General features: G+C 72.7%; 172 protein-coding genes, 1 tRNA gene and 4 pseudogenes (1 of these 177 only partly in view). 108 read left to right on the top strand and 69 right to left on the bottom strand.

The genetic code is table 11. From position 1 onward, the window contains the following. Positions 1–1,447, top strand: partial view of an RICIN domain-containing protein gene (locus AB0M16_RS10390; protein ID WP_365340960.1) — the 3' portion only. The gene continues 650 nt to the left of window position 1, outside the view; the window shows 1,447 of its 2,097 coding nt (coding positions 651–2,097); the start codon falls outside the window, past its left edge; it ends in the stop codon at positions 1,445–1,447. A 103-nt stretch (positions 1,448–1,550) separates the two neighbouring features. Next, positions 1,551–2,165: a hypothetical protein gene (locus AB0M16_RS10395; RefSeq protein ID WP_365340962.1), complete on the top strand. Its 615-nt coding sequence runs from the start codon at positions 1,551–1,553 to the stop codon at positions 2,163–2,165. A 114-nt stretch (positions 2,166–2,279) separates the two neighbouring features. Here the strand turns inward: AB0M16_RS10395 and AB0M16_RS10400 are convergent, their stop codons facing one another. From AB0M16_RS10400 to AB0M16_RS10410, 3 genes are all read right to left on the bottom strand, one after another. Then, positions 2,280–2,813 (bottom strand): hypothetical protein, encoded by a 534-nt coding sequence (locus AB0M16_RS10400; protein WP_365340964.1) that lies wholly within the window; start codon positions 2,811–2,813, stop codon positions 2,280–2,282. A 191-nt stretch (positions 2,814–3,004) separates the two neighbouring features. Continuing rightward, positions 3,005–3,787 (bottom strand): SAM-dependent methyltransferase, encoded by a 783-nt coding sequence (locus tag AB0M16_RS10405; protein WP_365340966.1) that lies wholly within the window; start codon positions 3,785–3,787, stop codon positions 3,005–3,007. Between the two features lie 444 nt (positions 3,788–4,231). Beyond that, on the bottom strand, positions 4,232–5,569 hold the full coding sequence (locus AB0M16_RS10410) for a caspase family protein (RefSeq protein ID WP_365340968.1): 1,338 nt from the start codon (positions 5,567–5,569) through the stop codon (positions 4,232–4,234). A 220-nt stretch (positions 5,570–5,789) separates the two neighbouring features. Here AB0M16_RS10410 and AB0M16_RS10415 point away from each other — a divergent pair, with 220 nt between their 5' ends. After that, on the top strand, positions 5,790–6,062 hold the full coding sequence (locus AB0M16_RS10415) for a hypothetical protein (RefSeq protein ID WP_365340970.1): 273 nt from the start codon (positions 5,790–5,792) through the stop codon (positions 6,060–6,062). A 395-nt stretch (positions 6,063–6,457) separates the two neighbouring features. Here the strand turns inward: AB0M16_RS10415 and AB0M16_RS10420 are convergent, their stop codons facing one another. After that, on the bottom strand, positions 6,458–6,754 hold the full coding sequence (locus AB0M16_RS10420) for a helix-turn-helix domain-containing protein (RefSeq protein ID WP_365340972.1): 297 nt from the start codon (positions 6,752–6,754) through the stop codon (positions 6,458–6,460). A 147-nt stretch (positions 6,755–6,901) separates the two neighbouring features. On the opposite strand from AB0M16_RS10420, the gene AB0M16_RS10425 reads away from it, so the two are divergent. The 4 genes and pseudogenes from AB0M16_RS10425 to AB0M16_RS10440 all read left to right on the top strand — a co-directional run bounded on the left by AB0M16_RS10425 (position 6,902) and on the right by AB0M16_RS10440 (position 9,252). Beyond that, entirely contained in the window at positions 6,902–7,339 is a 438-nt protein-coding gene (locus AB0M16_RS10425) for a DUF4440 domain-containing protein (protein WP_365340974.1), read from the top strand. Between the two features lie 216 nt (positions 7,340–7,555). Further along, positions 7,556–7,765 (top strand): annotated as a pseudogene (locus AB0M16_RS10430) (SAM-dependent methyltransferase); the annotation flags it as partial. Positions 7,766–8,110: 345 nt separating this feature from the next. Then, entirely contained in the window at positions 8,111–8,488 is a 378-nt protein-coding gene (locus AB0M16_RS10435; protein WP_365340976.1) for a metalloregulator ArsR/SmtB family transcription factor, read from the top strand. After that, the gene (locus tag AB0M16_RS10440) at positions 8,485–9,252 is read left to right on the top strand and encodes a DUF2071 domain-containing protein (protein WP_365340978.1); all 768 of its coding nucleotides are present in this window, start codon (positions 8,485–8,487) and stop codon (positions 9,250–9,252) included. The genes AB0M16_RS10435 and AB0M16_RS10440 overlap by 4 nt, the downstream gene beginning before the upstream one ends. Before the next feature lie 277 nt (positions 9,253–9,529). On the opposite strand, the gene AB0M16_RS10445 is transcribed toward AB0M16_RS10440, so the two are convergent. Beyond that, complete coding sequence (locus AB0M16_RS10445) at positions 9,530–10,252, bottom strand: alpha/beta hydrolase (RefSeq protein ID WP_365340980.1); 723 nt, start codon at positions 10,250–10,252, stop codon at positions 9,530–9,532. An 855-nt stretch (positions 10,253–11,107) separates the two neighbouring features. Then, positions 11,108–12,043 carry a hypothetical protein gene (locus AB0M16_RS10450; protein WP_365340982.1) on the bottom strand — a complete coding sequence of 312 codons (936 nt, stop codon included), beginning with the start codon at positions 12,041–12,043 and terminating at the stop codon, positions 11,108–11,110. A gap of 488 nt (positions 12,044–12,531) precedes the next feature. Between AB0M16_RS10450 and AB0M16_RS10455 the strand changes: the two genes are divergently transcribed. The 6 genes from AB0M16_RS10455 (at position 12,532) to AB0M16_RS10480 (ending at position 18,350) form a co-directional block, all read left to right on the top strand. Then, entirely contained in the window at positions 12,532–13,146 is a 615-nt protein-coding gene (locus tag AB0M16_RS10455; protein ID WP_365340984.1) for a dihydrofolate reductase family protein, read from the top strand. 446 nt (positions 13,147–13,592) lie between these two features. Beyond that, complete coding sequence (locus tag AB0M16_RS10460) at positions 13,593–14,243, top strand: DUF4360 domain-containing protein (protein WP_365340986.1); 651 nt, start codon at positions 13,593–13,595, stop codon at positions 14,241–14,243. A 293-nt stretch (positions 14,244–14,536) separates the two neighbouring features. Then, the gene (locus AB0M16_RS10465; protein ID WP_365340988.1) at positions 14,537–15,277 is read left to right on the top strand and encodes a class I SAM-dependent methyltransferase; all 741 of its coding nucleotides are present in this window, start codon (positions 14,537–14,539) and stop codon (positions 15,275–15,277) included. Positions 15,278–15,590: 313 nt separating this feature from the next. Continuing rightward, positions 15,591–16,865 carry a family 16 glycosylhydrolase gene (locus AB0M16_RS10470; protein ID WP_365340989.1) on the top strand — a complete coding sequence of 425 codons (1,275 nt, stop codon included), beginning with the start codon at positions 15,591–15,593 and terminating at the stop codon, positions 16,863–16,865. Between the two features lie 736 nt (positions 16,866–17,601). Then, positions 17,602–17,988 (top strand): hypothetical protein, encoded by a 387-nt coding sequence (locus tag AB0M16_RS10475; protein ID WP_365340991.1) that lies wholly within the window; start codon positions 17,602–17,604, stop codon positions 17,986–17,988. 191 nt (positions 17,989–18,179) lie between these two features. Further along, a complete protein-coding gene (locus AB0M16_RS10480) occupies positions 18,180–18,350 on the top strand; it encodes a hypothetical protein (RefSeq protein WP_365340993.1) in 171 nt (56 codons plus the stop codon). A gap of 10 nt (positions 18,351–18,360) precedes the next feature. On the opposite strand, the gene arr is transcribed toward AB0M16_RS10480, so the two are convergent. Further along, a complete protein-coding gene (arr, locus tag AB0M16_RS10485) occupies positions 18,361–18,789 on the bottom strand; it encodes an NAD(+)--rifampin ADP-ribosyltransferase (RefSeq protein ID WP_365340995.1) in 429 nt (142 codons plus the stop codon). Positions 18,790–19,001: 212 nt separating this feature from the next. Next, the gene (locus AB0M16_RS10490) at positions 19,002–19,478 is read right to left on the bottom strand and encodes a hypothetical protein (RefSeq protein ID WP_365340997.1); all 477 of its coding nucleotides are present in this window, start codon (positions 19,476–19,478) and stop codon (positions 19,002–19,004) included. Between the two features lie 162 nt (positions 19,479–19,640). Between AB0M16_RS10490 and AB0M16_RS10495 the strand changes: the two genes are divergently transcribed. Then, a complete protein-coding gene (locus AB0M16_RS10495; RefSeq protein WP_365340999.1) occupies positions 19,641–20,051 on the top strand; it encodes a Rid family hydrolase in 411 nt (136 codons plus the stop codon). Between the two features lie 180 nt (positions 20,052–20,231). Here the strand turns inward: AB0M16_RS10495 and AB0M16_RS10500 are convergent, their stop codons facing one another. Further along, positions 20,232–20,558, bottom strand: coding sequence for a hypothetical protein (locus tag AB0M16_RS10500; RefSeq protein WP_365341001.1), 327 nt, complete (start codon positions 20,556–20,558; stop codon positions 20,232–20,234). 413 nt (positions 20,559–20,971) lie between these two features. Between AB0M16_RS10500 and AB0M16_RS10505 the strand changes: the two genes are divergently transcribed. The 5 genes from AB0M16_RS10505 to AB0M16_RS10525 all read left to right on the top strand — a co-directional run bounded on the left by AB0M16_RS10505 (position 20,972) and on the right by AB0M16_RS10525 (position 34,330). Next, positions 20,972–21,901, top strand: a complete 930-nt coding sequence (locus AB0M16_RS10505; protein ID WP_365341003.1) for a DUF4132 domain-containing protein — start codon at positions 20,972–20,974, stop codon at positions 21,899–21,901. After that, positions 21,898–26,907, top strand: coding sequence for a DNA-binding protein (locus AB0M16_RS10510; protein ID WP_365341005.1), 5,010 nt, complete (start codon positions 21,898–21,900; stop codon positions 26,905–26,907). The genes AB0M16_RS10505 and AB0M16_RS10510 overlap by 4 nt, the downstream gene beginning before the upstream one ends. A gap of 300 nt (positions 26,908–27,207) precedes the next feature. Beyond that, the gene (locus AB0M16_RS10515; protein WP_365341007.1) at positions 27,208–28,362 is read left to right on the top strand and encodes an AAA family ATPase; all 1,155 of its coding nucleotides are present in this window, start codon (positions 27,208–27,210) and stop codon (positions 28,360–28,362) included. Beyond that, on the top strand, positions 28,359–32,180 hold the full coding sequence (locus AB0M16_RS10520) for a DUF5682 family protein (protein ID WP_365341009.1): 3,822 nt from the start codon (positions 28,359–28,361) through the stop codon (positions 32,178–32,180). The genes AB0M16_RS10515 and AB0M16_RS10520 overlap by 4 nt, the downstream gene beginning before the upstream one ends. Continuing rightward, the gene (locus AB0M16_RS10525) at positions 32,177–34,330 is read left to right on the top strand and encodes a hypothetical protein (RefSeq protein ID WP_365341011.1); all 2,154 of its coding nucleotides are present in this window, start codon (positions 32,177–32,179) and stop codon (positions 34,328–34,330) included. Before AB0M16_RS10520 ends, AB0M16_RS10525 begins: the two co-directional genes overlap by 4 nt. A gap of 400 nt (positions 34,331–34,730) precedes the next feature. On the opposite strand, the gene AB0M16_RS10530 is transcribed toward AB0M16_RS10525, so the two are convergent. Beyond that, positions 34,731–35,279, bottom strand: coding sequence for an RICIN domain-containing protein (locus AB0M16_RS10530; RefSeq protein WP_365341013.1), 549 nt, complete (start codon positions 35,277–35,279; stop codon positions 34,731–34,733). A 221-nt stretch (positions 35,280–35,500) separates the two neighbouring features. Between AB0M16_RS10530 and AB0M16_RS10535 the strand changes: the two genes are divergently transcribed. Next, positions 35,501–35,845 (top strand): hypothetical protein, encoded by a 345-nt coding sequence (locus tag AB0M16_RS10535; protein ID WP_365341015.1) that lies wholly within the window; start codon positions 35,501–35,503, stop codon positions 35,843–35,845. Positions 35,846–35,939: 94 nt separating this feature from the next. After that, entirely contained in the window at positions 35,940–36,731 is a 792-nt protein-coding gene (locus AB0M16_RS10540) for a DUF2785 domain-containing protein (RefSeq protein ID WP_365341017.1), read from the top strand. Between the two features lie 151 nt (positions 36,732–36,882). Here AB0M16_RS10540 and AB0M16_RS10545 read toward each other — a convergent pair whose 3' ends face one another. Both AB0M16_RS10545 and AB0M16_RS10550 read right to left on the bottom strand, forming a co-directional pair. After that, entirely contained in the window at positions 36,883–37,305 is a 423-nt protein-coding gene (locus tag AB0M16_RS10545) for a universal stress protein (protein ID WP_365341019.1), read from the bottom strand. Between the two features lies 1 nt (position 37,306). Further along, positions 37,307–38,815 carry an APC family permease gene (locus tag AB0M16_RS10550; RefSeq protein ID WP_365341021.1) on the bottom strand — a complete coding sequence of 503 codons (1,509 nt, stop codon included), beginning with the start codon at positions 38,813–38,815 and terminating at the stop codon, positions 37,307–37,309. A 269-nt stretch (positions 38,816–39,084) separates the two neighbouring features. Between AB0M16_RS10550 and AB0M16_RS10555 the strand changes: the two genes are divergently transcribed. The 4 genes from AB0M16_RS10555 (at position 39,085) to AB0M16_RS10570 (ending at position 41,915) form a co-directional block, all read left to right on the top strand. After that, entirely contained in the window at positions 39,085–39,576 is a 492-nt protein-coding gene (locus AB0M16_RS10555; protein WP_365341023.1) for a DUF2975 domain-containing protein, read from the top strand. Beyond that, entirely contained in the window at positions 39,576–39,797 is a 222-nt protein-coding gene (locus AB0M16_RS10560; protein WP_365341025.1) for a helix-turn-helix transcriptional regulator, read from the top strand. Before AB0M16_RS10555 ends, AB0M16_RS10560 begins: the two co-directional genes overlap by 1 nt. A gap of 102 nt (positions 39,798–39,899) precedes the next feature. After that, positions 39,900–40,118: a hypothetical protein gene (locus AB0M16_RS10565; protein ID WP_365341027.1), complete on the top strand. Its 219-nt coding sequence runs from the start codon at positions 39,900–39,902 to the stop codon at positions 40,116–40,118. A gap of 192 nt (positions 40,119–40,310) precedes the next feature. Further along, positions 40,311–41,915: a multicopper oxidase domain-containing protein gene (locus tag AB0M16_RS10570; RefSeq protein ID WP_365341029.1), complete on the top strand. Its 1,605-nt coding sequence runs from the start codon at positions 40,311–40,313 to the stop codon at positions 41,913–41,915. Between the two features lie 80 nt (positions 41,916–41,995). Here AB0M16_RS10570 and AB0M16_RS10575 read toward each other — a convergent pair whose 3' ends face one another. Next, positions 41,996–43,561 carry a phospholipase D-like domain-containing protein gene (locus AB0M16_RS10575; protein ID WP_365341031.1) on the bottom strand — a complete coding sequence of 522 codons (1,566 nt, stop codon included), beginning with the start codon at positions 43,559–43,561 and terminating at the stop codon, positions 41,996–41,998. A 361-nt stretch (positions 43,562–43,922) separates the two neighbouring features. Here AB0M16_RS10575 and AB0M16_RS10580 point away from each other — a divergent pair, with 361 nt between their 5' ends. From AB0M16_RS10580 to AB0M16_RS10595, 4 genes are all read left to right on the top strand, one after another. Then, positions 43,923–45,173: a cytochrome P450 gene (locus tag AB0M16_RS10580; RefSeq protein WP_365341033.1), complete on the top strand. Its 1,251-nt coding sequence runs from the start codon at positions 43,923–43,925 to the stop codon at positions 45,171–45,173. 679 nt (positions 45,174–45,852) lie between these two features. Further along, positions 45,853–46,218 carry a peptidoglycan-binding domain-containing protein gene (locus AB0M16_RS10585; RefSeq protein WP_365341035.1) on the top strand — a complete coding sequence of 122 codons (366 nt, stop codon included), beginning with the start codon at positions 45,853–45,855 and terminating at the stop codon, positions 46,216–46,218. Positions 46,219–46,300: 82 nt separating this feature from the next. Next, on the top strand, positions 46,301–46,675 hold the full coding sequence (locus AB0M16_RS10590) for a peptidoglycan-binding domain-containing protein (RefSeq protein WP_365341037.1): 375 nt from the start codon (positions 46,301–46,303) through the stop codon (positions 46,673–46,675). 503 nt (positions 46,676–47,178) lie between these two features. After that, a complete protein-coding gene (locus AB0M16_RS10595; RefSeq protein WP_365341039.1) occupies positions 47,179–48,285 on the top strand; it encodes a terpene synthase family protein in 1,107 nt (368 codons plus the stop codon). Positions 48,286–48,290: 5 nt separating this feature from the next. Here the strand turns inward: AB0M16_RS10595 and AB0M16_RS10600 are convergent, their stop codons facing one another. From AB0M16_RS10600 to bla, 7 genes are all read right to left on the bottom strand, one after another. Beyond that, positions 48,291–49,745, bottom strand: a complete 1,455-nt coding sequence (locus AB0M16_RS10600) for a cytochrome P450 (RefSeq protein WP_365341041.1) — start codon at positions 49,743–49,745, stop codon at positions 48,291–48,293. After that, on the bottom strand, positions 49,742–50,362 hold the full coding sequence (locus AB0M16_RS10605) for an ATP/GTP-binding protein (protein WP_365341042.1): 621 nt from the start codon (positions 50,360–50,362) through the stop codon (positions 49,742–49,744). The genes AB0M16_RS10600 and AB0M16_RS10605 overlap by 4 nt, the downstream gene beginning before the upstream one ends. After that, positions 50,343–50,699 (bottom strand): DUF742 domain-containing protein, encoded by a 357-nt coding sequence (locus AB0M16_RS10610; protein WP_365341044.1) that lies wholly within the window; start codon positions 50,697–50,699, stop codon positions 50,343–50,345. The genes AB0M16_RS10605 and AB0M16_RS10610 overlap by 20 nt, the downstream gene beginning before the upstream one ends. Further along, positions 50,696–51,076 (bottom strand): roadblock/LC7 domain-containing protein, encoded by a 381-nt coding sequence (locus AB0M16_RS10615; RefSeq protein WP_365341046.1) that lies wholly within the window; start codon positions 51,074–51,076, stop codon positions 50,696–50,698. The genes AB0M16_RS10610 and AB0M16_RS10615 overlap by 4 nt, the downstream gene beginning before the upstream one ends. 28 nt (positions 51,077–51,104) lie before the next feature. Further along, on the bottom strand, positions 51,105–52,601 hold the full coding sequence (locus tag AB0M16_RS10620; protein WP_365341048.1) for an ATP-binding protein: 1,497 nt from the start codon (positions 52,599–52,601) through the stop codon (positions 51,105–51,107). A 342-nt stretch (positions 52,602–52,943) separates the two neighbouring features. Then, positions 52,944–53,255, bottom strand: coding sequence for a hypothetical protein (locus AB0M16_RS10625; protein ID WP_365341050.1), 312 nt, complete (start codon positions 53,253–53,255; stop codon positions 52,944–52,946). Between the two features lie 129 nt (positions 53,256–53,384). After that, on the bottom strand, positions 53,385–54,302 hold the full coding sequence (gene bla / locus AB0M16_RS10630) for a class A beta-lactamase (protein ID WP_365341052.1): 918 nt from the start codon (positions 54,300–54,302) through the stop codon (positions 53,385–53,387). A 147-nt stretch (positions 54,303–54,449) separates the two neighbouring features. Between bla and AB0M16_RS10635 the strand changes: the two genes are divergently transcribed. Together AB0M16_RS10635 and AB0M16_RS10640 are read left to right on the top strand one after the other, a co-directional pair. Further along, entirely contained in the window at positions 54,450–55,121 is a 672-nt protein-coding gene (locus AB0M16_RS10635) for a HEAT repeat domain-containing protein (RefSeq protein WP_365341054.1), read from the top strand. Positions 55,122–55,124: 3 nt separating this feature from the next. Further along, positions 55,125–56,132 carry a HEAT repeat domain-containing protein gene (locus AB0M16_RS10640; protein WP_365341056.1) on the top strand — a complete coding sequence of 336 codons (1,008 nt, stop codon included), beginning with the start codon at positions 55,125–55,127 and terminating at the stop codon, positions 56,130–56,132. A gap of 392 nt (positions 56,133–56,524) precedes the next feature. Here AB0M16_RS10640 and AB0M16_RS10645 read toward each other — a convergent pair whose 3' ends face one another. After that, the gene (locus AB0M16_RS10645) at positions 56,525–57,790 is read right to left on the bottom strand and encodes an MFS transporter (protein ID WP_365341058.1); all 1,266 of its coding nucleotides are present in this window, start codon (positions 57,788–57,790) and stop codon (positions 56,525–56,527) included. Positions 57,791–57,941: 151 nt separating this feature from the next. Between AB0M16_RS10645 and AB0M16_RS10650 the strand changes: the two genes are divergently transcribed. From AB0M16_RS10650 to AB0M16_RS10680, 7 genes are all read left to right on the top strand, one after another. After that, positions 57,942–58,973 (top strand): ABC transporter substrate-binding protein, encoded by a 1,032-nt coding sequence (locus tag AB0M16_RS10650; protein ID WP_365341060.1) that lies wholly within the window; start codon positions 57,942–57,944, stop codon positions 58,971–58,973. Continuing rightward, positions 58,963–60,312, top strand: coding sequence for an iron ABC transporter permease (locus AB0M16_RS10655; RefSeq protein WP_365341062.1), 1,350 nt, complete (start codon positions 58,963–58,965; stop codon positions 60,310–60,312). The genes AB0M16_RS10650 and AB0M16_RS10655 overlap by 11 nt, the downstream gene beginning before the upstream one ends. Next, a complete protein-coding gene (locus AB0M16_RS10660; RefSeq protein WP_365341064.1) occupies positions 60,309–61,106 on the top strand; it encodes an ABC transporter ATP-binding protein in 798 nt (265 codons plus the stop codon). The genes AB0M16_RS10655 and AB0M16_RS10660 overlap by 4 nt, the downstream gene beginning before the upstream one ends. 11 nt (positions 61,107–61,117) lie before the next feature. Continuing rightward, positions 61,118–61,966 (top strand): DUF364 domain-containing protein, encoded by an 849-nt coding sequence (locus tag AB0M16_RS10665; protein WP_365341066.1) that lies wholly within the window; start codon positions 61,118–61,120, stop codon positions 61,964–61,966. Continuing rightward, on the top strand, positions 61,963–63,012 hold the full coding sequence (locus AB0M16_RS10670; protein ID WP_365341068.1) for a GHMP kinase: 1,050 nt from the start codon (positions 61,963–61,965) through the stop codon (positions 63,010–63,012). Before AB0M16_RS10665 ends, AB0M16_RS10670 begins: the two co-directional genes overlap by 4 nt. Continuing rightward, positions 62,933–64,045, top strand: a complete 1,113-nt coding sequence (locus AB0M16_RS10675; protein WP_365341070.1) for a pyridoxal-phosphate dependent enzyme — start codon at positions 62,933–62,935, stop codon at positions 64,043–64,045. Before AB0M16_RS10670 ends, AB0M16_RS10675 begins: the two co-directional genes overlap by 80 nt. Positions 64,046–64,248: 203 nt before the next feature. Continuing rightward, on the top strand, positions 64,249–64,797 hold the full coding sequence (locus tag AB0M16_RS10680; protein ID WP_365341072.1) for a GNAT family protein: 549 nt from the start codon (positions 64,249–64,251) through the stop codon (positions 64,795–64,797). 45 nt (positions 64,798–64,842) lie between these two features. On the opposite strand, the gene AB0M16_RS10685 is transcribed toward AB0M16_RS10680, so the two are convergent. Both AB0M16_RS10685 and AB0M16_RS10690 read right to left on the bottom strand, forming a co-directional pair. After that, a complete protein-coding gene (locus tag AB0M16_RS10685; protein ID WP_365341074.1) occupies positions 64,843–65,586 on the bottom strand; it encodes a TauD/TfdA family dioxygenase in 744 nt (247 codons plus the stop codon). Between the two features lie 413 nt (positions 65,587–65,999). Next, entirely contained in the window at positions 66,000–67,202 is a 1,203-nt protein-coding gene (locus AB0M16_RS10690) for an erythromycin esterase family protein (protein WP_365341076.1), read from the bottom strand. Between the two features lie 58 nt (positions 67,203–67,260). Here AB0M16_RS10690 and AB0M16_RS10695 point away from each other — a divergent pair, with 58 nt between their 5' ends. The 3 genes from AB0M16_RS10695 to AB0M16_RS10705 all read left to right on the top strand — a co-directional run bounded on the left by AB0M16_RS10695 (position 67,261) and on the right by AB0M16_RS10705 (position 69,377). Beyond that, the gene (locus tag AB0M16_RS10695; RefSeq protein ID WP_365341078.1) at positions 67,261–68,112 is read left to right on the top strand and encodes a TioE family transcriptional regulator; all 852 of its coding nucleotides are present in this window, start codon (positions 67,261–67,263) and stop codon (positions 68,110–68,112) included. A 218-nt stretch (positions 68,113–68,330) separates the two neighbouring features. Further along, positions 68,331–68,915, top strand: coding sequence for an SUKH-4 family immunity protein (locus AB0M16_RS10700; RefSeq protein WP_365341080.1), 585 nt, complete (start codon positions 68,331–68,333; stop codon positions 68,913–68,915). Positions 68,916–69,056: 141 nt separating this feature from the next. Continuing rightward, on the top strand, positions 69,057–69,377 hold the full coding sequence (locus AB0M16_RS10705; protein ID WP_365341082.1) for a hypothetical protein: 321 nt from the start codon (positions 69,057–69,059) through the stop codon (positions 69,375–69,377). On the opposite strand, the gene AB0M16_RS10710 is transcribed toward AB0M16_RS10705, so the two are convergent. Next, the gene (locus AB0M16_RS10710; RefSeq protein WP_365341084.1) at positions 69,343–70,215 is read right to left on the bottom strand and encodes a DUF2071 domain-containing protein; all 873 of its coding nucleotides are present in this window, start codon (positions 70,213–70,215) and stop codon (positions 69,343–69,345) included. The two genes, AB0M16_RS10705 and AB0M16_RS10710, sit on opposite strands and share 35 nt — an antisense overlap. Positions 70,216–70,634: 419 nt before the next feature. On the opposite strand from AB0M16_RS10710, the gene AB0M16_RS10715 reads away from it, so the two are divergent. Together AB0M16_RS10715 and AB0M16_RS10720 are read left to right on the top strand one after the other, a co-directional pair. Beyond that, the gene (locus tag AB0M16_RS10715) at positions 70,635–71,537 is read left to right on the top strand and encodes an NAD-dependent protein deacetylase (protein ID WP_365341086.1); all 903 of its coding nucleotides are present in this window, start codon (positions 70,635–70,637) and stop codon (positions 71,535–71,537) included. Positions 71,538–71,663: 126 nt separating this feature from the next. Then, on the top strand, positions 71,664–72,704 hold the full coding sequence (locus tag AB0M16_RS10720; RefSeq protein ID WP_365341088.1) for a vWA domain-containing protein: 1,041 nt from the start codon (positions 71,664–71,666) through the stop codon (positions 72,702–72,704). A gap of 182 nt (positions 72,705–72,886) precedes the next feature. Here the strand turns inward: AB0M16_RS10720 and AB0M16_RS10725 are convergent. From AB0M16_RS10725 to AB0M16_RS10755, 7 genes are all read right to left on the bottom strand, one after another. Continuing rightward, positions 72,887–72,959 (bottom strand) — tRNA-Gln (locus tag AB0M16_RS10725). Positions 72,960–73,028: 69 nt separating this feature from the next. After that, on the bottom strand, positions 73,029–73,775 hold the full coding sequence (locus AB0M16_RS10730; protein ID WP_365341090.1) for a hypothetical protein: 747 nt from the start codon (positions 73,773–73,775) through the stop codon (positions 73,029–73,031). Positions 73,776–74,031: 256 nt separating this feature from the next. Continuing rightward, positions 74,032–74,421 carry a hypothetical protein gene (locus tag AB0M16_RS10735; RefSeq protein WP_365341092.1) on the bottom strand — a complete coding sequence of 130 codons (390 nt, stop codon included), beginning with the start codon at positions 74,419–74,421 and terminating at the stop codon, positions 74,032–74,034. Between the two features lie 137 nt (positions 74,422–74,558). Then, a complete protein-coding gene (locus AB0M16_RS10740) occupies positions 74,559–75,794 on the bottom strand; it encodes a cytochrome P450 (RefSeq protein ID WP_365341094.1) in 1,236 nt (411 codons plus the stop codon). Between the two features lie 27 nt (positions 75,795–75,821). Further along, on the bottom strand, positions 75,822–77,213 hold the full coding sequence (locus AB0M16_RS10745; protein WP_365341096.1) for an FAD-dependent oxidoreductase: 1,392 nt from the start codon (positions 77,211–77,213) through the stop codon (positions 75,822–75,824). Beyond that, positions 77,203–77,430 carry a ferredoxin gene (locus AB0M16_RS10750; protein ID WP_365341098.1) on the bottom strand — a complete coding sequence of 76 codons (228 nt, stop codon included), beginning with the start codon at positions 77,428–77,430 and terminating at the stop codon, positions 77,203–77,205. Before AB0M16_RS10750 ends, AB0M16_RS10745 begins: the two co-directional genes overlap by 11 nt. Positions 77,431–77,539: 109 nt before the next feature. Next, complete coding sequence (locus tag AB0M16_RS10755) at positions 77,540–78,178, bottom strand: hypothetical protein (RefSeq protein WP_365341100.1); 639 nt, start codon at positions 78,176–78,178, stop codon at positions 77,540–77,542. A gap of 378 nt (positions 78,179–78,556) precedes the next feature. On the opposite strand from AB0M16_RS10755, the gene AB0M16_RS10760 reads away from it, so the two are divergent. From AB0M16_RS10760 to AB0M16_RS10770, 3 genes are all read left to right on the top strand, one after another. Then, complete coding sequence (locus AB0M16_RS10760; RefSeq protein WP_365341101.1) at positions 78,557–79,444, top strand: DUF4436 family protein; 888 nt, start codon at positions 78,557–78,559, stop codon at positions 79,442–79,444. A 261-nt stretch (positions 79,445–79,705) separates the two neighbouring features. After that, on the top strand, positions 79,706–80,137 hold the full coding sequence (locus tag AB0M16_RS10765; RefSeq protein ID WP_365341103.1) for a hypothetical protein: 432 nt from the start codon (positions 79,706–79,708) through the stop codon (positions 80,135–80,137). Between the two features lie 34 nt (positions 80,138–80,171). Then, positions 80,172–80,828 carry a class I SAM-dependent methyltransferase gene (locus tag AB0M16_RS10770; RefSeq protein WP_365341105.1) on the top strand — a complete coding sequence of 219 codons (657 nt, stop codon included), beginning with the start codon at positions 80,172–80,174 and terminating at the stop codon, positions 80,826–80,828. Between the two features lie 31 nt (positions 80,829–80,859). Here AB0M16_RS10770 and AB0M16_RS10775 read toward each other — a convergent pair whose 3' ends face one another. Beyond that, complete coding sequence (locus tag AB0M16_RS10775) at positions 80,860–81,498, bottom strand: TetR/AcrR family transcriptional regulator (protein WP_365341107.1); 639 nt, start codon at positions 81,496–81,498, stop codon at positions 80,860–80,862. Between the two features lie 91 nt (positions 81,499–81,589). On the opposite strand from AB0M16_RS10775, the gene AB0M16_RS10780 reads away from it, so the two are divergent. The 8 genes from AB0M16_RS10780 (at position 81,590) to AB0M16_RS10815 (ending at position 88,213) form a co-directional block, all read left to right on the top strand. After that, complete coding sequence (locus AB0M16_RS10780) at positions 81,590–82,003, top strand: DUF4345 domain-containing protein (protein WP_365341109.1); 414 nt, start codon at positions 81,590–81,592, stop codon at positions 82,001–82,003. A gap of 377 nt (positions 82,004–82,380) precedes the next feature. Further along, entirely contained in the window at positions 82,381–82,770 is a 390-nt protein-coding gene (locus AB0M16_RS10785; protein ID WP_365341111.1) for a tyrosinase cofactor, read from the top strand. 23 nt (positions 82,771–82,793) lie between these two features. Further along, a complete protein-coding gene (locus tag AB0M16_RS10790; RefSeq protein WP_365341113.1) occupies positions 82,794–83,621 on the top strand; it encodes a tyrosinase family protein in 828 nt (275 codons plus the stop codon). Between the two features lie 270 nt (positions 83,622–83,891). Next, the gene (locus AB0M16_RS10795; protein ID WP_365341115.1) at positions 83,892–84,467 is read left to right on the top strand and encodes a helix-turn-helix domain-containing protein; all 576 of its coding nucleotides are present in this window, start codon (positions 83,892–83,894) and stop codon (positions 84,465–84,467) included. 333 nt (positions 84,468–84,800) lie between these two features. Further along, positions 84,801–86,186 carry an MBL fold metallo-hydrolase gene (locus AB0M16_RS10800; RefSeq protein ID WP_365341117.1) on the top strand — a complete coding sequence of 462 codons (1,386 nt, stop codon included), beginning with the start codon at positions 84,801–84,803 and terminating at the stop codon, positions 86,184–86,186. A 205-nt stretch (positions 86,187–86,391) separates the two neighbouring features. Further along, the gene (locus AB0M16_RS10805) at positions 86,392–87,012 is read left to right on the top strand and encodes a rhodanese-like domain-containing protein (RefSeq protein WP_365341119.1); all 621 of its coding nucleotides are present in this window, start codon (positions 86,392–86,394) and stop codon (positions 87,010–87,012) included. Beyond that, positions 87,009–87,872 carry a sulfite exporter TauE/SafE family protein gene (locus AB0M16_RS10810; RefSeq protein WP_365341121.1) on the top strand — a complete coding sequence of 288 codons (864 nt, stop codon included), beginning with the start codon at positions 87,009–87,011 and terminating at the stop codon, positions 87,870–87,872. Before AB0M16_RS10805 ends, AB0M16_RS10810 begins: the two co-directional genes overlap by 4 nt. 74 nt (positions 87,873–87,946) lie before the next feature. Then, positions 87,947–88,213, top strand: a complete 267-nt coding sequence (locus AB0M16_RS10815; protein ID WP_365341123.1) for a metal-sensitive transcriptional regulator — start codon at positions 87,947–87,949, stop codon at positions 88,211–88,213. Between the two features lie 141 nt (positions 88,214–88,354). Here the strand turns inward: AB0M16_RS10815 and AB0M16_RS10820 are convergent, their stop codons facing one another. Together AB0M16_RS10820 and AB0M16_RS10825 are read right to left on the bottom strand one after the other, a co-directional pair. Then, positions 88,355–89,209, bottom strand: a complete 855-nt coding sequence (locus tag AB0M16_RS10820) for a hypothetical protein (protein WP_365341125.1) — start codon at positions 89,207–89,209, stop codon at positions 88,355–88,357. Positions 89,210–89,474: 265 nt separating this feature from the next. Continuing rightward, a complete protein-coding gene (locus AB0M16_RS10825) occupies positions 89,475–90,284 on the bottom strand; it encodes a hypothetical protein (RefSeq protein ID WP_365341127.1) in 810 nt (269 codons plus the stop codon). 236 nt (positions 90,285–90,520) lie between these two features. Here AB0M16_RS10825 and AB0M16_RS10830 point away from each other — a divergent pair, with 236 nt between their 5' ends. From AB0M16_RS10830 to AB0M16_RS10845, 4 genes are all read left to right on the top strand, one after another. Beyond that, positions 90,521–91,246: a class E sortase gene (locus tag AB0M16_RS10830; RefSeq protein WP_365341308.1), complete on the top strand. Its 726-nt coding sequence runs from the start codon at positions 90,521–90,523 to the stop codon at positions 91,244–91,246. Positions 91,247–91,675: 429 nt separating this feature from the next. Beyond that, the gene (locus AB0M16_RS10835) at positions 91,676–92,776 is read left to right on the top strand and encodes an NADH:flavin oxidoreductase/NADH oxidase (RefSeq protein ID WP_365341129.1); all 1,101 of its coding nucleotides are present in this window, start codon (positions 91,676–91,678) and stop codon (positions 92,774–92,776) included. 280 nt (positions 92,777–93,056) lie between these two features. After that, entirely contained in the window at positions 93,057–93,452 is a 396-nt protein-coding gene (locus AB0M16_RS10840) for a DUF1801 domain-containing protein (RefSeq protein ID WP_365341310.1), read from the top strand. A 153-nt stretch (positions 93,453–93,605) separates the two neighbouring features. After that, positions 93,606–94,646, top strand: a complete 1,041-nt coding sequence (locus AB0M16_RS10845) for a LacI family DNA-binding transcriptional regulator (RefSeq protein WP_365341131.1) — start codon at positions 93,606–93,608, stop codon at positions 94,644–94,646. Between the two features lie 87 nt (positions 94,647–94,733). Here AB0M16_RS10845 and AB0M16_RS10850 read toward each other — a convergent pair whose 3' ends face one another. Further along, the gene (locus tag AB0M16_RS10850) at positions 94,734–97,508 is read right to left on the bottom strand and encodes a glycosyl hydrolase (protein WP_365341133.1); all 2,775 of its coding nucleotides are present in this window, start codon (positions 97,506–97,508) and stop codon (positions 94,734–94,736) included. Positions 97,509–97,825: 317 nt separating this feature from the next. On the opposite strand from AB0M16_RS10850, the gene AB0M16_RS10855 reads away from it, so the two are divergent. The 8 genes from AB0M16_RS10855 to AB0M16_RS10890 all read left to right on the top strand — a co-directional run bounded on the left by AB0M16_RS10855 (position 97,826) and on the right by AB0M16_RS10890 (position 107,555). Continuing rightward, positions 97,826–99,130, top strand: coding sequence for an extracellular solute-binding protein (locus AB0M16_RS10855; RefSeq protein ID WP_365341135.1), 1,305 nt, complete (start codon positions 97,826–97,828; stop codon positions 99,128–99,130). A 370-nt stretch (positions 99,131–99,500) separates the two neighbouring features. After that, entirely contained in the window at positions 99,501–100,400 is a 900-nt protein-coding gene (locus AB0M16_RS10860) for a sugar ABC transporter permease (protein ID WP_365341312.1), read from the top strand. Continuing rightward, positions 100,397–101,305 carry a carbohydrate ABC transporter permease gene (locus tag AB0M16_RS10865; protein ID WP_365341137.1) on the top strand — a complete coding sequence of 303 codons (909 nt, stop codon included), beginning with the start codon at positions 100,397–100,399 and terminating at the stop codon, positions 101,303–101,305. The genes AB0M16_RS10860 and AB0M16_RS10865 overlap by 4 nt, the downstream gene beginning before the upstream one ends. Before the next feature lie 257 nt (positions 101,306–101,562). Continuing rightward, complete coding sequence (locus AB0M16_RS10870; RefSeq protein ID WP_365341139.1) at positions 101,563–102,996, top strand: GH1 family beta-glucosidase; 1,434 nt, start codon at positions 101,563–101,565, stop codon at positions 102,994–102,996. Positions 102,997–103,313: 317 nt separating this feature from the next. Then, positions 103,314–105,356, top strand: a complete 2,043-nt coding sequence (locus tag AB0M16_RS10875) for an AAA family ATPase (protein ID WP_365341141.1) — start codon at positions 103,314–103,316, stop codon at positions 105,354–105,356. A gap of 277 nt (positions 105,357–105,633) precedes the next feature. Further along, on the top strand, positions 105,634–106,824 hold the full coding sequence (locus AB0M16_RS10880; RefSeq protein ID WP_365341143.1) for a cytochrome P450: 1,191 nt from the start codon (positions 105,634–105,636) through the stop codon (positions 106,822–106,824). Positions 106,825–106,902: 78 nt separating this feature from the next. Next, a complete protein-coding gene (locus AB0M16_RS10885; RefSeq protein ID WP_365341145.1) occupies positions 106,903–107,094 on the top strand; it encodes a ferredoxin in 192 nt (63 codons plus the stop codon). Positions 107,095–107,402: 308 nt separating this feature from the next. Further along, positions 107,403–107,555, top strand: coding sequence for a hypothetical protein (locus tag AB0M16_RS10890; RefSeq protein ID WP_365341147.1), 153 nt, complete (start codon positions 107,403–107,405; stop codon positions 107,553–107,555). A 424-nt stretch (positions 107,556–107,979) separates the two neighbouring features. Here AB0M16_RS10890 and AB0M16_RS10895 read toward each other — a convergent pair whose 3' ends face one another. Continuing rightward, positions 107,980–109,437, bottom strand: a complete 1,458-nt coding sequence (locus tag AB0M16_RS10895) for a M48 family metalloprotease (protein WP_365341149.1) — start codon at positions 109,435–109,437, stop codon at positions 107,980–107,982. 206 nt (positions 109,438–109,643) lie between these two features. On the opposite strand from AB0M16_RS10895, the gene AB0M16_RS10900 reads away from it, so the two are divergent. Both AB0M16_RS10900 and AB0M16_RS10905 read left to right on the top strand, forming a co-directional pair. Then, positions 109,644–110,015: a PadR family transcriptional regulator gene (locus AB0M16_RS10900; RefSeq protein WP_365341151.1), complete on the top strand. Its 372-nt coding sequence runs from the start codon at positions 109,644–109,646 to the stop codon at positions 110,013–110,015. Further along, positions 110,012–110,575: a hypothetical protein gene (locus AB0M16_RS10905; RefSeq protein ID WP_365341153.1), complete on the top strand. Its 564-nt coding sequence runs from the start codon at positions 110,012–110,014 to the stop codon at positions 110,573–110,575. The genes AB0M16_RS10900 and AB0M16_RS10905 overlap by 4 nt, the downstream gene beginning before the upstream one ends. Before the next feature lie 105 nt (positions 110,576–110,680). Here AB0M16_RS10905 and AB0M16_RS10910 read toward each other — a convergent pair whose 3' ends face one another. Continuing rightward, on the bottom strand, positions 110,681–112,477 hold the full coding sequence (locus tag AB0M16_RS10910) for a S8 family serine peptidase (protein WP_365341155.1): 1,797 nt from the start codon (positions 112,475–112,477) through the stop codon (positions 110,681–110,683). 452 nt (positions 112,478–112,929) lie between these two features. Here AB0M16_RS10910 and AB0M16_RS10915 point away from each other — a divergent pair, with 452 nt between their 5' ends. The 3 genes and pseudogenes from AB0M16_RS10915 to AB0M16_RS10925 all read left to right on the top strand — a co-directional run. Further along, the gene (locus tag AB0M16_RS10915; protein WP_365341157.1) at positions 112,930–113,292 is read left to right on the top strand and encodes a YrdB family protein; all 363 of its coding nucleotides are present in this window, start codon (positions 112,930–112,932) and stop codon (positions 113,290–113,292) included. 150 nt (positions 113,293–113,442) lie between these two features. Then, positions 113,443–114,147: a GNAT family protein gene (locus AB0M16_RS10920; protein ID WP_365341159.1), complete on the top strand. Its 705-nt coding sequence runs from the start codon at positions 113,443–113,445 to the stop codon at positions 114,145–114,147. A gap of 43 nt (positions 114,148–114,190) precedes the next feature. Beyond that, positions 114,191–114,966, top strand: a pseudogene (locus AB0M16_RS10925) (IS630 family transposase); the annotation flags it as partial. On the opposite strand, the pseudogene AB0M16_RS10930 reads toward AB0M16_RS10925, so the two are convergent. Then, a pseudogene (locus tag AB0M16_RS10930) lies at positions 114,865–115,362 on the bottom strand (transposase family protein); the annotation flags it as partial. The pseudogenes AB0M16_RS10925 and AB0M16_RS10930 overlap by 102 nt on opposite strands. A gap of 571 nt (positions 115,363–115,933) precedes the next feature. Here AB0M16_RS10930 and AB0M16_RS10935 point away from each other — a divergent pair. Continuing rightward, positions 115,934–116,578, top strand: coding sequence for a hypothetical protein (locus AB0M16_RS10935; protein ID WP_365341161.1), 645 nt, complete (start codon positions 115,934–115,936; stop codon positions 116,576–116,578). Between the two features lie 1,381 nt (positions 116,579–117,959). On the opposite strand, the gene AB0M16_RS10940 is transcribed toward AB0M16_RS10935, so the two are convergent. Continuing rightward, a complete protein-coding gene (locus AB0M16_RS10940; protein ID WP_365341163.1) occupies positions 117,960–118,952 on the bottom strand; it encodes a hypothetical protein in 993 nt (330 codons plus the stop codon). Positions 118,953–119,130: 178 nt separating this feature from the next. Between AB0M16_RS10940 and AB0M16_RS10945 the strand changes: the two genes are divergently transcribed. Beyond that, positions 119,131–119,544: a cytidine deaminase gene (locus tag AB0M16_RS10945; RefSeq protein ID WP_365341165.1), complete on the top strand. Its 414-nt coding sequence runs from the start codon at positions 119,131–119,133 to the stop codon at positions 119,542–119,544. A 187-nt stretch (positions 119,545–119,731) separates the two neighbouring features. On the opposite strand, the gene AB0M16_RS10950 is transcribed toward AB0M16_RS10945, so the two are convergent. Then, a complete protein-coding gene (locus AB0M16_RS10950) occupies positions 119,732–120,280 on the bottom strand; it encodes a DUF1062 domain-containing protein (RefSeq protein WP_365341167.1) in 549 nt (182 codons plus the stop codon). A gap of 455 nt (positions 120,281–120,735) precedes the next feature. Between AB0M16_RS10950 and AB0M16_RS10955 the strand changes: the two genes are divergently transcribed. Next, positions 120,736–121,167: a VOC family protein gene (locus AB0M16_RS10955; protein ID WP_365341169.1), complete on the top strand. Its 432-nt coding sequence runs from the start codon at positions 120,736–120,738 to the stop codon at positions 121,165–121,167. Positions 121,168–121,516: 349 nt separating this feature from the next. Here AB0M16_RS10955 and AB0M16_RS10960 read toward each other — a convergent pair whose 3' ends face one another. Then, a complete protein-coding gene (locus AB0M16_RS10960; protein WP_365341171.1) occupies positions 121,517–122,002 on the bottom strand; it encodes a hypothetical protein in 486 nt (161 codons plus the stop codon). 224 nt (positions 122,003–122,226) lie between these two features. Here AB0M16_RS10960 and AB0M16_RS10965 point away from each other — a divergent pair, with 224 nt between their 5' ends. Then, on the top strand, positions 122,227–122,472 hold the full coding sequence (locus AB0M16_RS10965; protein ID WP_365341173.1) for a hypothetical protein: 246 nt from the start codon (positions 122,227–122,229) through the stop codon (positions 122,470–122,472). On the opposite strand, the gene AB0M16_RS10970 is transcribed toward AB0M16_RS10965, so the two are convergent. From AB0M16_RS10970 to AB0M16_RS10980, 3 genes are all read right to left on the bottom strand, one after another. Continuing rightward, a complete protein-coding gene (locus AB0M16_RS10970) occupies positions 122,433–122,933 on the bottom strand; it encodes a hypothetical protein (protein ID WP_365341175.1) in 501 nt (166 codons plus the stop codon). The two genes, AB0M16_RS10965 and AB0M16_RS10970, sit on opposite strands and share 40 nt — an antisense overlap. A gap of 219 nt (positions 122,934–123,152) precedes the next feature. Then, on the bottom strand, positions 123,153–123,806 hold the full coding sequence (locus AB0M16_RS10975) for a hypothetical protein (protein WP_365341177.1): 654 nt from the start codon (positions 123,804–123,806) through the stop codon (positions 123,153–123,155). Positions 123,807–123,967: 161 nt separating this feature from the next. Further along, a complete protein-coding gene (locus tag AB0M16_RS10980) occupies positions 123,968–124,987 on the bottom strand; it encodes a LysR family transcriptional regulator (protein ID WP_365341179.1) in 1,020 nt (339 codons plus the stop codon). Between the two features lie 83 nt (positions 124,988–125,070). Here AB0M16_RS10980 and AB0M16_RS10985 point away from each other — a divergent pair, with 83 nt between their 5' ends. Further along, positions 125,071–126,543 carry an MFS transporter gene (locus AB0M16_RS10985; RefSeq protein ID WP_365341181.1) on the top strand — a complete coding sequence of 491 codons (1,473 nt, stop codon included), beginning with the start codon at positions 125,071–125,073 and terminating at the stop codon, positions 126,541–126,543. Between the two features lie 58 nt (positions 126,544–126,601). Here the strand turns inward: AB0M16_RS10985 and AB0M16_RS10990 are convergent, their stop codons facing one another. Beyond that, positions 126,602–127,507 carry a dihydrodipicolinate synthase family protein gene (locus AB0M16_RS10990; RefSeq protein ID WP_365341183.1) on the bottom strand — a complete coding sequence of 302 codons (906 nt, stop codon included), beginning with the start codon at positions 127,505–127,507 and terminating at the stop codon, positions 126,602–126,604. 70 nt (positions 127,508–127,577) lie between these two features. Between AB0M16_RS10990 and AB0M16_RS10995 the strand changes: the two genes are divergently transcribed. Next, entirely contained in the window at positions 127,578–128,483 is a 906-nt protein-coding gene (locus AB0M16_RS10995; protein ID WP_365341186.1) for a LysR substrate-binding domain-containing protein, read from the top strand. 63 nt (positions 128,484–128,546) lie between these two features. Here AB0M16_RS10995 and AB0M16_RS11000 read toward each other — a convergent pair whose 3' ends face one another. Then, positions 128,547–129,071, bottom strand: coding sequence for a GNAT family N-acetyltransferase (locus AB0M16_RS11000; protein ID WP_365341188.1), 525 nt, complete (start codon positions 129,069–129,071; stop codon positions 128,547–128,549). A gap of 181 nt (positions 129,072–129,252) precedes the next feature. Between AB0M16_RS11000 and AB0M16_RS11005 the strand changes: the two genes are divergently transcribed. Then, a complete protein-coding gene (locus AB0M16_RS11005) occupies positions 129,253–130,107 on the top strand; it encodes a methyltransferase domain-containing protein (protein ID WP_365341190.1) in 855 nt (284 codons plus the stop codon). A gap of 64 nt (positions 130,108–130,171) precedes the next feature. On the opposite strand, the gene AB0M16_RS11010 is transcribed toward AB0M16_RS11005, so the two are convergent. Both AB0M16_RS11010 and AB0M16_RS11015 read right to left on the bottom strand, forming a co-directional pair. Further along, the gene (locus AB0M16_RS11010) at positions 130,172–131,188 is read right to left on the bottom strand and encodes a phosphotransferase (RefSeq protein ID WP_365341192.1); all 1,017 of its coding nucleotides are present in this window, start codon (positions 131,186–131,188) and stop codon (positions 130,172–130,174) included. Between the two features lie 259 nt (positions 131,189–131,447). Continuing rightward, positions 131,448–131,846 carry a DUF5997 family protein gene (locus AB0M16_RS11015; RefSeq protein ID WP_365341194.1) on the bottom strand — a complete coding sequence of 133 codons (399 nt, stop codon included), beginning with the start codon at positions 131,844–131,846 and terminating at the stop codon, positions 131,448–131,450. Between the two features lie 157 nt (positions 131,847–132,003). Here AB0M16_RS11015 and AB0M16_RS11020 point away from each other — a divergent pair, with 157 nt between their 5' ends. Then, on the top strand, positions 132,004–132,747 hold the full coding sequence (locus AB0M16_RS11020; protein ID WP_365341196.1) for a LysR substrate-binding domain-containing protein: 744 nt from the start codon (positions 132,004–132,006) through the stop codon (positions 132,745–132,747). Positions 132,748–133,402: 655 nt separating this feature from the next. Here the strand turns inward: AB0M16_RS11020 and AB0M16_RS11025 are convergent. Then, positions 133,403–134,860 carry an MFS transporter gene (locus AB0M16_RS11025; protein ID WP_365341198.1) on the bottom strand — a complete coding sequence of 486 codons (1,458 nt, stop codon included), beginning with the start codon at positions 134,858–134,860 and terminating at the stop codon, positions 133,403–133,405. Between the two features lie 118 nt (positions 134,861–134,978). Between AB0M16_RS11025 and AB0M16_RS11030 the strand changes: the two genes are divergently transcribed. The 5 genes from AB0M16_RS11030 (at position 134,979) to AB0M16_RS11050 (ending at position 139,478) form a co-directional block, all read left to right on the top strand. Next, positions 134,979–135,434 (top strand): MarR family transcriptional regulator, encoded by a 456-nt coding sequence (locus AB0M16_RS11030; protein ID WP_365341200.1) that lies wholly within the window; start codon positions 134,979–134,981, stop codon positions 135,432–135,434. A 17-nt stretch (positions 135,435–135,451) separates the two neighbouring features. Further along, positions 135,452–136,174, top strand: coding sequence for a (Fe-S)-binding protein (locus tag AB0M16_RS11035; protein ID WP_365341202.1), 723 nt, complete (start codon positions 135,452–135,454; stop codon positions 136,172–136,174). Continuing rightward, a complete protein-coding gene (locus AB0M16_RS11040; protein WP_365341204.1) occupies positions 136,171–137,589 on the top strand; it encodes a LutB/LldF family L-lactate oxidation iron-sulfur protein in 1,419 nt (472 codons plus the stop codon). The genes AB0M16_RS11035 and AB0M16_RS11040 overlap by 4 nt, the downstream gene beginning before the upstream one ends. Continuing rightward, the gene (locus AB0M16_RS11045) at positions 137,586–138,251 is read left to right on the top strand and encodes an LUD domain-containing protein (protein WP_365341206.1); all 666 of its coding nucleotides are present in this window, start codon (positions 137,586–137,588) and stop codon (positions 138,249–138,251) included. Before AB0M16_RS11040 ends, AB0M16_RS11045 begins: the two co-directional genes overlap by 4 nt. Before the next feature lie 297 nt (positions 138,252–138,548). Continuing rightward, complete coding sequence (locus tag AB0M16_RS11050; protein ID WP_365341208.1) at positions 138,549–139,478, top strand: tellurite resistance/C4-dicarboxylate transporter family protein; 930 nt, start codon at positions 138,549–138,551, stop codon at positions 139,476–139,478. Here the strand turns inward: AB0M16_RS11050 and AB0M16_RS11055 are convergent. Continuing rightward, positions 139,451–140,635, bottom strand: coding sequence for a 4-hydroxybenzoate 3-monooxygenase (locus AB0M16_RS11055; protein ID WP_365341210.1), 1,185 nt, complete (start codon positions 140,633–140,635; stop codon positions 139,451–139,453). The two genes, AB0M16_RS11050 and AB0M16_RS11055, sit on opposite strands and share 28 nt — an antisense overlap. A 228-nt stretch (positions 140,636–140,863) precedes the next feature. Here AB0M16_RS11055 and AB0M16_RS11060 point away from each other — a divergent pair, with 228 nt between their 5' ends. Both AB0M16_RS11060 and AB0M16_RS11065 read left to right on the top strand, forming a co-directional pair. Beyond that, positions 140,864–142,516: an IclR family transcriptional regulator C-terminal domain-containing protein gene (locus AB0M16_RS11060; RefSeq protein ID WP_365341212.1), complete on the top strand. Its 1,653-nt coding sequence runs from the start codon at positions 140,864–140,866 to the stop codon at positions 142,514–142,516. 55 nt (positions 142,517–142,571) lie between these two features. After that, positions 142,572–142,811 carry a hypothetical protein gene (locus tag AB0M16_RS11065; RefSeq protein WP_365341214.1) on the top strand — a complete coding sequence of 80 codons (240 nt, stop codon included), beginning with the start codon at positions 142,572–142,574 and terminating at the stop codon, positions 142,809–142,811. A 202-nt stretch (positions 142,812–143,013) separates the two neighbouring features. Here the strand turns inward: AB0M16_RS11065 and pcaD are convergent, their stop codons facing one another. The 6 genes from pcaD to AB0M16_RS11095 are packed head-to-tail and all read right to left on the bottom strand — an operon-like array spanning position 143,014 to position 148,348. Continuing rightward, positions 143,014–144,156, bottom strand: coding sequence for a 3-oxoadipate enol-lactonase (pcaD, locus tag AB0M16_RS11070; protein ID WP_365341216.1), 1,143 nt, complete (start codon positions 144,154–144,156; stop codon positions 143,014–143,016). Beyond that, entirely contained in the window at positions 144,153–145,520 is a 1,368-nt protein-coding gene (gene pcaB / locus AB0M16_RS11075; protein ID WP_365341218.1) for a 3-carboxy-cis,cis-muconate cycloisomerase, read from the bottom strand. The genes pcaD and pcaB overlap by 4 nt, the downstream gene beginning before the upstream one ends. Further along, the gene (gene pcaG, locus AB0M16_RS11080; protein ID WP_365341314.1) at positions 145,517–146,092 is read right to left on the bottom strand and encodes a protocatechuate 3,4-dioxygenase subunit alpha; all 576 of its coding nucleotides are present in this window, start codon (positions 146,090–146,092) and stop codon (positions 145,517–145,519) included. Before pcaG ends, pcaB begins: the two co-directional genes overlap by 4 nt. Beyond that, a complete protein-coding gene (pcaH, locus tag AB0M16_RS11085; RefSeq protein ID WP_365341220.1) occupies positions 146,089–146,859 on the bottom strand; it encodes a protocatechuate 3,4-dioxygenase subunit beta in 771 nt (256 codons plus the stop codon). The genes pcaG and pcaH overlap by 4 nt, the downstream gene beginning before the upstream one ends. Further along, positions 146,856–147,572, bottom strand: a complete 717-nt coding sequence (locus AB0M16_RS11090; RefSeq protein ID WP_365341222.1) for a CoA transferase subunit B — start codon at positions 147,570–147,572, stop codon at positions 146,856–146,858. Before AB0M16_RS11090 ends, pcaH begins: the two co-directional genes overlap by 4 nt. Then, positions 147,569–148,348, bottom strand: a complete 780-nt coding sequence (locus AB0M16_RS11095) for a CoA transferase subunit A (protein WP_365341224.1) — start codon at positions 148,346–148,348, stop codon at positions 147,569–147,571. The genes AB0M16_RS11090 and AB0M16_RS11095 overlap by 4 nt, the downstream gene beginning before the upstream one ends. A 232-nt stretch (positions 148,349–148,580) precedes the next feature. Between AB0M16_RS11095 and AB0M16_RS11100 the strand changes: the two genes are divergently transcribed. Then, positions 148,581–149,042, top strand: coding sequence for a MarR family transcriptional regulator (locus AB0M16_RS11100; RefSeq protein ID WP_365341226.1), 462 nt, complete (start codon positions 148,581–148,583; stop codon positions 149,040–149,042). Positions 149,043–149,079: 37 nt separating this feature from the next. Here the strand turns inward: AB0M16_RS11100 and AB0M16_RS11105 are convergent, their stop codons facing one another. Beyond that, positions 149,080–150,429, bottom strand: coding sequence for an MFS transporter (locus tag AB0M16_RS11105; protein WP_365341228.1), 1,350 nt, complete (start codon positions 150,427–150,429; stop codon positions 149,080–149,082). A gap of 341 nt (positions 150,430–150,770) precedes the next feature. Beyond that, on the bottom strand, positions 150,771–152,246 hold the full coding sequence (xylB, locus tag AB0M16_RS11110; protein ID WP_365341230.1) for a xylulokinase: 1,476 nt from the start codon (positions 152,244–152,246) through the stop codon (positions 150,771–150,773). 107 nt (positions 152,247–152,353) lie between these two features. Between xylB and xylA the strand changes: the two genes are divergently transcribed. The 3 genes from xylA (at position 152,354) to AB0M16_RS11125 (ending at position 155,598) form a co-directional block, all read left to right on the top strand. Continuing rightward, positions 152,354–153,526: a xylose isomerase gene (gene xylA, locus AB0M16_RS11115; RefSeq protein ID WP_365341232.1), complete on the top strand. Its 1,173-nt coding sequence runs from the start codon at positions 152,354–152,356 to the stop codon at positions 153,524–153,526. Positions 153,527–153,729: 203 nt separating this feature from the next. Continuing rightward, complete coding sequence (locus AB0M16_RS11120; protein ID WP_365341234.1) at positions 153,730–154,503, top strand: class I SAM-dependent methyltransferase; 774 nt, start codon at positions 153,730–153,732, stop codon at positions 154,501–154,503. 177 nt (positions 154,504–154,680) lie between these two features. Next, positions 154,681–155,598: a poly-gamma-glutamate hydrolase family protein gene (locus AB0M16_RS11125; RefSeq protein ID WP_365341236.1), complete on the top strand. Its 918-nt coding sequence runs from the start codon at positions 154,681–154,683 to the stop codon at positions 155,596–155,598. A 46-nt stretch (positions 155,599–155,644) separates the two neighbouring features. Here the strand turns inward: AB0M16_RS11125 and AB0M16_RS11130 are convergent, their stop codons facing one another. The 4 genes from AB0M16_RS11130 to AB0M16_RS11145 all read right to left on the bottom strand — a co-directional run bounded on the left by AB0M16_RS11130 (position 155,645) and on the right by AB0M16_RS11145 (position 160,999). Then, positions 155,645–156,145: a DUF1269 domain-containing protein gene (locus tag AB0M16_RS11130; RefSeq protein WP_365341238.1), complete on the bottom strand. Its 501-nt coding sequence runs from the start codon at positions 156,143–156,145 to the stop codon at positions 155,645–155,647. A 42-nt stretch (positions 156,146–156,187) separates the two neighbouring features. Further along, entirely contained in the window at positions 156,188–157,282 is a 1,095-nt protein-coding gene (locus AB0M16_RS11135; RefSeq protein ID WP_365341240.1) for a chemotaxis protein, read from the bottom strand. Positions 157,283–157,366: 84 nt separating this feature from the next. Beyond that, on the bottom strand, positions 157,367–157,855 hold the full coding sequence (locus tag AB0M16_RS11140) for a DUF1269 domain-containing protein (RefSeq protein WP_365341242.1): 489 nt from the start codon (positions 157,853–157,855) through the stop codon (positions 157,367–157,369). Between the two features lie 204 nt (positions 157,856–158,059). Next, positions 158,060–160,999: a glycoside hydrolase family 48 protein gene (locus tag AB0M16_RS11145; protein ID WP_365341244.1), complete on the bottom strand. Its 2,940-nt coding sequence runs from the start codon at positions 160,997–160,999 to the stop codon at positions 158,060–158,062. A 370-nt stretch (positions 161,000–161,369) separates the two neighbouring features. On the opposite strand from AB0M16_RS11145, the pseudogene AB0M16_RS11150 reads away from it, so the two are divergent. From AB0M16_RS11150 to AB0M16_RS11170, 5 genes and pseudogenes are all read left to right on the top strand, one after another. After that, positions 161,370–161,821 (top strand): annotated as a pseudogene (locus AB0M16_RS11150) (glycoside hydrolase family 5 protein); the annotation flags it as partial. A 21-nt stretch (positions 161,822–161,842) separates the two neighbouring features. Next, positions 161,843–163,606, top strand: coding sequence for a glycoside hydrolase family 6 protein (locus AB0M16_RS11155; protein ID WP_365341246.1), 1,764 nt, complete (start codon positions 161,843–161,845; stop codon positions 163,604–163,606). 369 nt (positions 163,607–163,975) lie between these two features. Continuing rightward, positions 163,976–164,464, top strand: coding sequence for a hypothetical protein (locus AB0M16_RS11160; protein WP_365341248.1), 489 nt, complete (start codon positions 163,976–163,978; stop codon positions 164,462–164,464). 174 nt (positions 164,465–164,638) lie between these two features. Further along, entirely contained in the window at positions 164,639–165,385 is a 747-nt protein-coding gene (locus tag AB0M16_RS11165; RefSeq protein WP_365341250.1) for a GNAT family N-acetyltransferase, read from the top strand. A gap of 96 nt (positions 165,386–165,481) precedes the next feature. After that, positions 165,482–165,763 (top strand): glutaredoxin domain-containing protein, encoded by a 282-nt coding sequence (locus AB0M16_RS11170; RefSeq protein WP_365341252.1) that lies wholly within the window; start codon positions 165,482–165,484, stop codon positions 165,761–165,763. A gap of 221 nt (positions 165,764–165,984) precedes the next feature. Here AB0M16_RS11170 and AB0M16_RS11175 read toward each other — a convergent pair whose 3' ends face one another. Continuing rightward, complete coding sequence (locus tag AB0M16_RS11175; RefSeq protein WP_365341254.1) at positions 165,985–167,016, bottom strand: LacI family DNA-binding transcriptional regulator; 1,032 nt, start codon at positions 167,014–167,016, stop codon at positions 165,985–165,987. 281 nt (positions 167,017–167,297) lie between these two features. On the opposite strand from AB0M16_RS11175, the gene AB0M16_RS11180 reads away from it, so the two are divergent. From AB0M16_RS11180 to AB0M16_RS11200, 5 genes are all read left to right on the top strand, one after another. Then, on the top strand, positions 167,298–168,647 hold the full coding sequence (locus AB0M16_RS11180) for an ABC transporter substrate-binding protein (protein WP_365341256.1): 1,350 nt from the start codon (positions 167,298–167,300) through the stop codon (positions 168,645–168,647). Positions 168,648–168,745: 98 nt separating this feature from the next. Then, positions 168,746–169,756, top strand: a complete 1,011-nt coding sequence (locus AB0M16_RS11185) for a sugar ABC transporter permease (protein ID WP_365341258.1) — start codon at positions 168,746–168,748, stop codon at positions 169,754–169,756. A gap of 5 nt (positions 169,757–169,761) precedes the next feature. Then, positions 169,762–170,652 carry a carbohydrate ABC transporter permease gene (locus AB0M16_RS11190; RefSeq protein WP_365341260.1) on the top strand — a complete coding sequence of 297 codons (891 nt, stop codon included), beginning with the start codon at positions 169,762–169,764 and terminating at the stop codon, positions 170,650–170,652. A 94-nt stretch (positions 170,653–170,746) separates the two neighbouring features. Next, positions 170,747–172,192 (top strand): GH1 family beta-glucosidase, encoded by a 1,446-nt coding sequence (locus tag AB0M16_RS11195; RefSeq protein WP_365341262.1) that lies wholly within the window; start codon positions 170,747–170,749, stop codon positions 172,190–172,192. 80 nt (positions 172,193–172,272) lie between these two features. Beyond that, entirely contained in the window at positions 172,273–172,920 is a 648-nt protein-coding gene (locus AB0M16_RS11200; protein ID WP_365341264.1) for a 1,4-alpha-glucan branching protein, read from the top strand. Between the two features lie 164 nt (positions 172,921–173,084). On the opposite strand, the gene AB0M16_RS11205 is transcribed toward AB0M16_RS11200, so the two are convergent. After that, the gene (locus AB0M16_RS11205) at positions 173,085–174,002 is read right to left on the bottom strand and encodes a glutaminase (protein ID WP_365341266.1); all 918 of its coding nucleotides are present in this window, start codon (positions 174,000–174,002) and stop codon (positions 173,085–173,087) included. Between the two features lie 121 nt (positions 174,003–174,123). On the opposite strand from AB0M16_RS11205, the gene AB0M16_RS11210 reads away from it, so the two are divergent. Next, a complete protein-coding gene (locus AB0M16_RS11210; protein WP_365341268.1) occupies positions 174,124–175,062 on the top strand; it encodes an endonuclease/exonuclease/phosphatase family protein in 939 nt (312 codons plus the stop codon). A 311-nt stretch (positions 175,063–175,373) separates the two neighbouring features. Next, a complete protein-coding gene (locus AB0M16_RS11215) occupies positions 175,374–176,135 on the top strand; it encodes a VOC family protein (protein ID WP_365341270.1) in 762 nt (253 codons plus the stop codon). A 190-nt stretch (positions 176,136–176,325) separates the two neighbouring features. On the opposite strand, the gene AB0M16_RS11220 is transcribed toward AB0M16_RS11215, so the two are convergent. After that, positions 176,326–177,402: an enoyl-CoA hydratase/isomerase family protein gene (locus tag AB0M16_RS11220; protein WP_365341272.1), complete on the bottom strand. Its 1,077-nt coding sequence runs from the start codon at positions 177,400–177,402 to the stop codon at positions 176,326–176,328. A 181-nt stretch (positions 177,403–177,583) separates the two neighbouring features. Between AB0M16_RS11220 and AB0M16_RS11225 the strand changes: the two genes are divergently transcribed. The 4 genes from AB0M16_RS11225 (at position 177,584) to AB0M16_RS11240 (ending at position 182,122) form a co-directional block, all read left to right on the top strand. Then, on the top strand, positions 177,584–178,066 hold the full coding sequence (locus AB0M16_RS11225; RefSeq protein WP_365341274.1) for an SRPBCC family protein: 483 nt from the start codon (positions 177,584–177,586) through the stop codon (positions 178,064–178,066). A gap of 102 nt (positions 178,067–178,168) precedes the next feature. Beyond that, entirely contained in the window at positions 178,169–180,940 is a 2,772-nt protein-coding gene (locus AB0M16_RS11230; RefSeq protein WP_365341276.1) for a SpoIIE family protein phosphatase, read from the top strand. 42 nt (positions 180,941–180,982) lie between these two features. After that, positions 180,983–181,393, top strand: a complete 411-nt coding sequence (locus tag AB0M16_RS11235; RefSeq protein ID WP_365341278.1) for a VOC family protein — start codon at positions 180,983–180,985, stop codon at positions 181,391–181,393. Between the two features lie 144 nt (positions 181,394–181,537). Next, a complete protein-coding gene (locus AB0M16_RS11240) occupies positions 181,538–182,122 on the top strand; it encodes a TetR family transcriptional regulator (RefSeq protein ID WP_365341316.1) in 585 nt (194 codons plus the stop codon). Positions 182,123–182,125: 3 nt separating this feature from the next. On the opposite strand, the gene AB0M16_RS11245 is transcribed toward AB0M16_RS11240, so the two are convergent. Next, positions 182,126–183,394: a phosphoribosyltransferase family protein gene (locus tag AB0M16_RS11245; protein WP_365341280.1), complete on the bottom strand. Its 1,269-nt coding sequence runs from the start codon at positions 183,392–183,394 to the stop codon at positions 182,126–182,128. Positions 183,395–183,442: 48 nt separating this feature from the next. Further along, on the bottom strand, positions 183,443–184,573 hold the full coding sequence (locus AB0M16_RS11250; RefSeq protein WP_365341282.1) for a CapA family protein: 1,131 nt from the start codon (positions 184,571–184,573) through the stop codon (positions 183,443–183,445). A 143-nt stretch (positions 184,574–184,716) separates the two neighbouring features. Here AB0M16_RS11250 and AB0M16_RS11255 point away from each other — a divergent pair, with 143 nt between their 5' ends. Then, complete coding sequence (locus AB0M16_RS11255; protein ID WP_365341284.1) at positions 184,717–186,084, top strand: serine hydrolase domain-containing protein; 1,368 nt, start codon at positions 184,717–184,719, stop codon at positions 186,082–186,084. Here the strand turns inward: AB0M16_RS11255 and AB0M16_RS11260 are convergent. Further along, positions 186,081–186,674, bottom strand: coding sequence for a hypothetical protein (locus AB0M16_RS11260; protein WP_365341286.1), 594 nt, complete (start codon positions 186,672–186,674; stop codon positions 186,081–186,083). The two genes, AB0M16_RS11255 and AB0M16_RS11260, sit on opposite strands and share 4 nt — an antisense overlap. Before the next feature lie 191 nt (positions 186,675–186,865). Here AB0M16_RS11260 and AB0M16_RS11265 point away from each other — a divergent pair, with 191 nt between their 5' ends. After that, entirely contained in the window at positions 186,866–187,513 is a 648-nt protein-coding gene (locus AB0M16_RS11265; RefSeq protein WP_365341288.1) for an NAD(P)-binding domain-containing protein, read from the top strand. A gap of 4 nt (positions 187,514–187,517) precedes the next feature. Here AB0M16_RS11265 and AB0M16_RS11270 read toward each other — a convergent pair whose 3' ends face one another. After that, positions 187,518–188,945: an aspartate ammonia-lyase gene (locus AB0M16_RS11270; protein WP_365341290.1), complete on the bottom strand. Its 1,428-nt coding sequence runs from the start codon at positions 188,943–188,945 to the stop codon at positions 187,518–187,520. Positions 188,946–189,333 lie beyond the last annotated feature (388 nt).

Here is a 189,333-nt window from a genome sequence, read left to right on the forward strand (position 1 = left end):
CAACCGGGTCCAGGTCGTGTACGTCCACGGCCCCGGACGCGACCGGTACTCCCAGTACCTCGCCTCCTTCCGCAAGTGGGCCGCCGACGCCGACCTCATCTACTCGGCCAGCGCGCAGGAGACCGGCGGCGTCCGGCACATCCGGTACGTGGCGGCAGCGGACTGCACGCCCACCGTCCTCAACATCGAACTCCCCGACTCCGCGCTGTCCGAGTTCAGCGCCACCAACCGGGCGCTCGCCGGCAAGGGCCTCGACCGTCGCGACCGCAAGTACATGATCTTCGCCGACGCCCAGGTGTACTGCGGCATCGGCACCTTCGCCGGCGACGAGCGGCCCGGCCAGTCCAACCTGAGCAACTTCGGCCCCTCGTACGGGCGTACCGACAGCGGCTGCTGGGGTGGGCACACCGCGGCCCACGAACTCGGCCACAACCTCGGCGCGGTCAACAACAGCGCGCCCAACACCAGCCGCGGCGCGCACTGTACGGACGAGTGGGACGTGATGTGCTACTCGGACAGTCCGTACTACCCGCAGATGCGTGACGTCTGCACCAACCGCGCGTCGGAGAACATCCTCGACTGCAACCACGACGACTACTTCCACACCAGCCCGCGACCGGGCAGCTATCTCGCCACGCACTGGAACATCGCCGACAACCAGTTCCTCATGCGCGCCAAGGGCGGCGGCACCGGACCCGACCCGACTCCGAGCCCCACGCCCACCCCGACTCCCACCCCGACCGGGCCGCGGCCCGGCGCCGGTCCGGACGTGACCGTCGGTCAGGTCCAGGCGGACTCCGTCGTGGTGAGCTGGCAGCCGGTCGGCAACGCCTCCTGGTACCAGGTGCTCCTCGACGGCAGACATCTGACGTGGGTCCAGGGCACCGCGTTGCGGATCTACAACCTGCGGCCGGGCACGTCGCACACCGTCGCCGTCTCCGTCCGTGACGTCCAGGGCCGCGACAGCGGGCCGGGCCGCGCGACGAGCTTCCGTACCGCCGGGTCGGGCGGCACCACCACCCCCGACACCCGCTATCTGCTCTCCAACGGCAGCACCGGGCTCAGCGCCCAGCTGTGGGGCGGCCGCAGCGCGGACGGCACTGTCCTGGTCGGCGCCCAGAGCAACGGGTACGAGCAGCAGCAGTGGTACTTCGACGACGCGGGCGCCGGTCTCGTACGTGTCCGGTCCGCGGCCTCCGGCAAGTGCCTGCAGCCCGGCGGCACACCCGCGCCCGGCATGTGGGTGGCCCAGCAGCCCTGCGCGGCCGGCTCCTCGGCCCAGCAGTGGCGGATGACGGCCGCCAACGGCGTGGTCACGCTCGCCGACCGGAGCGGGGCCTACGCCCTGACCGTCAGCAACCGCCCCTACTACGGGGCCTGGCTGCTCGACCTCCAGCGCGTCGACGGACGAACGGCGCAGGTCTGGACGGTCCGCCGGGCGGGCTGATCCGCCCGCGGGCCGCAACCGCCTCGTCCATCGGGCGGGCCGCCGATCGGCGGCCCGCCCCCAGACCCGCGACTTCCCTCCACCACCGGACCGGAGCACCGCCATGCACACCGCCATCCGCCCCGCGCTCGCCCTCACCGCAGCACTCGTCCTCGGCCTTGCCCTGCCGCAGCCCGCCGCCGCACACGGCGACACCCTGGAAGTGCTCATCACCGGCCACCGGGACGGGCACGTCCTCACCAAGGTGACCTGGGAGAACGACGGTGACCCGGTCGACGAGCAGGTCGCCGCGGTGGTCGACGCCATCAGCGCGGACGGCCGCCGTACGGCCGGCCCCTGGAAACTCCGGCGCGGCGCCCGCCCGACCGACTGGACCACCGCCGAGACCCTGCCGGCCGGCGTCTGGGAGGTGACCGTCGCCGTCGGTCACCCCGGACTCGGTCACGCCGAGGGGCAGTTGACGGTCACCGCAGCGCTCCCCTCGTCCGGCAGCTCGTCGGCCGCGAACGGGGCCACCGCCACGTCTGCGCCCACCCGTATGCAGGAGAAGTCACCGGCTCCCGGTGGTTCCCGGCGCCCGTCCGCGTCGCACTCCGCTCCCACGGATCAGGACAAGGAGCGCTGGGTCCTCGGCCCGACCACGATCGGGCTCGCCGCCGCCTCGCTCACCGGGGCCGCCGCCGGGATATGGATACGGCGCAGGCGCGGACGGCGCTGACCGGCGACCCTCAGGACGAGCGGGCGGCAGCTGCGGCACCGGGGCGCCCGGCATGCGGGACCGGGCCCACCGCTCACCACCGGCGATGTCCCGTCGGGGGCGTCCCGCGGCCGCTCACGGGACGTCGCCGACGAGACCGGCCAGCGCGTCGGCGGACCCGGGTGTGAGCCGGTAGAAGCCCTGGAGGCTGATCGAACGCTCCAGGCGTCCGTCCACCACGTACTTCAGGCCGCGGGTCTTGCCACGGGCGTTGCGCCAGGTCAGTGAAGGCAGCAGATCACCGGGTATCGGCAGGTCGAAGCGTACGGGTGTCGCGGCCACATGGACCGCGGCGGCGCCGCAGCCGCCGGCGCCGAGCATCGACCAGTCGTCGTGGCCCGGGAACGCCGGGTCGGGCCAGGTCTGCGGGGCCGTGCCGCAGCAGTCTCCGCGTTCCCTGTCGACCACGCGCATGCGGGACACGACGAACACCTCGCACCGGTTGACGTGCAACGCGTACACCTCGTCGCCGGCGCGGGCACCCGACCAGGCGGGCAGGGACTGGTGGACCCCCGAGTAGGCGACCGGCGGCCGCTCGCCCACGCGGCCGCCCTTGCGCAGGGCGCGGCACGTGTCATGGGTCCACAGAACGGTGAAGGCATCAGGCATGTGGTGATCGTAGGAACGAGCACTGACATCGATGCTGGTCCCCAAGACAGCGCACACGTCTCCGGCCGCCTGACGACTCTCCGCACGCGGCGAGTTCGCATGGCCCGAAGCCGTCCCCGGCTCCTGACGGTCTCGGCGCCCGTCGTCACGCGCGCGGTCCCGGTCCGCGGGGACCGCGCCCACGCCCGCCGCTACTTGCGGCCGACGCCCGCGTACATCGCGACGTCCGGCGTCGGCGTCTCCGGTCGCCACGCGGAGCAGGACACCACGCCGGGCTCGAGCAGTTCCAGGCCGTCGAAGTAGCGGGCGATCGCCGCCGGGGTGCGCTGCGTCAGCTTCGGGGTGCCGTGCTCGTTCCAGAACGCCACCGCCGCGTCGACGTCGGGCATGTCGGGGTGGGTGACCGTGTGGGACAGGACGAGGTGGCTGCCGGGGGCGAGCGCGTCCAGGAGGCGGCGGACGATCGCGTACGACTCCTCGTCGTCCTCGACGAAGATGACGACCCCGAGCAGCATCAGCGCGACCGGCTGCGCGAGGTCGAGCGTCTTCGCCGCGGCGGCCAGGATCGTGTCGACGTCCCGCAGATCGGCGTCAAGGTAGTCGGTGCGGCCCTCCGGCGTCCCGACCAGCAGAGCACGGGCGTGCGCCAGTACGAGCGGGTCGTTGTCCACGTACACGACACGCGCGTCCGGGGCGACGCGCTGGGCGACCTCGTGCGTGTTGTCGGCGCTGGGCAGGCCCGTCCCGATGTCCAGGAACTGCCGGATGCCCTCCTGCTCGGCGAGGTACCGCACCGCCCGCCCCAGGAACAACCGGTCCGCCTTCGCGTACTCCCCGATCCCGGGATGCAGCTGCCGGATGCGGTCGCCGGCCTCCCGGTCGACCGGGTAGTTGTCCTTGCCGCCGGTCCAGTAGTTCCATATCCGGGCGGTGTGCGGCCGGGACGTGTCGATACGCGATTCGATGTCGGTCACGCCGTCAACGTATCGCAGCGCCACGGCAACTCCCTTGTCCCTGTGCCACATTGCACCCGTTGTTCACATTGCCCGCCGCCGGGAGGAAGCGGACGCCGACGCCGACGGAGACGCCGGACGAGGGGTACGTGATGTCGTCGGCGCAGGGTCCGCCGACGCGGCCGGCCCTGACACCGGATCCGCCCCCGGTCCGGTCGGATCGACTCCCGTCACGGTCCCTGACGCCGGTCCTGGTGCAGTGACCGGCTCCGGCGGGAGGGCAGCTCGACGTCCACCCGGTACAGCCGGGTCACCTGCTGCGCGAACTCAACCGCGACGAACCGGCCACGCGTGTTCACGTACGGCCCGGAGGCGTGCCAACCGGCGAGGGCGCGTGGGCCGACGCAGCGCCCCGTGGGGTACGGACACGGCCTTCCGGCCACGCCGGGAGCGCGAGGGGCGGCGTCAGTCGTGAAGGGCGTGGTTCGGTCCCAGAGCCAGTCGGACTTTTCCCTGCGCCATCATCTGTGGCCGCGGGGACCCCTGAATCTTCATGCGCTCGCTGAGCGAGTCGAAGACCGTCTGCAGGTCGAGCACCGCGGGGCCGCCCTCGACACCCCGTTCGAGGATGTCGATCAGCGTGCCCGTGAAGACGGGGTGATCCTTGTCGGGGGGCGCCAGCGCGGCGCGGTCCGCGGATGCCGACGCCAACACGTAGGTGCCGGTCGCCGCGGCGAGTTCCGCCGCCGTCCCCATGGCCATGGCCCGGCCTGCGAAGCAGCAGTCGAGGATCACGGCCTTGCGCCTGGCCGGGCTCTTGGCAAACATCGTGCGCACTTCGTCGTAGGGAATCGCGCTGTAGGGGCGACCGTATGCGGTGTCGGCCGCCGCGAGGGTGAGCGCGCCGGACGAGGTCAGGAGACCATGCCCGGCGTAGTAGAGCAGAAAGGTGTCGGTGGCTTCCTCCGCGGCCTCGTGGACCGCACTGAGGACGTCGTCCCGTGTGCCGTTCATGACGGCGACGGTGGCGTCCGGCAGGAACGCCGGGGCATCGGTCGTCAGGAGGGTGTGCAGGGCCTCGGCTCCGGGGGCGACGGTCGGGAGGTCCGTCAGATCCGCGTCGCGGTAACGGCCGGCGCCCACGATGACGGCGCGGGAACCGTTCAGGTACGGCAGGTCCGGATGCCGCTGCGCGAGGTCACGGGAGAGGACGGGGCCCGGTAGGTCCGACTGACGGGGCACTGCCTGCGCGTTCGTCGCGTGTGCGCTTGTGGTGTGTGCACGGGCCGTGCGTGCGCTCGTCGCGTGTGCGCTTGCCGCCAGCGTGTCTGTTGTCCGTGCGCCTGCCGCCCGTACGCCTGCTGCCTGTGCGCCTGCTGCCTGTGCGCCTGCTGCAGGGCGGTCGGCTGCCTGGCGGTCGGCTGCATGGCGGTCGGCTGCATGGCGGTCGGCTGCATGTGCGACCGACTCCTGGTCGGTGCTCCGCCGACCGCTCGAGGTCCGGCGGATGACCGGTTCCGGACCGAGTGCGACGTAGTGGTAGGCGGCAAGCCACAGCTTGGACATGCGGTCGCAGATCTCGTCCTCGTCGCCCCAAGGGTTGAGCCGCGCCAACAGGGCGACCACGTCCGCGTAGACCGTCGACCGGGGCAGCTCGGGCCGCGTGAACATCTGATGGATGGTGAAGTGGCTGCAGGGCAGGGGCTTCGCCATCTCTCGGGTACTCGGCCAACCGGCCAAGGCGTGCAGCTCATGGAGGCGCACCATGAGCTCGCTCATCGGCCCGGACAGGCCATCAGGCATCGGAAGTCTCGGCATGAGGAGCGCCTCAACTGTCAGGAGCTGTAAGGAGATGTCAGGAGTGATTATGCCTTGGCAGACCCTGACGAGCGATGTCTTCTCGCGTACTTCCCGCCGATTGCCCGGCTCGATGGTGGTACCAGGCTCTGATCCACCTGCTTCCGCAGGGAGACGGCGCCGTGGGCCGGTTGCACAGACGGGCCCGTCCTGATGGGAGGCCCGCATGACTCTGCAGATCACCCCCGAGGCTCTGGGGGTCCTCGTCGTCGGGTGCGTCGTGGGGATCGCCGTCTTCAGGCACACCGCGCGCACCCAGTCGGGCCTTCCCGCCCGCGGCGACGTGGTGGGCGCGATCTCGGCCGCAGTCGGAGTGGTCGCGGCGCTGGGGCTGCTCCTGGGATTCGAGCACGGGGAGTCGGGTAGCACCTCCTCCCCGGAAGCACCCACCGTCAGCAGTACCACCACCGACTGTCCGAAGGGTTCGCCGGGATGCTGACGGCCGGCCAGGGCGCGTGGTCGTGGGCAAAGGGGGGCGGACAGCCGGACCGTTCGACCGGCGACGCAGCCCCGACACCAGCTGATGGCGGAGCCCGGTGCGGTGCTCGAGCAGGCCGCCCACCTGTCCGCCTCCGCACTTGCCGGCCTCGCGCGGTTCGCGGTGCTGCGCCTCGTCGTCTTCGCCCGCAACCGCTCGCAGGCCGTGGCGACCACCTTCCGCGCCGCCCCTCCTGCGCACGCGGCCATGGCCGGCCTGTCGCCCCAGCCCGGCTCCGAGTCGTTCTGCCGCGCCGCCCGACCCTTCCCGCCGGGGGGCGGCTCGCCGGCACCCACTCGGCCGCGTCTTCCTGTCTTGCCGGCATGTCATCGAAGCGGACCACCCCATCGCCGACCTCAACCCCCCGTCTCACGGGGGGCCTCTGCTCCCCAGTCCCACAGGGCCTGGAGGACCGGGCCGAGTCGCTGCCCACGTGGCGTGAGCGCGTAGCGCACTCGCGGCGGCCAGCCCGGGCGGCGGTCGCGTTCGACGGCTCCGGCCTCGCAAAGCTGTGCCAGCCGGTCGGACAACACCTTGTCCGACAGCGTGGGCAGGGCGAGGCGCAGCTCGCTGTAGGAGCGGTCGCCGCGCAGAAGTTCGCGCACGACCAACGTCGTCCAGCGGCCGTGAAGGGCCGCCAGCGTGATCTCCACGGGGCAAGCGGGAGTGGGCGCCCCGATGCTCGCGTGTGGATCGTTCGGGAGCCCTGCCGGGTGACCAACCGTTCGGTGAGTCACGAGATCGCCTCCTAACGTGTGGCGCACCCCATTCTCCCCGTGACGGAAGGACGTCTGTCGCTCATGCGAGAACTTGCCGACCGGCCCGAAGAGGTGCCCCTGGTGTTCGCCGAACGGTTCAACAGCGGCGACGCCGCCGCGTTGGCGGAGGTCTACGAGGACGCGGCGGTGCTGGTCGAGCAGCCGGGTTCGCTGGTGACCGGCCCCGGCCTGCTGGCCGCCAACAGCCGCCTCCAGGACCTGGGAGTCCCCATCTCCGTCCGTCCGCGCCACGTCTACCGCAACGGTGATCTGGCACTGCTGATCGTGGAGTGGACCATCGAGGGGATCGGTCGCGACGGCGACGCGGTGCACGTCGCGGGGACAGCCACCGATGTCGCCCGGCGGGGCTCGGACGGCCGCTGGCGGTACGTCATCGACAACCCCTTCGGTCCCCGTTCGCAGCAGGACGCCGAAGACGCGCCTCTGGTCACGGAATCGACGAGGGTCCGACGGTGTTGACGTGGGGTGGGGCCAGTGGTGGTGCATGCTTCACCGCCGAGGATGCCGTCCACGGCATGGCCGATGCGCGTGCGGTGCTGACGCGCGCGGTCGAGCGGACAGGCGAACGGTCACGGATCTCGCCCATGGACCGTGAGCGTTGCGCACCCTGCGCGGCACCCCTGCCGTAGCGACTGCACGCTCACGATCCACGGCCGGAGTACTGGGGTCGCCCGCATGGCCGAGCCCTCCTTCCGCACCGCCGTGCGCGAGTCGTACGACACGGTCGCCGCCGATTACGGGGAACGCGTCCCGCCTCCGGCCGCGCTGGAACCGCTGTCACGCGCGATGCCGGCGGGGTTCGCCGAACTCGTGCGAACGGCCGGACCGGGGCCGGTCGCGGACCTGGGATGCGGCCCCGGACGCGTGACGGCGCACCTGGCCGGGCGCCCAACCCCCGGCTCGGTTCGCGTCTCGTGCGGCGTCGCTCACGGCGATCCGCAGCAGTCCCGGGGCCGGGGCCGGGGCCGCTGGATCACTGTCCCGGCACGCGCACGCAGGTGAACAGGCTCGTACACGGGTCCGTGCAGCATCAACTGCCGTTCCAGGCGGTCCTCCTGCTGCACGCCGTGCGCTCCCCCTGGCTGCAGGCGAGGCACGAAAACTCGGCAGGCCACGCACACCGACGCGCGCCGCGTGTCCCGCACGCCCAGGTGTGCAGCTCGCAGCCGGGCATGCGGCAGCGAGGAGTTGGAGTTGTTAGCTGTTTAGCTAAAGTGTTAAATACAGGGCATGACCGAGTCAGCCGACGACGCCGGCGTGTTCCGCGCCCTCGCCGACCCCACGCGGCGGCAGATCCTCGAAGACCTCCGTGGGGGCGAGCTCGCCGCCGGAGAGATCGCGAGCCGCTTCGCCATCAGCGCCCCGTCCATCTCCCGACACCTCGGCGTGCTCAAGAGTGCCGGGCTCGTCGCCGAGCGGCGGGACGGCAACCGGATCCTCTACTCCCTCGTCGAGGACCGGCTGGCCACCAGCGTGGGGCGCTTCCTCAGTGCGGTGTGCCCCGAACAGATCGTGCTCCGCCACACGAAGTGGCGCACGGAGACGGGCCGCGAGGCCCGCGACGTCCGAGAGGCCGGCGAGGCCCGAGAGGAGGAGAAGAGCGCATGAGACCCCCACGCCTCGCCTCCGTCATCGAACGGCGCCTCCTCGTCAACTACCGCGTCGCGCCCGAAGCCGTCGCGCCCCTGCTGCCCTCCTCGCTGCGCCCGCAGATCGTGCGGGGGTACGCCGCCGCCGGAATCTGCCTCCTGCGGCTCGGCTCGGTTCGACCCGCCTGGGCCCCCGCCGGCGTCGGGTTGCGCAGCGAGAACGCCGCGCACCGCATCGCCGTCGAGTGGGACGGGCCGGACGGAGTCGAGACCGGTGTCTACATCCCGCGCCGCGACACCGGATCGCTCGTCAACCGCTGGGCCGGCGGCCGGGTCTTCCCCGGCGAACACGGCCACGCCGACTTCGAGGTGCGGGAGACCCCCGAGACGCTGCGGGTCGCCTACGCGACCCGTGACGGCTCCACGCAGGTCGACGTCACCGCGGAGGTGACCGAGCACCTGGAGGGCAGCGAGCTCTTCGCCGACCTCGCCGAGGCCTCCGCCTTCTTCCGTACGGGGAGCAAGGGCTGGTCCGCGACCCGCTCCGGCTGCTCCATGGACGGCATGCAGCTCGAGACGGACGCCTGGCGCATCCAGCCCGGCCGGATCACCGCCGTCCGGTCCAGCTACTTCGACGACCCCGACCGCTTCCCGCCCGGCAGCGCGCAACTCGACTCGGTCCTCGTCATGCGCGACGTCCCGGTCCGCTGGCGGCCGCTTCCCGCGATGGCCACCGGGGCGAAGGCGCGGGCGGCAGCCTGGGCCCGCGAGTCGGAGACATGACTCGGGCGCCGCGCCACACCGGACGGCGGGGGAGCTCGGAGACGCGCCGGGAATCCCACCGCCCACCCGCGGAACGCCCCCGGTCGGCGCCACCCGGACACGTGCCGGCCGCGCCCCCGGACAGGCGCCGGCCGGTACAGCCGGGACGGGTGCCGGCGGGTGCCTGCGGACGGGGCGCCGCCGGCGCCGCCCGTCGAGGACGGTCGAGACCTGCCCTCGACGGGCGGCACCCCGGACGGCGCCGCCTACGTCCTGTTGCCGGCCTGCCGGCCCGGCCTCACTTCAGGTGCCGGTCGAAGAACCTGTTCCCGTCGTCCACCTCGAACCACGGGGTGCCGACGTGCCCGCCCATGTTCGCGTGCAGCGTCTTCTCCTTGGTGCCGAAGGCGTCGAAGAGGTCCAGGGCCCGCTGCCGAGGGTTCCCCTCGTCGTCCCACTGCAGCAGGAACAGCAGCGGAACGGTGACCTGCCGGGCCTCCTCGCGCTGGGCGCGGGGCACGTAACCCCCGGCGAAGAAACCGGCTGCCGCGATGCGTGGTTCGACCACCGCCAGCCGGATACCGACGGCGGTCCACCCGGAGTATCCGACCGGGCCGCCGATCTCGGGCAGCGCGAGGAGCGCCTCCAAGGTGGTCTGCCATTCCGGGACCGCCTCGGCCACCAGCGGGCCGACGAAGGACTCGAAGATCTCGTCGACCGGCTCTCCGGCCTGCATGGCCCGGCGGATGTCGGCGCGAGCCCGCTCGTCGGCGGCGGAACGGGGCCGGTCACCGCACCCGGGGGCGTCGATGGCGGCCACCGCGTAGCCGCACGCCGCGGTTCGCCGGGCCCGGGCCACCAGCCGCGGCCGCCCCTTCGGCAGGCCGTTGTTGTGGGCCATCAGGACCAGCGGTACAGGGGCGTCGGACTCAGGCGTCCACAGGGTGCCGGGGATCTCGCCGAGGGTGAACTCGCGCTCGAGGACACCGTCGTCGAGGCGTTGCTCAGAAATGAAGTGCACGGTCGTGCCTTTCGGGAGTGCTCGTGAACGGCGCTCCCGGACGACCTATCGTCCGACCGCGGCCCCGGAAGGGAGCACCCATGCCGTCACTGCGTTCACGGATACCACCTCCTCGTTCTCTCGCACGGCCTCCGCGAGACTAACCGTGTTCGCCGCGGCCGCTAACAGGATTTGCGGAGACCGAGCGCCGCCTGCCGCTGCCTCGAGAGTTGCGGTGGGCGGGCCCTGGCCGGGAGCGGCATCGGCTCCCGCCGTGCGGGATCCGCGCGGTGGGGGCCGATGCCGTTCGGTGGGCCGGATCAGGGTTACGGGGCGTCCAGCTGTGCCTTGCTGTGGGCATAGAGAACGCGCTCGCACACGAGGCCGAGACACTTCGCCGACTCGCGTCTTCGAGGGCCTCGGCGTTCACCGCCGGACCGTAGTGCTCGGAGACCGGCCACAGCCGCTGCGCGCCGCGTTCGTAGGAGAGGTCCTCGGCTCCCGTCGCGGTCTTGATCGCGCTGCCGTCGGACACCAGCTCGCCGTTGCTCCACCCGTAACGCCAGAGGTTGCCCGGGGCGTTGTGACCGGCACTCTGGTCGACGTACAGCTGGTCGCCCATCGCCAGCGCACCCTGGGCTCCGCCGTCCGCCATCGGCAGGTAGTTGGCCCCAGCCTTCGGCCGTCACCTCGCCGGAACGGTTCTCACTCGCACTCGCATCTCGCACTCGCAAGGGAAGGTGGCACGGCGCAGACGTCCACCCGATGGCGACGCGCCGCCGCGCCCCGGAGGACAAGGGGGTGGCCGCCCTCGCCGCTTCGTGCCCGCCCGGCGAGCGCGTCACCCACCTCCACGGTCGCGCGGGCCTCCCCACCTCACCGCCTCGTGGGCGGGAACGCGAGACCCGTCGGGGTGTTGAGGCCGGTCGTCGGGACGGTGCTCTGGCCACCACCCGTCTCGCGGACGCGCACCACCCGGTTGTGGAAGCCGTCGGCGATGTACAGGCTGCCGCAGCCGTCGAGCGCGAGACCCAGCGGATCGCTGAGGCCTTCGGTGTGCACCGTGGTCTGACGCCCTCCGACGGCCGCCACCTTCACCACTCGGTTGTTGCCGCTGTCAGCGATGTATAGGTCACCTGCCGAGTTCAGGGCGAGTCCGGTGGGCTGGGAAAGACCGACGGTGGGGACGGTGGACTGGCCGCTCCCGTCCGCGGCCACCCTCACCACCCTGTCGTTCACGAAATCGGACACGTAGAGGTTTCCGGCGACGTCGAGGGCGAGCCCCCATGGATGCAGCAGACCGGTGGTGGGGACGGTCGACTGTCCGCCGGCGGCGTCGACCTTCACGATCCTGTCGTTGAAGCTGTCGGCGACGAACACGTCGCCGTCGCCGTCGACGGCGAGCCCCAGAGGACGCGAGAGCCCCTCGGTCGGAACGTCGGACTGGCCACTGCCGTCCTCCGCCATGACGACCACCCGGTTGTTGCCGGTGTCCGACACGTAGAGGCGTCCCGCGACGTCCCACGCCATGCCGGTCGGCCGGACGAGACCCTCGAAGGGCACGGTGGTCTGGTCGCCGTCGCCGGTGGGCAGGACGACCACCCGGTTGTTGCCGTAGTCCGACACGTACAGGGGCGCGGCGGCATGTCCCCGCCCGTACCCGGCATCGGTCGCGTCCGCCGCCCCGACGGGAAGCGCGCAAAGAGCCAGGAGTCCGGCCGCCGCCGCCAGCCGGCGGCCCCACCGGCGCACCGCGCGCCCCCCGGGAGACGGTGCGTCCACCGCGCGAAGACCGACCGTCGTACGTTCCATGACTCACCGCCGCGTCCGGGCTCCGGCCCTCTGCCGTGCCTCCGCCGACCATAGGAAGCGGCACCGGCTGCAACCGGGACCACGCCGCTCCCCCGCCGATGCACCACTCCAATGCCCCGCGATCACGGGACCGGGACCCCCGCCACCCGACTCGGAGTCCCGGCTCGTGTGCCTCGGAGCATGCCCGGCAGGGTGTCCCAGCGGTCCGGATGTCGTTGGAGGGGCATGAACCCCTCCCCCACGATGGGCGCCTTCGCCCCGATCGCGCGTCGACGGCCGACTCACGAGCCGCCGGTTCCGCCGGTGTCGCCGCTGCCTCCACGCGTTGCGCCGGCGCCGCCGGTTTCGCTGGTACCGCTTCGGCCGCCCGTCTCGCCGGCGTCGCCGGTCTCGCTGATCGCGCTTCGGCCTCCCCTGTCGCGGGTGTCGCCGATCGGCGACGGCGGAAGGGAACGCACGGATCGCCAGGCGGTCGGGACGGTGGCCGCATGACGCGCGTGGTCGCCGACATCTCGGTCTCCCTCGACGGCTTCGTCACCGGACCGGATCCAGGGCCGGACACCGGTCTGGGCGCCGGCGGGGAGGCCCTGCACACCTGGGCGTTCTCCGACGACCCCGACGACCGACGGCTCCTGGCGGAAGGGACGGCCCGCTCCGGTGCCGTCGTTCTCGGCCGCCATCTCTTCGACGTGGTCGACGGGCCGAACGGCTGGGACGACACGACCGGTTACGGGGCCGGAGAGGTCGGCAAGCCCGCGTTCGTCGTCGTGACGAGTGCGCCGCCCGAGGCGGTACGCCTCAGCGGCCTGGACTGGACCTTCGTCACCACCGGCCTGGCGGACGCCGTCGCCGTCGCGCGCGAGCGTGCCGAGGCGGCGTCGGCGGCCTCGGGCAGGGAGCTCGACGTCGTCCTGATGGGGGGCGGCGCCACGATCGGCTCCGCGCTGGAGGCCGGGCTCGTCGACGTACTGATGCTGCACCTGGCCCCTGTCGTCCTGGGCGCCGGGACGCCGCTCTTCACCGGCGGATCGCCCTTGACGCTGACCCAGCGGAGCGTGACGGCGACGTCGACCGCGACACACCTGACGTACGACGTCCACTGAAGGCTCGACAGGAGACCTGGCGGCCCGGCCCCCCGATCGCGGCCGGCCCCCCGATCGCGCCCCTCGGTCTGTGGATCTGGCGTCCGGGCGGACCATCACATCCGATGTCGCCCGCACGGTTGCCGTAACGGGCGAGGCGTGTGGTGCGCATGTGAGGCCAGTGGCCCCACCCGTTGCCTCCGAGCCAGAACGGGGCTTCTGACGAGGCGATTGTTGGCCGGGCTCTGCACTGCCCTTCGGCGCCGGGACTCCTAGCATTCCACCACCCCCGCGCGCATCGGCGGGGACACGTCGAGCAGCGATTGACATGTCCATGATGCTTCAACTGTTGCCCGCTGCACCACCCGTCTGCACGAGGTGACGCACGGACCGTTCCGCCGTCACACCGGGCGCCGTCGTGCGCCCGCGCCTCGCCCGGCACCGAAGCTCCGGATGGGAGAAACAACATGAGGGTCCCCCTGCTGGTGGGCGCAGCGACCGCTGCGCTGTTCGCCTCGGCCCTGCCCGCGCACGCGGGCCCGTCGTCGATCACGAATCCGCCCCCGGACAAGATCGTCATCGACATCGCCACGGTGAACGGCTCCGGATGCCCCCTGGGCAGCGCCGCCATCGCCGTGTCCGAGGACAACACCGCCTTCACCGTCACCTACAGCGAGTACCTGGCACAGGTGGGCGGCAACTCCGCCCCCACCGCCGCCCGCAAGAACTGTCAGCTCAGTCTCGTGGTCCACGTCCCCCAGGGCTTCACCTACGCCGTGGCCAGCGCCGACTACCGCGGATACGCCTCCCTCAGGCCCGGAGCGAGCAGCACCGAGAAGGCTTCGTACTACTTCCAGGGCTCGTCGAACACCGCGTCGCGGACGCACGCCTTCCGCGGACCGTACGAGGACAACTGGCAGACCACCGACGAGACCGACTGGGCCCAGCTCGTCTGGGCCCCCTGCGGAGTGCAGCGGAACTTCAACATCAACACGGAGCTCCGCGTCAACGCCGGCACGTCCAACCCCGCCGCCACCAGCTACATGACCATGGACTCCACCGACGGCGACATCAGCACCATCTACCACCTCGCCTGGAAGGAGTGCCCCGGGCGGTGACACCGGCATCCCGGCCGGGCCGCCCGCGCCCGGCCGGGGTTTCCGCCCGCGTGCAGTCGCCCGCCCCGCAGCGGCACCCACCCCCGGGAGGCAGCCGCTCCGGGGAGGCAGCCGCCCCCGGAGGCAGCCGCTCCGGGGAGGCAGCCGCCCCCGGAGGCAGCCGCTCCGGGGAGGCGACGACGAGTTGTGAGCGGTCCGCCGCACGGGACCCGCTCGGCGGGGAGGGCTGCGCCGCGCCGAGGAGCACGTAAATGAGTCGACAGCTCCCCCGGCACCCGGCAAAGTGGCCGCCCGTGACGAGCAGTGAGCTGTGGACCCGCGCGACCGCCGACCGCTACGACGCCGAGGACGCCGAGATGTTCTCGGCCGCCGTCCTCGGGCCGACTCTCGCCTTCCTCGCCGAGCTCGCCGGGGAGGGCCGGGCCCTGGAGTTCGCCATCGGGACCGGACGAGTGGGCGTCCCGCTCCGGGAACGCGGCGTGCCGGTGGTGGGCATCGAACTGTCCGAGCACATGGCAGCGGTGCTGCGGGGCAAGGTCGACGGAGACACGCTACCGGTGGCCATCGGGGACATGGCCACCACGGTCGTGGCCGGCGAGTTCACCCTGGTCTACCTCGTCTACAACACCATCACGAACCTGCTCACACAGGACGAGCAGGTCGAGTGCTTCCGCAATGCCGCACGCCACCTCGGCCCCGGCGGGCGATTCGTCATCGAGCTGGGCGTGCCCCCGCTGCGGTTCCTGCCGCCCGGCCAGGTCGCGGTGCCGTTCGACGTCTCGGAGCAGCACCTCGGCTTCGACACCTTCGACCTGGTCGAGCAGATGCTCGTCTCGCACCACTTCACCCGCGACGGCGAGGGCGGCAGCTACCGTCGCGACAACTCCCGGCACCGCTACGCCTGGCCGGCGGAGCTCGACCTGATGGCGCGGATCGCCGGGCTCGAGCTCGAACGTCGCGTCGCGGACTGGGACGGGGCCCCGTTCACGCAGGACTCCACGAAGCACATCTCCGTGTGGCGCAAGCCGACCTGAGGCGCCACCGGGCCGTCGACACCATGCGGCAGACCGGTGCGCATCCGAGGGCGTCGGCCGAGCCGCTCGAGCGTCCGGATCACCGGTCCCGGAGTGATCCCACCCGCCGGAGGGCTCGTTTCGTCTGGAACTCCCAGCGCACCGCCCCCTTGACGGACCCTTAACTCAATTCTTAAATCATGGAGGCAACGAATGGGTCCAGCCCTTCGGGTCCTCCTTGACGTGTCATGGGCATGCTCACCCCGCACCATCTGGCCCTCGTTCCGACGTCAGGCAGGGACCCCTCCCCCCACACCCCGACGGAAGAGAGAGCATGCACTCCTCCCGCCCACCCCGCCGCCACCTCCGTAAGGCCCTTTCCGCCTTCGCGGGCGCCGCCCTCCTGCTCGGCATCGCCGCCACCGCGCCCGGAACCACCCTCGCGGCCGACGCCAACTCCGTCCCGACGGCACAAGCCGCCGTCGTCACCTTCAACGACGACTTCGACGGTCCTGCCGGATCCGCCGTCAACTCCGGCCGCTGGCAGATGGAGACGGGCGACAACGTCAACAACCACGAGCGGCAGTACTACACCGCCGGAGCCGCCAACGCCGCCCTCGACGGGCAGGGCCATCTGGTCATCACCGCGCGTCGCGAGAACCCGGGCAACTACCAGTGCTGGTACGGGCGTTGCGAGTACACCTCGGCACGACTCAACACGTCCGGAAAGTTCACCGCCCAGTACGGGCGGGTCGAGGCACGGATGAAGGTGCCCCGCGGGCAGGGCATGTGGCCGGCGTTCTGGATGCTCGGCAACGACATCGGCCAGGTCGGATGGCCCAACTCGGGCGAGATCGACGTCATGGAGAACGTGGGCTTCGAACCCTCCACCGTCCACGGCACCCTGCACGGGCCGGGCTACTCGGGCTCCGGCGGCATCGGCGCCGGCTACACGCTGCCCGGCGGGCAGGCCTTCGCCGACGCGTTCCACACCTTCGCCGTCGACTGGGCGCCCGACCGGATCACCTGGTCCGTGGACGGCACCGTGTACCAGACCCGTACGCCCGCCGACCTGGGCGGCCGCAGCTGGGTCTTCAACAAGCCGTTCTTCCTGATCCTCAACCTTGCGGTCGGCGGCTACTGGCCCGGCGACCCGGACGGATCGACCGCCTTCCCGCAGCAGCTCGTCGTGGACCACGTCCGCGTCACCACCGGCGACAGCCCCGGAACGAGCGGCCGGATCACCGGCATCGGCGGGAAGTGCGTCGACGTCGCCGCGGCGAACACGGCCAACGGCACCCCGATCCAGCTCTACGACTGCAACGGAACCGCCGCCCAGCAGTGGACCGTCGGCTCGGACGGCACGATCCGCGCACTCGGCAAGTGCCTCGACGCGGCCTCCGGCGGCACCGCGGACGGCACACTCGTACAGCTCTGGGAATGCAACGGGACGGGCGCCCAGCGCTGGGCCGTCAGCGGGGCACGGGACATCGTGAACATCCAGGCGAACAAGTGCCTGGACGCGACGGGCAACAGCTCGGCCAACGGCACGCGACTCCAGCTGTGGACCTGCAGCGGCGGCGCGAACCAGAAGTGGACGGTCGGCTGACCGGCCCCGCCCGCCCGACCCGCCGGCCCCGCCTGCACCCTTCCGCGGCGGTCACGGAAGTGACCGCCGCGGAAGACGCGTTCGGCCTCGGCGAGGCGCGGCCCCGGAGGCCGCCCACCAGGTCACCGCTTCCCCCGCGGGCAGGACACTGCGGATCGCGCCGCCCGGAGCGAACCATCAGCGACGACGGCGACGCGGGCGCACGGGTCATGTGCCCGCAGGGGCCGCACCGCCGACCCAGGCCCGGCGGGCGCGCGGACGCACTGCGCGAGCGTTCCCCGAGGGCCCCCAGCTGGGACACCCGGAGTCGCCGCCGACACGGATCCGGCTCACGCCGAGGCGACTCCAGAGCGTCACAGGGCACCTCGGAAAGTTACGGCCGACCCACTGACCAGCGCGGATTTCCGCTCCGACCGGCCCGAGCGGGCCTTTTCGACCAGGCGCCGCAAGAAAGACATTCAATGTCAAAGTGTGTATGAAATTTTTCATACTCTTGCTTACTCGACGGTATATATGTTTACTGACGGCGGCGTTCCGGTCTCATAGATGCCAGGAGGACAACCCCACGTCCTCGCCGAACAGCCACCCGGTGAGCCACTCCTCCTCGGCGCACCCGGGTGATGGGCACGGTTCTCGAATCGCCCGGAGCGCCGCGGCGGCCTCGGTCACCCCCTTCACCGAGGCCGCCGCGTCCCGACCTCGATCAGAACTTCTCCACCCCTCGGAAGTGACGAGCATGCCCCAGACCGCCGCCCTCACGCGCAGTCCTGACTGGCCCCTCCAGGTCAAGGCCCCCGGCACGCACGACTGGGAACGCAGCGCCAAACGGTGGCTGAGGGAGCTGCTCCCGGCCCGCTACGGCAGCTACGTGACGCTCACGCGCCATCCCGCGCTCCTCGTCCGCCATGTGCAGCTCCAGCTGCAGCACGAGATGCGCGCGGTGCGTGAGGCACTGCAGACCAGCCGCGTCGAGCTCCCGGCGATCGGCGTGTCCGAAGCGCTCATCGAGAACAGCATCCGGATGTACGCCATGGAACTGGAACAGCTGAGCAGGCTCTCCCGAGGCGTGCGTCTCGTCTCGGAAGCCCTGCTCGGGCGCTCTTCGGGCCGGCGCACCTACTGACCCGGGAAGCCGGCGCCCTCCCCGGGCGCCGATGCCCCTGCGTCACCGGCCCGGAGCGGGGCGCCCTCCCCCTTCGCCGAGCCCAGGACGGCGTGAGCTCCCTCGCGGGCCGAACGCGCAGGGGCAGAACCGAGCCGGGGTCGTCCGGCGTGTACGCCTGCGAGGCCACGGTCGCGCATGCAGGGGGGAACATGAACGGTGAAGAGCAGCACGATCCCGACGAGAAGGCCAAGCGACGTACCGAACTGCTGTGGCGCGTCGGCGTCATCGTCGCCCTGGTGGCGTGGGCGATCTTCCTTGCCTCCCTCTACGAGGACCCGGGACCGCTCTGCGGCACCGGCCAGGACATGCATCCGTGCTGAGGGTCCCCGGTCAGTCCAGGATGACGGCGGCGCCCCTGCGGCGCAGTTCGGCCAGCCCCTCCAGCATGGCCCGGATCTTCTCCGGGGGGTGCCCGAGCCAGCCCTCGAGCTCTGACAGGACGCGCACGGGCTCGCGGGTGCGGTAGGAGCGGGTGGGATTGCCCGGGAACTTCTTGTCGGTGACGTTGGGGTCGTCCTCGAGCTCGCCGGTCGGCTGCACCACGTAGATCCGTCCCGGGCCGTCACCGGCAGCCAGTTCGGCGCCCCAGACGGCGGCGTCCAGAGTCTCCGAAACGTAGACGTGCCGGGACACGCGTCCTTCCTCGAAGTTCGACGCGTGGCCCGGACTCAGCAGGTCGCCCGGCACGAGGTCCGCCTTCGTCCCGTGCAGGTAGGTTCCCGCCTCGTACACCTGGAAGGGGACAGGTTCACCGATCATGGGGTACTCCGTGAGCTGTCTGGCCGGTCGCCGGGGGCCGGGGGTGGCTGAGGAGATCTTCCCAGTGATGACCGAAGAAGTCGCCTTCGCACGCTGTCACCGATCCACCAGGACAGCGACGGCACCAACCCGGCCGCCCATCGGCGGCTCGCCGGCGAGGCCGACGGGGAGACCACGTGTGCTGCGAGGCTCACGCCGACGACCGGGGACGTTCACCGCGATGGCCCGGTGACGCGCTTCCGACGGCCGACCGGTTGGACCTCGACGAGCTCGAAGCCGTCCTCGTGGCGCACGAGATGGTGGACCTGGCCGAGGCCGGAGTCACGGACGAACCCGACCCACCCGTGCGACGTCGCGTGCTGAAGAAGCCACCCGACGACGTCCATCGTCACCCCGAAGTCGTCCTCGTGGACGCACGTCCGGACGGTGAGGGCCCATGGTTCACCGCCGTCCAGGTTCGGCCTGTCGGCGGCGCGGACCAGCAGGGACACATCGGCCCCTTCGAACGCGTGGCTCGCCGAGCCGCCGTCGAAGGCCTGCCAGGGACCGCCCCATGACTCCCAGTCGGTCGCCGTCAACTCCGCCGGCGTGTCCGCCTGCCCCAGGAGCCATCTCAATTCCAGCAGTACCGGCTCGGGCAGGTCCGACGGCAGGTCCACCGCCAGAAACAGGTCGTAGTAGTCACTCACACCATGACCCTAGGGGGTGGCTCTTCGATCGCGTGAGACCCATCGGGCGACCGACGGCAGTGGCCATCACGGGAGTCGACGGGCCAGGAAAAAATGCGTCGAACGCGGACTCGACCTCTGGGAAGGTCCTGAGTGCCCCGGAACTGCTGCGGAAGGAAGCCCGTGCCACGTGCCGTCACATTGATTCGCTCCGCCTCCCTGTCCGATGTTGCGGAGTACGCCTACGCGGCCACGGCCCCGGCCGAGTCGCGGCTGATCTTCCTGGCCGGAGCATGTCCTCTGAACGAGGATGGCTCCACTGCGGCGATCGGAGACGTCGCGGGGCAGGCGGCCAGGGCTGTGGAGAACATGCGGACCGCGCTGACGGACTCCGGCGCGTCACTGCACGACGTCATCAGCACCCGCGTTCTCGTCGCCTCTCACCGCCGGGAGGACCTGGTGAAGGCGTGGGAGGTCGTCCGGGACGCGTTCGGTGACCACGACGTGCCCAGCACATTGATGGGTGTCACCGTGCTCGGCTACGAGGACCAGCTCGTGGAGATCGAAGCCATCGCCGCCGTGCTCGATCCCTGAGCCGGCGGGCCATCCCTGCGGAGGGGCCAACCGCCCCGCCTGTTGGTGTGGCCGCGCTCGACGGCGCTCACCAGGGCAGCCCACGCGTTCACCCCCTTCAGCGACCGTGAACGCTGCCCGCCAGCCGCGCGGTTGCAACAGGTCACCCACCTCGGTTTCCGTACCCGCCGGTGTGCCGCCTCAGGCGGTGTCGGGCAGCGCGGCCCTGTCGGGGTGGTCCGGTGTCGCGGAGGCGGTGCCGTCGCTCGACCGGCGGGTGCGTTCTCCCCAGGCGGCGACCGGCGGGCCTGCCGCGCCCAGCGCCGCGAAGAACGCTCCGAGGAGGAGCCGGCCCGCGTGTCCGAGTCCGAGGACCGCGGTCGTGAGGACCATCGGCGCCAGGGCCTGCCCTGCGTCGAAGGCGATGCCGAAGAAGCCCTGGTACTGCCCTTGGGCGTGGTCGGGAGCGAGGCCGAAGCCGATGGCGTAGCCGCCCGAGGCCTCCCCTGACTCTCCGAGACTGTGCACGCAGACGGCGAGGATGGCCCGTACCGGTCGGCCAGGTTCCCGGCCGGGATTCCGGCCAATAGCCCGACCAGCCCGGCGATCGTCAGGCCGACACCGACCTGTACGGCGGGCAGGTGCACCACCAGCGTGAAGTAGAGCACCGCGGCGGTGTTGAACAGCCCGTTGCCCACCCGGCTCACGAAGCTCGCGACGATCAAGGCGCGCCCGCGCCCGTACCCGCACCCATGCCCGTGCCCATGCCTGTGCCCGCCTCCGGTCGTCATGTCGGGTCCCGTCCCAGGCTCCCTGCACCGGCGGCGCGTTCGTTGTCAGTGGCTCTCGCTAATCTCCCCGCATATCGCAGCTCAGGGGCTTTCGTGGCCTCTGGTTCGAGCTGCGCCGGCAACTGACGGACAGGCGGAGGGGCACGGCTGATGGCGTGGCTGGCAGCGGGTGAAGGGTACGAGATCACCCTTGAGGACGGGCGTGTGGCCGCACGGCGCGCCGGGGGGCGGCAGTTGAAGACGCTGCCGAAGGCGTTGCGCGACAGTCCCGAGGTCGACAGGCTGCGACGGCTCGCCGAGTGGCTGGACCGGCACGCGGCCGCGTGCGTGGCCCAGGTGGACGCCTGGATGGTGTCGTCGCTCCCGGTGCCGACCGAGCTGATCACGCGGGTGTGGCCGGACGAGGCGTGGCGGGCGGCTCTGCGCGACATGGCGGTCGTGGGCGACGACCCGGACGAGGTCGGCTTCCTGCGGGACGTCACCTCCGACGGGGAGCTCAAGGTGGTCGACCTCGACGGCGAGACCGTGCGGTTGGCGCCGCGGACGGTGACGATCCCGCATCCCGTGCTCCTTCCGGACCTCGACGACGTACGCGACTTCGCGGCCGACCTCGGCATCACCCAGAAGGTGGAGCAGATCCACCGGGCCACCTGGGTCAGGCCGGACCGAACGGACCGGTCAGGCGGCGCGGGAGGGACGGACGGGCCGGGTGCCGGGCATCCGACAGCGACAGCGACGGCGACGGCGACGGCGACGGCGACCGAGGTACGGGACTACGCGGGCGGGAAGTTCGCCTCGCGCTTCGGACTCGCGGCGCGCGCGACGGGTCTCGGCTACCGGGTGTCCGGCGGCTACGCCACGTGCAAGGTGCGCGACGGAGGCCGCAGCACGGAGGCGTCGGTGTGGATCGGCGAGCCCTACTGGGACGGGGAGTCGGAGACCGGCGGGCTGAGCTGGCACGACGGGGACGGCCGCGCGGTGCGGCTGCACGAGGTCGGGCCGGTGGCCTGGTCCGAGGGGATGCGCATGGCCGCTGCGCTGTACGCCGGCCGCACGATCGAAGAGGGTGGGGACGCGTGACCGGCACGGGCGAGAACGACAACAAGGAGCTGCTCGCGGCGGGGGCGGTGCTCCCGGCCGACGCGCGGGGAGCGGGGCCTTCGGCGGTCGAGCTGACCGCGCGGACCTATCGTCACGCGGTGCTCGGCGAGGACCGGGTCGTCGTCCGGCTGACCGCGGCCGAACTCGGCCCCGCCGAGGACCTCGCCGCCGGCTTCCTCGGGCTCGAGCCCGAGGGCGAGCCCGCCGTGGTGGGTCTCGGCCGGCGGCAGGAGCTCGGTTTCCCCGAGTGGGTGCTGGTGCACCACCCCGAGGACGGGCATCACGCCCTGGCGGTCGTGCCGGAGCTGGACCGGCTGGCCCGACAGGCCAAGACCAAGCCCAAGGCCGCCCTGGACGCCTGCCATGAGCTGGCCGGGCGCCTCGCCTCGGCCGTCCCGCACTTCCTCCCCGTCTTCTACGAGCAGGCCGCGCGGGTGTTCCTCGGCGTCGAGAACACCGCGTACGCGGGCCAGCTGTTCGGCCGCGCCCGCGCCAGCGAGGCGCAGCACGGACTCCCGGTCGACGCGGACCGGCTCGACGCCGTGTTCCTGGAGTTCGCTCTGGCCGGCGCGCTGCCGGTGAAGGTGCTGACCGGGTACGGCAAGGACCTGGCCGCCCGGCTCGCCCCCGTGGAGGCGTACGAGCGGTTCAGGCGGCTGTGCGTACGCCGGACCGCCGGCGGCCTCGCGCCGTCCGCCCAGGCCGCGGTGGAGCTGAAGCGGCTCGCCCGCGCCGCGGACCTGTCCGGTGGCGAGGCGGAGCAGGACTACCTCTCGGAGCTCCTGCCCCTGCCTGCGACGCTGCGGGCCGCCGCGGGCTGGTGGAAGTCGCACCGCGGCGCGCTGATCGCGCTGGCCCGGCGCGTTCCGTCCGTGCGGGGCGCGCTGCTGTCGATGATCCCGCCCGGGGACAGCGGGGACATGACCGAGCTGTGGCTGGGGATCCTGGCGGATTCGGGGGCCGACGCCGGTCTCACGGACGCGGACCTGCCACGCGAGGAGCAGTGCTCCGACGGCGCGGCGGGCTGGCTGGAGCGCTTCCACGTCGCCCGGCACCGCGGCTGGGGGCCACGTCCCACGCCGCCCGCCCTGCTGGAGCTGGTCGAGCGGGCGGCGGGGCGGCTGCGTGCCGACCTGGCGGCGCGGCCCGAGGCCGAACGGTTCCTGCGGATCGGTGTCGAGGACGTGAACCTGCTGGACCTCCTGCTCTCGCTGGGGATCGCGGTCGCCGACCCCGAGGAGAGGCCCGCCGGAAACCGGCGCGGCGACGCCCTGAACCTGTCGGACTGGGCGCGCGGCGAGGAGCCGCGGGACCTGGTCGCGCTGGCGGCCGACCCGCGCTTCCGGCCCGCCTTCCGGCGCGGGGCGAACAGCTACAACAGCGCGTCCGCCGGTGCGGACGTGATGCGGCGGCTGGCCGCGTCGCCCGGCGGCCGTCCGATGCTCACCGAGTGGATGCGCGAGGTGGCCGACGCGTCGGTGGCGGCCGGGCTGCCCGGACTGCCGAAGGCGATCGAGCGTCTTTCGTGGCTTCCCGCCGAGGCTCTCGCGCTCGCGCCGCAGGAGGTCGCTGCGGCGGCCGGTGCCGATCTCGGCGAGGCCGTGGCGCGCACCCTGCGCGGTGGACTGTGGGAGGAGCTGCGCTGGCCCGCGTGGGAGGAGGCGCTGGCGGAGCTGACGCCCGCGCGCCATACCACCGACGGTCTGACCGTCGTCGAGGCCTGGCCGTACCTGATCGTCGCCAACTCGACGCAGGTGCGCGTCATCGACGCCGAATCCACCGTCCTCGTGCACGATCTGCGGGTGCCCACCGCCTCCGTGTGGCGGACGGGCTTCCATTACGTGGACGGCGCGCTGCTGGTGTTCTGGAGCACGTACGGCCGCGGCGAGCCGCAGGGCTACTGGCACACCGCGCCGGACGCCGTGTTCGCCCTCGCGGGCTCCGACTACTGGACGATGCGTTCGGATCACCTCAGTCTGCCGCTGCCCGGCGGCGGTCGCACCACCGGCGGCGGGGTCCTGCACAGCGGTGACACGAAGCTGCCCGGGGAGCGGGCGCTGATCTCCGACGGCACCTCGTACTGGGTGTGGCAGGACGGGAGCGGGCAGGACGGTCACGGGCAGGACGCGGGCGCCCGGGACCGGGGCGGCTGGCTCGAGTACGACCCGTTCGGGGGCGCGTACGGCAGGCGCTCGCAGCCCGGCTTCCTCGCCGACGCGCTGCTCGGGCACGCGCCGGGTGCCGAGTTGGCCGCCGGTTCGTCCTGGCTGCGGCCGGCCCCCGCGGTGGAGGGATCGGTCCAGGGCGCGTCCGCGGACGGACTCCTCGGCTGGCGCGTCGTGCGGCTGCCCGACGGCGGGCGTCACGGCGAGGACACCACCGGACGGTCCGTCACGCTCCCGAAGGGCGCCGACGAGCCGGTCGCCGCGCTGACCTTCCCCGGGGACGACCGGCCGCGGGCGCTGACCCGACAGTGGCGTGCGCTGTCGCTCTGCGACCCGGAGGGCGTGGTCACGACCACGGCCCACTGCGACCACCGGAACGAGCTGTACGGGACCGCGGGTCAGGCGCTGCCGCCGCTGCCGTACCTGTACATGCTGCGTGCGCGTGATCCTCAGGGTTCGGCGGCGCTGCGGGGCGCCGACGCGGAGTCGGCGGGAGTCCTGCTGAAGGCGGCCGTGGTGGCGGAGCGGGCCGCGGACCTGCCCGACCTGGTGAGCGCCGCGCTGCCGCAGGTCTCGGCGCCCGAGCTGATCGCCGGCGTGGTGAAGGTGCTGCGCTTCGCGGTGCGGCAGCAGAAGGCGCTGGACGCCGTGGCCGCACGTCTCGACCCGGCCGCGGCTCCCGCGGAGCCCCCCGTCCAGGGGCCGAGCGACCAGCTGATCGCCAAGGCGCTGCGCGGCGTCGTCGGCTCCGGCTACTACCGCTACGGCGCGGACGACGACGTGACCCACCGCTATCTGGAGGCGTTGGCGTCCGTCCGAGCGGACACCGCGGCCGTGGCGCTGCCGGGTCGGCTGCACTTCGACCTGCCGTCGCTGCCGTACACCGGGCTGCCGTTCGTCGAGCTCCTGGACGAGCCGGCCGCGATCGCGTACCGGGCCGTCGCGCCCGGCAGCGACCCGGCGCACCGGGCCGCCCTGCTCGCCGTCCTCGGGCAGGTCGACGCGCTGGGGCTGGCCTCGACGGCGGCGTCGGCCAGTCGCTGGCGCCGGGTGCTGGTCCATCTGGCGACGCCCCACCTGCACACGCCTGACGGTCAGGAGCGCAACGCCGCGCACCGCAGTGTGCTGCCGTTGGGCGGTGGCGCTGCGCTCGGTATCACCGAGCACACGTCGGGCGTCGACGACGGGCGGGAGTTCGGTGCGCTGCTGCACGACCCGAGCGGTCGCTTCGCGGTGCCCGGCCCCTACACGCTGCGCGGTGACGCACCGGTGGGCGACCGCGCGCGGGGCGCCGACTGGCTCGCGGTCTTCCTCAACGAGGCGCGGACCCGTGCGGCGCAGGCCGGTCCGACGGCCGACAGGTCGCCGTCGTACGCCGCGGAGGCGCGGACCCGTGCGGCGGAGGCGCCGTTCCTGCCGGAGGCCGCGGACGAGTTCAGCCGCCTCACCGGCGTGTCCGGGGCGCTGGCCCGGATCGTTCTCGCGGGCATGCCCGACGTGGACAGCTGGGAGAACAACTTCCTGCCGGCCGAACTGCGCAAGGTGCTCGGCCTGAAGGTGGCCGAGGCGGCACACGCCCGCGACGAGCTTCGCGCGCTCACGGTCGAGGTGCGCCGGGCGGTGATCGCGGCGCTCCTGCCGCACGACCCGGCGCGGCTGTGGAGCGAGGGCCCGGACGTGGTCTCGGCGGCCGCCGTGTGGAACGAGAGGGTGGGACAGCGCCGCCAGGTGCCCGACTGGCTGGCGGCGGAGGCCGCGCGTGCCGCGCGCGGCGGCTGGCCCGCGCACCGGGCGCTCCCGGCGCTGCTGGACCCGGCGTCGTCCCCGGAGCTCGGCGTCGACGCGCCCTGGCGCATCGAGGGCGACCGCCCGGCGCCGGTGACACCCGCCGAAGCGCCGTTCACCTCGGCGGTGCTCACGGGCTCGATGAGCCTGACGGCCTGGCTGGCCCACCGGCTGCCCGCCGGCGATCCGGTACGGGCGGCCCTGCCCAGTGCCCTGACCGCCGTGCGGCAGCGTCTGGCGGCGCCCGAACTGCTGCTCTCCGTGGGGCACTACACGAGCCTTGCGGACTTCCGGAAGGTGGCCGGGGCGCCGACGGAGACGGCACCCGACCACGAGCGGTACGGCGCGGTGCTCATGGCCACGCAGGACGGCCAGCCCCAGCCGGCCGTGCGGCCCGTCCTGCTGGACTCCACCGGATCCGACCCGTATCTGGTGGCGCTGCGCGGCGCCGACCAGGAGCCCACCGGGGTCGAGACGGCCCTGCGGCGGGCGCACGATCCGGCGTTCGCACGGCTGCTGGCCGACCCGGGAGCGCCCGCGGCCGGCGGGACGGACGACGAGGGCATGTGGTGGCCGCAGGATCCGTCGCGTTCGGTGCCCGAGCTGGTGGCCGAGGTCGCCGGGGCTCGCGGTCTGGGCGCCGACGCGGCGACGCTGTACCTGATGCTGCTGGCCATGCCCGACCCGACGGACCGCAACACCGCGCGGTGGACGGGGTGGAAGCCGGCCCGCCTCAGGGCGGCGCGGGCGGAACTGGAGGCCACCGACCTGGTGGTGTCGGCCGTACGGGCCCGGGCCGGACGTTCGCTGTTCCTGCCCGGTGCCTGGGCCGAACAGGCCTCGCCCGTCCTGCCCGTCGAGCGGTGGAAGCTGCCGATGTACGGGGCGGGCGTCGGCGGCCGGCCGCCCCTGGGCGCCCTGGTGCCGACCGAGCCGGCCGCGGAACTGTTCGTCCGGGCGTGGCGGCGGATCCTCGACGGCGACGTCCCGCGCTTCGAGGAGCTGAAGGTCCGGCGTACGCGGCGGCGGCGCTGAGTCGGCGCCGTCCGAGGAACCCCCGCTCAGGAACCGCCCCCGGGGGACCCCAGCCGAGGCACTGCGGCTCAGGCACCGCCGAACGGCACCTGAGCCGCCGCTGACCGGCCGCGCCGCCGTCAGCACGGCGCGGTGCGCCCGCCCCCGGGTGCGCCGCGCCCGTCCCCGACCCCGCACACACGCACGCACACGCATGCACACGCATGCACAAGCATGTTCAGTCACGTCCGGCACGACCGGGCACGTCCGGGCACGTCCACGCTCGTCCCAGCACGTCGACCCACGAAGAAGGAAATCCGCATGACCGTCACCGAACAGACCGCCCCGGTCCGGCAGGGCCAGCCTGCCGAAGAGCGCCACGCCGCCGAGCTCGCCTTCCTCGCCGCTCAGGACCCCGGCCCGCGGCCGCCCGGCTGGGCACTCACCCCGCGTGCGGTCGTCACGTTCGTCTGCGGAAGTGACGGCCTGGAGCTGGCCCTGCCCGGGCGTCGCGCGGGTCTGCCGTCGAAGATGACGGTCGCCCCGAAGTTCGTCGGCGAACGCGCGCTCGTCGAACGGTGTGTGGTCACCCTCGCCGGAGAGCGCGGGCTGCTGCTCACCGGCGAGCCCGGTACGGCCAAGTCGATGCTGTCGGAACTGCTCGCGGCCGCCGTCAGCGGAACCAGCGCCCTGACCGTGCAGGGCACCGCGGGCACGACCGAGGACGCGTTCCGTTACGGCTGGAACTACGCCCTGCTGCTGGCCCAGGGGCCTACCCCGCAGGCCCTGGTGGACTCCCCCGTCCTCGCCGCCATGCGGACCGGGCGCGTCGTGCGGGTCGAGGAGATCACCCGCTGCCTGCCCGAGGTGCAGGACGCCCTGGTCTCCATCCTGTCGGACCGGCGGGTCAGCGTGCCGGAGCTCACCGCCACCGAGGACGCGGTCGTGCGCGCCGCTCCCGGCTTCACCGTCATCGCCACCGCCAATCTGCGCGACCGGGGCGTCTCGGAGATGTCGGCCGCACTGAAGCGCCGCTTCAACTTCGAGACCGTGGACCCGATCGCCGACGCCGACGCCGAGGCGGTCCTGATCCGTCGGCAGGCCGTCGCCGCCGTGCAACGGGCGGGCGCGGCGTTCGCCGTCGACGACGCCGTTCTGGACGCCCTCGTCACCGTCTTCCGCGACCTGCGCTCCGGCCGCTCGACCGAGGGCTGGGACGTGGAACGGCCGGGCACGGTCATGTCCACCGCCGAAGCCGTGCAGGTGGCGGCGTCGTTGGGAGTCGCGGCCGCCTACCTGCCCGGCGGGGACGTTCTGGACCTGCTGCCGGGCCATCTGCTGGGCGTGGTCCGCAAGGACGATCCGGCCGACCACGCGCGCCTGCTCGGCTACTGGGACGGACCGGTGCGCCGCCGGGCCGAGAACGGCTCGGCGATGTGGCGCCGGCTCTGGGACCTGCGCGGGAGCCTGCGTTGACGACCGTCGATCCCCGGGCGGCCGTGGACGCGCTGGCCGCGTCGCGCGCGCCGTACCTGCTGGGAGTACGCCACCACAGTCCGGCACTCGCCGCCGTGCTACCCGCCCTGCTGGAGGAGGCGCGGGCCGAGGTGGTCTGTGTCGAGCTCCCGGCCGATTTCCAGCCCTGGCTGGAGCACCTGGCGGACCCCGAGACCTTGGCCCCGATCGCCCTGGCCGGGGCGGGCGAGGACGGACGGCTGTCGTTCTACCCCTTCGCGGACTTCTCGCCGGAGCTCGCCGCGATCCGCTGGGCCAGGGCCCGCGGGGTGGAGGTCGTGTGCTGCGACCTTCCCCTCGGCGACCCGGGCTGGTCGGCCGAGGCACCGGGGCCGATGCTCGAAGCGAACGGGAGCGAGGCCGCACGCCCGGGCGCCGGTGCCTCAGCGCGCGCCGGTGCTTCCGCGGATGCCGCTGCTTCCGCGGATGCTGCGGATCGCCTCGACGCGGGTCCCGCCGACGGTACGGCGCGGGGCCGGCGCCCGTACGCCGAAGCGCTCGCCGCCGCCGGGACCGGCCGTGCCGGCGACGACCTGTGGGACCGTGCGGTGGAGGTGCTGGCTCCGGGCTGCACCCCGGACGCGGTGCGCCGAGCCGCCCTGGGAGTGGGGTGGGCCCTGCGCACCGACGCCGCCGTGCCGGCCACCGACCTGGCGCGCGAGGAGCGGATGCGGCAGGTGATCGCCGCCGCCGCGGCGGACGGACGCCGGGTCGCGGCCGTGATCGGCGCCTTCCACGCACCTGCGCTCCTCGCATCCGCCGAGGCGCGGGCCGGAGCCGGGGCGGCTGCCGGTGTGGGGGCGGCATCGGGGGCGCAGGCCGGAACGGGCGCGTCCTCCGACGCGGCCTCGGCCACGGCTTCCGAGGCCGGTGACGAAGCCTCAGCGACCGGCACCGGCGCCGGAGAAGCGGGGGCCGCGGCGCGCGCGGACTCGGCGGTGACCTCGCTCGTTCCGTACTCCTTCGACCTGCTCGACTCGCGGTCCGGCTACCCCGCCGGAATCCGCGACCCGTTGTGGCAGCAGGCCGTGCTCGCCGCGGCCGGCGACCCGGAACGGATCCGGGAGGCGGCTGCCGACGCGGTGACCGGCCTGTGCCGGGAGATGCGCCGTGCGGGTCACACCGCGGGAACCGGTGAGGCCGCCGAGACCCTGCGCCTCGCGTACGACCTGGCCGCCCTGCGCGGGCTGCCCGCGCCCGGGCGCGGCGAGCTGCTGGAGGCCGTCACCACCGTCCTCGGGCAGGGCGAACCCCTCGGCCGGGGCCGGGCCCTGGCCCGCGCGCTGGAGGCCGTGTTCGTCGGCGCCGCGCGCGGCCGGATCAGCCCGCACGCGCCGCGGTCCGGACTCGGCCCCTCGGTCGAGGCCGAGCTCGCCGAACTGCGCCTGCCCCGCCCGGACGACCCCGACCGGCGCGACCTGCGCCTCGACCCGCTCCGTTCGCCCCTCGACGGCCGCCGTGAGGTCCTGCTCCAGCGCCTGCTGGTGATCGGCGCTTCGTACGGCGAGCCCCTCACCGTGGCGAGCACGGGCGACGGCACGGCGCTCGGCACCAAGTGGCGTCTGACGTGGACGCCGTCCGTGCCCGCGCGCCTCGACCTCGCGGGAGTGCGCGGGGTGACCGCGGCCCAGGCCGCCGCCGGCACGCTCGCCGCGACCGCGCGCCGCGAGGCCGCCGAGGGCGGCCCCACCCCGGACCAGATCCTGGCCGGGCTGGCCGCCGCCGCGCGCTGCGACCTGCCCGAACTGGTCGACGCGCGCCTGGACGAAGCCTCCGCCGTACTGCCCGCCAGCGCCGGCCTGCCCGAACTCCTCCATGCCCTGGACCTGTTGGAGGGGCTGCGGCGTGGCCACTACCCCGGCGCCACGCACGACGCCCGCACGAGGGCCGGTGCGCTCACGGAGGAGCTCCTGGAGGCCGCCGTCCGGTCCCTGCCCGGCCTCGCCGGGAGCGACAGCGCCGCCGACGCCGGGGCCCTGGTGGCGCTGGCGGACCGGGCGGCCAGCCGTCACCTGGGACTACGACTGGACCGGGCCCTCGCCGAGCTCGCCGCGGAGGGCTCCCCGCTCGTTCAGGGCGCCGCCCTGGCCGTACGCGTGCTGCTGGACGTGGACGACGCGGCCGGGCTCGGCGAGCGTACGGCCGGCTGGATCGACGGGGCCACGACCCCCGACACGCGCCGCGCCCTGACCAAGCGTCTCTCCGGAGTGCTCACGGCTGCCGGGCCCCTTCTCCAAGCGTCACCGGGCGCCCTCGGACCGCTCATGGACCGCATCGACACGCTCGCCGACCAGGAGTTCCTCGACCGGCTCCCGGCACTGCGCGGAGGTTTCGACACACTGGCCCCGGCCGCGCGCGACCGGCTGCTCACCACCGTCACGGAGCGGCTCGGCGACCGGCTCGACCTCTCGCTCGACGCCCCGCCGGAGCTGCTCGTCCTGTGGGCGGCGGCCGACGCGGCGGGATCGGCCGCGCTGAAGGCCCTGGGCCTGGCGGTCTCCGACGCGGCCGACCGTCCCCGACCCGCGATCTCGACCGGGACGCCGCCCGACACAGCCCCCGAGACCAACGCCACTGCCACTGCCACTGCCACTGCCACCGAAGGCGCCCCCGCGCCCGCGGCGGACACCCTGGCCGCGGGCGACGCGGACCGGCGGCAGCTCGGCAGTGCCGACCGCTGGCGGCTGCTGCTCGGCCGCCACAAGGAACGGCTCAACGGCCAGGCACGCCGTTACGCCCACGCCCTGGACGAGCTCTACGGTCGCGGGCGCGGCGAGGGCGCGCAGGACCTGGACGGTGGCGCGCCCGGTCAGGGGGGTGGCCAGGACCCGTCCTTCCCCACCGCCCGGGAATGGTCGCAGGAGTTGGAGGCCCTGTTCGGCGCCGACGTGCGCGAGGAGGTCCTCGCGGAGGCCGCCGACGCGGGACGTACCGACGTGCTGGCGCAGCTCGACCCGGCGGCGGTGCGCCCCTCGGTGGAGCTGCTCGGTTCGGTACTGTCCCTGGCCGGAGGCATGCCCGAGGCCCAACTCGCCAGGCTGCGCCCGCTGGTGAAGCGGCTCGTCGACGAGCTCGGCCGAGAGCTGGCCACCCGACTTCGTCCGGCGCTCTCCGGTCTCGCCACACCGCGCCCCACCCGACGGCCCGGCGGGCGGCTCGACCTGGCCCGTACGCTGCGGGCCAATCTCGCCCGCACGCGACGGACCGACGACGGCCGGCTCGTCGTCGTACCGGAGCGCCCCGTGTTCAGCACACGGGCGAGCAAGGAGGCGGACTGGCGGCTGGTCCTCGTCGTCGACGTCTCGGGCTCGATGGAGGCCTCGGTGATCTGGTCGGCCCTGACGGCCGCGGTCCTGGGCGGGGTGCCCACCCTGTCGACGCACTTCCTGGCCTTCTCCACGCAGGTCGTCGACCTGACCGACCGGGTCGAGGATCCGCTGTCGCTGCTGCTCGAGGTCCGGGTGGGCGGCGGTACGCACATCGCGGCCGGTCTCGCGCACGCGCGTTCGCTGATCACCGTGCCGAGCCGCACGCTCGTCGTCGTGGTCAGCGACTTCGAAGAGGGCGCACCGCTCGGCGGGCTGCTGGGCGAGGTGCGTGCTCTGGCCTCCTCCGGCGCCCACCTGCTGGGCTGCGCGGCACTCGACGACACCGGGACGCCGCGCTACTCGGTGTCGGTGGCGCGCCAACTCGTCGCGGCCGGCATGCCGGTGGCCGCTCTCAGCCCGCTCGCCCTCGCCCGCTGGGTGGGCGACCGCCTCCGTGGAGAAGCCCGTTGAGCACCGAACTCCTGCCTCCGGTCGCCCCCGAGGTCCTCGCCGACGCCGTGGAGCAGCTCAGCGCGCGGCTGCGGAAGAAGCTCGACGCGGCGATCGCCGGCTGCGCCGACCGGGCGGTCGCCCCGGCCGACGGGGCGGTCGAGGTCCGCTTCGGCGAGGACGCCACGGTCACGCTGCGCCCGGGCCCGTCCGGCGCGGTCACGACCGCGGAACAGGCCGCCTGTACCTGTCTGCTGGCCCCGCGCTGCCTGCACCGGGCCGCGGTCCTCGGGGCGGCCCCCCTCGCTGACGGGGAGGGCGACGCGGTCGGCGCACACGACCCGGGCGCCGACGAGGCCGTCGGCTCGCACGCAGGCCCCGGGTCGGACGCAGGACCCGTGTCGGACGCAGGACCCACCTCGTGCGCAGCACCCACCTCGGTCGCAGGACCCCTCTCGGACGCAGGCCCAGGCACGGATGAAGGCCCCAGGGCAGGAGAGGGCTCCGGAGACGGCACGGTTCCCGGGCGGAGCGGAGGCTCCGGCGCCGGCGCCGGCCCTGCGGACGGATCGGCCACACCCGCGAACGGCCCGGCGAGCACCGGCGACGAGGCGCCACCTGTCGCTCCCGTCGGAGCGCCTGCGGACGGCCGGCGCCCCGTGGCCGGCGTGACCCCGTCCGTGGATGTCGGGAAGGGCCTGCCGGTGCGCGCGGGTGCGGCCCGGGCAGTCGCTCCCGCCGCCGTCACCGCGGCGCAGGTGCGCGCCGCGGCGGCCCTGTGGGAGGCCGCTGCCGAGGCGCTGTCCGCAGGGGTCACCGCGGGTGGCGCCGTGGTGCAGGCGGAGCTGCTCCGCGCCGCCCACACGGCTCGGCTGGCCGGGTTGCCGCGGGCCGAGGCCGCCGCGCTGCGTGTCGTACGAGGCCTGCGGGCCGCGCGGGAGCGGAGCGAGGGGCAGCGCCTCGGCGACCTCGCGGAGGCCTTCCGCGAGCTGCTGACCGGTGCCGCGCTGCTCGTCTCCGGGTCGGCAGGCACGGGTGCGACGGGCTCCGCCCGTCGGGTCTACGAACAGGGCGGCAGCCTGCGGGTGTACGGCCTGTGCCGGGAGCCGGTGCTGTCCGCGACCGGGTACGGCGGGGTGACGACACACCTGATCGGTGCGGACGGTGCCGGTTACACGGTGTCCGACGTTCGCCCCGGCGGCCTCGCCCGCGTGCGGGGTGCGGGGTCCGCGTCCGTGGCGCTCGGCGGCGGCGTGCTCGACCATGCGGGGCTGGCGCGCGGGGGTCTGCGGATCGTCGGCGCGACCGTCTCCGCGGACGGACGGCTCGGAGCAGGGAAGGGGGTCGGAGCGACACCGCTGCGCGGGGTGGACTGGTCCGAGGAGCCTGCCGCCGCGCTGTTCGGCCGGCCCGTCGGGGAGGCGATGGCCGCCGTGCTCGCCGACGGCGCACCGGAGGCGGGAGAGCCCGGCAGGGCGGCGACGCGTCTGCTGGGCTGCGACGTCGAGGTGGTCGGGGCGGCCGGTGACAGTGTCGTCGTCCGCGTCGCCGGGGAGGGGCCGCGGCTGCGGCTCCGCCCCGCGCACGCCCACCCGGAACTGCCGCACGCCGCCAACCTGCGGCGGATCGCGGAGCACCCCGGGCTCGTTCTGCGCGTGCTCGGCCGTCCTGACCTGGACCGGGCGGCGACGCTGCGGCCCCTGGCGGTCGGGCCGGTGCCGGGGTCGTCGGCCACGCTGCGGCTGCCGGACGAGTGGAAGGGCCGTGCCGACCTGGGCTATGACCGGCTCCAGGGCGCGCACTTTCCCCGCGAGGTGGCGGGGGCCGTGGCCTGCGGGCCGGTGACCGCTGGGCCCGACCCGCTTGCGGACGCGCCGCTGTGGCGGGTGCGGCGACTGCTGGAGACGGGCGTGGCGGGCGGCCGCCGTGCCGTGGCGGAGGCCGGCCGCGGGGCGGACGCCGCCTCGCTCGTCACCCGGCTGACCCGGGCGGGGCTCGGCGGCGCGGCGCACCTGGCGCAGGCCCTGACGGCGGAGGCGGGCCGCCGCCCGCGCGACGCCTTCGGGCGCCTGACCGACGCCTCGGCCGATGCCTATGCCAGGGCCTGGCTCGCCTCGGCCGTCCACCTCGCGGCAGCGGAGCGGGCGTTGGTGGCCGCGTCCTGGTCATGAGCCGACGCCACGCCCCCGGGCGGCCCCGGCCGCTCGGGGGCGGTCGGCCGTCGACGGGCTCCGGCGCTCGCCCCGCCGCGTAGGCCGAGTTCGACCGCGCGAGCCGTGCCGCGTCCGGAACTCCGGCTGCCGGCAGGTTCCGTGGGCGTGGAAGGGTTGCGGCGCCGAGGGCTCGGAGGGGTGGGACTCGGGCCACGAGACCTCTCGGCGCGTCCACGGGCGCGGGGCGAGCGTCCTGGCGCTCGCAGCAGTCGGCCGCGGCGCAGGTGAGAGCGCGTGCCGCTCGCCGACGAAGCGGACGACGGCCCTCGAAGGGCGCCGCGCCTGGCGGTCCCCCGCGAGGGCCGGATCACCCTCAGGGAGAACCGCCCGGCGCAGCGTACGGCTCAGGCCGAGGAGGTCAGGGGCTGAAGATGAAGTCGTACGCGAAGGCCCAGCGCTGGTTGTCGCCGTTGTTGCAGCTCCACAGCTGGGCCCCGGTGCCCCACGTGCCGGTCTCCCAGCCGTTGATCTCCAGGCAGCCGGCGTAGGCGCTCTTGAGCTCGGCCGTGGACTGGCCGTTGACGTTGCGCCAGTGGTCGAACCACCAGAGCTGGTTGCGGCCGTTGTTGCACTCCCACTGCCCGACCGCGGTGCCGTCGGAGGTCGACGGCGGCAGGCCCGGCAGCTCCAGGCACAGGCCGGAGTTCCGGTTGACGATCTGGAAGAAGCCACCGCCGACGTGGTGGAAGACCCAGTTCTGGTTGTCGCCGCCGTTGCAGCCCCACACCGCGGCCTGGGCGCCCCACTCTCGGGTCCACCTGGGCATCTCCAAGCACGTTCCACCGGCCAGGTTGGTGACGGTCGTCATGTTGGTGGCCGGAGCCGCACCGGCCGGAGCGGCCGTCGCGGCCAGGCAGCCCGCCAACAGTCCGAGCGTGCACATCATGCGCACGAAGAGTCGTTTCACCGATGCCCCCTGGGGTCAAGTCGCCTACAGAGAAGTGATCTTGGCCGTGCGATCGCAGCGTATGCGCACAGATGTGCGGAAGGGGGGACTCCACGAGACGTGTCCGGGAAAAGCCGCCCGTCCTGGGCTCCACGCCCTCGTGCGGGCTGTGTGGCGAGGGAGGGACCGACTCGTACGGCCCATCCGGCGCGCCGTGTGGCGGACCGGGCCGTACGGTCGCGGTGACACCCACAGGACGGGTGTGCCCCGAGGGTGGCCCCGCGTACTTCGCACGGCGCGGGGCCGCTGCCGAGGTCGGCGAGGCGGTCCAGGACCGCGCGGGCCCGGTCGGGCAGCAGGATCCGGTCGCCGTGGGCGAGCCGGTGCAGCGTGTCGCGGCGCCCGGTCACGTCCTCGATCCGTTCGGTGAGGCGCCGGTGCACGTCGCCCACGGCGGCCGCGAACCGCTCGGGATCGGCGTCGAGCAGGTCCCCGATCTCGGCCGGCGGCACGCCGGCCCCGGCAAGGGTCCGGACCTTCCGGACGACGCTCTACCAGGCCGTGGACGACTGACGAGGACCTGCTGAACGCCTGTGCCCGGCTGCGCAGTTGGCACCGGCGACGGATACCCGGACAGAATTCGCGGGCGTTCGGCCGAGGCGAGGACCTATCGTGCCCGTCATGATCGATTGGATGAGCGTCGAGGCCGCCGACTGCGCCGTGCCCGCTGACCAGCCCCTGGACGAGCTCGTCCGCGAACTCTCCCGCGCCCTGGCGGATCCCGATCCACTGGTCCGGGACGGCGCGCCCTACACCGTGCTCGCCACCTGGATCGCTCGCGGGACGATCGGGGCGACCCGACGGCTGGAACTGGGGGACGAGATGGCCGCCCGGTTCACCGACCGGCGGATCGAGGCCCGCACCTTCGCGCCGCTCGTGCTCGACATGGTGGTCGCCGCAGGGGACTTCAAGGCCGGCTGGGTGGACGCGTTCGAGCAGTGGTACCCGGCGGAGCAGGACCTGCGCGGGCACGACGAGGAGCTCGGCTGGCTTCACGCGGTGGCGCACGGCGCGGACCTCCTGGCCCGCTTCGGTCTCCACCCCGAGGTGGCGCCGGTGCGGATGCTGGACCTCGCCGCAGCGCGGCTGACGGCGCCCACCGGCCACGTCTACGACCAGATGGAGGACGACCGCCTGGCCCGGGCGATCGCCCGGGTCCTCACCCGCACCGACCTGAGCGAACGGGACGCCGTCGGCTGGCTGGAGCCGATCTCCGACCGCTTCGGGGCCGACCGCATCAGCACTCCGGTGCCCGCCCACACCAGCAACTGCCTGCGCACGCTGCGCCTGCTGTACGTCCTCGCCGACCGGGGCGTGCGCCCCACCAGTGAACTGCCCGCGGAGCCCGTCCACCACCGCGACGCAGTGAAGTCCGGGGTGGCCGCGGTCCTCGACCGTATCGTCAGGCGCTGACCGGCGACTCCGGCTCCCGTGACGGCGAGGCCGTTGCCCACGACGTCGTGGGCGGCGAGTCCGTCACCGACGCTCCCTGATCGGTGGCCTCAGGAAGACCGCCCGCGAGCACGCGCTCTCGCGGCGTGGATCGCAAGCCCGCCCGCGCCGCTCACTCCAGCTCCTCGGGAGGGACGCACAGGACGGGGACGGTGGACATGTGCAGGAGCTTGTGCGGGGTCGAGCCCAGGAGCGCTCCGCGCATCGGGCTCTCGCCCCAGCTGCCGACCACGATGACGCGCCCGGCATGGCGGTTCGCCGCGTCGATGAGGGCCTGGGCGGGCTTCTCGTCGATCACCTCGACGACGGTCGGCACACCCGCCCGGTCGGCCTCGGCGACCGCGTGCTCCAGGCCGGTGCGGCCGGCCTGGCGGATGGCCTCGTAGTGGGACGCGTACTCCTCGCCGACGGGGCCGGGAGGCGCTGCCCCGTACACCAGCACGAGCCGTTCGTCGAAGGCCGCCGCCACCTCGATCGCGAGGCGCAGCGCCCGGGCGGCACCGGGGGATTTGTCGTAGCCCAGGACGACCGACATGTCAGGACTCCTTGCGGGGGCCGCGGCCGTGGACCAGGTCGGGGTCGGCCACGCTGGGCCGCTCCTGCCAGAACGCGGGGGCCCGCAGGCGCCACACGATCATGATGATCACTCCGGCGAGGGCGATGCCGATGCCGATCACGAGCGGGGGGCCGAGGCCGAGCCACGAGGTACCGCTGTACGAGTTCTCCGGATCGGACATGTCGGCGACCGACCGCACCAGGAGCCACGCGAGGAGTCCGGAACCGACCAGCGGGCCGAGCCCGATGAACAGGAAGTTGTGGACGCTCTCGAAGAGGTGGCGACGGTAGTAGACCACGCAGGCGAGGCCGGTGAGCGCGTAGTAGAAGGCGATGAGCAGCGAGAGCGCGGTGAGCGAGTCGAAGAGGGCGTTGGAGCTGATCCGGCTCACCGCGAGGTACCAGGCGATGGCGATGGCGGCGACCCACCACGTACTCACGTCGGGGGTGCGGAAGCGTGGGTTGATGTGGCCGTACGGGGAGGGCAGCGCCCGGCGGCGGGCCATGGACAGCGCCGTACGCGAGGCCGGGATGATCGTCGTCTGGGTGGACGCGATGGCGGAGGTGGAGACGGCCAGCAGCAGGATCCAGTCCCAGCCGCCCATGACGTCCGTGGCGAGCTGCGCGAAGATGAACTCCTCCTCGTCCGCGTTGTCGGCCAGGAACGCCGGACCGGCGTAGGCCACGACGGCGAAGCCCACGGACACGTAGGTCACCAGCAGGATGACGGTCGACCAGAGCCCCGCCTTGCCGGGGGCGGTGGCGGAGTCCTCGACCTCTTCGGTGAGGTTGACCGCCGACTCCCAGCCCCAGTAGATGAAGACGCCGAGAAGCAGCCCGCCGGTGAGCGCCGCACCGCCGGCACCGAACGGATTCAGCCAGCTGAGTGCCGGTTCGACAGCGTCGTACTTGCTCGTGTCGCCGTAGACGCTGTGGAGCGCCACGCCCACGAAGATCAGCAGGCAGGCGACCTGGGCCAGGATGAGGACGTTCTGCACATGGGCCGACAGCTCGGTGCCGATGACGCACACGGCGGTCATGACGAGGATGAGCAGCACGGTGAGCAGTTGGCGGACGAAGGTGTTGTCCACCCAGCCGTCGAGGCCGAACGCGAGCAGGGCGAAGCTGACGGCCACGTCGGCGAGCGAGCCGACGACCAGGACGCCGGTCATCGTGATGGCCCATCCGCCGAGCCAGCCGGCCCACGGCCCCATGGCGCGGGTGACCCAGGAGAAGGTCGTGCCGCAGTCCTGGTCGACCTTGTTCAGGTAGTAGAACGCCGACGCGATGAGCAGCATCGGCACGAAGGAGGCGACCATGACGCCGGGGGCGTAGATGCCGGCGAGGGCGACGATGGGCCCGATCACGGCGGCGAGGGAGTAGGCGGGAGAGGTGGCGTTGAGCCCGATGACGAGTGCGTCGACGAACCCGATCGCGTTGGCCTTCAGTCCCACGGGCCGCCCGGCGGGTGCGGCGTCCTCTGCGGCCATGTTCCCTCGCTCCCGTCGAGCCGGACAGCACAGCGAGACGTACGCCTTCATCGTAGGGAGGCTCGATCCGACGTGCATGCGCAGGCACGGCGCACGAGCGACGCGGGGGAGGCCCGCGACGCCGGTACGGCCTGTGCCGCCGTCGCCGCTCACGCAGGACCCGGGCGCCTCGAAGTCCGAGGGTGGACCAGCCCCGGCCGTCGCCCGAGCCTTGCCGGACCTATCGACATTCGATAGATTCCCATCGTCACTCGATGGAGGGATGGGTCATGGGGAAACTGACAGTGCGTGCGCTGCGCGCCGTGCTCGCGGTGGTGCTCGCCGGCACCGTGCTCGTACAGGCGTTGATGGCGTGGACGCTGATCAGCGGGAACGACCCGGAGGACGGCTCGCTCCCCCTCACCCCGTTGCGCGTGATCACGATCCTGGGCATGGCGTCGGCCCAGGTGGCCCTGGTCTGCGTGTGGCGGCTGGTGACGATGGTGCGGCGCGGAACGGTCTTCTCCCACGCCGCCTTCCGATACGTGGACGGCGTGATCGGCGCGATCGTGGCGGCCGCCCTGCTGTGGTTCGCGGTCACGGGCATCAACGCACCGGGCCAGCGGGACGACCCGGGCGTGACCGTGATCATGGGCGGGATCGGACTGGCCATCCTCGGGGTCGCACTGATCGTGCTCGTCCTGCGGATGCTGCTCGCCCAGGCCGTCGCGCGCGACGTCGAGGCGACGCAGATGCGGGCCGAGCTGGACGAGGTGATCTGATGCCCATCGCCGTCGACATCGACGTGATGCTGGCCAGGCGGAAGATGTCCGTGGGCGAGCTGGCGGACCGGGTGGGGATCACGCCCGCCAATCTGGCGGTACTCAAGAACGGGCGCGCCAAGGCCGTGCGCTTCGCGACCCTCGCCGCACTCTGCGAGGTCCTCGAGTGCCAGCCGGGAGACCTGCTGCGCTGGGAGGGCGAGGACAGTGCCGACGGATGACGCACCGCACGACAGAGGCCAAGTCGCCCGGCGGCGGCCGGGACCGCCGGCCCGACGACCGGGCAGGCGTGACCCGAATCGGAGCCGGTCGTTCTTCAGGACATGAAGAAGATCATCACTGCCGCTGCGCTCACCCTCACGGGCCTCGCCATCGCAGCCCCGGCGCACGCCTCCGGCGTCGGGAACGTCACGTCGGCCCTGCCCGTCGACACCTCCACCGTCACGCAGGCCCTGCCGGTCGATCCGAACGAGATGAAGCCCGATGGTGACGGCCTCATTCCCGTCGGCGGGACCATCAGGAACCTGAACGCCACGTCCTGAAGGGCGGATCCCGCCCCGACCGGCCGCCCACGGACAGCCCGCGGCCCGGCACGACGGACCCTCGCGAGGAGCGGCGAGTCGGCGGGCCGGGTGGTGAAGCGGCAAGGGCCCCGGTGGATGAGGGAGCGCAGCCCGCGGGCCTGCGGTGTGCCGCTCGCACGGTTTGACCGATTTGATCTAGATTTCCCCGCTATGGGAGCAAGTAGCGGAATCAGTCGCCGATGGGTACTGAAGGCCATCCCCGTCGGCGTGCTCGCGGCGGCGACGGACGGGGCCCTCGCGCGACCTGCCGTCGCTGCCTCGACGGCCTTTCCCCAGCCCGTCGTGTCGACCCCGCGGGCGGTGCTCGGCCCGATGCCGGCCGTGCTCGACCAGACGCTCGACGTCCGGTACACGGAGACCCTGATCCCGGGCTACGGGAACGTCACCACGCGTACCTACAACGGGACGATCCCGGGGCCGACCCTGCGCCTGCGCGCCGGCGACACCCTTCGGCTGACGCACGTCAACGGCCTGCCGCCGAACCAGCCCCACGACGGCAATCACAACAGGCCGCACCACGCCAACAGCTTCAACCTGCACACCCACGGGATGCACGTCTCGCCGTCCGGGAACGCCGACAACGTCCTGCTCGAGTTCGCGCCGCGCACCGCCGACGAGGCATCCGCGGGCGCCCCCGAACCCCACTACGTGACCACCATCGACGTGCCGGCCGACCACCCGCCGGGGACCTACTGGTACCACCCGCATCTGCACGGAGCGACGGCCGAGCAGATCGTCGGGGGCATGGCCGGAGTGATCGTCGTCGAAGGCGACGTCGACGAGGTGCCGGAGCTCAAGGCGGCCGCCGACCTCGTCGTCTGCGTCAACGAACTCAAACTGAAGGACGGCAAGGTCCCCGCCTTCACCGCGGGCAACTGGGTGGCCGGCATCCCGTCCACCTTCACCGTCAACGGCACGGTCAACCCCACCCTCACGATGCGCCCCGGCGAGGTCCAGCGCTGGCGCCTCGTGGCCGCGACCGCGTTCACCGCCCTCCGGCTCACGGTGACCGGGGCCGACGGCGACCTGACCATGCACCAGATCGCGCAGGACGGCGTCACCTTCGCCACGCCGGTCGCCCGCGACCTCGTCAGCCTGGCCATGGGCAACCGCGCCGACGTTCTGGTCCGCGGCGGCCCGCCGGGAACGTACGAGCTACGGGCCGACGGCGTGGCCGGACCGCTGATGACGATCCAGGTGACGGGCACGCCCGTCGAACCCGTGATGCAGCTGCCGGCCACCCTGCCACCCGGCAAGCCGTTCCTCGACGAGAACGACATCGCCAACCCCGAGGCCGACAGGGAGGTCGTCCTCCACGCGGACCCGGGCGTCTTCGGAGGCGCGTTCCCCACGGCGTACCGCATGCTGGGAAGCAACCCGACCCCCGCCGCCGACCCCGGGGGCGACCTCACCCGCGATCCTGCCTACGGCCTGTTCGACCCCGCATTCGTCAACCACACCCTGGAACTCGGGACCGTCGAACGGTGGACCGTCCGCACGGACGAGGTCAGGGGGGCCTTCAACCACCCCTTCCACCTGCACACCAACCCGATGCTCGTCACGCACAGGAACGGCGAACGGCTCGACCCGCCGGTCTGGCACGACACCGTCGGCCTCGTCGGCGGCTCCCCCGGCGACTCCGTGACCTTCCTGGTCAAGTACGAGGACTTCACCGGCCGTGCCATCGCCCACTGCCACCACCTCCACCACGAGGACCTCGGCATGATGCAACTCGTCGCCTACGTCGAACCGTGAAGACCGGGTGGGGGCGAGACGTCTCGCGCCCCGTCCCGCCCCCACCTGTCAACCCGCCCGGGACCACACGCCCGGAGGCATCAGCCCTGGCAGACGCCGCGCGCGTAGTCGTACGTCGCCGTCGCCTGCGAGTACCTCCACTGCGGCGCGAGCAGCCCGTCCGCCAGCTGGCGGGCCGCGGCGGGGCTCTCGATCACGTAGCCGAAGTCCTGGAGCCAGGACGGGTAGAGGTTCTTCGAGCCGATGTAGAAGGCCGAGTCGTCCACGGAGACCAGCTTGTGGTGCTGGGCGTACGGCTTGCCGTCGGCCCACGTCGACTTGTCCGACGCACGGAAGGTGGCCAGCTGCAGGTTCCCGCACATGGCGGTCCTGGCCGTGCCCTCGTCGCCGGTCAGCACCTTGAGGCGGCCGCGCAGGGCGTCGCTGACCTCGGAGAGCGACTTGATCTGCGAGTAGCCACCGCTGCCGATGGTGCCGCGGTTGGCCGGATCGCTGACGACGATGCGCACCTTCACGCCGGCGGCGAGCTTCGCTGCGAGGGTGTCGTAGAGCCGGATGTCGTAGCGGGGCAGCGGCGGGCAGGTCGCGTTCATGTCCTGCTGTGAGATCTCGATGTGCTCGCTCGCGCTCGCGACGAGCGCCCGCAGGGCGGTCTCCTCCGGGTTGACCGTGTCGTAGTCGCGGTCGGAGTTGGTGTAGTCGTGCACTCCGATGCCGCAGGTGGTGTCGGAGGCGGTCGGCAGGACGGGCCTGAAGGTCGAGGACGGGTCGCTCTGCCGTATCCCGACGCCCAGGCCGCCCACCGCGAGCGCGGGGACGTCGCCGCCGCCCGCCGGGGCGGCGGGCCGCGGCAGGGTGGGCAGGCAGCCGGCGCCGTTGGAGGAGGCGAACCAGACCGTGGTCCAGCTGCTCCTGTTGCGGCAGGTCCAGTCCCACAGGGCGTCCAGGTAGCGGCCGGCGGAGCCCGCCGCCGGGCCGGACAGCGCGAGGTCGACGTCGTTCACCGGGTGGGTGGTGTCCAGGTAGTCGTCCTTCCAGCTGTTGATGCCGCCGGTGATCACCGAGCTGCCGTCCACCACCACCAGCTTGGAGTGGTTCCAGGAGAAGCCGGTCTTCGACGTCGTCATCGAGGCCACGTTGAGCGTGACGTTCGCGGCCGCCGGGCCCAGCTTGCGCACCAGTTCGTCGCGGTAGGAGGACGGGATCACGTTGGCGTGGTAGATCGGCGCGGCACCGACGAGGACGCGGACCCGGAGCCGGTTGCCCTTCTGCGTCGCCTCCTTCAGGCCGGCCACGATCGCGTCCTGGAAGCTGCCGTCGGGGAACGGGGCCAGGGTGGATATGTCCACGCTCTGACGGGCGTTCGCGATGTCCTCGCGCACCTTCTCCAGCAGGCGTCGGGAGCCGGACCGGTCGGCACAGGTGGGATCGCCCCAGCAACCCGGGGTCTGGAGGAGCCAGTCCGAGGCGCCGGGGGCGGAGGCACCCAGTCGGTTCCCGGACGTGCGCTCCCAGATCGAGCCCTCCAGGCCCGGGGAGACCTGACGCAGCGACTGCTCCACCGCGTCCAGGTGGGGGGTGGGTGCGTCGGCGGACGCCGGCGCGGCGGTCAGCAGGAGGCCGGAGAGCGCGAGAGGGAGGGCCATCGTGCGGATGGTGCGTGCCAATGTGGTTCCTTGATTGGGGGGTGGCTCGGGCCGAGGGCTTCCTGACCGGTGCCTCGACCTTGATCAACTTCGGTAAGTTACCAGTCCGTAGCCCCCAATTCACCCCAGCCCGAGGCACTTTCAGCCGCTTTCGGAGCTCGTGGCCTGGTACGGCACGCAGCCTTGCCTCCGGAACGCCCGCGAAGCGGGAGCGTTGTCGCGAGACCGTTCACGGAAGCCGAACGGGCCCGGCCGGATCCGGCGTCGCCTCGCCCCGGGGGCCGCCGGTGCGGACTTGTGCAACCGGCCCTCGGCACAGCACTGTTGGCCGGTATTCGTTCATACGGTCAGGAGTCCCGACTTGTCCTCGCACACCCCCGCGCCCGCCCACGTCGTCGATCCCGCCGGCGGCTGCCCGCACGCCCTCAACGCCGAGCTGCGGGCACGCGGGCCCGTCGCGGGCGTCGTGCTGCCCGGCGGCGTGCCCGCGGCGGTCGTCCTGGGGCACGACGCGCTCAAGGAATTCCTGTCCCACCCCGACGTGGCCAAGGACTCCCGCCACTGCCCGGCCCTGAACGACGGCACGATCCCGCCGGACTGGCCTCTGCGGGTGTTCGCCAATGCCCAGGGCATGCACACCGCCGACGGCGCCGACCACCGGCGGCTGCGCTCGCTCGTCGGCAACGCCTTCACCACCCGCCAGGTGGAGCGGCTGCGGCCGCGCATCGAGGAACTGACCGCCGACCTCCTCGACGACCTCGGCCGGGCGGCCGCCGAGGACCCGGACGGCGTCGCGGACCTGCGCACCCACTTCGCGCTCCCGCTCCCGATGAGCGTGATCTGCGAGCTGCTCGGCGTGGACCCCGAACACCGCGGCCGGCTGCACGACCTCACCTACACCGTGGTCATCGCCACCGACACCACCCCGGCGGAGGTCATGGCCGCCGTACGCGAGCTCGTCGAGCTGCTCGGCACGATCGCGGCCGCCCGCCGGGCCGCTCCCGGCGACGACCTCACCAGCGCCCTCATAGCCGCTCGCGAGGAGGGCGGCGACCGGCTCAGCGAGGCCGAACTCATCGGCACGATGCGCCTGATGCTCGTCGCCGGCCACGAGACCACCCTGAACCTGATCAGCAATGCCGTGCGGGCCCTCTGCACCCACCGTGACCAGCTTGCGCTGGTCCTGGAGGGCAAGGCCACCTGGTCGGACGTGGTCGACGAGACGCTGCGCTGGGACGGGCCGGTCAGCTGGTTCCCGTTCCGCTACCCCACCCGCGACCTCACCCTCGGCGACACCGTGATCCCGCAGGGCACGCCGGTCCTCGCCGGGTACACCGCTGCCGGACGGGACGAGGCCTTCCACGGCCCCGACGCCGACCGCTTCGACGTCACCCGGCCCGGCGCGGCCCGTCACCTCTCCTTCGGCCAGGGCGTGCACTACTGCGTGGGTGCCCCGCTCGCCCGCCTCGAGGCCACGATCGCCCTGGAACGGCTCTTCACCCGCTTCCCGGACCTCGACCTGGCCGCCCCCGAGGCCGAACTGCCGCGCCAGCGCAGCTTCATCGGCAACAGCGTCGAAGCGCTCCCGGTGCGGCCGCTGCACCGGGTCTGACGCCCGGAGTGCCTCCTCTCTCCCCTCCCCCGCCGCCACCGGGCCCGCGGCGGGAGGGGAGAGCTGGCGCTCCGCCGAGCCGGTGGACCGGGGCACGCCGCCGCACCGCGGCGCTCGCCTCGCGCCCTCGCCCCCTCGCACTCTGGCCCTCTGGCCCTCTGGCCCTCTGGCCCTCTGACCGGATGACGCCACGCTCGGATTCGGCATCGCGGGCTACCGGCCGCTGTCGAACTGCTCGAGTGGACGGGCAGCAACGACCCGGCTCAGGAAATCGTCGACGGCGACGTGGACGTCAGCTTCGCCTTCGGGCGCGCACCTCCCGCGGCACCGCTCGCCGTTGCCGCACGGGCCGCGTGAGCGTCTTCAACGCTCTCGACGAGAACGGGCTGAGCTTCCCCCCTCCCGGCCCGGCAGCAGAGGGCCCACCCGCTCCGGTGACCTGACCTCCGGAGTCGGGGCGACGCCCCCTCGTACCCCCGACCGCCGGTGCTCCGCAAGGCATCCGCGCCGGTTCGGTTTTGTCCAATACACAGCGACGCGACCGGCGCGAGCCTTGCACCCGGGCACCCCCGCGTCGACGTGAAGCACGTCCCTCAGGCGACGCGGCCGCGTGCCGGCCCTTACACCCGTCGATACACCACGAGGAGCGAACGGACAGATGAAGGCTCTGATCCGGTGCGTGACCGTCGTCGCAACCACCGCCATCGCGGCGGCGGCCGCCGTCGGCACGGCTTCCGCGCAGGTAGGCGCACCGTATGTCGGTGACGGCTACAGCAACAACAAGAACGCCGTCTGGTGCGTGCAGCACCTGGTGAACGACTACCGCCGGGCCGCCGGAAAGGCCGCCGTCGCCGAGGATTCCGTCTGGGGCCCGCAGACCCGTTCCGCCGTCATCGACTTCCAGGCCAACACCGACAACACCGGTCCCGCGGACGGGATCGTCGGTCCCCTCACCGGCCGGGGACTCCTGAACTACGACGCCACGGACATCTACGCCGGACACGGCTACTGCTTCGGCTACCTGCCCACGCCGTCCGGGTACTAGAGCTCCCCCGACCAGTCAGCAGCCGTTCGCGCCCGACGCCGAGCGGCAAGGTACGCACCACATGAAAGAGGATCACACGCAGATGACGTCCGCATTCCGCAAGGCCGCCCTGACCGTCGGCTCCACCCTCCTGCTCACCGCGGCAGTCGCGCCGTCGGCCGAGGCGAGCACCAGCGCCTCCAACATCCGCTACGGCAACACCGGCTACGCGGTCTCGTGCATCCAGAAGGGCCTGAACCTCTGGAACGCCACGGTGCCGCTCCACACGCCCAAGCCGGCCCTGGCCGTGGACGGGATCTTCGGCAACGCCACCCTCGCCATGGTCAAGGACTACCAGACGTGGAGCATGCTGTCGGTGGACGGCGTGGTGGGCCGCCAGACCGGCGACCAGCTCTACGGCAACTTCATCGCGCCCATCGACAGCGGTTGCTACGGAGTCGTCCCCACCTCCTGGTGACCGACGTCCACGTGCCCGCCGCAGGTGCGGGCGGTTCCCGCCGCCCGCCCCGCGCCGCCGCCCGCGCGGGCGCGGGCGCCGGGCGCCGGCGCGCGGAACGCCTTCCGGCGACGCGCGCTCCCGGGGCCGGGCTCGGCACCGCGGCGGACGTCCTGGGTCGGCCTGCCCGTGCATGCGCTGCTCGCCCCGCGTGGGCGAGCCTCGGGCCGTGCGTCCTCGACGCGACCGGCCGTCGAGCCGGTGGCCTCGACCGCACTCCTGGTGACCCGGAGGCCGTGGAACCGGGGGCGCTCGTTCCGACGTCGACCCGGAGCTGAACTCCGTTCGGCGGGGCAGGGGTTGTGGATCGGGCCACGCGGGCAGGTTTGGAGGGTCGCTCAGGGGGCAGTTCCGGCCATCAGTGGCTCGGGGCGACGCCTGTCCGGGCGTGGAACCGGCAGTCGACCCGGAGGGGACGGAGGAGCCACCGCCCCGCCCCCTCCCTCGAGGGAGATGGAATGACCATGACCGTGCATGCCGTCGAGCTCCCGAAACTGTGGATGCCTCATCCCCTGCGGGTCAATCCCCACCTCTCGGGTCTGCGCGCGGAGAGCGAGAGCTGGGCGCGCGAGATGGGCATGGTGAACGACGACGAAGGACGGGCGTCCCCCCACGCGATCTGGACGCGCTCCCAGTACCGGGCCATGGCGGTGGACCAGCTCACCGCGTGGACGCTTCCCGACGCGGCCCCGGCCGACCTCCGCCTGAACCACCGTTTCAACATCTGGGCCCTGGCGTGGGACGACTACTTCGCCTCGGCCTTCAAGCGGACGGGGGACCTCCCGGGCGCGCTGGAGTTCACCGCCCGGCTCCACGCGTTCCTGCGCCCGGAGAGCGGGGCCCGACTGCCGGAGCCCGTGAATGCCGTCGAGCGGGGCATCGCCGACCTGCAGCAGCAGCTGTTCCCTCCGCGGCTGGGACACTGGAGGCAGGAGTTCAACCGGGCGTTGGCGAGGTACGTCGACGCCGGCGTCGAGGAACTGGCCAACAGCCGCGCCGGGCGTGTTCCCCACCTGATCGACTACGCGCCTTTCCGGCGCGAGAGCTTCGCCGCCCACACCGCGCCCTACTCGGTCGAGCTCGCCACCGGTGCGCGAATACCGGAGCGCCTCCGCGGCAGTCGGACCGTGCGCGGACTGCTGGCCGCGTTCATGGACGTCATGGGTCTGGCCAACGACATCGCCTCCTACGAGCGGGAGGTGCACGAGGAGCACGACGTCAACAACCTCGTCGTGGTGATCGCGACGTCGCTGGGGATCCCCCTCCGGGAAGCCGTGCCCGCCGCGGTCCGCCTGGTGAACACCCGGCTGCGCGACTTCGAGCAGCTCCGGCGGGACGGGGTCAGGCGGCTGGCCCGGCGCTCCCGCTCGGAGCCCGAGGAGCGCGCCGAGCTGGAGACATGGATCGGCGGGGCCTGCAGCTTCCTGTCGGGCCTCTACGCCTGGTACACCGGAGCACCTCGGTACGTCGCCGCGGACGCGCCCCCCGACCCGCGGCACCGAGGGGGCACCGACACACGCGTGCCCGCACCCCCTTCGGTCGTGGGGCTGGGTGTCGACGCCCAGCCGTGAGGGACCTATCGCCGCAGCAGGAGACGTCCGATCCGCGCCCACCACGAGGGGCGGGCGTCAGGCTGCCTGCGGTCGGACGCGGGGACATCGCGTGGCGCCGGTGGCACCGGCGACGACGGCGTCGGGCCGCTCTGTGGCGGGGGCGCCGGGAGCGGTACCGGGATCTGCTGGCTCCGGGCGGGACGCGCGGCGAACCGGACGGGCAGCGCGGTGAGGTGGCGGGCCCAGGTGGAGGAGCGCCAGGTGAGGTCCGCCTCGGGAACGGCCAGGGCGATGTCGGGAAGCCGGGTCAGCAGGATGTCGACGCCGGTGTCGGCGATGATGCGGCCGATGTCCTGGCCGGGGCACTCGTGGCTGCCGGCGCTGAAGGACAGGTGGGCGCGGTTGTGGTGCACCGGCGTCGACGGGTCGGGGCGGATCACCTTGTCGACGTTGCCCGCGGCCAGGCCCAGCAGGAGCATGTCCCCCGCCTTGATGGACTGTCCGCCGAGGGTGGTGTCCCCCTTGGCGTACCGGGAGGGGCAGACCATCAGCGGCGGCTCGTCCCACAGGACCTGCTCGACGGCTTCGGGCAGGGTCATCTGTCCGCCGGCCAGCGACCCGCGGAACCGCGGGTCGGTCACCACCATCCGCAGGACGTTGGACATGAGGTTGGCGGTGGTCTCGTACCCGGCGAGGAGGATGAGGCGCAGGTGCTGCACGACCTCCTCGTCGGTGAGGCCCGCCGGATGGGCCAGCAGAGCGGAGGCGATGTCCTGGCCCGGACGCAGGTGCTTGGCCCTGACGAGCTGTTCGAGGCTCTCCACGACGATCGCGTTGCTGGCGAGCGAGGTCTCGGTGGCCTTGAAGAGGTCGCGCGCGGCGTGCACGAGCCGCGGGGTGCCCTCGTCGGACATGCCGAGCAGATGCGTCAGGGTGAGCATGGGCAGGTGCTCGGTGAACCGGCCGACGAGCTCGGCCTCGCCGCTCTCGCAGAACGAGTCGATCAGCTGGTGGGCGAAGCGGTTGATGTGGCGACGGAGGCCACGCTGGTCGAACTGGTCGAGCGAGGCGGTGACCGCGCTGCGCAGGCGTTGGTGCTCCTCGCCGTCGGCGCAGACGCAGTCGGGACGCCAGCCGATCATGGGCACGAGCGGCGAGGTGGCGGCGTCGATCTCCCCGCTGGTCCAGCCGTGCCAGATCCTGGGATCGCGGGAGAACTGGGTGGAGCGGGTCGCCACGTCACGGTTCTCGAGGTACCCGAGGACGAGCCAGGCGCGTACGTCGCCGTCGAGCAGTACGGGTGCCACCGGGCCGTGGGCGGCCCGCAGCTCCTCGTACAGGCCCATGGGGTCCGTCTCCGCGGCGGTGCCGAAGAGCCGGACCGCTCCGCCGGGTCCGGTGGCCGCGTGGGCCGGGCAGGACGGCGGGGGGAGCACTCCGGGCTCCGCGGTGGCGTGTTCGGGGGGCGGAAGGGTCATGCGGTCTCCTGGGCGGCGAGGGTGCACAGGTAGACCATCAGCGAGAGCAGGGTGTCGCGGCAGGACGCCCGGTCCCGTGCGTCACAGGTGACGAGGGGTACGGAGTCGCTGAGGGCCAGTGCCGTGCGCAGTTCTTCTTCGGGGTACTGCGGTGCTTCGGGGAAGGCGTTGACGGCCACGATGAAGGGGACGCGGCGGTCTTCGAGGCGCGTGATGACCTCGAAGCACACTTCGATCCTGCGGGTGTCGACGAGGACCACGGCGCCGAGCGCGCCTTCGAAGATTCCGTTCCACAGGAACCAGAAGCGCTCCTGGCCCGGAGTCCCGAACAGGTAGAGGATCAGCTCCTGGTTGATGCTGATCCGGCCGAAGTCCATCGCGACGGTCGTGGTGTTCTTGCCCGCCGCGCCGGGGTTGTGGTCGATCCCGACCCCGGCCTGGGTCATGGTCTCCTCGGTGGTCAGCGGAGGGATCTCGCTCACCGTTCCGACCATGGTCGTCTTGCCGACGCCGAAGCCTCCGACGACGACGACCTTGACGCCCCTGGCACCGTGGGGCAGCAGCACGTCGGTGTCGCGTGGGCCTGCCGTGCGTCGGTCAAAGTCTGCGTAGTCCATGAATCACCGCCTCCAATAGGCCGCGGTCGGGACAGGCCGCGACGGGCACGGGTGCGATCGCCTCGACCCGTTCGTCCTCGACGAGCTGGGACAGCAGCGCCGTGACGACGCTGAACGGCAGGCTGAGGTAGGCGGAGACCTCGGCCACCGACAGCGGGTACTCGCACATGGTGAGGATGGCCGCCAGTTCGGGCTGCATCGAGGGTTCCGGCTCGGACCTGGTCGCGATCAGGGTGACGAGGTCGAAGGTCTGGGCCGAGGGCCCTGTGCCCCCTGTGATGACGTAGAGCGGAACGGGAGTGCCCTCGTCCCAGGGGGACTGGTTCTCCGAGGTCACATCGCCTGCCGGACGTCATCTCGAGGCGGGCTGGTCATGTGCTGCCCGATCCGTACCACCAGCGTGCGCATCCGGTCGCCGAGCAGCCCGGCGTCCACCTCCTGGTCGGCCAGTACGGCGAGGTACGCGCCGGGGCCGGCCGCCATCAGGGAGAAGTACCCGCCGTCGGCCTCGATGCCCACCATGCGCGTCGAGCCGTCTCCGTGCGGGAACATCTGCGCGATGGCCCTGGCCAGGCTCTGGATGCCGGAGCAGGCGGCGGCGATCGCGTCGGCCGTGTCGGGTGCCGTGTTGGCCTGGCCGATGCAGAGGCCGTCCGAGGACAGGACGACGACGTGCCGTACGTGCGGGACGCCGCCCACGAGCTCGTTGAGCATCCAGTCAATGTTGGGCAGTGGCTGCATGTTAGTCGACCTCATCAAACGGCTCGCTGTGCGGAGTGGAAGGTTCGGCGCCCGATGTCCTGTCACCGTTGAAGGCCTCCCACATCAGGCCCGGCTGGCGGGTCGCGCCGGAGGTTCCCCGGGTGGCCGGGGTGGCGGGGGTTGTCGGAGCCGTGCGGACGACCGGTGTCGGGACGGGCGATTCCCGGCGCCGGCGAGGGAGTCCGTTGACGGTCTTGGCGACCTCGCCGGAGCGCGCCTCACCGTCCCTCACGGCCGCCGACGTCGGTGTCGGCATCGGTGTCGGTGCCGCCATCGGCGCAGGCACCGGCACCGGTCGGGCGTGGAGGGGGCCGCCGATGCGTCTGCGCGCGGGCTCCGGGGTTCTGACGACGGGCTGCTCCACCGTGGTGATCAGGCGCCGGGGCACGAGAACGACGGCCCGCACGCCTCCGTAGGCGGAGGTGCGCAGATCGACCTCGCAGCCGTGCTCGCGGGCGAGCCTGCTCACGACCGGCAGGCCGAGCTGGGTCACCTCGCCCAGGCCCGCCAGGAAGAGTCCCGAGGACGAGTCCGCCATGACGCGGGCGATGCGCTGCCGGACCTCCTCGGTGAGTCCGACCCCGCGGTCCTCGATCTCGATCGCGATGCCGGAGGGCACCTCGATCGCGCTCACCTCGACCGGGGTGTGCGGGGGCGAGAACGTCGTGGCGTTGTCGAGCAGTTCGGCGAGCAGATGGATCAGCGGCTCGGCTCCCGGCCCGATCACCGCCGCCTCGGTGACGGCCTGCAGCTTCACCCGGGGATAGTCGACGATGCGCGACATCGCTCCCCGCAGGACGTCGTAGAGCGGGATGGCCTTCGACCACTGGCGCCCGGGCCGGGCGTCGCCCAGGACCGCGATGCTGGCCGCGAGGCGGCCGATCAGCGCGTTGCGGTGGTCGATGTCCTGCAGTCCACGGGAGAGCACGAGGTCGGTGCCGTGGATGATCTGCATGGAGCGGAGGTCCTTGGCGAGCTGGTGGACGATCGCCTGGACCCGGCGCGCGACCGCCACCAGGGCCCGTTGGGAGGAGTCCCGCGTGCTCTCCTCGGCCTCCACCGCTTCCAGGAGCGTCCGCAGGGCCCCCCGCAGAGCCTCGGTGAACTCGTCGTCCAGGTGCGCCCCGAAGGAGACGGACTGCAGGATCTCCGAGGCGGGGTCGCCTTTCTGCAGACGCGCGACGGCTGCGGGAAGGAGCGACTCGGCCAGCCACACGGTGGTGGTGCGCTGATCGGCCAGGCGTCCGAGCAGGGCGGCCTCGCGCTGCGCGTGGGTGTCCTGGGCCCGCTCCGCCGCCCGCGCGTGGCGGGCCGCCTCCGCGGAACGGGACAGGCGCGCGGTCACCAGCGAGCTGATGGCCGCGAGGGAGACCGCGGTGACGCCCCACCAGGCGATCGGTGCCCGTATATGCGACGGAGAGAAGATCAACCCTACGGCGAAGGCGCCGGCCAGGACTCCGGGCGGGATGAGCCACACCGGAGCCGTCGTGGACGGCCGGGCTCTGGAGCTTGAACCTGCACGAACCATCAAGGGTGTCCCTAAACAGTCTGGAATGAGCGGACTGATGTGGTGCGACGCGCCAAAGGAACATGATTTCGATCGAATACGTAAACGTTCTCGAATGAGACCGCAAAAAGATCATCTTCGTGAACGCTTGCCGCACGGCCCGGCGCAACACACGTGGGGAGCATAGTCAGTTCATGTTTCGTGTGTGACCTCGATGAAAGGAAGGCTCCCAGTAATCAATTCGCCTTCATGAAGCGACAAGTTTGTGCACCGAAAACGACATCGAGCGATCGAATTCAGCACTACGCACCCCTACTCCTGGGGATCCATGGTGACTGTGTTGCTGGGAGTGATCCGGCCGACCCACGATTTCGGTGTCAGGGCGGACCACGCGACGTCGATCTCCACACCGTGGAGGGCGCGAGTGAGGTCCGCCAGCCCGGCGAAGACCTTGGCCTGCACGTCATCGGGCGTCGCGTCGGCGGGCATCGGGAGCTTGCCGCATCCCCCGCCCTCGTCGTCGGCGACGAACGTGAAAGGCCACTCGCCCCGGTCGCCTGTCAGCAGGATGATCTCCCTGGGGATGCCGAAGGGCGGCTTCTTCGTCTTTCGTCGTCCGGCCACGACACCATCCAACCCCACGGGCCGATGCCCTCCGCGCGGCGATGACGCGCCCCAGCGGCAGACGCCCGGTCTCCGGCGCCGGGCGCCGCCGGCGCAGGCAGCCGGATCTCCCCGGCCTGTCCGGAACCTCTACGGCAGGGCCGCGACGACCGCCTGCGCGGCCCGGGCGATCAGGCGGTCGTCGTGGTCGGCGTCCTGGGCGTCACGGCTGGAGAGGATCGCGATGACGATCGGCGCGCGGTGGGGAGGCCAGGCGAGGGCGATGTCGTTGCGGGTGCCGTGGTGCGCGGTGCCGGTCTTGTCCCCGACCTGCCAGTCGGTGGGTACGCCGGCGCGGATCAGGTCGTCGCCCGTCGTGTTGCGCTTCAGCCAGTCGACGAGCAGCGCCTTGCCCTCGGCGTCGAGGGCGGGACCGAGGGCGTAGGCGTGCAGGTCGGTGGCGAGGGCACGGGGCGTACTCGTGTCACGCGGGTCCCCGGGTGCGGCTTCGTTGAGGGCGGTCTCGTAGCGGTCGGACCGCGTGGTGCCATCGCCCAGTTCGGCCAGCGCGCTCTGGAGGCCCCGGGGACCACCGAGGTCGCGGAACAGCAGGTTGCCCGCGGTGTTGTCGCTGTAGCGCACGGCTGCGTCGCACAGCGCCCGCAGCGTCATGCCGGTGCCGACGTGCCGCTCGGTGACGGGCGAGTGGGCGACCAGGTCGTCCCGGCCGTAGCGGACGACCCGGTCGAGTCCCGCGGGGGAGTTCTTCCGCACCACCGCCGCCGCGGCGAGTGCCTTGAAGGTGGAGGCGTAGGCGAATCGCTCGTCCGCGCGGTGTGCGACGACGCGCCCGTCGCCGGTGTCGAGTGCATAGACGCCCAGCCGTGCGCCGAACTCCCGCTCCAGCCGCGCGAAGGGCTGCTCCGCCGGGGCGGCCGATGCCCTTCCTGCCGCGGCATCCGCCCTTTCCGCGGTGTCGCCCTTCGAAGTGGTGCACCCGAGGAGCGGAGCGAGGGCGACGGTGGACAGCGCGGCGAGGGCGGCGCGGCGGGTCAAGGCCAGGGTCACCAGGAGATCCCGTTCGTGTCGATCGGCGCGGTCTCCCGAGGCTACCCGGTCGTCGAGCCGGACGGCCGGCGAGTGACCCGGGCAGCGGGTCGGCTTGACCTTGACACGGTGACAAGGACTTCACTGCGTGGCCAAGGAGGTGATCCCATGAAGATCACGACACAGGAAGACGCCGCGACGCGGGCGCTGAAGGCGCTGGAGGACAGCCGTGCGTCCGTACGGCTGCGGGCCGCCCTGGCGGTCGGCAGCGCACCCGACCCGCGCTTCGTCGGCAAGCTCGTCGAGCGGTGCGCGATCGAACCCGAGTTCTTCGTCCGCGAGATGTTGACCTGGGCCCTCACACGCCACCCGGAATCCATGACACTCCCCGAACTGATCCGTGCCGTCCGCTCCCAGCGTGCGCAGGCGCGCAGCCAGGCCCTGCACACCCTGTCCAAGATCGGCGACCGGCAGGTGTGGCCGGCGATCACCCGGGAGCTGCTGACCGACGCCGATGACGAGGTGGCGCGCAGCGCCTGGCGGGCCGCGGTCCTGCTCGTACCGGAAGGTGCGGAGTCGGCGCTGGCCGTCGTGCTGGCGACGCAGCTCGGGCGCGGCGACCGGGAGACGCAGCTGAGTCTCAGCCGTGCGCTGGTCGCGTTGGGCGAGGCGATCGAACCGTCGGTACGCGCCGCGGCGGCGGGCCCCGACCCGCGCGTGCGCGCGCACGCGCTCGCCACGGAGCATCTGCTCCGCGAACCCGACACCGGCTTCGCGTTCGCGATCGAGGAGGCGAAGCGCGTCGTGGCTCTCGGCCCCGCCGATCCGACGGGACAATGAAGCGTGTTGATCGGTGAAGTGGCGCGCAGGTCCGGAGTCAGTGCCCGCATGCTCAGGCATTACGAGTCGCTGGGTCTCGTGCGGCCTTCGGGCCGTACGGGCTCGGGCTACCGCGAGTACTCCGGGGAGGACATCCGCCGGATCTTCCACATCGAGAGTCTGCGGTCGCTGGGGTTGTCGCTTCGTGAGATCGGGCTCGCGCTCGACGACCCCGGCTTCACGCCCGCCACGCTCGTCGGCGACCTCGTCCGCCAGACACGGGAACGCATCGCCGCGGAGACCGAGCTGCTCACCCGGCTCCACCGGATCGACGCCGCGGAGCCCACCGACTGGAACGACGTCCTCAAGATCGTTTCACTGCTCCACGCGCTGGCGTCGACGAACGCCGACACCCGCCAACGCGCCGCCCTGACCGCGACCGACGAGCTACCGGTACCCGTCGAGGCACTGGTCGAAGCGGCATTGCACGAGACCGACCCGAACGTCGCCGGGGCCCTGAGGTGGGCCCTGGCGCGAGCCGACGCCGCCAGGGGCGCCGCGCTCCTGGCAGAGGGACTCGGATCACCGGACGCCTCGGTGCGCAAGCGCGCCGTCCAGACCCTCGCCGAACTGCCCGACGACCAGGCCACCGTTCACCTCAAGGACGCCCTCACCCACCCCGACGCGGTCGTCCGCCGGTCCGCCGCGCCGGCCCTGGGGACACGCGGCGACGCCGAGGCGATCCCCACGCTCGTCGACATGATCGTGGCAGGGAGCAATGACACCGACGCCGCCGACGCGTTGAGCGCGCTGGCGAGCGACACCACGGCCGCGGACGGCATCGCCGGTACCATCGTCGACCACCTCGCCCACCGCTCCACCGGGGCAGCCGCACGCGGGCGGCTCACCCAGGCGCTCGCCGACATCCCGGGGCCCGCGGCGGCACGCGCCCTGGTGGAGCTGTCACATGACGAGGACCGCGCTGTCGCACTCACCGCGAAGTACCTTCTCCAACTGCGCGACACACCCTGACACGTCCGGGCCGGTCCTCCGGCAGACACCGCGCCGAGGCCGCGGAGACGGGCACGCCGGCCCCGTCTCCGCGACCACGCCGAAGTCGCCGACCTGCGGCCGACGGTCCACGCACCGCGCGGCAGCGGGGTCGGCGGCGAGCTGCTCGGCGGTGAACCTCTGCACGCCGTTCCAGTTGTGCGCCTCCAGCAGGACCTGCCGGAGGAGGCCCTCGTCGCGGGCGGCAGCGGGGCGGACCGGCATGGAAGGCTCCAGCGGCGGGGGCGGCAGGGACAGCTGGTGACGACAGGTCGCACGGGGCTCCCGTGTCACGGCCGCGGTCGAAGTTCGCCGACCTCCCGCGGAGTTCCGGCAGGGGCCCCTGCCACCCCGCGGCGACGGCGGGCGATCGGTCAGTCCCCTGACGCCGTGCCCGTGCGGGCGAAGTGCCGTGTGGTGGGGACGAGTGCCGCTGCCGCCGGTACGAGGAAGCAGGCGGCGGCGCAGGCGGCGAGGACGGGCGTGACCCCGAAGCGGTCGATGGCCGGGGCGATCAGGGCGAGGCCGACCGGCGCGAGGCCGTAGGAGACGAGGAAGTCCAGTGAGGACACGCGGGCGAGCTTGTCGGGGGCGACCTCGCGCTGGGTGGCCGTGAACCAGGGCACGTTGAACAGTTCGATCCCGATGCCGGCTACGGCGTACGCGGCGACGACGACGGCCGGGTGCACGGGGAACACCAGGCTCAGCGGAGCGACGCCGTACGCGCCGAGTGCGGCGAGGGCCGCCCAGCCCTGCGAGCGCGGTCGCCAGCGGGCGACGAGCAGCGCCCCGCCGAGGGCGCCGACGGTGTAGGCGGTCATGGACGCGGCCAGCACCCATTCGGTGCCGTAACGGTCCCGGCTGATCAGGGGCAGGGCGACGCTGGTGGCGGAGTAGCCGAGCGCGATCACCGCCACGAGGGCGGCCAGTCCGGCGAGGAACCACGGGTGCCGCCCTGCCTCGCGTATGCCTTCGAGGAATTCGGCGTGGATCGCGGCGCGCGGAGCCGACGGCTCGGCCGGGCGTCCGGCCGTGGCGCTCCCCCCGGCCGGCGCGAGTGCGGCGACCAGCCACAGCAGGCCGATCCCCAGCAGCAGGGTGGAGACGTCGAGGAAGGCCGCGAGCAGGGCGGTCAGAGCGGGACCGGCGAGCGTGGCGGACCGTACGGCCATCGTCATGGCGGCGTTCGCCTGTCGGCGCCGGTCGGGCTCGACGGTCTCGGCGGTGAGCGCCTGGAACGCGGGGCGGCAGGCGCCCTGTCCGGCGCCGGCGAGGGCGGCCGCCACGGTCATCAGCAGGAGGGACCGGCCGAGGCCGGCGGCGAGGGCGGGTGCGGCGACGGCCGCGGCGAGGGCGGACCAGAGGACGACGGCTCGGCGGGAGTGCCGGTCGGCGAGCACCCCGCCGACGGCGACGGCGAGGAGGAATCCGGCCGTGCGGGCGGCGAGGACCAGCCCGAGTCCGGCGGCGTCGAGGTCGCGGTGGAGGACGGCGAGTCCGAGGACGAAGGGCAGGGCCCAGGTCGCGAGGCCGACGGCCGTCGTGCCGGCCCACAGGCGCAGGAAGGCGGGGTCCCGCAGGATCGAAGGTCCGGGTGGGGTGGGCGACTTGGCCTTCGCGGAGGTCGGTGTCGTGGTCACGGTGTGCTGGCTCCTTGGGGGCGGGTCCGCTCGGTGAGGAGGGACCCCGGTCGCGTTAATGGAAATGATTTCCATTACAGTACCCTTCGAACGCGGCACTCCTGCCCGGTGCACGTCAACACCCACGCCCTCTTCCCCGACCGGAGAACCCATGCGCCGTCCCACCCGCCTCGGCATCGCCCTGACCGTCGCCCTCGCCACCGCCGGCTGTTCCGCAGCCGACACCGGCCACAGGCAGGCGGACAGCAGGTCCACCACGACCGTCACCGTCACCAACTGCGGCCGCCCCACGGCGTTCACCCGCCCGCCGGAGCGGGCGGTCGCCCTGGACCAGACCTCGACCGAGACCCTGCTCGAACTCGGCCTGCACGGCCGGATGGCCGGCACCGCCAACCTCAAGACGAAGATCCCGCCCGCGTACGCCGCCGCCTACGCCAAGGTCCCGGTCATCGCCCCGAAGATCGCGACCGGCGAGCAACTGCGCGCGGCCGTTCCGGACTTCGTCGTCGCCGGCTCCGCGGACCTGTTCACCGCGGACCGGGCCGGAACCCGCGAGGAGCTGGCCGCCCTCAAGGTCCCCACCTTCGTCAGTGCGGTGGACTGCCCCCGGCAGAACCCGGCGGGCAGCACGCCGTTCGAGCTTCTCTTCTCCGACTACGAGAACCTCGGCAGGATCTTCGGCGTCGAGGAACGCGCCGCCGCTCTCGCCGCCCGCCAGCGGTCCGCGGTCGCCGAGGCCGGGGCGGGGGCGAAATCCGCGAAGGCCCCCCGGCGGGCCGGGGCCGGGCAGCCGAACGTCGTCTACCTCTACTCCGTCTTCAACGGCATGCCGTACGTGGCCGGGGGAACGGGCCTGCCCAGCGAGATGAGCCGGATCGTCGGAGCGAAGAACGCGTTCGACGACGTCGACGAGGACTGGCCGGAGGTGACCTGGGAGGAAGTCGCCCGGCGCAACCCCGACTTCATCGTCATCGGCGACCTCTCCGAACGCGGCCGCCCGGGTGACAGCGCCGCCGAGAAGCGCGCCGTCATGGCCCGGCACCCGGTGATCTCACGGCTCGCCGCGGTCAGCGGGAACAGGATCGTCGAGGTGCCGGGCATCGAACTGGACCCGTCGGTGCGCTCGGTGCACGCGCTCGGACTGCTGGCCGACGGTATGAAGGACCTCGGGTATGTCCGCTGACCCGCCCGCGCTGGACACGCCCGACCTCCTGTTGCCGACGGCGCGGCGCCGGAAGGCGGAGGAAAGCACGGCGGAGAGAACGACGGAGAGCGCGGCGGAAAGCACGGCGGAAAGCACGGCGGAAAGCGCGGCGGAAAGCACCGGTGCGGCGCCGCACGCCCGCTCGGGAGGGCACCCTGCCGACCCGGTAGCGCTCGCCACCGACCGGGGACTGCGGTCCACCGACCGGGGACTGCGGTCCGGCGGCCGAGGACTGCTCCCCACCGGTCGAGGGCTGCTCCCCGCCGGCCGGGGACCGTTCTCCACCGGCCGGGGACCGTTCTCCGCGAGCCCGGCAGCCCGGGCGGCCGGGTTCCTGCTCGGCGCCGTCGCGCTCATGGTCTCCGCGGCGGCAGCCGTACGCCTCGGGACCACTGACGTGACCTGGGCGGACCTGGGCAGGGTCCTGGGCACCCGCCTCGGCCTTCCCGTCGAGCCGCTGCCTCCCCTGCTCGACTCCCTCGTCTGGGACCTGCGGCTGCCCCGCGTGCTGATGGCCGCCCTCGTCGGCGCCTCGCTCGCCGTGTGCGGCACCGTGCTCCAGGCCGTCACCCGCAACGCGCTCGCCGACCCGTATTTGCTCGGCGTGTCCTCGGGGGCGTCGGCCGGGGCCGTCGTGGTCGTGGTCCTCGGCATCGGGGCCGGCTCGCTCGGGGTCACCGGCGGTGCGCTCGCGGGCGCCCTGCTCTCCTTCGGCCTGCTCCTGCTGCTCCTGCGGCGCACCGGCCTCGACTCCACGCGCATCGTCCTCGCCGGAGTGATCGTCGGGCAGCTCTTCACCGCGCTGACGTCCCTCGTCCTGATGGCGTCGGCGGACGCGGACACCACGCGGGCCGTCACCCATTGGCTGCTCGGGTCGATGGCACCGGCCCGTTGGAGCAGCGTCGCGGTGTGCGCCCTGGTCACCCCGGTGGGCCTGGTCCTCGCGTGGACGTACGCGAACGCCCTCGACGGACTCGCCTTCGGCTCGGACACGGCCGCCTCGCTCGGCATCGGCGTGCGGCAGGCGCGGACGCTCGCTCTGGTGGTCACGGCGGCGCTGACGGCGGTGGCGGTCGCCACGGTCGGGGCCGTCGGCTTCGTCGGACTGATCGTGCCGCACGGACTGCGGTTCCTCGTCGGCCCGCTGCACCGGGTACTGCTCCCGCATGCCGCGCTCGCGGGAGCGGTGTTCCTCGTGTGGACGGACGCGCTGGCGCGGGTCGCCTTCGCTCCCCGTGAGGTGCCGGTGGGTGTGATCACCGCCCTGCTGGGTGTGCCGCTGTTCCTGCTGGTCCTGCGCAAGAGGGGTGAGCTGTGAGGATCACCGCCGAGTCCCTGAGCTGGTCGGTGGCGGGCACGACGGTCGTACGCGGGGTGAGCGTGGACGTCGCTCCCGGCGAGACGGTCGGCCTCGTCGGGCCGAACGGCTCCGGCAAGTCGTCGCTGCTGCGCTGCCTGGCCGGACTGCGGGTCCCCGACACGGGCACCGTCCGGTACGACGGCGTCCCCATCGGCGGCTGGAGCGCGCGCCGGATCGCCCGCCGGATCGCCTTCGTCGAGCAGCACGCGGACGCCGACAGCGACGTGCGGGTCGCCGACGTCGTGGGCCTGGGGCGCACCGCGTTCCGGGACCGCTGGCGCGGACCGGACGCCATGGACCGGGCCGTCGTGGCCGCCGCGCTGGAACGCGTCGGGCTCACGCCGCTCGCGGGCCGCTCGTGGAAGGCGCTGTCGGGCGGTGAGCGCCAGCGCGTCCACATCGCCCGGGCACTCGCCCAGCAGCCGTACGGGCTCCTGCTCGACGAGCCCTGCAACCACCTGGACGTCAGACACCAGCTGGAGCTCATGCAGCTGTTGTCCGGCACCGGACGGACGGTGCTCGTCGCGCTGCACGACCTGTCGCTCGCCGCCCGCCACTGCGACCGGCTGCTCCTGCTGCATCACGGCCGACTGGTCGCCGCCGGAGCACCGGCGGCCGTCCTGACCGCCGAGCGGCTCGCCGCGGTCTTCGGCGTCGACGCCGAACTCACCACCGACTCCCTGGGCCATCCCCACATCGCCTACCGCGGGCCGCTCGGCGCGACGACGGCGTCGTGCCGGCCCGCCCCGTGAAAGGAACTCCCATGCCCCCGTTGTCCGCAGTCCCCGCCTTCAGCTCCGTCGACGGACTCGTCGAAGCCGCTCTGGCCGGCGAGCTCGGCGGTCCGCCGCCACGCGAGCTCGTCGCGACCAGCGTCTTCTGGACGCACCACGGCACCCGCCTGGCCGGCGGCGACACCACGTACCTCAACCAGTACGTCCTGGTCCGCCTCGGCGCCTCCTTCGGCGGCTGCGCCTTCGAGGCCGGCGAGGTCGACCCCGGGATCTGCCGCGATGCCTCCGGCGCCCCGCTCGACGTGCTGCTCCGCGAGGCTCCGCGCCCGGTGCGCATCGCCGCGCTCGACGCCTACCTCTCCCACCTCCGGCCGCACCGGCTCGCCGCCCGTTCGGGACAGGCCGAGCCGGTCACCCTCCCCCACGGCACACCCGAACTCCGTGCCGCGGCACGCGACGCGGCCATCGCCGGCCTGCTGGACATCGAGCAGGGCGCGAAGGTCGGCCTCATCGGCGTCGTCAACCCGCTGGTGGCGGCGATCCGCGAGCGCGGCGGGGAACCGCTGCCCTGCGACTTCAACCTGAAGGCCACCCAGTGGGGCGACCCCGTCACCGCCGACATGCACGAGGTGCTCTCCCGCGCGCAGGCGGTCGTCGCCACCGGAATGACCCTGAGCAACGGCTCGTTCGACACCATCCTGGAGCGCTGCCGGACGCAGGGCCTCCCCCTGGTCGTCTACGCCCAGTCCGGCAGCGCCGTCGCCCGGGCGTTCCTCGGTGCGGGCGTGACCGCCCTGTCCGCGGAGCCCTTCCCGTTCTCCCAGTTCAGCGCCGAGGAGACGGTCCTGTACCGCTACCGAGGGGCGGGCGGCGCGTGATCCCCGCCGCCCGCCGGGCCGTACCCGGTGCCGGTGCCCTCCCCACGGGCACCGGGTACGCCCCCTGCCACCACGGGGAGATCCTGCAAGGCGTGTTCCTCGACGGCGGGGTCCGACGCCCCGGCCTCGTGACCCTCCCGATGGCCGGCCCCGGCAGCCGGGCCGAGTTCGTCCGACGGCCCGGCACGGCGCCGCAGTCGATCACCGTGGTCCCCGCAGGACGGCACAAGGCCGCCCGCGCCGCGGCGCTGGCGGTCACGGAGTGCGCGCACGCGGCGGGACTCCCGCCCTGTGGAGGGGACCTGAGGCTCACCGGTGACATTCCGGTGGGCCTGGGCATGGGCAGCTCCACCAGCGACGTCATCGCCGCCCTGCGCGCGGTGGCCGACTCCTACGCGGTGCGGATGGCACCGGGCACGGTGGCCAGGCTGGCGGTCCAGGCGGAGACCGCCAGCGATCCGCTGATGCTGGACGACGGCCGCCCGGTCCTTTTCGCCCAACGGGAAGGCCGCGTCCTGGAGGTGCTGGGCCCGGCCCTGCCACCGCTCGTCGTGGTCGGCTGCACGCTCGGGGGCGGCGCACCCGTGGACACCCTTTCCCTGCCCCCGGACGAGGTGCACGACAGCGACGTCCGCGCGTGGGAGCGGCTGCGCGGGCTGCTGCGCCGCGCCGTCTCCACCGGGGACGCCGCCCTGGTCGGCGAGGTCGCCACCGCCAGCGCGCGGCGGGGCCAACTCGTGCTCGGCCACCCCGAGTTCGACGCGCTGTGCGCCGTCGCCCGCCGCGCCGGAGCCGTAGGCGTCCAGATCGCCCACAGCGGGGCGGTCGCGGGCGTGCTGTTCGACCCCGCGGCCACGGCGCTGCGCCGACGCGTACGCCGCTGCCTGCACGGCCTGCGGGCCCACGGCATCCCCACCACCCGGACCTTCACGACCTCCCCCGCCCTGACTGCAAAGGAGCTCCCCGATGGACCAGCACGTCGCCGAGGCGATCGGCCGGCCGGACCTGATACGGCTCGACGACCGGCTCGTATGCCTGCGCTTTGAGTCGATGAAGGTGGTGTCGGCGCTCGCCGCGGTGCGTCATCTGCTCGACACCGGTGCGGTACGCAGGGGGGACACCCTCCTGGACAGCTCCAGCGGCATCTACGCGTACGCCCTCGCCCTGGCCTGCCACCGGCACGGGATGCGCTGTCACATCGTCGGCTCCACGACCGTCGACCACACCCTGCGCACACAGCTCGCGGTGCTGGGCGCGACGCTGGAGCAGATGGAGCCGAGCAGCGACCTCAAGCTCGACCAGAAGCGGCGGGTCGAGAGGATCCACGAGATCCTCGCCGAGCACCCCGAGTACCACTGGATGCGGCAGTACCACGACGACATCCACTACCTCGGCTACCGGGCGGTCGCCGACCGCGTCCGCCGGGCCGTCGGCACCGGCCGCCTCACGGTCGTCGGTGGCGTCGGCTCCGGAGCCTCCACCGGCGCCCTCGCCCGCTACCTGCGCGCGGGCCGGGAGGGAGGCGCCGCCGGCGACGGGGCTGCAGGAGGTGGGCCTGCCGGCGGTGAGGCCCGTGACGGCGGGGCTGCCCGCGGTGGAGCCGCCGGCGGTGCGGCCATCGACGTCCAGCTCGTCGGCGTCCAGCCCTACGGAAGCGTCACCTTCGGAGCGGAGCACGTCGCCGACCCCGAGATCATCATCGCCGGCATCGGCAGCTCCATTCCCTTCGGGAACGTCTCCCACGAGCTGTACGACACCCTGCACTGGGTGGCCTTCGACGCGGCGCTGTCCGGCAGCGTCGACCTGCTGCGCCGGCACGCCGTCTTCGCGGGCCTGTCGAGCGGCGCCGCCTACCTCGCGGCCCGCCACGAACGCGCCCGCTCACCGGAGCGGACGGTCCTGTTCATCGCGGCCGACACGGGACACCGCTACGTGGACACCGTGTTCGTCCGCCATCGAGAGGCCGTACCGATCACGAGCCTGACCCCTCGCGACGTACAGGACCTGAGCGAACTGACGTTGCCCTGGTGCCGTATGGCGTGGAACCGCGCGCCGGGCACCGGGGTGGGGAGGCCGTGAGGTGTCGGCCGACGGCAGGGGGCTGGGGATCGGCGTCCGGAGGGGCCCTCGTGGGCGAGGGCGCGGCGACCGGTGGGGCCCTCAGGGGCAAGGGCGCGGCGACGGCGTTCCTCGGCGCGCACGCGGGCCACCCGGGGTTCGCTGTCCACCGCGAGTGCAAGGAAGGGATCGCCGACTGGCCGGCGGGAACATAACGTTGGCCCATGCTCACCATGCCGTCACGGGTCGACCTGTGCCCGCTCACCCTTTCCGACCAGGACGAGTTCTGCATGCTCGTGCGGGCCAGCGCCGAGCTGCACCTCCCGTGGATGCGGCTGCCCGCGACCGCGGAGGAGTTCCAGGTCTGGATGCGCCGCTTCGACGACGGCGCCAACCAGGGCTTCCTGGTCCGTGTCCGGGAGACCGGCGAAGCCGCCGGCATGATCAACATCAACTCCATCATCCGGGGCCGCTACCAGGGCGCGTCCCTCGGCTATGCGGCCTTCGCCCCGTCCGCGGGCAACGGGTACATGACCGAAGGGCTCGCCCTCACCCTGCGGCACGCCTTCACCGACCTGCGGCTCCACCGGCTGGAGGCCCAGATCCAACCGGAGAACAGGGCGTCGGTGGCCGTGGTCCAGAAGCTGGGCTTCCGCTACGAGGGGATCTCACCCGCCTACCTCTACATCGACGGGGCGTGGCGCGACCACGAACGCTGGAGCATCACCGCCCCGAACCCCTGGACACCCGATCCCTCCCTCCCCGAGGTCTGACGCCACGGGGAGGGCTGAACCCCGGTCGATCAGGTGCCGCGCACTTCAGTCCGCCCACACGCGCGCGTAACAGCGTTGGGAGTCCGGCGCACCACCGTTCCTGAAGGGCCTCCTGCCGTGCAGGACGGCGGAGTTGTTGACGAGGAGGAGGTCGCCGCGGCACAGGGGCAGGCTGGTCACCATCGCCGGATCCCTCAGCAGCGAGTCCATCGCCCGCAGGGCATCGCGCCGCCCCGGGCTGAAGGGTCTGCCGGTCTCGTCCTGCCCGCGTCCGATCCAGTAACGGTTGTAGTGCACGCGTAGGGTCGTGCCGTCCAGGTGGAACACCGGCCGGACCCGGTCGAAGTCCGGGCCGCGGCCGAAGTGGAAGTCCCGGTAGAGCTCACGCAGCGCCTCCGGTCGTTCGACGGCGAGGCGGTTGTGGAGGGCCGTGCCACTGGCCAGGAGGGACTCGCCGCCTTCGGGCGCCGGCCGGATGCAGAGGAGTGCCAGGAGCCTGGGCGGCCGGGGGCCCTCGCCACGGTCCATGTGCGGGAGGAGTACCTGTTCGTCGCCACTGTGGGAAGCGGGGGCACCGGGGTCCGGCGTCCGTGGGACTGCCGGGGCCGTGGCCGCCGTCAGGAGCTCGTTGGCGGACCGCTGGAGACGGAGCCCCGCCGGGGCTCCCACCTGGCCGACGACACGCGCGCACAGTTCGGCACACTGCTGATCGGTGAGGCCCGCGAGGTCCAGGCCCCGGAACACCACGAACCCCGCGCCGCGCCAGAGAGCGGCATCGGCCGTGGCCACCAGTGCACCTCCCATGGGTGAGACGCGTGCCGGCGCTGCTGCCGGTGCCGGTGCACGCGCTGGTCCCTGTGGCCGTGCTGGTGGTGGTGCCGGCGCTGGTGGCACCGGGAACAGCCACTCATCCCTGCTCAGCGTGGCGGCGTTCCAGCTCAGCGGCACCTCTGCCGCGCGGAGTTCGGCCATCGCGCGTCTCCCCCTCCCCCGGGCCGGTGCGTACACCCCCTCAAAGACTGGCGGCGTCGGGACCCTTTCAAACCGCGCACGGCCGTGGCGCTCCCCCGACGCACACGTCGTCGGCCCACCGGGCCCTTCGCGGCGGTGGCCGCGGCACGACGAGCGCCGCGGCCACCGACGTTCCCGGTCATCCAAAGGGGACCTGCAAGAAGGAGCCGCCGACCGGCGGGCAGGCCGCCCTAGCCCTGTCGGGCGTCCTTGACGAACACGAGCCCGTCGCTGCCGGTCACATGGGCCGGGTCGAGCGGGGCGTAGCCGAACCAGGGGGATACGCGGGGTGCCGGAGGCGTGTCGCCGAGGGCGGTGACCAGCCGGGCGGTGTCGATGACGTAGTGGGCGTCCGGGAGTTCGTAGAGGAGTCCTTCGACGGTGTCCGGCGGCGGGGTGTCCACGCCCTGGTGCCGAATGGTGCCGAGGGCCGTGGCGACGAAGGCGTACGCGTCGCCGAGCCGGGCGCTGACCAGCGCACCGGCACTCCACCACTCCAGCGGCTTCCCACCCATCCGCATCGTGCTCTTCTCCCGCTGGAGGTGCGAGTTGTGGGCGTGGACCAGTGCCGGCCCCCGGGCGGCGACGGCGAGCAGATTACGGGCCATCATCTGGTCCCGTACGCCCACCAGGCGGGCCAGGCGGGCCGGGGTGGTGTCGGCCATCCAGTGGTGGTAGCGCAGGAGGCCGACGGCGGTGCGCCCGTACAGGCGTGCCCGGTCCCATTCGTCGCCCGAGGTCACCGCGATCAGGTGAGGGGCCTGCTCGTCGAGCAGCGCCGCCAAGTCATCGGCGACCAGCCGTAGTTGCCGCGCCTCCGCCGACCGGCCGACGGACCTGGCCGGGTCCATCATGACGGCGGGATCCGTCCACGGTTCGTCGTGGCCGAGCAGGTGGTCGAGGGTCTGCGCCGTACAGGGGAGCAGGTCCGCGTCCACCCGGGCCGAGAGGTAGTCGTGCAGTGCGGTCAGGGCCTGTCGGGGGCTCGCGGCGCCGGTGATCTCCAGCGGTCCGTCGAAGCCGGCGAATCGGATCCGATCGGATGCGGGGCGGCCCTCGTTGTAGGCACGCATCCAGCGCACGAGCTCACGGTTGGCCGCGGAGGTGCCCCAGCCATGGCTGATCCCGCGCTGCATGACCTCGTCGAGGGTCCCCGTCCCCGAGGTGACGTAGTCGTCGACGACGAGCCCCATGAGGCAGTCGCTCTCGATTGCGATCGTGCGGTAGCCCTCCTGCTCGACGAGCTGCCGGAAGAGTTCGTTGCGCAGGTCGAGCAGAGTGTCCTCGCCATGGGTGGGCTCGCCCAGGGCGAGCAGCCGGGGCCGGGTCCGGAGCAGCCCCATGACGGCGGCAGCGTCGACGGCATGGGCGGTGTCCTTGATGTCAGTCGCCATGCCTTCAACGCTATCGTTGAACCTTCGGTGGAGAGTTTTCCGCGATATCGTCGGCTCGATGGAGCAGAACCCTCAATCCGGGGGACGGCTCAGGCCCGTCGACCTGGCGCGTCGGCACGGCCTGTCCACGCAGGCGGTCAGGAACTACGAGGAGGCCGGCATCCTTCCGGCAGCCGAGCGCACACCCCACGGCTACCGCACCTACACCGCGCTGCACGCGGGAGCCCTGCGCGCCTTCCTCGCACTGCTCCCAGGCCACGGCCACCGGACGGCCACGTCGATCATGCGGGCCGTGAACCAGGGCGCGGCCGAGCAGGCCTTCCGCATCATCGACGAGAGCCACGCCCAGCTCCTCGACGACCGCCGGACCCTCCAGGCCGTGGAGAGCGCCCTCCGTGATCTGGAGCCCGCGCCGCCGTCCGCGCGCGGGGCGGGGCCGACCGACGGGGCCGGGTCCGGGCTCAGGTCCAGGCCCCGGCCCGGCGCAGGCCGCCGGTCGATCACCGCGCAGCAGCCCGGCGACACCTTCATCGGGCCGCTGGCACGGCAGCTGGGCATCCGCCCCGCCACCCTGCGCACATGGGAGCGCGCGGGGCTGCTGCACCCGCGCCGCGACCCGCAGACCGGGTACCGCGTGTACGACGAGGCCGACGTCCGCGACGCCCGACTGACGCACCAGCTCAGGCGAGGCGGTCACCTGCTGGAGCAGATCGCCCCGCTGATCGCCCAGGTGCGGGCGGCCGGCGGACTGGAACCGCTGGAGGCCGCCCTGTCCGACTGGCACGGGCGGCTGACCTCGCGCGGGCGGGCCCTGCTGGCCGGGGCCGCGGGGCTGGAGGCGTACCTCAGCGAACGCGACGGACCCGCCGAGGGACGTCGCACCGGCGGGCGAGACGGACGCCACACATGATCGGGCGGCTCTCTGCCCCCGCCCCCTGCCCGCTGCCGCCCTGGCACCCTGGGACCCCGCACCCCCGCACCCCCGCACCCCGGGCCTTGTGCCCCACGCCCGGACGTCCAAGGCCTCGCCGGCATCGCCGAAGGGGGATCCGCCCGACGTCGCCGTGCAGGTGTGCGCTTGACTGGGCCACCAGGATCGGACGACCCGTCACGCATGGGGGCCACGCAGTGAAGAACAACGACATTCCGCTGACGCCGGACGCGGAGTGGCTGGAGGAACGGCTGGGCACGGGCTGCCTCTGGCGGCCGGAGGAGGCCGCCCTGCCCACCGAGCTGACGGATGCCGCATCGAGGGAGTTCCTGCTCACGGTCGGCTTTCCCGCCGTCCACCTCGACGTCGTGGGGATCGACACCCGGCACGTGCGGGACGAGGACGGCCTGGAACCGTTCGACGCCGACGAGATCTACGGGCAGCGCTACCCCGACGACGACTCCCCGCCCGAGAACTTCTGCTTCACCATCGCCCTTTCCGGCGATCAGCACCTGATGCTCGACGCGGCGGACGGCGGGATCACCCACTACGACCCCAACGGGTGGGACCACGGGGCCGGTTGGCAGGGACCGGCCGCGGATTCCCTCCCCCGGCTCGCCGTGCTCCTCGGACTGATCGCCGAATCGAGCAGCGCCTTGGAGGCGGACGACGACGACATCCGCGCCGCGGCCGTCGCCGAATTGCGTGAGCGCATGACCGGCCAGGACCCGAATGTCGACGATTCCGCCTTCTGGGACGAGATCTTCGACTGTCTGGTCTGAGAGGCGGGGCCGGCGGGGCCGACTCGGCCTCGCGACCCGGCCCTGCCGCTCGCGCCCAGCAGGTGTTCCCCGGCCCCTCGTTGTCAGTGGCGCCTGAGAGTCTTGGAGCGACACCGAGGCATGGAAGGGAGAGCGGGCTGGATGGGTTTCGACGGCCAGGTCTGGAAACTGGTGCGGCAGGAGGAACCGCTCGGCGAGATCGTGATCGACGAGGCCGACTTTCCCTGGCTGCACGGGCAGTTCGTTCCCACGACGGCGTTCGGGGAGGTGAAGCCGTGGTTCGACGAGTCGTTGGTCCTGTTGGAGGCGGAGGAGTACGAGCGGTTCGACGACGCCTACGAAAGGATCTCCGGCGCCCTGTCGCTGGTGGCTCCGTCAGGTCCGGTGGCGGAGTTCCTCCTGCACATCGACGGCGGACGCGCTTGGTTCAGGTGGAGCGACGAGCCGTTCGACGAGGCCTGACCACGGTCTGCGCTGCCCACGACTCCGGCACCGATTCCCGCGCCGGCGCGGAGGCCTGGGCCGGGATCCGGGGCGGGCTGCCGAAGCGGACCGGGACACCCGGTGAATAGAGCACGCTGACCGGGCCGCCGGGCGGCCGGGTGAGGCCGGCCGCGGCCAGGAGGTCCTCGTCGTACGAGAGCAGCTCGGCGCGGTGCAGTGGCCACCGGGGATGGGTGTTCGGCAGGTACAGCGGACGGCCGAAGCAGGAGCTGTGCATGCCCCACCGGGCGGTGAGGAAGTGCTCGAGGTCGGTCGGCTCCTCGATGCGCTCGCCGACCCGTACGGAGATCGCGCTGCGCGCGCCCCGCGGGCCGGGCCAGCGTCGGCGACTGGTGTACGTGAGGGTGTCACCGTCCTGGGTGACGGCCATCCTCGACCAGACGTACGGAATGCGAAACGCCCAGCGGCCGATCGCCACCGGGATCAGCCGCGACGCGTCGAGCGAACGGAAGACCACGCCCCGGCGCCCGTGGCGGTCCACGGAGTAGAGCCGCACGTTCGTTTCCGGAAAGCTGCCGAGGTACGGGATGCCGGGGAGCCGGAACCACCCGACGCGATGCATCCGGAAGGCGACCAGACCGGCGTACGTGACCCCGCCGAACGTGTCGGGAACCGTGCCGGCCGGCAGCAGCGGGGCCACGTCGGCCGGATCCACGGCCCAGTGCAGAAACGCCAGGTCAAGCCACGACTGGGTGAGCAGCGCGGGCCTCGCCTCGTGCCGCGGGTCGGCGGATATCGGCTCGGGTTCGGACACGGGGCCGAGCTCGGACGGCACGGCGCGCGGGGGCAGCGGCATCGCAGCAGTATGACAAGCACGCCCGGCCGGCCTGGGCCAGGGGCCCGAAGCCCGGCACGGTTCCTCCTCTCCCCCGCAGGCTGCCTTCAGGGGCCGTACGCACGGGCCCGCGCCGTCGCGGAGCCGTCTGGGAGCCGTCGGGGAGGCGTCAGGGAGCCCAGGAGGCAGCCGCCCCAGCACGTGCCGGGCAGGCGCTCAAGCTCAGGTGCCGATCCCCCCGCTCCGCCGCCCCCGCGCAGGGCGTCCTCGACGAACGCGCCGCTCACTCCTCGCGACGACGCGGGCCTCCCTGCGTGACGACAGCTGCCCTCAGGACCCTGGCGGGCTCGCCGGGCACCCCACCGGCTCCGCCGCGCCCTCCGCACGGCCCACGCGTCGGCGACCCGGCGGGTATCGGGGCGGTTGCGTACCCTGGCGGCATGCGCACGCGCCCCACCTTGAGCTGGACCCCCACCGAGGACCTGCCGCCGGGCACCACGGACCTGGGGCCGGTCGCCGACGCGCTCGGCGCCGGCGGCGTGCTGGTGCTCAGCGGGGCGGGCATCTCCACGGAGTCGGGCATCCCCGACTACCGGGGCGAGGGCGGGAGCCTCAGTCGGCACACCCCGATGACCTACCAGGACTTCATCGGCGGCGCATCGGCCCGTCGCCGGTACTGGGCGCGCAGCCACCTCGGCTGGCGCACCTTCGGGCGGGCCCGGCCCAACGCCGGCCACGGCGCCGTGGCCGCGTTCGGGCGACACGGCCTGCTGGCCGGCGTGATCACCCAGAACGTCGACGGGCTGCACCAGGCCGCCGGGAGCGAGCGGGTCGTGGAACTCCACGGGAGTCTGAGCCGCGTCGTCTGTCTCACCTGCCAGGACGTCAGCACGCGCCGTGAACTCGCCCGGAGACTGGAAGAGGCCAACCGCGGTTTCCAGCCGGTCGCCGCCGGGATCAACCCGGACGGTGACGCCGACCTCACCGACGAGCAGGTCACGGACTTCCATGTCGTGCCGTGCACGGTCTGCGGCGGCATCCTCAAACCCGACGTCGTGTTCTTCGGCGAATCCGTGCCGCCCCAGCGCGTCGAGCACTGCCGCGCGCTGGTGCGCGAGGCGGCCTCGCTGCTGGTCCTCGGTTCCTCACTGACGGTGATGTCCGGTCTCCGGTTCGTCCGCCAGGCGGCCGAGGCCGGGAAGCCGGTGTTCATCATCAACCGGGACCAGACGCGAGGGGACCGGCACGCGGCCTCCCGCGTCGCGCTCCCTCTGGGCAAGGCCCTGACCAGCCTTGCGGACCACCTGGGCGTCCCTCTCGAATCCGTTCGGACCGCTCCCTGACCCCCGTGCCGCCACGCCGCCACGGGTGCCCCGGAGTCGGCATGCGGCCGGCCCGGCGGCCGAGGTCGATTGTCAGTGCTGGGTGAGACGGTAGGGGTACCGAATCGGAAAGAGGGGGAACTGCCCGTGTCCGGAAGCCAGAACTACATCAACCACGTCGCCCTTGTGCTGGACGCCAGTTCGTCCATGTCGCACCTGAGCCGCAAGGTCGTCGAGGTCGCCGATCAGCAGATCGAGTACCTCGCCCGGCGATCGCGGGAGTTGGACCAGGAGACCCGCGTCACGGTGTACGTCTTCGCCGACAAGGTGGAGTGCGTCATCTACGACAAGGACGTGCTGCGGATGCCCTCGCTGAAGCAGCTGTACCGGGTCGGCGGTATGACGGCCCTGCTGGCGGCGGCGCTGAAGTCGCAGCGTGAGCTGGCCCAGACGGCCCAACTGTACGGCGACCACAGCTTCCTGACGTTCGTGCTCACCGACGGCCAGGAGAACGCGAGCCATCGCTGCCCCGACGCCCCCACGAAGAACGCGCGTCAACTGGTCGATGCCGTGACCGAGATGTTCCAGACCCAGGAGGACAACTGGACGCTCGCCGTCCTCGTGCCCGACCAGATGGGCAAGCGCGAGGCGATGCAGTGCGGTTTCCCGAAGGACAACATCGCCATCTGGGACGCCACGAGCACCCAGGGCCTGGAGGAGGCCGGACAGGTCATCCAGGAAGCGACCGAGAAGTTCATGGTGGGGCGCACGAAGGGCATTCGCGGTTCGCGAGCCGTGTTCTCCGTGGGCGCGGAGGCCGTCAACAAGGACACCATCAAGGCGGCCGGCCTCACGCCGGCGGATCCGTCCGCGTACCAACTGGTCCCGGTGACGCGTGACGTGGCCATCCGCGAATGGGTCATCGAATCCGGTCACACGTACCGGACCGGGTGCGCGTTCTACCAGCTGAGCAAGTCCGAGAAGATCCAGGCGCGCAAGCAGATCGCGGTACTGGAGAAGAAGACGGACCGGGTGTACACGGGACCGGAAGCCCGAGCCCTGCTCGGCCTGCCGGACGTCGAAGTCCGCATCAAGCCCGACCACAACGACGACTTCACCATCTTCGTGCAGAGCACCAGCGTGAACCGCAAGCTCGTCCCCCAGACCCGCCTGCTCATGATGATCTGACGCCTCGGACCACCGACCAGATGATCTGAGGCTTGGGAACGCCGACCCGGATGATCTGAGGCCTCGGAGAGCCGACCCGGGGTCCCGCAAGTCCCTACAGCACCGCTCGTGCGCAGGCGCCGACGTCCGCCCGACCGTCGGCGCCTGCGCTCCTCCAGGCGCCGCCGACCGCAGCGGAAAGGCGACGAGGGCAGGATTCGAACCTACGTCCACCCGGGATCAGAGCCGGGCGCTCCTCCGCAGAGCTTCCTCGTCGCCACGTCGATCATGGCTGGGGCCGCCCTCCAGGGCAACCTGTTTCCCCGAGGCCGCGGAGGAAGGCGGTCACAGCCACTCCCTGGCAGCTGCGCGCTTGCCCTTGCCGGAGAACACTCCCACCGACCGGAGCGCACTGGCCATGAGGGGGTCCGCAACGGCAACACCGTGTACGAGCTCGGGTGTCCGGCGGAAAGCGACGGCCTCGGCCGTAGGCCTGGGCGCGGTCCACGCGCCGGCGACCGGATCCCTCCGATGCCGGGCGCAGACTGCCTCGACCAAGGAGCGTGGGCATTCCTTCTCGCCCCGCAGCACCTCCCAGGGCAACGGCAACTCCGCCCAGATGTAGGTGTCGGGATGCAGCCCGCCACCGCTCATGCGGTGCCAGTAGGCCACATCGGCAGCCATCAGGCGGGGAACCTTGCCCGGGCAGTACCGGTCCAGGAACTCCTCCTGGCCCAGTTCCCAGAGGATCGCGAACCAGTGCGCTCGGGCCGTGTTCCACGCCTGCGCGGCCTGGTTCCACGTCGACGAGTCGTCGCCACGCCGCACGATCATGGTTTCGCGCTCCAGCGGATGGCGGTTCCAGGCGTCCTCCAACAGGTCCGCGACCTGGCGCAGGAAGGCGTTCCATCGGACCAGCAGTCGAGTGAGGTCCTCGTCGGAGACCGCCGCCAGCACCTCCGGCGTCGGATGCACGTGCGCGACCGCGGCCCAGCAGGTCCGCTCGGGCCGCGCGCGGAGGCGCTGGAACAGCGCCTCGGCGACCTCGTCGTAGGCCTGGCGCTGGCGGCCGTTCGTGAAGACGCTGCGCATGTGACCCCGCGCCGTGATGTACGCGATGAAGGCGAGGCGTGCAGTTCCCGCAGGACTTCTTCGACGGTGGGCGACGGCATGAGCCTCACCTTGCCATCCGCCGGCGGAGCGCCCAACTGGATATCCACGGACTTCGCCAAATGCGGGGGACGAACAGCCAAGAAGTCCGGGACGCACTGACAGCGATCCGCACCGCACGCGGGACACCGGCGCTCGCTGAGTCATGAGGAGCGACGTCTCAGCTCGTTTCTCGTCCTCAGAAGACGGTGGCCGGGGAGGGCGGGCCCATGAAGGCGTCGAGCTCTGCGACGATCTTGCGGAGCTCGCGGGCGCCGCGAGGCGACATCGCTCGGATCACGCCGTCGAGCAGGGCACGGCCTTCAAGTGGGTTGCCGCAGCAGTACCAGTGCACGTTGCCGAACTCCTCGTCGTGCCAGAGTTCGCGTTCGGGGCGACGGACGTAGTCCTTCCACAGGCGCAGTGCAGCGCTGGTGTCCCCTGGCTGGAGGTAGTTCCGCGTGCGTTCGAGGCGGACGATCTCGGACAGCGCTCGTGGGGAGAGGCGGTCGATGGCCGGCCGTGGGGGCTGTGACCTTTGGCGGTCCGGGAGTTCGGCCCGGATGCGTCCTGGCCGTCTACGCGACATGGACCTTTCGGTGGGTCGTCATGCGGGACAGGGTGCCACAGCCTCGTACGCCGCCTCATACACGTTTTGCTCGCCGGGGAATCCGGCGGACGTCCGGCCGCCCTCGTCCGACCACGTGAATCCGTCCGTGTGGAGTCCTACGGCCTGATCCCGTCGCAGGCGATGTGCAGATGCCGCGGTCCGCGCAGCACGGCGTTCTGGCGGTACGGCGGCGGGTCCTCCAGCAGGCGGGGGTTTTCCAGTCGCCGGGCCAGTTCCGACAGGGCGCGCTGGGCCTCCAGGCGGGCGAGCGGTGCGCCGAAGCAGCTGTGGATGCCGCTGCCGAGCCCCAGGTGCTGGATGTCCCGGCGGTCCGGGTCGAAGCGGTCCGGGTCCTCGAAGCGCTGGGGGTCGCGGTTGCCGGACGCCAGGATCAGCCAGAGGGTGGAGCCCTTGGGAATCGTGACGCCGCGGACCTCGAGGTCGGCGAGGGTGGTGCGCTGCGGCAGCAGCTGCACCGGCGGCTCGAAGCGCAGCAGTTCCTCCACGAGGGGCACGGCCAGTCGCGGTTCGGTGCGCAGTCGCTGGAGGACGTCGGGGTTGCGCAGCAGGGTCAGCATGCCGTTGGTGATGAGGTTGACGGTTGTCTCGTGCCCCGCGATCAGCAGCAGCGCCGCGGTGCTCAGCAGTTCCATGGTGGTCATCTGGCCGTCCTCACTCTTGGTGGCGGCCAGTTGGGAGAGCATGTCGTCCCCGGGGTTCTTGCGGCGCTCCTCGATGAGGCCGGCCAGGTACATGCCCAGCTCCATCCGGGCCTCGTGCGACCCCTTGCCCCGCTCGGCGGGGTCGGCGTCCGGGTCGGGGTCGAGGCTGGCCGCGAGGGTGTCCGCCCAGACGTGGAATCGCGCCTCGTCCTCGCGCGGCACCCCGAGCAGCCGGCAGATCACCGTCACCGGGAAGGGGTACGAGAACTCGTCCACCAGGTCGATGCGGCCCGGGTCGCCGATGCCGTCGATCAGGCCGCTGACGATGTCGTCGAGCTCCGGGCGCATTCCGTCGACGCGGTGGGGCGAGTGCGGCGGGCCGAAGTGCCGGTTCGTCATGCGCCGCATCCGGTCGTGCTCCGGCGGGTCGAGCCGGAGGAAGCCCGGCGGCAGGGCGCTCTCCTGCGGGGTCTCCTCGGCCAGCGGGTCGGCCGTGTTCGAGGCCAGGTTGCGGGCGTCGGAGCTGAGCCGGGGATCGTGCAGAAGGCTGCGGATCTCGTAGTAGGTGCTGATCACGTACGGCCCGTCGCCATCGTGGTGGACCGGCGTCTTCCGCAGCTCTTCGTAGATCGGGTACGGATCGGCCCGGTTGGCGTGGTCCAGGATCTGGTGCAGCAGGGATTGCGTCATGGCAGGAGGTCCTCGTGGCCGTGCGGGTCAGTGCGCGGGGGTGAACGTCATCCGGCGGTCGGCCGGCGAGTATCCGCTGAGGGTCACGGTCGGGCCGTGGGAGGGTACCGAGGGGTCGGGGAAGTCCGCGTCCATCGGCCGCTGGCCGTCCGGGTGCCGGTCGACCGTGGCGAACTGCGGCGGGAACGGTGCGGTGGTCTCGATCATCTCCTGATAGAAGGGCAGCCACCGGCCGTGGTCGAAGGAGACGGCACCGATGACGCGCCCCTGGTACCCGTAGACGCCGACGAACCGGCGGCTTTCCAGCGAGCCCTGCGCGATGAGGATCTCCGTCCCCATCGACGGCACTCCGACCGATTTGATGTTGACTCCGAACTGCGAGGACCAGAAGGCCGGCACGTCCATGTGCGGCAGGCGGTCGGTGCTCCGGCTCAGCATGTTGTGTGCCGCGATGCCTGCCTGGGCGACGGCGTTGCCCCAGTGCTCCAGGGACAGGAACTGGTAGCCGAACAGGGGGTGCGGGCAGCGGGCGACGTCGCCCGCCGCGTAGATGTCGTCGGTGACGATGCCGCGGATGTCGAAGGCGCGGCAGCCGGCGTCGCACGCGATGCCGCGGGGGCCGGCCCCGAGTCCGGAACCGGCGAGCCATTCGGTGTTGCGGAGGGCGCCGAGCGAGACGACCACCACGTCGGTCTCCACGGTGGAGCCGTCCGAGAGGTGAGCGGCGCGCACCCGACCGGAGGCGTCCCCCTCCAGAGCGGTCACCATGACCCCGCAGCGCAGGTCCACGCCGTGTTCGCGATGCAGGTCGGCGGCGACCGCACCGACCACCCCGCCGAGCGCGCCGACGAGGGGGGAGGCCCCGCGCTCGGCGACGGTGACGGGCAGGCCGCGCTCGCGGCAGGCGGAGGCGACCTCCGAGCCGGCGAACCCGCCCCCGATGACGAGGACCCGCTCGGGTCCGTCGGCGAGGCGCCGCGCGAGCGCGGCGCCGTCGTCGCGGGTCCGCAGCACGAAGACGCCGTCGAGTTCCGCCTCCTCCTCGCGCGGCCACGGACGCGCCCGGACTCCGGTGGCGATCAGCAGCCGGTCGTACGGCACCTCGTCTCCGTCGGCCAGCCGCACCCGCCGGGTGGCCATGTCCAGGCCGGTGGCGGGTACGCCGAGCCGCCAGGTGGCGTCGACGGACCGGAGCCTGGGCAGTGCGGTGCGGTCGGCCCGCGCCCTGCCCAGCAGCACCTGTTTGGACAGCGGGGGGCGGTCGTACGGTTCGCAGGGCTCGTCGCCGATCATGGTCAGCGAACCCGCGAAGCCCTTGGCGCGCAGGGTCTCGGCGGCCCGCAAGCCGGCCAGGGAGGCGCCCACGACGACGATGCGGCCCTCGCGCTTGAGCTGTTCCAAGCCTCCGTCACCGAGCACCGGACACCGCCTCGGCCGGTTCGTCCACGGCGTCGACGAGGATGGCCTGGACGGGGCAGGCCGCGGCGGCCTGGGCCAGCTTCGCGCGCTGCGCCTCGTCGGCGTCCGGGTCGTACAGGAGCGCCTCGTCGCCGTGCATGGTGAAGATCTCGGGAGCGAGGAACGCGCACTGCGCATACCCCTGACAGCGGTTCAGATCGACGGCAATCCTTACCACGGGATCGGTCCTCTCCACTGGCCCGGGTCGAGCCCCCCGCACCACTCTCGGTGGCCGGGCGGGCCGCGGCGACGGGGAGCGGACCGTTCGAGTGAGCGGTGCGGTCGGGTCAGGTCGCGCGTGCGGGCCGTGCCGCGGCGGGAGGCCGGCCCCGCAGGATGTTCAGGCTGAGGAGCAGCACCCAGGCCGGAAAGACCAGTTCGGACCAGGGCACGTCCGCTCCCACCACGAGCAGGGTCAGGCCGGCCAGATAGCCGAGGACGACGAGCGGGCGCGGGATGACGCCGAGTCGGCGGCCGATGGTGGAGGTCGTGATGATGAAGACCGCTGCCATCCGCATGGCGTACGTGGTCAGCAGGGCGTAGGCGACGTCACGGCCGAAGGAGGAGTCCTGCCGGCCCTCGTCGAGAACGGTCAGGGCCGCCGCGGCGGCGCCGAACAGGGTCGCGACGAAGACCAGGCCGCTGCCCAGGAACACGGTGGAGAGGAACTTGTCCTCGCCCGGGCCCGCCTGCTCGCGCAGCGCTCCCATGAACCACAGGAACGCGATCCCGGCGAACGGGACCAGCTGCAACGCCGTCCGCACGACGCCGCCCTGTCCGGCGTCGACGGCGGCGTCGCCTCCGTCGGCGCCGTCCGGCAGGGTGATGCGGACCAGGACGATCGCCGTGGCGGCCAGGACCGCGAACACCACCCCGGCGGCTCCGGCGGCCCGGGGTGTGGCGAGGCGCTTGTGACGTGGATCCATGGTCTCCCGCTTTCTGCCTGCTTCTCCTTCGTACCTTTACGGCTGCTCTTCGGTCGTACGGACACCGGTGATCGCGGTGCTCCCGCCACCGGGTTCACCCGGGAGGAAGGCGTGGGTGCGCCGAACAGGGCACGGCACGGTGGAAGGTGCGACGGATCGGGTCGTCCGGTCGGCGCCGACACGCACGCCCGGGTACGGCGGATCGTCGACCCGGTGGACGAGGATCGCACCGAACCCACCGCCCCGCGTCCTGAGGAAGGCGGCCGTCGGCGACCGGCGTGCCGGCTTCGGACGACGGCACCGCACGGGCGCGAGGTCCGATACCGGCGTCGGGCCGGGCGGGCCCGGTGCCCTTCCTCCCACCTCGCCGGAGTCACCATGGCCCCATCCGCGCACTCGCCCCGCCCCCGCCGCTCCGGGGGGTCGATCCTTCCGGTCCTGGTCCCCATCGCCGTCCTGATCGTGGTGGCGGTGTCCGTGGGATCGTGGTTGCAGTTCGCCGAGCGGCAGGCCGTCGACACCGTCCACACGGCCGGGTCCGGAGCCCCCGACCGGGTGGACGTGGAGGCCACCGTCCAGCACGTGGACGCCGCTGCCAGAGAGCTGCTGCTGCGCGTCCGCGTCGACCTGCTCGGTGCGCTCGGCGAGGACGACGGCAGCGCGCCGGTGGGCGACCTCCGCCTCGAGACTTCCTCGGCAACCCTTCGTGACCTGCAGTTCCCGGCGCACGAGCGGGTCTCGACACGGGACGTGCAGGTGGCGCTGTCCGACGGCTCGATCAGCGACTACCCGTTCGACAGCTACGCGACCGACATCGGGTTCCGGGCCCTGATGAACGGCAAGCAGGTGCCCGTGCGCTTGCTGTTCTCCAACAACGACACGCTCTTCTCGATCTCCGCGACACCGGTGCCGGCCGGGCAGAACGCCGTCATGAGCCTGGACCTGGGCCGATCGAGCAGCGTACTCGTCTTCGCGACCTTCATGATGGTCGTGATGTGGGCGCTCGCGGCGTCCGTGCTCATCGCCACCTGGTACCTGACGACCCGCGGCGAGAGCCTGGTGTGGCCGGCCCTCGCGTGGATGGCCGCCACCCTGTTCGCCCTCTCGGCCTTCCGCAACACCGCCCCGGGCACTCCACCGATCGGCTGTGTCGTGGACTGGTTCGCCTTCTTGTGGGCCGAGAGCATCATCGCCCTCTGTCTGATCACCGTCGTCGTCTCCGGCGTCCGCATCGCCCTCCGTCCGGCCGACACCCACCCCGCATAGGGGCTGCCTCTCGGCTCCGAGTTGGCGCTTCGTGCGTGGGTGACCGCGGTCGTACGTGGGTGACCGCGGTCGTACGTGGGTGACCGCGGTCACACGTGGGTGACCGCGGTCATACGGGTGCACGCGGTCGTGCAGGGGTGAGCGCGGTCGTAGGCGGGGGATCGCGGTCCTACGTGATCGACGACCGCGGCGGACGGGTTCGGTCCGGGACGGGACGGGGGAGGAAGCGCTGGGGGCGGGGTTACCAGGGGGGCGGCGCCGATGGTGTTCGGGTACTCGGACGAGTGGTGGGTGCTGCTGCTGTACCCGGTGATGCTGTGGGTGCCGTTCGGGCCGTTCACCATGGGCGTGCTGGGGGTGTGGTGCGGCTCCACGCCCGGTCTGGGGCCCCGGCTGTGGTCGGTGCTGGTCCCGCTGCCACCCGTGGGGATCTCGGCGGTCTTCATGACCTTCCCGCTGAGCAAGTGGGAGCGGCCGGTGCTGGTGGACGGCACCTTGGGCCCGCCGGCGCAGTGGGACGAGTTCCTCGGATACCTGGCCGTGTACGTCGGGGGGATCACGGTGCTGCCCTGGCTGCTCGGGTACGCCATCACGCGTCTGGTGCGCTTCGTACGGGCCCGTCGGCGCGGCCCGGGGACGTCCGGGCCCGCGGGGCGGATCCAGCTCGGCCGGCCGCCCGGCGCGGGCTCGTGAAGCACGGTCCGTCCCGGCCCGCTATCGTCTGCGGGTGAGCGAACCCGACCCCGTCCACCTCCACGCCACCCGCGAGGCGTACGACGCCATCGCGCCCACATACGCGGAGCTGTTCCACGATCCTCTGGCCGACCGCCCCTGGGAGCGCGCCCTGCTGGGTGCCTTCGCGGAGCTGGTGCGGGCGAACGGCGGCGGGGGCGGGGTCGCGGACCTCGGCTGCGGACCGGGCCAGGTCACGGCCTACCTCCACGGGCTGGGGCTGCGTGCCTTCGGCGTCGACGCCTCCCCCGTGATGGTCGAGCTCGCTCGCGCGGCCAACCCCGGGCTGCGCTTCGAAGTCGGCTCGATGGCAGCACTGGACGTCGAGGACGGCGCGCTCGGTGGAGTGCTCTCGCGGTGGTCCGTCATCCACACCCCGCCGCAGGACCTGCCCGTCATCCTGGCCGAGATCGCCCGGGTCCTGGCTCCCGGCGGACACCTGCTGGTCGAGTTCCCCGCCACCGACGGCCCCCACCACGAGACGCAGGCCTACGACCACGCGGTGGCCACGGCCTACCGCTGGTCCCCCGACCGTCTCGCCGGGCTCCTGCGCGAACAGGGCCTGGCGGAGTCGGCCCGCCTGGTGATCGAGCCGCAGCCCACCGACCGGCGGCAGTTCCAGGAAGTCCAGCTCCTGGCGTACAAGGCGTAGCAGGGCGGGGCGCTCGCCCGCCCTTGCAGCCCTACGCGGTGCGGGGAGCCGCGCCGGGCCGCCGTGGCGGGGGGTCGGGGCACGGATCCTCGGCGAGGAGCGGCCGGAGGGCGCCGAGCACCGCGCCGACGCAGACGTCGCGCAACTGTGTCTGTGTGCAGGTCTCGTGGGTGAGCCAGTCGACGCAGAGCACCTGCACGAAGACCAGCCAGCTCTTCAGCACACCGGACACGGCCTGGCGGGCACTCTCGTCCGCGAGGGGAAGTACGGACAGCAGACGCGCCCGGAGCGCGTCCAACTCGTTCGTCATGATGGTCTGGATCACCGGATCACCGGCGAGGACGCGGTTCGCGGCCAGGACGGCGTTGCGGTTCGCCACGAAGTAGTCGAGATGGACATCCATGCCCTGGGTGAGCTGCTCCACCAGGGAGTCGGCGGGATCGAGCCGCGTCTCGGCGAGCAGCTGGTCCGCGGCCTGCTGGTAGACGGCTGCGAAGAGGGCGTGCTTGCTGGGGAAGTGACGGTAGAGCAGGGCGCGGGATACGCCGGCCTGTTCGGCTACCTCCTCCATCAGCACGTCGGCGTAGGGGTGCGCGGCGAAGAGTCGTGCGCCCACTGCCAGGAGTTGGGCGCGGCGATCGGCCGGGGTGAGTCGCTTACGGGGAGGCACGACACACAGCTTAGTTGACATGCGTCCACTAGGGCGCCACCGTAGTGGACACATGTCAACCAAGCGCTTTCCGCGATGACTCGGAGGGACCATGGCCAGGGCTCTGCGCACACTCACACAACTGATGGGCTGGGCCTGCGTGGTGATCGGCCTGTTCCATCTGACCCTCGGCAACGCGGCGCTGCCCGGCGCCGGTTCCGCCGGCCCGACGGTCGACAGCTGGGGCCGGTTCATGGGCGCCGCCTTCGTCGGCTACGGACTGGCCTGGCTGTGGGCCGCCCGACAGCGCCCGATCCCGCCCCGGGCGGTGCGGTGGCTGGCCGGCGTCTTCCTCCTGGGCGGCGCGGGCCGACTGCTCTCGCTCGCGACGTACGGCCGGCCCCACTGGTTCCAGATCGCGCTGACCGTGATCGAGCTCGGCCTGCCGCCGGTCTTCTTCTGGCTGGCGGACGCGGAGGAGCGCATCCCGCGCGACGACCGGGCGGGCGCCCCCGCGGTGCACTGAACCGCCGCCTGACGGTCGACCGCATCCCCACCACCCCGGAGGGTCCGCATGGACCGGCGATCCCCCGCCCCGGGCGCGGGATCGCATCGGATCCGGACAGCCTGACGGGGTGGGGGCCACCACATCGCGTCCGTCAGATCGAAAGATCATCCCCCAGATGATCACTTTCTCCGCAAGATTTTCACCTTCGGACGCCTCCACGCACCGGCACAGCAAGATCACCTTCGTTCAAGTCTGGACTTTTCATGGCAAGTTGTCCGGTTGACAGCCAACCGGATCTCGCCGATTTCCGCCCCGCCCACGACTCCCCGTAGTGATGAGAGCTGCCGGGGGCATATGACCAATCCCCCGGTCGCACAGACCACTAGGGGGTTTCCATGTCCAGCATCACCCGCCGCAAGGCGCTCGGCGTCGCCGCAGGCGCCGCCGGGGCCGCCGCGGGCCTCGCGCTCGCCGGGTCCGCCGTCGCCGCTCCGGGCACCGCCGGAGCGGCGGCCGCCGCCGCTCCGGCGGCGTTCGACGAGGTCTATCTGGGTCGCCGCATCAAGGGCGGCCCCTCACACGGCGGCGGTCACCACGGGGGGCACCACGGGGGCGGCTACTCCGTCACCGTCGACGGCGAGGAACTGCACGTCATGCAGAACGCCGACGGCACCTGGATCAGCGTGATCAACCACTACGAGCCCGCCGCCACTCCCAGGGCGATCGCCCGCGCGGCCGTCCGCGAACTCCAGGGCGCCCCGCTCGTACCCCTCACCCTCGCCTGATCCGATCCAGGAGCCGCACCACCATGACCGTACGCAAGAACCAGGCCACCCTCACCGCCGACGAGAAGCGCCGCTTCGTCAACGCGCTGCTCGAACTCAAGCGGACCGGCCGCTACGACACCTTCGTCACCACGCACAACGCCTTCATCATGAGCGACACCGACACCAGCGACCGGGTCGGGCACCGCTCTCCGTCGTTCCTGCCCTGGCACCGGCGCTTCCTCATAGAGTTCGAGCAGGCGCTGCAGTCCGTCGACGCCGCCGTCACCCTGCCCTACTGGGACTGGACGGCCGACCGCACCTCGCGCTCCTCGCTCTGGGCGCCCGACTTCCTGGGCGGCACAGGCCGGGCCCGCGACGGCCAGGTCATCGACGGGGCCTTCGCCCGGACCGGCAACCGCTGGACCGTCAACGTCCGCGTCGACGGCCGCGACTACCTCCGCCGGGACCTCGGCGCGGGCGGCCGTCAGCTTCCCACCCGGGCCGAGGTGGACTCCGTCCTCGCCATGGAGACGTACGACACGGCCCCCTGGAACAGCTCCTCGGACGGCTTCCGCAACCACCTGGAGGGCTGGCGCGGCGTGAACCTGCACAACCGCGTGCACGTCTGGGTCGGCGGCCAGATGGCCACCGGAGTCTCCCCGAACGACCCCGTCTTCTGGCTGCACCACGCCTTCGTCGACAAGCTGTGGGCCGACTGGCAGGCCCGCCACCCCCGGTCGACCTACCTGCCGGCCGCGGGCACCCCGAACGTCGTCGACCTCAACGACACGATGCGCCCGTGGAACGACGTGACTCCGGCCGACATGCTCGACCACACCCGTCACTACACCTTCGACACCGCCGCCTGAGCCGACGGCTCCTGCTCGTCGGGGCGCCCCGCGCGGCCCGACGGGCCCTGCCGAAATGATCGGCCGCCCACGGTCGTTCTCTTGCCTCCTCGTCCGGCGACCGCCGCTTCGGCTGCCGCCCGAACAGCGTTCGTGCGGGCCGGTGTTCGCCGGGAGCGGTGATCTCGGCGGGGCGGACGCCGACTTCGCCGTGGGCGGGCTCGACGCCGACGCCGAGGTGACCGGTGTGACGTTGCTCCGGCTCCCGCGGAGGGCCCTTCCTCTGCCCCCGTGACGGACGGACGAACTCCTCGCCGTCCCCTGCGAACGGACGCCGGCGCGGCCGCCCTGCTCGGGCCGTACCTCACCGGGCTGCCGGACGCCGCGCGGGGCTGCGGCACGGCGGAGCGCGCGGCTCGGCTCCCTCGCGGTCGATCTCGCGGCGACCGCGATCGCCGCCGGCTCGACATCGGGGAGACGCTGCGCGTCGAGACGCGTCAGGCCGTGACGCCGGCCGAGATCAAGGCGTTCATCGAGCAGCATCGGCCGGACTCCGGGCTCACCCCGTCGGCCGTCGCCGCTCACCACCACCTCTCGGTGCGTACGCTGCACGCCCTGTTCCGCGACGAGCCCGAGCCGGTCGCCGCCTCGATCCGCCGCCGGCGCCTGGAGCGTCGCCTCGCGGACCTGGCCGATCCGGGGCTGCGGCACCGCACGATCGATGGCCTCGCCGCGCGTTGGGGCCTCTCCGCCCATGACTTCAGCCGGCCGTTCCGCCGGGCCTGCGGGCTCTCGCCGGGCGAGTACCGGGCCTCTGCGCTGCGAGCGTCCGCGCTCCGTTCGGACGATCGCGGCACGGACTGCTGACGACACGGGCGGGCGCGACAGGGCAGATCGGGGATCGTCTACCCGGCCGCCGCGCGCCACGGGCCCGTCGCCGTCGCCTGGTGCACCGTCGCGCGCCGCAGTGTCGCGCGGTCCAGGCCAGCGGTCCAGACCTGACCGGGGACGCGCAGGTCACTATACCCCCCTAGGTATTCCCGACTGACGGCACGGGATACCCAGGGGGGTATTTGACATCCACCGGAAGACCCTCCTACCGTCGGACAGGTCAATACCCAGGGGGGTATCCGAAAGAGCTCTCCCGCATCCGCCCTCATCCGCCCGGATGCGCACCCCTCCCCCGTCGAAGGGTTCGCCGTGTTCTTCGCCCAGTACTACCTCGACTGCCTCTCCCAGGCGTCGTACCTGATCGCCGACCGGACGACGGGCCAGGCCGTCGTCGTCGATCCCCGCCGTGACGTCTCCGCGTACCTGGCCGACGCCCGGGCGCACGGTTTCACCGTCGTGGGCGTGATCAACACCCACTTCCACGCGGACTTCGTCGCCGGACACCTGGAACTGGCCGACCGCACGGGCGCGTGGATCGGCTACGGCCGGCGGGCCGAGACCGAGTACCCGATCCGGAAGCTGGCCGAAGGCGAGCGGATCACCCTCGGCGACGTCGCCCTGGAGATCATGGAGACGCCGGGGCACACCCCGGAGTCGATCAGCGTCCTCGTGTACGAGCAGACCACCGACACCGTCCCGTACGGCGTGCTCACCGGTGACGCGCTGTTCATCGGCGACGTCGGCCGCCCCGATCTGCTCGCCTCGGTGGGCGTGACCGCCGCGGAGCTCGGCGCGATGCTGCACGACAGCGTGCAGAACAAACTCATGGGCCTGCCGGACCAGGTCCGCGTCTTCCCCGCCCACGGCGCGGGCTCCGCCTGCGGCAAGAACCTCTCCACCGCGAAGCGGTCCACCATCGGCGAGCAGCGCGCCACCAACTACGCGTGCGCCCCGATGGGCCGGGACGAGTTCGTCGCCCTCGTCACCGCCGCGCAGCCCACCGCGCCCGGGTACTTCGCGTACGACGCCGAGCTGAACCGCAGGGACCACGTCCTCTACGACGGGACGGCGGCGCGGTCGCTGTCCCCGGCCGAGTTCGCGGGGCTGCGACGGTCGGGCGCCGTCGTGGTCGACGCGCGGTGCCCGCAGGAGTTCGCCGCCGGTCACCTGCGGGGCGCGGTCAACGTCCCCGCCGAGGGCCGGTTCGCCGAGCAGGCGGGCACCGTCCTCGACCCCGCCGACGAGCTGATCGTCATCGCGCCGCAGAACAGGGAGGAGGAGGTCGTCACGCGCCTCGCGCGGATCGGCTTCGACCGCGCCGTGGGCTACCTGCGCAACGTGGAGGAAGCCCTGGAGGCGCTGGCCGACGAGGTCGTCCCCGCGAGCCGACTCACCGCGGCCCAGCTGCGCTCCGCACTGCGGGGCGATCGGCCGCCCCTCGTCGTCGACGTCCGCACCTGCGCGGAACGCGGCGGGAGCGGCTTCATCGACGGCGCGGTGCACATGGCGCTGAGCGAACTCCCCGCACGCACAGGCGAGCTCCCGACCGACCGCCCCCTGGTCGTGCACTGCGCCGGCGGTCATCGGTCGTCCATCGCGGCGAGCCTGCTGCGGCATCGCGGCTTCCCCGACGTCTCCGACGTGCTGGGCGGCTACGCCGCGTGGGCGCTCACGTCCGGGCCCGCCGAGGCCTGACCTTCCCGTCGTGAGCGCGCGGGGACTCGCACGCGCCGACAAATACCCCTCGGGGTATACCGTCCGCGGCCTCGTCCCCCTCCCCTGCCGCCTACACCCCCCTGCCGCCAGACCCCGTCCCCGCCCCCCGCGACTGCGTCCTCGCTCCTCCTTCGCGTTCCTCCCTCCCCTCTCCATCCCGCCCTCCCCTGAACAAGGAGCCCTCATGGCCGAGAACCCCAACCGGACCGCATCGATCACACCCGCCGCCCTCCATCGACTCGTCCGGGAGGGGCGCGCGCCGCGCCTGCTCGACGTGCGGACGCCCGGCGAGTTCCGCACCGTGCACATCCCCTGCTCCACGAACGCGCCCCTCGCCACCCTCCGCGAGCACCGGGCCGAGCTGCTGGCCCATCTCGACGAGGAGGTCGTGCTGGTCTGCCGCTCCGGCGCTCGCGCCGCAGCGGCCGAGAAGGCCCTCGCCGAGGCGGGTCTGCCGAACCTCCGCGTCCTGGAAGGCGGCATGAACGCCTGGGAGGCGGCCGGAGCCCCCACGAACCGGGGCGACGAGAGGTGGGACATCGAGCGGCAGGTCCGGCTGGTCGCGGGCTCCGTCGTCCTGGTCACCGGGCTGGTGGGGCTTCCCGTACCCGGTGTGCACCTGATCGGCACCGCGATCGGCGCCGGCCTGACGTACGCGGCGCTCAGCAACACCTGCGCCATGGGCGTGCTGCTGTCCAAGCTGCCGTACAACCGCGGGCCACGCACCGACATCCGGGCCGTCATCGCGGAGCTGCGGGTCAACGGCGACCTGCGGGCCCACAGCGACCTGCGGGGCACACCGTGACCCTCCTGGTCATCGCGGCGTCCCTGCTCGTCGGCGTCAGCCTCGGCGTCCTGGGAGGCGGCGGCTCGATCCTGACCGTTCCCCTCCTGGTACACCTGGCCGGACAGGACGCCAAGGAAGCGATCGCGACCTCCCTGTTCGTCGTCGGTGTCACCAGCGCGGCCGCGCTGGTCCCGCATGCCCGCGCCCGTCGGGTCCGCTGGCGGGCCGGCCTTCTCTTCGGAGCCTTCAGCATGGGCGGCGCGTACGGAGGCGGACGACTCGCGGAGTACGTTCCGGGTGCGGCGCTCCTCGTCGCGTTCGGCGTGGTGATGCTCGCCACCGCGGGGGCCATGCTCCGTCGGCCGCGCCGTCGCACCCAGCCGGGGCCGCCGCACCGGGACCCGTCCCTGGCGCGTGTCGCCGGCTCGGGAGTGGCCGTCGGCGCGGTGACGGGCCTGGTGGGTTCCGGTGGCGGGTTCCTCGTCGTACCGGCGCTCGCGGTCCTGGGCGGACTCCCGACCGCCGTCGCCGTCGGAACCTCGCTCCTCGTCATAGCGATGAACTCCTTCGCCGGCCTGGCCGGGCATCTCTCCGGTGCGCACATCGACTGGGGTCTCGCCCTGACGGTGACCGGGGCCGCCGTCGTCGGCAGCGTCGCCGGTGCGCGACTCGCCGGGCGGATTCCGCAGGAGACGGTGCGCAAGGCGTTCGGCTGGTTCGTCGCCGTGATGGGCGTCTTCGTGCTCGGCCGACAGGTCGGCGGCGAGGCGTGGCGGCACCCGGTGGCATGGGGCGCGCTCGGTGGGGCTGCGGTCGTGGCCTGCGCCACGGTCGCCATGAGGAGGCGGGGGCGCGCCGAGCTGGTCACCAAGCGGTGAAATATACCCCTGGGGGTAATCTGTTAGGTGGTTGTCAGGCAAGCGGATAGCGGGACGACCTGAGGAGGATCTCCGTGCAGGTGGAGGAAACGGCCGTACGGCCCGTCCTGAACCGGCTGCGTCGAGCTCAGGGGCAGTTGGCGGCCGTCATCGCGATGATCGAGGCGGGACGCGACTGCAAGGACGTCGTGACCCAGCTTGCCGCGGTGTCGCGCGCGCTGGACCGGGCCGGCTTCAAGATCGTGGCCAGCGGCATGCGGCAGTGCCTCGGCGAAGGCGCCGACGGCGACCCTCCGATGTCGGAGGAGGAGCTCGAGAAGCTGTTCCTCACGCTGGCGTAGCGCGCGGTGTCGGTGACCTGGCGGCGCAGGACGACGAGCCGACGAACGGGATCGGGCGCGGTACACCGCTCATGCCGGGGGCCGATGCCGCGACCGCGAACGGGCATCCGTCACGGGCCGCGCGGTGGTGGGCGTCGGCCGCTACTCTTCGGGGCGCTCCCCCAGGGTCTGCGCTGCGCGGACCGCGGACTCGGCCGCCTTGCGCGCCTCCGCCAGGGCGTTCTGCGCGGTCTTCTCCCTCTTCCGGGCGCTCGCGGCGGCGCCCTTGGCTTCGCGTTCGGCGCGGCGGGCTTGCTCCAGCTCCTCCCGCAACACGGTCACGCGCTCGGTCGCGGCGGCCTCTTGCGCGTCTGCCTCCCGCCGGCCGGCCCGCGCCCGGTCGAGTTCCTGTTCCAGGCCGCGCGCCTCGTCCTCGGCCGCCGTGGCGGCGGCTCGGGCGCGCTCCAGGGCCTTGTCGTGTTTCGACCGCGCCGGGGGCGGCTCGGCTCGCTTCGGGCGGGTGGGGGGCGACGTCGGGGCCACGGCCGTGAAGTCGACAGCGGCCCCGGGCACCTTCACCAGGCGGCCGCGCGCCCAGGTCTCCGCGACGTCGGGGTCGGCCAGCACACCACGGAGGGCCTGTTCGATCTCGTGGAGCACCGGGTCTCCCACGGTCTGGCCCTCGTCCCGCGCCAGGTCGGCGGCCGTCCTGGTGAGCGCCGCGACCAGCTGGTTCCGCTGCCGGCTCGCGGCGCGCAGCTGTTCGGCGTCGAGCGTGCGGTGGGCCTCCCGTAGCGACTCGCCGATCTCCAGGAACCGCTGGGCCTCTTCCGGACGCCGCAGAGCGAGCACGTTCGCCGCCCAGGCCGCGACCGTCGGTCGCCGCAGGGCGGCGATCGCCTTCGCCGCCCCCTTGTCGCCCGCCTCTCGGGCTTGGGCCACGTAGGCGTCGCGCGCCGCCACGAAATCGGCCGGCTTCAGCACGTACAGCGCGTCCGCGACCTCCTCGACATCCACCGTTCCACTGTGCGGGGTCGGGGGCGGCGGTGGACGCCTGGACAGCCGGATGCCCGTGGCCGTCACCCGCGCGGGCGGCGGCCGCCCCCACGTCGGCGTCTCACGGCCGGGTGTGCCGATCTGCGGCGGTGCTTCTGAGCGATCACGCGAGCAGCGTCGGGCTTCGGCCACTGGGCTACCAGATCCCCGAGCCCCGACGCCGTGATGTCGGAGGAGCGCGCACCGGCTGCCTTTCCCACCCGTCGAGGTGTCCGCCGCGGCGGCCTCAGACGCGGATGCCCGTCGGGTCGCAGGGCAGGCGGTGGTCGGGGTGGTCGGTGACGAAGTCGTCGCCGATGTCGGCCGCCGTCTCGGTCATGGCCTCGTTCGTGATCCGGATCTGGCCGGAGAACGGCTTGTCGATGTCCTCGATGAGGAGCAGGGAGCCGGTGAACAGCCCGGCCAGGACGAAGAGCAGGACGAAGTGCGAGGCGCCGCGCCTGCGCGGGAGCCCGAAGGCGAAGGCCCCGACGGTCGCGGCCAGTGAGACGACCATGAACCAGTAGACGACCTTCGGGATGGCGGGCATCGCCTCGGAGAGCCTGGTCTGCCGGGCGACGGACCGTTCGTCGTCCGCCTCGACGAGCAGCTCGAAGGCGCTGGCGTTCTTGTGCGCGAGCACCTTGAAATGGCGCCGGAACTCCGAGGACCAGACCGAGGCCTCGGCGGCCTTCTCGCCCCTGTCCACCATCGCCGGCCATTCGTACGCCATGATCGCCCGCGCGTAGCAGACCGCTGCGCCCTGCATGCCCACGCGCTCGGGCTCGGGGGCGTAGTCGGCGACCTCGTAGAGCTGGTCCACCCGGTGGGCCTCGGCTCCGGCGGCCGAACCGGCCGTACCGTACGACTCCGCCGCCACGACGATCACGAAGGCCACCAGCAGGACGGCAAGCGTCTCCAGGGGGCTGATGAGGTCGCTGATCGAGGCCTCCTCGTCCTCTGCGCCCTCGGACGCGCGGCGTCGCCGCAGGTGGCTGGCGAAGAGGCCCACGACGAGCGCGGCGGCCATGACGACGATGGTGATCGTGGTGAGCATGAGTGCGGCCCCCGGGTAGGCGGTCGTTGCGTGTCCACGCCCACAGCCCACCACCCGACCGGAACCCGGGCACCCGAGGCTGCTCCGCCTGGTCCAGCGGCTTTCGCGTAGCGTGGGGAGTGGCCGGGTACCGCAGAACCGTGATCGGGCGGTGGTGACGCGTGGAACGATCCCGTCGGGTCCGCTGGGCACTCGCCGCCGTCGCGGCCGTCGTCGCCGCCGTGGTCGGCGTGCTCGTGGGCTCCCCCTCGCCCGGCGACAGGGACACCGGCAAGTCGGCCTCCCCCTCGCGCTCGTCCCGGCCGCCCTCGGCCGCACCCGCTGCCGGCACCGCCCCGTCCCCCAGCCCCGCGCCGGCGCGCGTCGGGACCTCCGCGGCCTCGCCCACCCCCACACCCACTCCCCCTCCCACACCGGCCGTCCGGTTGCGGACCGCCGAGCTGGACATCCCGTCGATAGGCGTCGCGAACCTGCGCGTCGTGCCGTACGAGGGGACGACCGACGACCGGGCAGGCACACGGATCCAGGACCGGGGCGTGGCCGCCAGCCCGTACGGGGAGCGGGGCGGCGTAGGGCCGGGAGAGGTCGGGAACTACCTGGTGACGGCGCACCGCCTCTCCGCCGGCGGACCGCTGCGTCAGCTGCCGGCCGTCGAAGAGGGCGCACGGGTGTACGTGAGCACGGGCGGCCAGGTGTACGAGTACCGCGTCGTCGCGACGCGGACGACGTCCTTCCGGTCGGCGCGCTCGCTCGCCGAGCAGCGGGCGGCCGTGCCCGGCGAGCCCGGCGAACGGCCCACCCGCGCCATGATCACGCTGTCGACCTGCGCGACGCCGGAGGACAACGCGGCGGGCAACTTCTGGCGGGACGCCCAGGGCAACCCCGAGCACCGGATCGACAAGATCGGGGTGCTCGAGTCGGTACGGTCCGCGACGGAGTCCCCCGGCGCGGGCGGCGACTAGAGGCGAAGCCGGGCGCCGCCCCGGCATCGCCCCTGCGCCTGCCGCCGGTGACCTGCTTGTGCCGCTGCCGCCCCCGCCCTCGCTCGCCCCCGCTCCCGCAGCTGCCTCCGCGTGCGCCGGTGACCTGCTGGTGCCGCTGCCCGCGTGCGCCTCTGCCCTTCTCTGCCCCGCTTCTGCTTCTACTTCTGTCTCTGCCTCTGCCTCTGCCTCTGCCTCTGGCTCTGCCTCTGCCTCTGCCTCTGCCTCTGCCTCTGCGCAGCCCAGCTCAGTCCCGCCTTGGCGCGATTACTTCCCCTTGCCTCTACCCCGCTAGCGAAAGTAACGCGCGTGTGCAATTATCTGCTCGTGTCCACGCTACGCCTGCGCCACCGACCTCGCGCGCCGCACAGCCGTGGGCCCACCGCCACGACGTGCCCCAAGGAGTCCGGGATGAGTTCCCTCTTCGCCCCCTTCACCCTCAGGTCCCTCACCTTCCCCAACCGGGTCTGGATGGCGTCGATGTGCCAGTACAGCGCCGCCCCGGACGGCGACGCGGCCGGCGTCCCGACCGACTGGCACTTGACGCACCTCGCCGCGAGGGCGACCGGCGGGATCGGGCTGATCCTCACCGAGGCCACGGCCGTCAGCCCCGACGGGCGGATCAGCCCGTACGACCTCGGCATCTGGAACGACACGCAGGTAGCGGCGTTCCGCCGCATCACCGAGTTCCTGAAGGCGCAGGGCACCGTTCCCGGCGTGCAGCTCGCCCACGCCGGGCGCAAGGCGTCGACCGAGCGCACCTGGGTCGACCGCGGGCGACCGCTCGCCCCCGAGGAGACGCACGGCTGGACGCCGGTCGGCCCGAGCGCGGTCGCCTTCTCCGAGGACTCGACCGTCCCCGAGGAACTGAGCACCGAACGCATCCGCGAGATCGTGCGGGAATTCGCCGAGGCCGCGGAGCGGGCCCTGGCGGCGGGCTTCGAGGTGGCCGAGATCCACGGCGCGCACGGCTACCTCATCCACCAGTTCCTGTCCCCGTACAGCAACCACCGTACGGACGAGTACGGCGGCTCCTTCGAGGGGCGGAGCCGGTTCGCGCTGGAGGTCGTGGACGCGGTCCGCGCGGTGTGGCCGCAGGACCTGCCCGTCTTCTTCCGCATCTCGGCCACCGACTGGCTCACCGAGAACCCGGGCGACGACCGCGAGGGCTGGACCGCCGACGACACCGTCCGCTTCGCGAAGGAGCTCCAGGCCCGGGGCGTGGACCTGCTGGACGTCTCCACCGGCGGCAACGTCCCCGACGCGAAGATCGAGGCCGGCCCGCACTACCAGGTCCCGTTCGCCGAGCGGGTCCGCAACGAGACCGGCCTGCCGGTGGCGGCCGTCGGTCTCATCACCGAGCCCGCCCGCGCCGAGGCCGTCGTCGCCTCCGGCCAGGCCGACGCCGTCCTGCTCGGCCGCGAGCTGCTGCGCAACCCGTACTGGGCGCGCCAGGCCGCGGAGGAGCTCGGCGCCGAGGTCGCGGGGCCCGTGCAGTACCACCGCGCCTGACGCCCCGGGGCGCACCCGCGGGCGAAGCCCGAGGGTGCTCCCCCTTGCGGCTCCTTGGCCGCTCCCCCTCCGACGCGCCGGAAGGGGCCGTAACGGCAGGTCGCGCCGGTCGCGCCGAACCGATCAGTTTCGGAGAAGCCCTCGGGCGCCGTCGCTCCCTAGCATGAGGACCATGGCAGAGACGAAGAAGGCCGCCAAGAAGACCACCCGGACCACCACCCGGAGCACCGCCCGGACGGACAGCGCCGCCGAGAGCTTCACCGCCGAGGAGCGGAGCGCCATGAAGGAGCGCGCCAAGGAGCTCAGGACGGCCTCGCGGCGTGCTTCGAGCGCCGACAAGGCCGCGGCGGCGGAGGCGGACGTGCTGGCGAAGATCGCGGAGATGCCGGAGGCGGACCGCGTGCTCGCCGAGAAGGTGCACGCCATCGTGACGTCCCAGGCACCGTCGCTCGCCCCCAAGCTCTGGTACGGCATGCCCGCTTACGCGCGCGACGGCAAGGTCGTCTGCTTCTTCCAGAGCGCCGACAAGTTCAAGGCCCGTTACGCGACCCTCGGGTTCAACGACCCAGCGCAGCTCGACGACGGCGTCATGTGGCCCACCGCCTTCGCCCTCACCGGTCTCACCCCGGACGTCGAGGCGCGCATCGGCGCCCTCGTCAAGACCGCCGCCGGCTGACCGGGGCAGCGGCCGAGGCCGGCGGGCGGGCTGTCCGGGTACTGGCCGCACGGCCCTCTTGGGAGCGCTCTCAAGGCTCGATATCCTTGCCGGGCCCACCGGACCCGACCGCGGCACGCCGACGCGCGGCCGCACCATCCGAGGAGTCCCGCCTTGCCCGAGTCGAGCACGGGGTCCCGCCCCACGCTGGAAGCCGTCGCCGCCCGCGCCGGCGTGTCACGGGCCACCGTCTCCCGGGTCGTGAACGGCGGCGCCGGGGTACGCGCTCCGCTGGTCGAGAAGGTGCGGCGGGCGGTCGAGGAGCTCGGGTACGTGCCCAATCAGGCGGCGCGCACCCTGGTGACCCGGCGGAACGGCGCCGTGGCCGTGATCATCGCGGAGCCGGAGTTCCGGATCTTCTCCGACCCGTTCTTCGAGCAGCAGGTGCGCGGCATCAGCCGTGAACTGGCCGCCCACGACTCGCAGCTCGTGCTGCTGTGGGTCGAGGGGCCCGAGGACCACGAGCGGATCGCGCGCTATCTCGGCGGGGGGCACGTCGACGGCGCGCTGGCGTTCTCGCTGCACAACGACGGCGCGTTGGCGGCGCTGATCGGCCGGGCGAGGATCCCGACCGTGTTCGGCGGCCGCTCGGCGGCGGGGCGTGACGTCGCGGTGCCGTACGTCGACTGCGACAACCGCGGCGGAGCCCGCGCGGCCGTACGCCATCTGGTGTCCCTCGGGCGGCGGCGGATCGCGCACATCGCGGGGCCCCGGGACCTGATGGCCGCGCTCGACCGGCTCGACGGCTACCACGACGTGCTCGCGGCCGCCGATCCGGCGCTCGTCGTCCAGGGCGACTTCACCGAGGTGAGCGGCGCCCGGGCCATGGCCGAACTGCTCGCCCGGTGCCCGGACGTGGACGGGGTGTTCGCCTCCAACGACCTGATGGCGTCGGGTGCCCTGCGGACGCTCCGGGAGCGCGGGGTCCGCGTTCCCGAGGACGTCGCGGTCGTCGGGTTCGACGACATGCCGTCGGTGGTGCGGGCCTGCGAGCCCGCGCTGACCACCGTGCACCAGGACATCGAGGGCATGGGCCGGCTCATGGTGAAGCTGCTGATGCGCGTCCTCGACGAGGCCGGCGTCGCGACGGACGGCGGCGGGACGCCCGAGTCGATCGTCACCCCCACCGCGCTGGTCCGCCGGGCCTCCGCCTGACGCGGACCGGGCGCGCGGGTGTGGCGGCCGTCGCACGACGCGCGACGGCCGCCACGTGAACCGCTCGGCGGGGTGTTCGGCCGGGTGTCAGCCGTAGGGGATCACCAGGACCGACGTGGCGGTCCCCGTCTGCAGCTTCGACGTTCCGCTGCCGATGGCGCTCCACACCTCAAGGCGTACGGTGCCGTTCACGAGATTGCCGAGCGTGCCGGTGGCCGACCGGAGGCCGCGGGTGTGGGCGTACTCCTCCCAGCCCGAGAGCGGGTCGGTCGCGAAGTACTGGTACGTCTCCGTCCGGTCGAAGGTGCCGTCTCCGGTGAGGTCGTAGCTGATCCTGGCCTGCTGGCCGAGGCCGACGGTGCTTCCCGCGTCGACCTGCAGGCGGAAGGCGGTGGCCGCGCCCGGGGTGAGGGTGCCGTGGACGCCGCGGATCTCGTAGACGAGCGGCTTGTACGGGGCGCCGTCGTGGTTGGCGCCGTCGGCCGACGGGATCGTGTCGCTCGCGGCGGTGCCACCGGTGGCGGTGGTCAGGGCGCCTCCCGAGCGCAGCTGGAAGGTGTTGCCGGTCGACGGCTCGGGGTCCGGGCCAGGGCCGCCCGTTCCGGTGCCGGTGGCGGTCGAACGGGCGGGCACGGTGAGGGTCCTGCCGTCGGAGAACGTGACGGTCCGGGCCGTGGTGCCGTAGTTGTGGGCGGCGTAGGTCCGTACCGTGCCCTTGGTGAAGACGGCGGAGGTGGGCAGGTCGCCGGTGACCGTGGCGTCGGGGGCGCCGAGCGCGTCGAGGACGCCGATCCAGTGGTAGGTGTGCGCCTTCGACTCGCCGGCTTCGGGGGTGTACGCGGCGTTGCCCGCGTCCCACTTGGCCTTGGCCGCCGCCGGATCGGCGAGTGACTGGAACTCCCAGAGGATGTCACGCCATTCGACGGCGGGACCGCCGTTCTCGCGTTCCATCTCGGAGATGTTGCGCCGGATCGCGTCCTTGCGGGCGCCGAGGTGGAGCGAACCGCCGCCGGTCACGGGCAGCACGTTGATCCCGTGGATCTCCTCGGGGTTGGCCGTCCACCAGGTGGCGTAGGCGGCGCCGCTCCCCCACACCATGCCGACCGTGTCGTGACCGAAGGAGGCGGGGAAGACCTGCTGGTCGGCGTCGAACCAGTACTGGGCGATCGACTCCGCCTCCGTGGTGAGGAGGTAGGTGCCGAGGTCGCGCAGGGCGGTGTCGCCCGTGGCAGATCCCCACAGGACGAGGGCGGCGCTGAGGTTGGTCGACTCGGAGGACGACTCCTGGTTGTTGCCGGCGGCGAAGCCCTGGTGCCCGGAGGCCCAGCTGTGGCCCGCGTAGACGTCGAAGCCGCGCAGGAAGGGGAACGCGCCGTCGGTGCGGGCGGGGTTCGCGGTGTCGCGGATCAGAGTCTTGACCATGCCGCCCCAGGCGGAGTCGGCGGCCCAGCCGGGGTCGTACTGGGCGACGATCGCGGCGGCGTAGACGTAGTAGCCGTAGTGGAAGTGGTGGTCGTTGAGTTCGGTGTCGCTGCCGTAGGAGGCGGGGTAGCCGATCAGGGTCTTCCAGGCCTGGTCGTACGAGAACTCGTTCGCACCGCCGGCGGTGAGCCAGTCCTGGAGGCGGCCCTTCATCAGGCCGAGCAGTTTGTCGCGGGTCGCGGTCGCGCCGACCCGGTCGGCGACGGGGACCAGTTGGGCGAGTTTGCCGAGGGCCTTGCCGGTCCAGTAGGTGTCGACGGCGCCGGAGAAGGGATCGGGTGCGTTCGCGACCTCGTCGAGGTAGGCCCGCAGCCGGGCCGGGTCGGTGCCGTCGGCCCCGGGGAGCGTGGGCAGCACGGCGGACGCCTTCTGCGTGGTGCTGAACGCGGCCGCCTCGCGCACCTTCATGGTGCCGCGGGGCGAGACGTACGTGTACGAGGTGAGGGGATCCGTGGTGTGGAGCCACTGGTGGCGGTAGAGCGCCTGGAGGGTGCCCCGTTCGGTGCCCTCCTTGGCCTCGGTGCCGAGGGTGTAGGTGGCGCGGACGGTGCCGCTGGTGTAACTCCAGTTCACCGTGGAGCCGGTGACGAAGCTGAAGGCGTACTTCCGGAAGGTCGCGAGGGCGTCGGTGGAGGGCAGGACGGCGACGGAGAAGTAGTCCTTGCCGCCGAGGCCGGCGGTGATGCTGCTCCCGGCGACGGTCCAGTCCGTGCCGGTCGGGGCGAACAGGGCGTAGTGGTGACCGGCGACGGTGATGCCGAGGACGTTGCCCTGGTCGGCGAAGACGGTCGGGGTGGCGGCTGTGGTGACCTGGGCGTTGCCGCCGGTGCCCTTGGCGTACACGAAGGGACTGCCGTGGCCGATGGTGGTCCGCAGGGTGCGGGTGCCGTCGGACCAGTAGGGCGTGACGGTCCAGTCGGACCACGCGTCGGCCTTGGTGTCGGGCGAGTTGAGGCCGGTGAGGCCGAGGGTGAGGTCGCGCTTGTGGGCGTACTCGTACTGGCGGCCGTCGCCGACGATCTGCGGGCTCGTCGGATAGCCGATGTCGAGTCCGGCGGCGGTGGCCTGGTAGGTGAGGGGGTGCCCGTACATGGGGGTCGAGTACGGATTGTCGCCGTAGCGCTGGAAGGCCAGTGACGACCACCAGTCGTTGGTGGGGACCGGCTTGCCCTGGGCGGCCGGGGTCACCTTGGGGGTGACGGGCGTGCCGGTGTTGGTGGTGGGGCCGGAGGCTCCGGCGGGGCGGCTGTCGGAGTAGCTGCCGGAGCCTACGGGGACGGTGGCGGCGGTGGCCGTGGTCGCGGCCGGGACGAGTCCGACGGCGGCCAGGGCGGTGGCCAGGACCAGCACGGCGGCCGGTCTGTTGCGGGGGGCTGGCATGGACGGCACCTCGTGTCACTCGTGTCATCACGACGGATTGGGGTGTGTCAGCGCGAATCCGGTGCGCGAGAGCGCTCTCAGACGCTGGGGAACGTAAAACTCCTGAAACTTCGCTGTCAAGAGATGGAGCAGTGAGCCGAGTTGAGGGTGCCTCCCGCGGACTGCGCCGCGAATCCAAGCCGTTACGCCTTCGAGTCTTGACGGGACGGACACCGGGCGGGCACGCTCCAGTCGCATCGTTGAGAGCGCTCTCAAAGCGTTCTCCCGGCTGCCCACTCGATGCACTTCTCTCCGCTCCGAAGCCAAGGGAGGCTTCCATGCCCATAGCCCGAGCCGCCAAGAGGGCCACCGTCCGCCTGGGGGCGGTCGTGCTGGCCGGGGCCCTGCTCGCCGCCTGCGGAGGATCGTCGGGCGGGACGTCGTCCGACAGCGCGGGCGGCGACGTCACCGTCACCGTCGACCTTTTCGGCTCCTTCGGCTACAAGGAAGCCGGGCTCTACGCGGAGTACGAGAAGCTCCACCCGAACGTGAAGATCAAGCAGACCGACACCGAGGACGAGGCCGACTACTGGAAGTCGCTCCAGACCCGGCTCGCCGGCGGTGGCGGCCTCGCCGACGTCCAGGCCGTCGAGGTCGGGCGGATCGCCTCGGTCACACAGGAGCAGGCCGACCGGTTCGAGGACCTCAGGAAGTACGGCGCCGACGGGCTCAAGAGCCGCTTCGCCGAGGCCAAGTGGGCGGCGGGCACCGGGCGCGGCGGCGAGGTCCTCGGCCTCGGCACGGACGTCGGGCCCGAGGCCCTGTGCTACCGCGCCGACCTGTTCCGGCAGGCCGGGCTGCCCACCGACCGGGAAGAACTCGCCAAGAAGTGGGCCACCTGGGACGGCTATCTGGAGCTCGGCAAGCAGTACAAGGCGAAGGCCCCGGCGAACAGCGCCTGGCTCGACAGCATCGGCAGCCTGTACTCGATCATGATCGGCCAGGAGAAGGAGCGCTACTACGACGCCTCCGGCAAGCTGATCTGGGAGACGAACCCCGCGCTCAGGACCGCCTGGGACACCTCCGTCGAGGCGGCGCGGAGCGGGCTGAGCGCCAAGCTCGACCAGTGGTCACCGCAGTGGAACCAGGCCTTCGCCGCCGGCTCCTTCGCCACCCTCCCCTGCCCGGCGTGGATGCTCGGCTACATCAAGGGTCAGGCCGGCGACGCCGGCAAGGGCAAGTGGGACGTCGCGGCGCTGCCCGGCGGCGCGGGTAACTGGGGTGGCTCGTACCTCGCGGTACCGAAGGCGGCCCGGCACAAGAAGGAGGCGTACGAGCTGATCCAGTGGCTCACCGCCCCCGAGCAGCAGGCCCGGCTCTTCGAGAAGAACGGCAACTTCCCCTCGGCCACCGGCGCCATCGACAAGGCCGCCGGCGCGAAGGACCCTTACTTCTCGAACGCCCCGATCGGCCGCATCTTCGGCGACGCGGCCAAGGCCGCTCCCGTGCAGGTGCTCGGCGTCCACGACCAGAACATCGCGCAGCAGATCACCAATGCGCTGAGCGAGGTCGAGCGCAAGGGGACGGCTCCGGAGAAGGCATGGGACAACGCGCGGAAGGGCGTGGCCAACACAATGGGGTGACGGGAGCGGCCCCGGTCCCTCGGTTCCGCCCCTCGGCTCCGTCCCTCCCCTTCCGGGCCTCGGTTCCGTCCCTGGTTCCGCCCCTCCCCGTCCGAGCCTCGGTTCCGTCCCTGGTTCCGCCCCTTCCCTTCCGGACCTCGTCCGAACTCCATCGACCTCCCGCCCGCTCCGCCCAGACCTGTGCCGCTCCGCCTGCCCCTGATTCGCTCCGCGCTCCTCCGGGCTGCCGCCTGCCTCCCCGTCGGCCGCCCGGAGGGGCTCTCCTCCCCCGTCCCGGCACCGACTCACCCCCAAGGGCCCGCCCGTGACCCTCGTCCCGCCCGCGCAGCCGCTCGCGCCCTCCCGTCCGCCGCGCCCGTCCCGACCGCCCGTGCTCCGGCGTGCGTGGCGGACGGTCTCGCCGTACGCCTACATCGCCCCCTTCTTCACCCTCTTCGCCGCCTTCGGGCTCTTTCCGCTGGTCTACACGGCCTTCGTGTCGCTGTACCGGGTCGAGCTGCAGACCCCCGGCGACATGGAGTGGCGGGGCATCGACAACTACACCGCTTTGTTCGCCGACGAGTTCTTCTGGACCTCGCTCCGCAACACGTTCACCATCGGTGTGCTCTCCACGGTTCCGCAGCTGGTGATGGCCCTGGGCCTGGCCCACCTGCTCAACTACCGGCTGCGCGGCCGCACTTTCTTCCGTACGGCCATGCTGCTGCCGTACGCGACCTCCGTGGCAGCCGCCACGCTGGTGTTCGCGCAGCTCTTCGGTCGCGACTTCGGTCTGGTCAACTACGCCCTCGGGCTCATCGGCATCGACCCCGTCGACTGGCAGACCGGGACGATCGCCTCGCAGGTCGCCGTCTCCAGCATCGTCGTCTGGCGCTGGACGGGCTACAACGCGCTGATCTACCTGGCGGGCATGCAGTCCATCCCGCACGAGCTCTACGAGGCGGCCGAGATGGACGGGGCCTCCCGGTGGAGGCAGTTCTTCCACGTGACCCTGCCGGGGCTTCGCCCGACGATCCTCTTCACGGTCGTCGTCTCCACGATCGGCGCGACCCAACTCTTCGGCGAGCCGCTGCTCTTCGAGGGCTCGGTGTCGGGCGGCATCTCGCATCAGTACCAGACGCTCGGGCTGTACCTGCACGAACAGGGCTGGGGTTTCTTCCACCTGGGCCGCGCAGCCGCCATCGCCTGGGTGATGTTCCTGCTGATCCTGGTCCTCGTCGGGGTCAACGCCCTTCTCGCACACCGCCGTTCAACGAAGGAGGCCGGCCGATGACCGCGCTCGCCGATCCGCCGGTCGACCGCCCGGCCCCCGGGAAGCCCGTCACAGCCGCGTGGCGCCGCCAACGGTCCCGCGCGGGCCGCACGATGCGCGGCGGGAAGCTCGCGTACGCGTTCCTCGCCGTCGCGGTACTGGTGTCCGCGTTCCCGTTCTACTGGACGCTCGTCGCGGCCAGCCGCTCCAACGCCGAGCTGGCGCAGGTGCCGCCCGCACTCCTGCCCGGCAGGAACCTGATCCGCAACTTCGAGGCGGTGGTGGAGGAGGCGGACATCGGCAAGGCGCTGCTGAACTCGTTCATCGTCTCCGGCTCGATCACCGTCGGCACGGTGCTGTGCTGCACGCTCGCCGGATTCGCCTTCGCCAAGCTGCGGTTCCGCGGCCGGGGCGCCCTGCTCGCGGTCACGGTCGGCACGATGATGATCCCGCCCCAGCTGGGCGTCATCCCGCTCTTCATGCTCATCGCCGAACTCCAGTGGGCGAACCAGCTCCAGGCGGTCATCCTGCCGGGCCTCGTCTCCGCCTTCGGCGTGTTCTTCATGCGCCAGTACCTCGTGCAGTCACTGCCGGACGAGCTGATCGAGGCGGCACGGGTCGACGGCGCGTCCACCGCGCGGATCTTCTGGTCGATCGTGGTCCCGATCGCCAGACCCGGGATGGCGGTGCTCGGTCTCCTGACCTTCATGGCCGCGTGGAACGACTTCTTCTGGCCCGTCGTCGCCCTCAGCTCGTCCGAGCCGACCGTACAGGTCGCACTGCGCCAGCTCGGCGGCGGCTACGTCCACGACCAGTCCGTGATCATGGCCGGCACCCTGCTCGGCACCCTGCCCGTCCTGCTGGTCTTCGGCCTCCTCGGCCGGCAGATCGTGGGCGGGATCATGCAGGGCGCGGTGAAGGGCTGAGCCGGGGCGCCGAGGCGTGGGCCCACGGGTGGGGGCCCGGGGCCCGCGGATCTCGGATCTCGGATCTCGGATCTCGGATCTCGGATCTCGGATCTCGGATCTCGGATCTCGGATCTCGGATCTCGGATCTCGGATCTCGGATCCAAAATCCAATAGCCAATAGCCAATAGCCAATAGCCAATAGCCAATCATCTTTCGTCCTCCCCTCCCCTCCCCTCGTCCTTCTCGACGTCTCGACTCCAGGGAGATCCCTCCTCATGACCGCGCTCGATCCCCGCCCCGCACCCGCATCCGACACGACGACCGCGCTCCGGTTCCCGGCGGGCTTCCGGTGGGGCACCGCCACCGCCGCGTACCAGATCGAGGGGGCCGCCCGCGAGCACGGCCGGACCCCTTCCATCTGGGACACGTTCAGCCGGGTGCCCGGCAAGGTCCGGAACGGTGACACCGGCGACATCGCCGCCGACCACTACCACCGCGTGAGCGAGGACATCGCGCTCATGCGACGGCTCGGCGTGACCGACTACCGGTTCTCCGTGTCCTGGACCCGGGTGCAGCCGACGGGGCGCGGGCCGGCGGTGCGTCAGGGGCTCGACTTCTACCGGCGGCTCGCGGACGAGCTGCGGGAGGCCGGAATACGGCCGGTGGCGACGCTCTACCACTGGGACCTCCCGCAGGAGCTGGAGGACGCGGGCGGCTGGCCGCAGCGCGAGACGGCACTGCGGTTCGGCGAGTACGCGGCCGTCATGGCCGAGGCGCTGGGCGACAGGGTGGCGACATGGACGACCTTGAACGAACCGTGGTGCGCCGCCTTCCTCGGGTACGGCAGCGGGGTGCACGCGCCGGGCCGGACGAGCGCGCTCGCGTCGCTGCGCGCCGCCCACCACTTCAACCTGGCGCACGGCCTGGCGACGAAGGCACTGCGCGCCGCCGCGCACGGAGGGGCGGCCGAGGTGTCGCTCACCCTCAACCTGCACGCGGTGCGGGCACAAACGGACTCGCCCGACGACCTGGACGCCGTGCGCCGGATCGACGCGGTCGGCAATCGCCTGTTCCTCGACCCGGTGTTTCGCGGCACCCTGCCGGAGGACCTGGTCCGGGACACGGCCTCCGTGACGGACTGGTCGTTCGTCCAGGACGGAGACCTGGAGACCGCGTCGGCACCGATCGACTCGCTCGGCATCAACTACTACTCCCCCACCGTGGTCGCCGCCGGCCCCGCACTGCCGCAGGGACGGCCCCCGGAGCCGTCGCCGTGGGCGGGCGCCGAGCAGCACGTACGGCTCGTGCCCGCGCCGGGGCCGCGGACCGCGATGGACTGGCCGGTGGACGCCGACGGTCTGCACGAGCTGTTGCTCCGGCTGCGCGACGAGCTGCCGGGCGTACCCCTGCTGATCACCGAGAACGGGGCCGCGTACGACGACTACGCCGACCCGGAGGGCCGGGTGCGCGATCCGGAACGGGTGGCGTACCTGCGCGCGCATCTGGCGGCGGTGCACCGGGCGATCGAGGACGGCGCCGACGTCCGGGGCTACTTCCTCTGGTCGCTGCTGGACAATTTCGAGTGGGCGTACGGGTACAGCAAGCGCTTCGGCATCGTGCATGTCGACTTCGCGACCCAGCGCCGTACGTTCAAGGACAGCGCCCGCTGGTACGCCGAGGTCATCGCGCGGGGCGGGCTGGAGCCGTAGTCGGACGGCCGACGCCAGCACCGTATGGCTCAGGAGTTCGGCCGTTCGTTGCGGAGGGTGATCCGGTGCACGACGGCGCCACCCCGTGCACCGGTCGCGCGTTGGAGTTCCCGTGACGCCGCTTGCAGTGACGGTTCTGCACGCTGGGCCTGCGGGTTTAGGGCCACACCACGTGGCTCGTGAGGTGTGCGGCGTCCACGACGGCGAGCAAGGGCGGCAACGTTGTGGAGTACTCGACTGTGGGAACCCGTGGCGACGGCTCGCACGTGGCTTCCGAGGCGCCGGTCCGGGATGCGGGCGACCCGAGGGTACGGGAAGTGGGCGGCCTCCTGGTCGGCCGCGGCCGAGAGCTGACGGAACTGCGGGCGGCCCTGGCGGACCACCGGTTGGTGACGGTGACAGGAGCGGCCGGCGTCGGCAAGAGCCGCGTCGCCCTGACCGTCGCCGAGGCCACGGCCGCGGCCGGAGGGGCCTGGCAGGCGATGGTCCGCGTGCGGTGGCACGACGGCGTACCCGTCGGACCGCGCGCGCTGACGGCGCGGGTCGTCCGCGCCCTCACGGCCTCGGCGGGGGCACCGCCGAGCCCGCACGGCGCGCCCGTGCCGCACGGACCGTGCGGCACGACCCACGACGCGCGCGGCAAGGACGTCACCGAGGCGGCGCGGGTCGCCGCGCCGGGCGGCGGGCTCCTGCTGGTCCTGGACGACGTCGACCCCGTGCACAGCGAGTGCGTGGGCATGGTCCAGCGGCTGCTGCTGGCCGTGCCCGCATTGCGCGTCCTGGTGACCGCACGGCGCCCGCTCGGACTCGGCGACGAACGGGTGGTGCGCCTGGCGCCGTTGGAAGTCGAGCCCCCGGCGGGCAGTACGGGGCCGGCGGCGGCCGTCGAGCTCTTCCTCACCGCGGCGGGCGCCGGGCGGGCGGTCGAGGAGGCCGAGCTGCCGGACGTCACACGCGTGTGCCGGCTGCTGGAAGGAGTGCCCCTCGCGATCGAGTTGGCGGCGGCGCAGCTGGGCGACCGGACGGTGCGGGAGCTCGCCGTGCTGCTGGAGGACGACCAGTGCTGGCTGGCGGGCCGGGGACCCGTACTCCGGCGGCACCGGTCGCTGCGCGCCTCCATCGGTGCCGTCCACGCGCTCTGTGCGCCGGTGGTACGGCGGGTGTGGCACCGGGCCGGTGTCTTCGCGGGCTCGTTCACCGAGCCGGCCGCGGTCTTCCTGTGCGCGGGAGCCGGGGTCGAGCCTGAACAGGTGCCCTCCTGTCTGGCCCTGCTGTGCGCGGTGGGCGTCCTGCAGGCGCTCGACGAGCCGGGTGCGCTGCGTCAGCCCCGCTACCGTATGGCGCGGGCCGCGCGCGACTTCGGTGCCGAACGCCTCCGCGGGTCGGGGGAGCTGCCGTCCGCCCTGGCCCGTCACGCGGTCCACTACCGCGGTGTGGCGGCCGTCGCCGAGACCCTGTGGCGCATGGGGCTCCAGCGGCAGGCGGCCAGAGTCGTCATGGACGAGCACGACGACCTCATGGCGTCGGCGGGCCGCGCGGCGGCGGCTCGGCCGCCCCACGCACCCGTCGGCACGCGCGCGGCGGGGCTTCCTGACAGCGGCGACCGCGCCGAGGCGGCACTGGAGGCCGTGCTCCATCTGTGGTTCTGGTGGGCGGCTCACGAGCGCGGCGCGGAGGGCACCGCCCTGCTGCTGCGTCTGCTGCCCCTCCTGCCTGCCGACAGCCCGCTCGTGGCGCGCGGCCGGTGGCTGGCCGCCTGGCTCACCGCCGCGCACGACCCGACCACGGCCCGGCGACTGCTGGAACTCGCCTGGCCCGCGGCCGTCCTGGCCGGAGACGACGCCCTCGTGGGCCGTATCGCGCACGTCCACGGCATGCTGGCCTGGCAACGGCACGACCTGGACGCGGCCGCCTCGTACTACCGCCAGGCGGCCGACTGCATCCCGGAGACGGCATGCGGGGGTCCGCCGCCGAGCGTCAGCCTCGCCGCCCTGGCGGTCGTCCAGGCGCACGCCGCCCCCGACACCGCCGTGGGCACCGCGCACCAGGCCCTCGCTCAGGCCGGCAACCGCGACGACCCCTGGGCCTCCGCCCTCGCCCACTACGCCCTCGCCTTCGCCGATCACCGCGCCGGCCGGACCGGCCGCGCCTGGCACCGGGCCCAGCGCGCCTTGACCCGGCTCGCCGCCGACCCGGAGGACGCCCCGCAGGCCCGTGCCTCCCTTCGGCGCCTGATCGACCACCTGGAACAGGCCCACTTCGGCGCGCACACGCCCGCGGGAGGCCCGCGGCCTTTCGTTCCCTTGCCGCGGCTCACCGAGATGGCGCACTCCGGCGAGAACGCGGCTGTGCCGACATGAACGGGAGCGATCGGGAGCGATCGGGAGCGATCGGGAGAGATCGCGAGTGCGCGGGAGCGGCGGGGAGAGCGGGGGAGCGAGGGGAAGCGAGGGGGCGCTCGTGGAGGTGAGTGCGAGGTGTGAACGCCGGCTGGGTGTGATCAGGCCGAACGGCCCCACTCGTTCCGGCGGTTTGGCCGAACAACGCGTAGACCAGATAGATGCCTGAGGCATGTAGTGGAACACGGCGTGCACGCCAGACCACCAGAACCGACGATCCGCCGTCTGCGAGGTCCGCATGACCGAAGCCGTGGCCTTTCCCCAGAGCCGATCCTGCCCCTACCACCCGCCGACCGCCTACGATCCCCTCCGCGAGAACCGCCCGCTGGCGCGGGTGACCCTGTGGAACGGGCAGGAGGTGTGGTTCGTCACCGGACACCAGGCCGCCCGCGCGCTGCTCTCGGACCAGCGACTGTCCACCGACTCCACCCGGGAGGACTTCCCGCTCCCGACCGAGCGCGCCGCGACCGTCCGGCGGCGCCGACGGGCGGCGCTGCTCGGCTGGGACGACCCCGAGCACAACGTCCAGCGCCGCATGCTGATCCCGAGCTTCTCGCTCAGGCGCACCGAGGGCCTGCGGCCGCGCATCCGGGCGACCGTGGACCGGCTGCTCGACGCGGTCGAGGCGGCGGGTCCTCCGGCCGAGCTGGTGAGCACCTTCGCGCTGCCCGTGCCGTCGATCGTCATCTGCGACCTGCTCGGCGTGCCGTACGAGGACCACGACTTCTTCGAGGAACAGTCCCGGCGACTGCTGCGTGGCCCCACGGCCGCGGACACCGAGGACGCGCTCTCCCAGCTGGAGGGCTATCTCGGCGATCTCGTCGACCGCAAGCGGCAGAAGCCCGGCGAGGGCGTCCTCGACGACCTCGTGGCCCGCGGACTCCAGGACGGCGGCCCCGATCGCGAGGAGCTGGTGCAGCTGGCGTCGATCCTGCTGGTCGCGGGCCACGAGACGACCGCCAACATGATCTCCCTGGGCACGTACACGCTGCTGCGCCACCCCGAACGCCTGGCGGAGCTCCGGGCCGATCCCGCGCTCGTGCCCACGGCGGTGGAGGAGCTGCTGCGCTTCCTCTCGATCGCCGACGGCATGCTGCGGGTGGCCCGCGAGGACGTGGAGGTGGGCGGCACGGTGATCAGGGCGGGCGAGGGCGTGGTGTTCTCCACCTCCGTCATCAACCGCGACGACGCCGTCTACCCCGAGCCGGACTCCCTGGACTGGGCCCGATCGGCGCGGCACCACCTGGCGTTCGGCTTCGGCATCCACCAGTGCCTGGGCCAGAACCTGGCCCGTGCGGAGCTGGAGATCGCGCTCGGGACCCTGTTCCGCAGGTTCCCGGGCCTGCGACTCGCCGCGCCCGCGGAGGAGATCCCCTTCAAGCCGGGCGACACGATCCAGGGAATGCTCGAACTGCCCGTCACCTGGTGAGACACGTGACGTCTCCGTGCGCGGCGGCTTCGACGAGAGTCTCCGACGACACCTCCTCCGAGGAAAGGAACACGGCCGATGCGCATCTCCATCGACGCGGACGTCTGTATCGGCGCCGGACAGTGCGCCCTGGTCTCCCCCGGCGTCTTCACCCAGGACGACGACGGATTCAGCACGCTGGTCCCGGGCCACGAGGACGGCACCGGCAGCCCCCTGGTCCGCGAGGCCGCCCGCGCCTGCCCCGTACAGGCGATCATGCTGCAGGAGTAGCTGTGTCACCATCGGCCCGTGTTCGAGGTGCTGCCCGGAGTCGGGCTCAGGTTGCCGCGGGGTGCGGGCGTGCTGCGGTTCGGCATGTCCGAGCGGGCCGCCCAGTGGGCGGTCGCGACGCCGGCCGACGTGCGGGACTGCTGGGGCTGCCGGACGGGTTGGGCGTTCACGGCCTCGTACGAAGGCCTTGACCTGCTCGCGTACGGCGACGTCAGCGACCGTCCCACGGCCGCGCCGACCACGACCGGCCCGGTCTCGCGGCCGTCACCCTGCGCCGGCGCGCCGAACCGCCCACGGAACCCTGCGCCGTGCCGGTGGTGATCCGGGACGTCGACGTGTTCGGGTACCCGGAGCACGAGGTGCTGGACGTGCTGACGGCGAGCCCGCACCCGTCGGTGACGCTGCCACGGGCGGCGTCACCGACGGGCTACCTGGCGGAGGTTCGGGTGGCGGCCGTCTGAGCCGGTCCCTGCGACGGGGTGGGCGGAGTCCGGGTCGACGGAAGGCGTGCGGCCCGGGCTCGGCCCGGACGGGGAGCAGGGTCCCGTGTGGGGCGGGCTCCCGTGTGGGGCGGAGCCCCATGTGGGCGGAGTCCGTATGGGCTGGGGCCGTGTGTGCCGGCGCCGTGTGGACCGGCGCCGTATGGGCCGGCGCCGTATGGGCCGACGCCGTGTGGACCGGGCCCGTGTGGGCCAGGCCGCGTGAGCCGCCGCCGTGCGTGCCTGAGCACGTGCGACCGAAACCGTGGGGCCTGAGTCCGTGCGCCCGGAACCGCGGGCCGAAATCCGTGTGCCCGGAATCCGTGTGCCCGAGATCCGTGTGCCCGAGATCCGTGTGCCCGAGATCCGTGTGCCCGAGATCCGTGCGGCTCGGCCCGGGGTGGCCTCAGGCCATGTGGCCGTCGCGCAGCACCCTCCGCGCGACCGTCCTGCCCGCCTCCTCCAGCTCGGCGTCGACGTCGGCCGAGCGGGCGGCGTCGAGGACGACGCCGGCCGGGTGCCGCTCGCCCCGGGTGACGTGGCGGCGGCGCAGATGCGTGGGCGGGTGGGTGGCGTCGACACAGTGCCCGCGCAACTCGGCGACCCGGCGCAGGCGCTCGTACTCCCGCTCCGGAACGGCCGCGACCTGGGCCGCGACACGTTCCCACAGGCCCTCGGCCGGGTCCTCGCTGCGGGCCGTCCGGCCGATCCGGGTACGGGCGGCGACGGTCTCGCGCTGGAGCACCGACTCGGCGCTGTCCGTGACGAGGAGGCGATCCATCAGGCCGGCCGCCGCGGTCGCACCGGCGACCCGGGCGGCCGAGGTGTCCGCGAGGTACTCGGCCCGCTGCGAGGCGCGCAGGGTCGCCTGGTCGAGCAGCAAAGTCATGCCGTGCACGGCGAGGCGCGGGACGGCGGTGAGCAGGTTGCCCAGCTGATCCATGATCGTCTCGCCGTGGTTCGGGGCGAGCATGTACTGCCAGGTGTCGAGGGACCTCAGCGCGCTGCCGACCAGCACGCCGTGGCGGGTGTCGCCGTGGGCGTAGTGGCCGAACTCGTGCCCCAGCAGGGCGACCCGCTCCTGTCGGTCCAGGACGGCCCAGAGGCTGAGCCCGAGGGTGAGCGCGCGGCGCTGCCGGATGCCATAGGTGAGCACGGAGGCGTTCGCTTCGGCGTCGAGGAGCACGACGTCGACGCCCCGCGTCCCGACCGCGCCCGCGACCTCGTCCAGCAGGGCGAACAGCCGTGGGGCGTCGAGCCGTTCGAGGACGGGAGCGTCGCCGCGGATCTTGGCGAGGCTGCCGAACCGGGGCCGCAGCGCGAAGGCGAGAGCGAGGAACAGTGCCCCCAGCGCCGGCTGGAAGCCCCTGCCCCAGCCGCCGATCAGCAGCCAGAGCGCCAGCGCCGCGAGTGCCACGGTGATCCCGTGGACGAGCAGGGCGAGGCCGGCCGCGAGTACGCCCGCGGCGCCTCCCGGCGCGGCCGCCGTCGTCGTCGGGGCGGAGGTCGAGACGGGCTCGCGCCCGAGGTCGGCGAAGAGCTGCTCGCCGAACCGGTGCGCCAGCCTCCGTCGCAGCCGCTCGACCCGGGTGCCGGCAGGCTTGTTCGCGCCACGGCCCGGGTCGACATTCCAGCCGCACGCGACGCACCACACGACGAACCGTCGATCTGCGGGTATGCGCTCCCCACATGCGGGACAGTCCTGCTCAGCGGCCTCCGCCCGCTCCACCCCCTGCACCTGCGCATCCGGATCCGCATCCGACTCCGCATCCGCCTGCGCCTGGGACTGCGCCTGGGCCTGGGCCTGCGCCTCGTACCGTCTCTTGCCGCCGATCCCGCCGACCGCTCCGGCCGTCTCCGTCATCCCCGCCCCTTCGTACGTTCATGTCGCAGGCCGCACACCCTATGACCACGTACGACTGCGCCGCACGCGGGATTCGGAGGGCTCGGGGTCGAGGGCCGGGGCGAAGGTCGGCGGTGCGGGATGCGGAGTCTCGGGGCGGCACGCCGAACGGCTCCTTGACCGGCCCCACTTGCTGGCCGCCACCTGGCAGAGCTATCTTGCATTGCATGGTTCCTGGTGAAGCAATGAACGAGGCAGGGGGCAAGGTCCCCAGCCAGCTCCGCAAGGGCGTACTGGAGCACTGCGTTCTGGCGCTGCTCAGGGACGGGCCGCGATACGGCGTGGAGCTGCTCGCCGAGCTGTCGGCCGTGAGCGTGATGACCACCAGCCAGGGGACGATCTATCCCCTGCTGTCGCGGCTCCGCCGGGAAGGGCTCGTCGACACCGAGCTCCGCGAGTCCCCGAGCGGGCCGCCGCGCCGCTACTACACGCTCACCCCCGTCGGCCGGGCGGCACTGGCCGAGTTCACCCGGGCGTGGCCGCTGTTCCGGGACGCCGTCGACCACTTTCTCAACGATCCGCAGGGGGAACCCGCATGAACACCACCGACCACCCGCTCGTGGCCGAGTACCTCGCCGCCGTGGCGCGCGAGACGGCCGAGCTGCCCGCCGAGCGTCGCGCCGAGCTGCTGGCCGACCTGCGCGAGCACATCGAGGTGAGCGGCACCGACGACGAGCAGCGTCTCCGCGAGGTCCTGGCGGACCTCGGCGAGCCGCGCACCGTGGCCGCCTCCGCCCTCGCCGAGGAGCCCCAGGCCGGCCGGGCGCCCGAGCCCGGGGCCCCGGACCGTCCGACACGTGCCCGCCTCACCGTGGGCCTGCTCGCCGTGGCGAGCCCGCTGGCCCTGCTCAACTCGTTCGCCGGCGGGGTGGTCCTGATCGCGGGACTGGCGCTGCTGTGGACCTCCCCGTACTGGGACAACCGTCACAAGCTCATCGGCACGGCCACCGCCGCCGGTGTTCCCGTCGTCCTCCTCCTCGCCGCCGTGCTGCTGGCCGCGACGCGCCTCGGCCCGGTCGAACTCCTCGTCGTCCTGGCCGTCTCCGTCGCCGTACCGGCCTTCGGCGCCGTCACCCTGCTGCGCGCGGTGCGCCGCTGACTGCTGCCGGGCCGCGAGCCGTGGCCCACGACGCGCCGAGCCCCCGGGAGGGATCTCCCGGGGGCTCGGCGCGTACGAACCTGTCGGTCTCGCGGGCAGGGCCGGCTAGAAGGTGAGGTTCCAGGCGTCGATGCGGCCCGTGTCCTGGGACGCGACGTCCTGGACGCGGAGCTTCCAGACGCCGTTGGCGACCTCGGCGGAGGCGTTCACCGTGTACGTCTTGACGACGTCGTCAGCGCTGTCGCTGTTGACGAAGTCCTCCAGCGGGTAGACCGTGCCGTCCGGAGCGACGAGGGAGAGCACCAGGTCACCGCGGTAGGTGTGCTTGATGTCGACGCCGACCTTGAGCGTGGCCGGGGCGTTGCCGGTGACACCGGAGACGGTGATCGAGCTCTCGACGGTCGCGTTGTCGGCGATGGACACGTCGGTGAGGTTCTCGAAGTACGGGCCGGTGGGCGGCTGGGTGGTCCCGCTGACGGCCTTCAGGGCGTCGACCTGGCCCTCGCCGAAGAAGCCGTTCTTGGTCGCGGTGCCCGTGCAGCGGCTGTCGGACGGGCAGGCCTTGTCGGTCGCCTGGGTGCCGAGCGCGGCGCGGATGTCGGCCGGGGTGTAGGTCGGGTTCGCGCTCGCGATGAGCGCGGCGACGCCGGTGACGTGCGGGGAGGCCATCGACGTACCGCTCATCGAGCCGTACTTGCCGCCCGGGAGGGTGGAGTAGACGCCGGTGGCGCCGTCGCCGCCGGGGGCGGTGACGTCGATGACGCCGTTGCCGAAGTTGGAGTACGAGGCCTTCGCACCACCGCTGGCCTGGGCGGAGACGGTCACGACGCCCGGCAGTTCGGTCGGGATGTCGATGCAGGCGTTGGTGATGGTGCGGGTGGTCGGCGTCGAGTCGTTCGGGCTCTCGGAGTCGGTCGTCTTGTTCGCCAGGTCGTAGTTGGAGTTGCCGGCGGCGGCGACCTGCAGGGAGCCCTTCGACTCGGCGTACGCCTGGGCGCGGCGGACGCCCTCGATGATGGCGGCCTGGTCGACGTTGTCCGGGCAGTTGAACTGCCACGGGTCGGTGTAATAGCTGTTGTTGGTGACCTTGAAGCCGTGGTCACCCGCCCACATGAAGCCGCAGACGGTGTTCTCGGCGAAGAACAGGCTGCTGGTGGGCTCGGCGATGCGCACCGAGGAGATCTTCACGCCGGGCGCGACGCCGATGACGCCCTTGCCGTTCTTGGCGGCAGCGACCGTGCCGGCGACGTGCGTGCCGTGGGTGCCGACGTCGCGCCAGGCGCCGGCGCGGGTGTCCGCCTTGCCGTAGGCGCAGGAGACGGAGTCGGCGGCGTTGAAGTTGGGGGCGATGTCCTGGTGCTGGTCGTCGACGCCGGTGTCCAGGATGCCGACCTTGACCGAGGCCGAGCCGGTGGTGACGGCCCAGGCCTGGTCGGCCTTGATCTGGGTCATGTCCCAGCGGTTGGACTCGTTCAGCGTGGTGGTCGACTGCGAGGGGTTGGTCGGCAGCGCCGGGTTGTACGCGTCGGCGGGGACGTCGGAGGTACGGGTCGCACCGACCTGCTGGACGCCGGCGACGCCGCGCATGGTGGCGGCGAAGGAGGCGGAGGTCGAGTGGGCGACCACGACGCCGATGGCGTCGTAGGAGGCGAAGACGGTGCCGCCGTTCGAGGCGACCGCCGTACGGACGGCGGTGGTGTCACCGGGCGTCGTGATCACCAGGTACGCGCGCGTCCCGGCGGCCCAGGCGCCGGCGAGCGCCGGTGCGGTGCGGGCCGCCTGGGCGGCCGGGGCGGCCTGGACGGGGGCCTTGGCCCGCGACAGGTCGCGAGCCTGGGGCTCGACCGTGGCCTGGGCGGGGGCGGCGATGGCGACGGTGGCGCCGACGACGGCGGCAGCCACGACCGGGAGTCTCAGCCGACTCGATATGTGGGAAAACAATGCGTCCTCCGATGACCCGGAGGTGCTGGTGGCACCGGCCGGGCCCTGTGTTGTGTGGGGTGGACGCAAGATCCCAGGCGGCCGGGACCGGAGGGAAGGATTCTGCCCGCCATATCCCTTTCCGTTACCCATTGTTGATCTGACGGCACGCCAAGTCGGGGACGAAGGAGTGCAGTTACGACATTCCGCGACGAGGTCCTGTTCAGGGCATCGGCACCGGGACGGGCACGGCGGGGCGAGGGGCGGGAAGGGGCCACGGGGCGGGGGCGGAGGCCGGGGCGGGGCGGGGCGGGGCCGGGGAAGATCCGGCCGGGGCCATGACCAGATCTGAGGCCGGGACCGGGCCGGGGCTGGGGAGCGTAGGAGCCGGGACCGGGGGCACCGCGCGGGAATCATGGCGCAGAATGCGCCCCATGAGGCTTCCCACTCCCCTCCACGTGGTCAACGAGGGACTCGCGTTCCTCCTGGAACTCGCGGCCCTCGCCGCGCTCGGGTGGTGGGGCTGGCAGAGCGCCGACGGCGTCGTCCTTCGTCTCGTTCTCGCTGTCGCCGCCCCTGCGGCGGCAGCCGTGCTCTGGGGCCTCTTCGCCGCCCCCAAGGCACGGATCGCCGTACCGCTCCCGGGCATCCTGGTCGTGAAGGCGCTGGTCTTCGGCGCCGCCGTGGCCGCCCTGTACGCCATGGGCTGGCACACGGCCGCTGTCGTGTTCGGGCTCGTGGTGGTCGTCAACACGACTTTGGCGACGGCGGACCGGCGGGCGGCGACGCACCGCTGAACCCGGCACCACCCTCGCACGTCCGGCATGGGGGCGACTGGGCGGTGGGGCGACGGGGCGACGGGGCGACGGGGCGACGGGGCGACGGGGCGACGGGGCGACGGGGCGACGGGGCGACGGGGCGACGGGGCGACTGTAAAGTCCCTGGTCATGGAGATATCGACGCTGTGGCGTGGAGGAGCACGTCGCCCGCCCCGCGCGCCCGTCGGGTGTGGTGGCGGTCACCACGTCGTGCGCACCGCGCGGCTGGTGCTGCGGACGCCCCGGGATCACCTGGAGCTGGCGATCGCCGAGGCGACGGCAGCCGACGCGGAGGCCCAGCGGTGGCTGGGCTGGCCCGCCGGCTCCGTGATGAACACCGCGACGGCCGAGCATCTCCTCGGCATCGACGACGCCAATCGCGTCGAGCGACTGCGCGCCTTGCGCGCCCGCTCGCGCCGGCAGCTGACCCGGCCGTTCGTACCGGACGGCCACGGGCCCAGGAACCAACTGGTGGCCATGGAGACGGCGACCGGCCGCGTCGTGGGGAGCAGCTCGCTCACGATGGACGACGGAAGCATCGGCGTCCACGTCGCGCCGGCGTACAGGCGTCAGGGCCTGGGTGCCGAACTCGTCCAGGCCACCCTCCGGTTCGCCCACGCCCACCTCGGGGTGGAGGTCGTGCGGGCGGGCACCGAGGAGTCGAACGCCCACTGTCGTGGAGCCCTGAGCAGCGCCGGCTTCGTCCCTTGCGACGGCCCTGCCCGGCACACCCTTCCTGACGGGAGGGTCGTCGACTCCGTCTGGTACCAGCACGGCACGAACGAGCCCTCCCGCTGCGCCGCCGTCCAGCCGGGCACGAAGGGCCCTCTCTAGTCTTCTGAGTCAGGAATTCTGTTCAGATGTATAAGCTTGGCCTGTGGCGCGTACTGGGCGGCCGAAGGCCGAGTTGATCCTTTCCGGCGAGGAACGGGCTGCGCTCGAGGGATGGGTGCGGCACCGTTCCACGCCGCAGGCGTGGGCCTTGAGGTGCCGGATCATCCTGGCCTGCGCGGAGGGTGCCTCGAACAAGGACGTGGCGGCCCGACTCGGCTCGACCGCGCATGCGGTGGGCCGGTGGCGGGCTCGTTTCGTCGAGCACCGGATCGCCGGCTGGGGGACATGCCCCGCTCGGGCGGTCCCCGGTCGGTCACCGACGAGCAGGTGGCCGCGCTGGTCACCAGGACGCTGCAGTCCGCTCCGAAGAACGCGACGCATTGGTCGACACGGTCGATAGCGAAGGAACTGGGCCTGTCGCAGTCGACGGTGTCGCGGGTCTGGCGGGCGTTCGGCCTGCAGCCGCACCGCTCGGAGACGTTCAAGCTGTCGACGGATCCGTACTTCGTCGACAAGGTCCACGATGTCGTCGGCCTCTATCTGGACCCGCCCGAGCGGGCCCTGGTCTTCTGCGTGGACGAGAAGTCGCAGATCCAGGCCCTGGACCGCTCTCAGCCGGTGCTGCCGATGATGCCCGGAGTGCCGCAACGCGTCACGCACGACTACGTCCGCGCAGGCACCACCACCCTGTTCGCCGCCCTGGAGGTCGCCACCGGCAAGGTCATCGGTTCCCTGCACCGCCGGCACCGGGCCGAGGAGTTCAAGAAGTTCCTCGTCAAGCTCGACCGGGAAGTGCCGGACGGTCTCGAGGTCCACCTGGGGATCGGTGACGACCTGGATGTTCACGCCGTGCCGGCGATGCTTGGCGGAGTAGTCCGCTCGGCCGTCGCCGACACGGTCACACTCGGCGAGGGTCCCGTCCAGCAGGACGAAGTCCGGATCGTGCTCACGCAGTGTCTTGAGCAGGCCGGGAGCGAGATCAGCGAGCATTCCGGTGACAGCGGTGACATAGGCGTGGGCGGTGCCGACGGATATCCCGAACCCGGCCGTGATGCGGGCGAGGGCGTCGTGGCGGCGCAAGTACACCAGAGCGACGAGCGCCCGTTGGTGCGGCGAGAGCTTGCACCGCCGGTCACCCTCGCGGGTGACGATGAGCATGGTGACCCACTCGACCAGAGGGTGAGGGAGGTCGAGTGCGGCAGGATAGGAAACCAATAGGGCTCCTGCGCTGATGGGTTGAGACGTCGAACACCTCCCTCAACGGCGCGGGAGCCCTGTGCGTTGCGGCGCTCGCCTCGACCTCACTGGCGTCACCCGATGAGTGGTCACGCTGAAAACGCTCAATGACTACTGCAGGCCCGGGGCTCCTGACCGCCCGGGCCGGGCAGGCGCTGGCCGCCCTGATGTTGCTGCAGCAGGTGCCGACACCGCCTACCCCCTCGGCGTCGCCAGCCGCCAGGCCGCCGAACGTCGCTGCGCCCCTTCACACGAGAAGCCGGTGAGTAGGGGATCGGGATGACCATGCCGGTGCGCTGGTTTGGAGACGCGGTGGAGATGGCGGCCACTGCAAGGTGACGTCCGCGTGAGGGTCCCGCCGCGGTGCGGGTGAAGCCTGACCGGGATCAGGCGGGCGTCAGGGTGAAACTGAAGCGCTGCACGTAGCCCATGATGGCATCGAGTTCGCCAAACACTCCCCCTGTCCTCTGCAACAGACCAGCAACACGGACGGTGTCCAACTAGGCCAGCGCCTAAAGTCAGTCGTTGATCAAGGAGTGATGGAGGCACTGTGGTCAAGGCGATGCGCGGGCGGCACAAGCGGTTACATAAGGTCGCGAGCAAGATGCGCGGAAACGGCGTTAGTAGGAAGGGTCCGTCTAGGTGGATCGAGGTCGGGGGCGCGATCGGCGGTCTGGCGGCCGGCATCGGATTGATCTTCACCGGCATCGTCACCTACTACAGCGTGCAGACCTCACAGGATCAGCTGGATCAGAAGCGAGAAGACGACGATAAGGAAAAAGCTGAGCAGGCGGATGCAGTTGACGTTCACCTAGATTTCGACAGTGACGCCGCCAGGCGGTGGATCGTAGTCGACAACTATTCACGCAAGACTGTGCGAGAGGTCCTGGCGGAAGTTTCCGTCACGAACGAGAAGGACTACGTGGTGAGGACACCGTCCGTCCCCCCATGCACCACCTTGACCATCGACTTCAACGACCTAGCGACGGAACAACCGGATTTCAAGGAGAAAACCGGAAATTACGGGCTATCAAAGGTCTACTTCAGGGATGCTTCCGGACAATGGTGGAAGATGTCCTACTTCGGCACAAAGGAGATTTCATCCGACACCTGGAAGAAAGAGCTCGCTGGTAAGGAATACGCAAACAGAGTCGTCAGCCTGAAGCATACGAAGACCCGTATCGCCCAATGCTGACCTCGCAGTCAGGCAATGGCTGTCGCCTGCAGTCCTTGGGGCGCCTGCGTCCCCCTCGGTGCGGGTGTTCGGGCCCCAACCGGTTCAGATAGGCGTCAGGGTGATCCTGAACCACTGCACGTAGCTCATGCCGGCATCGGCGGGATCACTCGTTCCCCCGGGTTCGGTGTCCAGCTCAGGGCCCATCACGACCGCGCCCGGGACAGTGAGATCGTGCAGCCAGCGTCCGGTGACCGGGTCGCGGGCGAGGAGCGCTGCACGGGCCTTGTCGGCCAGCCACTCGGCCGGCTCGGCGCTCCCGACTGCACGAGCTGCTGGACCCGGCGCTGCTCCCCGCACGCGCGAGGATGGTCTTGTCTCCGGCATCGGCGTGCAGGGCCTTTCTGGTCGCCGGTGCAGATGTCGCAATCCACACCAGGCCAGAAGGCCCTCACCCATTTCAAGATTCCTCAGCCGAGACCTGCATCACCCGTCCACAACCTCCCTGGACAGAACACCTAGGGCTCCAGGTGTGAGAACCGTCAGTGTCCCAGCGGGCCAGGCCGTCACGGCTCTCCGGGTGGTCTCCGTAGATGCCCTCGTCACCGTACGAGGTCCAGATGCCTCCGTCGCGGTCGGTGATGATGTAGTCGATGTCGTCGCCGATACAGAAGTGACTTACCGGGTATCCCCCGGGGGAGTGCACAACCGCGTTCCTCTCCCAGATCCCGTTCTGGTCCCGGCGTGTACGGCCGGACACCAGCAGAAACCGTGACCACGAGAGCAGGGCCAAGTGGCTGGTCCTTGGGGTTATGCCGGTTACGGGGGTGCGGTGTTCCACCCCGCCCGACACCACAACCAATACGCCGTCACACGGAGCCGTCACGCTCCATCCGACCCATCCCTTGATATGTGGGGAACGGCGCAGGTTCCGTTCTTGGATCAGCATCACCGCGAGTTCGTTGCTCGGTCCGACGCTCCACCACAAGGCCCGCCATCCGGCTCGGGCATCCTCAGGGGGCAAGCTCCACACGACAGGCAGTTCGCCAAGCGTCATCGGCATTCACCTTTTGGACTCCAGGCCCCAACGGCGCCCGAAGAGATGTACGTTACCCGGCAGCGGCTCGCGTACCGACCGGCGCCCCTGCCCGATGCACTCAGCAGGCCAGCGCGCCACCTGCGGATGGCCCGGCTTGATACCCCGCGGCAGCAACGGCTCAAGCCAGGCCCACTGGCCATTCGTCAGATTCACACGTCCAACGAGACGTGATCACGAACGAACAAGATCCACTTTCGCAACAGACCCTAGCAGCATTGGTGGGGTGCGGCGTCGATGCCGTACGCCAGCAGAGAATGGCGGGCACGTGTTGTCACCTGTACGAACGATGGGGACGCGAAGTGACTACCGGAGCACCTTGTACTTCTGGCGGACCCAGTCCGACTGGACCATGTCACGTCCGACGAGCCGGAGGTAGCCGTTCTCGACCAGCTGCATCAGGTGTTTCCGGGCGCCCTGCTCGGACCACCCTGCCTGCTCCGCGAACTCCCAGAGGATGAAGGTGGCTCCCGGGCCGTACAGCCTGGTGAGCGTGCTGCGGAATAGGGCCAGTTCGTCGAAGGGCGGCGGCTCGGGTACGGCCTCCGCTGGCGGTTCTTCGGGCACTGCGACAGCGCCCGTGCTCAGGGCATGAGTGATGGTCTGCACCGGGTCCAGCGTGCCGAAGTCGAACCATTCACCGTGCATTCGGTACTCGAAGAGCGCGTTCGCGGGGTCCTTGCCATCGGGGAAGCTACGGGCGTCGCGCTGCTCGCCCGTGGCGGCGCCGAGGGCACGGAGGCCGAAGCAGGAACTGCGGTGGGGCGAGGTGGGGACGGTGAGTTTCCCGTCCTGGAGGAGGAGGTGGTGCCGGGTGGCACCGTCGAGGCGGTCGTCGTCGTGGGTCCCGCCCCATACGGGAATTCCGGTGGCCAGGTCGAAGGTGGTCAGGCGGTAGCGGTAATAGCGCGGCGTCTCTCCTCGGCGGGGCGGGGCGTCGAGCCTGGTGCCCTCCGAGACCGCCTTGAGCCGCTCGTAGTACGGGATCTCGCCGTAGGGACCGCTGAAATCGATCGGCGGGTTCGGGCGGCCGTTGCCGCCGAAGGAGAAGTAGGCCCCTGAGTCGGAGTCGCCCGATGCCGAGGCTGCCACGACCACCGGGTCGGCGGAGACGAAGTCTGCACGGGCGTCCCAGAGGATGCCGCTCCGGCCCCCGAGCGGGGCGGACCACAGGAGCGCGCCGGTGGCCGGGGCGAAGGTTGCGGCGTGCAGTTCGGCGTCGCTCGGGACCTTGTCGCTCCAGACGTCGTCGGTGCCACCGCCGCAGGCAAGGAGGGCGGCGACCTGGCGCTCTGCCACCGCCGTCCTGCCCGGGACGCAGCCCTTGGGGAGGGCCGCCTTCCATCCGTGAGCGTGACATCTGACGACAGGGCTTGCCGCAGCAGGCACCGGTCGGCACCTGGGCCGGGCCGATATTCGCTTGCGCTCCCTCGCCACGCGGGTCAACGTCGCGTGACACCTGACGAAGGCAGAGAGAATGACCACGCAGACCCATCCCGTCGACCACGAGCTCATCCGGGCAGCGGAGCAGGTTGCTCGCACTCGTTGCCGGGGCGACAACCACACCATGGCAGCCGCTGCCCGCGCCCAGGACGGCCGCATCGTCACCGCGGTGAACGCCTACCACTTCACGGGAGGGCCCTGCGCCGAGCTGGTCCTCATCGGGGCGGCTGCCGCCCAGGGCGCCTACGAGCTGAAAACGATCGTCGCGGTGGGCGACCGCGACCGAGGGGTCGTTCCCCCGTGCGGCCGGTGTCGCCAGGTCCTCCTCGACTACTTCCCGACCCTCAAGGTCATCGTCGGCGAAGGCGATCGCGTCCGCACCGCCCTCATCACCGACCTGCTGCCCGAAAGCTACATATGGGCCGACCACCAGCTCGACACCGAGTAACCGCGCTACGCAGACCCGCTTGCACCGACCACAGGGCAGACGTCGCCTGATACGGCACCGGTTCGTGGCACCAGGGGCGCGACGGCGGCGGCCGTCGTCCCGGCGGATCGTGGCCCGGGATGCGGGGACCCTTGCCTGGGGCCCGTCCGGCGGATGACGCCGGACGGGCCCGTGGTCCCGTGCGGGCTCAGCGCTTGAGCGTGAAGGTGAAGTCGTCCGACAGCTTGCCGCCCAGCCGGACGGCGGAGACGAGCCTCCCCTCCGTGAGGAGTCTCTCGACCTCGGCCCGTGAGAGGCCGCACCCTTCGGCGATCAGTCGCACGGGCCGGACGGGGATCCGCGCCGCGAAGCGGACCGAGACGTCGATCACCTCGCCGTCCAGGTGATCCGATCCGCCGGTGTCGAGACGCCAGGCGTCGGTCCAGTCGAGGGCGAAGCGATTGCGGCGCTGCACGACCGGGTCCTGGAGCAGTTCGGCTGTCAGGCCACCGTCGTTGGCATGCAGTCGGTCCAGCAGCTCGGGTCGTACGGAGCGCACGTGCACCCGCTCCAGGACCGTGAGCTTCGCGGTCTCCCCGCAAGCGGTACAGAGCACGAGGAGCCAGACGTCGATGAGCTTGTGGTGGGCGTTGACGCGGAACTTGGCGCTCGGCCGGAAGAGTTCGGACGCGCACGAGTGGCAACGGCGGCGAACGAGCGGCAGGCATGTGGGCGCGACGACCCAGGTATTGAGCACAGAAATACACCGATTCCAGTGAGAAATCCGCAGCAGAAAGGAGCACGGCGCACAGGCGCGACGCGCGACGAATCAGCACTCGGGAGGTCTCACACGGTGTACAACGGCACGTCCTTGCTCAGGCGAATCGGTCCGCCAGCACGGTAATGGCGCACACCGACGCCGCTCCACTGGTTTTCGACCGCCTCGCCCCGGAAGGACGTCGGTCGTCCTGACCGCCGCCTACCGGTGAGCAGCGTGTGAACAGCATGCGGATCGGCGTCAGCAGCTGATCTTTTGCAGCTCGGGAGTGGCCGGCCAAGATCGCATCCCAGGTTTCCCTTGAGGAGGCACTGAGCTCGGTCCGCCCCTGCGACCGCACGACACAGCAGCGGGTGGCGGACGCCTCCTCCCGACAACGTGATGCGGACCTCCCGACCTGGGGAGATGAGCCGGGCCCCTGTTATCGTGCGCCGATGTCAACGATCAAGCAGTTCCAAGTGACCTTCGACTGCGCGGAGCCTGCGCGCCTCGCCGCCTTCTGGTGCGAGGTGCTGGGGTACGTCGTCCCTACGGTCCCGGAGGGCTTTGCGACGTGGGAGGAGTACCACCGCTCGCTGCCGCCCGAGGATGAGATCTACTTCGCGTGCACCGATCCTTCGGGTGTGGGCCCGCGCTTGCTCTTCCAGCGAGTTCCCGAGGGCAAGGTCGTCAAGAACCGGGTGCACCTCGATGTGCGGGTCGGCGCCGGGCTCGTGGGTGAGGAGCGCCTGGCCACACTCGAGGCCGAGTGCGCACGGCTGATGGCGCTCGGCGCGAAGCACGTGCTGACGCAGCGCGCCGATGGCGTCAACGAGTCGTGCATCACGATGCAGGACATCGAGGGCAACGAGTTCTGCCTCGACTGATTCTCCTCCGAGACCGCGAGGCGGGGAGCCATCTCCGGCCGTGGGGAACTTCGGGGCTGCCGATGTCGGCTGTCCCGAAGTTCCCCAGGCCGGTCTCCTGTGGACCTCTCAAGTCCCGCATGCTGCGGGAGTCATCCCGTGAGAGCGAGGTCGCGCAGGCGGCGCGCGGCCGGCGCGCGCCTGGGGCCGAGGTGGTCGATGACGCGATCGCCGGTGGACTTGGCCCCTCCGAAGAGCGGCCGAGGTCATCCCACGGCAGGACGACGTCCGAGGTCGCCCTCGTGCGACGCACCCGGACCTCGGTACCGTCCAGCCTCAGCTGGACCAACGACTGTGGCGCAGTGGGACATCAACTCGCCCGACTCTTGCGAGGGAGGTGACGTGGGCGGACGAACGTGTCGAGCGCGCCCACGGCCGCACGGATATGGGCCGGGCCGCGACGCGACCGTTCTCCCGCGCACCACCAGGACAGCTCCCCGTCCGCATCCCTCGGATGCATGCCCAGGCCATGCTCGGCACACACGGGCCACGCCTGCCACAGAAGCTCGGTGACGGTCTCCTGCGCGGCATCGGCAACGATCGCCAGCGCAGAGGCAGGGTCGTCCGACGAGTCCTGGTACAGGCAATTGCCGTGCCACTCGCCATTGGCCAGAGCGACGTAGACGTTCTCCGGCTCATCCGCATCGCAGGGCGGAAGAGCCAACAACTGCAGGGGTTCCTGCTCGGGAAGGGTCACCGCCAGATCCCGGTTGAGAAGGGCGAGAGCCCGGTCCCACATGGGGTACTCGCCCGGCGAGACGCGACGGGGCTCGGGGTGGTCGAAAAGAGCGCGCATGGGCACCATCCTCCGCCACACCAGGGGCAGCCCCCATCGCACACCACGTCGTTACCCTTCGCGAAATCTGCGCAGTCGTGGAGAACGCACGGCGGGCGGCCTGACCAGGGTGTACTCGAAGGCCCGGAGGTGAGGCCTCAGTGGCTCCCAGGGATACGGCACGAGAGAGTGGTCGTCGCGCAGGACGCCCTGCGGGAGCACCCCCGTCGTACGAAGAGCGCGTCGTGCTGTTCCGGGCACGGTCCCACGACGAAGCCGTTGAACTGGCCGAGCGGGAGTCGGACGGGTACGCGAGGGAGAGCGACTTCGAAGTCCTCGACCTGGTGCAGGCGTACCGGATCTCCGACGGCGACGAGGAACTGGGCGCGGGTGCGGAGGTGTTCTCCCGGCTGCGGGCGCTCGACGTGCCGGCGAACGAGTTTCTCGACCGCTACGACTCAGGGCCGGCGCACAGCGAGGTCGGTGAGTGACGGCCCGGCGGCACTCCCTCTCCGGTGAGGCACACGTGGCACAGGCAGTGGTCCGGGTGCGGGCTGTGGGGGAACTGTTCGGCCCGGTCCCGCTGGGCGTACCGCTCGAGTGTCTCCGAGAAGGTGCGTGCCTCGTCCGGGCCGAACCCGCGCCGGTTGCGTACGTCGTCGAGGCGGGCCAGCACGCGGGGGGTGTGCACGAGCTTGGGGCGGAAGCCGTACAGGTGGCGTGTCGCCGTGTCGATGACGATCCAGCGGCAGGTGTGTCGTTCGCGGCCGATCACGGTCAGTCGGTCGCCTCCCGGACCCCAGTACACGGCCGCCACGTACACCTTCGCGCCGCCCTTGAAGCTCTTCGTCCCGGGGAGGAGCTGCTGTCCGTCGGCGCCGTGCCGACGCCAGGCGACGACGTTCGCGGCCACCAACCAGGCCGGTTCCGGCCCCGTACCCGTTTCCTTCACTCGCCCTCGCTCCCCCCGCGCGGCGCGGGCACGGTCGTCGACGACGGGGCACGCGGGTCGCCCGCCCCCTCCGGCATACGGGCCGAGGATCGCAGCGGGCCGGCCTGAGCGGCAACCGCAATACCCGGGCGGGGACGGTGGACCGGCCTGACCGGCTCGCGGCCCTGCCCCGTTCCGTCCGGGGCGGGCGGGGCGGGGCGGGGCGTCGACTGCCTCCGGTCAGGCCTTCGCGGCGCAGATCACGTCGTACGGCCTGCCGATGGCGAGGGTCAGACGCATGGGCTCGGTGGTGCCGGAGGGGCACTCCTTCGCGTCCTTCACGAGGCCGAGGACCTTGTAGCCGCTGCCGGCGGCCTGGGCGCAGGGCACCTCCTGAGCGGTGCCGGTCACGCAGTCGCCCTTGACGAGCTGTCCGCCGCCCGCGCCCGCGTCGCCGGGGTGGTCGCCCTTGAGGTTGCGTCCGCAGACGGTCTTGCTGGGGATGCCGCCGCTCTTGTCGCCGCCGGACCCGAAGGAGATCTTGACCTGGATGATGAGGTCCGTGCCGGCCGGGCACTGGATGGCGTCGGGCAGGATGCTGGCCTCCATCACGGCGAGCGCCTTGAACGTGGCGCCGGAGTCGCCGCAGTCCACCGCCCGGTAGCCGTCGGGGGCGTCGTCGGGGTCGGGGCCGCCGCAGTCCCCGACGTTCCAGGAGCTCGTCTTGTCACCGCCGGACGACGGGGAGGCGGAGGGGGACGAGTCCTTGTCGTCGAAGTACGTGGAGGCGCCGTAGGCGAGGCCGAGGATGACGGCGAGGACCAGCAGGGACGAGAGGCAGCCTCCCCGTCTCTGGCCGGGGGGTGGGGGCGGGGTCGTGCCGTGGGTAGCCATGGTGCGTGCTCCTCCTCGTTGGGGGACGGGTCCTCGTCGCGGACCCGGCAGGGCCTCGTGGGGACGGGGGCGCGCGGGTGATCGCCTCACCCGGCGCACGCACAGGGACGCGTTATGTACATGTCACGGTTCCGGAGGTTCCGTAGGTCCCGGACGGGCCTTCACCTCCGGCGGGCCCTTGTCGGCGCCGGTTCCCCAGCGGTTTTCCGAGCAGGCTCCCGCGCTGGTTTCCGCGCTGGCTTCCGCGCCCATGCCCTCGCCCACCCGGGCGTCCAGGCCGCAGCACTCGGCTGCTCGGCTGCCTGCGCCGACAGATGGGCGCGCAGTGCCCCGAGCGCGGGATGGGAGTTGTCCCGGTGCCAGAGGAGTGCGTGCGGGTACACGGGCGTCGGGTCGACGACCGGGATGCGGCGCGGCGCGTGGCCGGTGGGCCGGACGAGTCGGGTCTGCGCGCCGACGAGGGTCGCCAGGGCGGGGGTGTCGGCGATGACGTCCAAGAGCGCGTCGATGCCGAAGTCGGGCCCCGTCGACTCGATGGTGAGGCCGAACGCGGCGGCCAGGTCCTCGTAGTACGCGGCCCACTCGGTGCCCGGGACGATGCCCGGGATCCAGATGCGGTGCCCGACCAGCCGGGCGGGGGTCAGCGAGGCGGCGCCCGCGAGAGCGTGCGCGGGGCCGGTCAGGAGGTCGTGCGGTTCGTCGAGCACGTGCTCCGCGAGGATGCCCCCGGGCAGCGGGTGGCCGGGCGCCGGGGCGGCACGGAAGGACGCGTCGATGGCACCGGCCTGCAGGGCGGCGAGCGCCTCGGCGGCGTCGAAGAGGTGGACGACGTCGAGTTCGGTGTCGGGGTGGGCCCGGTGGAAGCCTCGGAGCAATGCGGACGGGGCGAGGCGGGAGCCGATGACGTCGACGCGGAGCGCGCGCTGCCCGGGGCGCACGGAGGCGAGGGCACGCTCCGCGGCGACCAGGAGGGCCCGGGCGTGCGGCAGGAACGCCTGCCCGTCGAGGGTGAGGCGCGCCCCGCGAGGGGTGCGGGTGAAGAGACGGACGCCGAGGTCCTTCTCCAGGGCGGCGATGCGCTTGGAGACGGCCTGTTGGGTGATCGCCAGTTCGGCGGCGGCCAGGTGGAAGCTGCCCGCCTCGGCGGTGGCGACGACGGTGCGCACGGCGTCCAGGTCCATGCGGCCCACCTCAGGAACACAACCATGGGTTGTGGGCCTGCATCGTCCAGGTTGTTTGACCTGCTGCTCCTCCGGCCGCTTTGATGCCGCGGGTCAACGATCGGTGGGAGGTGGGCGGACAGGTGGCGCTGGGGCGACGGTTCGGGCTGCTGTGGGCGGCGTACGGGGTGAGCGCGTTCGGGTCGTCGCTCGCCTTCAACTCCCTGCCGCTCCTCGCCATCCGGGAACTGCACGCCGGTCCGACGCAGGTGGCGGCGCTGGCCTCGGTCGGTGCCGCCGTCGGCGCGGGGTTGGCGGTGCCGTCGGGGCCGTGGGTGGAGTTCCGTCGCAAGCGGCCGGTGATGATCGCGATGGACCTGACGCGCTGCGCGGCCCTGCTGAGCGTGCCGGCCGCCTTCGCGCTGGGGCTGCTCGGCTTCACCCAGCTCCTGGTCGTCTCGGTGGTCGTGGCCGCGGCGGGCATCACGTTCGGCGCCGCCTCCGGCGCGTACCTGAAGTGGCTCGTCGAACCGGACGACCTGCTCATCGCCAACAGCCGCTTCGAGGCCACCACCTGGACGTCGATCCTCCTCGGGCCGCCGCTCGGCGGCGCCCTCGTCGGGGTCCTCGGCCCGGTGGCGGCGGTGGCGGCGGACGCGGCCGGCCATCTCCTGTCGGCGCTGGGCATCCGCGCGATCACCGTGCGCGAGCCGCTTCCCGTACGGGCGCCTCCGCCAGGTCCCGCACCGGCGCCCCCGCCAGGCCCCGCCCTGGCACCCCCGCCCGGTCCCGTACCGACTCCCCCGCCCGGTCCCGTACCGACTCCCCCGCCCGGTCCCGTACCGACTCCCCCGCCCGGTCCCGTACCGACTCCCCCGCCCGGTCCCGCGCTGGCGCCCCCGCCCGGTCCCGGACCTGACGTCCCTCGGCGGTCGCGGGCCGGTGAGCTGACGGAGGGGTGGCGGCACATCCTGGGCGATCCGGTGCTGCGCCCGCTGTTCTTCCACACCGTCCTGGTGAACGGCCTGATCCTCGCCCCGGAGCCGCTGCTCGCCGTGCTGCTCCTCGACCGGCTCGGCTTCGCGCCCTGGCAGTACGGGCTCGCCTTCGCGCTGCCCTGCGCCGGCGGTCTCCTCGGCTCACGGCTCGCCCGCCCGCTGGCCGCCCGGTTCGGGGCGCGGCGGGTCATGTTGGCGTGCGGGTCGCTGCGGACACTGTGGCCGGTCGGGCTCGCGTTCGTCGGGCCGGGCTCGGCGGGTCTGGTGCTCGTGATGGTGCTCGAGTTCGGTCTCATCGCCTGCACGGGGGTGTTCAACCCGCTGTCCGCGACACGCCGCCTGGAGCGGACGCCGCAGGACCGTACGGCCCGCACGCTCTCCGCGTGGACCGTCAGCGGCCGGGCCGTGATCGCGGCCCTCACCGCGGCATGGGGGCTGCTCGCCGCGGCCGTGGGCCCGCGCGCGGCGATCGCGGCCGCCGGTGTCCTGCTGCTCGCGACCCCGCTGCTGCTCCCGTGGCGGGACGCGGAAGCGACACCGGCGCACGACGGGGAAGCGGAACGGGCCCCGGTCGCCTGACCCCGGGCCGCGAACCGCGACGCCCCCACCCACGGATCCGGCGCCGCGGCACGACCGTCTAGGCGAGCGCCTCCACCGCGGCCAGTTCCTTCAGGACCGCCGTCACCGCATCCCCCGAAGCCGGGAGGAGCGGCAGGCGCACGTCGGGGGTGGGGATGCGGCCCTGGGCGTGGAGGACGGCCTTGAGGACGGTCGGGTTGGGTGCGGCGAACAGAGCGGTGGACAGGCGGGCGAGGTGGTGACCGAGGACCCGGGCACGGGCCGGGTCGCCCCCGTGCCAGGCGTCGACGAGGGCGACGAAGCGGTCCGTGGCCAGGTGGGCGGAGGCGAGGATGCCGCCGGCCGCGCCGAGAGCGAGCATCGGCGAGGCGAACGTGTCGTCGCCGGCCAGGACGGCGAAGCCGGGCGGCACGTCACCGAGGAGGTCGACGGTGTCGTGGTCGACGCCGCCCACGGCGTGCTTGACCGCGACGACGCCCGGGAGGGCGGCGAGGGCGCGCAGGGTGTCGGCGTCGAGGGAGCGGCCGGTGCGGTACGGGATGTGATAGACGATCACCGGAACGGGGCTCTCGGCGGCCAGCCGCGCGAAGTGGGCGACGACGCCGTCCTGCGAAGGCCGTATGAAGGCGGGGACGGTCACCAGAGCCGCACGGATCTCGGGCCGACGGCCCAGCTCGGCGAGTTCCCGGGCGGCCTGCGCGGTCGCACCGCCGCCCGCGCCGACCACGAGCTGGCCCCCGCGGGCCCGGCAGACCCGCGCGCAGGCGTCGACGACGGCGCGGCGCTCGTCGGGATCCAGCGCGCCGACCTCCCCGGTGGTGCCGAGGGCGACCAGCCCGGCCGCGCCGCCGTCGAGGGCGGCGTGCGCGAGGCCCGCCAGCGCGTCGAGGTCGGGGCGGCCGTCGGGCGCGAAGGGAGTGACGAGCGGTACGTGAACCCCGTACGGGGTGAAGTCCTGTGCCATGAGTCGAGGGTGGGTGAGCGGAAGCCTCAGGTCCAGTTCGCTTTTCCGATGCGAACCGTAAGCTGAGCTGATGCTCGACGTACGACGACTGCGCCTGCTGCGCGAACTGGCCCTGCGGGGCACCATCGCCGCGGTCGCGGAGGCCCTGTCGTTCACCCCCTCAGCGGTCTCCCAACAGCTCGGCACCCTGGAGCGGGAGGCGGGGGTGGCCCTTCTCGAACGGTCCGGTCGCGGCGTACGGCTGACTCCGGCCGGGGCGAACCTGGTGCGCCACGCGGAGGCGGTCCTCGAACGCCTGGAGCAGGCGGCCGCCGAGCTCGCCGAAGCCCGGCACGGTCCGGCCGGACCGCTGCGGATCGGCGCCTTCCCCACCGCGACCCGCACGATCGTGCCGGGCGCGCTCGCCCTGCTGGCGGCCCGGCACCCGGCCCTGGAACCGATGGTGTCCGAGACCGATCCGGCGGGGGTCGCGCACGCACTGCGCGCCGGGGACCTGGACGTGGCGCTGGTCCACGACTACGACCTGGTGCCCGCGCCCCTGGAGCCGGGACTCGCGGCCGAGCCGCTGTGCGAGGAGGCGATGTATCTCGCTTCGCACGCTCCCGCGGCCGCGGGTCCTGAAGGGCTGACGCTGCTGGCTCACTGGCGGGACGCGCCGTGGATCATGGCAGGCCCGGACACGCTGTGCCGGCAGGTGACCGAGCAGGTGTGCCGGACCGCCGGCTTCGTGCCACGGGTACGGCACCAGGTGGACGAGTTCGCGACCGTCCTCGCCTTCGTCGGCGCGGGGCAAGGAGTCGCTGTCGTACCGGAGTTGGGGGCGACGGCACCGCCGCCCGGCGTGTGCCTGACGCCGTTGCCGGTCCGGCGCCGGACCCGCATCGCCTTCCGCAGCGGCGCCGGCCCGCACCCGGCGATCGCGGCGCTCACCCGGGCGCTGCGGGAATCCGTACCGGGACGCCTGGGCGCCGACTGAGGGCGGTTGTCGCGGCAGGAGGCCCGCGTCGATGCCGTGGGTCGGCCGGAGGTGCCGCGCTTCCTACGCCGCGCCGTCCCCCACGGACTTCTCGAGGAGCGTGAACGACTTGGGCATGCCACCGGGCTGCGGCTTGCCCTCCTTGCGCCCGACGGCCCGGTAACCGGCCCTGAGGTAGTAGGAGGTCAGGCGCTCGTTGCCGGCCAAGCAGTCCAGGCGCACCAGCGATCGGCCCGCCTCGGCCACGCGTCGCTCGGCAACTCCCAGAAGATGCCGCCCCGTTCCGGGAGCAACCTTGCCGTGGTCCACCATCAGCCGGTGCACGTAGCCGGCCGTGGGCGGCTGCGGCCCCCAGGCGTCCTCGTCCTCCCACCACAGCTCCCAGGCCCCGACCACACCGTCGGCGGCCTCGGCGAGCCATATCTCCCCGCTGTCCATGATCCGGCGGAAGTGATCCCCGCCCAGTTCACCGGGCCGCCATTGGCCGGTGACGCCCTGGGCCAGCATCCAGCGGGCTGCGTCGTCGCGCAGACGCACGACCGTGGGGACATCGGCGGCCTCGGCGAGGCGGAAGCGTAGATCGTTCACGACGCGATCTTCGCACGGCCGATTCCGGCAGGGGCGTTGAGCGTGACGAGGCCAGAGAAGCCAGGAGCGGAGGGGCTGAAGAAGCCGTTGAAGCTGTCGAGGCCGTTGATGTTGTCGAAGCTGTCGAGGCCTTGAGACCCTGAGGCCGACGAGTCTCCGGCCGGGCGGATAAGGTCACTTGATGCACGATTCCGGCCCGCAGTACACCGCAGCCCCTTCCAGGACAGGTCCCGAGAAGCCCGAGAACCCCGGGGGGCCCGCCACCTTCGACACGGCCCTCGCCGCCTGGCAGGACTGGCAGGAGGCGCCCTGGGGGCGGCTGCGGTACGCCGTGGCCGAGGCCTGTCTGGCCCGGCACCTCGACGAGTTGGGCGCCGGACCCCTGCGGGTGCTCGACCTCGGAGGCGGAGACGGCGGGGACGCGGTGCGGCTGGCGGCCCGCGGTCATCAGGTGACCGTGGTCGACCACGCGCCGGCCATGCTGGCGACGGCCGCGCGGCGCGCCGCCGAGGCGGGCCTGGCCGGGCGGATCACGTGCGTCCAAGCCGATGTCTCATCACTGCCGCAGGAGTTGGCCGACGGTGACTTCGACGCCGTGCTCTGTCACGGCCTGCTCCCCTACGCCCCGGACACCGCGAGCACCCTGCGCGTCGCGCTCGGCGCGCTGCGGGCGGGCGGGTTGCTGTCGGTGATCACCATGAACCGGCACTCGGAGGCGCTGCGCGCGGCGGTGCGGACGATGGATCCCGAGGCCGTCCGAGCGGCGCTGGACGCCGAGAGCGTGCACACCGACCTGTTCGGCGCCGAACTGCGGCTGCACACCGCCGAGGAGCTCGGTGACGTGCTCCGCGCGCTCGGCGGCGGGGAGGTGCACCATTACGGGATCCGGGTGTTCTGCGACTACATCCCGGACGACAGCGTCAAGTTCGACCCGGCGTACTACGCCCGGCTGGAGCGGCTCGAGATCGAGACGGCCGGGCGGGCGCCGTACAAGCACACCGCCAGGCTGCTGCACCTCGTCACCGTGAAGACCTGACGCGGTTCGGGTCGGAGACCGGGGCGGGGCAGGGCCGGGGGCAGGGGCGGGACAGGGCCGGGGGTCAGAGCAGGTCGGGTTCCGCGAAGAGCGCCTCGATCCAGTAGGCGCTCGCCTCGTGGCAGTCGCCGGCCGGGGTGCCGGGGAAGAGGCGGAACCACGAGACCGCCCGTCCGACGGCGGCGAGACGGACGGCGAGGGTCGCCGCGCGGCGCAGGTCGTTCACCGGGACGCCCAGGTCGGTCCACGGCTCCAGGTAGGTGTCGCGGACGCCGGCCACGGCCTCCGGCCCGTAACGCTCCCGCACGTCCCGCGCCGGGACCAGGAGGCTCGAGAAGGGGTGGCCCACGGCGGCGTCGCCCCAGTCGAAGAAGGTGAAGTTCCCGGTGCCCGGGGCGAGGACCTGGCCGTCGTGCAGGTCGCAGTGGTCGAGCGAGTCGGGGATGCCGACGGCGTCGAGTTCCGCGCACCAGTCGAGCAGGCGCGGACGCCCGGCCCGCAGGGTGCGGCGGGTGTCGGGGCCGAGGGTGGGGTTGGTCTCGACGAGGTCGTCGAAGATCTCCGGCAGGTGCCGGGTACGGGCGCTGGGCACACCGAGGGCGCTCATCCGGTCCGTGTACGGGGTCAGGGCACGCTGCATCCGCGCGTACTGCGCCACGGCCGCGAGCCAGTCCGCCGGGCCGGCGCCGCCCGCGTCGAGGACGTTCCGGAAGAGCGGTCCGCCATCGGGCAGGAGGGACCAGCCACGGTCGGCGTCCACGGCGAGCGGCGCGACGACGTGCTCGGGAACCCATTCGGCGAGCGCCCCGCCGAGGGCCGCCTCGAACCCGGCGGCCGGCGCGCTCGCCTTGAACCACACGGCGTCCCGCTCGCCCGCGCCCGTCCGGAAGCGCACGAGGATCGACCAGGGCCGTACGCGCGCCTCGCGGGGCCCGGTCTCCGCCAAGCCGCGCCGAGCGAGCGTCTGCTCCGCCCAGCGGAGTGCGGCATCGCGCCAGCCGGGCTCTTCCCAGGGTGTGACCGCGTCGGCGAAGCGTCCGCGGTCGATGGTCATCGGGGGCTCGGTGGTGTCGGTTCCCATTCGGCGATTGCACCATCAGGGGCGAGGTCGACGCACCCCGAATTCCGGCGGGAGGGCGGGAGAACCGGAGGGCGGGAGAGCGGGAGAGCGGGAAGGGCGGGAAGGACAGGGCGACGGGGGTGCGGGTACGCGAAACGCCGAGCTGGGACACCCCGCCCGGCGTCGTGCGCGTTGCCGGGCCCCCGGCGGGCCCGTGCCGTGGCGCCGGTGCGCGAGGCCCCGCCCCGCGCACCGGCGATCAGCGATCAGCGATCAGCGATCAGTCCCGCTCGGCCCGCGCCGCCTTCTCCGCGCGCTTCTCCTTGATGCGGACGGTTTCCTTGCGAACCTCGGCCTGCGTTTCGCGCTCCTTCTGGAGCCACTCCGGGTTCTCGGCCTTGAGGGCCTCGATCTGCTCGGTGGTCAGCGCCTCGGTGACGCCGCCACGGGCGAGACCCGAGATGGAGATGCCCAGCTTGGCCGCCACGACCGGGCGGGGGTGCGGGCCGGTGCGGCGCAGCTCGCGCAGCCACTCCGGCGGGTCGGTCTGGAGCGCGTTGAGCTCGGCGCGGGAGACGACACCCTCGCGGAACTCGGCGGGGGTGGCATCGAGGTACACGCCCAGCTTCTTCGCCGCGGTGGCGGGCTTCATCGTCTGGGCGGTCTGGTGCTGCGTCATGCTGACAAGAATATCGGCCAGGTGCGCCCGCGCCGACCACGGCCGGTAATCTGGCCTGGTGACAGGCTCGGACGCATCTTCCTCCCCCGCCCCTTCCCCGGCCCCCGCCGCGGCTCCCCCCGCCGGGCCGTCGTTCCGGCTGGTGTACGTACCGGGCGTGACGCCCTCGAAGTGGGTACGGATCTGGAACGAGCGCCTGCCCGACGTGCCGCTGGAGCTCGTACAGGCCCCGGCCGCCGACGCCGAGGCGCTGTTGAAGGAGCGCGGGGCCGACGCCGGCTTCGTGCGGCTTCCGGTGGACCGTACGGAGCTGAGCGCTATCCCCTTGTACACGGAGACGACCGTCGTCGTGGTCCCCAAGGACCACGTGGTGGCCGCCGCCGACGAGGTGACCGTCGAGGACATCGCGGAGGAGATCGTCCTGCACCCGCTGGACGACACCCTCGACTGGGACGGCCCGCCGGGACTTCCCGCCTTCGAGCGGCCGGCGACGACCGCTGACGCGATCGAACTGGTGGCGGCCGGGATCGGCCTCCTCGTCGTGCCGCAGTCCCTGGCCCGGCTCCACCACCGCAAGGACCTCACGTACCGGACGATCACGGGGACGCCGCAGTCGCAGGTCGCGCTCTCGTGGCCGGAGGACGCCACCACCGATCTGGTGGAGGACTTCATCGGGATCGTGCGCGGGCGGACCGTGAACAGTTCGCGGGGCCGCAAGCCCGACGAGAAGGCGGCCAAGGCCGCGAAGGCCGCGCAGGGGACGAAGGCCGGGCGCCCCGCGAAGCAGGGGCAGCAGCGGCAGGGGCAGAAGCCCCAGGGCTCCGGCGGCCGCGGGCGCCGCACCGGCGGTGGCCCGGCCCCCAAGACCGGCCGCACCGGCAAGCCGCGCCGCCGCTCCTGACGCGCCGCCGCTCCGCACCCGCCGCCGACCAGGGCACACCGCGGCGTCCGGACGCGGCGGACAGCCCCGCGCCCTGATGCGCGCGGGACCGGGTCACCGCGCCAGCCCGGGCCGCCACGCCGGACGGACCGCCCCGCCCGACCGGCCCCCACGCCGGGCACCGCCGTGCCGCCCACGCCCTGGCGTCGGCGGCGACCGCGGCGCCACTGACGCCGGCGCCGCGAGGCCGAGGGCCGCCGCCCGTCCAAGGCGTCACGCCCGCCCGAGCCATCACGCCGTCCCGCGGAGCACCGCTTCGCCACCGCCACCTCGGCGCACCGCCGGTCACGGCACCGCGGCGCTGCCGCCGCTGCCCCGGGCACCCCAGCACCCCGGCCCGGCCGCCCCAAGACCCCCGCCCAGAGCCACCCCCGGCAATCGTGCCCCACCGCACCGCGACGGCCGGATCGACCGGTCCCGGCGCGTTGCGCCCGCCCCGGCTCACACCGCCGACCACCCGGCGACCACTCGCCGTCCGCCGGCAGCACCGCGCCGTCGACGGTGCTCGCCGCGTCCGAGGCCAGGAAGACGATCGCGTCGGTTTCCGTCTCCGCCGCGGCGGGCTGCCCGACGTCGCCCTTGGAGGGCGGCGAAGGCCTGCGGGCCGGCGGCCTGTTCAGGCCGCCGTCTCGGCCGCCGGCGCGGGCTTCCCGGCCGGTGCGCCCGGCGCCGGAGCGGGGCGTACGGGGATGAGGGAGGCGACCAGCGCGGCGGCGAGGGCGACGCCGCCGCCGACGAGCATGGCGACGCGGAAGCCGTCTTCGGAGGGCAGCGGGTGGCCGCCGAAGTCCGTGGTCAGCTGGGCCAGGACGACGCCGATGACGGCGGCCGACACGGAGCTGCCGATGGAGCGCATGAGCGTGTTGAAGCTGTTCGCGGAGGCCGTCTCGTGCTGCGGCACGGCGCCCATGATGAGGGCGGGCATGGCCCCGTACGCGAGTCCGACGCCCGTGTTGCAGACGAGGGTGACGGCGAGCAGGCCCCAGGTGGAACCCATGAGGAGGAGCGAGGAGGCATAGCCGACGGCGATGACGAGGCTGCCGACGGCCAGGGTGACCTTGGGGCCGCGTGCGGCGGAGAGCTTCGCCCCGAGCGGGGCGAGGGCCATCATCATGAGCCCGGCGGGCGCCATCCACAGGCCCATGGCCATCATCGACCGGCCGAGTCCGTAGCCGGTGGCCTCGGGGAGCTGGAGCAGCTGGGGGACGACGAGCGACTGGGCGTACATCGCGAAGCCGACGAGGACCGAGGCGGCGTTGGTCATGAGGACCTGCGGGCGGGCGGTGGTGCGCAGGTCGACGAGGGGATCGCGGGTACGGAGCTCCCAGGTGCCCCAGGCGAGCAGGACGACGGCCGCGGCGGCGAGGAGGCCGAGGGTGGTGGCGCTGCCCCAGCCCCAGACGGAGCCCTTGGACACGGCGAGGAGCAGGGCGACGAGTCCGCCGCCGAGGCCGACGGCGCCGAGGGCGTCGAAACGACCGCCGGACGGGGCGACCGGGCCGGCGGGCGCGAAGAGGTGGACGAGGACGCCGACGAGGAGGCTGAGGGCGGCGGCCACCCAGAACAGCACGCGCCAACTGGCGTGTTCGGCGACGGCGGCGGAGAACGGCAGGCCGAGGGCGCCGCCGACGCCCATGGAGGCGCTCATGAGGGCGATGGAGGAGCCCAGCTTCTCGGGCGGCAGGACGTCGCGCAGCAGGCTGATGCCGAGCGGTACGACGCCCATGCCGAGGCCCTGCAGTCCGCGGCCGACGACCATCGGGGCGACGGAGCTCGACAGGGCGCAGACGACCGAGCCGGCGACGAGCGGAGCGGTGGAGGCGAGGAGCAGGCGGCGCTTGCCGTACATGTCGCCGAGGCGGCCGGCGACGGGGGTGGCGACGGCGGCGGCGAGCAGGGTGGCGGTGATGACCCAGGAGGCGTCGGAGGCCGTGGTGCGCAGGAGGTTCGGGAGGTCGCCGATGAGGGGGACGACGAGGGTCTGCATGAGGGCGGCGACGATGCCCGCGAGGGCGAGCACGCCGACGAGGCGGCCGCCGCCGTCGGTGGTGGCTGGGGCGGGGGCGGCGGGCATGGGGTTCTCCCTGGATCGGTGATCACGTACGGCCGTGGTGAGGCGCACGGCAGGCAGTGTGCAACGTACACATGATGTGCATCATGCACAAGCGGTGCAGGCTGCATATGCTGAGGCCATGGACAAGCCCACGCATCTGATCGAGTTCGAGACCATGCTCCTCGGGCGCCACTCGCACCTGTACGCACCGCGCTCCCGGTCGGCCGGCGGCAATCTCGACCGCAGTGCGTACGTCCTGCTCAGCCGGATCCGGATGGACGGACCGATGTCCATCAGCCAGCTCACCGAGGCCTTCGGCCTGGACACCTCGACGCTCAACCGGCAGACCGCGGCCATGCTGCGCGCGGGGGTCGTCGAGCGCATCCCCGATCCGGACGGCGGAATCGCCCGCAAGTTCCGCATCACGGAGGAGGGCGAGCGACGCCTCGACGCCGACCGGGACTTCAACATCCGGGGTCTTGAGCGGGTGCTCGCCGAATGGACGCCCGAAGAGGTGGCCGACTTCGCCTCCGCCCTGCAACGCTTCAACCGGGACATCGAACGACTCGACGGGCGCCCCTGGCCGCGCCCCTGACCCGGAGGAACCCGCACATGCGCGTCGCCCTGTTCGTCACCTGCGTCAACGACGCGCTGTACCCGTCCACGGGGGTGGCGACCGTCCGGCTCCTCGAACGCCTCGGCGTGCGCGTGGACTTCCCCGCGGCGCAGACCTGCTGCGGACAGCCGCAGTTCAACACCGGCTACCGCGCCCTGGCCGCACCGCTGGTGCGGCGTACGGTCGGCGCCTTCGAGGGGTACGAGTACGTCGTCACGCCGTCCGGTTCGTGCGCGGCGATGGTGCGGCGGCATTACGGGCAGTTCGGCCCGGAGGCGGCGGAACTCGGGCCGCGGACCTACGAGCTGACGGAGTTCCTGGTCGACGTCCTCGGCGTGACCGACGTCGGCGCGTACTTCCCGCACCGGGTGACGTACCACCCTTCCTGCCACGGTGTGCGGCTCCTCGGTCTCGGCGACCGGCCGCGTCGGCTGCTCGAAGCGGTGAAGGGCCTGGAGCTGGTCGAGCTGCCCGGGGCCGAGGAGTGCTGCGGCTTCGGCGGCACCTTCGCCGTGAAGAACCCCGACGTGTCGGCCGCGATGGGCGCCGACAAGGTCCGCAACGCGGCCTCCACGGGCGCCCAGGTGCTGTGCGGTGCGGACAACTCCTGCCTGATGCACCTGGGTGGCACGATGAGCCGGATGAAGGTGTCCCCGGCGATGCGGCCGGTCCACCTCGCGGAGATCCTGGCGAGCACGGAAGAGGAGCCCCTGGCATGAGCGGCACGTTCGTCGGGATGCCGGCGTTTCCGCGGGCCGCGCACGACGCCGTGCGCGACGAGCGACTCCGCGGCAACCTCCGGCACGCCACCCGCACCATCCGCGACAAGCGGGCCCGCGCGGTCGCCGAGCTCGCCGACTGGGCGGAGCTGCGCGAAGCCGGGCGGCAGATCAAGGACCACACGCTCCGGAACCTCGACCGCTACCTCCTCCAGCTGGAGGAGTCGGTGACCGCGGCGGGCGGCACGGTCCACTGGGCTGCCGACGCCGAGGAGGCCAACCGGATCGTCGCCGCGCTCGTCAAGGCCACCGGCGAGACCGAGGTGGTCAAGGTCAAGTCCATGGCCACGCAGGAGATCGGCCTCAACGAAGCCCTGGAAGCCGAGGGCGTCCACGCCTACGAGACCGATCTCGCCGAACTCATCGTGCAGCTCGGGGACGACCGGCCCTCCCACATCCTCGTCCCCGCGATCCACCGCAACCGGGGCGAGATCCGCGACATCTTCCGCTCCGAGATGGGGAAATGGGGGCGGCCGGCGCCCGAGGACCTCACCGACACGCCCGCCGAGCTCGCCGAGGCCGCGCGCCTCCACCTCCGCGAGAAGTTCCTCCGCGCCAAGGTCGGCATCTCCGGGGCCAACTTCATGGTCGCCGAGACCGGCACGCTGGTCGTCGTCGAGTCCGAGGGCAACGGCCGCATGTGCCTCACCCTCCCGGAGACCCTGATCTCGGTCGTCGGCATCGAGAAGGTCGTCCCCACCTGGCGCGACCTGGAGGTCTTCCTGCAGACCCTGCCGCGCTCCTCGACCGCCGAGCGCATGAACCCGTACACGTCCATGTGGACCGGCACCACCGACGGCGACGGGCCGCGGACCTTCCACCTCGTGCTGCTCGACGCGGGCCGCACCGACGTCCTCGCCGACGCCACCGGCCGGCAGGCGCTGCGCTGCATCCGCTGCTCGGCCTGCCTCAACGTCTGCCCGGTGTACGAACGGGCCGGCGGTCACGCGTACGGCTCGGTCTACCCCGGTCCGATCGGCGCGATCCTCACGCCCCAACTGCGCGGTACGGCGAGCGAGGTCGACGCGTCCCTGCCGTACGCCTCCTCGCTGTGCGGGGCCTGCTACGAGGTGTGCCCCGTGGCCATCGACATCCCCGAGGTCCTGGTCCATCTGCGCGAGCGCGTCGCCGGACGGGGCGGAGCCGGGCACCGGCTCGAACGGGCGGCGATGACGGCCGCCGGGTGGGTCCTCGACCGGCCCGCGGTGCTCGCCGCCGGTGAGCGCCTCGCCGCCCGGACCCGCGGACTGCACCCGAAGAAACCACCGGGCACCGGTGCCTGGACGGAGACCCGTGACCTGCCGGAGGTCCCGGCGGAGTCGTTCCGCGACTGGTGGCGGAGGAACCGCACGTGACCAGCCCTTCGCAACCCGCCGCCGCGTCCTCCCGTGACCGGATCCTCGCCCGGATCCGTGCCGCGGTCGCCGGTGCGCCCGAGGCACCCGAGCCGGAGCGCCGCTACCTGGACCGGCACGCGCCCAACGAGCCGGCGGCGCTCGTCGACCTGCTGCACGAGAACCTCGCGGACTACCGGGCCGTCGTCCACCGCACCGATGCCGCGGGTCTGGCCGGGCTGATCGGCCGGCTGCTCTCCGACCACGGGGCGCGCAGTGTCGCCGTACCGCCCGGGCTGCCCGGCGGCTGGCTGTCGGGAACCGCCGCGGACGTCGAGATCCTGCCGGACGACGGGACGCTGACGCCACATCGGCTGGACGGGACCGCCGCCGTGGTCACGGGCTGCGCCGTGGCAGTGGCCGAGACCGGCACGATCGTCCTCGACGGCGGGCCCGCCCAGGGGAGGCGCGCGCTCACCCTCGTGCCGGACCTGCACGTGTGTGTCGTACGGGTGCCGGAGCAGGTGGTGGCCTCCGTACCGCTCGCGCTGCCGCGCCTCGACCCCACCCGGCCGCTCACCTGGATCTCGGGCCCTTCCGCCACGAGCGACATCGAGCTCGACCGGGTGGAGGGGGTGCACGGTCCGCGCCGCCTCGAGGTGGTCCTCGTCGCCGAGGGGTGAGCATCGGGCAGGGCGCACCCGGCGAGGGTCTCGCGACGGTCGGCGAGGCGTTCGCCGCCACGGGCGAGGTCGAAGGGACCGGCGACGGTGCCGATCCGGCGCCGGCCGGTCGCGTACCGGTGGCGCATGGTGCGCGAACGTCGCCGCGGGCGCCCGCGGCGACGCGGCGGACCGGCTCCGGCGGGGAGAGCCCGGCGCTGTTCGACCACGCCGACGAGCCCGCCCCGGTCGCGGGGCTGCTCGGGCCCTGCCGCCGCTCCGGTGGCGGGGGCCTGGGCCCGGCGCTGGGATGGGGGCATGGACGATCGTGCCGCCCCTTGGTGGGCCGTGCTTCCGCCGGTCGCCGGGGCGGCGGTCATGGCGACCGGCATCCTCTCCGTCGGGCTGTCTCTCGTCGGGCTCGAGGTCGTCTCGCTGGTGGCGTTCGTCCTCTCCTGGGCGCTGTGGCTGGTGCTGGCGGGTGACTTCATGGCCCTGTTCCTGAGCGATCGCCGCGGTTGGGAGGGACAGGCGGACACACCGCCCGCACTGACCGCCGTCGCCGCGACGACCATCCTGGGGGTCCGTTGCGCGCTGCTGGGGTGGGGGCCGATGGGCCTCGCCCTGCTCGGGGTGTCCGCCGCCGCGTGGGCGGTGCTGCTCCCCGCGGTGCTGCGCCATCTGGGGCACCGGATGCCGGGAGGTGCCTTCCTGATCTGTGTCGCGACCCAGGGGCTCGTGGTCCTGTCGGGCACGCTCGCGCCGCGCTACGGCCGTTGGCTCGCCTGGGCGGGACTGGTGCCGTTCGTGCTGGGGCTCGTGCTGTACGTGGTCGCGCTGGTCAGGTTCGACGGCCGCCAGGTGGTGAGGGGCGCGGGTGACCATTGGGTGGCGGGCGGGGCGCTGTCCATCTCGGCACTCGCCGGGGCGAAGCTGCTGGCGAGCGGGGTGTGGGCGGGGGACGTCCTGAGGGCGGTCACCCTGGTCCTGCTCGGGCTCTCGCTGCTCTGGTACGTGGTGCTCCTCGCGGGCGAGGTGGCGCGGGCCAGGGTGGTGTACGACGTCCGGCGGTGGGCCACGGTCTTCCCGCTCGGGATGACCGCGGTCGCGTGCCTGTCCGTGGCGACCGCGGCGGGGATCGGTTGGCTGGACCCGTTGGGGAGGGTGCTGCTGGGGATCGCCGCCGCGGCCTGGCTGCTCACCGCGTACGCGCTGGTGCGTCAGGCGTCGAGCGGGAGGCCGGTGTAGTTCTCGGCGAGTTCGGCCGCCGCGTGCGGGGAGCCGGCGATCCGGTCGAGCTGGGACTGCTGGAGCCGGGTGTCGAAGGGCGACTGGGCGGGATCGGCGTGGAGGGTCGTGGTCATGAAGTACGAGAAGTGCTCGGCCCGCCAGACGCGCCGCAGGCAGGTGTCGGAGTAGGCGTCCAGCAGCTCGGTCGAGCCGGTCTTCGCGTGGTGGGCGAAGGCGCGGGCGAGGACGATGACGTCGGCGGCGGCCAGGTTCAGCCCCTTCGCGCCGGTCGGCGGCACGATGTGCGCCGCGTCCCCGGCGAGGAAGACGCGGCCGTGGCGCATGGGCTCGGTGACGGAGCTGCGCATGGGCAGTACGGACTTCTGGGTGACGGCGCCGCGGGTGAGGCGCCAGGCGGGGTCGGTGGTCAGCGAGAGGCGGGCGTCGAGTTCGTCCCAGACGCGCTCGTCGGGCCAGTCGGCCGGGTCGGTGCCGTTCGGGACCTGGAGGTAGAGCCGGCTGACGGCCGGGGAGCGCATGCTGGCGAGGGCGAAGCCCCGCTCGGAGTGGGCGTAGATCAGCTCGTCGTACACCGGCGGTGCCTCGGCGAGGATACCGAGCCATGAGTAGGGGTAGGTGCGCTCGAAGGTGCGCCGCTCGGTCTCGGGGACGGCGTGCCGGGTGACGCCGTGGTAGCCGTCGCAGCCGACGACGTAGTCGCAGGTGAGCGTCTTCTCCTGGCCCTGGTGGGTGTAGCGGATCAGGGGGCGGTCGGTGTCGACGCCCTCCACGGCGGTGACCTCGGCCTCGAAGTGCAGGGGGCCGCCCTCGGCGAGCTGGAGGGCGACGAGGTCCTTGACGACCTCGGTCTGGGCGTACACCCAGACGCGCCGGCCGCCGGTGAGGGCGGGGAAGTCGATCCGGGTGGCGCGGCCGTGGTGGCGCAGCTCTATGCCGTCGTGCGGGAGCCCCTCGGCGTCCAGGCGGGCGCCCGCGCCGGCGGCGCGGAGGGCGTCGACGGTGGCCTGTTCGAGGATGCCGGCCCGTTGGCGCTGCTCGACGTAGGCGCGGTCGCGGCGCTCCAGGACGACGCTGTCGATGCCCGCCTGGTGCAGGAGGCGGGCCAGGAGCAGGCCGGAGGGGCCTCCGCCGATGATGCCGACGGTGGTGTGCATGGGGTCTCCTCGTCGCGTCGAACCGGGGTGGTGCGGAAGTCAGGAACCGGAACTCGTCACCGGATCCGACTCGTCACCGGACCCGGCTCGTCGCCGGATCCGGCGTCCTGTTCGCATAGTGAAGACATTTTCACTATGCTGGGAGTCTGGTCGCGGGCGGGTTCGCCTGTCAACGGGGTGCCCGGCCCCGTTCGCTACGGTGGACCGAAGATCACCGACGGAGAGCCGATGCCACCCACCAGCACCACTGCGGCCGAAGCGCCGCCCGAGGCGGTGACGCCCCTCCTGCGCGGGATCGGCGTGTTGTGCCGGCTCACCGAAGCGGGCGGGCGGATGCCGGTCGGCGAGGTCGAGCGCGCCACCGGCCTCGCCCGTTCCACCGTGGACCGGATCACGGGGACGCTGGCACGCATGGGGTACGTGCGGCTCGAGGGGCGCGACGTGCTGCTCGCGCCACCGCTCCTCGAACTCGGCAACGCCTACCTCGCCTCCGTACGACTGCCCGACCTGCTCGGCGGGCGGGCGGACGCCCTCGCCGACGCGCTGGACGAGTCGGTGTCCCTGGCCGTCCCGGACGGGGACGGGATCCGCTTCGTGCACCAGGCGACCCGGCGACGCGCGATGTCGGTGAGCTTCCGCATCGGCGACCTGCTGCCCGCCGAACGCAGCGCTCCGGGCGCGCTGTTCGCCTCCGAGTGGGACGCGTCCGCGTGGGAGGGGTGGCGTGCGAGGCGGTCCGCCGACCCGCAGGGCCGGAGCTTTCCCGCCGCGCCCTCGCGCACGGCGGGCGCCGTGGACTTCGAGGAGCGGGCCGCCGAGGCCGGGGCGTGCGGCTGGGCCCTGGACGACCAGCTGGTCGAACCCGGGCTCGTGGCGCTCGCCGTGCCGGTACGCGGCGCCGACGGGAGCATCACCTGTGCGCTGAGCGCCGTGAGCCACACCAGTCGGCACGACGCCGCCTCGCTGCGCGACGCGCTGCTGCCCCGGCTGCGGACCGCGGCCGCCGCGATGGAGGGGGAGCTGCGGGAGGCGCCCGGGGCGACCCCGGCCGAACCGACCGGGCTCGCCGCATGGACGGGGGCCTCGAAGCAGGAGCTGGGCCGGGAGTTCGTGGAATCGCTGGCGCGCGGGCTCACCGTGCTCACGGCCTTCGGGGAGGGCCGTGCCGCGCTGCCGCTGACGGCGGTCGCCGAGGCCACCGGCCTCGCCCGGGCCACCGCCCGGCGGGCCCTGATCACCCTCGAACACCTCGGCTGTGTGGCGGTGGACGGCCGGGAGTTCCGGCTCACGCCCCGGGTCCTCTCCCTCGGCTTCGCTCCGCTGTCCCGGACCACACTCACCCGGATCGCCCAGCCGCACCTCGCGGACCTGGCCGAACGGGTGCGCGAGTCCACGTCGCTGGCCGTGCTGGTCGGCGGCGAGGTGCAGTACACGGGCCGGGTGGAGACCAGCCGCATCATGAACGTCCACATCACCATCGGCACCCGCTTCCCCGCGTACGCGACCTCCATGGGCCGCGTCCTGCTCGCCGACCTGCCGGCGGAGGAGCGCGCGGCCCGGCTCGACGCGTCCGAGCCGCGTGCCCTCACCCCGTACACGGTGACGGGGCGCGCGGAGCTCGACGCCCTCCTCGACCGGGTCGGGCGCGACGGCTACGCGCTGGTCGACGAGGAGCTGGAGGAGGGCCTGCGGTCGATCGCGATGCCGGTCCGCGACCGCGCGGGCCGGGTCGTCGCCGCCGTCAACGTCGCCCTGCACGCCAGCCGCAGGTCCGCCGAGGAATGTGTACGGGAGGTCCTGCCGGAGCTGGCGACCGCGATCGCGTGCATCGAGGCGGACCTGCACGTCACGGAGCGCTTCGCCCGTGTTCCGGCCCACTAGTGCGGTGACCGGGAGACGTTCGCCGGGTGTGAACGTGTGCCGGCAAGATCTCCCCGTGGATCTGTCCGAGGGCCTGGCCGGCTGGACCGACTGGGACGGTGCTGCCTTCCAGCTGGGCCGCTCGCTGGGGATATTCAGCGAGACTGAGACGTTCACCCAGGTCAAGTGGGTGTTCTGGACCAACAACCCGCTGGGGAACGCCCTGCACGAGATTCTTGGGCAGCTGACCGCGGCGGGAGTGCTGGAGCATCGGGACGAGCCGGACGACATCCAGTTCCGTTGGCTCGGCCGGTGACCTCGGGCCGCTTCAGCGCGCCGGCGCCTGCCCCGGCGGATGCGTTCCTCACCGCGGATGCGGGCGCGTTCGCGCCCGGAGGCGGCCGGCGCTTCAGGGGTGCGAGGGCGCCCCTCCGCCGGCGATCGCCCGTACCGGACGCCGCGAGCCCGCCCCGCGGGCGGACGGCGCCGCGTTCCGGACGACACGACTGGCGGATGTCTCACCCGGCTCCACCGGTCCCGTCCTGGTCTTCTTCGCCGAGGACGCGTTGGGCCACGGCGAAGGCCGCGTTGGCCGCCGGGACCCCGCAGTAGACCGCCGTCTGCAGCAGGGCCGCGGCGATCTCGTCGTCGGACAGGCCGTTGCGGCGGGCGGCGCGCAGGTGCATCGCCAGTTCGTCGTGGTGGCCGTGGGCGACCAGGGCGGTGAGGGTGACCAGGCTGCGCTCCCGCCGCGACAGGGTGGGGTCCGTCCAGATCTCGCCCCACGCGTAGCGGGAGATGAAGTCCTGGAAGCGGGCGGTGAGCGGGGTCTGCCGGGCCTGGGCGCGGTCCACGTGGGCGTCGCCGAGGACCTGGCGTCGCGCGGCCGTGCCGCTCCGCGCGGCCGAGCCCGTCAGATGCCCGCGCAGGGCGGCGAGCACGGCCTCCGGCCGTTCGGCGGGGGCGAGATGGGAGGCTCCGGGGAGCTCGGTGAGGGCCGCGCCGGGAACGGCGTCGGCGATCTCACGGAGGTGGGCGGGCGGAGTGGCCGGGTCCTCACGGCCGGCCACGAGCAGGGTGGGCGCGGTGATGTCGGCGAGCCGGTCGCGCAGGTCGAAGGCGGCCAGGGCGTCGCAGCATGCGGCGTACGCCTCCGGGTCGGCGGCCCGGTGGTCCGCCACCAGGCGCGGCACGGTGAACCCGGGTGTGAACCAGCGGGCGTCGGCCGTGTCGGCGAGCTTCGCCAGCCCTTCGCGGCGTACGGCGGCGGCCCGCTCCTCCCAGGGCGCGGCGCCGCCGAAGTGGGCGGAGGAGCAGAGTACGGCGAGCCGGTCGACCCGGTCCGGGTGGTACGCGGCGAGATGGAGCCCGACGGCGCCGCCGAGCGACACACCGGCGTACGAGAAGCGGTCGGCGCCCAGGGCGTCTGCGAGGCCCAGGACCAGCCGGGCCAGGTCCGCCACGGTCGCGCCCGGCCCGATCAGATCGGCGGGCGAACCGCCGTGCCCGGGAAGGTCCCACCGCACGACCCGGTGGGTGGTCGACAGCTCGGGGGCGACGGCGTCCCACAGGGCCGTGGAGGTCCCGAGCGAGGGGCCGAGGACGAGGACCGGCGCCATGGCGGGCCCTTCGACGAGGTGGTGCGGGGTGCGGGGGCTCAACGTCGCTCCAGGGCTTGGTCGGTGAGGGCGCCGGCACGGCCGGCGGCCCGGAGGGGGTCGGTCAGCGAGGCGACGTCCGTTCCGGCCAGTTCCGGCCGTGCCGCGAGGAGTTCGGCCAGCGGCCGGCCCTCGGTCCGGCTGCGGGCGGCGAGTTCGGCGAGCAGCGCACGGGCGCGGGTACGGCCGAGCAGCGGGGTGAGCGCCACGGAGAGCCGTTCGGCGACGAGCAGCCCGCCGGTGACGTCCAGGTGGGCCCGCATGGCGGCCGGGTCGACGCGGAGGCCTTCGGCGAGGGCCGCCGTGTGGTGGGCGGCGCCCCCCACCAGCCGCAGGAGTGCGCGCAGGGGTTCCCACTCGGCGTGCCAGGCTCCGGCGGGGCGTTCGTCCTCGGCGGCCACACTGGCGTAGAGGCTCGCGGCGAGGTGCGGGGCACGGCGCGCCGCCGAGGCGACGAGGGTGGCGCGCACCGGGTTCGCCTTGTGCGGCATGGCGGAGGACCCCCCGCCCGCGCCCTCCGCGACCTCGGCGATCTCGGTGCGGGAGAGGACGAGGACGTCGACGGCGATCTTGCCGAGCGCCCCGGCCGCGAGGGCGAGGACGCCGGCGAGGTCGGCGACGGGGGTGCGGAGGACGTGCCAGGGCAGGAGGGGTACGGCGAGGCCCAGTTCGTGTGCGTACGCGGTGGGCAGGGCGGCCACGTCCTCGGCGTCGTCACCGCCGCCGCAGTAGTCGGCGAAGGCAGCCAAGGTCCCTGCGGCACCGCCGAGTTGGGCGGGCAGCCCGCCCCGCACGGCGGTGATCCGGTCCCGGGCGTCGAGGACGAGCGAGCGCCAGCCGGCCGCCTTCAGGCCGAACGTGGTCGGGACGGCGTGCTGGGTGAGCGTGCGACCGGGCATCACGGTGTCCCGGTGGGCGGCGGCGAGGGCCGCGAGCGCCCGTTCCGTACGGGCGAGGTCGTCGAGGACGGCCCCGAGGGTGCGGGCGGCCACCAGCATGGCGGCGGTGTCCAGGACGTCCTGACTCGTGGCGCCCCGGTGCACGTACGGGCCCCACTCCCCCGCGGCCTCGGTCAGGTCCGCGACCAGCGGGATGACCGGGTTGCCCCCGTCGCGTGCCCGCAGCGCGATCGACCGGACGTCGAACCGGTCGTGCCGAGCCGCCTCGGTGACGGCCCGGGCCGCCTCCGTGGGGGCGGCGCCGGTGGCGGCCTGGGCGCGGGTGAGCGCGGCCTCGGCGTCCAGGAGGGCCTGGAGGAAGGCCGTGTCGCCCGTCGCGGCCTCGGCCGGCGAGCCCGCCCGTACGGGATCGAGCAGACCGGCGTCGGGGCCCGGAAGCAGGTCGCCGGTCGGAGCGGGGCCGGTCACGGGAACTCCAGGAACACCGTCTCGCCCTCACCCTGGAGCCGCACGTCGAAGCGGTAGCTGCGGTGCGGCTCCTCGGCGGCGATCAGGGTGGCGCGCCGGCCGGCCGGGAGCCGGTCGAGAAGCGGGTCGGGACCGTCGGTCAGGTAGGCGCGCGTGTAGAGGTGGTGGAGCAGCCCGCGGGCGAACACGCAGACGCTGATGTGCGGTTGGCCGGGGTTGCCGGGCGGCAGGGTGTGCAGCGTGTAGTGCCCGTCGGCGTCGGTGGCCACACGGCCGAAGCCGGTGAATCCGGTGCCGTCGCGGCCGAGGTACCCGCCGGTGACGGGGTCCCTGCGCAGCGAGCCGGGCGCGCCGGCGAGGGAGCCGTCGGGGGCGGCCTGCCAGAACTCGAGAAGGGCGTCGGGCACGGGTTCGCCCGCGCCGTCGAGCACGTGGCCGTGCAGGGTGACGCGCTCGGGGTGCCCGTCGGACACGATGCGCCCGCCGTCGGGGAACGGCAGCGCGTAGCCGTAGAAGGGGCCCACGGTGTGGGACGGCGTGGGCAGCGGCGGTGTGGGCTCCACGGCGGTCAGCGTCCTTCCTCGATCCAGGTGGCGGCCGGCCCGTCGAGGACGATGTCCCAGGCGTAGCCGAGGGAGAACTCCGGCTCGGACAGGCTGTGTTCGTAGCGGGCGACGAGCCGGTCGCGGGCGGCCGGGTCGGTGACCGAGCGGATGATGGGGTCGTGGGCGACGAGCGGGTCGCCGGGGAAGTACATCTGGGTGACGAGCCGCTGCGTGAAGGCCCTGCCGAAGACGGAGAAGTGGATGTGGGCCGGGCGCCAGGCGTTGGTGTGGTTGCGCCAGGGGTAGGCGCCGGGCTTGACGGTGGTGAAGGAGTACCGTCCCTGATGATCCGTCAGAGTGCGTCCGACGCCGGTGAAATGAGGATCGAGAGGGGCCGGGTGCCGGTCCCGCAGATGGGCGTACCGCCCGGACGCGTTGGCCTGCCAGATCTCGATCAGCTGTCCCCGGACGGGCCGGCCGGCCCGGTCGAGGAGGCGCCCCGAGACGGTGATCCGCTCGCCGAGGGGTTCGCCGGCGTGCATCCGGGTGAGGTCGTTGTCGTGCTCGGTGACGTCGGTGACGCCGAAGACGGGCCCGGCGAGCTCGACGGCCTCGGGATCGCCGTCGACGGCGACCGGCGGCCGCCGCGGGTGCCGGAGCAGGGAGCTGCGGTACGGGGCGTAGTCGCGCGCCGGATGGTGGCGGGGCGGGGCGCCGGCGGCCAGGGCGCTGTCGTAGGCCGCCTGGAGGGCGCCTATCTCGGCGTCGATGTGGTCCTGCGTGAGGTCGTTCACGAGAGCTCCAGTGAGTCGGAGTGGGGACGGCGGAGGCGGTGACGGGCCTCGCCCGGGTCCGGGACCGGGACCGCCCGGAGTTCCGGTCCGAGCAGGGGCGCCGCCGTCCGGGCGACCACCTCCTGCACGGTGACGCCCGGCGCCGTCTCGACGAGGACGAGTCCGTCCTCCGTGACGTCGAGGACGGCCAGGTCGGTGATGATCCGGTCGACGCAGGCGCGTCCGGTGAGCGGCAGGTCGCACTCCTCGACGATCTTCGGGGTGCCGTCCTTCGCGGTGTGGGTCATGACGACGATGACGGTGCGGGCGCCGTGGACGAGGTCCATGGCGCCGCCGATGCCGGTGACGAGGCGGCCGGGGACGGCCCAGTTGGCGAGGTCGCCGCGGGCGGAGACCTGCATGGCACCGAGGACGGCGACGTCGATGTGGCCTCCGCGGATCATGCCGAAGGAGAGGGCGGAGTCGAAGTAGGAGGCGCCGGGGAGGACGGTGACGGTCTCCTTGCCGGCGTTGATGAGGTCGGGGTCGACCTCGTCCTCGGTCGGGTAGGGGCCGGTGCCGAGGATGCCGTTCTCGGATTCGAGGACGACCTCGACCCCTTCGGGGAGGTGGTTGGGGATGAGCGTGGGCAGGCCGATGCCGAGGTTGACGTACTGCCCGTCGCGGAGTTCGAGGGCGGCGCGGGCGGCCATCTGTTCACGGGTCCAGGTCATCGTGCGGTCCCTCGTGCCGGAGGTGCGGAGACGGTGCGCCGTTCGATCGCCTTGTGGACGGCCTGCTCGGGGGTCAGGGCGAGGACGCGCTGGACGAAGATCCCGGGCAGGTGGACGTGGTCGGGGTCGATGGCGCCGGGCTCGACGAGTTCCTCGACCTCGGCGACGGTGACCCGGCCGGCCATGGCGGCCAGCGGGTTGAAGTTGCGGGCGGCGGCATGGAAGACGAGATTGCCGTGGCGGTCGCCCTTGGCGGCGCGGACGAGGGCGTAGTCGGTGCGGATGGCCTGCTCCAGGACGTGGGGGACGCCGTCGAAGTCGCGCACCTCCTTCGGCGGGGAGACGAGGGCGACGCCGCCCTGCCCGTCGTAGCGCCAGGGCAGTCCGCCGTCGGCGACGAGGGTGCCGACACCCGCGGGGGTGTAGAAGGCGGGGATGCCGCAGCCGCCGGCGCGCAGGCGTTCGGCGAGCGTGCCCTGCGGGATCAGCTCGACCTCCAGCTCACCGGCGAGGTACTGGCGGGCGAACTCCTTGTTGGCGCCGATGTACGAGCCGGTGACACGGACGATCCGCCCGGCCGCGAGGAGGACGGCGAGGCCCGCGTCCATGGCGCCGCAGTTGTTGGAGACGACCTGCAGGCCGCCGACGTCGCGCTCGTGGACGGCCTGGATGAGGGCGTTCGGTACGCCGCTGAGGCCGAAGCCGCCGACCGCGAGCGACGCTCCGTCCGGGACGTCCGCCACCGCCTCGGCGGCGGTGGCGACCACCTTGTCCATGGGATAGCCCTTCGTTTCCGTGCGGGAGTCCGTGCGGGAGTCCGTGCGAGAGCAAGGATCCGGAAGCTCCGGACCCGCGAGCGACTGGCACGTACATCAATCAGTGCACTGACTATTTTTTCCGACTGGGTCATGCTGACAGGCGTCCACCGCACCGTCAACGGGTCCTGACCGCCCGAAGTGATGCGGGGTATCGTTCCGTGCACCGACGAAACACCAGGAGGGGGCGCTCATGGCCGCCGTGGATCTGGCCGCGCATCCCGGACATCTGGCCCGGCGACTGCAGCAGGCGCACCACCTGCTGTGGACGACGATGGTCTCGGAGGACATCACCTCCCCCCAGTTCGGCGTCCTGAACGCGTTGACGGCCGAACCCGGCCTCGACCAGCGGACGGTCGGCGAACGGGTGGCACTCGACCGCTCGACGATCGCCGAGGTCGTCGGCCGCCTGATCCGCCGGGGCCTGCTCGACAAGGTGCGCGACCCCGCGGACGGGCGCCGCTTCCTGCTCCACCTCACCCCCGAAGGGGTGCGCGTGCACCGGAAACTGACGGTGCGCACGGCGCGCATGAACCAGATCTTCCTGGCCCCGCTCTCGGCCGAGGAGCAGACCCTTTTCCTGTCCCTGATCCGGCGGGTGTCGGACGCGGCGGAGGAGCTCCGCAACCCGACGGAGCCCCTCCCCTCACCCTGAGCCCCGGGCTCGGGCTCCGGCCCGATCCCGGAGGGCGTCACCCCCCGGCTGACGCCGTGGCCGCCGACGGCGCACCGACGGGTGCCGCCGGGCGGCCCGCACGGGCGACGAGCGGGACCAGGGCGACGGCGACCGAGCCGACGATCCCGGCGACGGCGAAGGTCGTGAAGCCCCAGCTCTGATGACCGGCCGCGGCGAGCGCGCCGACCAGCCAGGGGCCCACGACCGCGCCGATGCGACCGACACCGGTGACGAGGCCGAGGCCCGCGGCGCGCTCGGCACCCCGGTAGACGCCGCCGGTCGCCGCGTAGACCATCACCTGGGCACTGAACAGCCAGACGCCGGTGACCGCGACGACGACGTACGTGACACCGAGCGGCAGGTGCGCCCTCAGCAGGAGCGCGCCCACGGCGGTGAGGACGAACCAGACGGCGGCGACCCGCAGCGGCCCGAAGCGGTCGGCGAGGCGTCCGGAGATCAGCAGGCCGACGATGCCGCCCGCGTTGATGACCATGAGGAAGGCGACGGAGGAGTCCAGGCCGTAGCCGGAGGCCCGCATCATCGTCGGCAGCCAGGTGGCCACGCCGTAGACGAGGAGCAGCCCACAGAAGGACGCGGCCCACAGGAGCGGGGTCACCCAGCGCGACTCCGGACGGAAGAGGGCCCGGACCGCGGCGACGCGCCCCTGGGCGCCGGCGGTCGGCGCGGCGAGCGGGGTGGGCCGGGCGAGGCCGTAGCGGTCGGCCACGGCATGGGCCTGCTCGCGCCGACCGCGGGCGAGCAGCACACCGGGCGACTCGGGCAGCAGGGCGAGCAGCAGCGGTACGGCGACGACGGCGGGCAGGACGCCGGCCCAGAACACCCAGCGCCAGCCCGCGGCGGGCGCGAGGCCGAGCCCGAGGCCGGTGGCCGCCATGCCGCCCACGTGGTACGAGGTCATCAGCAGCCCGGTCATCAGGGCGGCCCGCCTCGGCGGGGCGAACTCCAGGACCATCGCGAGGCAGAGCGGCATGAGACCGCCGAGGCCGAGGCCCGAGACGAAGCGCCCTGCTCCGAAGAGGACGAGGTCCCCGGCCAGGGCGCAGACGGCGGAGCCTGCGGAGAAGAGGGCGATGCTGGCGACGAGCATCGGCCGGCGGCCGAGCCAGTCGGTGATGTTTCCGGCCGTCAGTGCACCGATCAACATGCCGAAAGTGGTCCAGCTGCCGATGGTGCCGGCGCTTGCCGGCGTGAGGCCGAGGCCGGGGTCGTCGAGCATGTGCGGCATCACGGCGCCGTAGATGGTGACGTCCATACCGTCGAAGAAGACCGCGACCCAGCAGAGCGCCAGGACGGGCAGGACGGAGCGGAGGGTGTGGGGTCGGGGCGGAGCGGAAGGGTTCGTCATGGGGTTCCCTGGGGACGCGGCTCGTTCGGCGGCTCTTGCTCACCAAGATCTGTTCGCCTGGTGAAATGGATTTCACTGGCCAGGTGGCATGAGTGTCCGCGCGGAGCGATCGGGTGTCAACGGGCGGCACAGAAAACCGTTGGTGCACTGACGATCCGCGAGGGGAGGTGGGCCGGACGGAACGAAGCGATGGGGGACGAGTCGACGGGACGAAGCGGTCGGGGACGAGCCGACGGTGGCGAACCGGGCGGGACGAACCGGGCAGGGCGAACCGGGCAGGGCGAACCGGGCAGGGCGAACCGGGCGGGACGAGCGGGGCGGGCGGCACCCGCCCCGCGCGGTCAGGCGAGCAAGGTGGGAGCCGCCTGGTCGAGGACGCCGGCGATGCGCCGCCAGGTCTCCTCGTCCCGCTCGACGGGGGCGAGTTCGCGCCCCGCGCCCGCGCCCCACGAGCTCGCGAGGGCGACCGGGTCGCCGCCACCCGCGGCGGCGGCGGCGAGCGCGGCGGCACCGAGGGCGACGAGCTCGGTGGCCGCGGGCACCACGAGGGGGCGGCCGGAGAGACGGCGGACGGTCTCGGTCCAGACCCGGCCGCGGGCGCCGCCGCCGATCAGCCGCAGCGGTAGGTCCCGCACGGCCGGTGCGGCGGGGTCGAGCCCGCAGGCGGCGAGGAGTTCGTCGAGGGCGCGCAGCACGGTGAAGACGGCTCCCTCGTAGGCGGCGCCGAGCAGCGCGTGGGGCGTGGTGGCGTGCCGCAGCCCGGTGAGCAGTCCGGTGGCGTGCGGCAGGTCCGGGGTGCGTTCGCCGTCGAGGTACGGCAGGAGGACGAGGCCGTCACCCGGTGCGGCGTCCTCGCGGTCGAGGCCGAGGAGGGCCGCGATCCGGTCCACGGCGAGGGTGCAGTTGAGCGTGCAGCCGAGCGGAAGGTAGGCGCCGTCGGCGGCGGCGAAGCCGGCGATCCCGGGGCTGGCGGGGCGGGTGCGGGTGGCGGCGAAGACGGTGCCCGAGGTGCCGAGGCTGACGACGGGACGGTCGAGGAGTCCGGCGCCTCCGAGGCCGAGGCCGACGGCCGCGGCCATGTTGTCGCCGGTGCCCGCGGCGACGGCGATGCCCGCCGGGAGCCCGAGCGCCTCGGCGGCGGCGGGGGTGAGGGCGCCGGCCCGGGTGGCAGCGGCCGGGGCGACGTGCGGGAGCTGGGCGGGGTCGAGGCCGAGCAGGGCCAGCAGCTCGGGGTCGTAGGCGGCCCGCCCGGTGTCGTACCAGCAGGTGCCGGAGGCGTCGCCGGGGTCGGTGACGGCGGTGCCGCAGAGCCGCTCGGTGAGGTAGTCGTGCGGGAGCCGGACGGCCCTGGTGCGCTCAGCGGTGGCGGGGTCGTTCTCGCGCAGCCACTGCCACTTCGCGGCGGTCATGGAGGCCACCGGGACCGAGCCGGTGCGGGCGAGCCAGGCGTCGGGGCCGCCGAGGGCACCCGTCAGCGCGGCGGCCTGGAGGGCCGAGCGGGTGTCGTTCCACAGGAGCGCGGGCCGCAGCGGGCGCCCGTTGCCGCCGAGGACGACGAGGCCGTGCTGCTGGCCCGCGACGGCGATGCCGCTGACGGCGGCGCGCGGCACGGCGGCCTGCCGCAGGGCGTCGGCGACGGCCCGGGCCAGGGCGGTCCACCACTCCTCGGGGTCGGTCTCGCGGGCGCCGTCGGCGCCGGTGACGGGGTGCGGCGCCCGGCCGAGCGCGAGCAGCGCGCCGGTCTCCGCGTCGACGAGCGCCGCCTTGGTGGACTGGGTGGAGCTGTCGACACCGATCACCACCGGACCTGTGGGCATGGGCCGGCTCTCCTTTCCAGGTGCGGGCTCTGGCGCCCGGTCTCTCCTGACGGTATTAGTTATCTCAGAAAACAAATCTGGCGGCCAGCCTCACGAAGGAGCCGGACATGCCGCAGCATCTCCTCCCCACCCCCGACGACCGCTTCACCTTCGGCCTGTGGACGGTCGGCTGGCAGGGCCGTGACCCGTTCGGCGACGCCACCAGGCCGGCCCTGGACCCGGTCGAGTCGGTCGAGCGGCTCGCCGCCCTCGGCGCGTACGGCGTCACCTTCCACGACGACGACCTCATCCCCTTCGGAGCGGACGAGAGCGAGCGGGCGCAGGCGGTCAAGCGCTTCCGGGGCGCGCTCGACCGCACCGGGCTGAAGGTGCCGATGGCCACGACCAACCTCTTCACGCACCCGGTGTTCAAGGACGGTGCGTTCACCGCCAACGACCGCGACGTGCGTCGTTTCGCGCTGCGCAAGACGATCCGCAACATCGACCTCGCGGTCGAGCTCGGGGCGTCCGTGTACGTGGCCTGGGGCGGGCGCGAGGGTGCCGAGTCCGGCGGGGCCAAGGACGTACGGCTCGCACTCGACCGGATGAAGGAGGCCTTCGACCTGCTCGGTCAGTACGTCACCGAGCAGGGGTACGAGCTGCGCTTCGCCATCGAGCCCAAGCCGAACGAGCCCCGTGGCGACATCCTGCTGCCGACGATCGGGCACGCCCTCGCGTTCATCGAGCGGCTGGAGCGCCCCGAGCTCGTGGGCGTCAACCCGGAGACGGGCCACGAGCAGATGGCGGGGCTCAACTTCCCGCACGGCATCGCCCAGGCCCTCTGGGCCGGCAAGCTCTTCCACATCGACCTCAACGGCCAGTCCGGCATCAAGTACGACCAGGACTTCCGGTTCGGCGCGGGCGATCTGCGCCAGGCCTTCTGGCTCGTCGACCTCCTGGAGACCGCCGGGTACGCCGGGCCGCGCCACTTCGACTTCAAGCCGGTGCGCACCGACGGCTTCGACGGCGTGTGGGAGTCCGCACGGAACTGCATGCGCAACTACCTGATCCTCAAGGAGCGCGCCGCCGCGTTCCGGGACGACCCCGAGGTCACCGCCGCCCTGGCCGCTTCCCGCCTCCACGAACTCGCCGCGCCCACGGCCGCGGACGGGCTCGCGGGCCTGCTCGCCGACCCCACGGCGTACGAGACCTTCGACTCGAGCGCTGCGGCCGAGCGCTCGATGGCCTTCGAGCGGCTCGACCAGCTCGCCCTGGAGCATCTGCTGGGGGTGCGCCGCTGAGCCGATTCCCCTCGGCGCGGCTCGAGTTCGACCCACCGCCCGGTCCGGCACGCGGCGCCCGCCGCTCCCGGATCAGGCCGGGATCGGGCCTGATCCGACCTGATCCAGTCGGATCCGGTCGGATCCAGTCGATCCCGTCGGATCGGGTCACGGCCGCGCGCCGGGGCGCGGCAGGCGGATCGTGCGCCTACTAGGCTGCGGCGATGGAACGCTTGACCGACGTGCCCGAGAGCTCGGACCGGCCCCCGGTTCGTGACCGCGCGAACGACTACGACAGCTTCGCCGAAGCGTACGCGGCGGAGAACGAGAACAGCCTCGTGAACGCGTACTACGAGCGGCCCGCGATGCTGGCCCTGGCCGGAGACGTGGCCGGTCGCCGCGTCCTGGACGCCGGCTGCGGCTCCGGCCCCCTGTCCGCCTCGCTGCGCGAGCGTGGTGCGGTCGTCACCGGCATCGACGCGAGCGCCGCGATGCTGGCGCTGGCCAGGCGGCGGCTGGGTGCCGACGTCGCCCTGCACGTGGGCGACCTCCGCGACCGCCTGCCGTTCGCCGACGGTGCGTTCGACGACGTGGTGGCGTCGCTGGTGCTGCACTACCTGGACGACTGGGGGCCGACGCTGGCCGAGCTGCGGCGCGTGCTCAGGCCGGGCGGTCGCCTGATCGCGTCGGTGGACCATCCGATCGTGGCGTACACGATCCAGGACCCCCGGCCCGACTACTTCGCGACCACCAGTTACGCGTTCGACTGGGACTTCCACGGGCGGTCCGTCCCGATGAGGTTCTGGCGCAAGCCGTTGCACGCGATGACCGATGCCTTCACCCGCGCCGGCTTCCGGCTCTCCGTCATCAGCGAGCCCCGGCCCGACCCGGCCGCGCGGGAGCTGTTCCCCGACGACTTCCCGCGGCTTTCCGACCGTCCGTGCTTCCTCTTCTTCGTCGTCGAGGTGCCGTCGTCGGCCGCGGGTGGCCACGACTAGAGGGGGTGGTCCCTGGCGCCGAGGGCAGCGCCCGGGACTTTCGCAGCACCCCCTGTGGGGATCTCACGGCGGCGGCTGGTCCTCGGGTGGGAACGCCGGTGCTCCACCGCATGCGGACCTTGTCATGTCCAGGGCCCCGCTGCGGGTCCGGTCCGGCGCGTCGTGCAGGATCGCGCCATGAACAACACCAGCAGACGTACCGTCCTCGCCTCCGTCGCCGCCGTGGCCGCCGGCCTGCCCACCCTGAACGCCGTCGCGGGCAAGGGGGCGACGCCGGCCGCGGCGGCCGACACGTTCGTGTCCAACACCAAGCTGTACAGCGACGGGACGTACAAGGAGGGTGTCGACTACATGCGCCGATACCGCATCGGCGCCCCGGTGGTCACGGACAACGACCGTTACGCGAGCGTCCCCCTCAACAGCACCGCGGTCATCGCGCCGCACGGCGGTGGCATCGAGGCGGGCACCAGTGAACTGTGCATGGCCGTCGCCGGCTACACGCCCTTCGACTACGGCACCGATCCCTCGACCGCGGCGGTGGCGGGCGAGGTGCAGCGCGACTTCTGGATGTTCGAAGCCCTGACGCACTCCAGCGACCAGCACGTCACCTCGACCCACTGCGACGACCCCGCGGCCATCGCCGTCTGCTCCGGCAACCTGTACGCGGTCTCCCTCCACGGCTTCGGCGACACGACGCAGCGGAAGATCGTCATCGGCGGGCGGGACGAGCGGCTCAAGCGCAATCTGGCCGCGTCCTTCGCGACCTGCGGCATCGGCCCCGACACCGGCAACGCCGCCTGGAACGTGATCGTGGAGGGCGCGGGGGTCGACGACCCCATCAACGGCGACGATCCCGCGAACATCGTCAACCGCACCCGCACCGGCGCCGGTGCCCAGCTGGAGCTGTCCACCGCGCTGCGCGAGGCGATGTTCGGCGACTTCTCGACGGGCTCCCAGCGCAGGAGGACGGCGGGTCAGCCGAGCTCCGCCGCCCCTTACGCCGACCGCTTCTGGAACGGCTTCGTCAAGGCGGTGCGCGACGCCGTGAAGAACCACGAGCTCGGCCAGGACCCGCAGTACTACCCCACCGCCTGAGCCCCTCCCCGGGGAGGGTCGCGCCAGGAGCCGTGGGCCGCGGTGCTCACGCCGTCGTGTCGGGGCCGGCCAACTGCTCCGCGAGCTCCTTCTCGCTCTCCTCGGAGAGCGAGGTCTTGAGGACGGTCCCGCCGAAGGGCGCCATCGCCGCGGCGAACCTGTCCTCGGTGACCTCGGAGGCCATGATGACGACGGCCGACGAGCCGGGGCCGAGCAGCTCCTGGACCTTCCCCCGGAACTTGCCGTCGACGCCCATCTGGTTCATCTTGCCGATCAGGCCGCCGACCGCGGCGCCCACCACTCCCATGGCCGGCGTGAGGATGACCATGCCGAACACCAGGCCCCACAGGGCGCCGGCCGTCGCCGAGAGGGCCACCTCCTCGGACCTGGCCGGTGTGTCCACGTGGGTCTGGCCGTCCTCGTCCACCGTGACGACGGCCAGGCCGGTCAGCTCGACGACGTGTCCGTCCTTCAGCTTCTGCACCTCCGCGAACGCCTTGTTGGCGACCGCCTGGTCCTCGTAGCCGATGATGATGAGTTCGGACATCCGCTTCTCCTTCAGTGGGGGCCGGCAGCGCGGCCCTCGGTGTCAGTAGCGCAGCACGCCGGCGATGCGCCCCCGGCCGTTCAGGGCGTCGTCGGGCACGAAGCGGACCTCGGCCCCGGTCTCGAGGGCCTGCTCGACGATCTCGTCGACCATGTCGTCCCTGGCCCCGGGCTCCGAGGCGTCCGCGGGCCGCAGGTGACCGCCCTCGTCGCGCACGACCGTGCGGTAGTGCTCCTCGACGGCGAGCAGCCGCATCCGGCCGTCCTTCACGCCCTGCCACACCTCGTCGATGCCCCCGGCGTACTCATGCCGGCCCCGTGCGGCGTCCAGTTCGGCGACGACCGTGGCCGTCGCGGCGGCCTCGCGCGCGGAGCGGACCGGCCGGACGGCGTCCCGGACCGCGGTGGCCGGCCCCGCGGCGAGGCCGCCGTGCTCGATCGTCAAGGTGGCCGGGCCCAGGGAACCGAGGTCCGTCAGGAGCGCCAGCGCGGCGGACGAGCCCAGCACGTAGAGCGGCCGGGGTTCGGAGGCCAGTACGGCACGCAGCTTCTCGTGCGCCTCGCGCAGGAACTGACGCGTGGCCTCGTCCTGGAAGGTGCTGGGGAGGTCGCCGATGCGTTCCTTGCGCTCCGCGTCCGGGTCCTCCAGGCTGCGGGAGAGCGGGAAGCCGTCCCCGGTGTGCTCGGCGGCGTGTTCGGAGCCGCCGTCCCACAGGGAGACCCGGTCGGCGGCCACGGCCAGTGCCCAGTACGGCTGCTCGGCGGCCTGCGCGGCGACGAGGTTCCGGGTGAGGAAGGTGTTGGCCAGGACCACGCGTTCCGGGACCTCCCGGGCCACCGACCACACGTGGCGTTCTCCCGGGGCGACGAAGACCACCAGACCGTCCTCGGCGTGGACCAGGTCGATCTCGGCCTCGGCCCGCCTCAGCTGGTCGAGCACGTCCGCCCGGCGCTCGCGCGACACTTCCGGGTCCTCCTGGAGCGCCCTCTCCGCCTCGGCGATGAGGTTGCGCAGCCGGACGGGGTCCTGGGTGTTGTCGGGTTCGCGCCGGTGCGTCGGCATCACGAGGGAGAGGGCGGGGTACGGCCGGGGCCGGCGCAGCTTCGTGAGTGTGTCCGGGGTGAGCACGGGGTCCATGGGGTTGGCCTTCCTGGCGTGTTGCGGCGGCCCGGAGAGGTCGGGTTGCGCGCCGCCGAGGGGGTCGCGGGGACGGTGCGGCGGCTACCGCGCGCCGGTGAGCTGTTCGGCGAGCTCCCTCTCGTCCTCGTCGCTGAGCGAGGTCTTCAGCAGGGTGCCGCCGTGCCGCTGCATGGCCGCCGTGAACTTGTCGTCGGTGACCTTGGACGCCATGATCACGACGGCTGCGGAGCCGGGCTTGAGGAGGTCGCCCACCTGCTGCCGGAACCGGTCGTCGACGCCGGACTTGCTGAGTCTGCCCACGAGGCCGCCGAGTGCCGCCCCGGTCAGCAGACCGAGGCCGGGCACCAGGAAGAGCACGCCGAAGATGGCGCCCCACAAGGCCCCGGACGCGGCGGAGACGCCGACGACGCGGCTCGACGTGTCGACGTGGGTCCGGCCGTCCTCGTCCACGGAGACGACCGCGAGGCCGTTGAGGTGCACGACGTGGTCCCGCTGGAGGTCCTGGACCGTGCTGAACGCCTGCTCGGCCGCGCGGGGGTCGTCGTATCCGATGACGATGAGCTCAGACAACTGACGCCTCCTGGTCGCGCGGCCTCACCGCGACGACCGGAGCCACGCGGTCCGTGTGCCCCGCAGGGCCCGCAAGATCCCATGGTGCCCCGATGGTCCCTTTCCCGCGACCGGGCGGGGACGGCGCAAGGAGGCCGGGCGGACCCCGTGGGGTCCGCCCGGCCCGGTCGTACGCGGAGCCTGCTCGCTGTCGCGGGGCGGCGGTTATTCGAGCAGCTCCGCGTACGAGCCCATGGCCAGGGCGATGTCCGCCTGGGCCCAGAACCGGTGGTAGGTGAAGACGGGGGCGGCGCCGCCCGCCAGATAGGCCTCGATCTTCGGCCAGGCCGGGTCGTCCTCGTAGAAGGAGCGGATCGAGGCGAAGGTGGACGAGGAGTTCACGGTGTCGCCGTTGGGCATGGTGCCGGTCCAGCCGCTCGGGACGTACACGGGGTCGTCGAAGCGGTTGTAGTCGGCGCGGGTCTCCGGGACCGCGATGCCCAGCGGGTCCTGGTGATGGGTCCACATGCCGTCGAGCAGCGCCTTGGCGACCCGCGCGGCCTCGGCGTGTCCGGACCTGGCGGCGTAGTACGTCAGGGTCTTGGCGTAGGCGGCGGCCACGCCGACGTCGTCGGTGTAGTCGGCGACGGTGACGTGCAGGCCCTTGTTGGCGCCGGGGCTCGCCGCGTTCCAGGTGTCGGGCGCGCCGGACCACTGGAGGGTGGACGGGATGCGGTAGGTGCCGTCGGGGTTGATCGTGGTCCGGGACAGCGCCCAGGCGACCCACTTGTCGAGGACGGTCCCCGCGGCCGTGTCGCCGGTCTGCTGGTAGTACTCGGCGACGCGCTCCATGGACCAGGCCTGGAAGCCGAACCACTGGTTGGACGGCGGGTCGTGGTAGACCGGCTTCTCGTCGTAGTACATCCCGTGGAAGGTGGGCGTGCCGGTCGGCGGGGTGGCGTAGCGGCCCTGCCAGCTGTTGGTGGCGCCGCCCGCGATGGCCCCCTCGTCGGACTGGAGCCATCGGTAGAACTCCAGCTGCCGGGTGAGACTGGTGGCCCAGTCCGTCGCGCCGGTGGCCGACGTGGGTCTGAGCGGGGCGTGGGAGCTGAGGGCGTAGGCGGCGAGCGGGTTCTGGTAGCCGCCGTGGGCGTGGCTGGAGCCGATGCGCCAGGCCCAGCCGGCCGAGGTGTCGGTGGCGCCGCCCCAGGCGTAGTACCAGGACATCAGGTAGTGGGAACTGTTCTTGCCGCTGCCCGCGGGGCAGGCGGTCGGTCCGACGCAGTCGCCGACCTTCTTGAAGTACTTGTCGAACATGGCGTAGCGCAGGTAGTCGCCCATCTTGGCGGCCTTGCCGATGGTCGTGGCGACCTGGGCGCCCTTGCCCTGCTGTCCGGCCCACACGTCGGCCCAGTAGGCGGCCTGGACGGCGCGGGCGTCGGCGTCGGGCGCGTTGGTGAACTTCCACTGCCTGGCGTACGAGCTGTCCCCGGTGAACAGGTCGAGGTATCCGTTCCTGCCGCCGTAGGCGAACCGGTCGCAGGTCGGATGGGTGACGGTCTCCCAGACGGACTCCTGCGGGCCGCGCTGGAAGGTGTTGATGTACGACGGGCCGGTGGCGGTCGGGCCGGTGGAGCAGGTGCCGGGCTCGTTCCCGTAGCCGTAGACGTTGTCGACGTCCTGGATCCAGTGCATGCCGTAGACGTCGTCGGTGCCGTAGGCGCTCTTCAGCTCGGCGGCGAGCGGGTCGGCGCCGGCCGCGACGCCGGTGTCGAGCTTCGCCGGGTACTGGGACGGCAGGTCCCATTCGGGCGCGTAGGAGGCGGGCTTGGACGCGTTGTAGGCGAAGTTGGTGGGCTGGTCGGCGTGGGTGGGGATCATGTACCTCTCGAGCGTGTCCCAGGCGCCGTTGAACCTGGACCAGTCGCCGGTGATCTTCCCGTACATCGCCTGGAGCCAGACGAGGTAGCTGTACGCCTCCGATGTCGTCTCGTGGCCGTGGTCCGGGGCCTCGACGATCAGGGTCTCGACGGAGTGGTACGGGATGCCCTCGGGTGAGAAGTAGCCGTTGGCCGGGTTGGTGATCTTCCCATAGAGGTCGAGGAAGCGGGCGTCGTACGTGGAGGTCGCGGCGAGCTGTGCGACGGTGACCTCGGCCTCGGAGTGCCCCGGGGCGGTCGCGGTGAAGACGGCCGTGCCGGTGCCCGTGGACGCGGCGGTCACGGTCACCTGCTGGGCGGTGTTCCAGTTCGCGGGGGTGAAGGTGAGCGCGGCCGGGCTCGCGGTGAGACCGGTGACGCCGGAGGTGCGGGCGACGGTCACCGTGACGTCCGCAGGGGGCCGGGTGGAGAGCTTGAGGTCGAAGGTGCCGCTCCCGCCCTGGCGTACGGAGAGCTGGGCGGGGGTGGCGACGAGCGCGGGGCCCGCGGCGACGGTGATGCCGACGGGGGCGGACTCGCCGCCGGCGCCGAGGGAGTCGTACGCCTTGGCGTAGAGCGAGTGCGCGCCGACGGGCAGGGAGGTGACCCCGAGGGTGTAGGGCGCGCTGGTGTCGGTGCCGATCAGGCTCGTGCCGCTGTAGAACTCCACCTTGCTGATGGTGGCTCCGTCGGCGGCGGCCGCGGTGGCTCCGAGCGGCACGGCGTCGCCCTCGCCGTAGACGGCGCCGGGCGCCGGGCTGGTGAGGACGGTGACCGGGGGCTGGTGGGCGCCGGCGCAGGGGGTGCCGTTGACGCTGAAGGAGGTCGGCGCCGTGTTGGTGCCGGTGTAGGCGAACTGGGCGCCGGTGGTGACGGCGGCGCCGGCGGCGACGGTGCCGTTCCAGGCGGCGTTGGTGACGCTGACGGTCCGGCCGGTCTGGGTCCAGGTGCCGTTCCAGCCGTTGGAGAGCCTCTGGTCACCGGTGTACGCGTAGCTCAGCGTCCAGCCGTCCAGGGCGGTGGCGGCCCGGTTGGTGAGCGTGAGCTCGGCGGTGAAGCCGGAGCCCCAGTCGTTGGTCGTGTAGTCGACGCTGCACTGTACGGCGGCGGCCTGGGCGGGTGGCCCGACCGTCAACAGGGCGGCCGGCAGGGCGAGTACGGCGGCCAGCGCGGTGAGGGGCCGGACCGGGCGGCGTGGACCGTGGGGCCGGCGGGGCCGGTGGGGACGGCGGGGGTGGGGTGGCATGCGGGTGGTTCTCCTCGCGGCTCGGAAGGTGGGGTGGTGCGAGGGCGAGTGGTCAAGCTCTGAACCAGTGGGAGCGCTCCCACTGTGCAGATCTGACGAGACGCCGTCAAGACACCCGAAGAGTCGAAGGCGCCCGGCGCGGGAATTTGCTCAACTCCTCTTTTCCTTGGCGGCAGTTGCCGCTACGGTCTGCCCGACCAGTGGGAGCGGTTCCACCCAGTCGGCACGCCACCGGGGCGTGCCCTCGCTGTGAGGACTCGCTCATGCGACATCCCCCACGTCCGACGGCGCTGCTCGCGGGAGCGGCGCTCACGGCGGCGAGCACCGCTCCCGCCACCTCGGGCACGGCCTCGGGAGCCCGTCCCGGGCCGGCTACGAGGTCGCCCGCATGCAGGACCCGGTGGACGCGGTCCGAGCGACGGGGGCGGAGAACCTGCTCCTCGTCCCCGGTCCGGCGTACGCCGACGACCTGAGCCAGTGGATCGCGCACGCCCGGACCGATCCGGCGGGCCGCATCGCCGCCGCCTCGCACGTCCAGCACTTCGCCACCTGCGCCGACGAGACGTGCTGGACCGGCACGCTCGCCCGGTCGCCGCCCAGGTCCCCCTGGTGGCGGGCGGGATCGGCGGGAACACCTGCGGTCACGCCCTCGTCGACCGCGTCATGAAAGGGCCGTCGACCGCGGCCTGTCCCACCTGGGCCGGACCCGGAACACCTGGGACCGCAACTCCGGGCCCGGCCCTGATCAGCTCGTACGACGGCACCCCCACCGCATTCGGCATCGGGCCGCGCGACCACCTGCGCAGCCCGAGCGGAAACTGAACCGGAAGGGAACCCCACCCCATGAGCCGCACAACCAGTCGCACCGCCCTGCTCGCGGCCCTCGGCCTGATCACCGCGACCGGCGCCACCGCGACCGTGTTCGGCACGGCCGCCGCAGGCGCCGTGACCCCGGGCTGCCGGGTCGACTACCAGATCTCCAGCCAGTGGAGCACCGGCTTCGGCGCCAACGTGACCGTCACCAACACCGGTGACCCGGTGTCCGCCTGGACCGTGGAGTGGTCCTTCGGCGGCGACCAGAAGGTCAACCAGTCCTGGAACACGGCGCTGACCCAGTCCGGGTCCGCCGTCACCGCGAAGAACGTCTCCTACAACGGCACTCTCGCCACGGGCGGTTCGACCTCCTTCGGCTTCAACGGCTCCTACAGCGGGACCAACGCCGTGCCGACGGTCTTCACGCTGAACGGCGTCGCATGCAACGGGGCGACCCCACCGACCACACCGCCCACGACCCCGCCGACCACTCCCCCGACGACACCGCCCACCACCCCGCCGACCACGCCTCCGCCGGCCGGGACCAAGGCCGACAACCCATACGCCGGGGCGAAGGTGTACGTCAATCCCGAGTGGTCGGCCAAGGCGGCGGCCGAGCCGGGCGGCACCAAGGTGTCCCACCAGCCCACGGGCGTCTGGCTGGACCGGATCGCCGCCGTCAACGGCTCGGCCACCTCCATGGGGCTGCGCGCCCACCTGGACGCGGCGCTGGAGCAGAAGGGAAGCGGCGAGCTCGTCGTCCAGCTGGTGATCTACAACCTGCCCGGCCGGGACTGCTCGGCGCTCGCGTCCAACGGCGAACTCGGCCCGACGGAGATCGACAAGTACAAGACCCAGTACATCGACCCGATCGCGGCGATCCTCGCCGACGCCAAGTACGCGGGCCTGCGGATCGTCACCACCGTCGAGATCGACTCGCTGCCCAACCTCGTCACCAATGTCTCCGGGCGCCCGACGGCCACCGCGAACTGTGACGTGATGAAGGCCAACGGCAACTACATCAAGGGCGTCGGCTACGCCCTGAACAAGCTGGGTGCGATCCCGAACGTCTACAACTACGTGGACGCCGGCCACCACGGCTGGCTGGGCTGGGACGACAACTTCGGCCCCTCCGCCGAGCTGTTCAGGACGGCCGCGACCGCCGAGGGCTCGACCGTCGCCAACGTCCAGGGCTTCATCGTCAACACCGCGAACTACAGCGCCCTGAAGGAGGACCACTTCACGGTCGACGACTCCGTGAACGGGGTGTCGGTGCGCCAGTCCGGGTGGGTGGACTGGAACCGCTACACCGACGAGCTGTCGTACGCCCAGGCGATGCGCGACAAGCTGGTCTCGATCGGCTTCGACCCGAAGATCGGCATGCTGATCGACACCTCCCGAAACGGCTGGGGCGGTACGGCCCGTCCCACCGGACCCGGCGCTCGGACGAGCGTCGACACCTATGTGAACGGCGGCCGTTACGACCGTCGGATCCATCTCGGGAACTGGTGCAACCAGTCCGGCGCGGGACTCGGCGAACGGCCCCAGGCGGCTCCGGCCGCGGGCATCGACGCGTACGTCTGGATGAAGCCGCCGGGCGAGTCGGACGGCGCGAGCAAGGAGATCCCGAACGACCAGGGCAAGGGCTTCGACCGCATGTGCGACCCGACGTACACGGGCAACGCCCGCAACGGCAACAGCATGTCGGGCGCCCTCCCGGACGCGCCGCTGTCGGGCCAGTGGTTCTCGGCCCAGTTACAGGAACTCCTGAAGAACGCGTACCCGGCGCTGTGACCCGCGCCTGACTCGGCTCGGCGGGCGGGCCGGCACCTCCGGGTCCCGGCCCGCCACCGGCGCGGGCGAACGTCACCAAGGCAAACAAGCAAGCAAAATCGTTTCGGCCGCAGATATCGTCAGTGACCCCATCCGGAACCGACGAATCAGCGACCCGGAAGGGCTGGGGCCGACGAATTTCCGGTTTCACCAGGCCTTGGCATGTCCCCGTCGTCTATGTTGCTCCGGGCTGACGAGGAGGCGCGTGACGGAACGTCATGTGCCACCCCCGTGTGCTCGACCCGTACGCGGGGTCGGCCCGAGCACGGCCCGGTCCCGGAGCGGGACCCGGGAGTCCGATCGCCGCGACCGCGGCGGGGAGGATCGGGAATGCAGATCACGACGGGGCGGGCGAACCGCCGCCTTCTTTCCGTGGCGGGAACGCTCGCGGTTTCCGCCGCGACCCTGCTCTCCAGCGGTGGAGCGGCCAGTGCCGCCGCCTCCGCCGAGACCGTGTCGGTGGGGATCCAGAGCGCGACGCTGGGGCAGACCTGCGTCGGGCCCTCCTACAACCGCAAGTTCGCCTTCACCATCACCTCGACGACCGGCGTGCCGGCCGGAAGCACCTGGAAGTTCACCGTCAGCAACCCCGGCTACCAGGGGCTCCAGGTCAGCTCCGACTCCGGTTACGTGCCGAGCGCGAGCGGCACCACACAGGTGGTCAACCTGTCGGCTCCCGGCGGCGTTCCCGCCGGGACGACGGTCACGCTCACGCCGACCTACTACCTCGTCCCCACCAGCGGCTACAACACCCTGACGCTGTCCGGCTACGGCGGCTCCACCAGCGTGGCCATGAACTGGTACAACCGCCCCTGCTGATCCCGGGCACCCGGGCGGAGGCCACGGCGCGTCGAGCGCCGTGGCCCTCCCGCTCCCCGGCGCCCACCGGGTCGCCGCGACGACGCGCCGCGCCGGTGTATTCCGTTGCCGATCCGGCCCGGGCAGCGGAGCATGGGCCCGCTCAGAGCGACTCCGCACCCGATAGGCACAGATGTGACTCCGCACGACGACGAACGCCGGACCTTCACCGGCCCCGACGGTCAGCCGGTGCTGACCTACCTCCCGGGCACCCGCGACGGCCACCCCTGGGCCGACCTCGCCGAAGCGGTCGGCCCCGATCCGGTACCGGCGATCCTCACCGGCCTCTCCGGCTGGGCCGTGTCAGGATCCGTGGAGCTCGGCGAAGAGCTCGTCCGGCACGGCGCACGCCCCATGCGTCACGCCCACGCCATGCGCCGCGACCTGATCGCCGCTCCGCTCCCGGCCGGCTGGGCGTCCGCCGGCCCGACGGACGGACTCCGTCTCGTTCCCTGCGACCGCCCGGCCGCCGACCTGTTCCCGGCGTGGCGTGGCGCCTTCGCGGCCGGCCATCCGGACCACCACACCGGCAGCGACGAGGAGGCCCTCGACGCACAGCTGGCCCCGCTCCTGACCGGCGAGGCCCTCGGCCCCGTGCTGCCCTGCAGCGCGCTGGCCGTCGACGAGGCGGACCGCGTGGTCGCCGGTGTCGTCGTCACGGACCGGGACGGCCTCCCGTGGATCGCGACCGTCTTCCGCCGGCCGGGTCCCCGCTGGGCCGGACTGGGCTCGGTCCTCCTGCGCCGGATGCTGGCGGACGCCGCCGCCGGGGGTCTGCGGGAGGTCGAGCTGGTGGTGAGCGAGGGCAATGCGGCCCGTCGGCTCTACGAGGAGCTCGGCTTCGAGCTCACCGGGACCTCGCTCACCGTCCTCGTTCCCTGACCGTGACGACGTACCGTGGCGACGTACGGTGGCGACGTACGGTCGGGGCACGACGGGACGTGTCTGCACATGACGTCGACGGGAGGAGGAGCGGCCATGGACCGGGGCTCGGACGCGGACGGGGGCGAGGTGGTCGTGTACTGGCGACCCCTGTGCCCGTACTGCGTGACGCTGCTCGCCGGACTGCGCCTCACGCGGCTGAAGTACCGGACGGTGAACATCTGGCGGGACCGGGAGGCGGCCGCCTTCGTCCGCTCGGTCGCCGATGGCAACGAGACGGTGCCCACCGTCACGGTGGCGGGCCACGCGATGGTCAACCCGTCCCGGAAGCAACTCCTCGCGGCGGTGGCCGCCCGCGCCCCGCACCTGCTCCCCTAGGGCCGTGTCCGTGAAGTCCCGCCCGGCTCGCGGCGCCTGGCACGCACGCTCGCCGCGTCGTCGGGATCATCCGGGTACGCCCGGCACGAGGGCGGCCCTCCGCCGGGCGACCGCACGCACCGGACGCCGCGAGCCCCGCCCGCGGGCGAGCGGCGCTGCTCTCCGGACCCGACCGGGGGACGGGCCGGGCCTCGACGGCGTCCGGCCCGGCCGGCGCCCCCTCAGGACGAGTCCCGCACCACCAACTCCGTCGGCAGCACACGCCGCCGGGGCTCGACCGTCTCCGTCGGGCCGGCGATCCGGTCGAGGAGCATCCGTGCCATCGTCCGGCCCATCTCCTCGATGGGCTGCCGGACGCTGGTGAGCGGCGGGTCCATGAGCCGGGCGACGGCCGAGTCGTCCACGCCGACGAGGGCGACGTCCTCCGGAACGCGGCGGCCGGCGTCCCGCAGGACCCCGCGGGCGCCCGCGGCCATGACGTCGGAGGCGGCGAAGACGGCGTCCAGGTCGGGCGCGCGGTCCAGGAGTTCGCGCATCGCGCGCCGGCCGCCCTCCTCGGTGAAGTCGCCGGTGGCGACGAGGAGTTCGTCGGGCGCGAGTCCGGCCGCCGCGATGCCCTCGCGGTAGCCGTCGAGGCGGGCGCGGGCCACGTACATGTCGAGCGGTCCCGTGATGGTCGCGATCCTGCGCCGGCCCCGTCCGGCGAGGTGGGCGACGGCGGCGCGGCCGGCGCCCGTGTTGTCGGAGTCGACGTAGGCGGCGGACTCGTCGGCGGCACGCCGGCCGTTCAGGACGACGGGAAGGCCGAGTTCGCCGACCCGGTCGGGCAGCGGGTCGTCGGCGTGGACGGAGGCGAGCAGGACGCCGTCCACGCGCTGGGCGGCGAGGTACTGCTCGAAGCGCTGCCGCTCCCGCTCGGTGCGTACGAGGGTGAGCAGGAGCTGCTTGTCGGCCTCGCCGAGTTCGGCGCTGACGCCGCGGATGATGTCGAGGAAGTAGGGCTCGGCGAAAAGGCGGGCCTCGGTCTCGGGGATGACGAGGGCGATGGCGTCGGTGCGGCTGCCGGCGAGCGCGCGGGCCGCCTGGTTGGGCACGTAGCCGAGCTCCTCGATGGCCCGGTGGACGGCCTCGCGGGCCTGTTCGCTCACCCGGGGCGAGCCGTTGATGACCCGGGACACGGTGCCCCGGCCGACCCCGGCCCGGGCCGCGACCTCTTCCAGCGTGGGCCTGCCGCTGTGCCGTCCGCCGTTCACGTCTCTCGTGCTCCCCTCGCCATGTGCCTCGCACTCCCCTCGTACGCCCTCGCGGCGCGCCCGCGGTGATCAGGTCAAGATAGGCCACTCCCCCGGCCGCGTCAGAAGCGGCGCCCTTCGACCGGCGAAGCATGGGAGCGCTCCCATACTATCGGAACACAGTCGCCGAAGATTTCGTGTTCATGTCTTGACACCCCGACCCGCCAGGCAGCAACCTTCCGGCAACGAGGACGTGGGAGCGCTCCCATCGCTGACACCACCTTTTGGACGAGGAGAGTGGAATGCGTACTACCAGCAGCAGACCGGCCCCCGGCCGGGCACGCCGCACCGCACTCGCGGCGGTCGCGGCCCTGACGGCGGGCACGGCCCTGCTCACCGGCTGCGGCGACGGCGGCGACGGAGGGGACGCCGCCGACGGCGGGACGATCACGCTGCGGGTCGGAACCTTCGGTTCCTTCGGCTACGACAACAAGACCGGCGCCAAGCTCTACGCGGAGTACGAGAAGGCGCACCCGAACATCAAGATCGTCGAGTCCAACGTCGCCGACGGGCAGAAGTACTGGGACACCCTCAAGCTGCGTCTCTCCCGCAACAGCGGCCTGGCCGACATCCAGGCGATCGAGGTCGGCTACATCGCCGAGGCGACGGGCTCCGCGATGGCGGACAAGTGGGTCGACCTCTCCAAGAACGGCGGCGCCGACGTCAGCGCCTTCCTGGACTGGAAGACCAAGCAGGCCACCACCGCGGACGGCAGGGTCATCGGCCTCGGCACCGACATCGGGCCCATGGCCATCTGCTACAACAAGGACCTCTTCGCCAAGGCCAAGCTGCCCACCGACCGCACCGCCGTCGGTCAGCTGTGGTCGGGCGACTGGGCGAAGTTCCTGGAGGTCGGCAAGACCTACCGGAAGAGCGCGCCCGCGGGGACCTTCTTCCACGACTCCGGGAGCGGCCTCTTCAACGCCGTGGTCAACAGCGACCCGGAGCAGTACGCCAACGCGAACGGCGAGCTCGCCTGGGAGACCAGCCCCGGCGTGAAGAAGGCCTGGGAGACGGCCGTCGCCGCGGCGCAGGGCGGTCTCACGGCCAAGCTGCGCCAGTTCGACGAGAAGGGCACCTGGAACGCCGCCTTCAAGAACTCGAAGTTCGCCACCGTCGCCTGCCCCAGCTGGATGACCGGCATCATCAAGGACCAGGCGGGCGCCGGCAACCAGGGCAAGTGGGACATCGCCGCGCCGCCGGTGGCCGGCAACTGGGGCGGCTCGTTCCTGGCCGTGCCGAAGTCCGGCAAGCACGCCAAGGAGGCCGCCGAGCTGGCCGCCTGGCTGACCGCCCCGGCGCAGCACGCCAAGGTCTTCGCGGTCAACGGCAACATCCCGTCCACCAAGGACACCCTCTCCTCGTCCGCCGTGATCGGCGCCAAGCTGCCCTACTTCGGCGACACCCCGGTCGGCGAGATCTACGCGGCCGCCGCGGCGCACATCCGGCCCGCCCCGATCAGCCGCTGGGACGGGCAGGTGAAGACCTTCCTCACCGACAACGGCATCCTCGACATCGAGCAGCGCGGCACCGACCCGGCGAAGGCCTGGGAGAACGTCAGGAAGCTGGTCGACGACAAGATCGACCAGTAGCGGGAGCGGGGGTGTCCCGTCGCGCCGGGCCGGCCGGCGGGACACCCCTGGCCCACCGACCGCACCACCCGTACGCACCGACCTGGAAGGACGCCTCCGTGGCCACCTCCGTACGGGCGAGGAACGGCGGCTCCCCGTCGCCCGACGCACCGCCCTCCCGCTCCCCGCGCCCCGGCGCCCGCGCGCCCGGCGGCCCGTCCGCCCGGCGCAGCAGGCTCTACCGGTGGGACCTGAAGGCGACTCCGTACGTCTTCGTCGCCCCCTTCTTCCTGACCTTCGCCGCCTTCGGCCTCTTCCCGCTGCTGTACACGGGCTGGCTCTCGCTCAACCGGGTCGAGCTCGGCGGCGATCCGCAGTGGAAGGGCCTGGAGAACTACAGCGACCTGGCCGACAGCGACTTCTTCTGGAACGCACTGGCCAACACCTTCACCATCGGCGTGATCTCGACCGTCCCGCAGCTCCTGATGGCGCTCGGCCTCGCGCATCTGCTCAACTACAAGCTGCGCGGCCGGGGTTTCTTCCGGGTCGCCGTCCTCGCCCCGTACGCGACCTCGATCGCCGCGGCGACACTGGTCTTCGCCCAGCTGTTCAACACCGACTACGGGCTGATCAACTCGGCGCTCGGCCTGGTCGGTTTCGACCCGGTCGACTGGGAGTCGTCCAAGTGGCCCGCGCAGATCGCCATCTCGGCGATCGTGACCTGGCGGTGGACCGGCTACAACGCGCTGATCTACCTGGCCGCGATGCAGGCCGTGCCGCAGGACCTGTACGAGGCGGCCGCCCTCGACGGGGCCTCTCGATGGCGCCAGTTCCTCAGTGTGACGATCCCGTCGATCCGCCCGACGATCCTGTTCACCGTCATCGTCTCCACCATCGGCGCCACCCAGCTCTTCGGCGAGCCGATGCTGTACGGCGGCAGCGTGGGCATCTCCGGCGGCAGCGGCAACCAGTTCCAGACGCTGAGCCTGCTCATGTACGAGAAGGGCTGGGTCACCGGCGCGCTGGGCCAGGCCTCCGCCATCGCCTGGGTGATGCTGCTGCTCCTGCTCCTCGTCGGCGGCCTGCAGGCGCTGATCTCCCGCGTGAACCGCAAGAAGCTGGGGGGCTGACCCGCATGCGTACCGCTACTCCCGCGCCGTCCCGTCCCCGCGGCCGGGCCCGTTTCGGGCAGTCGGCCGGCCGCCAGCACCACGCCGGCCCGCTCACGTACCTGCTGCTCGCCGTCGCCGCGCTGCTGTCCCTCTTCCCGCTCTACTGGAACCTCGTCGCCGCCTCGCACAGCGGCGAGCGGGTGGTCACGGCCCCCGCGCCGCTGCTGCCGGGGCCGCGCCTCTTCGACAACCTCTCCTTCGCCTGGAACCAGGTCGACATGGGCGAGGCGCTGGTCAACACCACGGTCGTGGCCGCGCTCGTCGCCCTGTCCACGGTCCTCTTCTCCACGCTCGCCGGCTTCGCCTTCGCCAAGCTGCCGTTCAAGGGCCGCAACGTGCTGCTCACCCTGGTGGTGGCGACGATGACGATCCCGCCGCAGCTGAGCGTCATCCCGCTCTACCGGATCATCACCGACCTCGGCTGGGTCGACCAGCTGCAGTCGGTGGTCCTGCCGTCCCTGGTCGCCGCGTTCGGCGTGTTCTTCATGCGCCAGTTCCTCGTCGAGGCGCTGCCGGTCGAGCTCGTGGAGGCGGCCCGGATGGACGGCGCGCACTCGCTGCGGATCGTCTGGCACGTGGTGTTCCCGGTCGCCCGGCCCGCGATGGCGGTCCTCGGGATGCTCGTCTTCGTGCAGGCGTGGAACGACTTCTTCTGGCCGTTCATCGCGCTCACCCCTGACGGCAGCCCCACTCTGCAGGTGGCGCTCGCCGGCCTCGGCGCGGGCAACCACACCGTCGACCAGGCGGTGGTGCTGACCGGCGCCCTGATCTCGACGGTGCCGCTGCTGCTCGTGTTCGCCGTGCTCGGCAAGCACATCGTCGGCGGGATCACCGCCGGCGCCGTCAAGAGCTGACGCCACCCCGCCGGAGCCGGCGACGCCGGCTCCGGCACTCCGCCCCTCTCCTCCGCTCGTCATCCACCCGTCTCTGCGTTGGGAGCGCTCTCACATGACCGCGTCCGAAACCCGGCCGCTCACCGCCGTCCGCCGCTTTCCGTCCGGCTTCCTCTGGGGCGCCGCCACCGCCGCGTACCAGATCGAGGGGGCCGCTGCGGAGGACGGGCGCACGCCGTCCATCTGGGACACCTTCTCGCACACCCCCGGCAAGGTCTTCCAGGGCCACACGGGCGACGTCGCCGTCGACCACTACCACCGGTTCCGCGAGGACGTCCGGCTGATGTCCGAACTCGGCCTGAACGCGTACCGGTTCTCGGTGTCGTGGTCCCGGGTCCAGCCCACCGGCCGGGGTCCGGCCGTGCAGCAGGGCCTGGACTTCTACCGGCGCCTCGTCGACGAGCTCCTCGCGGCCGGGATCGAGCCCGCCCTCACGCTCTACCACTGGGACCTTCCGCAGGAGCTGGAGGACGCGGGCGGCTGGCCGGAGCGCGCGACGGCGGAACGCTTCGCCGCGTACGCGGGTCTGGTCGCCGAGGCCCTCGGCGACCGGGTGTCCCGCTGGACCACCCTCAACGAGCCCTGGTGCAGTGCCTTCCTGGGGTACGGCTCCGGGGTGCACGCCCCCGGCCGCACCGACCCGGTGGCCGCGCTGCGCGCCGCGCACCACCTCAACCTCGGGCACGGGCTCGCGGTGCAGGCCCTGCGGTCGACGCTGCCGGCCGGGGCGAAGCTCGCGGTGTCGCTCAATCTGCACGAGGTGCGGCCGCTGACCGGATCGGCGGAGGACCGGGAGGCGGCCCGCCGGATCGACACGGTCGGCAACGGCGTGTGGCTGGGGCCGATGCTGGAGGGCCGCTACCCGCAGGAGCTGTTCGCGGACACCGCGCACCTGACCGACTGGGATTTCGTGCGGTCCGGGGACGAGGCGACGGCCGGGCAGCCGCTGGACTGGCTGGGCATCAACTACTACACCCCGACGGTCGTTTCGCGGGTCGCCGAAGGCGGCGAGAAGCCGCAGGACGACGGGCACGGGAACAGCGACTTCTCGCCGTGGCCGGGCGCGGACGACGTCGCCTTCCACCAGGCGGACGGGCCGCGCACGGCGATGGGCTGGCCGGTGGACCCGTCGGGCCTGACGGACCTGCTGACCCGGATCTCGACGCGGTACCCCGGTCTTCCCCTGGTGGTCAGCGAGAACGGCGCCGCGTACGAGGACGTGGTCGGAGCGGACGGCTCCGTGCACGACCCGGAGCGCGCGGCCTACGTGCACGCGCACCTGGAGGCGGTGCACCGGGCGGTCGAGGAAGGGGCCGTGGTGCACGGCTACTTCCTGTGGTCGCTGCTCGACAACTTCGAGTGGGCGTACGGCTATGCGAAGCGCTTCGGCGCCGTGCACGTGGACTACGAGACGCTGCGCCGCACGCCGAAGTCGAGCGCCCGCTGGTACGCGCGGGTGGCCCGCTCGGGCGAGCTGCACGCCCCGGGGGCTGACGCCTGACGGCCCGTCCGGAGAGGTACGGTTCCGGGGCGGGTCCGCATGCCCTGGAACCGTACTGTCACGGAGGAAGCGCACCACACATGGCCGAGATCCACAGGACCACCATCACGCCGACGAAGCTGGAGCTGCTGGCGGTCTGGCTGCCGACACGCCCCTGGTACCGGGGCGGTGCGGACGCCGTGCCCGAGCTGGCCAAGGCGGGCGGCTTCCGGCTGGACGACCCGGAGGGCGAGGTGGGCATCGAGTTCATGGTGGTCACGGACTCCTCCGGCGACGAGGTCCACGCCTACCTCGTGCCGATGACCTACCGCGGGGCGCCGTTGGCGGGCGCCGAGCGGGCGCTGATCGGCACCGCGGAGCACGGGGTGCTCGGCACCCGCTGGTTCTACGACGCGGCGCACGACCCGGTCTTCGTCGCCGGGCTGACGGCGCTCCTCGAGGGTCGGGCGGTCGCGCAGGCCCAGAGCCTGTCGGACACCCCGGACCTGACGGTCGAGGCGTACTCCGACGGGCCGGGCACGTGGCACGCGTCCGCCGCGCCGGTCGTGGAAGAGGGGGCGAACGGCACGGACCTGCGGCTCGGGGCGGGCGCGCCGCTGCTGCGGCTGGCCCGCGTGCTCGACCCGAAGGCCACGGGATCGCTGGGCCACGTGATCGCCGACTGGCACCTCCCGGACGGTGAGGCGCGCCGCGGAGCCTACGTCCTGGCGTTCGGCCCGGCGGTCTGAGGGAACGGACCGGTTCCGCCGGCCCGACAGGTCCGACCGGTCCGACCCGGCCCGTTCGCGACCCGGCCCGTCCGCTCCGACCCGGCCGTTCGCGCCGACCGCTCCGGCCGGAACCGTTCCGTCCGGCCGGGTCCGTTCGCTCCGTTCGGTCCTGGTCCGCTCGGTCAGAAGACGGACAGGCCGGTGATGGTGGTGAACCGGTCGAGGGCGGTGACGCCCGCGACCGAGTTCCCCCGCTCGTCGAGACCGGGGCTCCACACGCACAGCGTGCAGCGGCCGGGGACGACGGCGATGATGCCACCGCCGACTCCGCTCTTTCCGGGCAGTCCGACCCGGTAGGCGAAGTCGCCGGCGGCGTCGTACGTCCCGCAGGTGAGCATGACGGCGTTGACCTGCTTGGCCTGGCTCCGGGTGAGCAGCCGGGTGCCGTCGGCGCGGATGCCGTGCCGCGCGAGGAAGCCGGTGGCGAGGGCGAGGTCGGCGCAGGAGGCCTCGATGGAGCACTGGCGGAAGTACTCGCGCAGCAGGGTCGGCACGGGGTTGGCGATGTTGTCGTAGCTCGCCATGAAGTGGGCCAGGGCCGCGTTGCGGTCGCCGTGCGCGCTCTCGGAGGCGGCGACGTCGCGGTCGAAGTCGAGGTCCTGGTTGCCGCTCTCGGCGCGCAGGAAGTCGAGCAGGACGCCGGAGGCGTCGCCGGTGGTCCGGTGCAGCTGGTCGGTGACGACCAGGGCGCCCGCGTTGATGAACGGGTTGCGCGGGATGCCGTTCTCGTACTCCAGCTGGACCAGCGAGTTGAACGGGTTGCCGGAGGGTTCGCGGCCGACGTGCTCCCAGAGCGGGTCGCCCTTGCGGGCGAGGGCCAGGGCGAGGGTGAAGACCTTCGTGACGGACTGGGTGGAGAAGGGCTGCTGCCAGTCCCCCACCCCGTACACCGTCCCGTCGAGTTCGGCGACGGCCATCCCGAAGCGGCCGGGGTCGGCGGTGGCGAGCGCGGGGATGTAGTCGGCGGGTCGGCCGCGTTCGGCGAGGTCGGCGATCTCCTCGGCGATGCGGTCCAGGACGGGTTCGAACGTCAACAGCATGCACACATCATGCGTGGGACGGTCACCGGCCTCGTCGGTGCCCCCTCCTATGATCATCCCCGTGTCGCTCGGGTTGCGGCATCCGGCCGCAGCCCGGCCGGTCACGGAGGGGGATTGCTCCATGCGACGAAACATCCGACGCGGGCTTCGGCTCGCGCTCACCGGGGCGCTCGCCGCGGTGCTGCTGCCGGCGACCGCCGCGCAGGCCGAGACCCCGGCGCCGCGCACGTACACGGTCTGGCAGTGGAACGTGGCGGGGAACACGATCCACGACGGCTCCACGACGGACGGCCTGGTCACCCAGGCGGCCGGGTCGATCGTGAACCGCGGCGCCGACTTCGCCGCGTTCAACGAGCTGTGTCAGGGGCAGTACAGCGCCCTGGTGGACGAGCTGCGGGCCAAGGGCTGGCCGCAGGACCAGGCGAACTTCGCCCGCTTCGAGCCGAGCCGTCCCGCCGGGAACGCGGCGGTGTGCCAGGGCGAGGCGTTCGGGAACGCGATCTTCAGCAAGCGCCCGCTCGGCGGCGCCGCCCGCTTCGCCCTGCCGGACGACGGCACGGCCGAGAAGCGCAACATGCTGTGCGCGCCGCTCACCGACGGGACGGCGACCCGGTTCTGTACGACGCACATCACGACAAGCCAGTCCTTCAACGTCGCCCAGCTGGAGTTCGTCCGCCAGAAGCTGGAGGAGTACGCCGCCGCCGGCGAGACGGCGCTGATCGCGGGTGACTTCAACGCCCAGCCCCATTACGGCCGGCTGAACTCGTACTACGCGCCCAGCGTGAACACGCCGTACAACGCGGACAACACCGGGCAGTACCGGGAGCTCGACGACGACGACGCGGGCAACTGCATCGGCTACGGCGAGTGGACCGCGGACGGCACGCCCGGCGCGACGCCGCCGTGCGGCGGGAACGCGAAGATCGACCACATCTTCGTCCGGGAGAGCGCGCTGGCCGGACCGTACAGCGCGGACTCGCTCGCCGTCTCCACGGCGTGCACGGGCGTCGCGGCCTGCTCCGACCACCGCATTCTCGTCGGCACGGTGACGGTGAAGTAGCGGCCCTCCCTCCGGCGTCGCCGCGCCCCGGCGGGGAGCTCACGCCGTGGCGCGGCTCGGAGCGCCGGACCGACGAGCGGCCCGGCCGCGCACGGCAGCGCCGGGGCCGCGGAGGCGGCGGCGGAGGCGACGAGACCGCCGACCAGGGCGGGCTTCGCCCGTCACATCCTCGGATGCGACGGGCGTGGCAAGTGGCGCCGCGGGTTCGTCCGGGTGAGGGTGGCCTGGGGGCAGAACCGGGGGCCAGGCCGAACGGGAGTGAGGTGAGCCGGGTGCCGTTGAGCGCGGATGAGCCGGGAGCGCCCTGCTGGATGAATCTGGCGGCACGCGATCTCGACGCGGCGGAGGAGTTCTACGGAGCCGTGCTCGGCTGGACCTTCCGGCGCGGCCCCCTGGGCGAGGGCTTCTCGGTCGCCGAGCAGGACGGGATCCCGGTGGCCGGGATCGGCGAGGTGGTCGTCCGGATGGGCGTACCGGTGGCCTGGACGGTGTACTTCGCGGTCGCCGACGCGGACGCGGCGGTGGCGCGCATCCGGGAGCGCGGCGGCACGGTCGGCGTGGGCCCGGTGCCCTTCCCGCCGCGCGGCCGGGCGGCGCTCGCCACCGATCTGGAGGGCGCCGCGTTCGGGATCTGGGAGGGCCGGATCTCCTCCCGATGGCGGCTCGGCGAGCACCACGCCCCGGCCTGGCTGGAGCTGCACACGCGCAACGCGTTCGACGCCGCGTTCTTCTACGGGGGCGTGCTGCAGTGGGTCGACGGCGGCGCGGACCGCTTCGAGGTCGCGTACGAGGACGAGCAGGTGGTCCTGCGCCGCCAGGGCGAGGCGGTCGCGCGCCTGAACAGCGGCCCCGCCGAGGCGGCCTCGCCCCAGCCGCAGCTGCGCCCCCGCTGGCTGATCCACTTCCGCGTCCCCGACCTGGAGCGGGCGACCGCCGCGGCCCTCGCCCTCGGCGGCGCCCTGGTCCCGGAGGCGGACCACGGCTGGCCCGCCCCGGCGGGCCGGCGCGCGACGGTACGCGATCCGCAGGGCGGCCTGTTCACGCTGTACGAGGACCCGGCGGAGCAGGACTGACCGGGCTTGGGCGGCCGCGCGTGCGCGCCCCGGGGGTAGGCGGCCTCGTGCGTGAGCGCCAGGGGCAGGCAGCCGCGCACGCGAGCACCCGGGGCAGGCAGCCGCGCACGCGAGTGCCAGGCAGGCGGCCTCACTCGCGGGCGCTGGGGCCGCCTCGCGGGCGCCCAGGCCGCCTCGCGGGCGCTGGGGGTCAGCCGTCCGTGGGCCGGGGAGGAGTGAGCCCCAGCTCGCCCGCGGCGCGTGGGGCGAACCAGCGCTCGGTGGCCTCGTCCGTCACCTCGGCGAGGGTCGGCGGCTGCCAGCGCGGGTTCCGGTCCTTGTCGACGACCTGGGCGCGGATGCCCTCGAGCAGGTCCGGCGAGGTGAGGGCCGCGCAGGAGAGGCGGAACTCCATGTTCAGCGTCTCTTCGAGCGCGTCCAGGGCCCGGGCGCGGCGCACCGCGGCCAGGGTGGCCTTGAGGGCGGTGGGCGAGCGGGTGAGCAGGACGGTCGCGGTCTCCTTGGCCTCGGGGACGCCGGAGTCGGTGAGTCGCTCCACGATGTCCTCGACGGTGTCGGCCGCGTAGCAGGCGTCGATCCAGTCGCGGCGTCCGGCGAGCTCGCCGTCGGGCGCCGGGCGGGCGAAGCGCGCGACCGCGTCGGCGGCCGGCTCGGTGGCGAGGGCGGCGGCGAGCGCGGGCAGGTCTGCGGACGGGACGTGGTGGTCGGCGAGGCCGACGAGGATCGCGTCGGCGGCGCCGGCCCGGGCGCCGGTGAGGGCGAGGTGGGTGCCGAGCTCGCCGGGGGCACGGCCGAGCAGGTGGGTGCCGCCGACGTCGGGGACGAAGCCGATGCCGGTCTCGGGCATGGCGACGCGCGAGCGTTCGGTGACGATCCGGACGGAGCCGTGCCCGGAGACACCGACACCCCCGCCCATGACGATGCCGTCCATGAACGCCACGTACGGCTTGGGGTAGCGGGCGATGCGGGCGTTGAGCCGGTACTCGTCGCGCCAGAAGTCCACCGACGCGGTGCCGCCGGCGCGCGCGTCGTCGTGGATGGCGCGGATGTCCCCGCCCGCGCACAGGCCCCGCTCCCCTGCGCCCCGGAGGACGACGGTCGTCACGGCCGGGTCGTGCTCCCACGCGGTGAGCGCCCCGTCGATCCGGCGCACCATGTCGTGGGTGAGGGCGTTGATGGCCCGGGGCCGGTTCAGGGTGAGGAAGCCGGCGCGGCCCTCGGTGTGGACGAGGACCTCCGGCTCGGGGAGGCCGGTGGGTACCGACATGCTGCCTTCTTCCTTCCGGCGGGCCGAACGGGTGTCCGGGCTTCGCTGCGACGCGATCGCCCGCTCCGACCCGGTCGGTGGAACGATCTTCCGCCCACCGTAACCGCCCGGGCGGTGCCCGCACAGGGCCCCTCTCCGCTACCGTACCCGCGGGTAACTCATGAGACCGAGGGGAGCGGGCATGGCACGTCAGAGGAGTCTCGAGGAATCGGTGCTGGTGGACGCGGATCGCGCCACGTTGTACGGGCTGGTGGCGGACCTGCGGAACATGGGGCGCTGGAGCCCCGAGTGCCGCCGGGTCCTCGTGCCGCGGCCGCCGGTGCGCGCCGGGAGCCGGTTCGTCGGGTTCAACCGGCGCGGCCCCTTCGTCTGGTTCACCACCGGCCGGGTCACGACGGCCCGCCCGGGCGAGGAGTTCACCTTCGATGTGGGCGTCTTCGGGCTGCCGATCGCACGCTGGGGCTACCGTTTCGAGGACGAGGGCGCGGGAACCCGAGTCACGGAGACGTGGCAGGACCTGCGTACGGGGCGGGGCGCCGGCCTCGCCGACCTGCTCGGCACGGTCTTCGCGGGCACCGACCCGGAGCGGCGGATCGCCGTGAACCGGCACGGGATGCGCACCACGCTGGCGCGCCTCGCGCGCGCCGCGGCCCCCGCCGGCTGAGCCGCCGGTCGCGCTCCGTGGTGGCCTCCGTTTCCCCTGCCGGTCGCGGCGGGGGCAGCATGGAAGGAAGCCCCCGGCAAGCAGGACGGGAAGGAGCGCACCGTGACGCGAGGCGCGGACGGGTCCCCCGGTGGAACCAGCGGGCGACCCACCGGACTACGGAGCGTCGCGAGCCAGGTCTTCGCCCTGCAGGCGGTCATCGCGCTCCTGATAGTGGCGGCCGCCGCGCTCGCCCTCGTCCTGCAGGGGCAGTACGACAGCGAGCAGGACGCCCGCAACCGCTCCCTGGCCGTCGCCGAGACCCTCGCGCACGCGCCGGGGATCGTGGAGGCCCTGCGCGCTCCCGATCCGTCCGCGGTGCTGCAGCCCAAGGCCGAGGCCGCCCGTCGCGGCTCCGGTGTCGACTTCGTCGCGGTGCTCGCCCCGGACGGGGCCCGTTACACGGACTCCGACCCGTCCCTGATCGGGCAGCGGGCGCAGGGGGACATCGGCCGGGCCCGGGCCGGCGAGTCCTTCACCGAGATCTTCCACGGGGCGCCGAACGACGCCGTGCGGGCGGTCGTCCCGGTCCGGGACGAGGGCGGCGCCGTGATCGGCATGGTGAGCAGCGGGGTCGAGGTGGCTACCGTCGGACAGGCGGTGGAGGGCCGGCTGCCACTGCTGCTCGGCGCGGCGGGGATCGGCCTGGCCACCGCCGTGGGCGGCGCTGCGCTGGTCAGCACCCGGCTGCGGCGGCAGACGCACGGCCTGGGCCCGGCCGAGATGACCCGGCTCAAGGAGCACCACGAGGCCGTCCTCCACTCGGTCAAGGAGGGGGTCGTGATCGTCGCCGGCGACGGGCGGCTGCTGCTCGCCAACGACGAGGCCCGCCGCCTCCTGAAACTGCCGGACGACGCCGAGCGGCGGCATGTGAGGGAGCTCGGCCTCGAACCGCGTACGGCCGCCCTGCTGCTGTCCGGGCGGGCGGCGACGGACGAGGTGCACCCGGCCGCGGACCGGCTGCTCGCGGTGAACGTACGGCCGACGGGGAACGGCGCGGCCGACGGCGGCTGCGTCATGACCATGCGCGACACGACCGAGCTCGCCGCGCTCACCGGCCGGGCCGAGGTCGCGCGGGGACGGCTGCGGCTGCTCTACGAGGCGGGCACGCGGATCGGCACCACGCTGGACGTCGTGCGGACGGCGGAGGAGCTGTCCGAGGTGGCGGTGCCGCGGTTCGCGGACGTCGTGACGGTGGAGCTGCTCGACCCGGTGGTACGCGGCGAGGAACCCTCGGGGGCGTTCACGGAGATGCGGCGGACCGCTCTGAGCGGGGTGACCGAGGAAACTCCCCTGCAGCCGGTGGGCGACCTGATCCGGTTCGTGGTGCCGAGCACGCCCATGGCCTCGGCCCTGGACGAGGGGCGCGCGGTGATCCAGACGGATCTGGCCACTGCCGAGGGCTGGCGGGCGCAGGACCCGGAGGGCGCGGCCCAGGCGCTCGCGTACGGGCTGCACTCGCTGCTCACGGTGCCGCTGCTGGCGCGCGGTGTGGTGCTCGGCATGGCCAATTTCTGGCGCGGTCAGGAGACCCCCGAGCCGTTCGGGGAGGAGGACCTGTCGTTCGCCGAGGAGCTGGCGGCGCGCGCGGCGCTCGCGATCGACAACGCGCGGCGGTTCACGCGGGAGCACTCGATGGCGGTGGCGCTCCAGCGCAGCCTCCTGCCGCGGGTGCTGCCGGAGCAGAGCGCGATGCGGGTCTCGTTCCGCTACCTGCCGGCGAAGGCCGGAGTGGGCGGCGACTGGTTCGACGTCATCCCGCTGCCGGGGGCACGGGTGGCGCTGGTCGTCGGGGACGTGGTCGGTCACGGCCTGCACGCCGCGGCGACCATGGGCCGGCTGCGGACCGCGGTGGCGAACTTCTCGACGCTGGACCTGCCGCCGGACGAGCTCCTGGGCCACCTGGACGAGCTGATCGACCGGCTCGGCGAGGAGCACGAACCGGGCGGCGGGGGCACCGCCGCGGCCGAGGGTGACGAGAGGGCGGAAGGCACCACGGGCGCCACCTGTCTGTACGCCATCTACGACCCGACCACCGGTTCCTGCACGATGGCGAGTGCGGGTCATCCCGGGCCCGCCCTGGTGCGGCCGGACGGGAGCGTGGAGTTCCCCGCGGTGCCGGCCGGGCTGCCGCTGGGTCTGGGCCTCGGCGACCGCCCGTTCGCGTCCGCGCGGCTGAAGCTGGAGCCGGGCAGCAAGCTGGTGATGTTCACGGACGGGCTGCTGGAGGACCGGCACAGGGACTTCGACACCGGGCTCGAGCTGCTGCGGAAGACGCTGGCGCGGCCGGGCCGGTCGCCGGAGCAGACGTGCGCGGACGTGCTGGCGACGCTGCTGCAGCCGATGCCCAACGACGACATCGCCCTGCTGGTGGCGAGTGCCGAGCGGATCCCGCCGGACCGGATCGCCGAGTGGGAGGTGCCGAACGATCCGTCCGCGGTCTCGCCCGTGCGGTCGGCCGCGGCGGCGCGGATCGCCTCGTGGGATCTGGAGGACGTCGGGTTCACGGCGGAGCTGGTGCTGAGCGAGCTGATCACCAACGCGATCCGCTACGGGCGCCCGCCGGTACGCGTGCGGCTCGTGTACGACCGGGTGCTGATCTGCGAGGTGTCCGACGGCAGCAGCACCTCGCCGCACCTGCGGCACGCGGCGGACACCGACGAGGGCGGTCGCGGGCTCTTCCTGGTGGCGCAGTTCGCCCAGCGCTGGGGCACCCGGTACGCGCGCCGCGGCAAGACGATCTGGGCCGAGCTGCCGATCGCCCCGGACCAGGCGGACGGCAACGGCTCCGGGCCGGTGCCCGATCTGGACGCCCTGGAGGACCTGGCCTGGTGACGGCGGGTTAGGGTCGGCGCCGGAGCGACCCTGGAGGAACGCATGACCGGTCCGGCCGTCACCGGCGCACTGCACCACGTGGAGATCTGGGTGCCGCACATCGGGCGCGCCGCCGCCTCGTTCGGCCCGCTGCTCGAAGCGCTCGGCTACGAGCCGTTCCAGGAGTGGGAGCGGGGCCGGAGCTGGCGGCTCGGGGCCACGTACCTGGTGTTCGAGGAGTCCTCGGCGCTGAGCGCGGGCACGCACGACCGGCTGCGTCCGGGCCTCAACCACCTGGCGTTCCACGTCGCGACGCGCGCGGAGATGGACCGGTTGGCCGACGGCGCCGTGCGCGGCGGGTGGCGGTTGCTGTTCCCCGACCGCCATCCGCACGCGGGCGGGGAGCAGAGCTGTGCCGCCTACCTGGAGGACGCGGACGGTTTTGAAGTCGAACTCGTCGCGTCGGAGTGGTGACGACGGGCCTCCGGGCTCGGCCGGAGCAGGTGGGCGCGTCGCGGTTCGGCCCGGTGGCCTGCGCGGTGGGGTCCCCCATTTCGTCACTCCAGCCGTAGTACTCTCCGTGGAGTACTTATCGTGCCCGGGACGGGAGTGATGACGGTGGCGCGCAGCAATCCGGAGCGCAGGGCGGCGCTCGTCGACGCCGCGATCGAGGTGCTCGCCCGGGAAGGGGCGCGGGGGCTCACCTTCCGGGCCGTGGACACCGAGGCGGCCGTGCCGCCCGGTACCGCGTCGAACTACTTCGCCAACCGGGACGACCTGCTCACCCAGGCCGGCGCCCGTGTCTACGAGCGGCTGCAGCCGAGTGAGGAGGAGATCGCCCGCCAGCAGGCGGCACCCCCGGACCTGGAGACGTACAAGGAGCTGATGAAGGAGGTCGTCGGCCGCGTCAGCGCCTTCCGCACGGGCTATCTCGCCCTCCTGGAGCTGCGCCTGGAGGCCACCCGGCGCCCGGACCTGCGCGAGGTCCTCACCGCACGGGTGCGCGCCGACGTCGACGCCAACGTCACGTACCACGAGGCCTCGCACCTGCCCGGTGACACGACCGCGGTCAGGCTGCTGATCCTTGCCTTCAACTGGCTGATCGTGGAGCAGCTCACGCTGCCGGGCGTCTTCCCGGAGGAGGAGCGGAACGCCCTGATCGAGGCGGCCGTGGACCGGATCGTCGGCGGCTCCGGGTCGTAGCCGTCACAGCCGGTCGGCGAACCAGGCGGCCGCGAGCGTACCCACCTCCTCCAGGGCCCCGGGCTCTTCGAAGAGGTGGCCCGCGCCGGGGACGGTGACCAGCCGGTGTTCGCAGCGCAGCCGCCGCTCGGCCCGGTGGTTGAGGTCGAGGACCAGGGTGTCCGCTCCGCCGACGATGAGCAGGGTCGGGGCGGTGACGTCGGGCAGGCGCTCGTCGGCGAGGTCGGGCCGACCGCCCCGGGAGACGACGGCGCCGACGGTGCTGCCGGGCTCGGCCGCGGCCCACAGCGCCGCCGCCGCGCCCGTACTGGCTCCGAAATAGCCGGTGCGCAGTCGGCCGGTGCCCGGCCGGTCCGCGAGCCAGCCGGCCGCCTGGGCCAGGCGTGCGGCGAGCAGCGGGGTGTCGAAGACGTTGGCCCGGTCGGCTGCCTCGTCCTCGGTGAGCAGGTCGAAGAGGAGGGTGCCGAGTCCGGCTCGGTTCAGTGTCTCGGCGACGGCCCGGTTGCGCGGACTGTGCCGGCTGCTGCCGCTGCCGTGTGCGAAGAGCACGACGCCGGTGGCCCCTTCGGGCACGGTCAGCCGTCCGCCGACCGCGAGTTCGCCGAGCGGGATGCGCACCTCGGTGTCCTCGCCGCGGGCGCCGCGCCGCAGCCGCAGCAGGGCGACGACCTCCTCGTCGGGCGTCTGCGAGAAGTCCCGGTAGAACTGTCCGATGGCGTAGAAGACCGCGGGCTCGTGGACACAGTACGTCTCGTCGGCGGCGGCCCCGAGCCGACCGGTCCAGCCGCTCGGCGCGACGGGCACCGCGAGGACGATCCGGGCGGCGCCGCGGGCCCGTACGACGTGGCAGGCGGCGAGCGCGGTGGCCCCGGTGGCGAAGCCGTCGTCGACGACGACCGCGGTGCGACCGCTGATGTCGGCGGGCTCGCGGGCGCCTCGGTAGCGTCGGGCGCGCTCCTCCAGGACGGCCCGTTCACGCCGTTCCACCTCGGCGAGGCTGCGGTCCGAGACGCCGGTCTGGACGATGACGTCGTCGTTGAGGACCCGGACGCCGCCCTCGCCGATGGCTCCCATGGCCAGCTCGGGCTGGTACGGCACGCCCAGTTTGCGGACGAGACAGATGTCGAGGGGCGCGTCGAGCGCGTCGGCGACCTCGGCGGCGACGGGCACTCCGCCGCGGGGCAGCCCGAGGACGGTCACGTCCTGCCCTTTGAGACCTTCGAGCCGGGCGGCGAGCTGCCTGCCCGCGTCGGTGCGGTCGGAGAAGTACATGTCCTGCACACCTTCCTGCCGGTCCGCGTGCTCGGCCCCGGCGGGCCGTCACACGGGCCGGGCGGTCAGGGCCGGACCGTCCTCCTCCGTCACGGGGGCGGTGGCGATCCGCGTCCCGTAGGGGCGGCTGATCCGGCCGAGCACGTCGTGGAGCCACCGCACGTCCTGCTCGGGGGCCCGTTCGAGGCGCAGGCGCCGGCTGCGCAGCGGCACCAGCCGGACCTCCTCCAGGCTGCCGTCCTCGTCGTGGACGGTGACGAGGTGGAGGAGGCGCAGGTCGTCGCGGTAGCGCTCCTGGCCGGTGATCCCCTCGTAGTCGTTGACGAGGTCGCCGCAGCCGTGCAGGACGAGCCTGCCGCGGTACGTCTCCAGGGGGCGCGGGTGGTGCGAGGAGTGCCCGTGCACGATGTCGGCGCCCGCTTCGACGAGCGCGTGGCCGAACGCGACCTCGGCGCGTGCGGGGGCGTAGCCCCAGTTGGCTCCCCAGTGCACCGAGACCACGACGAGGTCACCGGGGCGCCGGGTGGCGCGCAGCCGGGCGGTGAGCCGGGTCGCGGCCTCGTCGTCGGGGCCCGCCGCGTAATGGACCCCGCCGCGCCGCGCGGTGGCCGCCCAGTCGCGGGGCACCCCGCTGGACGCCAGGCCGAGCGCGAACACGAGCAGTCGGCGCCCGCCGGACAGCGGGACGGTCGCGGGACGCCGGGCCTCCTCGGCGTCCCGGCCCGCGCCCGCGGTGCGCAGTCCTGCGCCGTCGAGGGCGTCGAGGGTGTCGTCGAGGCCACGGCGGCCGTAGTCGAGGACGTGGTTGTTGGCGAGGACGACCACGTCGGGGCGTACCGCGGTGAGCGCCGGCAGATTGGCCGGATCCATGCGGTAGTGGACGGCCTTGCCCGGTACGGGATCGGGCCACCGGGTGACGGAGGTCTCCAGGTTGACCACGCGGGCGTCGGGCCGCGCGCCGTCGATCAGGGCGAGGGCCTCTCCCCACGGGTAGGCGGGCGCCGCGCCGCGGGGCACCGGCCCCGAGACGGCCTCGGCGAGGTTCACGTAGTCGCGGGCGTCGCGGACGTAGCGCTCGGGCAGGGTCGGGTCGAGGGGATGGGGAAGGATCTGGTCGATCCCCCGGCCGAGCATGACGTCGCCGCAGAGGAACAGTCCGGTCAGACCGCTGCCGCCCATACACCCAGGGTAGTCCCCCGAACGTACGCACTCCGATGATCATGATCGTTCCGGAGGAGGACGCGGGACGCGGGCGGGAGCCACGAGGATGGACGGTCCGCGCATGGACCGTGCGTGGACGAACGACGGAGGGGACACCTTTCATGCGCACCACGCGCACCACGCGTTCCGGCCGCTTAGGCCTCGCCCGCCCGGCCCGTACCACGGCCGTGCTCTCGACCGCCCTGCTCGCCCTGTCGCTGGGAGTGCTGCCGGCCCAGGCCGCCGACGCCGCGGGGGCGCCGGCCGGCCAGGTCGTGGCCCGCCATCTGCCGGCCCTCGACCGCGCGGCCCTGCGCGACTCGCTCGACGCCTTCCACACCGCCGGCATGTACGGGGCGTTCGCGGCGGTCCGCGACGGCTCCGAGCAGTGGCGGGGGGCCACCGGCCTCGCCGAGCCGGCCACCGGGCGGCCGATGGCCCCGAACTTCGAGCACCGGGTCGGCAGCATCACGAAGAGCTTCACGGCTGTCGCCGTCCTCCAGCAGGTGGAGCGCGGCCGCATCGACCTGGACGCGCCGGTCGCCCGGTACGTCCCGGACCTCGTACCCGGCGAGCGCGGCGAGCAGGTGACGGTCCGGATGCTGCTCAACCACACGAGCGGCATCGCCGACCACGTGCTGCCCGCCTTCCCCGGCCTCCTGCAGAACCCGGGGAAGGCGCTCGACGAGAACCGGCTGCGGCACGTCGAGCCGGAGGAGCTGGTGCGCCTCGGCCTCGCCACCCCGCCGGCCGAGCCTCGCGGCGAGTTCAGCTACTCCAACACCAACTTCGTCCTCGCGGGGCTGATCCTGGAGCGGGTCACCGGCCAGGACGCGGAGGCGTACATCACCCGCAACGTCATCCGCCGCGCGGGCCTGCGCCACACCTACTTCCCGGCCTCGGCGTCCCTGAGGGGTCCGCACGCGGGAATGTACGAGTCGTTCTTCGGCTTCATCGACCCGCCCCGCGACTACAGCACGTACGACATGTCATGGGCGGGCACGGCAGGCGCGCTGGTGTCCACGACGAACGACCTCAACGTCTTCTACCGCAAGCTGCTCGGCGGCAAGCTCATCGGCCCGGCCGCGCTGCGCGCGATGAAGACGACGGTCCCGGCGGTCGTGACGCCGGACGGCGAGGTGGTGATGCGCTACGGCCTCGGCCTGTACACCATGGTGATGCCGAGCGGCGGCTGGTACTGGGGCCACGACGGCGCGGTCTTCGGTGCCGGCACCTGGTCGCTGGCCACGGAGGACGGCCGCCGACAGGTCACCGTGGCCTACAACCTGATGAAGTACCAGCGCTTCGACGAGCAGGGCCACCAGCTGCCGGATCCCGTCACCCCCGCCCTGTACGCGTTCGTGGACGGCGCGGTGAGCGGCGGCGCCCCGGCGGCCGGCGAGGGCCTGCGCTCCGCCGCCCCGCTGTCGGCGGTCGCCCCGCCACTGGTCGACCGGTGGCCCACGCCGGTGCACCGGGCACAGCCCTAACGGCCGACCCGGGCCGCGCGGCGGATGGTGGCGTCCACCAGGGCGAGCGCGTCCGCCGCGGTGCGGCCCGGGGCCCGGTTCCAGGGGCCGATGAGCTGGTGCCAGCCACGCGAACGGAGCTCCTCGAGCATCCACGCCCCGGCCTCGTTCATGGTGCCGGCGGTGCCGTACCCGAGACGGTGGGCGGCGAGCATCGCCCCGCAGACACAGCGCGCCCCCCGCGCGTCGCGCAGCTTGTACGGGGTGTTCTGCCAGCCCCACTCCGTCAGGACGCGCCGGGCGTGCGCGAGGTGGACCGAGGGGAGCACGTCCGGCTGCCCGATCCGGCGCCAGACGTGCAGCCGGTCCGGCAGCATCGCGCCGAGCCGTCCGGGCAGCGCCCGTTCGGCGGGCTCGGGCACCGGGAGGGCGTCCAGGGCCTGCGCCACCAACTGCTCGACGGGCACGGACAGCAACCGCCGCCAGTCGGCCTCCTCCCGTACCGGCGGGGTCTGAGCCCACCGGGCCACGATCTCCTGCCAGGCCGCCGTGTCGAGCAGGGCGGCGGCTTCGCGGTCGAGCGCGTCGGGGGTGGTGACTACGGTGGTCATACGGGCGACTCCGCGACTGTTTCGTGCCAACATTGGTAAGAATGTCGGCTTTGCCGCTATCGAACTTGAGCCTTCCGTACCGGGCGCACCCGGCCCCGCTCCATGGACGAACGAGCGATTTCGACGGCGCGGGGTCACCCGAGGGCGTACGGTCGGCCGGGAATCCCGAGATCACGAAGGAGCGCACAGGCATGAGAATCGCGGTACTCGGAACGGGAGAGGTCGGCCGCCGTCTCGCGAGCAAGCTGGTCTCGGTCGGCCACGAGGTGACCCTCGGGTCCCGGTCCGCGGATCACACGGGCGCGAAGGAGTGGGCCGCGGAGCACCACTCGGCGCACGGCACCTTCGCCGCGGCCGCGGCCGGTGCCGAGCTGGTGGTGAACGCGACCGGCGGTCTCGTGTCGCTGGCCGCCCTCGAGGCGGCGGGCGCGGAGAACCTGGACGGCAAGGTCCTGGTCGACGTGTCGAACCCCCTGGACTTCTCGCAGGGCGTACCGCCGACGGTGGCGCAGCCGGAGGGCGCCAGCCTGGCCGAGCAGATCCAGCGCGCCTTCCCCGGCGCGCGCGTGGTGAAGACGCTCAACACCATGACGAACACGGTGATGGTCGAGCCCTCCCGCGTCCCCGGCGACCACGTCGTCTTCGTGTGCGGCGACGACGCCGAGGCCAAGGAAGTCGTCGGCGGCCTGCTGAAGTCCTTCGGCTGGCCGGACGAGCGGATCCTCGACCTCGGCGACCTGACGGGGGCCCGGGCGACCGAGCTGGTGCTGCCGCTGTGGCTGCGCCTGTTCGGGACCTTCGGCACCATGGACTTCAACTTCGCGGTGCCGAGGGCCTGACCGATCAGGCGTTCAGCACACCGCCCGAGGTGCCCGTGAGGTGCTCGGTGGTGAGCAGCTCGGCGAGCCGCTCGGGCGGGAGCAGGCCCTTCTCCAGGGTGAGTTCGGCGACCGAGCGTCCCGTGGCGAGGGCCTCCTGGGCGATGGCGGTGGCCGCGGTGTAGCCGAGGTGCGGGTTGAGCGCGGTGGCGAGGCCGATGGAGTTCTCGACGCTCGCGCGCAGCGTGTCGACATTGGCGGTGATGCCGGTGACACAGCGCTCGGCGAGCGTGTGGCAGGCCGCCCTCAGGGAGGTCAGGCTCTTCGACAGGGCGTGGAAGATGACCGGCTCGAAGGCGTTGAGCTGGAGCTGGCCGCCCTCCGCCGCCATCGTGATCGTCATGTCGTTGCCGATCACCTCGAAGGCGACCTGGTTGACGACCTCGGGGATGACGGGGTTGACCTTGCCCGGCATGATGCTCGAACCGGCCTGCACGGGCGGCAGGTTGATCTCCCCGAAGCCCGCTCGCGGACCGGAGGACAGCAGCCGCAGGTCGTTGCAGGTCTTGGAGAGCTTCACGGCGATCCGCTTGAGGACGCCGGACAGCTGGACGAAGGCACCGCAGTCCTGGGTGGCCTCGACCAGGTTGGCGGAGGTCACCAGGGGCAGACCGGTGATGTCCGCCAGGTGGCGGCGGGCGGTCTCCGCGTACCCGGGGGCGGCGTTGAGACCGGTACCGATGGCCGTGGCGCCGAGGTTGATCTCGTGGATCAGCTCGACGGCCTCGGCGAGGCGCCCCCGGTCCTCCTCCAGCATCACGGCGTACGTGGAGAACTCCTGCCCCAACGTCATGGGCACGGCGTCCTGGAGCTGCGTGCGCCCCATCTTGACGACCCCGCCGAACTCGACCGCCTTCTCGGCGAAGGCGTCCTGGAGCACGGCCATCGCGCGCAGCAGCTCCCGCGCGGCGCCGATGGCGGCGATGCGGATGGCAGTCGGATAGACGTCGTTGGTGGACTGACCGAGGTTGACGTCCTCGTTGGGGTGCAGGTGCGCGTACGCACCCTTGGCGTGGCCGAGGAGTTCCAGGGCGCGGTTGGCGACGACCTCGTTGGCGTTCATGTTGGTGGAGGTGCCGGCGCCGCCCTGGACGACGTCCACGACGAACTCCCCGTGCAGCGCGCCGCCCCGGATCTCCCGGCAGGCGTCGACGATCGCGCGGGCCTTCTCGGCGGGCAGCAGGCCGAGCTCCTCGTTGGCGAGGGCGGCGGCCTCCTTCACCGCGGCGAGGGCGTCGATGAGCTGCGGGTAGACGGAGATCGGCGTGCCGGTGATGGCGAAGTTCTCCGTGGCGCGCAGGGTGTGCACACCCCAGTACGCCTCGGCGGGGACGTCCCGGTCGCCGAGCAGGTCGTGCTCGCGGCGGACGTTCTTCTGTTGTGCGGGAATCACGGTGACGGGTGCCTTACGCGTGGGGAGGGACGGCGAAGGAGGAGACGGATGTCCGACGACGAACGGAGGCCGCCCGAAGCCGAACACGGAACGAGATGTCCGACGACGAACGGAAGCCGCCCGAAGCCGGAGAGACGGAACGAGATGTCCGACGACGTGCGGGAGACCTGGGCCGAAACGATGCGAAGGGGATGCCCGACGACGGCGGGAGTCCTTGGCCTTCGCGGAGCCGGGATGCCCGACGACGGCGGGAGTCCTTGGCCTTCGCGGAGCCGGGATGCCCGACGACGGCGGGGAGGGGTCCGGGGCCGGAGCGGGGGAGGGGGTGTCCGGACGTTTCAGGCGACCTCCACGAGCGGAGCGAAGTGGAGCTCGCAGTCCGGACACC

This window comes from Streptomyces sp. NPDC051921, assembly GCF_040680975.1.
Taxonomy (GTDB): domain Bacteria; phylum Actinomycetota; class Actinomycetes; order Streptomycetales; family Streptomycetaceae; genus Streptomyces.

Bases quoted from the DNA above. Each gene is read 5' to 3' on its own strand.
- AB0M16_RS10395 (WP_365340962.1), top strand. From the start codon at position 1,551: ATGCACACCGCCATCCGCCCCGCGCTCGCCCTCACCGCAGCACTCGTC.
- AB0M16_RS10400 (WP_365340964.1), bottom strand. From the start codon at position 2,813: ATGCCTGATGCCTTCACCGTTCTGTGGACCCATGACACGTGCCGCGCC.
- AB0M16_RS10410 (WP_365340968.1), bottom strand. From the start codon at position 5,569: ATGCCTGATGGCCTGTCCGGGCCGATGAGCGAGCTCATGGTGCGCCTC.
- AB0M16_RS10415 (WP_365340970.1), top strand. From the start codon at position 5,790: ATGACTCTGCAGATCACCCCCGAGGCTCTGGGGGTCCTCGTCGTCGGG.
- AB0M16_RS10425 (WP_365340974.1), top strand. From the start codon at position 6,902: ATGCGAGAACTTGCCGACCGGCCCGAAGAGGTGCCCCTGGTGTTCGCC.
- AB0M16_RS10435 (WP_365340976.1), top strand. From the start codon at position 8,111: ATGACCGAGTCAGCCGACGACGCCGGCGTGTTCCGCGCCCTCGCCGAC.
- AB0M16_RS10440 (WP_365340978.1), top strand. From the start codon at position 8,485: ATGAGACCCCCACGCCTCGCCTCCGTCATCGAACGGCGCCTCCTCGTC.
- AB0M16_RS10450 (WP_365340982.1), bottom strand. From the start codon at position 12,043: ATGGAACGTACGACGGTCGGTCTTCGCGCGGTGGACGCACCGTCTCCC.
- AB0M16_RS10455 (WP_365340984.1), top strand. From the start codon at position 12,532: ATGACGCGCGTGGTCGCCGACATCTCGGTCTCCCTCGACGGCTTCGTC.
- AB0M16_RS10460 (WP_365340986.1), top strand. From the start codon at position 13,593: ATGAGGGTCCCCCTGCTGGTGGGCGCAGCGACCGCTGCGCTGTTCGCC.
- AB0M16_RS10470 (WP_365340989.1), top strand. From the start codon at position 15,591: ATGCACTCCTCCCGCCCACCCCGCCGCCACCTCCGTAAGGCCCTTTCC.
- AB0M16_RS10475 (WP_365340991.1), top strand. From the start codon at position 17,602: ATGCCCCAGACCGCCGCCCTCACGCGCAGTCCTGACTGGCCCCTCCAG.
- AB0M16_RS10480 (WP_365340993.1), top strand. From the start codon at position 18,180: ATGAACGGTGAAGAGCAGCACGATCCCGACGAGAAGGCCAAGCGACGT.
- arr (WP_365340995.1), bottom strand. From the start codon at position 18,789: ATGATCGGTGAACCTGTCCCCTTCCAGGTGTACGAGGCGGGAACCTAC.
- AB0M16_RS10505 (WP_365341003.1), top strand. From the start codon at position 20,972: ATGGCGTGGCTGGCAGCGGGTGAAGGGTACGAGATCACCCTTGAGGAC.
- AB0M16_RS10515 (WP_365341007.1), top strand. From the start codon at position 27,208: ATGACCGTCACCGAACAGACCGCCCCGGTCCGGCAGGGCCAGCCTGCC.
- AB0M16_RS10540 (WP_365341017.1), top strand. From the start codon at position 35,940: ATGATCGATTGGATGAGCGTCGAGGCCGCCGACTGCGCCGTGCCCGCT.
- AB0M16_RS10545 (WP_365341019.1), bottom strand. From the start codon at position 37,305: ATGTCGGTCGTCCTGGGCTACGACAAATCCCCCGGTGCCGCCCGGGCG.
- AB0M16_RS10550 (WP_365341021.1), bottom strand. From the start codon at position 38,815: ATGGCCGCAGAGGACGCCGCACCCGCCGGGCGGCCCGTGGGACTGAAG.
- AB0M16_RS10555 (WP_365341023.1), top strand. From the start codon at position 39,085: ATGGGGAAACTGACAGTGCGTGCGCTGCGCGCCGTGCTCGCGGTGGTG.
- AB0M16_RS10560 (WP_365341025.1), top strand. From the start codon at position 39,576: ATGCCCATCGCCGTCGACATCGACGTGATGCTGGCCAGGCGGAAGATG.
- AB0M16_RS10565 (WP_365341027.1), top strand. From the start codon at position 39,900: ATGAAGAAGATCATCACTGCCGCTGCGCTCACCCTCACGGGCCTCGCC.
- AB0M16_RS10570 (WP_365341029.1), top strand. From the start codon at position 40,311: ATGGGAGCAAGTAGCGGAATCAGTCGCCGATGGGTACTGAAGGCCATC.
- AB0M16_RS10575 (WP_365341031.1), bottom strand. From the start codon at position 43,561: ATGGCCCTCCCTCTCGCGCTCTCCGGCCTCCTGCTGACCGCCGCGCCG.
- AB0M16_RS10590 (WP_365341037.1), top strand. From the start codon at position 46,301: ATGACGTCCGCATTCCGCAAGGCCGCCCTGACCGTCGGCTCCACCCTC.
- AB0M16_RS10595 (WP_365341039.1), top strand. From the start codon at position 47,179: ATGACCGTGCATGCCGTCGAGCTCCCGAAACTGTGGATGCCTCATCCC.
- AB0M16_RS10600 (WP_365341041.1), bottom strand. From the start codon at position 49,745: ATGACCCTTCCGCCCCCCGAACACGCCACCGCGGAGCCCGGAGTGCTC.
- AB0M16_RS10605 (WP_365341042.1), bottom strand. From the start codon at position 50,362: ATGGACTACGCAGACTTTGACCGACGCACGGCAGGCCCACGCGACACC.
- AB0M16_RS10615 (WP_365341046.1), bottom strand. From the start codon at position 51,076: ATGCTCAACGAGCTCGTGGGCGGCGTCCCGCACGTACGGCACGTCGTC.
- AB0M16_RS10635 (WP_365341054.1), top strand. From the start codon at position 54,450: ATGAAGATCACGACACAGGAAGACGCCGCGACGCGGGCGCTGAAGGCG.
- AB0M16_RS10650 (WP_365341060.1), top strand. From the start codon at position 57,942: ATGCGCCGTCCCACCCGCCTCGGCATCGCCCTGACCGTCGCCCTCGCC.
- AB0M16_RS10655 (WP_365341062.1), top strand. From the start codon at position 58,963: ATGTCCGCTGACCCGCCCGCGCTGGACACGCCCGACCTCCTGTTGCCG.
- AB0M16_RS10665 (WP_365341066.1), top strand. From the start codon at position 61,118: ATGCCCCCGTTGTCCGCAGTCCCCGCCTTCAGCTCCGTCGACGGACTC.
- AB0M16_RS10675 (WP_365341070.1), top strand. From the start codon at position 62,933: ATGGACCAGCACGTCGCCGAGGCGATCGGCCGGCCGGACCTGATACGG.
- AB0M16_RS10680 (WP_365341072.1), top strand. From the start codon at position 64,249: ATGCTCACCATGCCGTCACGGGTCGACCTGTGCCCGCTCACCCTTTCC.
- AB0M16_RS10690 (WP_365341076.1), bottom strand. From the start codon at position 67,202: ATGGCGACTGACATCAAGGACACCGCCCATGCCGTCGACGCTGCCGCC.
- AB0M16_RS10695 (WP_365341078.1), top strand. From the start codon at position 67,261: ATGGAGCAGAACCCTCAATCCGGGGGACGGCTCAGGCCCGTCGACCTG.
- AB0M16_RS10705 (WP_365341082.1), top strand. From the start codon at position 69,057: ATGGGTTTCGACGGCCAGGTCTGGAAACTGGTGCGGCAGGAGGAACCG.
- AB0M16_RS10710 (WP_365341084.1), bottom strand. From the start codon at position 70,215: ATGCCGCTGCCCCCGCGCGCCGTGCCGTCCGAGCTCGGCCCCGTGTCC.
- AB0M16_RS10715 (WP_365341086.1), top strand. From the start codon at position 70,635: ATGCGCACGCGCCCCACCTTGAGCTGGACCCCCACCGAGGACCTGCCG.
- AB0M16_RS10730 (WP_365341090.1), bottom strand. From the start codon at position 73,775: ATGCGCAGCGTCTTCACGAACGGCCGCCAGCGCCAGGCCTACGACGAG.
- AB0M16_RS10735 (WP_365341092.1), bottom strand. From the start codon at position 74,421: ATGTCGCGTAGACGGCCAGGACGCATCCGGGCCGAACTCCCGGACCGC.
- AB0M16_RS10740 (WP_365341094.1), bottom strand. From the start codon at position 75,794: ATGACGCAATCCCTGCTGCACCAGATCCTGGACCACGCCAACCGGGCC.
- AB0M16_RS10755 (WP_365341100.1), bottom strand. From the start codon at position 78,178: ATGGATCCACGTCACAAGCGCCTCGCCACACCCCGGGCCGCCGGAGCC.
- AB0M16_RS10760 (WP_365341101.1), top strand. From the start codon at position 78,557: ATGGCCCCATCCGCGCACTCGCCCCGCCCCCGCCGCTCCGGGGGGTCG.
- AB0M16_RS10765 (WP_365341103.1), top strand. From the start codon at position 79,706: ATGGTGTTCGGGTACTCGGACGAGTGGTGGGTGCTGCTGCTGTACCCG.
- AB0M16_RS10780 (WP_365341109.1), top strand. From the start codon at position 81,590: ATGGCCAGGGCTCTGCGCACACTCACACAACTGATGGGCTGGGCCTGC.
- AB0M16_RS10785 (WP_365341111.1), top strand. From the start codon at position 82,381: ATGTCCAGCATCACCCGCCGCAAGGCGCTCGGCGTCGCCGCAGGCGCC.
- AB0M16_RS10790 (WP_365341113.1), top strand. From the start codon at position 82,794: ATGACCGTACGCAAGAACCAGGCCACCCTCACCGCCGACGAGAAGCGC.
- AB0M16_RS10805 (WP_365341119.1), top strand. From the start codon at position 86,392: ATGGCCGAGAACCCCAACCGGACCGCATCGATCACACCCGCCGCCCTC.
- AB0M16_RS10825 (WP_365341127.1), bottom strand. From the start codon at position 90,284: ATGCTCACCACGATCACCATCGTCGTCATGGCCGCCGCGCTCGTCGTG.
- AB0M16_RS10835 (WP_365341129.1), top strand. From the start codon at position 91,676: ATGAGTTCCCTCTTCGCCCCCTTCACCCTCAGGTCCCTCACCTTCCCC.
- AB0M16_RS10840 (WP_365341310.1), top strand. From the start codon at position 93,057: ATGAAGGAGCGCGCCAAGGAGCTCAGGACGGCCTCGCGGCGTGCTTCG.
- AB0M16_RS10850 (WP_365341133.1), bottom strand. From the start codon at position 97,508: ATGCCAGCCCCCCGCAACAGACCGGCCGCCGTGCTGGTCCTGGCCACC.
- AB0M16_RS10855 (WP_365341135.1), top strand. From the start codon at position 97,826: ATGCCCATAGCCCGAGCCGCCAAGAGGGCCACCGTCCGCCTGGGGGCG.
- AB0M16_RS10865 (WP_365341137.1), top strand. From the start codon at position 100,397: ATGACCGCGCTCGCCGATCCGCCGGTCGACCGCCCGGCCCCCGGGAAG.
- AB0M16_RS10870 (WP_365341139.1), top strand. From the start codon at position 101,563: ATGACCGCGCTCGATCCCCGCCCCGCACCCGCATCCGACACGACGACC.
- AB0M16_RS10880 (WP_365341143.1), top strand. From the start codon at position 105,634: ATGACCGAAGCCGTGGCCTTTCCCCAGAGCCGATCCTGCCCCTACCAC.
- AB0M16_RS10885 (WP_365341145.1), top strand. From the start codon at position 106,903: ATGCGCATCTCCATCGACGCGGACGTCTGTATCGGCGCCGGACAGTGC.
- AB0M16_RS10895 (WP_365341149.1), bottom strand. From the start codon at position 109,437: ATGACGGAGACGGCCGGAGCGGTCGGCGGGATCGGCGGCAAGAGACGG.
- AB0M16_RS10900 (WP_365341151.1), top strand. From the start codon at position 109,644: ATGGTTCCTGGTGAAGCAATGAACGAGGCAGGGGGCAAGGTCCCCAGC.
- AB0M16_RS10905 (WP_365341153.1), top strand. From the start codon at position 110,012: ATGAACACCACCGACCACCCGCTCGTGGCCGAGTACCTCGCCGCCGTG.
- AB0M16_RS10915 (WP_365341157.1), top strand. From the start codon at position 112,930: ATGAGGCTTCCCACTCCCCTCCACGTGGTCAACGAGGGACTCGCGTTC.
- AB0M16_RS10920 (WP_365341159.1), top strand. From the start codon at position 113,443: ATGGAGATATCGACGCTGTGGCGTGGAGGAGCACGTCGCCCGCCCCGC.
- AB0M16_RS10945 (WP_365341165.1), top strand. From the start codon at position 119,131: ATGACCACGCAGACCCATCCCGTCGACCACGAGCTCATCCGGGCAGCG.
- AB0M16_RS10955 (WP_365341169.1), top strand. From the start codon at position 120,736: ATGTCAACGATCAAGCAGTTCCAAGTGACCTTCGACTGCGCGGAGCCT.
- AB0M16_RS10960 (WP_365341171.1), bottom strand. From the start codon at position 122,002: ATGCGCGCTCTTTTCGACCACCCCGAGCCCCGTCGCGTCTCGCCGGGC.
- AB0M16_RS10975 (WP_365341177.1), bottom strand. From the start codon at position 123,806: ATGGCTACCCACGGCACGACCCCGCCCCCACCCCCCGGCCAGAGACGG.
- AB0M16_RS10980 (WP_365341179.1), bottom strand. From the start codon at position 124,987: ATGGACCTGGACGCCGTGCGCACCGTCGTCGCCACCGCCGAGGCGGGC.
- AB0M16_RS10985 (WP_365341181.1), top strand. From the start codon at position 125,071: ATGCCGCGGGTCAACGATCGGTGGGAGGTGGGCGGACAGGTGGCGCTG.
- AB0M16_RS10990 (WP_365341183.1), bottom strand. From the start codon at position 127,507: ATGGCACAGGACTTCACCCCGTACGGGGTTCACGTACCGCTCGTCACT.
- AB0M16_RS10995 (WP_365341186.1), top strand. From the start codon at position 127,578: ATGCTCGACGTACGACGACTGCGCCTGCTGCGCGAACTGGCCCTGCGG.
- AB0M16_RS11005 (WP_365341190.1), top strand. From the start codon at position 129,253: ATGCACGATTCCGGCCCGCAGTACACCGCAGCCCCTTCCAGGACAGGT.
- AB0M16_RS11010 (WP_365341192.1), bottom strand. From the start codon at position 131,188: ATGGGAACCGACACCACCGAGCCCCCGATGACCATCGACCGCGGACGC.
- AB0M16_RS11015 (WP_365341194.1), bottom strand. From the start codon at position 131,846: ATGACGCAGCACCAGACCGCCCAGACGATGAAGCCCGCCACCGCGGCG.
- AB0M16_RS11025 (WP_365341198.1), bottom strand. From the start codon at position 134,860: ATGCCCGCCGCCCCCGCCCCAGCCACCACCGACGGCGGCGGCCGCCTC.
- AB0M16_RS11030 (WP_365341200.1), top strand. From the start codon at position 134,979: ATGGACAAGCCCACGCATCTGATCGAGTTCGAGACCATGCTCCTCGGG.
- AB0M16_RS11035 (WP_365341202.1), top strand. From the start codon at position 135,452: ATGCGCGTCGCCCTGTTCGTCACCTGCGTCAACGACGCGCTGTACCCG.
- AB0M16_RS11040 (WP_365341204.1), top strand. From the start codon at position 136,171: ATGAGCGGCACGTTCGTCGGGATGCCGGCGTTTCCGCGGGCCGCGCAC.
- AB0M16_RS11050 (WP_365341208.1), top strand. From the start codon at position 138,549: ATGGACGATCGTGCCGCCCCTTGGTGGGCCGTGCTTCCGCCGGTCGCC.
- AB0M16_RS11055 (WP_365341210.1), bottom strand. From the start codon at position 140,635: ATGCACACCACCGTCGGCATCATCGGCGGAGGCCCCTCCGGCCTGCTC.
- AB0M16_RS11060 (WP_365341212.1), top strand. From the start codon at position 140,864: ATGCCACCCACCAGCACCACTGCGGCCGAAGCGCCGCCCGAGGCGGTG.
- AB0M16_RS11090 (WP_365341222.1), bottom strand. From the start codon at position 147,572: ATGACCTGGACCCGTGAACAGATGGCCGCCCGCGCCGCCCTCGAACTC.
- AB0M16_RS11095 (WP_365341224.1), bottom strand. From the start codon at position 148,348: ATGGACAAGGTGGTCGCCACCGCCGCCGAGGCGGTGGCGGACGTCCCG.
- AB0M16_RS11100 (WP_365341226.1), top strand. From the start codon at position 148,581: ATGGCCGCCGTGGATCTGGCCGCGCATCCCGGACATCTGGCCCGGCGA.
- AB0M16_RS11105 (WP_365341228.1), bottom strand. From the start codon at position 150,429: ATGACGAACCCTTCCGCTCCGCCCCGACCCCACACCCTCCGCTCCGTC.
- xylB (WP_365341230.1), bottom strand. From the start codon at position 152,246: ATGCCCACAGGTCCGGTGGTGATCGGTGTCGACAGCTCCACCCAGTCC.
- xylA (WP_365341232.1), top strand. From the start codon at position 152,354: ATGCCGCAGCATCTCCTCCCCACCCCCGACGACCGCTTCACCTTCGGC.
- AB0M16_RS11120 (WP_365341234.1), top strand. From the start codon at position 153,730: ATGGAACGCTTGACCGACGTGCCCGAGAGCTCGGACCGGCCCCCGGTT.
- AB0M16_RS11125 (WP_365341236.1), top strand. From the start codon at position 154,681: ATGAACAACACCAGCAGACGTACCGTCCTCGCCTCCGTCGCCGCCGTG.
- AB0M16_RS11130 (WP_365341238.1), bottom strand. From the start codon at position 156,145: ATGTCCGAACTCATCATCATCGGCTACGAGGACCAGGCGGTCGCCAAC.
- AB0M16_RS11135 (WP_365341240.1), bottom strand. From the start codon at position 157,282: ATGGACCCCGTGCTCACCCCGGACACACTCACGAAGCTGCGCCGGCCC.
- AB0M16_RS11145 (WP_365341244.1), bottom strand. From the start codon at position 160,999: ATGCCACCCCACCCCCGCCGTCCCCACCGGCCCCGCCGGCCCCACGGT.
- AB0M16_RS11155 (WP_365341246.1), top strand. From the start codon at position 161,843: ATGAGCCGCACAACCAGTCGCACCGCCCTGCTCGCGGCCCTCGGCCTG.
- AB0M16_RS11160 (WP_365341248.1), top strand. From the start codon at position 163,976: ATGCAGATCACGACGGGGCGGGCGAACCGCCGCCTTCTTTCCGTGGCG.
- AB0M16_RS11170 (WP_365341252.1), top strand. From the start codon at position 165,482: ATGGACCGGGGCTCGGACGCGGACGGGGGCGAGGTGGTCGTGTACTGG.
- AB0M16_RS11180 (WP_365341256.1), top strand. From the start codon at position 167,298: ATGCGTACTACCAGCAGCAGACCGGCCCCCGGCCGGGCACGCCGCACC.
- AB0M16_RS11190 (WP_365341260.1), top strand. From the start codon at position 169,762: ATGCGTACCGCTACTCCCGCGCCGTCCCGTCCCCGCGGCCGGGCCCGT.
- AB0M16_RS11195 (WP_365341262.1), top strand. From the start codon at position 170,747: ATGACCGCGTCCGAAACCCGGCCGCTCACCGCCGTCCGCCGCTTTCCG.
- AB0M16_RS11200 (WP_365341264.1), top strand. From the start codon at position 172,273: ATGGCCGAGATCCACAGGACCACCATCACGCCGACGAAGCTGGAGCTG.
- AB0M16_RS11205 (WP_365341266.1), bottom strand. From the start codon at position 174,002: ATGCTGTTGACGTTCGAACCCGTCCTGGACCGCATCGCCGAGGAGATC.
- AB0M16_RS11210 (WP_365341268.1), top strand. From the start codon at position 174,124: ATGCGACGAAACATCCGACGCGGGCTTCGGCTCGCGCTCACCGGGGCG.
- AB0M16_RS11215 (WP_365341270.1), top strand. From the start codon at position 175,374: ATGAATCTGGCGGCACGCGATCTCGACGCGGCGGAGGAGTTCTACGGA.
- AB0M16_RS11220 (WP_365341272.1), bottom strand. From the start codon at position 177,402: ATGTCGGTACCCACCGGCCTCCCCGAGCCGGAGGTCCTCGTCCACACC.
- AB0M16_RS11225 (WP_365341274.1), top strand. From the start codon at position 177,584: ATGGCACGTCAGAGGAGTCTCGAGGAATCGGTGCTGGTGGACGCGGAT.
- AB0M16_RS11235 (WP_365341278.1), top strand. From the start codon at position 180,983: ATGACCGGTCCGGCCGTCACCGGCGCACTGCACCACGTGGAGATCTGG.
- AB0M16_RS11245 (WP_365341280.1), bottom strand. From the start codon at position 183,394: ATGTACTTCTCCGACCGCACCGACGCGGGCAGGCAGCTCGCCGCCCGG.
- AB0M16_RS11250 (WP_365341282.1), bottom strand. From the start codon at position 184,573: ATGGGCGGCAGCGGTCTGACCGGACTGTTCCTCTGCGGCGACGTCATG.
- AB0M16_RS11255 (WP_365341284.1), top strand. From the start codon at position 184,717: ATGCGCACCACGCGCACCACGCGTTCCGGCCGCTTAGGCCTCGCCCGC.
- AB0M16_RS11260 (WP_365341286.1), bottom strand. From the start codon at position 186,674: ATGACCACCGTAGTCACCACCCCCGACGCGCTCGACCGCGAAGCCGCC.
- AB0M16_RS11265 (WP_365341288.1), top strand. From the start codon at position 186,866: ATGAGAATCGCGGTACTCGGAACGGGAGAGGTCGGCCGCCGTCTCGCG.